The sequence below is a fragment of the Parapedobacter composti genome, assembly GCF_900112315.1.
In the GTDB taxonomy this organism is placed as follows: Bacteria; Bacteroidota; Bacteroidia; order Sphingobacteriales; family Sphingobacteriaceae; genus Parapedobacter; species Parapedobacter composti.
In genome coordinates this window covers 1-228,103 of the sequence record NZ_FOLL01000005.1, presented here as the reverse complement: position 1 = coordinate 228,103, position 228,103 = coordinate 1, and the positions used below count along the sequence as shown (strand labels likewise).

General features: G+C 51.7%; 165 protein-coding genes, 1 tRNA gene and 1 pseudogene. 123 read left to right on the top strand and 44 right to left on the bottom strand.

Annotated features, from left to right (window positions below; all coding sequences use genetic code 11):
* The first annotated feature begins 403 nt into the window (after positions 1-403).
* Complete coding sequence (locus BM030_RS08055; RefSeq protein WP_090973025.1) at positions 404-1,033, top strand: metallophosphatase domain-containing protein; 630 nt, start codon at positions 404-406, stop codon at positions 1,031-1,033.
* A 274-nt stretch (positions 1,034-1,307) separates the two neighbouring features.
* Here BM030_RS08055 and BM030_RS08050 read toward each other — a convergent pair whose 3' ends face one another.
* From BM030_RS08050 to BM030_RS08045, 3 genes are read right to left on the bottom strand one after another with little or no spacing between them, the layout of a single operon-like run.
* Positions 1,308-1,964, bottom strand: coding sequence for an IS3 family transposase (locus BM030_RS08050; RefSeq protein ID WP_170845662.1), 657 nt, complete (start codon positions 1,962-1,964; stop codon positions 1,308-1,310).
* Positions 1,961-2,110, bottom strand: a complete 150-nt coding sequence (locus tag BM030_RS19835; RefSeq protein WP_170845661.1) for a hypothetical protein — start codon at positions 2,108-2,110, stop codon at positions 1,961-1,963. Before BM030_RS19835 ends, BM030_RS08050 begins: the two co-directional genes overlap by 4 nt.
* A gap of 44 nt (positions 2,111-2,154) precedes the next feature.
* Positions 2,155-2,436, bottom strand: a complete 282-nt coding sequence (locus tag BM030_RS08045; protein WP_090973021.1) for a transposase — start codon at positions 2,434-2,436, stop codon at positions 2,155-2,157.
* A gap of 111 nt (positions 2,437-2,547) precedes the next feature.
* Here BM030_RS08045 and BM030_RS08040 point away from each other — a divergent pair, with 111 nt between their 5' ends.
* Positions 2,548-2,838 (top strand): hypothetical protein, encoded by a 291-nt coding sequence (locus BM030_RS08040; protein WP_090973019.1) that lies wholly within the window; start codon positions 2,548-2,550, stop codon positions 2,836-2,838.
* A gap of 146 nt (positions 2,839-2,984) precedes the next feature.
* Positions 2,985-5,039 carry a conjugal transfer protein MobC gene (mobC, locus tag BM030_RS08035; protein WP_090973017.1) on the top strand — a complete coding sequence of 685 codons (2,055 nt, stop codon included), beginning with the start codon at positions 2,985-2,987 and terminating at the stop codon, positions 5,037-5,039.
* A 265-nt stretch (positions 5,040-5,304) separates the two neighbouring features.
* Here the strand turns inward: mobC and BM030_RS08030 are convergent, their stop codons facing one another.
* On the bottom strand, positions 5,305-5,736 hold the full coding sequence (locus BM030_RS08030) for a hypothetical protein (protein WP_139215842.1): 432 nt from the start codon (positions 5,734-5,736) through the stop codon (positions 5,305-5,307).
* A 344-nt stretch (positions 5,737-6,080) separates the two neighbouring features.
* On the opposite strand from BM030_RS08030, the gene BM030_RS08025 reads away from it, so the two are divergent.
* Positions 6,081-6,683 carry a carbon starvation CstA family protein gene (locus BM030_RS08025; protein WP_244518786.1) on the top strand — a complete coding sequence of 201 codons (603 nt, stop codon included), beginning with the start codon at positions 6,081-6,083 and terminating at the stop codon, positions 6,681-6,683.
* 30 nt (positions 6,684-6,713) lie between these two features.
* Here BM030_RS08025 and BM030_RS08020 read toward each other — a convergent pair whose 3' ends face one another.
* Positions 6,714-7,688 carry a GntR family transcriptional regulator gene (locus tag BM030_RS08020; protein ID WP_211657553.1) on the bottom strand — a complete coding sequence of 325 codons (975 nt, stop codon included), beginning with the start codon at positions 7,686-7,688 and terminating at the stop codon, positions 6,714-6,716.
* Between the two features lie 254 nt (positions 7,689-7,942).
* On the opposite strand from BM030_RS08020, the gene BM030_RS08015 reads away from it, so the two are divergent.
* The 17 genes from BM030_RS08015 (at position 7,943) to BM030_RS07930 (ending at position 33,396) form a co-directional block, all read left to right on the top strand.
* The gene (locus BM030_RS08015; protein WP_090973009.1) at positions 7,943-10,948 is read left to right on the top strand and encodes a SusC/RagA family TonB-linked outer membrane protein; all 3,006 of its coding nucleotides are present in this window, start codon (positions 7,943-7,945) and stop codon (positions 10,946-10,948) included.
* Positions 10,949-10,958: 10 nt separating this feature from the next.
* Positions 10,959-12,638 (top strand): RagB/SusD family nutrient uptake outer membrane protein, encoded by a 1,680-nt coding sequence (locus BM030_RS08010; protein WP_090973007.1) that lies wholly within the window; start codon positions 10,959-10,961, stop codon positions 12,636-12,638.
* Positions 12,639-12,789: 151 nt separating this feature from the next.
* On the top strand, positions 12,790-17,511 hold the full coding sequence (locus tag BM030_RS08005) for a T9SS type B sorting domain-containing protein (RefSeq protein ID WP_211657552.1): 4,722 nt from the start codon (positions 12,790-12,792) through the stop codon (positions 17,509-17,511).
* 54 nt (positions 17,512-17,565) lie between these two features.
* Positions 17,566-18,471 carry a PorP/SprF family type IX secretion system membrane protein gene (locus tag BM030_RS08000; RefSeq protein ID WP_090973002.1) on the top strand — a complete coding sequence of 302 codons (906 nt, stop codon included), beginning with the start codon at positions 17,566-17,568 and terminating at the stop codon, positions 18,469-18,471.
* Between the two features lie 29 nt (positions 18,472-18,500).
* Positions 18,501-20,495: a right-handed parallel beta-helix repeat-containing protein gene (locus BM030_RS07995; protein ID WP_090973000.1), complete on the top strand. Its 1,995-nt coding sequence runs from the start codon at positions 18,501-18,503 to the stop codon at positions 20,493-20,495.
* 34 nt (positions 20,496-20,529) lie between these two features.
* On the top strand, positions 20,530-21,771 hold the full coding sequence (locus tag BM030_RS07990) for an MFS transporter (RefSeq protein ID WP_090973059.1): 1,242 nt from the start codon (positions 20,530-20,532) through the stop codon (positions 21,769-21,771).
* Positions 21,768-22,544 (top strand): SDR family NAD(P)-dependent oxidoreductase, encoded by a 777-nt coding sequence (locus BM030_RS07985; protein ID WP_090972998.1) that lies wholly within the window; start codon positions 21,768-21,770, stop codon positions 22,542-22,544. The genes BM030_RS07990 and BM030_RS07985 overlap by 4 nt, the downstream gene beginning before the upstream one ends.
* A gap of 42 nt (positions 22,545-22,586) precedes the next feature.
* On the top strand, positions 22,587-23,762 hold the full coding sequence (gene dgoD, locus BM030_RS07980) for a galactonate dehydratase (protein ID WP_090972996.1): 1,176 nt from the start codon (positions 22,587-22,589) through the stop codon (positions 23,760-23,762).
* 5 nt (positions 23,763-23,767) lie between these two features.
* Positions 23,768-24,631 carry a glycoside hydrolase family 16 protein gene (locus BM030_RS07975; protein WP_170845659.1) on the top strand — a complete coding sequence of 288 codons (864 nt, stop codon included), beginning with the start codon at positions 23,768-23,770 and terminating at the stop codon, positions 24,629-24,631.
* Between the two features lie 10 nt (positions 24,632-24,641).
* Complete coding sequence (locus BM030_RS07970) at positions 24,642-25,934, top strand: polysaccharide pyruvyl transferase family protein (protein WP_090972992.1); 1,293 nt, start codon at positions 24,642-24,644, stop codon at positions 25,932-25,934.
* Between the two features lie 328 nt (positions 25,935-26,262).
* Positions 26,263-27,504, top strand: coding sequence for an SGNH/GDSL hydrolase family protein (locus BM030_RS07965; RefSeq protein WP_090972990.1), 1,242 nt, complete (start codon positions 26,263-26,265; stop codon positions 27,502-27,504).
* A gap of 443 nt (positions 27,505-27,947) precedes the next feature.
* Positions 27,948-28,262: a hypothetical protein gene (locus tag BM030_RS07955; RefSeq protein ID WP_090972986.1), complete on the top strand. Its 315-nt coding sequence runs from the start codon at positions 27,948-27,950 to the stop codon at positions 28,260-28,262.
* A gap of 23 nt (positions 28,263-28,285) precedes the next feature.
* On the top strand, positions 28,286-28,975 hold the full coding sequence (locus tag BM030_RS07950) for a hypothetical protein (RefSeq protein ID WP_211657551.1): 690 nt from the start codon (positions 28,286-28,288) through the stop codon (positions 28,973-28,975).
* Positions 28,972-30,021 carry a DUF3644 domain-containing protein gene (locus tag BM030_RS07945; RefSeq protein ID WP_090972984.1) on the top strand — a complete coding sequence of 350 codons (1,050 nt, stop codon included), beginning with the start codon at positions 28,972-28,974 and terminating at the stop codon, positions 30,019-30,021. Before BM030_RS07950 ends, BM030_RS07945 begins: the two co-directional genes overlap by 4 nt.
* 55 nt (positions 30,022-30,076) lie before the next feature.
* Positions 30,077-31,396: an RNA-binding domain-containing protein gene (locus BM030_RS07940; RefSeq protein WP_090972982.1), complete on the top strand. Its 1,320-nt coding sequence runs from the start codon at positions 30,077-30,079 to the stop codon at positions 31,394-31,396.
* Positions 31,397-31,584: 188 nt separating this feature from the next.
* Positions 31,585-32,487 carry a DUF4886 domain-containing protein gene (locus tag BM030_RS07935; RefSeq protein ID WP_090972980.1) on the top strand — a complete coding sequence of 301 codons (903 nt, stop codon included), beginning with the start codon at positions 31,585-31,587 and terminating at the stop codon, positions 32,485-32,487.
* A gap of 177 nt (positions 32,488-32,664) precedes the next feature.
* Entirely contained in the window at positions 32,665-33,396 is a 732-nt protein-coding gene (locus BM030_RS07930; RefSeq protein ID WP_090972978.1) for an SIMPL domain-containing protein, read from the top strand.
* 23 nt (positions 33,397-33,419) lie between these two features.
* Here BM030_RS07930 and BM030_RS07925 read toward each other — a convergent pair whose 3' ends face one another.
* Positions 33,420-37,697: a translocation/assembly module TamB domain-containing protein gene (locus BM030_RS07925; protein ID WP_139215840.1), complete on the bottom strand. Its 4,278-nt coding sequence runs from the start codon at positions 37,695-37,697 to the stop codon at positions 33,420-33,422.
* Positions 37,698-37,821: 124 nt separating this feature from the next.
* Here BM030_RS07925 and tsaD point away from each other — a divergent pair, with 124 nt between their 5' ends.
* The gene (gene tsaD / locus BM030_RS07920; protein ID WP_090972974.1) at positions 37,822-38,823 is read left to right on the top strand and encodes a tRNA (adenosine(37)-N6)-threonylcarbamoyltransferase complex transferase subunit TsaD; all 1,002 of its coding nucleotides are present in this window, start codon (positions 37,822-37,824) and stop codon (positions 38,821-38,823) included.
* A 55-nt stretch (positions 38,824-38,878) separates the two neighbouring features.
* Entirely contained in the window at positions 38,879-39,910 is a 1,032-nt protein-coding gene (gene mgrA, locus BM030_RS07915; protein ID WP_090972972.1) for an L-glyceraldehyde 3-phosphate reductase, read from the top strand.
* Between the two features lies 1 nt (position 39,911).
* Here the strand turns inward: mgrA and BM030_RS07910 are convergent, their stop codons facing one another.
* Positions 39,912-41,291: a lactate utilization protein B gene (locus BM030_RS07910; protein ID WP_090972970.1), complete on the bottom strand. Its 1,380-nt coding sequence runs from the start codon at positions 41,289-41,291 to the stop codon at positions 39,912-39,914.
* Positions 41,292-41,344: 53 nt separating this feature from the next.
* A complete protein-coding gene (gene aspS, locus BM030_RS07905; protein ID WP_090972968.1) occupies positions 41,345-43,087 on the bottom strand; it encodes an aspartate--tRNA ligase in 1,743 nt (580 codons plus the stop codon).
* 216 nt (positions 43,088-43,303) lie between these two features.
* On the opposite strand from aspS, the gene mraZ reads away from it, so the two are divergent.
* The 16 genes from mraZ (at position 43,304) to BM030_RS07825 (ending at position 62,307) form a co-directional block, all read left to right on the top strand.
* Positions 43,304-43,777, top strand: coding sequence for a division/cell wall cluster transcriptional repressor MraZ (mraZ, locus tag BM030_RS07900; RefSeq protein ID WP_090972966.1), 474 nt, complete (start codon positions 43,304-43,306; stop codon positions 43,775-43,777).
* Positions 43,770-44,690 carry a 16S rRNA (cytosine(1402)-N(4))-methyltransferase RsmH gene (gene rsmH / locus BM030_RS07895; RefSeq protein WP_090972964.1) on the top strand — a complete coding sequence of 307 codons (921 nt, stop codon included), beginning with the start codon at positions 43,770-43,772 and terminating at the stop codon, positions 44,688-44,690. The genes mraZ and rsmH overlap by 8 nt, the downstream gene beginning before the upstream one ends.
* Before the next feature lie 8 nt (positions 44,691-44,698).
* The gene (locus BM030_RS07890) at positions 44,699-45,103 is read left to right on the top strand and encodes an FtsL-like putative cell division protein (RefSeq protein WP_244518785.1); all 405 of its coding nucleotides are present in this window, start codon (positions 44,699-44,701) and stop codon (positions 45,101-45,103) included.
* A gap of 42 nt (positions 45,104-45,145) precedes the next feature.
* Positions 45,146-47,239: a penicillin-binding protein gene (locus BM030_RS07885; RefSeq protein ID WP_090972960.1), complete on the top strand. Its 2,094-nt coding sequence runs from the start codon at positions 45,146-45,148 to the stop codon at positions 47,237-47,239.
* Positions 47,236-48,693 (top strand): UDP-N-acetylmuramoyl-L-alanyl-D-glutamate--2,6-diaminopimelate ligase, encoded by a 1,458-nt coding sequence (locus BM030_RS07880; protein WP_090972958.1) that lies wholly within the window; start codon positions 47,236-47,238, stop codon positions 48,691-48,693. The genes BM030_RS07885 and BM030_RS07880 overlap by 4 nt, the downstream gene beginning before the upstream one ends.
* Positions 48,694-48,700: 7 nt before the next feature.
* Positions 48,701-49,945 (top strand): phospho-N-acetylmuramoyl-pentapeptide-transferase, encoded by a 1,245-nt coding sequence (gene mraY / locus BM030_RS07875; protein WP_090972956.1) that lies wholly within the window; start codon positions 48,701-48,703, stop codon positions 49,943-49,945.
* A gap of 2 nt (positions 49,946-49,947) precedes the next feature.
* Entirely contained in the window at positions 49,948-51,321 is a 1,374-nt protein-coding gene (gene murD, locus BM030_RS07870; protein ID WP_090972954.1) for a UDP-N-acetylmuramoyl-L-alanine--D-glutamate ligase, read from the top strand.
* A gap of 47 nt (positions 51,322-51,368) precedes the next feature.
* Positions 51,369-52,544 carry an FtsW/RodA/SpoVE family cell cycle protein gene (locus BM030_RS07865; RefSeq protein ID WP_090972952.1) on the top strand — a complete coding sequence of 392 codons (1,176 nt, stop codon included), beginning with the start codon at positions 51,369-51,371 and terminating at the stop codon, positions 52,542-52,544.
* A gap of 30 nt (positions 52,545-52,574) precedes the next feature.
* A complete protein-coding gene (gene murG / locus BM030_RS07860; RefSeq protein ID WP_090972950.1) occupies positions 52,575-53,681 on the top strand; it encodes an undecaprenyldiphospho-muramoylpentapeptide beta-N-acetylglucosaminyltransferase in 1,107 nt (368 codons plus the stop codon).
* 30 nt (positions 53,682-53,711) lie between these two features.
* Complete coding sequence (murC, locus tag BM030_RS07855) at positions 53,712-55,067, top strand: UDP-N-acetylmuramate--L-alanine ligase (RefSeq protein WP_090972948.1); 1,356 nt, start codon at positions 53,712-53,714, stop codon at positions 55,065-55,067.
* Positions 55,060-55,890 (top strand): cell division protein FtsQ/DivIB, encoded by an 831-nt coding sequence (locus BM030_RS07850; protein ID WP_090972946.1) that lies wholly within the window; start codon positions 55,060-55,062, stop codon positions 55,888-55,890. The genes murC and BM030_RS07850 overlap by 8 nt, the downstream gene beginning before the upstream one ends.
* Before the next feature lie 39 nt (positions 55,891-55,929).
* Complete coding sequence (gene ftsA, locus BM030_RS07845; RefSeq protein ID WP_090972944.1) at positions 55,930-57,276, top strand: cell division protein FtsA; 1,347 nt, start codon at positions 55,930-55,932, stop codon at positions 57,274-57,276.
* Positions 57,277-57,415: 139 nt separating this feature from the next.
* Positions 57,416-59,113: a cell division protein FtsZ gene (gene ftsZ, locus BM030_RS07840; RefSeq protein WP_090972942.1), complete on the top strand. Its 1,698-nt coding sequence runs from the start codon at positions 57,416-57,418 to the stop codon at positions 59,111-59,113.
* A 194-nt stretch (positions 59,114-59,307) separates the two neighbouring features.
* Positions 59,308-60,552 carry an aminotransferase class I/II-fold pyridoxal phosphate-dependent enzyme gene (locus BM030_RS07835; RefSeq protein WP_090972940.1) on the top strand — a complete coding sequence of 415 codons (1,245 nt, stop codon included), beginning with the start codon at positions 59,308-59,310 and terminating at the stop codon, positions 60,550-60,552.
* 284 nt (positions 60,553-60,836) lie between these two features.
* Positions 60,837-61,022 carry a histone H1 gene (locus BM030_RS07830; RefSeq protein WP_090972938.1) on the top strand — a complete coding sequence of 62 codons (186 nt, stop codon included), beginning with the start codon at positions 60,837-60,839 and terminating at the stop codon, positions 61,020-61,022.
* 172 nt (positions 61,023-61,194) lie between these two features.
* Positions 61,195-62,307 (top strand): sugar phosphate isomerase/epimerase family protein, encoded by a 1,113-nt coding sequence (locus BM030_RS07825; RefSeq protein ID WP_244518783.1) that lies wholly within the window; start codon positions 61,195-61,197, stop codon positions 62,305-62,307.
* Between the two features lie 3 nt (positions 62,308-62,310).
* Here BM030_RS07825 and BM030_RS07820 read toward each other — a convergent pair whose 3' ends face one another.
* Positions 62,311-62,952 (bottom strand): response regulator, encoded by a 642-nt coding sequence (locus BM030_RS07820; protein ID WP_090972934.1) that lies wholly within the window; start codon positions 62,950-62,952, stop codon positions 62,311-62,313.
* Between the two features lie 287 nt (positions 62,953-63,239).
* Between BM030_RS07820 and mscL the strand changes: the two genes are divergently transcribed.
* Complete coding sequence (gene mscL / locus BM030_RS07815; RefSeq protein ID WP_090972932.1) at positions 63,240-63,650, top strand: large-conductance mechanosensitive channel protein MscL; 411 nt, start codon at positions 63,240-63,242, stop codon at positions 63,648-63,650.
* Between the two features lie 84 nt (positions 63,651-63,734).
* On the opposite strand, the gene BM030_RS07810 is transcribed toward mscL, so the two are convergent.
* Positions 63,735-64,607: a ChaN family lipoprotein gene (locus tag BM030_RS07810; protein WP_090972930.1), complete on the bottom strand. Its 873-nt coding sequence runs from the start codon at positions 64,605-64,607 to the stop codon at positions 63,735-63,737.
* 182 nt (positions 64,608-64,789) lie between these two features.
* Between BM030_RS07810 and rpmH the strand changes: the two genes are divergently transcribed.
* From rpmH to tsaB, 4 genes are all read left to right on the top strand, one after another.
* Entirely contained in the window at positions 64,790-64,948 is a 159-nt protein-coding gene (gene rpmH, locus BM030_RS07805; RefSeq protein WP_090972928.1) for a 50S ribosomal protein L34, read from the top strand.
* A gap of 61 nt (positions 64,949-65,009) precedes the next feature.
* Positions 65,010-65,396, top strand: coding sequence for a ribonuclease P protein component (locus BM030_RS07800; RefSeq protein ID WP_170845658.1), 387 nt, complete (start codon positions 65,010-65,012; stop codon positions 65,394-65,396).
* On the top strand, positions 65,393-65,647 hold the full coding sequence (gene yidD / locus BM030_RS07795; protein WP_090972923.1) for a membrane protein insertion efficiency factor YidD: 255 nt from the start codon (positions 65,393-65,395) through the stop codon (positions 65,645-65,647). Before BM030_RS07800 ends, yidD begins: the two co-directional genes overlap by 4 nt.
* A gap of 141 nt (positions 65,648-65,788) precedes the next feature.
* Positions 65,789-66,487, top strand: coding sequence for a tRNA (adenosine(37)-N6)-threonylcarbamoyltransferase complex dimerization subunit type 1 TsaB (tsaB, locus tag BM030_RS07790; protein WP_090972921.1), 699 nt, complete (start codon positions 65,789-65,791; stop codon positions 66,485-66,487).
* 3 nt (positions 66,488-66,490) lie between these two features.
* Here the strand turns inward: tsaB and BM030_RS07785 are convergent, their stop codons facing one another.
* Positions 66,491-67,393, bottom strand: a complete 903-nt coding sequence (locus BM030_RS07785; RefSeq protein ID WP_090972919.1) for a magnesium transporter CorA family protein — start codon at positions 67,391-67,393, stop codon at positions 66,491-66,493.
* 101 nt (positions 67,394-67,494) lie between these two features.
* Here BM030_RS07785 and BM030_RS07780 point away from each other — a divergent pair, with 101 nt between their 5' ends.
* Complete coding sequence (locus tag BM030_RS07780; protein WP_090972917.1) at positions 67,495-68,994, top strand: glycoside hydrolase family 130 protein; 1,500 nt, start codon at positions 67,495-67,497, stop codon at positions 68,992-68,994.
* On the opposite strand, the gene BM030_RS07775 is transcribed toward BM030_RS07780, so the two are convergent.
* The 3 genes from BM030_RS07775 to BM030_RS07765 form a co-directional block, all read right to left on the bottom strand.
* A complete protein-coding gene (locus BM030_RS07775) occupies positions 68,980-69,990 on the bottom strand; it encodes a glycosyltransferase family 4 protein (protein WP_090972915.1) in 1,011 nt (336 codons plus the stop codon). The two genes, BM030_RS07780 and BM030_RS07775, sit on opposite strands and share 15 nt — an antisense overlap.
* Positions 69,941-72,232 carry a glycosyltransferase family 4 protein gene (locus tag BM030_RS07770; RefSeq protein WP_090973057.1) on the bottom strand — a complete coding sequence of 764 codons (2,292 nt, stop codon included), beginning with the start codon at positions 72,230-72,232 and terminating at the stop codon, positions 69,941-69,943. The genes BM030_RS07775 and BM030_RS07770 overlap by 50 nt, the downstream gene beginning before the upstream one ends.
* A gap of 245 nt (positions 72,233-72,477) precedes the next feature.
* A complete protein-coding gene (locus BM030_RS07765; protein WP_090973055.1) occupies positions 72,478-73,080 on the bottom strand; it encodes an OmpH/Skp family outer membrane protein in 603 nt (200 codons plus the stop codon).
* Between the two features lie 122 nt (positions 73,081-73,202).
* Between BM030_RS07765 and gyrB the strand changes: the two genes are divergently transcribed.
* Positions 73,203-75,161, top strand: coding sequence for a DNA topoisomerase (ATP-hydrolyzing) subunit B (gene gyrB, locus BM030_RS07760; protein WP_090972913.1), 1,959 nt, complete (start codon positions 73,203-73,205; stop codon positions 75,159-75,161).
* Between the two features lie 55 nt (positions 75,162-75,216).
* Here the strand turns inward: gyrB and BM030_RS07755 are convergent, their stop codons facing one another.
* A complete protein-coding gene (locus tag BM030_RS07755; RefSeq protein ID WP_090973053.1) occupies positions 75,217-76,104 on the bottom strand; it encodes an AraC family transcriptional regulator in 888 nt (295 codons plus the stop codon).
* Between the two features lie 225 nt (positions 76,105-76,329).
* Here BM030_RS07755 and BM030_RS07750 point away from each other — a divergent pair, with 225 nt between their 5' ends.
* On the top strand, positions 76,330-77,877 hold the full coding sequence (locus BM030_RS07750) for a sodium:solute symporter family protein (RefSeq protein WP_090972911.1): 1,548 nt from the start codon (positions 76,330-76,332) through the stop codon (positions 77,875-77,877).
* 11 nt (positions 77,878-77,888) lie between these two features.
* On the opposite strand, the gene BM030_RS07745 is transcribed toward BM030_RS07750, so the two are convergent.
* On the bottom strand, positions 77,889-78,755 hold the full coding sequence (locus BM030_RS07745) for a hypothetical protein (RefSeq protein WP_090972909.1): 867 nt from the start codon (positions 78,753-78,755) through the stop codon (positions 77,889-77,891).
* Positions 78,756-79,083: 328 nt separating this feature from the next.
* On the opposite strand from BM030_RS07745, the gene BM030_RS07740 reads away from it, so the two are divergent.
* The 17 genes from BM030_RS07740 (at position 79,084) to BM030_RS07660 (ending at position 108,621) form a co-directional block, all read left to right on the top strand.
* Positions 79,084-80,031: a dihydrodipicolinate synthase family protein gene (locus BM030_RS07740; protein WP_090972907.1), complete on the top strand. Its 948-nt coding sequence runs from the start codon at positions 79,084-79,086 to the stop codon at positions 80,029-80,031.
* A complete protein-coding gene (locus BM030_RS07735; protein ID WP_090972905.1) occupies positions 80,028-81,038 on the top strand; it encodes a zinc-binding alcohol dehydrogenase family protein in 1,011 nt (336 codons plus the stop codon). The genes BM030_RS07740 and BM030_RS07735 overlap by 4 nt, the downstream gene beginning before the upstream one ends.
* 120 nt (positions 81,039-81,158) lie before the next feature.
* The gene (locus BM030_RS07730) at positions 81,159-82,703 is read left to right on the top strand and encodes an MGH1-like glycoside hydrolase domain-containing protein (protein ID WP_244518781.1); all 1,545 of its coding nucleotides are present in this window, start codon (positions 81,159-81,161) and stop codon (positions 82,701-82,703) included.
* A 4-nt stretch (positions 82,704-82,707) separates the two neighbouring features.
* Positions 82,708-84,276: a glycoside hydrolase family 28 protein gene (locus tag BM030_RS07725; RefSeq protein ID WP_090972901.1), complete on the top strand. Its 1,569-nt coding sequence runs from the start codon at positions 82,708-82,710 to the stop codon at positions 84,274-84,276.
* A gap of 4 nt (positions 84,277-84,280) precedes the next feature.
* Complete coding sequence (locus BM030_RS07720) at positions 84,281-87,100, top strand: glycoside hydrolase family 95 protein (RefSeq protein ID WP_090972899.1); 2,820 nt, start codon at positions 84,281-84,283, stop codon at positions 87,098-87,100.
* A 254-nt stretch (positions 87,101-87,354) separates the two neighbouring features.
* Positions 87,355-90,537, top strand: a complete 3,183-nt coding sequence (locus BM030_RS07715) for a SusC/RagA family TonB-linked outer membrane protein (protein ID WP_244518779.1) — start codon at positions 87,355-87,357, stop codon at positions 90,535-90,537.
* Positions 90,538-90,547: 10 nt separating this feature from the next.
* Entirely contained in the window at positions 90,548-92,428 is a 1,881-nt protein-coding gene (locus BM030_RS07710) for a RagB/SusD family nutrient uptake outer membrane protein (RefSeq protein ID WP_090972897.1), read from the top strand.
* Positions 92,429-92,465: 37 nt separating this feature from the next.
* The gene (locus BM030_RS07705; protein WP_139215839.1) at positions 92,466-93,434 is read left to right on the top strand and encodes a hypothetical protein; all 969 of its coding nucleotides are present in this window, start codon (positions 92,466-92,468) and stop codon (positions 93,432-93,434) included.
* A 17-nt stretch (positions 93,435-93,451) separates the two neighbouring features.
* The gene (locus BM030_RS07700) at positions 93,452-94,621 is read left to right on the top strand and encodes a DUF3826 domain-containing protein (RefSeq protein ID WP_090972893.1); all 1,170 of its coding nucleotides are present in this window, start codon (positions 93,452-93,454) and stop codon (positions 94,619-94,621) included.
* 92 nt (positions 94,622-94,713) lie between these two features.
* Positions 94,714-96,324, top strand: coding sequence for a polysaccharide lyase (locus tag BM030_RS07695; RefSeq protein WP_090973049.1), 1,611 nt, complete (start codon positions 94,714-94,716; stop codon positions 96,322-96,324).
* Positions 96,325-96,340: 16 nt separating this feature from the next.
* Complete coding sequence (locus BM030_RS07690; protein WP_090972891.1) at positions 96,341-99,466, top strand: DUF6298 domain-containing protein; 3,126 nt, start codon at positions 96,341-96,343, stop codon at positions 99,464-99,466.
* Positions 99,445-100,401, top strand: coding sequence for a glycoside hydrolase family 43 protein (locus tag BM030_RS07685; RefSeq protein WP_090972889.1), 957 nt, complete (start codon positions 99,445-99,447; stop codon positions 100,399-100,401). Before BM030_RS07690 ends, BM030_RS07685 begins: the two co-directional genes overlap by 22 nt.
* Positions 100,398-102,251 carry an exo-alpha-sialidase gene (locus tag BM030_RS07680; RefSeq protein ID WP_244518777.1) on the top strand — a complete coding sequence of 618 codons (1,854 nt, stop codon included), beginning with the start codon at positions 100,398-100,400 and terminating at the stop codon, positions 102,249-102,251. Before BM030_RS07685 ends, BM030_RS07680 begins: the two co-directional genes overlap by 4 nt.
* Positions 102,248-105,007 (top strand): alpha-L-rhamnosidase, encoded by a 2,760-nt coding sequence (locus tag BM030_RS07675; protein ID WP_244518775.1) that lies wholly within the window; start codon positions 102,248-102,250, stop codon positions 105,005-105,007. Before BM030_RS07680 ends, BM030_RS07675 begins: the two co-directional genes overlap by 4 nt.
* A gap of 11 nt (positions 105,008-105,018) precedes the next feature.
* Positions 105,019-106,182, top strand: a complete 1,164-nt coding sequence (locus BM030_RS07670; protein WP_244518773.1) for a sialidase family protein — start codon at positions 105,019-105,021, stop codon at positions 106,180-106,182.
* 11 nt (positions 106,183-106,193) lie between these two features.
* Complete coding sequence (locus BM030_RS07665) at positions 106,194-107,090, top strand: sugar phosphate isomerase/epimerase family protein (protein WP_090972887.1); 897 nt, start codon at positions 106,194-106,196, stop codon at positions 107,088-107,090.
* Positions 107,083-108,621: a glycoside hydrolase family 28 protein gene (locus BM030_RS07660; RefSeq protein ID WP_090972885.1), complete on the top strand. Its 1,539-nt coding sequence runs from the start codon at positions 107,083-107,085 to the stop codon at positions 108,619-108,621. The genes BM030_RS07665 and BM030_RS07660 overlap by 8 nt, the downstream gene beginning before the upstream one ends.
* On the opposite strand, the gene BM030_RS07655 is transcribed toward BM030_RS07660, so the two are convergent.
* Positions 108,614-109,393, bottom strand: a complete 780-nt coding sequence (locus tag BM030_RS07655) for an IclR family transcriptional regulator (RefSeq protein WP_090972883.1) — start codon at positions 109,391-109,393, stop codon at positions 108,614-108,616. The genes BM030_RS07660 and BM030_RS07655 overlap by 8 nt on opposite strands.
* A 169-nt stretch (positions 109,394-109,562) precedes the next feature.
* Here BM030_RS07655 and BM030_RS07650 point away from each other — a divergent pair, with 169 nt between their 5' ends.
* The 25 genes from BM030_RS07650 (at position 109,563) to BM030_RS07530 (ending at position 157,852) form a co-directional block, all read left to right on the top strand.
* Entirely contained in the window at positions 109,563-112,343 is a 2,781-nt protein-coding gene (locus BM030_RS07650) for a family 78 glycoside hydrolase catalytic domain (protein WP_244518771.1), read from the top strand.
* On the top strand, positions 112,340-113,458 hold the full coding sequence (locus BM030_RS07645; protein WP_090972879.1) for a glycoside hydrolase family protein: 1,119 nt from the start codon (positions 112,340-112,342) through the stop codon (positions 113,456-113,458). The genes BM030_RS07650 and BM030_RS07645 overlap by 4 nt, the downstream gene beginning before the upstream one ends.
* A complete protein-coding gene (galB, locus tag BM030_RS07640; protein ID WP_090972877.1) occupies positions 113,445-115,898 on the top strand; it encodes a beta-galactosidase GalB in 2,454 nt (817 codons plus the stop codon). The genes BM030_RS07645 and galB overlap by 14 nt, the downstream gene beginning before the upstream one ends.
* 24 nt (positions 115,899-115,922) lie before the next feature.
* Positions 115,923-117,965 (top strand): aceric acid hydrolase, encoded by a 2,043-nt coding sequence (locus BM030_RS07635; RefSeq protein ID WP_090972874.1) that lies wholly within the window; start codon positions 115,923-115,925, stop codon positions 117,963-117,965.
* Between the two features lie 58 nt (positions 117,966-118,023).
* A complete protein-coding gene (locus BM030_RS07630; protein ID WP_090972872.1) occupies positions 118,024-121,125 on the top strand; it encodes a SusC/RagA family TonB-linked outer membrane protein in 3,102 nt (1,033 codons plus the stop codon).
* Between the two features lie 49 nt (positions 121,126-121,174).
* On the top strand, positions 121,175-123,055 hold the full coding sequence (locus tag BM030_RS07625) for a RagB/SusD family nutrient uptake outer membrane protein (RefSeq protein WP_170845657.1): 1,881 nt from the start codon (positions 121,175-121,177) through the stop codon (positions 123,053-123,055).
* Between the two features lie 19 nt (positions 123,056-123,074).
* Positions 123,075-124,784 (top strand): polysaccharide lyase, encoded by a 1,710-nt coding sequence (locus BM030_RS07620; RefSeq protein WP_244518769.1) that lies wholly within the window; start codon positions 123,075-123,077, stop codon positions 124,782-124,784.
* 11 nt (positions 124,785-124,795) lie between these two features.
* Positions 124,796-127,552 carry an alpha-d-galacturonidase gene (locus BM030_RS07615; RefSeq protein ID WP_090972868.1) on the top strand — a complete coding sequence of 919 codons (2,757 nt, stop codon included), beginning with the start codon at positions 124,796-124,798 and terminating at the stop codon, positions 127,550-127,552.
* Between the two features lie 18 nt (positions 127,553-127,570).
* Complete coding sequence (locus BM030_RS07610; protein ID WP_090972866.1) at positions 127,571-128,941, top strand: glycoside hydrolase family 140 protein; 1,371 nt, start codon at positions 127,571-127,573, stop codon at positions 128,939-128,941.
* Between the two features lie 3 nt (positions 128,942-128,944).
* Positions 128,945-131,752, top strand: coding sequence for a glycoside hydrolase family 2 TIM barrel-domain containing protein (locus tag BM030_RS07605; RefSeq protein WP_090972864.1), 2,808 nt, complete (start codon positions 128,945-128,947; stop codon positions 131,750-131,752).
* On the top strand, positions 131,721-134,252 hold the full coding sequence (locus tag BM030_RS07600; protein WP_244518767.1) for an L-rhamnose mutarotase: 2,532 nt from the start codon (positions 131,721-131,723) through the stop codon (positions 134,250-134,252). Before BM030_RS07605 ends, BM030_RS07600 begins: the two co-directional genes overlap by 32 nt.
* A 17-nt stretch (positions 134,253-134,269) precedes the next feature.
* Positions 134,270-135,373, top strand: a complete 1,104-nt coding sequence (locus BM030_RS07595) for a Gfo/Idh/MocA family protein (RefSeq protein WP_090972860.1) — start codon at positions 134,270-134,272, stop codon at positions 135,371-135,373.
* A 5-nt stretch (positions 135,374-135,378) separates the two neighbouring features.
* Positions 135,379-136,959, top strand: a complete 1,581-nt coding sequence (locus BM030_RS07590; protein WP_090972858.1) for a sodium:solute symporter family transporter — start codon at positions 135,379-135,381, stop codon at positions 136,957-136,959.
* A gap of 34 nt (positions 136,960-136,993) precedes the next feature.
* Positions 136,994-139,159 carry an alpha-L-rhamnosidase-related protein gene (locus BM030_RS07585; RefSeq protein WP_090973039.1) on the top strand — a complete coding sequence of 722 codons (2,166 nt, stop codon included), beginning with the start codon at positions 136,994-136,996 and terminating at the stop codon, positions 139,157-139,159.
* 112 nt (positions 139,160-139,271) lie between these two features.
* Positions 139,272-140,435: an ABC transporter substrate-binding protein gene (locus tag BM030_RS07580; RefSeq protein ID WP_090972855.1), complete on the top strand. Its 1,164-nt coding sequence runs from the start codon at positions 139,272-139,274 to the stop codon at positions 140,433-140,435.
* Positions 140,428-141,582 (top strand): CaiB/BaiF CoA transferase family protein, encoded by a 1,155-nt coding sequence (locus BM030_RS07575; RefSeq protein ID WP_090972853.1) that lies wholly within the window; start codon positions 140,428-140,430, stop codon positions 141,580-141,582. Before BM030_RS07580 ends, BM030_RS07575 begins: the two co-directional genes overlap by 8 nt.
* 1 nt (position 141,583) lies before the next feature.
* Positions 141,584-142,726, top strand: a complete 1,143-nt coding sequence (locus BM030_RS07570) for a CaiB/BaiF CoA transferase family protein (protein WP_090972851.1) — start codon at positions 141,584-141,586, stop codon at positions 142,724-142,726.
* Positions 142,719-143,960 (top strand): extracellular solute-binding protein, encoded by a 1,242-nt coding sequence (locus BM030_RS07565; RefSeq protein ID WP_090972849.1) that lies wholly within the window; start codon positions 142,719-142,721, stop codon positions 143,958-143,960. Before BM030_RS07570 ends, BM030_RS07565 begins: the two co-directional genes overlap by 8 nt.
* Entirely contained in the window at positions 143,941-145,014 is a 1,074-nt protein-coding gene (locus BM030_RS07560) for a Gfo/Idh/MocA family protein (protein ID WP_090972847.1), read from the top strand. The genes BM030_RS07565 and BM030_RS07560 overlap by 20 nt, the downstream gene beginning before the upstream one ends.
* A gap of 10 nt (positions 145,015-145,024) precedes the next feature.
* Positions 145,025-145,486 carry a MaoC family dehydratase gene (locus BM030_RS07555; protein WP_090972845.1) on the top strand — a complete coding sequence of 154 codons (462 nt, stop codon included), beginning with the start codon at positions 145,025-145,027 and terminating at the stop codon, positions 145,484-145,486.
* A gap of 46 nt (positions 145,487-145,532) precedes the next feature.
* Complete coding sequence (locus BM030_RS07550; protein ID WP_090972843.1) at positions 145,533-148,991, top strand: glycosyl hydrolase; 3,459 nt, start codon at positions 145,533-145,535, stop codon at positions 148,989-148,991.
* Positions 148,988-151,324, top strand: coding sequence for a DUF5703 domain-containing protein (locus BM030_RS07545; protein WP_244518765.1), 2,337 nt, complete (start codon positions 148,988-148,990; stop codon positions 151,322-151,324). The genes BM030_RS07550 and BM030_RS07545 overlap by 4 nt, the downstream gene beginning before the upstream one ends.
* A 72-nt stretch (positions 151,325-151,396) precedes the next feature.
* Positions 151,397-154,813 (top strand): HEAT repeat domain-containing protein, encoded by a 3,417-nt coding sequence (locus tag BM030_RS07540; RefSeq protein ID WP_090972841.1) that lies wholly within the window; start codon positions 151,397-151,399, stop codon positions 154,811-154,813.
* 34 nt (positions 154,814-154,847) lie between these two features.
* Positions 154,848-156,155 (top strand): acetylxylan esterase, encoded by a 1,308-nt coding sequence (locus tag BM030_RS07535; protein ID WP_090972839.1) that lies wholly within the window; start codon positions 154,848-154,850, stop codon positions 156,153-156,155.
* A 53-nt stretch (positions 156,156-156,208) separates the two neighbouring features.
* Positions 156,209-157,852 carry an FMN-binding glutamate synthase family protein gene (locus tag BM030_RS07530; protein WP_090972837.1) on the top strand — a complete coding sequence of 548 codons (1,644 nt, stop codon included), beginning with the start codon at positions 156,209-156,211 and terminating at the stop codon, positions 157,850-157,852.
* Between the two features lie 33 nt (positions 157,853-157,885).
* On the opposite strand, the gene BM030_RS07525 is transcribed toward BM030_RS07530, so the two are convergent.
* Entirely contained in the window at positions 157,886-159,499 is a 1,614-nt protein-coding gene (locus tag BM030_RS07525; protein WP_244518763.1) for a M20/M25/M40 family metallo-hydrolase, read from the bottom strand.
* 165 nt (positions 159,500-159,664) lie between these two features.
* On the opposite strand from BM030_RS07525, the gene BM030_RS07520 reads away from it, so the two are divergent.
* Together BM030_RS07520 and BM030_RS07515 are read left to right on the top strand one after the other, a co-directional pair.
* Complete coding sequence (locus tag BM030_RS07520; RefSeq protein WP_170845656.1) at positions 159,665-160,906, top strand: aminotransferase class V-fold PLP-dependent enzyme; 1,242 nt, start codon at positions 159,665-159,667, stop codon at positions 160,904-160,906.
* 54 nt (positions 160,907-160,960) lie between these two features.
* A complete protein-coding gene (locus tag BM030_RS07515) occupies positions 160,961-161,383 on the top strand; it encodes a SufE family protein (RefSeq protein WP_090972834.1) in 423 nt (140 codons plus the stop codon).
* 5 nt (positions 161,384-161,388) lie between these two features.
* Here the strand turns inward: BM030_RS07515 and lysS are convergent, their stop codons facing one another.
* Positions 161,389-163,107 carry a lysine--tRNA ligase gene (gene lysS, locus BM030_RS07510; RefSeq protein ID WP_090972832.1) on the bottom strand — a complete coding sequence of 573 codons (1,719 nt, stop codon included), beginning with the start codon at positions 163,105-163,107 and terminating at the stop codon, positions 161,389-161,391.
* Between the two features lie 188 nt (positions 163,108-163,295).
* Here lysS and BM030_RS07505 point away from each other — a divergent pair, with 188 nt between their 5' ends.
* From BM030_RS07505 to BM030_RS07495, 3 genes are all read left to right on the top strand, one after another.
* Positions 163,296-163,904, top strand: coding sequence for an RNA polymerase sigma factor (locus BM030_RS07505; protein WP_090972830.1), 609 nt, complete (start codon positions 163,296-163,298; stop codon positions 163,902-163,904).
* Between the two features lie 8 nt (positions 163,905-163,912).
* Positions 163,913-165,226, top strand: a complete 1,314-nt coding sequence (locus tag BM030_RS07500) for a hypothetical protein (RefSeq protein ID WP_090972828.1) — start codon at positions 163,913-163,915, stop codon at positions 165,224-165,226.
* Between the two features lie 133 nt (positions 165,227-165,359).
* A complete protein-coding gene (locus BM030_RS07495; protein ID WP_090972826.1) occupies positions 165,360-166,793 on the top strand; it encodes an alkaline phosphatase in 1,434 nt (477 codons plus the stop codon).
* Here BM030_RS07495 and BM030_RS07490 read toward each other — a convergent pair.
* Both BM030_RS07490 and BM030_RS07485 read right to left on the bottom strand, forming a co-directional pair.
* Positions 166,771-167,397 carry an HAD family hydrolase gene (locus BM030_RS07490; protein WP_090972824.1) on the bottom strand — a complete coding sequence of 209 codons (627 nt, stop codon included), beginning with the start codon at positions 167,395-167,397 and terminating at the stop codon, positions 166,771-166,773. The two genes, BM030_RS07495 and BM030_RS07490, sit on opposite strands and share 23 nt — an antisense overlap.
* Positions 167,394-168,590: a proline dehydrogenase family protein gene (locus BM030_RS07485; protein WP_090972822.1), complete on the bottom strand. Its 1,197-nt coding sequence runs from the start codon at positions 168,588-168,590 to the stop codon at positions 167,394-167,396. Before BM030_RS07485 ends, BM030_RS07490 begins: the two co-directional genes overlap by 4 nt.
* Before the next feature lie 52 nt (positions 168,591-168,642).
* Between BM030_RS07485 and BM030_RS07480 the strand changes: the two genes are divergently transcribed.
* Genes BM030_RS07480 through BM030_RS07465 form a run of 4 tightly spaced genes read left to right on the top strand, consistent with a single transcriptional unit; the run spans position 168,643 to position 171,090 of the window.
* Positions 168,643-168,852: an RNA-binding S4 domain-containing protein gene (locus tag BM030_RS07480; protein ID WP_090973033.1), complete on the top strand. Its 210-nt coding sequence runs from the start codon at positions 168,643-168,645 to the stop codon at positions 168,850-168,852.
* Between the two features lie 3 nt (positions 168,853-168,855).
* Positions 168,856-169,281, top strand: a complete 426-nt coding sequence (locus tag BM030_RS07475) for a hypothetical protein (protein ID WP_090972820.1) — start codon at positions 168,856-168,858, stop codon at positions 169,279-169,281.
* Complete coding sequence (gene aroB / locus BM030_RS07470) at positions 169,278-170,357, top strand: 3-dehydroquinate synthase (RefSeq protein ID WP_244518759.1); 1,080 nt, start codon at positions 169,278-169,280, stop codon at positions 170,355-170,357. Before BM030_RS07475 ends, aroB begins: the two co-directional genes overlap by 4 nt.
* Before the next feature lie 10 nt (positions 170,358-170,367).
* Positions 170,368-171,090, top strand: coding sequence for a ThuA domain-containing protein (locus BM030_RS07465; RefSeq protein ID WP_090972816.1), 723 nt, complete (start codon positions 170,368-170,370; stop codon positions 171,088-171,090).
* A gap of 24 nt (positions 171,091-171,114) precedes the next feature.
* Here the strand turns inward: BM030_RS07465 and lpxB are convergent, their stop codons facing one another.
* From lpxB to BM030_RS07445, 4 genes are all read right to left on the bottom strand, one after another.
* On the bottom strand, positions 171,115-172,236 hold the full coding sequence (gene lpxB, locus BM030_RS07460; RefSeq protein WP_090972814.1) for a lipid-A-disaccharide synthase: 1,122 nt from the start codon (positions 172,234-172,236) through the stop codon (positions 171,115-171,117).
* On the bottom strand, positions 172,233-173,441 hold the full coding sequence (locus BM030_RS07455; RefSeq protein WP_090972812.1) for a porin: 1,209 nt from the start codon (positions 173,439-173,441) through the stop codon (positions 172,233-172,235). Before BM030_RS07455 ends, lpxB begins: the two co-directional genes overlap by 4 nt.
* A 38-nt stretch (positions 173,442-173,479) precedes the next feature.
* A complete protein-coding gene (locus BM030_RS07450) occupies positions 173,480-174,526 on the bottom strand; it encodes an agmatine deiminase family protein (RefSeq protein WP_211657554.1) in 1,047 nt (348 codons plus the stop codon).
* Positions 174,527-174,589: 63 nt separating this feature from the next.
* Positions 174,590-175,465 (bottom strand): carbon-nitrogen hydrolase, encoded by an 876-nt coding sequence (locus BM030_RS07445; RefSeq protein ID WP_090973031.1) that lies wholly within the window; start codon positions 175,463-175,465, stop codon positions 174,590-174,592.
* Positions 175,466-175,570: 105 nt separating this feature from the next.
* On the opposite strand from BM030_RS07445, the gene BM030_RS07440 reads away from it, so the two are divergent.
* Complete coding sequence (locus BM030_RS07440; protein ID WP_090972808.1) at positions 175,571-176,050, top strand: carboxypeptidase-like regulatory domain-containing protein; 480 nt, start codon at positions 175,571-175,573, stop codon at positions 176,048-176,050.
* A gap of 111 nt (positions 176,051-176,161) precedes the next feature.
* Here BM030_RS07440 and BM030_RS07435 read toward each other — a convergent pair whose 3' ends face one another.
* The 5 genes from BM030_RS07435 to dnaE all read right to left on the bottom strand — a co-directional run bounded on the left by BM030_RS07435 (position 176,162) and on the right by dnaE (position 184,803).
* Positions 176,162-177,031, bottom strand: coding sequence for a YncE family protein (locus BM030_RS07435; RefSeq protein WP_211657549.1), 870 nt, complete (start codon positions 177,029-177,031; stop codon positions 176,162-176,164).
* Between the two features lie 59 nt (positions 177,032-177,090).
* Complete coding sequence (rpoN, locus tag BM030_RS07430; protein WP_090972806.1) at positions 177,091-178,566, bottom strand: RNA polymerase factor sigma-54; 1,476 nt, start codon at positions 178,564-178,566, stop codon at positions 177,091-177,093.
* A gap of 105 nt (positions 178,567-178,671) precedes the next feature.
* Positions 178,672-179,622, bottom strand: coding sequence for an ATP-grasp domain-containing protein (locus BM030_RS07425; protein ID WP_139215838.1), 951 nt, complete (start codon positions 179,620-179,622; stop codon positions 178,672-178,674).
* A 230-nt stretch (positions 179,623-179,852) separates the two neighbouring features.
* A complete protein-coding gene (trxA, locus tag BM030_RS07420) occupies positions 179,853-180,170 on the bottom strand; it encodes a thioredoxin (RefSeq protein ID WP_090972802.1) in 318 nt (105 codons plus the stop codon).
* A 205-nt stretch (positions 180,171-180,375) separates the two neighbouring features.
* Positions 180,376-184,803: a DNA polymerase III subunit alpha gene (dnaE, locus tag BM030_RS07415; RefSeq protein ID WP_090972800.1), complete on the bottom strand. Its 4,428-nt coding sequence runs from the start codon at positions 184,801-184,803 to the stop codon at positions 180,376-180,378.
* A gap of 365 nt (positions 184,804-185,168) precedes the next feature.
* Between dnaE and BM030_RS07410 the strand changes: the two genes are divergently transcribed.
* Complete coding sequence (locus BM030_RS07410; RefSeq protein ID WP_090972799.1) at positions 185,169-186,479, top strand: ammonium transporter; 1,311 nt, start codon at positions 185,169-185,171, stop codon at positions 186,477-186,479.
* A 225-nt stretch (positions 186,480-186,704) separates the two neighbouring features.
* Positions 186,705-188,615 carry an amidophosphoribosyltransferase gene (locus BM030_RS07405; protein WP_090972797.1) on the top strand — a complete coding sequence of 637 codons (1,911 nt, stop codon included), beginning with the start codon at positions 186,705-186,707 and terminating at the stop codon, positions 188,613-188,615.
* Here the strand turns inward: BM030_RS07405 and BM030_RS07400 are convergent.
* The 8 genes from BM030_RS07400 to BM030_RS07365 all read right to left on the bottom strand — a co-directional run bounded on the left by BM030_RS07400 (position 188,605) and on the right by BM030_RS07365 (position 198,598).
* The gene (locus tag BM030_RS07400; RefSeq protein ID WP_090972795.1) at positions 188,605-189,579 is read right to left on the bottom strand and encodes a bifunctional riboflavin kinase/FAD synthetase; all 975 of its coding nucleotides are present in this window, start codon (positions 189,577-189,579) and stop codon (positions 188,605-188,607) included. The genes BM030_RS07405 and BM030_RS07400 overlap by 11 nt on opposite strands.
* A complete protein-coding gene (gene truB / locus BM030_RS07395; RefSeq protein WP_090972793.1) occupies positions 189,557-190,273 on the bottom strand; it encodes a tRNA pseudouridine(55) synthase TruB in 717 nt (238 codons plus the stop codon). Before truB ends, BM030_RS07400 begins: the two co-directional genes overlap by 23 nt.
* On the bottom strand, positions 190,273-191,067 hold the full coding sequence (locus tag BM030_RS07390; RefSeq protein WP_090972789.1) for an undecaprenyl-diphosphate phosphatase: 795 nt from the start codon (positions 191,065-191,067) through the stop codon (positions 190,273-190,275). The genes truB and BM030_RS07390 overlap by 1 nt, the downstream gene beginning before the upstream one ends.
* Complete coding sequence (locus tag BM030_RS07385; RefSeq protein ID WP_090972788.1) at positions 191,067-191,306, bottom strand: DUF3098 domain-containing protein; 240 nt, start codon at positions 191,304-191,306, stop codon at positions 191,067-191,069. The genes BM030_RS07390 and BM030_RS07385 overlap by 1 nt, the downstream gene beginning before the upstream one ends.
* Before the next feature lie 11 nt (positions 191,307-191,317).
* Entirely contained in the window at positions 191,318-192,196 is an 879-nt protein-coding gene (locus BM030_RS07380) for a cell division protein FtsX (RefSeq protein WP_090972786.1), read from the bottom strand.
* 96 nt (positions 192,197-192,292) lie between these two features.
* Complete coding sequence (locus tag BM030_RS07375) at positions 192,293-196,810, bottom strand: efflux RND transporter permease subunit (RefSeq protein ID WP_244518757.1); 4,518 nt, start codon at positions 196,808-196,810, stop codon at positions 192,293-192,295.
* Between the two features lie 105 nt (positions 196,811-196,915).
* Positions 196,916-198,058, bottom strand: coding sequence for an efflux RND transporter periplasmic adaptor subunit (locus BM030_RS07370; protein ID WP_090972783.1), 1,143 nt, complete (start codon positions 198,056-198,058; stop codon positions 196,916-196,918).
* A 171-nt stretch (positions 198,059-198,229) separates the two neighbouring features.
* Positions 198,230-198,598 carry a hypothetical protein gene (locus tag BM030_RS07365; protein WP_090972781.1) on the bottom strand — a complete coding sequence of 123 codons (369 nt, stop codon included), beginning with the start codon at positions 198,596-198,598 and terminating at the stop codon, positions 198,230-198,232.
* A 97-nt stretch (positions 198,599-198,695) separates the two neighbouring features.
* Between BM030_RS07365 and leuS the strand changes: the two genes are divergently transcribed.
* Complete coding sequence (gene leuS, locus BM030_RS07360) at positions 198,696-201,488, top strand: leucine--tRNA ligase (RefSeq protein WP_090972779.1); 2,793 nt, start codon at positions 198,696-198,698, stop codon at positions 201,486-201,488.
* A 3-nt stretch (positions 201,489-201,491) separates the two neighbouring features.
* Here the strand turns inward: leuS and BM030_RS07355 are convergent, their stop codons facing one another.
* Positions 201,492-202,337 (bottom strand): universal stress protein, encoded by an 846-nt coding sequence (locus BM030_RS07355; protein WP_090972777.1) that lies wholly within the window; start codon positions 202,335-202,337, stop codon positions 201,492-201,494.
* A gap of 205 nt (positions 202,338-202,542) precedes the next feature.
* On the opposite strand from BM030_RS07355, the gene BM030_RS07350 reads away from it, so the two are divergent.
* The 11 genes from BM030_RS07350 (at position 202,543) to BM030_RS07300 (ending at position 216,868) form a co-directional block, all read left to right on the top strand.
* A complete protein-coding gene (locus tag BM030_RS07350) occupies positions 202,543-204,660 on the top strand; it encodes a S9 family peptidase (protein ID WP_090972775.1) in 2,118 nt (705 codons plus the stop codon).
* A gap of 162 nt (positions 204,661-204,822) precedes the next feature.
* A complete protein-coding gene (locus BM030_RS07345; protein ID WP_170845655.1) occupies positions 204,823-206,649 on the top strand; it encodes a sensor histidine kinase in 1,827 nt (608 codons plus the stop codon).
* A complete protein-coding gene (locus tag BM030_RS07340) occupies positions 206,627-207,286 on the top strand; it encodes a response regulator transcription factor (protein WP_090972771.1) in 660 nt (219 codons plus the stop codon). The genes BM030_RS07345 and BM030_RS07340 overlap by 23 nt, the downstream gene beginning before the upstream one ends.
* A 116-nt stretch (positions 207,287-207,402) precedes the next feature.
* Positions 207,403-208,149: a hypothetical protein gene (locus tag BM030_RS07335; protein WP_090972769.1), complete on the top strand. Its 747-nt coding sequence runs from the start codon at positions 207,403-207,405 to the stop codon at positions 208,147-208,149.
* Positions 208,150-208,180: 31 nt separating this feature from the next.
* Positions 208,181-209,119, top strand: coding sequence for a coiled-coil domain-containing protein (locus BM030_RS20035; RefSeq protein ID WP_211657548.1), 939 nt, complete (start codon positions 208,181-208,183; stop codon positions 209,117-209,119).
* A 14-nt stretch (positions 209,120-209,133) separates the two neighbouring features.
* The gene (locus BM030_RS07325) at positions 209,134-210,900 is read left to right on the top strand and encodes a hypothetical protein (protein WP_090972767.1); all 1,767 of its coding nucleotides are present in this window, start codon (positions 209,134-209,136) and stop codon (positions 210,898-210,900) included.
* A complete protein-coding gene (locus BM030_RS07320; RefSeq protein ID WP_090972765.1) occupies positions 210,897-212,420 on the top strand; it encodes an Hsp70 family protein in 1,524 nt (507 codons plus the stop codon). Before BM030_RS07325 ends, BM030_RS07320 begins: the two co-directional genes overlap by 4 nt.
* Positions 212,421-212,469: 49 nt before the next feature.
* Positions 212,470-214,287: a formylglycine-generating enzyme family protein gene (locus BM030_RS07315; protein ID WP_090972763.1), complete on the top strand. Its 1,818-nt coding sequence runs from the start codon at positions 212,470-212,472 to the stop codon at positions 214,285-214,287.
* A gap of 271 nt (positions 214,288-214,558) precedes the next feature.
* Positions 214,559-215,812, top strand: a complete 1,254-nt coding sequence (locus BM030_RS20175) for an energy transducer TonB (RefSeq protein ID WP_244518756.1) — start codon at positions 214,559-214,561, stop codon at positions 215,810-215,812.
* A gap of 21 nt (positions 215,813-215,833) precedes the next feature.
* A complete protein-coding gene (locus tag BM030_RS07305; protein WP_090972762.1) occupies positions 215,834-216,712 on the top strand; it encodes a hypothetical protein in 879 nt (292 codons plus the stop codon).
* 82 nt (positions 216,713-216,794) lie between these two features.
* Positions 216,795-216,868, top strand: a tRNA-Ala gene (locus BM030_RS07300).
* Positions 216,869-216,993: 125 nt separating this feature from the next.
* Here BM030_RS07300 and BM030_RS07295 read toward each other — a convergent pair.
* Both BM030_RS07295 and BM030_RS07290 read right to left on the bottom strand, forming a co-directional pair.
* Positions 216,994-217,898: pseudogene (locus BM030_RS07295) on the bottom strand (Rpn family recombination-promoting nuclease/putative transposase).
* 84 nt (positions 217,899-217,982) lie between these two features.
* Entirely contained in the window at positions 217,983-218,195 is a 213-nt protein-coding gene (locus BM030_RS07290; RefSeq protein WP_139215836.1) for a hypothetical protein, read from the bottom strand.
* Positions 218,196-218,445: 250 nt separating this feature from the next.
* On the opposite strand from BM030_RS07290, the gene BM030_RS07285 reads away from it, so the two are divergent.
* The 10 genes from BM030_RS07285 to BM030_RS07235 all read left to right on the top strand — a co-directional run bounded on the left by BM030_RS07285 (position 218,446) and on the right by BM030_RS07235 (position 225,608).
* Entirely contained in the window at positions 218,446-218,790 is a 345-nt protein-coding gene (locus BM030_RS07285) for a hypothetical protein (RefSeq protein ID WP_090972758.1), read from the top strand.
* Between the two features lie 167 nt (positions 218,791-218,957).
* The gene (locus BM030_RS07280; protein ID WP_090972756.1) at positions 218,958-219,245 is read left to right on the top strand and encodes a hypothetical protein; all 288 of its coding nucleotides are present in this window, start codon (positions 218,958-218,960) and stop codon (positions 219,243-219,245) included.
* A 57-nt stretch (positions 219,246-219,302) separates the two neighbouring features.
* A complete protein-coding gene (locus BM030_RS07275) occupies positions 219,303-219,623 on the top strand; it encodes a hypothetical protein (protein WP_090972753.1) in 321 nt (106 codons plus the stop codon).
* The gene (locus BM030_RS07270; protein WP_090972750.1) at positions 219,620-219,880 is read left to right on the top strand and encodes a thioredoxin domain-containing protein; all 261 of its coding nucleotides are present in this window, start codon (positions 219,620-219,622) and stop codon (positions 219,878-219,880) included. The genes BM030_RS07275 and BM030_RS07270 overlap by 4 nt, the downstream gene beginning before the upstream one ends.
* 469 nt (positions 219,881-220,349) lie before the next feature.
* Entirely contained in the window at positions 220,350-221,555 is a 1,206-nt protein-coding gene (locus BM030_RS07260) for a Gfo/Idh/MocA family protein (RefSeq protein WP_090972746.1), read from the top strand.
* Positions 221,556-221,611: 56 nt separating this feature from the next.
* The gene (locus BM030_RS07255) at positions 221,612-222,397 is read left to right on the top strand and encodes a beta-carotene 15,15'-monooxygenase (protein ID WP_090972743.1); all 786 of its coding nucleotides are present in this window, start codon (positions 221,612-221,614) and stop codon (positions 222,395-222,397) included.
* A 2-nt stretch (positions 222,398-222,399) separates the two neighbouring features.
* Positions 222,400-223,584, top strand: coding sequence for a 1-deoxy-D-xylulose-5-phosphate reductoisomerase (locus BM030_RS07250; protein ID WP_211657547.1), 1,185 nt, complete (start codon positions 222,400-222,402; stop codon positions 223,582-223,584).
* Between the two features lie 5 nt (positions 223,585-223,589).
* A complete protein-coding gene (rseP, locus tag BM030_RS07245) occupies positions 223,590-224,918 on the top strand; it encodes an RIP metalloprotease RseP (RefSeq protein WP_090972739.1) in 1,329 nt (442 codons plus the stop codon).
* Positions 224,919-224,930: 12 nt separating this feature from the next.
* Positions 224,931-225,413 carry a Dabb family protein gene (locus BM030_RS07240; protein WP_090972737.1) on the top strand — a complete coding sequence of 161 codons (483 nt, stop codon included), beginning with the start codon at positions 224,931-224,933 and terminating at the stop codon, positions 225,411-225,413.
* Between the two features lie 3 nt (positions 225,414-225,416).
* Complete coding sequence (locus tag BM030_RS07235; protein ID WP_090972735.1) at positions 225,417-225,608, top strand: YwbE family protein; 192 nt, start codon at positions 225,417-225,419, stop codon at positions 225,606-225,608.
* Between the two features lie 64 nt (positions 225,609-225,672).
* Here the strand turns inward: BM030_RS07235 and BM030_RS07230 are convergent, their stop codons facing one another.
* The 3 genes from BM030_RS07230 to BM030_RS19830 all read right to left on the bottom strand — a co-directional run.
* On the bottom strand, positions 225,673-226,617 hold the full coding sequence (locus BM030_RS07230; RefSeq protein ID WP_090972733.1) for a T9SS type B sorting domain-containing protein: 945 nt from the start codon (positions 226,615-226,617) through the stop codon (positions 225,673-225,675).
* Between the two features lie 79 nt (positions 226,618-226,696).
* Positions 226,697-227,671 carry a hypothetical protein gene (locus tag BM030_RS07225; protein WP_139215835.1) on the bottom strand — a complete coding sequence of 325 codons (975 nt, stop codon included), beginning with the start codon at positions 227,669-227,671 and terminating at the stop codon, positions 226,697-226,699.
* A 45-nt stretch (positions 227,672-227,716) separates the two neighbouring features.
* Positions 227,717-228,103, bottom strand: a 387-nt coding sequence (locus BM030_RS19830) for an immunoglobulin domain-containing protein (RefSeq protein ID WP_170845654.1), incomplete at its 5' end; no start/stop codon positions are given.

Here is a 228,103-nt window from a genome sequence, read left to right as displayed (position 1 = left end):
CATGGCCATCAACCACAAGAACCTGAAAGACCTATATCCACAGAACTATAAGAAAATAGTGCAGCAATCAAACATGTAGTTCATAGGGCGGATACGTTATTAAGATTATACAATGCGGCAAAACGAGCCGCGAACGGTCATGCGTGCGCTAGTCTGGATTATGGTAAGAGTATAACATGATAGCATTATAACACAATAACATTATAACACTGTAACACTATAACATTGTATCACTATAACATTATAACATCCTAACATACTAACATTGTAACATGAAAAATCAGCTGTGTATTCCATGGTGCAAACTGATTGGGGTGTTCAATAATTTACAGAAAAGAAGCATGTTAGAGGTGTTTTTGAGCAAAAAATGGTTATTTTGTAACCTAATTCCGAGACTTAATCGATGAAGTTTGTTGTTATATCCGATACCCATGGGCAGCATCGTTCGTTAAAGTTGCCTAAAGGAGATGTTATCATCCATGCAGGCGATATCAGTAAGAGCGGCCATCCGGTGGAGATTGAGGATTTTCTTGACTGGTTCAGCAAGCTAAAATTCAAGTATAAGATTTTCATTGCCGGTAATCATGATTTTTTCTTAGAACATGCGCATCCAAGGGTTATCGAGCAAATGATCCCTAAGGGTGTGATTTACCTGAACGATTCCGGTGCAGAAATCAATGGAATCAAATTTTGGGGATCGCCCATTACACCTTGGTTCCACAACTGGGCGTTCAATCGGGAAAGGGGAGAGGAAATAAAGAAACACTGGGAGCTGATACCGGATGATACGGATGTGTTAATCACACATGGGCCACCTATGGGAATATTGGATGAAAATTCATGTTCTCAATGCGTAGGCTGTATGGATTTATTGGTTAAGGTTAACCAAGTCAAACCAAAATATCACTTTTTTGGCCATATTCATGAGGGTTACGGCCAAGATACTAAAGACGAGACAATCTATTTAAACGCTAGTGTATTGAATGACCGTTACCAACTGGCACATGAACCGATGGTTATAAACTTCAAATAAACCCTTTCCGGTTTCCCGTATTTTGTAGTACGCTTCGTTGACTATTTTTGAGTGAGGTGGTGCCGGGTTGTTTATGCTGCCATATAAGTCGGATTTAATTGTATCTCACAAAATGAGATGATAAAAGGATTTTTGTGTATCTTGTGAGGCAATTTCAATAAGCTGAACAATGAATCGAATCAAAGCCGTATTGCAGGAGAAAGGGCTAACGCAAACGTGGCTGTCTGAGATACTCCCCATTCGTTGGACAGCTTTTCGCTAAGTTAAGATATAATCACGACACATTTTTGATAACTTGATGGAACTTTTCATCTGGCGTCACCTTGCCTATTGACTTATGCCTTCTCTCGGTGTTATAGAAGTTCACATAGTCCTTTACCTGCTTGTATAAGTCAACGCCGCCATTTGGTGGATTCAAGTATATCTTCTCCCTTTTGAGCGACCCCCAGAATCTTTCGATGAATACATTGTCCAGGGCCCGTCCTTTGCCATCCATGGATATCTGGACCTCATTTTTCTTGAGTGCTTCGATGAATACCGCCGAGGTGAACTGCGAGCCTTGGTCGGTATTGAATATCCCTGGCTTACCGTGCTTGCGCATGGTATCCAGCATCACATCCCGGCACCATTCCGCACTCATGGTATTGGATACATCCCACCCCATGATCTTGCGGCTGTATACGTCAATGATGGCGAACATGTACATAAAACCACGGTACATGGGAATATAGGTTATATCCGCCTGCCAGACCTGGTTGGGCCGTTCCACCTTCAGGTTCCTAAGCAGGTATGGGAATTTATAATCCGCCTTGTTTGCCTTGCTGAGATTCTTTTTGGGGTAAATGGCCTTCAGGTTCATGATTTTATACAACCGCCTGATCCGCTTCTCCCCGACGGGGTAGCCCAGATCCTGTTTCAGGTAATCAGTCATCCGCTCCACCCCATAACAAGGATGGTCCAGGAACCGCTGTCGATGGCATTCATCAGCTGTTGGTTGAACAGGGACTCCCCCTTGGGCCTGAAATAGTAGCTGCTGCGCGGAAGCTCGATGACCCGGCATTGCTCGAAAACGCTCATCTTCCTGAAGGACGGGCAAACAAGCCTACGTTTATCATCCAGACTCATTTGCCCAATACTTTTTTTAAAAAATCAACCTGGATCTGCAATTCCCCTATCTTCGAATACAGCTCCTTTTTCTCCTGTGAATCATCCTTGGATGGGGACTGCTCCTTGCTGAATACCGACTCTGCATTATCCAGAAACTCCCGCTTCCATGTGTTGATCTGCGTGGGATGGATCTCGTATTTTGCGGCCAGTTCATGGACCGTGTGTTGCTCCCTGATCGCTTCGATGGCAACCTTTGCCTTGAAGCCGGCACTAAACTTTCTACGCTCTTTTTTCATTTTTCAAACTGCTAAGTTAAACATTTAAGCAGCTGTCCAGTTTTTGGGGAGTATTATATTAACGGCAGTGACCTCGGCAAGGCGTACACTGCTAAGGCCATTACGACCCAATTGGGCCAACAGGATATCCGCGCCAAACCCAGCGCCAACAACACCCAGCAACGAAAACAACATGAACATCGCCCACAGCAAAAGACCTACCTGCGTTCGGCACCGAAGCCAACCGATTACTTACAAAAGGCACTCAAAAAGCAGCCCACCGTCTCCGGCACCACCGACGGCAAGTCCCTACTGGAATCCCTGCTCGGTCGCACCGAGCCCGAATACGGCCCGTTCGTCCCGAAACGAAAAAAGAAGAAACGCCGCAAAGGCCCAGATGGCCGGCAAGACCACAGCCTATGATATAAGGCATAGCCCAGGACCTACGCATTCGTAATGCGTAGGTCCACAGACACTTCACGGAATATCAAACCCCGAAGTGCTCATTGATGCCAATATTATTAAACAAATAATCAATAATCTATCTCACGTCTCAAATCTAAAGAACAATGAACACCGGAGAAGACATCCAATCCCTGCGCAAAATAGCCGATCTCAGCAGGCTCATCAGCCTCACTGTCCTCGGCATCCACTGCTACCTCACCTGTTACCTCGCCTTCCGACGCTGGGGCCTCACGACGGGGATTACGGACAGTCTCTTGGCTAATCTGCTTACCACGGGCCTGTTTGACGGCAACTTCCGTCCCAAGTTAGCTGCATTGGTTTTTCTTGCCATTTCACTCCTTGGCATCAAGGGGCGTAAGGATGAGAAAGTCGATAAACGGAGCATCGCCATCCATATCTCACTTGGTCTCACAGGCTATTTCGCCAGCCCCCTCGTCCTGCATGTGCCCCTGTCCGCGGAAATGCTCGCCGCCACTTATATCGGCACCACCGCCACCGGCTACCTTGCCATCCTTGTGGGCGGCACGCGCCTCTCCCGTCTCATCAGCTTCACGTTGCAGCAGGATACATTCAACACCGATAACGAGACATTCCCACAGGAAGAGCGGCTACTGGAAAACGAATACTCCGTCAACCTGCCTGCCAAATACCGTCTCAAGGAGAAAATACGCGACAGCTGGATCAACTTCATCAACCCCTTCCGCGGTCTGCTCGTCATCGGCACGCCCGGCGCTGGGAAATCCTATTTCGTCATCCGCCACATCATCGACCAGCACATCCGCAAGGGATTCACCCTATTCGTCTACGACTTCAAATACGATGACCTCACTAGGATCGCCTATAATAAGTTGCTCAAATACCGCCAGCACTACCCAATACCCCCGAAGTTCTACGTCATCAATTTCGATGACCTCAGCCGCACCCATCGGTGTAACCCCCTCGACCCGCACAGCATGGACGATATCACCGATGCTACCGAAGCGTCACGGACAATCATGCTTGGCCTCAACAGGGAATGGATTAAGAAACAGGGCGACTTCTTTGTGGAGTCCCCCATCAACTTCCTCACGGCCATCATCTGGTATCTCCGGCGTTACAGGGACGGTAGCTATTGTACATTGCCCCATGTCATCGAACTGATGCAGGTGGATTACGATCCGCTCTTTGCCGCCCTCAGCCAGCAGGACGAGATCAAGACACTCATCAACCCCTTCATCTCCGCCTTCCAGAACAACGCCAAGGAACAATTGGAAGGGCAGATCGCCTCGGCCAAGATAGGCCTCGCCCGGCTATCCTCGCCGCAGCTTGACTACGTCCTCTCCGGTAACGACTTCACGCTGGACGTGAACAATCCGGATGATCCCAAAATTATCTGCGTGGGCAACAACCCCGAAAAACTCCAGACTTACGGCGCAGTGCTCTCCCTCTATATCTCCCGAATGATCAAGCTCGTCAATAAAAAAGGCAGGCAAAAGAGTAGCCTCATCTTCGATGAGTTTCCCACCATCTACTTTAATAACATCGACAGCCTCATCGCCACCGCCCGTTCCAACAAAGTCGCCACTACCATCGCCGTGCAGGATTTCAGCCAATTGAAAAAGGATTATGGTTCCGAACAGGCCGACGTCATTGCGGGCATTGTCGGCAATGTCATCGCTGGACAGGTCACAGGTGATACGGCCAAGGCGCTTTCCGAAACCTTTGGCAAGATTATGCAGGAGCGCAATAGTAGCACGCTCAGCAGCAGCGACACGACATTCACCAAGTCCGCGCAGCTCGACTACGCCATCCCCGCCTCCAAAATCGCCACGCTATCTTCCGGCAGCTTCGTCGGCATGGTCGCCGATAATCCCGAGGAAAAGATTCAACTGAAGGTCTTCCACGCCGAAGTCCAGAATGACCACGCCGCCATCGCCGCGGAGGGGGCCGCTTACAAGGACATCCCGAAGATTGCGACGGTCACCACCGAGGACATCCGGGAAAATTACCTGAAAATAAAGCGTGAAGTCAGGGAGCTGATGCTGGATGAACTGGAACGGATTGAAAGGGAGCAATTACCGGAGCAGTTGGATAAGAAGGAGCAACAATCGACGCCCGAACAATCTTGTCAACAAGAGAAAAATGCCGATGACCAAACTGGTCCAGCGTTTTCCCTGTGAGCATCAAGCGATCCCATAAACCAATATTATAAACCCATTACGTACGTCTCGCGCTAAATGCTGATGAAAGAGAGGTCGCCATCGCACGCTCGAAATGGCATAAGAAATAAGCGGGGTAGGGGGATTAGAAAACGAAAGGTTTCCAAACGGGGAGAATGGAAACCTTTACTAACCAATTATAAACCTAAATTATGATGATGCAAAGATAGTGTATTTTTTACACTAAGAAAATTATTTATGGAATTTTTTTGGCTTACCGTAGACGTCACCTAACGGCACGGTGAAAAACATCCCGCAGTTCTTTATTCCGCGCTTTCCGGAGTTTGCACTCCTCCCGGCGCTGCTTTTTAAGGGCATCCATGCGTTTTAACCATAGCGCGCGCTGCGTCATGGCCCCATACCTGTAGCGGTTATCGTCCCTTGCGGCTGCCTTGTGATCGGCCTCTTTTTGGCTCGTGTCAAAAAAAGGGACATGCCTACCATCCGGGGTCACCAGCACATTCCCGCTGATCACCGAATGGGTGCCGTTCGGATTGACAATCACATCGCCCGTGCGCACGGAATGGGTGCCATCGGAATTCACAACGATATTTCCCATGGCGACGGAATGCGTCCCATCCGGGTTGACGATTACCTGCGCCTGTGCACTGGCACCACATGCCAATAGTGTAATCAGGGCCGCGAAAAATTTGTTCATGGACATGTGCCGTATCCTCCTTTCTGTGTGAAGATAGACAACTTTGAGGGAAATTGGTGTAATCCTTCATCCTATCTAGCATCAATTTTACAAAGGGCAGGAATTTATGCTCCTTTGCCTTTGGTAAAAACGCCCGATGGAAAAAGCAACAACACCCGATGAAATCCCTCGATTGTTCACCGAGGCTTGGAATGCTAGGCGCACCGATTGGCTTGCCACATTGTTCGAGGGTGATGCGGATTTCGTCAACGTGGTGGGCATTTGGTGGAACTGCCGCACTTCGTGGAAAAGATCGGCGTGGAGCTGCAGGGGCGCACAGGGGTTCGGTGTCGCTGGCCGTGGGCATGGCGCACATCTTCAACAACATCCCGTTCATGGACGAGATGATGGCCTACTGGTACAACTTCGCCATTATGTTCGAGGCGGTGTTCATCCTCACGGCGATCGACGCGGGTACGCGGGGGAGGGGGCGTTTTTTCCTACAGGAGATGCTGGGCGGCGTCATCCCCCGATTCAGCGACAAGGACTGGATGCCCGGGGTAATCATCGCCAGCCTGCTGTTCACGGCCAGCTGGGGCTACCTGGTCTACACGGGCAACGTAAGCAGCATCTGGCCTTTGTTCGGCATCAGCAACCAGCTGCTGGCAGCATGCGGATTGATCGTGTGCACCACGATGCTGATCCGGCTGAACCGCGGCAGGTATGCGCTGTGTTCGGCCATCCCGGGCGTGTTCATGGCGGTGATCACGTTCTGGGCCTGCTACCTGCAGGTGAAGGATATTTACCTCCCCCATGGTCAGTACCTGCTGGCCGGTCTGGCGATGCTGGCCATGGTGCTGATGCTCATCGTGTTCATCGGCGCCTTCCGCAAGTGGTACCGGTTGCTGGGCATGCCTGCCGACAAGACCGACAGCTATGGCGAGACGGTCAAGGAGGTGGTGGGGTGAGACAAAAAAGAAAATTGGAATTGCAAAGAGTCAGAGCGTTTTTCGGATAATCAGGTCGAATTTATTCCAAATCTTGGATAGTTTCCCGGATTTGACCATTTCGGCAGCAAGTGCTCCCATTTCTTGGAAATCCGTGGACAATACGGTTAGTCCGTCGAGAATGATTTCATTGATAGGGGATTCATTGTAGGAAACGATACCGATATCATCCCCTATTTTCAGGCCTTTAGATTTGGCGATTCTAATGATTTCGATTAATTCAATGTCCAGTTGGCTGTTCAGGACAATGTAAACCCCACCTTTCAGCACTTTTTCAGGATTGATGGTTTTATAAATACGATGATCGATTCCGTGTTCGAGGCAGAATCTTGCAATCCCCTTTTCCGTGAATGCCCCATAAAGGCTCCCAGCCGTTGAGATGGTGTTCACCGTGGTATATTTTTCAAAAAGCTCTCTGCCCTGTGACAATCCCCGCTGTACATCCTGTTCGTAATCCTGGTAGACCATACCGTAGTTGCCAGGAAACGATTCGACTTTCCGATCCAGGATGACGAGTTTGCGGTTAGGTATTTTTCCGAGCGCGGTGATAGCCCTCCGCTGGATGTCGTCATCTATCGGGAAATGCGGTGTGATGAGGTAATAATCAAAATTGTCCAAGTTCTCATGAACCAGTGTTTCGAAAAGATCTATATCCTGGTCGTGAAGACGGATGGTCGTCTGAATATTTTCTCCAGTGTTTTCCTTGAATGAACGTGCTAATACCAATTTGTAGGTGCTGAGTTTGTCGAATATCATCAGCACGTTGAGGGCGCCTTTGTTTTCTTTCACATAGAATCCCTTGCCCTGTGCGGATTCGATAACGCCTTTTTCCCGTAAGATGGCATAAGCCTTTTTGACGGTTTCCTTAGAGACGGAAAGCGATTCGCTAAGCACATTCATTGAAGGCAATATGTCGCCGTGTTTGTACCGTCCTGTCTCGATCAGGTGCTGTATTGATGTCGTCAATTGTTTGTAAAAAGGTATTTGAGAGGATAGATCCACCGTTATTTCTTCTTTTTTAAAGAATGGTCTATTGCGCATATCAAAATTTAACTAATTGTTTTACAGTTACTTGTTTGTTTTTTCAAAAATAATAAAGCCTTTTTTTGGAAAAGTGAAATAAATAATAAGATATTTGCACCACACCACACCACACCACACTTATCTTGCCTCTTAGCTTTGATGTAGTGTGGTTCGGGACAAATATAAACCAATAGATTATGAAAAGAACATCCTTCGGACAGTTTTTGGATTACCAATCTCCATGGTTGGGGATCATGGTCTTCATGATTGTAATGTTGTTAGCTCCACTTCAGTGGGCCAAAGCGCAGGAGAATGCCGTATCCGGGAAAGTGACCGGTGTTTCCGGCGAACCGATACCGGGGGTTACGGTAAGGGTAAAAGGCGACAGTCAAGCAACCACCACCGATAGGAACGGTGATTACGTACTGGGCAAATTGGATCGTGAAGTTATGCTCACTTTTTCGCTGATCGGTATGAAAACCCAGGAAATCGCACCTGCGGGAAGACATCGGTTAGACGTGGTCATGGAGGTAGAAGCCGGACAACTGGATGAGGTAGTGGTGATCGGGTACGGCACTGCCCAAAGGAAAGATTTAACCGGAGCCATTGCCTCGGTGAACCTGGATAGGGTTGAAAATGTCCCAAATATAAATATTGCACAAACTATGAGGGGCACGGTTGCGGGAGTTACCGTAACGGATAACGGTCGCCCGGGTAGCAATCCGACCATACTGATCAGGGGTACCAACTCGATATCTGCAAGCAATGATCCTTTGATCGTTCTGGATGGGGTCATTTACAGGGGCGGAAGTTTAACGGATATTAATCCGGGTGATATTGAGTCCATTGATATTCTCAAGGATGCCAGTTCGACGGCGATTTACGGATCCTTGGCAGCGAATGGAGTAATTGAGATCACTACCAAAAAGGGAACAGCATTGGATCCCCAGATACTCCTTCACACTTACTATGGTTCTGCGGACTATGCGCATCTCCCCGACTATCTCAATGCTGAGGAATATCTTCGGAATCGTGCGTACGCTGAGCAGGCAGACAACGGGTCGCTCCCCTTCCAACCGATAGAGGTGGAAAACATCGCTGCAGGAAAGACTATTGATCCGTTTAAGGCCATAAGCCAGGATGCTCCCATCTGGAATTCGGAGTTAAGTGTTTCCGGAACGGCAAAAAACCTCACCTATTACCTGTCCGGATCGTTTATGGATTCCCACTCACCGGTAGCCGGTGATAATTTTAAGAGAACTTCCGGAAGGGCTAACCTGAATTTTAGTGCAACCGATTGGTTGAAAATTGGATTGCATTCTGGATATACAGCAAAGGACAATTCGGGGTTCCGGGCAAATCTTCTCCAGACAACCTACTTAAGCCCCTACGCCAGCCTTTACTATGATGATGGGGTACCACGCAAGCAACCCATGGACATAGGCCTTGGTGGAAACCCTGTTATTGACCATGCATTAAATGCCAACGAAAGAATCAATAAGACGTTTTTCCTGAACAGTTACCTGAATGTCGATCTTCCCGTTGAAGGGCTTTCCTACCGCCTGAATGTCGGCCTTACCACGCAGGATAACCATGATTTCAGCTACAAACCATCTTATAGCCGGGATGGCTTTTACAACCTGGGATCCGGGAGCAAATATTATTACTCAAGCAACAATCTTACGCTGGAAAATATCATAAACTATAATAGGACTGTAGGAAAACACGCTTTCAAAGCTACCCTGATGTACGGTATTTACGAAGCGGAGGATGAGTCTTCGGAATTGAGCAGTAAGAATATTTTTAATGACGCTTTAGGATGGAATTCCCTTGAGATCGGTGATTCCTATGCGTTGGAAACCGGGGCGGGCAAGGATCAACAGGTATCAGCCATGGGCAGGTTGGGATATATATACAATCACCGATATATTTTTGACATAAGTTTACGCAGGGACGGATATTCGGCATTTGGAGATGGAAGAAAATACGGTCTTTTCCCTGCAGTGGGTGCAAGCTGGAACGTAAGTGAGGAATCTTTTCTGTCCGATGCTGCTTTTCTGGATAATCTAAAGCTCCGTTTGTCCTGGGGAAAAAATGGAAACCGCGGTGTAAGCCGGTATTCGGCCTTAAGTAACATGACTGAAACCTATTACGTATTTGGGCCGAATACGGCTGCCGGTCAATATGTGACGTCCATGGCCAATCCGAAATTGGGTTGGGAAACCACTACGAGTACAAATCTAGCTATAGATTTCTCTGTTTTATCAAACAGGATAAGTGGCTCATTGGATGTTTATACAAGCAAGACTACTGATTTATTACTCAGCCAATCCATTCCTAACACAAATGGATTCAATCGTTTTTTACGAAATGTCGGTGAGGTGTCCAACCAAGGGATGGAAATAAGCTTGAATACAAAGCCCTTGGTTAATAAGGATTTCACTTGGTCTGTTGATTTCGCATTTACCCATAATCGGAACAAAATCCTGAAACTTACCGGAGCGGATTTTAACGAGGATGGCATTGAAGACGATGATATTGCAAGCGGATGGTTTATAGGTCATTCCCTGGGATCGAATTACGACTATGTCTTTGACGGGATTTATCAGGAAGGAGATGATTTCTCTTTGCAGCCCGACGCAAAGCCGGGATATATAAGGTTTAAAGATATTAGCGGTCCGGATGGCGTTCCCGATGGCGTTATAACCCCGGATGACAGAACGGTACTCCATTATAACAGGCCTAAGTATACGCTGGGGGTAACAAATACACTTTCATTCAGGGGATTGAGCCTGATGGCGGTACTGTTCTATCGAAATGGGGGTTACACCGCTAATACCAGTACTGTCCCGGGTATTAATTTTTATGACGTGGCAAACTATATGGATGTTCCATACTGGACACCGGAAAATCCGAGTAATGAGTATCCAGCAATTAATTACCGGAATCCATTGAATTATGGTTTTTATCAACCTAGGTCCTTTGTCCGGTTGCAGGACGTATCATTGGCCTATTCTTTTCCTTCAGGCATAACAAAGAAAATCCGATTGAAAAACGTCCAGGTCTATGCGAGTGGCAAAAATCTCATCACATGGACGGATTGGAAGGGGTGGGACCCGGAGTTCGGGGCAGGTTCCAGAGATCCGGGCGCCAACGGGCCAATAATGAAGATATACACAGCGGGACTAAGGGTTCAACTTTAAATTCGAAATAATGAAAAATATTAGCTTTTTTTTAACGATTTTTTTAGCACTAAGTGCTTTATCCTGTAAAAATGGTTATCTGGATGAAGTGCCTTTGGATCGCTTTAGCCCAGAGAATTTACTGGTAAATGAATCCGGTTTCGATGCTGTTCTGACCGCATTGTACGAATCGGTGAGGAGTGAACACCATCTTTCAGGGAATTTTGACTACATGAACTTAGGTACGGATGTAGTGAGATGGGGTAGGGCCGACAGCCGCGGGTTTGCAGATTACACACTAATCAACTCTTACGCAGAACCAAGCCGACTCTATTGGAATTGGGCCTACGAAAAGGTTTTGCCCCGGGCCAACCTGATTCTGGATAACATAGATAACATGGATATTGATATTTCCGAGGAATCCAGAAATAATATCAAGGGACAGGCTTTGTTTTTCAGAGGCTATGTCTATAATATACTGGCCAATCTTTTCGGAGGGGTACCGATCGTGGAGACCCTGTATTCCGAACCGCGCTTTGATTTTGAAAGGGAGAGCAGGGAGAATGTGCTTTTGTTTGCGATGAGTGATCTTGAGGCGGCGTCCCGGTTACTTGCTATAGATATAGCCGAAGACGGCAGGGTACCCCGAGCCGCCGCCTTCCATCTGCTAAGCGAAGTATATATTACTTTGGCAATGCTGAGCGGTGACGATTCCTATTATGATAAATCCATAGGTGCTGCAGATAAAGTGATAGGAAAAGAAGCTGGAGATTATGAAATTGCGACTCAACGTTTCGGTCCCGCCAGTTCTTCGCCGGGGGATGTCTTTTCCGACGTGTTTGCTTATGGCCAGATTAATCGCTCCGAAGGTAACAAGGAAGTGATATGGGCCTATCAAATCGAATTATACATATTAGGAAATAGTGGTAGTCAACTACCCAGGTTGTGGGCTCCCCAATATGACGTAATCAGAACGCCTAATGGAATCAAGAATAATTCAGTCGATAGTTTGCCTAGAGGTATCGGGGTTAATTCGCCAACAAATTATGCTAAATATTATATATGGGATGATCCAAATGATATCCGGAATTCGAAACACAATATCCGCAGAACTTTTTACTATAATAACCCTGCCGATCCGGAGTACTTCCAAAAGCCGATCAGAACGGCGTACGGTTCAGACGGTAACCTATACGTCACAAGGGAAGACGGTACGTTGACAACCCAAAGGCTCGACACGTTATTTGGCTATTACCCTTGGTTCAGGAAAATAGATGGACATCCATCTGCCGACCAGCCAAGTTCAGGCAATACCGCAAAGGATATGAGTCGGATGCGCGTCTCGGAAACGTATCTCTTAAGAGCCGAGGCATATTTTAGAAAGGGTGATTTGGATAAAGCGGCTGCGGACATCAATGTTGTACGGGGCAGGGCAAAAGCGTCACTGATTGGGGCATCGGATGTAACGGAAGATTACATCTTGGATGAACGGGCAAGGGAATTACTGGTGGAAGAGCCCAGAATGAGAACGCTGATTCGGATGGGGAGATTAGTGGATCGTGTTAGAAAATACAATTCTGAACCAGCCGGAACAGGAGGGAGGTCTGCGGGTAGCACAATTCAGGAGCACAACGCCTTGTGGCCTATTCCGCAGGCTGTAATAGATGCAAATTCCGGTGCGGTTCTCGAACAGAATCCCGGTTATAATTAGTGTGAATTGTCATTTTATATCGTTCAGATTAGTTGACTCTAATTTTCAAGAACCCATGGAAATAGCTTACTATAAGGACAATGGCTGGAGTTGCCCCCCCCTAAAAACATATTTGATTATAATTCTTTTTTTAACACAAGGAATACCATTGTTGGCACAGCATACCTATTATGTTTCAGCGGCAGGTAATGACGTAAATTCCGGTCTAAGTGAGGCAGAACCTTGGCAAACCCTGGGTAAAGTCAATGGGGAAATGGCCAGTTTTCAGGCAGGTGACCAGATACTTTTTAAGCGGGGTGACACATTCCATGGATCATTGCTGATAACGCAGGATCAGCTGTCGTTCGGAGCATTTGGAGCAGGTAATAAGCCAGTTATTTCCGGAGGTGTGACGTTTAACTCCGGCTGGACATCCTTTATGGGCAACATATGGGAGAAAGTGCTCGTACAGGCACCCTCGGAGCTCAACAATCTTTATAGGGAAAACGACAGGCTCCCGGTGGGCAGATTTCCCAATAAAGATTCAATCGACGGGGGATTTCTACGGCTGGAATCATCTTCCGGTGTCACGCAGTTCACCGATAACGAACTAGGAAGTTCAATAGACTGGACCGGGGCCGATGTGGTGATAAGAGTGTCCGAATTCCGATATAATCGGGTAGAGGTAACAGACCATGTTGGAAATACGGTGTTTCTTGGGCCGGGGTTTGATGTTGCATCGCTACAACCCAATTCCGGATACTATCTTATCAACAGTATTAATGCATTGGATAGCGAAGGTGAATGGTGCTATAACCGGGCTACTGGAAAGATTTATTTATATTCTACTACTAATCCTAATGGTACGGAATTTACCTATCCGTTTGAAGAGGCCGTAATAGAAATAAACAGCGTTAGTGATATCAGTTTCAGTGATATCGCTGTAAAGTTCGGAAATCATTTTAATGTGAATGCTTATGGATCCGAAAATCTTTCACTCGATGAGGTAGAGATTTCAGCTGCAGGAGGAGAAGGGGTGAAGGCTGAGAACACAGCTGGTGTTCAAATAGCAGATTCCTATTTTGAGGAAGTCAATGTCCGGGCGGTATATGTTCGTAACGGTACCACCGGATTAGTCGTTCATGACAATGAGTTTTATAACATTGGAATGGATCCGGCATACGGGAAGGAGAAGGGCCTATTTTGCATATATAATGAATCAAATGGTGCTCAATTTCTACGGAATAAAATAACCCTAGTTGGCGGAGCCGGCATTGTCACAGGAGGTAAGAATCAACTCATAAAGAACAATTACCTGAAGGACGTAGTGATGCTTGTCGATGATATGGGCGGGATCTATACCAACAATAATTTGGGTGGCCTTACGACTCAGGGGTCAGTGATAGAATGGAATATTGTGGACAATGCCCGAGGACAGCCGGAAGGGAACCATTCAGGGCGGAACCGGGCGGTAGGTATTTATCTGGACAATGGCAGTAATAACGTGACGGTCAGGAATAACTCTGTATTTAATTGCGGTGCTACCGGTTATTTTCTGCACTGGATTACCGGGAACACCGTTTTTGAAAACAATACTGCATTTGGAGCCGGTTCCGCGGAAGCACATGTTGCTTTGCAGTCCGCTGATGTAAGTCTTGCGTTTAATGATAACATACTGGTATCCACGGATTCAAGCGGATCTCACAATATTTTATATTATACATCCACCGCACTTGATGTTGACGAGTCAGGGACATACACGGGCAACTTTATCGTAAACCCTTTAGTTGCTGAGAACATTTACATAAAAAACATAGATGGTAACCCTGACAGTTCAGCCATCTATAGTGTTAATCAGCTTGATATCAACAGGTCGGCATTTTCCGATTCTTCCCCGAGCCCGATTCGCGTTTCGGGAAACATGGAAGAAAACTTACTGTATTATTATAATGAGACTTTGCAGCCGAAAGCAACTATTCTACCACCTGGTAAATTTATTGATGCAAGGAATAATTATTATTGCGGCGAAGTGGATTTGGAACCTTTTTCCTCTGTAGTTTTATTTAAATATTCCGAAGCGTCCTGTGAGTCTCCTAACGTACCCGTTACCGTTCCCGATAGTCTTTCGGTTGACCAATTATCAGACATTTATTGCTCCCTCAGGTGGGATTCGGTAGCGGGAGCGATAAATTACGACCTACAGTTCAGAAATGTCAGTGATACGGGTTGGACTATTCTGAATAACATCCAGGATAATTCTTTTACCCTTATGGGGTTAGCTCCCATAAACGATTATGAATGTCAGGTACGTGCCAGCGGAATAGATTCAAACAGCAACTGGAGTAGCTCTTTGCTGTTTACAACCTTAATAGAGGCCGAATGTGAGGTTCCGGCAAATCTTGCAGTGAGGGAAAATCTGGCGACTAGTGCCTTGTTGTCTTGGGAAAAAGCAAGTGTTGTCAACTATTGCGATATACGATATAGGGCTTTGGGCAGTCCTAACTGGATTGAAGCGGATTCTATCGCAGAACCCTATTTTCAGCTTTCGGCGTTGGTGCCAGAAACACAATATGAATGGGAAATCAGAAGCATTTGCCAATATGGGATGTCTGACTGGCACCAAGGATCACAATTTACTACCTTGCAAGGGGCGGAAATTGATATCAGGGAGGCCAGTGAATCGAACCAATGGGTTACAAGGACTATAAGCAATAACGCTATCGGCTTTAATCCACACGCAAGTGTGATGCTTGTCGGGAGGAGCGGCGATGGCGTGTGTGGGAATGCCGTTTTTCCTTTTCAACTTCCCAATGGCTCAGCGATAGCCGATCTGAAGGAAGCCAGTTTCGGAATTTTATTGGATAATGTTTCACCGGTGGCCAGCTTTGCAGCCGATTTATGGGGGTTGTCTTATAGACCTACAAACTTAGTAAGTTTCGAAGATTATTATGACGGAAATTACTCAGGTACGAATCAGTCGTCTGCAACCAAAATTGAGAATAGTTTTATTGACCCCGTAGTTACAGCCAATGCATATCATGTTACAGTCACTAATGTAGAAGGTAGCCATACCTTAAAGCAGTTCATCACTTCCCAATATCAAAATGGTGCTATGGGAGGGGAGTGGATATTTTTACGAATTAGCCCCCGTCAGGCTACAATCACCGTACGGCATTGGGTGGACAGGGCTGAAGACAAAGAGGACGGTGTTCCCTATATCAAGCTAATATATTCATCAGATTCCACAAATCTCCCTATAGCAGCTTCACAATTATCCACTCATATCAATTCTGAAAACACTGTCACCCTGAATTGGGTTGATAACTCCCATAATGAAGCTGGGTTTATCATTGAACGGGCTACGAGCGTAGAAGAATTTCGGGCAATAGATACCTTAGCGCCGGATGTGGTTTCGTATGTAGATTCCAGTGCGGTTTCTGGCAATACGTATTGGTACCGTGTATTGTCCTTTAATGGGAATGGCGTTCAGGGGTATTCAAATGTCAGTAGAAGCCATATCCTGAAAATGCCTGAAACACCGGGAAACCTCACGGCTAAGCTGCACAGCGATAGCATTGTAAAACTTGCATGGGTTGACTTCTCTCTGGATGAAACCGGTTTCGTAATCGAAAGGAAACTGGATAGTTTGGAATTCCAGGTTATTGATACGGTTCAGGCGGATACTACGGAATACACGGATGTAATTAACCCACAATTAGGGGAGTATAGTTATCGGATCAAAGCAATAAATGAAAATGGAAGTTCCGGATATTCCAATGTTGCTATTCCTGTCGTCATTCATCCGATTCATTTTGTCAACGCGAATCTTAACAATGTTGTCCCTGGAACAGCTATTTCCACGCAATCCTCAAATGGCGATAATTTATGGCACTATCGGACAGCAACAAATGGTACCATTGATGGGAATTATATAGAGTCGCGGATGCAGGATGGGGACAATTGCCCGGACATCTCGGTTATTGAGGAGGGAATATTAGACAGCTTGAATACATATAACGTTTATTTGTATTACATCTCTCCTGCGTCCCAGAATTGGCGGATACTGGCCAGGCTCCCAGGCGATAGTACATATAAGGAGTATGGCCGAACCACTACGGGTACTGAGCTTTTGAATGATAACGATGGCATTCCCGACAGACTTTACAGGATTTTGATCGGAGAGGTAACGGGAACGGCCGACTTGCAGGTGGATATCTCCGATGATTTGCCCGGTTCCGTGATCAGGGCGGCTTTTGACGGAATCGGTTACCAGTTGAAAAGCGTGGGGCAACCGATGGAGCAGCAATCAATCACCTTCGCTATGCTGGATACCATGTTGTACGGCGATGGTCCGCTCGTGCTGACGGCCACGGCTACATCGGGATTGCCGGTATCGTATATGAGCAGCAATCCGGAGGTTGCTTCGGTAACCGGCGGTGTACTGACCGTCCACGCAACGGGTACCACGGCCATCACGGCCAACCAGGAGGGCAATGTTACCTACTATGCGGCCAACCCGGTAGCACGTGCACTGATCGTCAATGAGGAGATGCTTAATGCGGATACAGTGCAGCATAAAATGTACGGTTCGGCCGAACCGTCACCGGCCCCGCCCATACACGTGCACCGGGCGGTTTCACCCAACGGAGACGGCATCAACGAGTACTTGGTGATCGAGGCTATCGGCGGGTATCCGGAGAACAAGGTTACGGTTTTCAACCGGAATGGTACGGTGGTATATGAGGCCGGGGGCTACAACAACGGCACGGTGGCTTTCCGGGGTGTCGGCAACGGCCAGCGCCGGGTACCGGCGGGAACATACCTCTACGTGGCCGAGTTCAGAGTGAATGGGGAATGGAAGCATGAAAATGGGTGGTTTGTGCTACGGTATTGATCTTCTGATAGGAGTGTTGAAGCGGCAAAAAGCAAGGTGACAAATCAGGGAATCATGAAGCGGATGCGGTATGTAACAATGGTGATGGCGGGGTTGGTGATCTACGTCGGACTTCAGGCGCAGCAGCCATTGACGCATATCCAGCACGGTGAGCTGCGTGTTCCGCTGAACGCAGCGGCGAGCCTGATGAACCCACAGGGCGAAATAAGTTTGGTTGGACGCAGGCAGTGGGTCGGGCTGGACGGCGCCCCCTCCGTGTACTGGGGTAGCGGCCACTTCGGCCTACAGCGTATGGGGGCTGTCGCAGGGATAAACCTGCGGCACGAAGGCATGGCGGTAGAGAAGCTGACGGAGGCGAGCGTATTCTTTGCCAAGGGCATCCGCATATCGGAAAGCGAATACATCGGCCTTTCGCTCAGCGCAGGCTTCAGCTACATGGATGGTCGGTTCTCGCAGCTGGATCCCCAGGACCCGGCTTTCCGGGAGGATGTGAAGGAAACGGACGCACTGGTTGGCTTCGGGCTGATGCTCTACCGCCCGGAACGATATTATGTCGGCTTGTCGCTTCCACGGCTGATGCTGGGCAACCTGGGTGCGGGCGGCGGCGATAATCGCTATGATTTCCGAAACCTGTACCACCTGACCGCGGGCGCGCTGTTCAATCTGGGTATGGATTTCCAGTTCCGGCCGTCGCTGCTGGTTAGCTATTCCGAAAGCTTAAGGCCACAGGCAGAGGCGTCGGCGATATTTTTCGTCAAGCAGGTATTCGGGATCGGGTTGAATGCGCGGAGCTATGGGGAGCTGGCAGGTATCGCACAAGTCTATATCCAACGGTTCGGCATCGGTTATAGCTACCAATTCGGCATGCGTAACAGGGCGTTGAATCGCGGAATCAGCAACAATACGCATGAAATCGGATTAAGATACCGGTTCGGCGGTATAACGGGACTGCTGAATTAAAATAACAGTTAAATTATAAAGGAAGAACAATGAATAAAATGAATAAATACAAATACCTGACGTTGCTCATGGCTGTAATGGTGCCTGTTTTTTGCAATGCGCAGCAGATGGGCGAGATAGGGTTTGACAAGGAGGCCTATAGACTACCGGACGGCACTTCAATCGATTATTGGGAGGACCAGACAGACTATAAGCGCATAATACATGTTTCACAGCGGCATCCCCTGGCCAATGACAACAACGACGGTTCATCGGATAAGCCATTGTTAACCATCCAGCAAGCCGCGGATATTGCGATGCCCGGCGATTTGGTTTTGATAGGTGAGGGCATCTACCGCGAAACCGTCAGGCCGCAGCGCGGTGGGAGGTCTTCGAAGGAAATGATTTGTTACCGTGGTGTGGACAAAGCTACGGTTATCATCACCGGGAGCGAAATTTACGAAGGGGCATACCAGGTGTCCGAGGGATGGGTGCCGTATAGTTTCTGGTCGGGGGAGAAACGCAAGATCGATGCCATGGTCCTCTTCGATGAATCGCACGAACAACCGGACCTCCCCGCAAAAAAGGCATTCCCGGTACGCCATTCGGATTCAGACGATCTGTTCAAGCAAGCTGGTGCACAGGCCTACATGTTTAAATTGCCCCGGGAGAAATTCATTGGCACAAACCCATTCTCCATGGTCAACGGCCCCTTGATTCCCTGGGTTGGCAATGGTGCGTCCTTCATCTATAGGTGGGCAAAGACGGATACGCAAAAGAACCTGGCGTTGATGAGCCGGGGAATGCTTTTCTGTGACGGCAAGATGCTGAAGCAGGTACCCCAGTATGTGGATATGGCCGGTAATCCAGGGTCTTTCTTCGTGGAAGACGATGGATTGACGGTTCATGTCAGGTTGGCGGACGATTCCCACCCTGGGCAGCACCAGATCGAATACACGGCGCGGGAACAATGCTTCTCTCCGGAACACCGGTACAACGGCTATATAAAGATCGAAAACATCACGTTCCAGAAGGCAGGCAACGGTTTCCCCCCGCCGCAACGGGGCATCGTGTCCACGAATTGCGGCCACCATTTCATCATCAATAACTGCGTGATCGAAGACGCGAACGGCGTTGGGCTTGACATCGGGTTTGAACTTCCTTCCAGGTATTCCATGGCGGAGCGGGGTTATCACATCGTAGCGAACAGTGCGTTCAACAGGTGTGGCATAGCGGCCATCTGCGGCACGACAGGAAGTTCGGATATCGATTATTATGATTTCCAGCAAGACGCGATCCTGATATACAACAACAAACTGCGTGACAATTGCTGGCAGGACTTTAGCCAGCTCCATGAAAGCGCGACCATTAAGTTACACCATCTCCGAAGCAGCATGTTGGTCGGCAATTACATTGAGAACAATATGCATGGGCATGGCGGTATCTGGTTGGATGCGGCCAATGAGAATGTTTCGATCAATGAGAATGTTATCCATAAAAGCCTGGAAGGGGGGATATACATCGAAGCTTCCACGCATCTCAATGAGATTGCCAATAACGTGATCATCGATGTCAAGCAATTGGGAATACGCGGCAGCGAGTCAGACCATATCCGATGTTACCGCAACCTGATACTTGGCAGTGGCCTAGCGGGTATCCGGCTGGGCTATGGGGGCACGCGGTACTTTTTGGGACAAACCTTCACGGGCAAAGGGGTGGAGATCACGGAAAATATCATCAGCCAATCCCCGGTAGCGGTCTCCATTCCCATAAGCGAAGCCAAAGTGGACGGGAATGTCTATGGCGCATTCGAGTCGGACAATTACCTGGGCATCGGTAAGGAAAAGAAGGTCTACACGCTGGGGGATTGGCAACGCACGTTGGGATTGGACTCGCGGGGGATCCATGCGGACATTCGATATGGGTACAGCCCTGCAAACCATGCGCTGGAATTGCACATAGGCGACAAAACGTTTGATGTAGCCTTGGAAGGAAGCGTCAAGTCGGAAATCGACCGGATTATCGAGTCAATCGATCGCTATTGAACACATGACGAATATACGGAAACCGAGAGCGCAGATGTCAAAAAATTATAAATGGGAAGTACTGTTGCTGTTGTGGATCGCTTTTTTCGTGAATCAAGCCGATCGACAGGTCTTCAATGTCGTGCTTCCACTCGTCAAATCAGACCTGGGTTTATCCGATATCCAGATTGGTTGGATAGCCACGTTATTCAACCTGTTTTACGCGATACTCGTTCCGGTTGCAGGTTACTTCGCCGATATCTATAGTAAAAAGTGGATCATCGTCGGGAGTATCCTGTTTTGGAGCACTGCAACGATGTTTACGGGATTGAGCAATGGGGTCATGATGCTCATTATCATGAGAAGTCTGGCGACTGGTGGCGGCGAGGCCTTTTTCGGCCCAGCCAACTACACCTTGTTGGCGGCGTACCATAAAGATACCCGCTCATTTGCCATGTCCGTCCACCAGACCTCGTATTATGTGGGTATTATCCTAAGCGGTTTGATAGCCGCCTACATCGGCGAACGCTGGGGGTGGAGGAACGCCTTCTACATCTTCGGTGCGTTTGGCGTCATCCACGGGATTGTCATGGCTTTCCGGCTAAAGGATCGGAATGACGGCCAAGCGGCGGTAGGAAAAGGCGAAGTAACCTTCCTTGCGGGGTTGAAAGTGCTGTTTCAGACACCTACCGCGCTGATCCTCACCATCGCCTTCTCCGGCCTTATTTTTGTCCTTGTCGGTTACCTGACCTGGACTCCCACCTACCTATTCGAAGAGTTCGGGATGACGCTCACCTCGGCAGGTTTTCACTCCATGTTCTATACCCACTTGTTCGCCTTTGTCGGAATTCTGTCCGCTGGACCGATCTCGGATAGGTTGGCCAAGTACAGCCCGGGGAAGCGCCTCCTGCTACAGGCCATGGGGCTATTGTTTGCGGCCCCGTTTATCGTTTTGATGGGCAAGTCAACCGTGGTGTGGATCACGTACATCGGATTTGCGGGTTTCGGTTTTGGTAGGGCCTTTTTCGATGCCAATACCTACGCGGTCTTATATGACGTGATCCCGCGTAAATACCGGTCGACAGCTTCGGGAATGATGATGATGATCGGTTTTTCGGTAGGGGCCACCGCGCCGCTTGTATTGGGGTATTTAAAGCCGGTTATCGGACTGTCCACCGGGATTTCCTTGCTCAGCGTGGTTTGGTTGTTGTGCGGTGGCTTACTGCTGGTGGGATACAAGTATTTTTTTGCAAGGGACTATAGGAATATGCAACTCAAGGAAGTCAATCATATATGAGATTTGAAAATAAAGTAGTACTGGTAACCGGAGCGGTGGAGAACACCGGGTTCCACATCGCGTCGTTGTTCCTGAAAGAAGGAGCCCATGTGGTAATCAATGGCCCGGATGAGCGGTTGACGCAAAGCGCCGCCGAAAGACTAACACACTTGGGGTTACCGAACCATTTCCCTATCGTGGCGGATATTGCCGATGCGGAGCAGGTCAAGAGGATGTTTTCAACCATTGAAAGCCAATTCGGGCGCATCGATGTGCTGGTCAACAATGCAGCCCATCAAGGTATCGGTGATGGGTTTGGAGACATGGCCATCGACTTTTTCAAGGAAGTGATCCAGGTGAACCTGCTGGGTACCTTCATGGTATCGCAGCATGCGGTGAACCTGATGCTTGCAAAGCACACCAAGGGGGTGATCGTGAATATCGGCTCCAATGTTTCGACAAGGGCGATCCACAAACGGACTGCCTACATTGCAAGTAAGGGCGGGCTGGACGCATTGACCAACTCGATGGCCACCGATCTCGGGCCCAAAGGCATCCGGGTGAATATGGTTGCTCCGGGATACATCAACACGGATAGGTGGGAAAAGCAAACCATGGAGGCCGTCAATAGGAGGAGGCGGAACATACCGATTGGGAGGGAATCAACGGGCGTCGATATTGCCGAGGCCGTTGCATTCCTTGCGTCCGATACCGTCACATCACTGAACGGGGCAAGGTTGGTGGTCGATGGCGGATGTTCCGCGCAACACATGCCGGAAGATATTGATGTGTAAGGATATTCAGATCAAGACATTAAAGTAAACAAAAGGATAGTTATGAAGATAACCGGTATTAAAACGTTCCTTTGCCATGCCTATCGGACCAACTGGGTGTTCGTCAAGGTGATGACCGATCAGGACGGCCTGTATGGGCTAGGCGAAGCAACCCTCGAATACAAGGAGCAAACCGCAGCAATGGCCTGCAAAGAGCTGGAAAGGGTCATCAAGGGATGTGACCCGCATGCAATCGAAGCCGTGTGGCACAAGGTGTACAGGGATAGTTATTGGCGGGGCGGTCCAGTGCTCATGTCGGCGCTGTCCGCTATCGAAATGGCACTATGGGATATCAAAGGAAAGGATTTGGGTGTCCCGGTCTATCAACTCCTGGGCGGGAAGGTCAGGGATGCCGTTCCGTGTTATGCCAATGGCTGGTTTGCCCCGGCGAAGACGCCCGCGGAATTCGCGGAGAAAGCGGCGATCGCGGTCGATCAGGGATTTAAGGCAATCAAGTGGGATCCGTTCGGATCTTCCTATCTCCATATCGAGCGGGCGCAGTTGCAACAGGCAATGGCCTGCATAGGCGCGGTCAAAGAGGCAGTCGGGAATAGGGCCGATATCATCATCGAGGCACATGGCCGTTTTGATGTGCCTACGGCGGTGAGGATCGGGCACGCGCTTGCCGAATACGACGTATTGTGGTTCGAGGAGCCCATCCCTCCCCAAAACCTGGAGGGATTGGCCGAAGTGAAGAAAAGGATCAAAGTCCCGGTCTCGGGGGGCGAGCGCCTGTACAATAGGTGGGAGTTCAAAACGCTGTTCGAGATGAGGTCGGTCGATGTCGTGCAGCCAGACGTAAGCCATGCAGGTGGCATCATGGAACTGAAGAAAATTGCTGCCATGGCAGAGGCCCATCACATCCCTTTCTGTCCGCACAACCCCAGCGGCCCGGTGGCGAATGCAGCGACCTTGCAGCTTGCGGCCTGTGTTCCTAATTTTTACCTGCTCGAAACCATGAGCAGTGACGTTCCGTGGAGAAGCGAGATATGCAACGAGGAAATCCGCTTTGAAGACGGGGCCATGATTATCCCCGATAAACCGGGGTTGGGTATAGACATTGACGAGGAAGAAATCAGGAAGCATCCGTATGTTCCCAAGGAACTGCGGCATTATACCGGAGACCTGACCGATATCAGGCCGGAAAACGGAGTGAAATACTTTAACCAGAAAACATGAGGATAATGAAGAAGGCAAGTATCGTGGTTACGCTAACCACGTTATTATACAATGGTTACGCACAGACAGGCCAACCGGGAATTGAAAGCGACCTCCCCAAAGGCAAGAAATGGAAGTTGGTATGGCACGATGAGTTCGATGGCAACGAGTTGGATACCACGAAATGGGGATTCCGCCTGCACATCATGCAGACCAGGCATAGCACTTGGACGGACGATGCCTACGAACTGGATGGCGAGGGACGCCTACTGTTGAAATTGTACGAAAAGGACGGGCATTATTTCACGTCACAGCTCCAAACCGGAAGCAATTACATGGATAGGCCGGGAGACCAGTACGGTAAATCCAAGCTCACTTGGCCCATCGCCCAGTTGGAAACGCCAAAGTTTGTCCATCGGTACGGGTACTATGAAATACGTTGTAAACTTCCGACCCAGGAAGGCTGGTGGGCTGCATTCTGGTTGCAGTCTCCCATCATCGGTTCTTCCTTGGATCCATTGGAGGCCGGTGTGGAGATCGATATCATGGAGAATTTCCAACGGAAAGGCGGGATAAGCCAAAACCTGCATTGGAATGGATATGGAAAAGACCACCAACACATCGGTTCGGGGAACCTGGATCTCGATGCCAACGACGGGGAATTCCACACATACGGTGTGGACTGGAGCCCCAGTGGCTACGTCTTTTACATGGATGGGAAAGAGACCTGGCGGGTTCCCGGCCCCGTATCCCACAGGGAACAGTTTATCCTGATCTCTGCGGAGGCCAACGGGTATCGAAATGGGGCACCGGCAAGCATACTCAGAAAAGCGAACTTACCGGATTATTTCGTGGTGGACTATGTGCGCGTGTACGATGAAGTCAACTGATAGTCTAGGCATGAAAGCGTATAATCGAAGGGGGTGGCTGAGGACCGCGGCCACGGCAGGTATCGGCGCGGTGATTTCTTCAGCACTGACCACTTGTACACGGGGAGCCGACGGCAAGGTCAAGACGATCCTAGTCGTTTCCGGCTGGCAGGACGTGAATATCGGAGATATCGCCCACACGCCCGGTCTACTGAACGTGCTTCAGGTGTTCTTGCCTGATGCGAAAATCATCTTATGGAAAAAAAGCCATAGCGAAGCGGTAAAGGTGTTGCTGGAAACGAATTTTCCAGACGTGAAAATTATCTACGGGCATGTGAGCAAGGAAGGGGATGTAAATAGCCAGGAGGTGATTGAAGCCATGGATGCGGCAGATATCCTGATCCACGGTTCAGGGCCCTCTGTGGTAGGCAAAGACAACCTCCGTGCCTGGCTGAACCATACCGATAAGCCTTTCGGGATTTTCGGTGACACCATTGCGCATATCGACCCGGATCTCAAATCCATACTGGACATGGCGAAGTTCATCTTCACCCGTGAGACACGCTCGTTGAAAGTCATCGAAGAAAACCGCATTGCTGCAAAAAGGGTGATGTTCGGGCCCGATGCCACGTTTTATTTCAATCTAACGAATGGAGAGAGGGCCCAGCGTTTTTTGCATGACGCCGGTTTGGAAGGGCACGAATTCATCTGCGTGATCCCCCGTTTGCGATACACTCCTTATTATAAAATCAGACCAAATAATGGGGGATGGAGCGAGGAGAAGATTGCTGATGTGGAAGCACACAACGATAAATGGAAAGAGGTAGACCATTCCAAGCTCAGGGAGGTTATGATTGCCTGGGTGCGGGATAGCGGCGGAAAAGTGCTTGTTTGCCCAGAAATGACCTACCAGGTGGATATCATGGATGAATTGTTGATTGATCCGCTGCCGGAAGATGTGAAGCCAAATGTATTGAAGCGCGGCTATTGGTTGCCGGACGAAGCGGCTTCCATTTATTCTCGTGCCAAGGCTGTTTTCAGTTTTGAGTGCCACTCGCCGATCATCGCGCTCCATGCAGGCACGCCATCGTTTTACCTCCGCCAGCCCGAGGATACCATAAAGGGCCAAATGTATTATGATCTGGGCATGGATGATTGGGTGTTTGAAATGGATGGAACTGACGCCTGGCAACTAGTTAGCGAAGCAAGGAAGGTCTGGAACGACTATCCAGCTGCAAAAGCCGCAGTGGCTTCAGTCATGGATAGGGTAAACAAATTGTATGGACAATGTATCAAAGCTATTAAACAGGAACTGTATCAATGAAAAGGATTCTCTTTGGCTTTGATATTTTTAAAGAAAGTTAGCTCTTGCCGTTGAACCGCGCGCTTGCAAACAAGGAGGGCTTGTATCCTTATCGGGAGACGATAAGAATGCAGGGAACGTGTCTGCACCTTTCCGGACTATGCAAAGGGCTTTGGCGGATGCCGAATGTGTGCAAGACAGAATTAGGTTATGGCAATGGGTATTTCAGGGTATGCGAAGTAGAACCGGGCGATAAATTTAAAAATCCAGTAGTAACAATTTTCCTTAATAAATTATTAGCAAAGTGATCATTGATTTTCCCCGTATAAAGCCATGTACTAAATGGTTTATGATAAGTTTTATTGTTTTGGCTTTTACCCAAGTGGAAGCAATCACCAGCAATGACGACTTCTTAATCAGGGATGGGTTGCCCAATATTCGTTTGTCGTTGCAAAACAAAGACACCGTTCGCGTGGCGTATTTTGGTGGGAGCATTACAGCCCAGAAGGGTTGGAGGATCTATTCGCAGGAATGGCTTAAGGCCAAATATCCTCAATCTGAAATCGTTGAAATAGATGCCGCAATAGGTGGTTGCGGATCGGACTTCGGTGTATTTCGGCTGAAAGAGCATGCCCTTCGGTTTGATCCTGACCTGGTGTTTGTAGAATTCGCGGTAAATGATGGCGGAACGGAACCAGCAACAATAATAAAAGCTATGGAAGGTATCGTCCGGCAAATATGGGAGACTGATGCAACCACGGATATTTGTTTTGTATATACAATCGCTATGGATTTCCTGAAAGAATATCATGTCGGCAGTCTGCCACAATCTGTAGAAACCATGGAAAAAGTGGCGGCCCACTACGGAATTCCTTCCATGAATTTTGGCCCCGAGGTCATAAGGCAAATTGACGACGGAGTGCTTCAATTTAAAGGGAGAATTACCGGTAATGACCATGTTTCAGTGTTTAGTCCGGACGGAGTGCATCCCTATCCCGAAACAGGACACCGGATATATGAAAGCGTCTTCAAAAAATCATTTTCAAAGATTATCGACGCAAGTTCTGATGGAGAGATGATTCATGGTGTTGGAACTCCCTTAGATGAAAGGTATTATGGGAATACAAGAATGGTGAAATGGGATGAATGTGAAGGTACGGAAAAATGGGATAATATTGATGCTTCAAGCAACACGCACTTTAACGGTTTCGCCAAGTATTTCCGTACCATAGGGAATGCTGTACCCGGAGATTCAGTAGTATTTAGGTTTGTTGGTGATGCATTTGGCTTTTATGATTTAAAGACTCCCGACTCAGGAGTGCTTCTGTTAGAAATAGATGGCGTGCCCACAGATACCATTCCACGTTTCGACAAATACACGACATACAGGCGAATAAGTTATAAGTTAATTACGGGATTGGAACATAAGAGGCACACGGTTGTGCTTAGGGTATTGGACAAGAAATTGGATAAAAGGGCTATTCTTTCCGAGCTGGGTAATTCAATGCGAAATCCGCAGGAGTATGAAGGAAAAAACTGGTACTTGGCAAAATTAATGATAAACGGGACATTACTAGAAAATGAAAAATAGGAAATGTTTTATTGTGAGAACATAACCCTCTCTATAATAAATACAGAAGTAGTAGTTTGGAAGCAACCGTCATAGGGCTGACAGAACTGATAGCTAAGGGAATTCATACGGATGCGGAGAATTATGGAGGCCCTACGGTAGAAGGAATAGTTTTTATTGCTGCAACCGCGGATAATAAATTTAGAACGTATAATAAGATAATGGACGGCTGTTGTAGGGAAATCGGTCTTCCTGTACGTGGCTTTTGAATACCATCGGTTATCCCGGAATTTCAAGCCCAACACGCTCGTGCTGCGGTCCGGAGCGAACTATCAGCCGCATAACCCGCTAAACAATGAAACACCTTGAAAATTTTTTTAAAAATGCCCCTTAATTCCCCACCCAGGGTAAAATCCATGTTGAACTTGGCTTTATTATTTTTTCGATAACAAAAAATGAAGCCAATGAAAACGATTGATTTTGAAAAAGCAAGTTTCAAGGATTTTGAGAACATCCCCGGTATGGATGCATATGGCTGGGCGAAGTTGTGGGCAGCGTATGTAGAAGACCGGAATCGGGTAGGAAAATTCAATTACCGGCAGGAGAACCAATCGGGTTGCGGCCCGGAGATTGAATTGAATTTACCTGGCAATACGCATCGTTCGTTCGTGAGTCTAGTATCGAACGACTATTTGGGGTTTACGCAGCATCATTTGGTGAAGAAGGCAGCTGTCGCCGGGATTGAAAAGTATGGGTCCGGCGCCGGTGCGTCTCTTTAGACGTTCCGGTTACTCAAAGCCGATTGGTTGAGATTTTTGAAGAGTGCCGCAAAAATCTTTATACGCAGGTTGATGTGTTGGGCTTTGAGTTTGAAATGGGCTTAACCCCCCAGTTCATTCAGGAACTCAAAGAAAAAGGTGTTTCCATTACATTGAAATACATACCCAAAGATGTATTTGACAAACGAGCGGTTGAGAAAGGACAAGTAAAATTCTTTGATGTTGCCTATTTAAACACCAAAGAAAAAATCAATGGCAAATCTATCACCATCGAACTGACCGACTTTGTTACCCACTACACCCAAGACGATATTGAAGAATTACAGCAATCCATGCGAGCAGGAAGCAAAGTAGTGATTGAAGATGGGCAGATTATCAAAGTAGAAAAAGATAAAAACGGAATCATCACCAAAACCATTCTCACGAAAGACTGGCACGACTGGATAGATTACTGGGCAATCGACTTCAACTACGAAGACAAAAAGGAAATCATCAAAATCAAAAACGAATCGGGCGAAACCGAAGAACGATGGACGGGTAACTACCTTTTTGAAAACGAATGGCAGAGTTTCCGCACCAAGAAAAATCCAACGCTTGAATTTACAAGCATTGCTTACGAATACAAGAAAGCGGGCAAATACAAAGTAATGGTGAAAGTGGTTGACATTTTAGGAATTGACACAAGCAAGATTATTGAAGTGCATATCAAATGAGAAAGGAAGCAAAACACCTGTATCAAAAAGCCATTGACTCACTTACATTGAGTATTGAGCTTTTCAATCGTCCGAACGATTGCGGACGAATACACGGTGTTTTGATTTTTATGAACCATTCATTTGAAATGTTGCTCAAAGCAAGCATCATTCACAAGGGCGGTAAAATCAAAGAAAAAGGTGCTAAAGAAACTATTGGCTTTGGTGCTTGTGTGCGGAAGGGATTTAGCGACAATACAATCAAGTTTTTATCTGACACGGATGTTTTGACATTGCAGACCATTAACGGATTGAGAGATGCAGCACAACATTACACACTTGAAATGTCGGAGCAGTATCTGTATTTCCAAGCCCAAGCGGGTTTGACACTTTTCAGAGATATAGCCAAAAAAGTATTCAATATTGACTTAAAGACTCAATTGCCTGTAAGGGTTTTGCCTCTTTCCACCACTCCACCTATGGACATTCAAGCTTTTTTCAGCACAGAAGTTCAGGAAATAAAAAAGCTACTTGCACCAAAGAGCAGAAAGAAACTGGAAGCCACAGAAAAGTTAAGAGCATTAGCGATAATGGAAAATGCTATTCAAGGAAATGAATCACAGCCATCGGACACAGAACTAAAAGCATTAGCCAAGCGACTTTCAAAAGCTACCAATTGGGGACAGCTTTTTCCAAGCGTTTCAACCTTGTCATTTACTCAAAACGGTTATGGCCCTTCATTGGACTTGAGAATTACTAAATCAGAAGGCGTTCCCGTGACAGTTGTTCCCGAAGGAACACCGGGAGCAGGTGTGGTTGCTATTAAACGAGTGAATGAATTGGACTTTTATAATCTTGGAAGAGACCAATTAGCAAAGAAATTAGGACTTACTGGCCCAAAGACGACAGCAGCCGTGAAACACTTTGGAATCAAAGATGACCCTGAATGTTTCAAGCATCTAAAAGTAGGTAACGTTCCATTTGACAGGTATTCACAAAAAGCAATAGAAAAAATAAAGGAAGGACTAAAAACAAAAACGATTGAAGAAATTTGGAATGAAAGATAATAGCCAACGCACAGGCCAAAATGGAGAAGTTTTTGTTTTTAAAAGATGACCATCGATGCCCGAAACCAACCGCATAGAATACAAAAGAGAGCTCAATATCGATGTGGATATTGAAAAGGAGGTTATAGCCTTTTTGAACTACCATGAGGGCGGTGTGATTTATATCGGCATTGACAAGACCGGCAATGTCGTGGGCGTATCGGACGCAGAGGGTGATGCGCTCAAAATCAAAGACCGTATCAAAAACAATATATCGCCATCGGCCATGGGCTTGTTTGACGTAGTGGTGGAGGAGCGCAAGGGCAAGGAGATTGTAAAAATCACCGTAGCCAGTGGCAGCGAAAAGCCGTACTTCAAGAAAAAATACGGGATGACCGACAAAGGTTGTTTTATCCGCGTAGGCACAGCTGCGGAGCCAATGCCGCAGGGGATAATTGATAAACTATTCGCTACCCGTACCCGGAATTCTATCGGCAAAATCCGGTCGAACCGACAGGATTTGACTTTTGAGCAGCTTCGTATTTATTACGAGGAAAAACGGAAGCCGCTCAATGGCCAGTTCAAGAAAAGTTTGGAGTTGCTTACCGAAGATGGTGCGCTCAACTATGCAGCTTATCTATTGGCTGATGAAAACGGTGTTTCCATCAAGGTGGCAAAGTATCGCGGTACGAATCGGGTGGACCTCATTGAAAACAATGAATACGGCTGTTGCTCGCTTATCAAAGCCACGAAAAGCGTATTGGATAAAATCGAATTGGAAAACCGGACAGCAACTCAGATTACATCCAAGGAGCGCATAGATCAGAGGCTGTGGAATCCAGTAGCCCTTCGTGAAGCGATAATCAATTCGATTGTTCATAATGACTTTACACGAGAAGTACCTCCTAAGTTTGAGATATTTGCAGATAGAATTGAAATTACTTCCGCAGGTATTTTGCCAGAGGGATTAAGCGAAGAAGAGTTCTTTGAGGGAGTTTCAATTCCTCGGAATCGGGAGTTGATGCGTGTGTATCGAGATCTGGAACTGGTAGAGCAATTGGGGTCAGGAATACCTAGGATCTTGGAAAGCTATGGAAAGGAGTGCTTTCGTTTTATGGATAACTTTACACGGATGACATTTCCGGCTTCAGAGGAAGTGATTCCTCAAAGTGGGTTGGTAGATGGGTTGGTAGATGGGTTGGTAGATGGGTTGGTAGAAAGTCAGCGTAAAATTGTGGAATTGGTTAAAGCCAATCCAAAAATATCTAAAAAGGAAATGTCCGAAAGTATTGGGATAAGTACGACGGCCATAGACAAGCATATAAAGCGCCTACGAGATAAAAATATCCTTAAACGAGTAGGTAGCAATAGGTCCGGATACTGGGAATTGCAATAAATGAGGGTGTTGGTTTGTCCGTTACTTGTACTTTTGTAAATTAAAAACACTGAAAATCAATTATTAACACTTTTTGCATCGGGAAGTAAGTTTTGATAACCGTCATTTGTTTTCTGTGCAAACTCCCGCAGGATAGTCCATGACACTTGTTGAATATTCTTTTCATTCTTTTGAAACGAACGAGTATCATGAAGCTACAAGCAATTTTCTGCGTGCTTTTTGCACTATTTGGAGCATTGCTATTCAATGCCTGCATTTCGCTTAAAGCGTCCGGGACAGCCGGTCCTTCGTCAGACAGTATTCTGAGGGTATTAGCCATTGGCAACAGCTTTTCTGCCGATGCCTTGGAGACGCATCTGCACGGAATCGCCAGGGCTGCTGGCGTGCAGATGCAGATCGCCAATTTCGCGGCACCAGGTGCCGGGCTGGACTTTCATGTAAGATACGCGACAACGGATAGCACCAAGTATATTTATACAAAGATAGAACCCGATGGAGCAAAAAAAGTCGCCCATCGCATTGCATTGGGTGACGTGTTGAATACGGAAGACTGGGATCTGATCAGTTTTCAGCAAGTAAGTCACCTTGCAGGGGAGTTTGAAACGTTCGAGGCGCATCTCCCGGCACTGGTCGAGCATGTGCGACAACACCTGACTAAGGCCCGGCCGATCTATGCTTTGCACCAGACTTGGGCTTATGAAGAAGGGTGTAAGCACCCGGGCTTCGCATTATACAACCATGACCAACAGATTATGTATCGCGCTGTTGCAGATGCGGTAAATAAGGCTGCATCACTCGTCGACATCGATGTGATTGTACCATCCGGAACGGCAATACAAAATGCCCGAACAACTTTTATGGGGGACGCCTTTACCTCGGACGGCTTCCATCTCGCTCCACAGACGGGAAGATATATCGCAGCGGCGACTTGGTTTCAAAAACTCACGGGCATCAGTGTTCTCGGCAACAGTTATCGCCCCCCGGAAGTGACTGTGGAACAGCTCGCGGTGATGCAGTATGCGGCGCATTTGGCGGTAAAACAGCCCAATGAGGTTACTTGGATGTCGAATAAAGAGGATTGGGGAATGTAAGGAGGGAAAGTACTTAAGCCGTGAGGGCTTCGAAGGCGGGATGACGGCCAAAAAGTACATGTGCATCACCAAGGTTTACCATAGTTGACTGGCTGACATTTGGGAAGTAACCGGCGTCATCTCGAGCCTTGCCTTTGAATAGTCGTTGTGATTACTTATTTTTGATAGATTATTTATATGAAAAGCTATATCACTGCCGCTATCATCAGCGTTGCGTTTATTATTTCAACCGTGCTCTTGGTCAGCGCATTCAAAAACCGCCATGCCAATGAAGACACCATCAGCGTGACCGGGCTGGGAAGCACCGATTTCGTCTCCGATTTAATTGTGTGGAACAGTTCGTTTTCAAAGAAGAGCAACGATTTGAAGTCGGCCTATGCATCGTTGGAGCGAGACCGGAATGCGTTGAGAAGCTACCTGGTTTCCAAGGGGATCAAAGAAAATGAAATTGTTTTCTCTTCGGTCAATATCGCCAAAGATTTCGAAAACAGGTATGACCAGCAATACAATATCCGCTCACAGGTGTTCACGGGTTATACCCTAACGCAAAACGTGCAGGTCGAAAGCAAAGAGGTGGAAAAAATCGAGGGGATTTCCCGCGAGGTGACCGAGCTCATCAATTCCGGTGTGGAACTGTATTCAAATCCGCCCCAGTATTATTATACCAAACTGGCTGAACTGAAACTGAAAATGATTGCTGAAGCAACTCAGGACGCTAAACTGCGTGCGGAGCAGATTGCTCAAAACGCGGGTGCACGGTTGGGCGACCTGAAAAAGGCCGATATGGGTGTCTTTCAGATTATCGCCCAAAATTCTTCGGAAGAGTATTCCTGGGGCGGTTCTTTCAATACTTCATCAAAAAAGAAAACGGCTACCATTACGATGAAGCTTGTTTATCAGGTTGACTGATTCACCTTGGCAGTATTCCGCAGCTATTCTTTTTCATCTTCTTGTTTCCGCTTTAAGGTAAGCATACGCCGCAGGTATTCCTGGAACGTATAAAACTCCTGCCGGTATACCAGGCCCAGGGCGCTCACGTAGTTGTCGTTAATCGTAAGGGGCAAGAAATTGCGGCTGTTCAAGCGGTTGGAACCGCGCAAGACCAGGCGGCCATCCTTGCGGATTAGATAGAGCAGTTCGGCATCGGTGACTATGCGGTTGCCAAAAACGTTTAGGTCATTGAGGTTTCGCCGGTCGGTAACTCCACCTGTAAAAATCAGCCGATCATTGAATAGCCTCACCGATGCGCTGGCGTCATTGAGCGAACGGATATTCAGGTCAATGAAATTGAGGTTAAGGGATTGGGTGATGAGATTGTTAAGTTGGTTGAATGCCAATTCCGTACCGGCACTCAGCAAGGTGTTGTTTAGCTCCCTGCTAAAATCTGCCGCAGCGCCCGGGGCGAAGCTTCGGCGTACGATGAGGCTGAGTGCTTGCTGGTTTATGTTATTGACATCGCTGAGGTAGCTTTGCAATTCATCTTTCACATATGGGTCGTTGGGAAAATTCAGTGCGAAAGTAATGTCGGGTCGTAACAGGCTGCCGTTGAGGTTCATTTCCGCCTGGGCCAGCACCCGTTGTTCTGTAACTTCCCGGCCTGCCGCATTGTAAAGCGGGGCAAGGCTGGTACGCTGCCCGTATACGGCGGTAAGGTTAATGGTGGCTTCAGTAGGCTGGCCTGTCCACCGGATAGTGCCCCCGCTGTTGATGTCGAATATCTTATTGATGAAATCCTGCGCCCTGAAAGTGAATTGACCGCCGTTGATGGTGTAATCGCCAAACATTTCGAAATCGCCGAAACTGGATACGCGTAAAGACAATAAGCCTTCCCCCCGGCCCGATAACTCTCCCAGGTCGGTGTATAAGCTGGTTTCGGCTTCTGGTGTCACTTGAAGATCCATGTTCATGCTTACTCCCCTGAACAGGCGTGATTGGGACCGCGGCGTACCCAGTGTATCATGACTCACAAACCGGATAAAGTCATTTTCGCTTACCGTCCCAGCGGCATTGAGCGGAATATGGAAACGTGTGTTTTCATCCGTTCGGGCCTGAATATCAATCGCAATGGCGTTGGTAGGTCCGTTGAATGCAAATTTGCCCGTGCCATATGCGGTCCCGTAATACAAGGGATTATCCCTGAACGTGGTGTTGAGCGCCAAAAAGTTGTTGGCATCGATAATCACATCAATATCCGGCACCAGCGGGTTACGCATGTCCACTTTGCCGTTAACGATGGCCGTATTGTTCCGTGGGTCCACAATGGTCAGATCCATCAATAGGATGGTACTGTTATCCACGGTTACTTTATCGTTAATCCGGTAGGGGGTTTTAAGGTAATTGACGGTAAAAGCTGCATCGTGCAGGTAGCAGGTGCCGTTAATCTGCGGAGCCAGTAACGAACCGCTCACCTGTAGGTCGGCTGATACTGCTCCATGAATATCCGAAACCAAGTGGCCTAAAAACGGCTGGAACATGCGCAGCGCCATCTGGTTGAGCTGCGCTTTAACATTGAGTTTGTCGGTCTGAGCTGCCGCGTTGTATGTTCCCGCAGCTGTCATGCTCCTGGTGCCATCGCGGGCGGCTTCCAGCCGAACATTGACCAATTCGCTGACACGGTCAAAGTCGGCCCGAAGTAGGACGTCGCCGATTTCATGTTGGTTAAACCGGACATCCCGCGCGATGATATCGGCCAGTGCATACGGATTTTTCAAAACGGAAGATACGTCCATACGGCCGTTGAGTACACCGCCGATTTCAACGCCTGCGGGCTGTGTGATGGAGTTGAAGGTACTGAGCTTGAAGTTCTTGAAAGTGAGGGATACGTTATCCGTCGCATCGGTTGAAAATGTTCCTGATAACTGCATAACCTGCTCGTTATTGGCGATCTGAAAATCATATGCAGTGAATTTTCCATCGTTGATAAAACCGGCGGCGTTGCCGCCGAACTGCCAGGGTTCGTGGTTCAATATCAGCGAAGAGGGAAGCAGGTTAATGGCTATCGGTTCGGTTTTATGGAACCGAGCCAAACCGTTTAAATCCAGTTGATTGCCAGCCGTAACATCAGATAGTTTCAGGTTAAAATGCAGACTGTCGCGAGCCATCACATTGGATAAATTGAAATTATTGATATATAAGCTGTCGGCCGCGCTCACGCGATCGGCGGTAACCATCAGCCGCAAGGCATCGCCCATCGTGGATTCGTCTACTATGAGACGCGTCACACTGATATTACCGTAGGATAATTCGGGCACGAGAAAATTGACAATAGCCGCACTATCTGCCGTTGAAAACCGGGCGTTCAACGATGCGCCGCTCGGTAAGATGAGTTTCGGTGCGATAAGTGCGGCGATGGGCTCAAACTTTCTGAGTGTTAGATTAATGTCAAAAGCCTGCGTGCCGGGAGGCCTTACATCGAACTCCATGGATGGCGCATATCGCATGGCAATGGATTTGAAATAATTGCCTATGCTGTTGAGATCGAACGTTCCCCTTAGGGTTGCCTCAGCAAGGTCAGACCGGAGCTGAAGTGTACGGAGCATTTCATCACCGTGGGCCGCGAGCACCAGCGAATCAATGGAATAGGTGCTGGAATCAGTCCGAAAACGGATGTCACGCACGGCAATGGTCCCCTCTATGCTATTCAGCGTACGGCCGTTGAAGTCAGTGGATATGGCGGCATGCGTTACAGCCACCGGCGATTCTTTTTTAAGAAGACGGAGCTCGTTGAGCTGTGCATGTGCCACCTCGGCGGTAAATGCGTATTCGGGCCGCTGGGAGTTCAGGTTTATCGCACCGTTGAGGGATAACCGGAGATTCGGGTCGTCTATCGCAGCACGGCCGGACAATTGCATTCCTGTGGCCTTGCCCGCTATCCCGATGCCGGTATATCGGTAACCGTTGAAGTCGACGTGCCCCATATGGCCGTCTATCTCACTGTCTATGTCTTGTAATGTATACCCTTTGCCTGCTATATTTACGGTGAAAGCACCGCGCCCCACCTGTGATTGCTGCAACAGGGTTCCGAGATCAAAATCATCGGAAGAAAGGTGCGCCGAATAGTGCCCAGCTTTGCCGGTTTGTATGCCCAGATCAATAGCTGCCGTGCCAAGGACTGTTTCCAGGGTGCCTTTGGCGGTAAAGTCGCGGTACAGGCCAGCCAACCTGCCTCGGTATACCAGGTTGCCCATACGGTTAAACAGCGAAGGAATATCAGGGGCGCTCCAAAGGCCCCACCGGGATACCAGCGATTCGATTTCCCTGCAGTTGGTTGCCAATTGGGTTAGCTCCACGTCAAACACCGTTTGATTGATGTTTGGCAATCCCTGCACCGAAAACCCGCCCTCCAAGCTGGTGCTATCACTCACGGTGAGCTTTACTCTGTCGGCTACGAAGTCGGCTACGGTGCCGGAGAATAAACCGGATACGGTGGCCTCAACGTTAAGAGATGCGGCATCCGGCGCGAAAAACGCGATGTCTTCCGAATGTATAAGCGCTTGGTGAAGGGTCAGGTGCGCGGATACGGAGTCGATGAAATTCCGGAATGCCGGAAAACTGCCGTATTCGAGCCGTAGGTGGTTGCCGATACGGCTTCGGTTTGTTTCCAAGACCAGGTTCTGCAGCTCAATGCTGTGGGAGTCTACTACTGCCAAGGCATCCAACTCGCGGATCCGGAAGCCGCTCTGCTCTTCGAGTCGAAGTTGCTTAATGGTCGACTTAAACAAATGGTTGTCCATATCGATATCGGTGAAGCGGCCGCTGACTTTGGTTACCCGAATGTCGTTGAAGTCGATACCTCTGGACGTGCTTGAGCTTATTCCGGTGCGCTTGTAGGCCAGTGAAATGTCGGAGAGGGCGATTGAACGTACCGCGAGGGTGATGCCGCCGCCGGAGGCTGGCTTGCTGGTCGGAGGATTGAAGTAATCGATGATGAACGAGAGGTTGGTACTATCCGGATAGTGCTTCAGGAAAAACCGACCATCGGCCAGTTCCAACTGTTTCACAATAACCCTGCTGCTGCGCAGCTGCCAAAGATCGACCTCCGCTGCCAGTTGGCGGGTATACAACAGCGTATCGCCTGCCCGGTCGGCAATGTGCAGGCCATTAAGCACCAATGAAGAAAACGGTTTAAAATAAAGTCCCTGCACCGAAACGGTGGTGTGCAACTCCCGCGAAAGATATGCTGCCGCTTTTTGGGCGAAATAGGTCTGCACCGGTTTATACCGGAGCGAATAAATAACCCCGCTGAGCAAAAGCGGGAGCCCAGCAAGTGTCCAAAGCGTTATTTTTAAGATTTTTTTGATACTTTTGCTTCAGTTAAGCGTTCAAGTTATTGTTATGCCCATTATCCTCGGCATCGAATCATCCTGCGACGAGACATCCGCTGCCATCTGTATAGACGGAAAAATCCGTTCAAATATTATCGCCAACCAAACCATCCATGAAAAGTATGGCGGGGTGGTGCCGGAACTGGCGTCGCGCGCCCATCAGCAAAACATAATTCCAGCAGTAGAACAGGCATTCCGCGAGGCAAAAGTACATAAAAATGACGTGGATGCGATAGCCTTCACCCGGGGCCCCGGATTGCTGGGGTCGTTGTTGGTAGGTACTTCCTTTGCAAAGGCGTTCGCGCTTGCGCGTAATATCCCGCTAATCGATGTTAACCACATGCAGGCGCATATCCTGGCACATTTTATCGAAGAGCCGGTGCCCCGGTTTCCTTTCCTGTGCCTTACAGTGTCGGGCGGGCACACGCAACTGGTGTTGGTAAAGGACTATTTTGATATGGAACTGTTGGGGCAAACCCTTGATGATGCGGCAGGGGAGGCGTTTGATAAAACGGCCAAGATTCTTGGACTTCCCTATCCCGGAGGACCGTTGATCGACCGTTATGCGCAAGGGGGGAACCCCCTGGCTTACCGTTTCCCTGAACCGCAGATCCCGGGGTTAAACTTCAGTTTCAGCGGGCTGAAAACAGCTATTCTATACTTCATGCAACAGAAAGAACAGGAGCAGCCGGGGTTTGTGCAGGCCAATATCCACGATATTTGTGCGTCGGTGCAAGCCCGTATTGTGTCTGTTCTGTTAAACAAACTCAGGCGAGCGGCTGAAGCTTCGGGCGTTCGCGATGTCGCGATTGCGGGGGGCGTGTCGGCCAATTCGGGCCTGCGGCAAAGCCTGCTGGCGCTGGGTGAGCGGCAGGGGTGGCGAGTATTTATCCCGCGTTTTGAGTATTGTACAGACAATGCAGCCATGATCGCTATAGCGGGCCACTATAAGTATGAGGCTGACGACTTTGTGGGACAAGAGGTGGCTCCGCTGGCCAGGTGGGCGGTCTGACGGCTATTGGCTGCGCTTGGAATTATGCGTTATGAATAAGAAATGATAGGGTGATATGAACTGGACTCCTAATCCCGACCGTTACGAGAATATGGTATTTAACCGCTGTGGGCGGAGCGGCTTGAAGCTGCCGATGATTTCTCTTGGTTTATGGAATAATTTTGGCGACGACAAGCCGCACGACGTCAAGCAGGCGATATGCAGGACGGCCTTTGACCTGGGAATCGCACATTTCGATCTGGCTAATAATTACGGTCCGCCGCCGGGAAGCGCCGAATTGGCCTTCGGCCGTATATTGAAAACAGACTTTGCAGGACTGCGTGACGAACTGATCATTTCCTCAAAGGCGGGATACGACATGTGGCCGGGTCCGTATGGCGAATGGGGCAGCCGCAAGTATTTAATCGCAAGTTGTGATCAGAGCCTAAAGCGCCTGGGTGTCGATTACGTCGATATTTTTTACAGCCATCGGTTCGATCCCGAAACGCCGCTGGAAGAAACCATGATGGCTTTGGATCATATTGTGCGATCGGGGAGGGCACTGTACGTGGGTATCTCCTCTTACAATGCCCGGCGTACACGCGAGGCGGCGCCCATACTGGAATCATTGGGGACGCCCTGCCTTATCCATCAACCCAGCTATTCATTGCTTAACCGTTGGGTGGAAACCGATGGATTATTGGATACGCTTGATGAGCTTGGTATCGGTTCCATCGTTTTTTCGCCGTTGGCGCAGGGCTTATTGACAGATCGGTACCTGGGCGGCATTCCGGCAGACAGCCGGGCAGGCATGGAACGGTTTTTCCGCAAGGAATTTCTCAATGATCGGAATATGGCTAATGTGCGGGCACTTCACGCCATCGCCCAGCGCCGGGGCCAGACCCTTGCTCAGATGGCCATCGCCTGGGTGTTGCGCGGTGGAAAGGTAACTTCTGCCTTGATTGGGGCCAGCAGGCCCGAGCAGGTGGTCGACTGCGTTGGCGCGCTCAAAAACCTTAATTTTTCGGCAGAGGAACTGGCCGAGATCGACAAACACGCGAAAGACGGAGGCATTAATATCTGGGCGAAATCGGCAGAGCTGGAATAGGTTATTTCTCTTTTGCCTTCCATTGTTGGCTGAATGACTTTGGAGCCACATTGGGCAGACCGCGCCGTTTGCCCCAGGCTTTCCTGAAAAAGCGCCGCAGGATGCTGTTTTTGAATCTACCGCTGAAAAAATCAATGACCTTGCGGCGCATCATGGCGAACGTAAATCCGCGCCACGCCAACCGTTCAGCTTTAGGAACCATGTTGTTGGCTACGGCATCTCGGCGGTTAAGCAGCAGCATTTTATGGATGTCTATCTTTACCGGACAAACCGCGGTGCATTTTCCACACAGGCTGGATGCGTAGCTTAAGTGCTTAAACTCCTCCATGCCCCGCAGGTGTGGCGTTATGAGTGAGCCTATCGGTCCGCTATAGGTCGTGTTGTATGTGTGACCGCCCACGTTTTTATAAATCGGACAACCATTAAGGCAGGCGCCGCAGCGGATGCAATACAGCCCTTGGCGCTGCTCTTTCTGTGCCAATAGATCAGTGCGGCCATTGTCGAGCAGCACAACGTACATTTCAGCGGGCCCATCGGTTTCTCCCTCCTGCCTGGGGCCACCTATGATGCTGTTGTATACTGTGAGCCGCTGGCCTGTGCCGTGGGTCGCCAGCAGCGGCCAAAACAGGTCAAGGTCGTTCAAAGAAGGGATGATCTTTTCAATGCCCACAATGGCGATGTGGATTCTGGGAAAGGTAGTGGTAAGCCGGGCGTTCCCTTCATTTTCCGTGATGGCGACACTGCCGGTATCCGCAATGAGAAAATTGCCGCCGGTAATGCCCACGTCGGCCGTGACGTACTGTTCGCGGAGCAATTCGCGGGCTTTCAGCGTCAGCTCCTGCGCGGTTGCATCAGGAGGCGTGCCGAAATGCTGATGGAAGAGCGCCGCGATATCCTGCAGACTCAGGTGCATAGCCGGCGTTACGATATGGTAGGGCTTCTGCTTGAGCAGTTGTACGATATATTCCCCCAAATCGGTTTCAAATGCCTGCACTCCCTTTTCTTCGAGAAAAGCATTGAGTTCAACCTCCTCGGTGGTCATTGACTTCGACTTGACCACCGTTTTGGCTCCGGCGTTTTCCATGATTTTCCAGATTTCCTGTCGGGCCTCCTCGGCATCGTTAGCCCAGATAACCTTTCCGCCCTTCCGCAGGAAATTGGCTTCGAACTCGGGCAGCAGCTTGTCAAGGTTTTCCATCACCTTCCACTTGATGATGTGGGCTTTGCGTTTTGAGTTTTCGATATGCTGGAACGGGGCCAACCCGATGCGGACGGCGGCATCGTACTTGTCGATATTATAGTTGATAATCTGCCGGTGGCGAGTCTCAAACGCTTTGGCAGCGCTGTCTTTCAGGAAAGAAGTTTCTTGTATAGACGGCATAAACAACGTGTTATTATAATAACAACGGAAAAAACGCGCAAGTGTTGCGACAATTAGCGTATCCCGATCCCAAGCTCACTAAGCTGTGCGGCGGAAATGGGTGAGGGTGAGTCAATCATCACGTCCCTGCCCGCATTGTTTTTCGGAAACGCGATGACATCGCGGATGCTGTCAAGGCCGCCAAACATAGCTACAAGGCGGTCAAAGCCGAAGGCAATGCCGCCATGCGGGGGTGCGCCATACGTGAACGCTTCCAGCAGGAATCCGAATTGTTTCTGAGCCTCTTCCTGCGTAAACCCGAGGTGCTTAAACAGCAGCGACTGCAGGTCCCTGTCGTGTATCCGGATGGATCCGCCACCTATTTCCGTGCCGTTGATGACCAAATCGTAAGCGTTTGCACGCACGGCACCCGGCTGCGTGTCCAATAACGGAATGTCTTCCGGTTTGGGCGATGTAAACGGGTGGTGCATGGCGTGATAGCGTCCACTTTCTTCATCCCACTCCAGCAGCGGAAAGTCAATTACCCAAAGGGGAGCAAACTGCTGCCTGTTGCGCAAACCCAATTGCGATGCTACCTCCAGTCGGAGTTCGCACAACTGTTTGCGAACCTTGTCGGCTTTACCGGCCATTACGAGCAATAGATCGCCCGGCTTGGCATCGAAGGCTTCCGCCCATAATTGAAGTTGTTCCGGACTGTAAAATTTATCCACAGAGGATTTGAGCGAACCGTCTTCGTTGCATCGTGCGTATACTAATCCGGTGGCGCCGATTTGCGGCCGCCGCACAAAATCGGTCAGCGCGTCCAGTTGTTTGCGCGTATACGATGCACATCCTTCCGCGTTTATGCCGACAACCAGCTCCGCATCGTCAAACACAGGAAATCCGGCGCCTTTAACCGCCGTATTGAGCTCAACAAACGGCATCCCGAACCGGATGTCCGGCTTATCAGAGCCATATAAGCGCATGGCCTGATCATACGGCATGCGGGGAATGTCTCCCAGATCGATGCCCTTGACCGTTTTGAATAGGTGTTTGATCAGTCCCTCGAAAAGGTTCAGCACGTCTTCCTGCTCCACAAATGCCATTTCGCAGTCGATCTGGGTAAACTCAGGTTGCCGGTCGGCACGGAGATCTTCGTCCCGAAAGCACTTGACGATTTGGAAATAACGGTCAAATCCGGATACCATTAACAGCTGCTTGAAAGTCTGTGGCGACTGCGGAAGTGCATAGAATTCACCGGGATTCATCCGGCTGGGCACAACGAAGTCACGGGCACCCTCTGGAGTAGACTTGATTAACACCGGAGTTTCCACTTCCAGAAAATGCTGTGCATCCAGGTACCTGCGGGTCTCTTGTGCGAGCTTATGGCGTAATATCAGGTTATTTCGCACGGGGTTGCGCCGCAAGTCGAGGTAACGGTATTTCATGCGCAGATCATCGCCTCCGTCCGTCTCGTCTTCAATCGTAAAAGGGGGGAGTTTGGCCGGATTCAAAATCTCAAGTGACGAAACTTTGATCTCGATATCGCCCGTGGGCAGTTTCGGGTTTTTGTTTTCCCGTTCGATAACCGTTCCCGTCACTTTAATGACATATTCGCGGCCCAATGTCCTGGCCTTGCTGCGCAATGATTCATCGTCGGCCGCATCAAAAACCAATTGGGTTACCCCATAACGATCGCGTACGTCAATAAATGTCATGCCGCCCAGGTCGCGCGACTTCTGTACCCACCCGCTCAGTACCACCGGCTTTCCAAGGTTCGCGAGGGTCAGTTCTCCGCAAGTATGTGTTCTATGCATTTTTCCGTTCTGTTAAGCGGCAAAAATAGCGGTTTTCCGGAACAACTCGCAGCCGTTGGGACGAGATTTTTTCCCGCCTATTAATAGCGCGTTGGTGGAGGCACAGAGGGCGGAACCTCCTGAAAATAAATGTGGAAAACTTTTTTGTGGGGAAAAGTGGGAGAAAGTGGAGTAAATTCCTACTTTTACATCATATTTATTGGGTAAAGTGTAACTATGGGCCATTTAATAGGCGAATTTGATTGCAAGTTGGACACCAAGGGAAGGATGGTGTTGCCGGCTGCGCTCAAAAGGCAGATGCCTGATGTTGAGCGTGCTGGCCTTGTAATTAATCGCGGCTTTGAAAAACACCTGGTGATTTACCCGAGAAGCGAGTGGGATAAGATTACCCGTAAGTTGGCAAAGTTGAACCAGTATGTGGCGAGAAACCGCAAGTTTATCCGCGATTTTACGCGGGGTGCCACAGAACTGGCATTGGATGCCTCAGGTCGTGTATTATTGCCCAAATCGTTGCTTGAATACGGCGGTATTGAAACGGATATCGTGCTTTCCTGTCAATTCAACAAGATAGAGGTATGGTCTAAAGAGGCTTATAATAAGTTGTGGGAAGATAGCGAAGATGATGATTTCGCGGCGTTGGCAGAAGAAGTAATGGGCAGTGATAGTTTTGGCGGAGAGGATGATGAATAGCGGATACCACGTGCCGGTGATGTTGCGGGAGTGTATGGATGCATTGGCGATAAAGCGGGATGGTACATATGTCGACGTCACTTTCGGAGGCGGGGGGCATTCGCGGGAGCTGCTAAAGCACCTGGGGCCGGAAGGGCGTCTATTCGCGTTTGATCAGGACCCTGACGCGTTGCGAAATGCGATAGCCGATGAGCGGTTTGTGCTCATCCATCAGAATTTCAGGTTTCTGAAGAACAATTTGAGGCTGTACAACGTCAGGGAGGTGGACGGAATTTTAGCGGATTTGGGTGTGTCTTCGCATCAGTTTGACGATGCGCAGCGGGGTTTTTCCACCCGGTTCGACGCGGAACTGGATATGCGGATGGGTCAATCGGGAGAGCTTGATGCGAAACACGTGCTGAATACCTATACAGAGGCCGAACTGCACCGGATTTTCGGCATGTATGGCGAATTGCAGAACGCCCGCACGTTGGCAAAGACGATCGTGACCGCACGCATCGCGCAACCGATTCACACCGTCGGCCAATTGAAAGCGGTGGTAGAGAGGCTGGTGCCGCGCGGCAAAGCGCATAAGTATTACGCGCAATTGTTCCAGTCGCTGCGTATTGAAGTAAACAGGGAGCTGGATGCGCTGCAGGAGTTTCTGCAACAGAGCGTAACCGTGCTGAAGCCCGGTGGCCGACTGGTCGTAATGTCCTATCATTCCTTGGAAGATAGGCTGGTTAAAAACTTCATGGCCAAAGGCAAGTTTCGGGGCGAGGTGGAGAAAGACTTTTATGGTAATGAAATCAAACCGCTTCATGTCATCAGCCGTAAGGCGGTGGTTGCAACTGAAGGGGAAGTGGCCCGGAATCCCCGGGCAAGGAGCGCGAAACTGAGGGTAGCGGAGAAAGCTGTGGGCACGGAAAAATAAATGCGGTGATGAGGAATACATATAAAAAGGGACCGTTGAGTGAAGAGCAGCAAGCAGAACTGCAGGAGACTGTGGAAGAGCGGGCAGATGCCACCAACTCGTTCTTCCAGTCGCTGTTTTCTTCTGATCGTTTCTCTTCGGCGGCATTTGTAAACTATATCCCGTTTATTGCTTTCGTTGGGCTATTGGCTATTATTTATATCGCTAATCGGCATTACGCAGAACGCACCGTGCGGGAAATTGACCAATTGGGCAGGGAGGTAAAGGAAATGAACTGGGATTACAAGTCGCTGTCGGCCGATTTGATGAAACTGACCACCCAAACGGAGATAGCCAAACGGGTAGATACCATGGGGCTAAAGGAACGGACAGCACCACCTAAAAAAATCGTGGTAGTAAGAGGTGGTCAATAGAAATAGGAGACATCTGAAAAGGACATAGAAAACGTGTAACGCATGAATATCAGAACCGACATACTGCTCAGAGTATACCTATCGTTCGGGTTGATCGTGCTTATTGCGGTGGCTGTGTTGGTTAAACTTGTTCATCTTCAATATGTCGAAGGTGACCAATGGCGGGCGATGGCCGACAGCCTGTCCACCCGTTACGTGGATGTGGAAGCGGTGCGAGGCAATATTTATTCCGCGGATGGAAGCCTGCTTGCCACATCGGTCCCCGAGTATGATATCCGCATGGATTTGTTAGCGCCGGGAATCCAGGAAGACGACGTGTTCTATGCCAAGGTGGATTCCTTGGCTGCCAGCTTATCGGCCTTTTTCAAAGACAAGTCGTCAGCCCAGTACGCGCGCCTCCTTAAGGAGGCGCGCGCGAAAAAGAACAGGTATTTCTTGATTAAACGGGACGTAGGGCATCAGCAATTAAAGCAAATCCGGACGTTCCCGATTTTCAACCTCGGCAGGTATAAAGGCGGGTTGATAGCCGAACGGAAGAACAAACGGATATTGCCTTTTACCACCCTGGCTGCGCGCACCATCGGTTACAAGATTCCCAGTGAAAATGTACATGTGGGGCTGGAGGGTGCCTACGGCGAATATATTGACGGCAAAAGCGGTAAACGGTTGGTGCAGCGAATCGCAGGGGGCGTATGGATGCCGGTAAATCGAGAAATCGAAGTGGCTCCGGTGGACGGCTCCGATATTATCGCCACCATTGACGTGAATATGCAGGATATGGCCCAACGGGCACTGGAAAAGCAGTTAATTGCCAGCAATGCCGACAATGGCTGCGTCATATTAATGGAGGTCGCTACGGGAGAAATAAAGGCGGTGGCCAATTTTACAAAAGATACGGATGGCGTATACCGTGAGAAATTCAATTATGCTATTGCGCAAAGCGCCGAACCGGGTTCCACGTTTAAACTCGCCTCGTACCTGGTGGCACTGGAAGATGGCTTAATCGATACAAATACCATCGTTGAAACCGGTAACGGTACTTATCGGGTACACAGGCATACCATTAGGGATACCCATGCTTATGGCACTGTAACGGTCAAACAGGCATTCGAGGTATCATCCAATGTCGCCATCACTAAAATTATCAATACGTATTACCGGAATAATCCGGCAAAATTCACCAAGCGTTTGCATGCATTACATCTCAACGAACCGTTGGGGCTGCAAATCCCGGGAGAGGGCAACCCGCTTATCAAAACGCCGGAAGCAAAAAGCTGGAGCGGCCTCTCATTGCCCCAGATGGCATACGGTTACGAATTGAAAATGACACCGCTACAGATGCTCACGCTGTATAATGCAGTGGCAAATGACGGTAAGATGGTGGCGCCGTTGTTTGTGAAAGAAATCCGGCATTTAGGCAATACGGTTAAGCGTTTTGAGTCGCGTGTGATTGAAGACCGAATTGCTTCGGAGCGTACCATCCGGAAGCTGCAAGCCATGCTGGAAGGTGTGATGATTGAAGGGACGGGCAAACGGCTGCGAAACTCTATGTTCACTACCGCCGGAAAAACGGGAACAGCCCAAATGGCCGATGGAGCAGCAGGTTACCGGAACCGCAAATATCAGTCTTCTTTCGCAGGATACTTTCCGGCTGATAACCCCAAATATTCGATGATTGTTGTGGTCCAGAACCCGCGCAACGGCTATTATGGCGCGTCGATTGCCGGGCCGGTATTCCGTGAGCTGGCCGACATGGTCTACGCCAACGACCTCGATATGCATGACGATTTCGAACAGATGCGGTTTGTTGGCAATACGGAATTGCCGCCGACACGCAAAGGATCCAAATCGGCTACGTTACGGGTGTTTGAAGCCCTGGGTGTTAAAGCCACGTATGCTTCTACGGAACCATTGCAGCACGTAGACACAGTGAAGGGAATCCCCTTTGTGGATGTTGACATCAAAGAAGGTATTGTGCCCGATGTTCGCGGGATGGGGCTCATCGATGCTTTATATGCACTTGAGAACGCCGGATGCCGGGCAAAGGTAAGAGGCAGAGGGCAGGTGGTCGCGCAGTCACTCCCTGCGGGACAACGAATTAAAACAGGTACGCCAATACAGATAGAACTGGAATGAGGGGACTGAAAGACATATTGCATGGTATTCCGGTGCGGCAAGTTATCGGTAATTTGAATGTCGCAGTGGACAGCTTGACCTTTGATTCGCGGAAAGTGGGGGTAAACTGCTTATTTGTGGCAGTGAAGGGTACCCAGGTAGACGGGCATCGGTTTATCGGCGCCGCCGTGTCAAGTGGTGCATCGGCAATCCTTTGCGAGCAATTGCCAGAGACTACACATGACGATGTCACGTACGTCCAGGTGGACGATACGGCGTTTGCTCTGGGAGTATCTGCCGCTAATTATTTTGAGAACCCTTCCAAAAAGCTGCGGCTCGTAGGCATCACCGGAACCAACGGGAAGACTACCATAGCAACATTGCTTTATAAGCTCTTCCGAGAGATGGGGTATGAAGCGGGATTAATCTCTACCGTAAAGAACCAAGTTGGCGATCGTACGGTGGCCGCAACGCATACCACGCCCGATCCGGTTGCACTGAACGGGTTATTGCAGGAAATGGTTCAGACAGGTTGCGATTACTGTTTTATGGAAGTAAGCTCGCATGCCATTGCCCAGCAACGTATAGCCGGACTGAATTTCGCAGGCGGGATTTTCTCCAACATCACTCACGACCATCTGGATTTCCATAAAACGTTTGATGCATACATTAAAGCCAAAAAAACGTTTTTCGACGGGCTTGACCGGTTTGCTTTTGCGCTTTCCAATGCAGATGATAAAAATGGGTTGATCATGCTGCAGAACACGTTTGCGCATCGCAAAACTTACGGCATTAAAAGCATGGCCGACTTTAAGGCAAAGGTAATTGAAAGTCATTTTGACGGCATGTTACTGCATCTTGACGGCCATGAAGTGTGGGTGAAGTTGGTGGGGGGCTTCAACGCTTATAATATCTTAGCGGTATATGGCGCTGCAATCCTGCTGGAGCAGGAAACCATGAAGGTGCTTACAGCGTTGAGCAGCATCACCGGTGCTGAAGGGCGTTTTGATGCCACGATATCCAAACACGGTGTTGTGGGTGTGGTAGATTATGCGCATACGCCCGATGCGGTGCAAAATGTATTGCAGACCATCCAGAGTCTCCGTAAGAATAACGAAACCATCATCACCGTGCTGGGATGCGGGGGCGACAGGGACAAGGCAAAACGGCCGAAAATGGCTGCCGTAGCGGCAAAATACAGCGACAAAGTTATTATTACCTCAGACAATCCGCGCACGGAGGATCCATTGCAGATAATCCATGATATGGAGGCGGGCATTCCAGCGGATAGGAAGCGGGATGTTTTTTCCATTGCCGACAGGCGGGAAGCAATTCGCGCGGCCTGCCACCTGGCAAAGCCGGGTGATATCCTGCTGATTGCTGGTAAAGGTCACGAGAAATACCAGGAGATTAACGGAAAACGCTATGATTTTGACGATAAGCAAGTTTTGATTAACGCATTTAACGAACAATAACCCCTGTATGTTATATTATTTTTTTAACTGGATAGAACAATACATGCATGTGCCCGGATCGGGTTTGTTTCAATACATCTCGTTCCGTACCGCAATGGCGGTTATTGTGTCGCTTATCATTACTACAGGGTATGGCAGCCGTTTGATTCGTGTGCTGCGAGCCCGTCAGGTCGGAGAAACCATCCGTGACCTGGGGCTGGAAGGGGAAAAACAGAAGCAGGGCACGCCTACCATGGGCGGACTGATTATTTTGGCCGGAATCCTCATCCCCACCTTGTTATTTGCGAAATTGGAAAATATCTATGTTATTCTCATGCTCATAACGACCGTCTGGATGGGTACCATCGGTTTTGTTGACGACTATATCAAAGTGTTCCGGAAAAATAAGGAGGGACTCGCCGGTCGTTTCAAGGTGGTCGGACAGGTGGGGCTCGGAACCCTTATCGCCTGCACCATGTATTTTCATCCCGACATTGTGGTGCGCGAACAGGTCACCAATCCGAAATTGATGCCGGAAGCTGAATTGCGCCTGCGCGAGGGTTCGGATGAAACGTATTACACTCGGGATGTGAAATCAACTAAAACAAACATACCATTCTACAAAAACAATGAATTCGATTACGCCAAGGTGCTGAGTCTGTTTGGCCTCAATAGCGCTACGGTCACTTTTCTGGTTTTTCTGGTATTTGTTGTGTTTATTGTTACGGCCGTATCCAACGGTGCCAATATCACCGACGGCATTGATGGACTGGCAACGGGTACGTCGGCTACCATCGGGGGAACGCTGGCTATATTGGCTTATGTGTCGGGCAACGTGATCTTCTCGGATTACCTGAATATCATGTATATCCCCAATTCGGGCGAGCTGGTAATTTTTGCGGGAGCATTTGTTGGCGCTTGCACAGGTTTCCTTTGGTATAACTCCTATCCTGCACAGGTATTTATGGGCGACACCGGCAGCCTGGCCATCGGTGGCATCATCGCTGCATTTGCGGTGCTTATCCGGAAAGAATTGCTTATCCCCATACTCTGCGGAGTGTTCCTCATCGAAAACCTGTCGGTTATCCTGCAGGTTTCCTACTTCAAATACACAAAGCGGAAATACGGGGAAGGGCGGCGGATTTTTCTGATGTCGCCATTGCATCATCATTACCAGAAAAAGGGATACCATGAAGCGAAGATCGTAACGAGGTTCTGGATATTGGGCATCATACTGGCCATCCTGACCATCGTTACATTGAAAGTGAGGTAACTATGGCGGCCATACCAACATATCATTATCCGCAGCAAGGCAAGCTCGTTATCCTCGGCGCAGGGGAAAGCGGGGTGGGCACCGCTATATTGGCAAAGCAAAAAGGGTTTGACGTGTGGGTTTCTGATGCAGGTGCCATAGCGCCCCGCTATAAGCAACATTTGGAAGACGCAGGCATACCCTATGAAGAGGGAAAACACAGCGAAGCGCAAATATTGGATGCTGCCCTGGTGGTCAAAAGCCCCGGAATACCGCGAACCGTGCCCATCATACGGCAGCTTATCTCCAAAGGGATTCCCGTGATCGGTGAGATAGAGTTTGCCGCGCAGTATACCGATGCCAAACTGATATGTATAACCGGATCAAACGGTAAATCTACCACAACCATGCTCACATGGTATATCCTGAGCCAGGGTGGCCTTAACGTGGGGTTGGCAGGTAATATCGGAAGAAGCTTCGCCTTGCAGGTGGCAAACGAACAATACGATTGTTACGTGCTGGAAATCAGTAGTTTTATGCTGGATGATATGGAGTATTTCCGTGCGGACGTGGCGGTATTGCTCAATATTACACCAGATCACCTGGACAGATATGAACATAAGCTGGAAAATTATGTGGATTCGAAGTTCCGCATCATCCGCAACCAGCAGCCGGGCGACCTGTTCATCTACTGTGCGGACGATCCGATTACAACGGAGGGGTTAAAAAAACATCACCCCGTAGCGATGGCGCTGCCGTTCAGTTTGACGGATAAACTGCAGCCCGGAGCGTATTTGAATGATCAAGAAGAAATAGTGATTAACGTACCTTATCAAGATACATTTACGATGGATATTCATGAACTTTCCCTACAGGGTAAACACAACGTGTACAACAATATGGCTTCCGGATTGGTGGCCAAAGCGCAGGAGCTCCGTAACGCTTCCATGAAGGAAAGCATGGGGTCGTTCAGGAACATCCCGCACCGCCTGGAATTTGTGGCCTGCATTGCAGGGGTAAATTATATCAATGACTCGAAGGCGACCAACGTCAATGCCGTTTGGTACGCACTGGAAAGCCTCCCACCCAAAATCGTGCTGATTATGGGTGGCGTAGATAAAGGTAATGACTACGAGATGCTACGCGATCTGGTACGTACCAAAGTGCGGGCTATCGTGTGTATCGGAAAAGACAACTCCAGAATATACGACGCGCTGGAGGAAGACACCCAGATTATGGTTAATAGCGCGAATATGAGGGATGCAGTTGAAATCGCTTCACACCTCGCGCAAAAAGGTGATACCGTACTGCTGTCGCCGGCGTGTGCAAGTTTCGACTGGTTCAAGAATTTTGAAGATCGAGGCGACCAGTTTAAAGAGGCCGTAATGAATCTGTGATTGTGGCAGTTGGTGATTGGTGATTGGTTCAATTTAATGAAGAAAGAATGGAACAGGCGTTTTCAAAGTTAAAAGGTGACCGCTGGTTGTGGATTATCATCATCGTATTGTCTGTGTGGTCGCTGCTTGCTGTGTACAGCTCGGTGGGTACGCTGGCCTATAAAGAGGGTAAGGGAACGGAGGTGTACCTGATTAAACACACCTTATTGATATTCGGCGGCTTTGCGTTGATGTACTTTTCTCATTTGTTGGACTACCGCTGGTATGCCGGGATTTCTAAAATCCTGATGGCGATTACCATCCCGCTGCTGTTGTATACGTTATTGTTCGGTAATACCATAAACGAGGCGAATCGTTGGGTGACCATACCGGTGATTAACCAGACATTCCAGACTTCCGATTTGGCTAAGCTGGCGTTAATTACGTTTTTGGCCCGTACGCTGACCCGTAAGCAGGAAAATATAAAAGATGTAAAAAAGGCTTTCCTTCCCATCATGGGGTCGGTATGCCTCATCTTCGTGCTCATCGCGCCGGCAAACCTTTCCACCGCTTTGATGTTGTTCGGTGTAAGTGTGCTGCTGCTGATTATCGGACGGATTAGTATCAAACAAATAGCTTATGTTTGCTTTGGTGTTTTTGTGCTGCTTATTTTGGTGGTAGCCCTGGGACCACGTCGGCAGACCTATATGTCCCGCGTGGAAACGTACCTTAGCGGAGAAGCTGCCGATGATGATAAATCTTTCCAATCTGACCACGCCAAGATTGCCATTGCAACGGGCGGCCTGCTGGGAAAAGGACCCGGCAACAGTACGCAGCGTAATGTGCTCCCGCATCCTTATTCGGATTTTATTTTCGCAATCATTGTGGAGGAATACGGAACGGTCGGTGGTTTTATATTGGTATGCCTGTATGTGGCACTCATGTTCAGGTGTATACGCATTGTCACCCTTAGCCCCAAAGCATTCGGGGCGCTGCTCGCGGCGGGGTTAGGGTTTAGCTTAACCTTGCAGGCGCTCGGAAACATGGCTGTGGCCGTAGGGTTAGGGCCGGTTACGGGTATTCCACTGCCACTGGTAAGCATGGGGGGGACTTCCATCTTGTTTACCAGCGTTGCTTTCGGGATCATCCTGAGCGTTAGCCGCAATATTGATGAACTAAAAGGGAAGGAATTAATTGATCGGAATAAAAAGGTAGTGGTCGGTGAAATCCCGGCAATGGGATAACGTAAGGGGATAATATTGGATAATAACGATATGGCAAAACGGATCATCATCAGCGGAGGAGGCACGGGAGGGCATATTTTTCCCGCCGTGGCCATTGCCCACGCGTTAAAACGCCTGGCCCCTGACACCCAGCTGTTGTTTGTAGGAGCAATCGGCAGGATGGAGATGGAAAAAGTGCCCGCCGCGGGATATGAAATCGTTGGCCTGGATATTCAAGGTATTAACCGGCAGTCGCTGTGGAAAAATCTTGCGCTGCCTTTCAAGTTGTACAAGAGTCTCCGCCGCGCCAGGCAGATCATCCGCGACTTCAAGCCGGATGTGGCGGTAGGGGTAGGAGGCTACGCTTCCGGACCGTTGCTGCTGGCCGCTTCTGGCATGGGGATCCCCTGTCTCATCCAGGAGCAGAACTCTTATGCCGGCATCACCAACAAGCGCTTGGGGCGCAAGGTTGATCGGATTTGTGTGGCTTTCGAGGGGATGGACAGGTTTTTTTCAAAAGACAAGCTGTTGTTTACCGGTAATCCCATAAGGCGCGAATCGGTAGACATCCAACATAAGCGGGCGGAAGCCCTGGAATACTTCGGCATGTCTCCAGGGCGGAAAACCATCCTGCTAACCGGGGGCAGCCTGGGTGCACGCACATTGAATGAATGCATGCTGCAGGGGCTGGGCAGCTTGGTAGCGGCAGATGTGCAGCTGATCTGGCAGTGCGGCCAATATTATTATGAAGCATTGAAGCCCATGGTGGCGGAGAAATATCCCGACCGGATAACGCTTACCGCCTTCCTCCATCGTATGGATTTGGCCTATGCGGCAGCAGACATCATCATTGCGCGTGCTGGGGCAGGCACGATTGCCGAGCTTTGCGCCGTGGGCAAGCCGGTGATCTTAGTCCCTTCGCCCAATGTGGCGGAAGACCACCAAACCAAAAACGCCAAAGCATTGGTAGACAGGAACGCCGCAGTGATGGTTACCGATGCCGAAGCACCGCTTCACTTGATTCAAACTGCATTGCAACTGCTGGGCGATGAAGCCCGTTGCAGTACATTGCGCACCCATATCGCAGAACTGGCGATTTTGGACGCCGATGAGGTGATTGCACGGGAGGTGCTGCAACTGGCAAACAGAAAAGATTAACAATGGATACGCTAAGGTAAATTATAATATATGAATGTCGACAGCATCAGGTACGTGTATCTTATCGGAATAGGTGGCATTGGCATGAGTGCCCTGGCACGTTATTTCCGTCATCTGGGATGCGTTGTGGCAGGATATGACAAGACGGAAACGGCACTCACCAAGCAACTCGTTTCCGAAGGTATTCCCGTGAGCTATGCTGACGACTTTTCCGTGGTAGACGACGCTTTTAAGACGGTCGACAAACATACCCTGGTTATATATACCCCGGCGGTGCCTGCTGAACTGAATATCCTCAACCGGTTTCACGGGCTGGGACATACCCTGTTCAAGCGGTCACAGGTGTTAGGGTTAATCAGTCGGGATAGATTTACCATCGCAGTGGCCGGCACCCACGGAAAAACTACCACGTCTACACTTATCGCCCATATTTTGAAAGATAGCGGCTATGATTGTTCGGCCTTCCTGGGCGGTATCAGTACCAATTACCAAAGCAATATTCTTTTTTCGGACAACAATGTGATTGTGGTTGAAGCCGATGAATACGATCGGTCGTTCCTGACGTTATACCCCGATATCGCTGTGGTCACGTCGGCCGATGCGGATCACCTTGATATTTACGGTGATAAGGATCACCTTCACGAGTCGTTCCGTTTATTCCTGGGCCAACTGCAAGATGATGGTGTCGGTATTGTAAAAAGCGGGCTGCCGTTTGAAGCCACCATCCGCTATTCCGCAACCGAATCCGCTGATGCCTTTGCGGATAACATCCGTATTGTAGCGGGCGAGTTTTACTTCGACTATGTGTGGAGCGAAGGAAGGATCCCTTCGGTGCACCTCGGTGTGCCGGGGACGCATAATGTTGAAAACGCTGTGGCAGCCATCACCGTTGCACGTCAATTGGGTATTGATACCGGTCAGATTGTTCGTGCCTTATCCAGTTTTTCCGGTGTGAAGCGGCGGTTTGAATACGTCATCAAGTCCGATAGCGCCGTTTATATCGACGATTACGCGCATCACCCCGAAGAGCTGAGGGCATTCCTCTCCGCAGTAAAACAGCTTTATCCCGATAGGGCCTTAACCGTGGTCTTCCAGCCGCACCTTTACACGCGTACACGAGATTTTGCGGATGAATTTGCAGCGGTATTGGCCCTGGCGGATACCTTGCTGTTAATGGACATCTATCCGGCCAGGGAATTGCCGATACCCGGAGTGAACTCGCGGATGCTGCTCGAAAAGATAGCCGTGGCCGACAAGCACCTGATAAACGCTCAGGGCGTATTGGACTACGTGAGGCATAAACGCCCGCCATTGGTGGTAACCGTGGGGGCAGGTGATATTGATTTATTGGTTGAACCTATGAAAGCCATTCTGGAACATGCGTAGCGGTTTTTGGCATCGGATCAATTGGCGTAACCTGGCATATGGCATTGCTGCGCTTGCGGTGCTGGGTGCACTGATATCGCTTATGGGATTCATCAGCATGAAAAGCAGCGAACAGGCCTGTTCAACGGTGCGGGTCATCGTGCTGGGCAACGAGGCATTTATCGAGCAGAAAGAGATTTTAGCCACATTAGTCGAAAAATACGGCGAACTGCAAGGACGTACGCTGGAAAGCATACCCATCCACGATATGGAGCGGGACCTACGCCAGATACCTTATGTGTTTTCGGCCACCGTGACAACCGACATGAACGGAATGCTGACGGTGCGCGTCAGGCAACGGGAGGCCGTAGTTAGGATAATTGGCAACGGCGGGCCGGACTTTTACATTGATCAGGAAGGGTTGAAGATGCCGGTGTCGCTCAAATATGTGCCGCGGGTACCGGTGGCCAACGGGTACATCGCAGAACCTTACAATGGCGTGCTCGATACCATGCACGGCCAGGTGGTTAAAGATATTTTCGAAACCGCCCGGTTTATCAATGCCGACAGCCTTTGGAGCAGTCAGGTGGTTCAGTTGTATGTTAACCAGCAACGGGATATTGAACTTGTGCCACGTGTAGGTAAGCAGCAGATTATACTGGGCAATGCCGACTCGCTGGATCGGAAATTTGAAAAGCTGAGGCTGTTTTACAGCAAAATCGTACCAAAAACCGGTATTGGAGCCTACAAGTCCGTGAACCTTAAATATGCCGGCCAGATTGTCTGCGAGCGGGACGAAAAGTTCAATCCGGAAGATAATATCGTAACGAAGGATACCATTTAACAAACGTCGTATAAATAATAGCATCAATACACAATAGTTATGAAGACAAAAGTGACAACTGAAAAAGACTCGCCAATCGTCGTGGGACTTGATATTGGTACCACCAAAATATGCGTCACGGTCGGCAGGAGGAGCAGCAATAACAAAATTGAGATACTGGGCGTTGGAAAAGCCGAATCATCCGGAGTGAGCAGGGGAGTTGTGGCCAATATCCAGAAAACGGTAAATAGCATCGTTCAGGCGGTGGAGGAAGCCGGTGCCCAGTCCAACGTCGACATCAAGGTGGTGAATGTTGGGATTGCCGGCCAGCACATCAAAAGTATCCAGCACCGCGGCATCCTGACCCGGAAAGACGACAGCGAAATCAGCCGGCTGGATATCGAGCGGCTCATTGAAGACATGTATAAACTGGTGTTGCCTCCGGGTGAGGAAATCATCCATGTACTGCCGCAGGAGTTTACCATAGACAACGAGCCGGGCATCAAAGATCCCATCGGGATGGCAGGCCGCCGGATGGAAGCCAATTTCCACATCATCTCCGGACATGTGAGTGCCATTAAAAACATCAAAAAATGCATAGACAATGCCACGCTGGAAGTGCAGGATCTCATCCTGGAGCCGCTGGCATCGTCTGAAGCGGTATTGGACGAGGCAGACAAAGATGCCGGTGTAGTGTTGGTGGACATCGGCGGCGGTACCACCGACGTAGCCATCTTCCACGAGGGAATCATCCGTCATACAGCCGTAATCCCGTTGGGAGGCAACATCGTTACCGAAGACATTAAACAGGGGTGCGCCGTGTTGCGCAATCAGGCGGAATTGCTGAAAATCCGCTTCGGTTCAGCGCTGGCCGACGAAAATAAAGAAAATGAGGTTATCTGTGTACCGGGGCTCCGCGGACGCGAGCCGAAAGAGATTTCCGTCAAGAACCTCGCCTATATCATCCAAGCCCGTATGGAAGAAATTATTGAACATGTGTATTATGAAATCAAATCTTCGGGTTACGAAAACAAGCTTATCGGGGGTATCGTCATCACCGGGGGCGGTGCGCAGTTAAAGCACCTGGTGCAACTGGTGGAATATATCACCGGAATCGATTGCCGCGTGGGCTTCCCCAATGAGCACCTGGCAAAGAACGAGGTGTTGCCGAAAAACGTGTACGATGAATTGAAAAGCCCCCTGTATGCCACCGGAATCGGCTTGCTTATTAAAGGTATTCAGGCCGAGGAGGAACAGGAGGAAATGCATCAGAAAAACGGCTCACCCATGTCGGTAAGAGAGATTACCGAAAAAGGCAACAAGGAGAAAGGTTTCTTCAAATGGTTCAGGGATATCATCAAAGACGGTAATGAAATCGATGACGAAACTTACCTCGGGAAGAAATAGTTTTCAACAACGGCTGTTTTTTCCACATTATTAACAATTGTGGAAAACTATTGTGTAAAAAGTGCTATTATTACACTACGAATATAGGGTCAAAATTAGATTTGTATCACGCTCTGTTGGAGCAAAATACGATTGAGATATGTCTTTTAAATTTGAAATGTTAAAGGAGCAATCGGCAATTATTAAGGTAATTGGCGTTGGCGGTGGGGGCGGAAATGCGGTCAACCACATGTATAAGCAAGGGATCAGCGGTGTGGATTTCATCGTTTGCAACACGGATGCACAGGCCCTCGAACTGAGTCCGATTCCCAATAAAGTCCAATTGGGTGCAAGCCTTACCGAAGGGATGGGGGCCGGCGCAGATCCCACAGTGGGGGAGAACTCAGCCATCGAAAGCATAGAAGACATCAAGCGCATGTTGGGGTCCAATACCAAGATGCTGTTCATAACCGCCGGCATGGGGGGTGGCACAGGTACGGGCGCAAGTCCGGTATTGGCCAAGGCTGCCAAAGAAATGGGCATCCTTACCGTGGCCATCGTTACCACACCCTTTGCTTTTGAGGGCAAAAGAAGAAGGATGCAGGCTGATGAAGGATTGTCAGAGCTCAAGAAGTATGTCGATTCCTACCTGGTGATTTCCAATGACAGGCTGAGGGATATATTCGGCAACCTGACCATGACGGCAGCTTTCGCCAAGGCAGATGATATCCTCACCACGGCCGCGAAAGGTATCGCGGAAATCATCACGATTCCGGGGTATGTTAACGTTGACTTTAAGGACGTACGTACGGTAATGAACGACAGCGGTGTGGCTATCATGGGTAATGCTGTGGCAGAAGGCGAACAGCGTGCGCTGCGTGCCGTGGAAGGTGCATTGGCGTCGCCGCTGCTGAAAGATAATGAGATACAGGGAGCCCGTTATATCTTGCTCAACATCACTTCCGGCAAACAGGAGGTGACTATGGATGAGGTAACGGTTATCACCGATTACATCCAGGAAAAAGCAGGGCTGTCAGCAGATCTGATTTGGGGAAACTGTATCAACGAGTCGCTGGAAAACGAGTTGTCCGTCACGATCATCGCAACCGGTTTTCAAACTTCAGAGGAGCGCAGGCAGGAACGGGAAAACGAACGTATCGAAATACCGCTTACTCCCGAGGAACCGAAAACACCTTACATCAAACCCATTAACCAGTTTGTACAGAAAGAGAGTAACGAGATGCGGGAGGAAGAAACGGCAAAGCCGGCCGTAACACCGCATACCATCCGCCCAACGGCCCAGCAAGTGGACCTGTTCAGTGCCGCCGCTACCGCTAAGCCGCAGCTGCGGAACAGCACGCCTGACAACGACGGTATCATCCGCCATACATTGTCGCCCCAGAATGAGCCGGCAGAAGAGGAACGTAGCAATGACGACGGATATGAGGTAAAAGTTACGCCCTCCGCGTTCCACTTCGAAATCCCGTCGTCCCGTATCGAAGAACGGCGTGAAGCCGAACCGGAACCGGAAGTGCCTGAGCCTAAGGCAGAGGTAACGCCGCAACCTGCCGGAACAGTGCCGGGAGGCGATTCCCACAAGACACCGGAATTCGTGGAGGAGCAGCTGCTGAAGACCAAAGAGCGCATTCTCCGCCTGAAGGAATTGAGCATGAAACTCAAGTCGGCAAACGGCTTACAGGAGCTGGAAACCGAACCGGCTTACCGAAGAAAACAAATGGCCCTCGAAGATGTTCCGCATTCATCGGAATCCCAGGTGTCGCGGTTTACGCTGTCAACCGAAGAAGGAATCACGGAAATCAGGCCGAACAACTCGTTTTTGCACGATAATGTAGATTAGTCCGCTGATCTGCTGTGCTCCATCATTCAATTAACTGTTTGGTAAAGATTCGGCTGAATTGGAACCAAACAGTTTTTTTTAGCAAAACGTTGATTGCAGTGCCGTCCATAGGAATGAATTGGTCTGTTGTTACCTTTTGATATAAAGTTTATCTTTGCAAACAATTTTTGTACAATTAATATTGAACAACGATATTGGACTTATTTGATAAAATTGCGAAAAACCTCGGGCCGATAGGCCAGCACTATGAGTGGTCGCACGGTTATTTTTCATTTCCTAAATTGGAAGGAGAGATTGCGCCCCGTATGTTATTTAACGGCAAAGAGCACTTGGTCTGGAGCCTGAACAACTACCTCGGTTTAGCCAATCATCCCGAAGTCAGGGCGGTGGACGCGAAAGCGGCGGCGGATTTCGGGATGGCATACCCCATGGGGGCTCGGATGATGTCAGGAAATAGCGTCTATCACGAAGAGTTGGAACAGAACCTCGCTACATTCGTCGGCAAAGAGGATGCTTTTCTTTTGAACTACGGCTATCAGGGAATGGTCTCTATCATTGATGCGCTGGTAGACCGGAATGACGTGATAGTTTATGATGCCGAATCGCACGCCTGCATAATTGACGGCGTAAGATTGCATATCGGCAAGCGGTTTGTATATCGCCATAATGACATTGAAAGTTGCGAACGACAGTTGATTCGCGCCACTAAACTGGCCCACGCCAATGGCGGCTCGGTATTGTTGATTACAGAAGGCGTTTTCGGAATGTCGGGTGTTCAGGGCCAATTGAAAGAAATCGCAGCGCTGAAAGCCAAATACGGCTTTCGTATGCTTGTCGACGATGCCCATGGCTTCGGAACCATGGGGGCTACCGGCGCAGGTACGCATGAAGCACAGGGCTGTATGGATGAGATTGATATTTACTTCGGAACTTTCGCTAAGTCCATGGCGGGAATTGGGGCCTTCGTGGCAGCCACAAGACCGGTTATCACCTATCTGCGTTACAACATGCGGTCGCAGACGTTCGCGAAGTCGTTGCCCATGCCCATGGTATTGGGGCTTAGGAAGCGTTTCGAACTGCTGAAGAGCAGTCCGGAACTGAGAGAGCGACTGTGGAACGTTGCCCGGTCGCTACAGAACGGGCTGCGCGAACGCGGTTTCGATATCGGTGCAACCAACACGATGGTCACCCCGGTCTTTCTTAAAGGCGACCTTCAGGAGGCCACCGCACTGACTCGCGACTTACGCGAAACGCATGGCATATTCTGCTCTATTGTGGTATATCCGGTCATCCCGAAAGGCCTCATCGAATTGCGGCTCATCCCCACGGCAATGCACACTCAGGAAGACGTGAACTATACCCTTGAGGCGTTCACCGCAATCAGCGAAAAACTCAATGCCGGTTATTATAAGCAGGCCGTATCCGTGCAATCGGATTAAAAAAACAGCTGTTCAGAAAAAAAAGACGCCCGGAAACTGCTTAAAAAGCATTTTTCGGGTGTTTTTGTTTTTTAGTTTAGGATTAAATGTATTGTATTGATTTTCAGTACGTTGTGATTTTTTAATTTACGCCTGCTTGTACGGCGCCATCGTGGTTGTGGAAAAAAAAGTGCCTTTACAGCCTGTTTTGGCCATACTAAAGTTTGTTTTTCCGAAAAAAGATTCTACTTTTAACCCACTGTAGATTATTAACTTAATTAAATCAAAACTAAAGGAGTATTATTATGGCAAGTATTCAAAAATTTAATGAGCTAAAAAGCTTGATCGAAGGACTGGACGCAGACGCAGACAAGTTCTTTAACAAGGGTAACAATGCTGCTGGTACCCGTGTGCGGAAGGGGTTGCAGGAAGTGAAGAATTTGGCTCAGGCCATCCGTTTGGAGATACAAGAAGCAAAAAACACAAAATAGGCATCACGTTGACAGGACGTTCAACGTTGGAAAGCCCTGGATAATCAGGGCTTTTTCTTTTTTGGTGCAGACTTGGCCTGTTTCGCCGGACCGCCACACAGCGCTTGACGATATAGGGTAATTTTCGTATCATCGCGGGATGACCCGTAAACGAAATAACCCTATATGGGTAATGAGCTCCGCATTCGATAAATCCGCCTTAGCGGACCTTATTGCCGTCACCCAAAAGATCGGTGCCCAAGGGATCGATCTATGCGTTTTCAGGCGGGACGGCACCCGTAAGGACCATACGGCCACGCACCTTGATTATGATCGGTTTACGCCAGATACAGCCAAACAATTGTTAAGCCATTTCAATGATGCCGGCCTCGGACTGTCGCTGGGAGCATTTGAGAACATAATCGGGGGCGACCCGGCAGATCGGATCAAAAACCAGAACCACCTGCTCAAGCTCATCCGCATAGCGTACCTTTTAGGGGGAGATGCCAACGATGTGAAAGTGGGAACGTTTGTCGGCTACAATCATGAATTGGGAGCAGAAGAAGGAGGGTTCCAGAAGAACCTGGATGAATACCGGCGCGTTTTCGAACCCATTATCAGGTATGCCGAAGGGTTAGGCGTCACCATTTTGTATGAAAATTGTCCCATGGAGGGATGGAGACCGGCCTCCTATGCCACGACGTACAACAACCTGCCAGGTGTTTTAGCCGCGCGTAAGCTCATGTATGCGCTTATCCCGAGTAAGGCGCACGGGGAAATATACGATCCGTCTCATGATGTTTGGCAGCATACCGACCCCATCGATGTCATAGCCCAAAGCGATATTTCACGCATACACCGCATTCATGTGAAAGCCACCCGTAACCTGAAAACCAGGGCCCGGGTAGATTGGGGAGGTATGTATCCGATGCAAGCTGTGGATGAGAACCTGGCCGCAAAAGCCGATGTCGATACGCCCCTCAACGACTGGGATAGGCATCATTACGAAGCGATGTTGCCGGGCTTCGGGGGTACCGATAGTATGGATTGGCGCGCCTTCATCGACCTGCTCAATGAAAAAGGATTCCGCGGGCCGTACGAAATTGAGAACGAGGCCAGGAATTCAAAAGACACCGGCAACTTCGCTGCGGTGGTGCAGGGTTATCAGACGGCGGTCGGCTTCCTCAAACCGATGCTATGGGAGCTCGATGAAACAGCCGGCTATGCATATAGCGGAAAAAAGGAACTGTCGCTCCCCAACGTGCGCGACATACCGGTAATGACCATTGATAAATTGCAGGGATAAGGTTCAGGATCCGGAATATAAACGGAATTTTTCTATCAGCTCCACGAGATTGTTCACCTGGAGTTTTTCAAAAATACGGGTTTTGTAAGTGCTTACCGTGGATGTACTGAGATTAAGTGTTTTGGATACGTCCTGTATGCCCATACCCTGCACTAGGTATTTGGCAACGTCAACCTCCCGGTTGGAAAGCTTATTGAGGGGATTGTCGGCCGCAATAAACGATTTGCCCATCGTCAGCGTGTGGTAATACAGCTCTTGTATTTCCGGACTCATGTACTTACCGCGTTGTACTACGGCGAGGATGGCATTTTTCAGTTCAGTCTTCGATGCGTTTTTACTTAAATAGCCTGAAGCGCCGGCCTGCAGGTAGCGCAGTGCATACAGCGTTTCGTCATAAGAGGAAAATACCAGTATCTTGATGCCGGGCTGGACAGCCAGAACTTTCTCAACCATTGTGATATTATTGCCGCCCGGCATATTGATATCCAGCAGCAATAAGTCATACTGCTTCTCAGACAAAAATCTGATGAGTTCGTCAACATCTCCGGCCTGGGTGATGTTGGCTAAGGGCAATGCCTCCTTTATCACGATAGACGTGCCAAGTCTCACGATTCCGTGATCGTCAGCTATCAATACCTCTGTCATGTAAACTAATCTTGCCAAGTAGGCATCATGTCAATAGATAGTGTTTATAATGTTGCCTTAGCAACGCCATATGCAATCATACAAATATAAATTTATTTATGGATTATGATACACACAGATTAAAATTAATAAAATATTGTAAAAATGTGTTCGTTGCGGTTAATAGTGTTCCCGGCCGTCTTGGCCCCAATCAGGCTGGGAAATCTTTTGAAAAAAAATTTGTATAAATATGGAAAATTATCAATTTAGGGATAGGAAAAATTAATTCATTACTTAACCGTTTATTTATGGGATTTTTCAAAGAGTTCAAGGAATTCGCCATGCGCGGAAGCGTGGTTGACCTTGCTGTCGGTGTAATCATCGGCGGGGCATTCGGTAGGATTGTTACCTCGTTGGTAGACGATGTCATCATGCCGCCGATCGGTTATTTAACCGGAGGGGTTGATTTTGCCGAGATGAAATATGTTATCGAACCCGGTGATGAGGCTGCCGGTATAGCGGAGGTGGCTATTAGATATGGTAATTTCATCAATGTGGTGATTCAGTTCCTCATCGTAGCGTTTTTCATTTTCTTAATGATCAAGGGGATAAATTCCCTGAAACGTAAGGAGGAGGCAGCCCCCGCGGCACCGCCGGCTCCGACCAAGGAAGAAGTGCTGCTTACTGAAATCAGAGACTTGTTACGGGCTAAGCAATAATCGTTTAGCAGAGGCGCCGCAAGGCGCCTTTTTTGATGCTTCCCGACGTTGACTGAAGGGGGGCGCGCTCCCGGGCGTTCAGGGCTAAGGCTGTCGAGGCACCGTCAGGATAATGAAATCGCCCAAGTGGCTGAACGTGTTCCAGTCGGGTTGCCCAGGCCCGTTGTAGGGAAAACAGGATATATTGGCAACGGTGAGCCGGGGCGCGTATGTCCGTAGGTGCGCCACCGTTCCCAGCTTTTCATCGCTGTGAAAGCGGCCGTTAAGGTGCAGGATTTTCCTCACCTTTTTTCTTTTGGCTAATCTGCTGATGCGATAGGCCATGGTCGCATCCCACAGGTTCTGGCTTTGGTAAATGTTCAGGCCGCTCATCCCCACGTGGCCACCCATCAGTTCGCTGAACTTGCGGTAATAAGGCCCGGTAAGCGTATCAATGGGCAGCGGGGCAAGCAAAGCCCTTGCAGCCTTATCCAACAATTTCAGGCTTTCCAAGCCTTCTCGGGTTACCCGGTTAGTGTAGCGGCTCGGTGCGTTTGCGGCCAGTACGGCTATCCCCCTTGTTTTGGCGTATTCTATCATGGGCCGGTAATCGTTATAGTTGGGCCATAATGTGGCATCGTTACGGAAATTGCGTTCCGTAATGAGGCCGGTCAGGTATTCGTCCAAGACCAATTGGTCATCACTCACGAACATTTCCATAGACAAGGCCAACCCGTCATAGTGCTCATCCAGCGCCTGCAATAACGCATATTGCAATACATGGGCTGCTGAATCATTGTGTTCTTCGCCAAAGAACACCACGTCGGCGCCGCCCAGGGCAGTAACCAATTCCGGCAAGGTGATTTCCCGTTGTTGCTGTGCGTCATATATGCGGTACAGCGTGCTATCTGCCGGAAAACACCGGGCACCGGCGGGCAGCAGGCCGAAAATGACTATACAGCAAAGCATCCATTTCATCACGCCACGAATATAACACACATTCAATGATTTGCATAAAATTAAGTTCACCTAAGCCGGTAAAGCGCCGGCCGTTAAGGTCAGTATAGGAAAATTATCGTCGATAAATTTGATATTTATACTTTTATCCCGTACATTTGCGCTCTCATTTTCGGAAGTTTTTACATAAGATATTAAGCGTCATGAAGAGAACATTTCAGCCCTCGCTACGGAAAAGAAGGAATAAGCATGGGTTTAGGGAGCGCATGAGCACCGCCAACGGCCGTCGCGTATTGGCTGCCAGGCGTGCAAAAGGCCGGAAGCGCCTATCTGTATCGGACGAAGGCCGTCATAAAGCCTAAAGTTGCATTGCCGGTGACTGCTTGCGTCCGGAGCCTTCAACCGGTTTCGGATATGTCATCGATGATGGAAAGACATAGATTCCCCAAAGAAGAACGGTTGTGTAGTAAGCGGTTGATTGAACGCCTCTTCCACCATGGTTCTTCTTTTTTTATATATCCTTACCGCGTTACTTTCCTCCGTGTCGACGGATTAAATCCCAAGGTGCAGGTATTACTATCTGCCGCTAAACGCCGTTTTCCGCATGCCGTACAACGCAACCGCTTGAAAAGGCGTATGCGGGAGGCTTACCGTCTTCAGAAAAACGGGCTGCTGTTTCCGGCGCTCGAAAAACATCCCTACGGGTTGGCGTTGGCTATCCAGTATGTGGGTGACGGCAAGCCCGATTACGGGCATATGTACAGGCAGATGGCTGAGGTAATGAAGAAATTGCAGCGAGAGAATCCATGAGGCCAGTCCGGTTTATCTGGGAGCGTATCATAAAACCCTTGATCAGCGGTTTTTTCCTGGTGATTATCCGGGCTTATCAGCTTTTGCTGTCGCCCATGCTCGGCGCTTCCTGCCGTTACACCCCCACTTGTTCCCAGTATGCCGTCGAAGCCATCCGGCGGCACGGGCCGTTCCGGGGCGGCTGGCTGGCAGTTAAGCGGATAGCCCGTTGCCATCCCTGGGGCGGCCATGGCCACGACCCTGTGCCATAGTCATCACCGATCACCGACCACCCATCGCTGACCACCGATCACCGATCACCCATCACCGACCACCCATCACCCACCACCCACCCCCCATCACCGACCACCCACCACCACCAAAAAAAATCACTAACTTCGCACCCATATATCATGGCCAGTCAATATATCCTCCAAATCGAGACCGCGACGCAGGTATGCGCCGTGGCATTGTCAGAGAATGGCGTTACGATGGAATACCGCGAGCTCGATGAACCCAATGTACATGCGTCGCAGCTCACCCTGTTGATATCCGATGTGCTGCAAGCCTGCGGGCTGTCATTCACCGATCTCGCGGCCGTAGCCGTCAGTAAGGGGCCCGGATCATATACCGGGCTGCGCATTGGGGTTTCCACAGCAAAAGGGCTTTGTTATGCTGCCGGTTTGCCTCTTATTGCGCTGGATACCCTCAGGGGCATGGCGGAAGGGTTTGTGGCGTTGCAGGAAGAAAACATCGATGCGGACACTCGGCTGTGTCCTATGGTGGATGCCCGCAGGATGGAGGTCTATTCAGCGATTTTTGACCATCGGTTGCATTGTATTGCCCCGCCGTCAGCTAACATCATCGATGAGCATTCGTTCAACGGGATAACCGGAAGCGAGCGAATCATCCTGTTTGGCAGCGGTGCGGATAAATTTGAGCAACTGTTTGTCGGCAAAGCGCACGTACAGGTCGTTCCCGGATTCAAAAACTCCGCAAGGCACATGAGCCGCTTCGCCTATGAAACATTTTTGCAGGGGAAATTCCAAGACGTTGCCTATTTTGAGCCGTATTATCTGAAGGATTTTGTGGCTACGGTGCCCAAAAAATAGCGGTCACAGCCACCCTTTACGTTTGAACCAGAAATAAATGGCTGCAGAAATGGCTATCATAAGCGCCATTACAGCCGGATAACCATATGGCCAGGCCAGCTCAGGCATATGCTCGAAATTCATCCCATAGATGCCGGCAACGAAGGTAAGCGGCATGAAGAACACGGAAAAAATCGTCAGCACCCGCATGGTTTCATTGGTACGTTGTGAAGCCAGGGAGAAGTAGACGGAAAGCAGTTGAGCGGTGTTTTCTGATAAGCTGTCGAACAATGTCTGGGTGCGGACATACAAATCGCGGAGGTCACGGGTGTATGCGTTGCTTTGCTCGGCGGAGTCGATATTGTCCACAATTTCGAACGACAGTAACATCAGCTTCCGGATAACGTCTATTTTTCGTTTCACGAAATACAACCCACGGAGTATGGGTGATTTTTGCTGCCGGAGGAATACCCGTTCCTCGTAATAATCGAGGGTTTCCGAAAGTTTGATGCCCGGCTGTTCGAACGTCAGTAACGACTCCCGGATCAAGGCGTTCAGCAGATTAAGCGTAGAGTCGCATTTGCCGTTGTCTATACGCTTTATTTTAACCTGTTCAACAAGGGGATGTTCCTTCCGGTGAACGGTAATCAGGTATTCCTTGGTGAAGAATACGGATAGTTTGTTGGTCAGTTCCTGAATGGTATCGGCCTCGTGCGCAGCGTCCGGAGCCATTAACCGGAAGATGATAAACGTGTAATTGTCAAACAGCTCATATTTAGGTAGATGATCGGGTTGCATGCTGTCTTTAATAGACGCTTCATGCAGTGCATATTGCCCGGCCACCTGCTTGATTTCTTCGTCTGTGGGGGCTGACAGGTCAATCCAATCGAAGCCGTTCAATGCCTTTGTTGCCAGCAACCGAATCATAATCGAATGTCTAAAAAAAACTTGGCTTTTGTGCTATTTTTTCTAATAAAAATACTTCTTTTGCCTTAAAAGAGCGGAGTGCTTTCATTTAGTTTGAATAGATGCCAATAACAGTAGTCAGAAAAGATAAGATATTTGAGCCGGACTCCAGCAGGGTGATTGCTAGGTTTCTATATACCGGAGATGAGCGGGCGAAACGATTGATAATGGCCGTAATGGCCCTTCCTGATCACACGCAGCATGAGGTGTTCAATCAGGTGCTGCGCAAATATTCCAAACGGCACCGAAGCATACAGCGGATATTTGCTAAGCACTTTGAACGGATTACCCCGATAATGGAGCAGATGGAAATCGAACATGCCGAGCTGCCCGAACACTTGAAGCTGCTCATCGGCTCCTATTTTACCATGGAATATTCCATTGAAGCGGCGGCTTTCTTTAATCCTTCCATCATCGAGCATCCCGATCAAACCGCGCTCGCCCGCGGACAGAAGCGGGTCATCCTCAGCTTCAGGGCTACAGGAGAGGGGCATATTTCGTCCATTGTGTTCCGGCAGGGAGTGCTGGATGCGAATATGGATATCGACGTGGAGCCGCCGGGCAAAATGCTGGAAGTTCCCGAACACGTAAAGAACCATACCTATCACAAGAAATCTTTTCTCCGGAAATTACGGGAAATGTGGAGCGACAGCGGTTATCGCAACGATGAGGCGTATGAAATCATCAGTGAACAATTGAACGATACGTTTACATATGAGGAACTGAAGCATGCGTTGAAGGAGGTGCAGATTAAGCTTGAGCCCCGCCAGGAAAACCTGGCGTTCCTGCAGGAGGTGAAATGGCTGGCCTCGTCGCATTATGAAATGACCTTTTCTGCCGATACTTCGGTTTGCGAACGGGTTATTTTTCCCATCGCTGATACGGAGAAGAACGGTATTGAGGATGCCCGGTTCGTCCGGTTTGTTGGCGACAAGGGAAGCGTAACGTACTACGCCACGTATACGGCGTATGACGGGATATCCATCCTGCCCAAGCTGTTGATGACGAAAGATTTTCGCCATTTCCAGGTATTGCCCATGCATGGTTATATTGCGCAGAATAAGGGAATGGCCTTGTTTCCGCGTAAGATTAATGGAAAATATGCGATGCTGTGCCGCATCGACGGTGTTAACAATTACATCGCTTATTCCGATACGGTGAATGTATGGCGCGAAGCGAAACTGATTCAGACACCCAGGGAACCCTGGGAATTGATACAGATGGGTAATTGCGGTTCACCGCTGGAGACAGAAGCGGGTTGGTTGGTTCTTACTCATGGCGTAGGGCCCATGCGTGAATATGTACTGGGTGCATCGCTGCTCGACCTTGAAAACCCTGAACGCGAAATCGGCCGTTTAAAGCAGCCCCTGCTCACGCCCAACCGGAAGGAGCGTGAAGGGTACGTGCCCAATGTGGTATATTCATGCGGAGGATATATCCATGAGGGTCAGCTCGTTATCCCGTATGCGATGTCTGATTATGCGTCTACCTATGCGGTGATCAACTTGAAGGAACTGTTGGCGCAGCTGCTCAGCAGCCACACTGTTTCAACGGTCCAGTAGTTGCTCGTAAATCTGTATATAACGCGTAACCATCGCTTCCTGGGAAAACTTGGCCCGCGCCCATTGGGAGCAGTCAGGCCGGTTCAGGCGCGGTATATCGGCAACCGCTGCCACGGCTTCCTCTGCGTTGGCGACCAGGAAGCCCGTTTTGCCATGGATGATGAGCTCAGGCATCGAGCCCCGGTTGATGGCGATAACCGGCGTGCCGCACATCATGGCTTCCGCTACGCTTAACCCGAACGGCTCATCAAATCCGATTAAGTGAAGTAAGGCCTCCGCCCCGCCGAGCAGCTCCGCACGGGCTTCAGGCCCCACGTTCCCCACGTATTTAATCTGGGTGCCATCCACATGGGGCAATACCGCTGTCGAGAAATACTGCTCATCCTGCACCAGGCCGGCTATGATAAGTCGCCTCCCGGCCTTTTTCGCAACATCAATAGCCAAATGAGCACCCTTTTCGGGGTGTATCCGCCCGAAATACAGCAAGTAGTCGTCCGGTTTATTCACAAAAGGAAATAACGCGGTATCAATGCCATTGTATACCGTGGCAATATAGTTCAGCTCTGGCGACCGATCCGCGTCGCTGATGGATACGTACGCAACATGGCTGTTGTATTTCCGGTACACCGGGATAATTTTAGGCGACGAAAAGCCATGTATGGTAGTCATCATGGGCGTGTCAACCAACCGGGAATAGGTAAGGGGTAGGAAATCAAAATGATTGTGAATAAGGTCATACGCCCCTGCTTCTTCCATCAGTAAACTTATGTGCAGGCATTCCTCCACTTTCGGATCCAGGGCAGGGTCTTCGGCATATCCCCTCGGTGCATGGTGCCTGAGTCTGCCCCGCGTGATGGAATCTGCCGTGGCAAACAGCGTGACGTCGAAGCCCCGCTGTACCAGTCCCTCTGTTAACGTCGAAGCCACCTGCTCCCATGGCCCGTATTTACGAGGCGGCGTCCGCCAGGCTATCGGCGCTAATATGGCTATCTTCATAGACTACGGTTTTAGCGGAGCGTTCAACAGGTTTTTCAAACGTTTGCTGCACGGCGAGGTAAGCGATGAGGTAAGCAAGCGTGCTTTCGGCACCCTGATTGCGGTTCACGCCGTCTTTTTCCAGTCCGTCACAGCAACCTCCCGTTTCAAAGTCGTAAAGGCTTAAGCGCAGATCGTTTTCGCCAAGGAACCACATGAATGCCGTATACACCAGTTGCAGGTAGTACGGATCACCCGTGAGGTTATACGCCTGGAGGAAGAGCAGCACGGTAGCCATAGCGTCTACCGGTTGCTGATCGAATCGGGCGGGAAGGCCATCCTGTTTGAACCAGCCCTCATTGCCTACCAAGCTAAGGTGACCCTTGCGCATGGTGTGCTTTTCAAGAAAGGCCATGCTTTCGAAGCCCACCTGTAAAAACGTCTCATCGTTAAGCAATTCGCCTGCACGCAGCATAGCCAAGGGCAATAACGCGTTGTCATAGGCAAGCAATGACTCGAACCAATGCCAGTCAGCACGCCGGTATGCTTGATATTCCCGGTGCAGCCGCACAGCGAGTTTGCGGGTAAGCTCCATCATTCCATCATCAGACGGGTTGCTCTTCAGGTAGTGGTAAAGCCCGAAAATCGTGTTGGCAATAGCCCGTATCGACTGCAGCCGTTCAAACTGCGGCACCGCCTTGAAGAATACGGATCGGGCCACCTGGAAATACGCGTCTTTGGGAGCGTGGGCCATAGCATATCCGATAGCCCATATCGCCCGTCCAAAAGCATCCTCGGACCCCACTTTGTCGAGGAAATTACGGTTGAAGCTCATGAAATTGCGGAATGTGCCATCGTCGTTCTGCGCGTAGTGGATGTAGGCTAAATAAGTGGGAATATACCGGAGCGCAATCTCATTTTTAGTTCTCCGGTAGGCCATTAACGTCATCAGTAACGCACGGGCATTGTCGTCCAGGCAATACCCTTCGTGATAATTCGGAATACCATAGGTGGCATGCTGGAAGATGCCCGTACTGTCGGTAAGCCGTTCCAGGTGGTCAAGTTTCAAAGGCGGCAGAATGCTCCGGTCGAATGCCGGATCCGGCTTGACGGGATTAAGCGAGGCCCGCTCAACTACCTGTTGGAGCAGCGATGCATACCGCTCACCGATTTTGGGCCAGGTAACCGCTTCGCCGTATTGCTTGGCTTCAGCACGCATAACGCCCAGTTTTTCGGGATGGTTGAACAGGTCGAGAAGCATTCCCGAAAGCTGTCGGCTGTCGTTGAACCCAAACAGCATGCCCCGCCCTCCCGCAAGCAATTCGGCGGCGTGCCAATAAGGGGTGGAGATGACCGGGGCGCCTACGCCCACAGCATACGACAGGGTGCCGCTGGTGATCTGCACCTCGTTGAGATAGGGAGTGAGGTAAATATCGGAAGCGCTGAGGTACTTGAAAAGCTCCTGCTGTGAAGCATAGCGGTTGAGGAACATCACATTGTCCTGCAGCCCCAGCTTCTTCACCATGCGGTGCAGGAACAGTCGGTACTCTTCGCCAGAGTGCTTAATGACGTTCGGATGGGTTTTGCCCAATATAATATACAGTACATCGGGGTGCTTTTCCGCAACCTCAGGTAACGCCGAGAGAACCGTTTCAATCCCCTTGTTTCTGCCGATGAAACCGAATGTAAGCAATACTTTCCTGTCAGCGAGCCCCAATTCATTGCGCACCTCCATCCGCTCGTAGCGGATATCGGGCACACCGTGGGGGATCATGTCGATTTTCTCCAGCGGCACCTCATATATCTGTTGGAGCAGCTCCACGGCCTTGTCGGCCATCACGACTACCCGTTGTGCAATCTTGGCGATCTCCTTCAGGATAAACAGCTCATTGTACGAAGGTTTCTTGAGTACGGTGTGGAAAGTGCTGATAACCGGCACCTCGAGGCTGTGCAGCAGGGATAGAATATATACGCCGTTTTGGCCTCCGAAAATGCCATATTCATGTTGGACGACGCAGGCATCTACTCCGCTCCGATTGATGAATTCGGCCGCTTCGAGGTAAGTATCGTGGTCGTCCTGATTAATAATGCACTGCACTTCGGGCGGATATTCATAGGTACTGCCCGGATCCGTAATAGCTACAACGAAACTCCCTTTGGCGTCGATGACGTTGGAAGCTGTAACCGCATCAAACAGATCTTTGGAAAAAGAGCCGATACCGCATTGGCGAGGCTTGTAGGTGCCGATAAGTGCTACTTTCATAACTTTTTTATGGTAAATTTTGTCAACTAACAGTTCTGCCAATCGATTGGAACCAAAGTTAAAAGCAAAGAAACACAACTATTGTTTGGTATTACTGACAAAAATTCAGCAATAAACCACGCAACAGGGATAGCCAACTTCATGCCAGGCGAACCTTCGTTGAGGGCGGCTGAAAATATGGCAGTTGATTCTAAAAAACAAAGGCCGCCCTAAGGCAGCCTTGTTTGATATCGTGCAATAGGTATTTACTTTTTCTTTTCGGTTGCGTAAGCGGCATTCAGTGCAGTAAGTACCTCGGTGGTAATTTCCAGGCTTTCATCGGCATACAACACGCCCGGATTAGCCGCTGAATAGGTAAGCACCAGTTTGTAGCCGTTTTCTTTCGCATGCTTTTTCAGGTAGTCCGTTATCCTCGAATAAAGTTTTTCATTTTCAGAGGCTTCCTCCTGCGCAAACGAAGCACTGGCGTTTTGGTTATGACGTGCAAGTTCATCTTGTTTACGTGCAAGGCGCTCTTCAGTGCTTTGGCGGTCGGCCGCGCTCATGGTGGGCGCTTTTTGCTGGTAGTCGGCTACCTCGCGCTGGAACGCATTGCTCCGCGATTGCAGATCAGCTTGGGCTTTTTTTGCCTTTTCTTCCAATTTTGTCCGCACATCTTTGAAATATTCGTACTTTTCAAGTAAGGTGTCGATGTTTACAAAGACAATTTTTTCCACCTGGGCCTGTGCGGAGTCTGCTGTTGCCACCGTGGCGGCCGGTTTGGTCCCTTGGTTGTTGCAAGACACCACCGTGGCGGCCAGCAACGCACATATACCAGCTTTAGCAATTGTTGCGAATGCGTTGTTCATTTCTTTTCCTGATCGTTTTTTCATTCAAAGGGCAAACCTACTATAAAAATCCCACATTTCCCTGACCTATTTCATTTCTCCTGCTTTTTTCGTATCTTTGGGCACCGAATTCAAAAACGATAATGAGCGAAGAAAACAAGAAGCAATCAACTTATTCTGCAGATAACATACAGGTGTTAGAAGGATTGGAGGCCGTTCGTAAACGGCCTTCCATGTATATCGGTGATACAGGCGTCAAAGGGCTCCATCACCTGGTGTATGAGGTGGTAGACAACTCCATTGACGAAGCGGTAGCCGGTTATTGCGATGATATCCTCGTTACCATTCATAGAGACAATTCCATCACGGTAGCAGATAATGGACGGGGTATCCCTACCGGTATCAACAAAAAAGAGAATAAGTCTGCCCTTGAATTGGTCATGACCGTACTCCATGCTGGAGGGAAATTCGATAAAGACACTTACAAGGTATCAGGCGGTCTGCATGGTGTGGGCGTGTCCTGCGTCAATGCGCTGTCGACAGTGCTTATCGCTGAGGTGCATCGCGAAGGGAAAGTGTTTATGCAGGAATACCATAAAGGTAAACCGCAATACGAAGTGAAAACCGTTGGCGAGAGTGAGCGCACGGGTACCAAGGTGACGTTTCATCCCGATCCCGAGATATTCACCACGACCACCGTATACAATTACGATACCCTGGCCAGCCGCCTGCGTGAGTTAGCATTCCTGAACAAGGGTGTCCGGCTCACACTGGTAGACGAGCGAGAAGAGCAGGAAGACGGCGCCTTCCTGAAAGACGTTTTCTATTCTGAAGGCGGCCTTAAAGAATTCGTGAAGTTTCTCGATGGCACACGGCAGCCCTTGATTCCGGACCCTATCTACGTAGAAGGCATCAAACAGGGTATCCCGGTGGAGCTTGCACTGCAGTATAACGATACTTATTCGGAAAACGTACATTCTTACGTTAATAATATCAATACCCACGAAGGGGGGACACATGTCGCCGGTTTCCGGCGCGGCCTTACCCGCACACTGAAGGCGTACGCGGACAAATCCGGACTAACCAAAAACCTCAAGGTGGAGATCACGGGCGATGACTTCCGTGAAGGGCTTACCGCGGTGATTTCGGTTAAGGTAGCTGAGCCTCAGTTTGAGGGGCAGACCAAAACCAAACTCGGCAATAACGAAGTGATGGGGGCGGTAGACATGGCCGTGGGTGAAATCCTGGCTAACTACCTCGAAGAAAATCCCAAAGAGGCCAAGGCCATTGTGCAAAAAGTCATCATCGCGGCGCAAGCCCGTGCCGCAGCACGCAAAGCACGCGAGATGGTACAGCGCAAAAACGTGATGGGCGGTAGCGGACTGCCCGGAAAGCTGGCCGATTGTTCCAATAGCGACCCGTCGAAATGCGAAATATACCTCGTGGAGGGAGACTCCGCGGGAGGTACAGCCAAGCAGGGGCGTGACCGCGAATTCCAGGCCATCCTGCCGCTCCGAGGCAAAATCCTCAACGTGGAAAAGGCCATGGAGCATAAGATCTACGAAAATGAGGAAATCAAGAATATGTTTACCGCCCTGGGGGTAAGCATAGGTACTGAGGATGACGCCAAAGCGTTAAACCTCAGCAAGCTCCGCTATCACCGCATCATCATTATGACGGACGCCGACGTGGACGGTTCACACATTACCACGCTCATCCTGACCTTCTACTTCCGGTACATGAAGGAATTGATAGAAAACGGTCATGTCTATATCGCCACGCCGCCGCTGTACCTCGTTAAGAAAGGGAAGGAACAGGAATACGCGTGGAACGACGACCAGCGCGACGCGGCTATTCAGCGGCTTAAAGGAGCCGGTAAGGAAGATAGTGTGCATGTACAGCGCTACAAAGGACTCGGTGAAATGAACGCAGAACAGCTATGGGATACCACCATGAATCCTGAAACACGTACGCTGCGTCAGGTGACCATTGAAAACGCGGCTGAATGCGATCGCATATTCTCCATGCTGATGGGAGATGAAGTGGCTCCCCGTCGGGAATTCATAGAACGCAACGCTAAATACGCGAAGATCGATACCTAATTGCCGGAAGTCCGTCGTGATACGGTGGGTCAACCGCTAAAACGACTATGCACGCCTAACTTGCAGCCAGCACGTTGTTTTGCAGGTAGCGCTTTTTGTATTCCAGCGGTGTCATGCCGGATACTTTTTTGAAATGCCGGTAAAAGTTGGACACATTGTTAAAACCGCATTCAAAACAGATGACTTCCGTGGGCAGCAGATCCTCCACCAACAGCCTGCAGGCATGGCTGATGCGGATTTCAATGAGGAAATCATAATAGGTCTTCTTGGTCATCAGCTTGAAATACCGGCAGAACGAGGTGACACTGAGGTTAGCCACCGAGGCGATGTCTTCCAGCGTGATAACCTTTTTGTAATTGCTCAAGGTGTATGTGCAGACCCGGTTGAAACGTGCGGCGTCCATTTCATTTGATTTGTAGAACGCATGTGCTGAAGCGATAGGAACGTATTCATCCGTTTCGGAAGCGGTTTTAAGAATGTTCAGCAAGATAATTAATCGGTCGATATACGTTGCAGTCATGGCCCTGTGCATCAGTTCTATCAATTTTTCCCGGCTCCTTCCGGAAAATTTCATGCCCTTCCTCGCCTGTTCAAGCAGTTTGGGTATCAGGTAAGTTTCGGGAAGGCTCAAAAAGTCCCTGCCCAGGCAATCAGGGAGAAAATGGATGACGATGGCTTCCACTTTCCGTTCAGGGTTGTTTTGGTAATACTCTTCATTACACCGCCACATATGCGGTAGGTTGCTACCCAGTAGCAATACTTCCCCTTCCGAAAAGTTGCCGATATTATCACCGATGAACCGGACGCCCCGGCCCCGTATTACGTGGTGCAGTTCGAGCTCCGGGTGATAATGCCACAGCGAACCGAAGTTTTCCTGCACATCGTGCCGTACGCTGAATGACGACTGCATTTGGGTAGGTACTTTGTGAAACAATGGTTTCATGACGCTTATCATTTGTTTTTTCTCCGCTCATTTGAAACGGGCAGATGGTTTATAATCACTGAGAAAACTAAGGTAAGCAATGCTATACTCATATCCAAGCAAATGATAAGATTGTATAATAAAAAGGCAATAAATTTCAATAATGCGGTGGCCGTTTAGCGCAACTTTGTATTGTTCCGCCCCTTATATTTGTAGCCGAGCGCGGAAACCAATAGATGAGCCTTGATGAAACAACTTCCCTTGTTTGATATCGCCGTGATTCTGAGCTACCTGCTGGCAATGGTCCTGGTGGGCGTGTGGTTTTCACGGCGGAACAAAGACGCCGAACAGTTCACCAAGGCATCCGGACTTATTCCGGGGTGGGCCATTGGACTGTCGATATATGCCACGTTTCTGAGCAGCAATACATTTCTGGGCGTTCCTGGAAAGGCTTTCGGCAGCAACTGGAACGCCTTCGTCTTCAGTATCTCCATGCCGTTGGCGGCGTGGGTGGCTGTAAAGTACTTCGTGCCCTTCTACCGTGCTACAGGAGAGGTGTCGGCCTACACCAACCTGGAGAAACGGTTCGGTCCCTGGGCTAGGAGCTATGCCGTCATCTGTTTCCTGCTCACGCAACTCGCCCGCATGGGTTCCATATTTTTCGGGATAGCGCTGAGTCTGCAGGCGCTTACGGGCTATTCAATGGAAACCATCATGGTCGTTACGGGTATCTGCATCATCATCTACACCGTAATGGGCGGCATCGAGGCGGTCATCTGGACGGAGGTGGTGCAAGGGGTCATCAAAACGCTGGGAGCCGTATTGATTGTATACCTTGTGGTGAATAATATGCCCGGCGGCATACCTGAAATCATCGAAATAGCGAATGTAAACGGCAAATTCAGCCTGGGTGGGTTGTCGCTGGATCTCTCGTCATCCACGTTTTGGGTTGTCCTGCTGTACGGGTTCTTCATCAACCTGAATAACTTCGGCATGGATCAGAACTACGTGCAGCGTTATCATACCGCCTCTTCAGTCAAAGAAGCCAGCAAATCGGTGTGGCTCTGCGTACTGATATATGTGCCGGCCTCCTTGCTTTTTTTCGTCATCGGTACTTGCCTGTTTGCTTATTACGGGATGAATCCCGATTTGATAGAGCCTGTAAAATTGCAAGCGGCGTCTGAACAACTGGGCGCATCGGCCACGCAGGAGGAAATCGTGGAGTTGGCAGCAACGCTGAAGCCCGAAGATTACGGCGACAAAGTGATGCCGCATTTTATGGTCACCCAGATACCGGCAGGTTTGGTCGGACTCATCGTATCGGCCCTGCTGTCCGCCGCGATGAGTACCATCAGTTCCGGCATGAATGCCTCGGCCACGGTTTTTCTGGAGGACATTTACAAGCGGTACGTTAATCCACGCCTCAGTGCAAAGGGACAGTTGCGGCTGTTGTATACCGCCACCGCCGTTTTCGGCATCATGGGAATGTTCGCCGGGGTAGCGATGATTGGCATCAAAAGCGTGCTTGATGCCTGGTGGCAGCTTTCCGGCATTTTTGCAGGCGGCATGCTCGGTTTGTTTCTGCTGGGCATCATCAGCAAAAAGGCAAGAGGCGGTGATGCCGCTATCGCGGTGATAGCCGGGGTGCTGGCCATCCTGTGGATGACGTTTTCTTATCTCATCCCCGAACATTATGGATATCTCCGGTACCCGCTGCATGCCAATATGATCATCGTGATAGGTACACTGGTGATATCGCTGGTGGGGACGGGTCTGGCGGCTATGCGACGTTAACTCGCCAGATACTATCGGGCGTTCTTGGCATATTTTTTCTTGAAGTAGGCGATTTCCCGTAACTTGCGGGTGAATATATCATCGCACGGCATGGCTTCTTTCGGTGTTTCGAGGCCATCTTCAGCCCCTTTGGAAGCCATTGCGTCGGTAACATGGAACGCATCCAGTATGATGGACGGCGAAAACGCGCTGTCTTTGGTAACTTGGCGCTGCCCGACCCAGTTGGTATGCACATAACTCAGCGCAAGCGTGATAAACACCATGCTGCCCTTCGGCAGCTGTCTGCTGCATAACCAGTCGATTTCTGCCTCCTGGTTGTCGCCCGTGAACTCAAAAGACGCGTAGTCAATGATATGGAGCGATTCCTCAAAGAAGTTGAAAGCGGCCACCGTAATGAAAAAGCAGGGAACAAACCGCTGCGGCTCCTTCGGGTAAACCAAGTCGCTCATCACATTGAACCGGGGCAGCGCAATCCGGATTTGGCCATTTGGTGCTAGGTCGATCGACGGCCTCACCTTTACCAACCGTTCAATCGGCGCGTTGGCGTTGAACTGGAATCCTTTCAGTCCCCCTAAATCGGCATCATGAAGCGTCCGTTCACCCACTTCCCGCTGCGAAGTACGCAGGCATTCCAGTACCGCTGCATTCAGCCGTACGGCCATTTTTCCATCGTATTCGCCGACAAAATTACACAAGATACGGCGCAGTATTTTTGCCTGAATGCTGGCCAGCCCAAACTCGAGTGCAGCGAGCTTGGTAGCGTAGGTCTGCCGCACGCGGTCCGGAAGGATTTGCAGCACTTGCTTATCGCGGTAGCTGCGGTAAACGATGTTGTTGATTTTACCCTTTATTTTGCCGTTTCGCCCTTGTATTGCCATTGTTGAAAGTTATTTGGATGATAATATATCTTTGCTTTTTCCCCATTTATATTTGCTTATATGTGAATCAGAACATAACCCATTAAGTATCAAAAAGAAGTCTGGTTTTTTACCACAAAAATCGGACCTATATTGGATTTATATCGGACTCATATTGGACTCATAGCGAGCAGCGAATAGCGGAAGCCTCAGTCCGAAGTAAAGCAGATCGCTAATATCCTACAATACTCCGCAAATTTGGTATAGAACCGTTGTATATGTCTGGACTACCTTTGTTAGCCATTTGTAAAACACAGAAAATAAAACGTGACGAGTTACTGATATATCCATGCGCGAAACACCCAAGGGACTTATTCCCGTGATGCTGACGCCGTTCAGGGAAGACGGAACTATTGACTTTGACGGACTGACCAAGTTAACCGAATGGTACCTGGAGGCGGGTGCGTCAGGCCTTTTTGCTAACTGCCTCTCCAGCGAAATGTTCGAGCTGACCGATGCCGAGCGCCTGGCTGTTGTCCGCCATATTGTTGACGTGGTGGGAGCGGCGGTACCGGTGGTAGCCACCGCTACGTTCGGAGGCCCCATCCACCATCAGACAGATTTCATCAAGCAGATGTACGATACGGGCATTGAAGCGGCTATCGCCATTACCAATATGTTGGCCGGGGAAAGCGAGGGAGACGACGTGTTTGAGCACAACGTGTTCCAATTGCTCGATGCCACCCACGGCGTTCCGCTGGGATTTTACGAGTGCCCCGATCCATTCAAGCGGGTACTCTCCGCTGGGCAGCTGAAACGGTTTGCAGATACCGGGAGGGTTATTTACCACAAGGATACCTGTTTGGATATCGAGCAGGTAACAGCTAAATTGCAGGCAACGCAGGATATGCCTTCTTTCGGGCTGTATGATGCCTACATGGTGCATGCTGTGGCATCGCTCAAGGCCGGTTCGGCGGGGCTCTCTTGCATCCAAGCAAATTATTTTCCGGAATTGGTGGTGTGGCTTTGCCGGAATTACGACAATTCCGCCTGTGGGGAGCAGGTGGAACTGGTGCAGCAGTTTTTTATTGACCATATGGATGTGATGCATCAGGTATATCCTACGGCTGCAAAGTACTTTTTGCAGCAAAGAGGCATCCCTATTTCTACCTTTACGAGACGGGATATCGGGGTGTTCAACGGGGTTGTGAAGAGAAATATGGACGTCCTGCATGCCCACATGCAGCATTTGTACCGCAAACTCGATTATTTAACGAATAATACCGTAGACCGATGAACTCGCTTGTATGTACAAAACCTGGTCAGTTGGACTATCATGAGTTGGCGGTGCCCCGGCGCCGCGCCGGGCATACGCTGCTGAAAATCCGGCAGGTGGGAATTTGCGGTACCGACATCCATGCGTTTGAAGGTACACAGCCGTTTTTTGACTATCCGCGGATACTGGGGCATGAGATAGCGGCCGAAGTCGCCGAAACCGATGCGCCGGGCTTTTCAGTGGGTGATGCAGTAACGGTTATTCCTTATTTCAGTTGCGGCGCGTGCGTGGCGTGCAGGCGGGGCAAACCCAACTGCTGTGCAGCTATTGCGGTATGCGGCGTGCACGTAGATGGTGCCATGGCTGAATATTTCGTCGTGCCCGACAGGGCGCTGATTCAAGGCCGCGGCCTTACGGCAGACCAGCTAGCTTTGGTGGAGCCGTTCGCGATAGGGGCACACGGGGTACGCCGGGCAGGGGTAGGTCCCGGTGAATATGTACTGGTAGTGGGCGCAGGGCCGATTGGCTTAGGCACCATGACCTTCGCCCGAATTGCCGGTGCGGAGGTGATTGCGCTGGATGTTAACCCGAATCGGCTGGCATTCTGCAGGTCTGCTTTGGGCGTATCCCATACTTTAAACGCCCTGGAAGGCGATGTGCGGGAGGCGCTCGAAACGCTTACCCATGGGGATATGCCCACCGTGGTGATTGATTGTACGGGCAGCCTGAGGGCCATCAACCAGTCGTTCGAATACCTGGCCCACGGTGCGCGCTACGTGCTCATCGGCCTGCAAAAAGGCGATATCACGGTAAACCATCCAGCGTTTCATAAGCGGGAGGCCACGTTAATGAGCAGCAGGAATGCCACCAGGGCCGACTTTGACCAGGTGCTTGCCTGCATGGACGAGCATCTGATTGACCCGGCCAGCTACATCACCCACCGGATTCCGTTTGAAAAGGTGGGCCGCGATTTTCCGCAGTTGCTCCGGCCCGAGTCGGACGTCATCAAAGCGATGGTGACCTTGTGACAATTACAAACGTTACCGGCAACGTTTGCGCAAATTAAACGTATCGGAACGCTGAATACATTGGCCGAAAGCAATATACTTGTAATTAACCAATTGAAAAACACAATAATAGGGAGGGGTATGGTTAATAGATTATTATTGGGATTAACGTTTATGCTGGCCGCAAACCTCGGCTATGCCCAGCCGGCCTTCCGGGTGCTCGGCGACAGCCTCCTGGCGGCTTACGCAGCTGATTTTAACCGCGCCGATCCGGAGCATGTGGTTAACGAGATTTCCAACGCGCAGGCGTTTGACTGGCTCGCTGCCAACATTCCGTTTTTTGAGTGCCCGGATGAAAAACTGGAACAAATTTATTACTACCGATGGTGGAGCTTCCGGAAGCATCTCAAGAAGACGCCTCATGGGTACATCTTTACGGAGTTCATTACCCCCGTCAAACATGCCGGCGAGTTCAATTCGATCAGTTGCGCACTGGGTCACCACATTTATGAAGGCAGATGGCTGCGCAACCCGGTTTACATCAACCAGTACATTGATTTTTGGTTGAAGTACGAACAGCACCAGCCCGGCTCAAAGTTTCATAATTTCAGCAATTGGCTGTCCGACGCCGTATACCACCTGTATCTGGTGAACCGCGACGAGCGGTTTTTGGTGGAACGGCTGGCGTTGCTTGACGCCGATTTCCGGTGGTGGGAAGCCAACCGGCTACTGCCCGGCGGACTGTTCTGGCAGCATGACGTGAAAGACGGAATGGAAGAATCCGTAAGCGGCGGCCGCCGCGAGAAAAACGCACGGCCGACCATCAACGCATATATGCATGGCAATGCGGTAGCGCTGGCCAAAATCGCTGCGATGGCTGGTGACAACCGCCTGAAGGACCATTACAGCAGGAGGGCCGCCGAGATCAAACAGCTCGTTGACCGACACTTGTGGGATGACACCGCGAAATTTTACAAAACGAAGCTGGAGGCGGACGCCTCACTCGCCCCGCGTGAGGCTATCGGGTTCATTCCGTGGTATTTTAACCTGCCAGATGACCGTCCAGACCGTGCCCAAGCGTGGAGCCAACTGGTTGACACGAATGGATTTGATGCACCTTGGGGGCTGACCACGGCGGAACGCCGCGAACCGACATTCAGGACCAGGGGATCAGGGCATGGCTGCGAATGGGACGGTGCCATATGGCCGTTTGCGACAACGCAGACGCTCAAGGGGCTGGCCAATCTGCTCTCTGGCTACAGGCACAGCGGGGAAATGAGCAAGGCCGTGTTTTATGACGAGCTGTGGACCTACGCCAACGCACACCAGAAAGACGGCCAACTGTACCTCGGCGAATATCAGGATGAAAAAACCGGCTATTGGCTAAAAGGTGACAACCCGCGGAGCGAATTCTACAACCATTCGGCATTCTGTGATTTGATTATCCATGATTTGGTGGGCTTCAAGCCAGCCGAGGATGGCGGATTTTTGTTCAACCCGCTGATTCCGGAGGGCAAATGGGACTGGTTTTGCCTGGACAGGCTATCGTACGGCGGTAAAACCGTGACTATTCTGTGGGACAAGCGCGGCACCCGGTACGGAAAAGGTAAGGGACTGAAAATTTATGTCGATGGAAAAGTCGTGGCGAAAAGCAGGCGGCTGACGAAACTGAACGTAAAACTTTGAAGCGATGAGCGTATTCCGAGTCGGACTGTTGTTGTGGATTGGGGTTGGCATTGGCACTGCGCGGGCGCAGCCTTATTACAATGTATTGGAGTATGGCGCGGTGAATGATAGTTCGGCGCTGATCACCGAAGCCGTGCGCCTGGCCATTGCCAAGGCATCCGATAACGGCGGAGGGACTATCTTTTTCCCCGCAGGGAAATACCTCACCGGACCGATTCACCTGAAAAGCAACATCACGCTGTATCTTGATGCCGGGGCAGAGTTGCATTTCAGCGACAATTTTGACCATTATCTGCCGATGGTGCCCAGCCGGTGGGAGGGGACGGACGTTATCAATTTTTCACCGCTCATTTATGCTTACGGGGCCGAAAATATCGCCATCACCGGACGCGGCAGGCTCAACGGTAACGGACGTACGTGGTGGATGTATTTTTTTGACCACATCTACGGCAAGGACACAGCAGGCAACGTGTCGCGATGGCAGCGCGAATTTTTCAGTCAGAACCGAAATGTGGTGCCCCCTGACGAACCCGGATGGATAGCAAAGGGTTTTCTGAGACCGCCTTTCATCCAGTTCATGCATTGCAGGGATGTGCTGGTGGAAGGAATAACCATCACCAACTCACCGTTCTGGACACTCAACCCGCAATATTGTGAAAACGTGAAGATTGATGCGGTGACCATCAATAACCCGCCCTCGCCGAATACGGATGGAATTAACCCCGAGTCGTGTCGGAACGTGCATATTGCTAACTGCCATATCTCGGTGGGGGACGACTGCATCACCATCAAGTCGGGTAAGGACCGCTCAGGCCGCCTTGCGGCTGCGCCCGCCGAAAACTACGTGATTACCAATTGCACGATGCTCCGCGGGCACGGCGGTGTGGTCATCGGCAGCGAGATGTCCGGCGGTGTTCGTAATATCAGCATCAGCAACTGCGTGTTTGACGGCACCCATCGCGGCTTACGCATCAAAACTGCCCGAGGCAGGGGTGGGATCGTAGAAGATATCCGCATGAGCAATATCGTAATGCGGAACATCCGGGAGGAGGTTATCGTGCTGAATATGCAATATGCAGAAACGGCTCCGGAACCGGTGTCCGAGCGTACGCCGGTATTCCGGAATATCCGCTTCAGCAACATGACAGCTGAAGGCAACCGTGCCGTACTGATTCATGGATTGGAGGAAATGCCCGTGCAGGACGTGTCGTTTTACGACGTCGATATCCGTGCCAAGGAAGGTATTCTGGTCCGTCATGCCAACCAACTTGATTTCCATGGCATCCGCATTCAGACGGAAGCCGGATCGGCGCTGCAGGCGCAATGGGTCACCGGTCTGGAAATAGGTGGGTTGGCCGTGCGCCGGCCACCGGCCGGGACACCGCTGGTTAAACTGGCTGATACTCGCAATGTGTTTATCCATACTTCCACAGCAGCATCCGGGACGGACGTATTCCTGGAAGTCAGCGGAATCCGGAGTGCCAATGTGGTGCTGAAAAACAACGTATTGGATCTTGCGGTCCAGCAGGTCGTCCAACGCGACGGCGTTGATTGTGTTACGCTTAAACCATAATACGATGGGATTACAGCTATTGAAACGTTTACAGGGGAGCCGTTGGCTGATTATCATGGCGGTGTGCGGCGCATGCGCCGGCGGTAGTTCCGGCGGAGCGCTCGAGCTTTGGTATGACCGCCCCGCCGTGGAATGGAATGAGGCCCTGCCCATCGGGAACGGCCGCCTGGGCGCGATGGTTTTTGGCGGAACGGCCCATGAACGCATACAATTCAACGAAGAAACGCTTTGGACGGGCGAGCCGAGGGAATACAACCGGCCCGGAGCGGCAACCGTGGTAGGGCAACTGCGGCAGCTGCTGGCAGAGGGCCGTCAGGCCGAAGCCGAGCGGCTGGCGGGTGAACGGTTCATGGGGCTGCGGTCACCTGCGGGCGACCGCAACGCTTGGCGGTCAAAGGTGCTGGCTGCGGGCACCCCGGATAACGATGATTTCTGGCAGGTGATGGAACTTCCCACCCACGGTGGATGGGAGGTGGCGGGCATCCCCGGGCTCGAAGGGTTGGACGGTGCGGTATGGTTCCGCACGGCGTTCGATGTACCTGACAGCCTATTGGAACAGCCCTTGGTGCTTGACCTCGGTAAAATACGCGATGAGGATTTTACCTACCTGAACGGGCGGTTAATCGGCAATACCGATGGAGCAGGGAAAGATAGACGCTACCTCGTGCCAGCCGGATCGTTAAAAGCAAGCAACAACCAACTCACCGTGCTTGTACTGAACTATTACGACAAAGGTGGTTTCGTCGGTTATAAAGATACCACGGTTCCACTGGCGCTTTATCCCGCGGGCAAATCGCATGAGGCCGGGCTGCCGTTGCCGGAGCGTTGGCACTATTTCGTGCAGAACGACGATGCACCTGCGGAACCTCGGTACCAGGCCGATTACCAACCTTTTGCCGACCTGCTGTTGCAGTTGCCGGGGCATGATTCAGTGGCCAGCTACCGGAGGATGCTCGACATTGCCAATGCCGTGGCTACGACGTCTTACATGGTTAATGGCGTTACGTTCACGAGAGAGTATTTCGCAAGCTACCCTGCCAATGTGCTGGTAGCCCACATCCGCGCCGACCAGCGCGGCGCGGTATCGGTCCGCGCCTCCCTGCGCAGCCCCCATAAAAATTCGCGTATGCGACGGGTGGACGGCCGGACGCTGGGTCTTACGTTGCAGGTGAAGCGCGGAGCGCTCCGCGGCGAAAGCTTACTGCGTGTCGTGCCGAGGGGCGGTGACGTATCGGTCACTGACACATCGATTACCGTCGCCGGCGCCGATGAGGTGACACTATATCTTGCGGCGGCCACCAATTTCAAACGCTATGACGATACATCCGGACGTCCGGATGAGGCTGTAAACCATACCCTGGCGGCTCTTGAAGGGCAGCCGTATCACCGGGTGAAACAAGACCATATTGCGGACTACCGCTCATTTTTCGACACATTTTCCATCGGCTTTGGGGGCGATACACTTAATCATCTGCCCACCGACCAGCGCATTGCGCGATTTGCCGACGGTAAGGACCCCCAACTGCTGGCCCTTTACGCACAGTACGGAAGATACCTGCTGATATCCAGCTCACGGCCGGGCACACAGCCTGCGAACCTTCAGGGCCTCTGGAACGGCCTGATGACCCCGCCATGGGGAAGTAAGTATACCACCAACATCAATCTGGAAATGAACTATTGGCCAGCCGAAGTGATGGGGCTATCGGCCCTGCATGAGCCGCTGTTTGATATGGTGGATGAGCTCCGTGAGCGCGGACGGGAAACCGCGCGCATCCATTACGGCACCCCCGGCTGGGTGGTGCATCACAATACGGACTTATGGCGGGGTACGGCACCGATAAACCATCCGAACCACGGTATCTGGCTGGGCGCACCTGCCTGGCTCTGCCACCACCTGTGGGAGCATTACCTGTTTACACTTGACGAGGACTTCCTACGCGACAGGGCCTATCCGGTGATGAAAGAGGCCGCTCTCTTTTATCAACATAACCTGCAGGAAGACACCGAAACGGGGTATCTGATCAGCTCGCCGTCCAACTCGCCAGAACACGGGGGGCTGGTGGCGGGGCCGGCGATGGATCACCAGTTGATCCGCGCACTTTTCGGCTACGTGGTTGCGGCTTCGGCCCGACTGGGGATTGACGAGGATTGGGCCGCGGATATCCGGGCGCTGGCAGCGCGGATCGCCCCCGACCGGATAGGCCGCTTCGGTCAGCTGCAGGAATGGCTGGATGACGTGGATGATCCGGAAAATAAGCACCGGCACATGTCTCACCTCTGGGCGGTGCATCCGGGCGCCGGAATCAACGGGGCTAATGATCCCGCCCTCATGGAGGCTGCGAGAATTTCCCTGAACCACCGCGGCGACGAGGGAACGGGATGGAGCCTGGCTTGGAAAATCAACCTCTGGGCACGGTTGCTAGATGCTTCACGGACGGAGAAATTACTTAAGATGCTGATTTCGCCGGCAGCCCGAGGAGGCGGTTCTTATCCGAATTTGCTGGACGCGCACCCACCTTTCCAGATTGATGGTAATTTCGGTGGGGCAGCGGGCATCGTAGAGGCGTTGCTGCAAAGTCACACCGAAGGCATTGACGTGCTGCCAGCGCTGTTGCCTATGCTGCCGTTTGGTCAGGTGAGCGGCATACGGGCAAGGGGCGGTTTCGTCATTGACCTGAAATGGGAAAAGCACCGGCTCACTGAGCTGCGGGTACTTTCGATAAAAGGCGGACCGCTCCGCATCAGGTATTCCGCATACCTGGCGGAGCTGGCTACCGAACCGGGAAGCAGCTATCGTTTTGATAGCAAATTGCAGCGGCTATAGGCTGTTTTCCGGATATGATAAGATTGTATAATAACAAGGCAATAAGGTGTAAAATCCCATCCTGTATTTTCTTGAACTTTGTCTAACTAACTCAGGGTAGAGCCAAGGCGTTAAATAGGTCAATTGGCGACTGTAACCAATTTTATATTAAAAAGTGTCTTAAATACAAGTTAATATAAACACGGCAGCCGGATACCGGGGACATTTGGGCGGAAGGTTGCTGATATTTTTATAAACCAATAATTAACTATTTTATGATCAGTAAGTTGACGTATTACAGTAGAGTCGCGCCGATGCGGATCAGGCCGTTATTCAGTTGGCTTATGCTGGTAGGGTGCCTCATGTCACCGATGACCTATGCGGAAGAGCCTACGGCACACCGGTTTATCAATATTACCGGTGTTGTGAAAAACTCGCGTGGTGAGCCGTTAGCGGGGGTGACCGTCACCCTCAAGGGCACACAGACCGCGACAACGACCGATGAAAACGGAGTGTTCAGGATAAATGTCCCTACGGGTAAAGAGGTGTTGGTCTTCCATTTTTTGGGCTATCGGTCGCAGGAGGTAGAGGTGGGCGGCCGAGCCAGGCTGGAGGTTTTCCTGGAGCAGGATAATGCCAGTTTGGATGAAGTGGTGGTAACCGGATACGGCGAGCGGAAGCGTTCGGAGATTGTCGGTTCGGTGGCTACGGTGACTGGTGAAGAATTAATGGACATCCCGGCACCGAATATCGCGGGAGCCATGCGTAACCGGATTGCCGGGGTAGGAGTCAGCCAGGTGTCCGGCAGGCCCGGAGCCAGCATCACGTTGAACATCCGGAATGCTTCGACGTCGCCCAACGCCCCGGCTGGGGCGACGGCCGAGCCGTTGTATATCGTAGACGGGATTATTGTCGACCGGCCGACGTTTGACAACCTTGACGCCTCCATGATTGAAAATATTTCGATATTGAAGGATGCATCCGCAGCCATCTACGGAGCAGCGGGAGCCAAGGGCGTAATGCTGGTGACCACCAAACGCGGTAAAGCGGGCAAGCCGAGCATCACTTATAACGGTTACGCCGGCGTGTCTGACGCAGCAACCCGGCCGGAGATGTTATCGGCCTATGAACACGCCCTGCTTATGAATGAAGTCAATATCATGCGGAATGCGCCCGAAAGCGATTTTTTTAGCCGGGAAGATCTGGAATATATCCGAAGCCTGAATTACAAAAGCTGGTTTGAAGAGATGTGGCAACCTTCGCTGACCCAGCGGCATAATGTGGGGATATCCGGTGGATCCGATAGGCTGACCTTTTTTGCCGGGGGGAGCTATCAGAACGAGAATGCAAATTATGCCGGAATGAATTTCGATAAGTACTCGTTCCGTACAGGCATCACTGCGGATTTCGGGAACGGACTGAAAGCGGATGTGAATTTCAACGTGGATCAAAATGTGCGGAATGCACGGCATAACATCACTGAAAATGACGCCAGTTTTATTGAGTCGATGATCGTGACGCCCAAATGGGTTCCCATACGCATCGGTGATCAGTTTGTGAATTATAGTGCTAACCGAAACCCGATGGCCTACTTGGAATCGGGGTATTCCGATGTCCAAAAGTACCGGGGCTACCGAATCAATACCAGTTTGACGTACCAACCGGAGTTTTTGAAAGGCTTCACTGCCCGGTTCCAGATTTCTCAGGGAAGCAGCGGAACAAATGGCCGGTTATACCAGCCGCAGTTCAGGGCGTATAATTTTGTACGTCGGGGGCAGAATCAACAGTTGTTTACTGATCAGTTGGATCCGGAAACTCCTTATATAGACGTGGTCTCTCAGCGGGATGCCCGGGTACGCCCACAATTGGGCGAGAGCAATAGCTATCAAGGATTTTTGACGTTACAGTATGCAAACACATTTGGCCGTCACAGCCTGGAGGCTATCGTAGGCGGAGAGCAGTTGGAATCCAATTCGGAGAGTATGCGGTTCTATTGGAGAGACCAGCTGATCCCGGGAGGCGAAGAGTACTGGGCGTTTGATGTGAATACCCTGACCCAAGACGGGGTAACTCGGACGGAAACTGCCAAGCGGTCGTTCTTCGGACGGTTAAATTACGATTGGGACAAGCGGTATATTGTGGAAGTGGTAAGTCGACTGGATGCTTCTTCCAACTTTGCGCTGGGAAACCGGTGGGGATGGTCGCCCAGTATCGGCGCAGCCTGGGTGGTTAGCCAGGAAGAGTTTTTCGCAGATCATGTGCCGTTTATCAATTTCCTGAAACTCAAGTTTAACATTGGTATCACCGGTGACGACCGCGTAGAAGAGCGGTTGTGGCAGGAGCGGTACGTCATTGACGTTACCAACGGCTATTTGTATGGAGAAAACAACGGCAATTCCCTGAGGCCGTCGGTTATCCCCAACCCGTTTATTACATGGGAAAAAAAGCGGACGGTTAACTTCGGGGTAGAAATGTCGCTGTTTGATAATAAACTGGATATCGGGGCCGAGTTTTTCCAGAACAAAGTGTTTGACGGTTTTGATCAGGGGGGCAACGACATTACCCCGTTATACGTAGGCTACTTGCCACCCGGTATCAATTACCGGGAAGCGTATAATTGGGGTTCCGAATTTACCATCGGATACCGGGCTAAGATTGCCCGTGAGGTAAATGTGAGTGCCAGTATGAACTTCAGTTATGGCAATTCCATAGTAACGCGGGTATTGTATGCTCCCGGAGATTTACTGGAGAACAATATCGAGGATGGTCTGGCGGCTGCCTTCGGCACCGATCCGCGTAAGTATAACAACAACAACTTCGGTTTGCTGTACCGGGGCACTTTCCGTACGCAGCAGGAAGTGGATGCCTTTTTGTCAGAAAATCCCAACTACAGGCTATACAATTCCATTCCCCAGCCGGGTTGGATGTACTTTGAAGACACGAATGGCGACGGTATCATCAATGACTGGGATTTGGTGCCGATGTATGAAAATACCAACCCGCTTTTTGCATCCGGTATTACGCTGGGCATAAGCTACAAAGCGTTCAACCTCAGTACCAATATCAATGCCCGGATTGGTGGCAAGGTGGCGTATGACGGCAGGGCACGTACAGCGCCGCAGTTGACACGGAATGTACTCACCCTTTGGCGGGATCGCTGGACTCCGGATAATCCTGACGGCTGGATGCCGCGGTTTGACGACCCGTCATTAGGGCGTAATTCCACTTTCTGGATGGTAGACGGAACAATGGTGCGTGTAAACAACATGACCATTGGCTATCGGCTTCCTACGTCTTTGGTCGCTAAAGCCGGTCTGCAAAGTGCACGTATACTGGCTACCGGCAACAACCTGTGGACGTTGGTGAATCCGCTGAAATACAAAGATCCATATACGTCCAGCGCGTACGACTACCCGATTTTGAGAACGATCTCATTGGGATTAAGTGTGAGCTTATAAATCTTCAACGATGAAAACGATGAAAATTAACTTATTCTCCATACATATAGCATTGGTCGGCTTGATTACGAGTTTGGTATGTGTTTCCTGCAACGACGATGATTTTTTCGAGCTTCCGGACAGAGGTGGCATAGACGCGGCGATATGGGATTCGGAGGGTTCCATCCAGTTGCACCTGAACCGGGCATATGACAACATTATCCCGCAGTTTCTGTATCAGCAAGTGCCTGACAGGTTTGGCATACATCTGGCCAGCGATGAAAACTTTTTCCCGAACCAGGATCAGTGGGCGAGGCGGGCGTTGGGTATGGATTTTGGCTATACACTGGGTAACCACGATGTACGGTACGTAGGAAACGCGTATAATTACAATCGGATGAGTAATAGGTACTTCGATATAGCTCTTTGTAACAATGCTATCCGGTACATCCCTCAGGGCGCCTTGCCGACGACAGTGCAGAACACGTATCTGGGGCAATATTACGCGTTGCGTGCCATGGTGTATTTTGAACTGGCCAAAGTGTATGGCGGCGTACCGCTGATTCTGGAACCTGTTGATCCGGACAACATTACGGTAAGTGGGCGGAACAGCGCGCGGGAGATTTTCCAGGCCGTGTTGAACGACCTCGATTCCGCTATCGTGAAGCTGGACAACGTCGATTGGAACGATAATAATGGACGCGGGAAAATCAACAAGGTAATCGCCGCGAGTTTGAAAGCAAAAGTCCTGCTCTACTGGGCGAGCCCCCAGTTTAATCCGGTGGACGATCCAAAGCATCCCTACGATGCCCAGCGTTGGCAGGTAGCGCTCGAAGCAAACCGGACAGCCTACGAATTATGCTTGGCAGCCGGACACAGCCTTGTTCCCGATTACGCGGATATTTTCAGGTTGGAAGGGACGCAGAATCCCGAAGCCATTCTGGTGCGCACATATTCCAATGCCATAGTGCACCGGGGGCATAACGGAGAAAACCGGGCCCGGCCATCATCCGCCGGCGGTTCGGCTTACCAAGGGTATGTGGCGACTAAACGCTTATTGGACGCATACCCGATGAAAGATGGGAACCCGATTGGTGAAGGTGCTTATGAATATGACGACATCTTGTTCTGGGTGAACCGCGACCCTCGCTTTGAGGCCACCATCGCCTACAATGGAAGCTACTGGCCGCTGAATGGCAACCCCGGCCGTCGGCAATGGAATTACGTCGGCGCGACACAGGAAACAAATTTGCGGGGGGTATATTGCAAGCGCTTTACCACACCCAACCTGACTCAAGGAAATGTTAACTATTCCAGTAATATCGGTGGCAATGGCATGGATTGGATAGAGCTCCGGTTAGCAGAAGTGATGCTTAATTACGCTGATTGCGCGAATGAAACAGGCGACTTGGCCCTAGCCAAGGATATGGTGCGGCAAATTCGGATTCGTGCGGGTATCGAAGAAGGCCCCGGCGGAAATGACTATGGCCTGGGCGCTGTGAACGGGGTTGATGAAATGCGGGATTTGATAATAAATGAGCGCATGGTAGAGTTTGCCTTTGAAAATAAACGCAATTCCGATTTGCGCAGAACACGTCGCATGCATTTGTTAACAGGAAGTATGCAAACCGTAGCTTTTGACGTGGTTAACGGAGATAACACAAGGGAAATTCTGGAGGAAATTGATCCGGCGACAGGGCTTAGATTCAGGGAAAGCCTGGATGTGAATGATAAAGACACATATCTGACCTATTTTAGGCCCTACACGTTGAACACCCCGAATTACGGCCCGTACGCTGTGCCGGAATTCCATGTGTTTTACACGTTCCATAATGACTTCGTGAACAAAGGAGCCAATATCGAACCTACGGTCGGGTGGGCTGGAGGCACATTTGACCCATTGGATGATTGAAACGGCATACGTAACAAATTCTTGAAAAGAACCGACAATGAAAACGATTAATATACGAATATTTATGGTCCTTCTCGGGGGAGGGCTCGTTATGGCGGCTTGTAAGAAGGAAGCAGCCAATATATTCAACATGTTTACGGATGTAACAGTGACTTTCCACGGCGATCACCCGTTCAGCGTCACCGACTATAAACTGGTGAACGATGGCGACAGTGTATACATTGACTACACCATAGCTTCAGCCAACGAAGACATGTATGCCGTGGTTGTGGAAAAAGTTGGCGGAGCCCAGGGCAATAATCCCGAACGCACCGAAACCGTCATATCGGATGAGTCTGAGCGCCGAAGCTATTCACGAATTCTGAAATTGAAAATGCAGCGCGACGGCCAAACATCGTACCGGATTTTTGCCAAGAACCGGGTGGGGCACTATATGGGAGATGGTTATACGAAAGTGACTATAGAAGTGAGGCCAAGCTATCGGGTGATCCCGGATCGCAGGATTTTTGCGCCTGACAGCGTTAGCGGTACAACCCCCTCTTTCTATTCCCTGATGAGGGGAGAGGCGTTCAGTTTTGCGGAGGGACGGGAACATTCGGCCGATATTGATTTTGGTATCCGGGTAAGGCCTGATCCACGCCCTGCACATGCCAATCAGTTGATTTATAATTATTATTCATTAAGTACGGATCCCAATCCGTTTGAGCCCTATGATATCAGCGACTGGGAGAAGCGGGAAACGATCTTTAGCGCACCGCTTACCGGACAGACCAACACGTTCCTATACACGTTAGTTTCCTCAAGCGTTATTGAGGAGCACGCCAAAAGCAGGGATTTGACGGTAACGTCTACCGATTTCGGAACATGGCAAGCCGGACTTGCGCCGGGCAATCTGGTGTATTTCCTTACGCCTGAAGGCAAGTACGGGGCCATACACGTAAATCAGAGCACGAAAGATTTGGAAGGACGGCCCTACATAAACATCAGTGTGAAAATGCAGCGGTAGTGATAAATTTTAAGCAGATGAGAAGAATGATTCTGGCCCTTTTGTTGGCCGGTACAGTGATGCCCGAGGCCTTGCAGGGCCAAGATGAAGCCTACAAACGGACTGCCACGGAACGGGCTGAAAAGATTGTGCGGAACTTGGAACTGCGAGATGCGGATAAGGCCGCGCAGGTAACCGTATTGATAGCCGCCCAATATGTCGCGCTAAACCAGATACACGGCTTGCGTGATAAACAATTGGCTGAACGTCCCGAAGATAGCGATGCCATCCAAGCGGAAGCGGAGAAGAGGGCCGGTGAACTGCACCAGGAGTACGTCGGAAAATTGGCCGGAGTACTGACCCCTGAACAGGTGGATAAAGTGAAGGATGGCATGACTTATGACGTGGTGCCGAAGACCTACCTGAACTATCAGCTGATGCTACCTTACTTGAGTGATGCGCAGCTATCCAGGATTTACGGGTGGCTGGTGGAAGCCCGCGAGCAGGCAATGGATGGTGGATCGTCGGAAGAAAAGCATGCCTGGTTCAATAAATACAAGGGAAAAATCACTAACTTTTTAGCCCAAGAGGGGTTTAATCTGAAGCAGGAAAGCGAAGACTGGGCAAAAAGAAGGAATGTTAAAGACAGCACACTGATGATTGTCGCCGCCGCCCGGATAGCGGACAAACTGGTGCCGAACGGTGGTGTTCTCCATGAGCAGGTTCGTAACCTGACAGCTTTTCAATACCAGCAGTTGGAGCGTATTGCGCAGTGGAAGGATGCGCGGTTGAGGGATGCTGGCGCACAAGATACTCCGACGACGACTAAACAACGAGACGAGGCGGTTACGATGGTTTGGACTGCGGCAAAAGCCAGACAAGACGAACAACGCAACAAGTTTTTTGACAAGCTGGGCGAATGGTTGCCGCCCGATCAGCTGGATCTGATCAAAGATGAAATGACCGGATACCGATTGCTGAAAGAATACGATCGATTTCAGAAATTGTTGCCTGACATGACGGAGGAGGATAAACGGCAGGTGTATCAACTGTTAATCGAGGCCAGGGAAAATGCAGTCAATGTGCTGTCTGAGCGAGAACAGAACCAATGGTTTGCCAAATACTGCGGACGGGCCAATAATTACCTGTCAAAAAAGGGGTATGACCTCCGCGCGGCCACCAACCGTTTGGAGGAATCCAAGAGATAAATGGCGCTAATTTGTGAGCGCAAACAGGATAAATAAATGTAATGCATTGGAGGAAAGATAAAATGGGATTATACGGTAAACAGAGTTGGTTAATGGTGTGTTTGGTCGCCGCGGTTGTCGGAAAGTCTGCCGGGCAGTACCCAAAAGTACCTCAGGAAGACGGGGAAGCTGCCCGCCAATTAATGGCTGAGGCCGAGCGCCGCGCGGATTCGGCCTGGACGGTGGCGTGGCCCATCATTTTGGAGGAAGCTAAGGGCGACCGCCCGTACGTGCCCTGGGCCAGTCGGCCAGACGACCTGCCGCAGGCTGATATTCCGGCGTTTCCGGGAGCCGAAGGCGGGGGTGCCTATACCCCGGGCGGAAGGGGCGGCAAGGTGCTGGTGGTAACCAGCCTGGAAGACAGCGGTCCCGGCACGCTGCGCTGGGCTTGTGAACAGGGCGGCGCGCGCATCGTGGTGTTCAACGTGGCCGGCATCATCCGGCTTAAAAGCCCCCTGATTATCCGTGCGCCCTATATTACCATCGCGGGGCAGTCCGCCCCGGGCGACGGGGTGTGTGTGGCGGGCGAATCGGTATGGATTGACACGCATGACGTGATTATCCGTTATATGCGTTTCCGCAGGGGCGAAACCTGGGTAGGGCGTCGGGATGACGCCATCGGCGGTAACCCCATCGGCAATATCATGATAGACCATGTATCGGCCAGCTGGGGGCTGGATGAAAACATGTCTATGTACCGCCACATGTATGACGAAGGCATTGGTAAACCGCCGAAGAAGTTAGGTACGGTAAACCTCACCATACAGAATTCGATATTTTCTGAGGCATTGGACACGTACAACCACTCATTCGGCAGTACACTGGGTGGTGAGAACTGTTCCTTTATCCGTAACCTATGGGCTAACAATGCGGGGCGGAACCCATCCGTTGGCTGGAACGGGGTGTTCAATTTTGCCAATAATGTGTTGTTCAACTGGGTGCACCGCAATGTAGACGGGGGCGACTATACGGCCAAGTTTAACATTATCAACAATTACTATAAGCCCGGACCTGCCACACCCAAGGATTCGCGGCTGGCCTACCGGCTGTTGAAACCCGAAGCAGGGCGAAGTGCGCTCGATGAAAAAACCTATGGCCGGGCTTATGTAGAAGGCAATATTGTGGAGGGGAACGACCGGGTCACCCGCAATAATTGGGATGGGGGCGTTCAGATTGAAGACCAGGCCGATGCGGGGGAGTATACCGATTACATCCGGGCATCGAAACCTTTTGCGAAGCCGGAATTCACGATCCTTCCCGCCGCGGACGCGTTTGACTATGTGCTGGCGAATGCCGGCGCAACGCTGCCGGTGCGTGATGCGGTGGATGTACGGGTGACCAACACCGTGCGCACGGGAAACATCGATCCGCTGCCGGAAGTAAAGTTGCCAGCGTATGAGTTTGAGCACCGCCGGTTACCGCGGGATTCGTACAAAATTGGGATCATTACGGCTATTGACCAGGTCGGCGGATATCCGGAGTATAAAGGAACGCCTTACCAGGATGCCGACAACGACGGCATTCCCGATGAGTGGGAAACGAAAAACGGGCTGAATCCGAATGACCCCTCGGATGCATCGGCCTATACAGAAAGTGGTTACACGAATATTGAAATTTATCTGAATAGTCTGGTCGATATCCGGAACGTGGTTCCGGCTGGATAGTCGACAATTGATATACATGGCTAACTATCGGTTTGTTGGTTTGCTGCTTAGCGTTGCCGGATTAATTTCTGGCAATGCTTTGCTCTTTTGGGGGTTTACCCAGGAAAGGGCTGAAGGCCGGCCGTTGCTCGTTGCCGAAACAGGGGCGCTGCACTACCGGCCGGATTCGCTGGGTAACCGTATACCGGATTTTTCCTACGCCGGCTACCGGGCGGGGGAGCTGCCGATACCTGCGGTGCCTGCGAAGGTCCATGTGCCGCTTATGGCTGGCGGAGCGGACGCTACGGCCGCTATCCAGCATGCAATTAACTATGTCAGTTCCCTGCCGGTCGATATCGATGGGTTCCGCGGAGCGGTATTGCTGGATCGCGGTGTATACCGTGTGGCAGGCAGTCTGCGGATACAGGCTTCCGGTGTGGTGCTGCGGGGCAGCGGCATGCACGACGGCGGAACGGTTTTGTTGGGCGTGGGGGGCAGTCGGGAGGCACTCATTGACGTTGCCGGTGAAAATGACCGTACCGATGCCGGCAAACGGCTCCGTATCACCGATGCCTATGTTCCCGTCAATGCCCTCGAGCTGGCTGTCGAAGAACCGCACCTGTTGCGACCAGGCGACCGGATTTCCGTTTGCCGGCCCGCCTCGGCGGAGTGGATTGCGCAGCTGGGCATGGAACGGTTCGGCGGCGACAACAACTGGCTGGGCTGGCGGCCGGGTGAGCATGACATCACATGGGACAGGCAGGTGGTAGCCGTGGAGGGCAGAAGAATACGCATCGATGCGCCGATTACCACGGCTATTGATGAGCAGCTCGGCGGCGGCTACGTTGCCCCCTACCGGTGGCCGGGGCGGCTAACGCAGATAGGTATCGAAAACCTCATCTGCCTGTCGGAATATGATACATCCAATCCGAAGGACGAAAACCACCGGTGGATAGCCATCCGGATGGAACACGTAATAGATGCTTGGGTGAGGCAAGTGACGTTCCGGCATTTTGCGGGTTCAGCGGTGTTTTTACCGGAGACGGCCAGGCGCATTACCGTGGAAGACTGCAAGTCGTTACAGCCGGTATCGGAAGTTGCTGCCTACCGGCGGAATACTTTTTTTACGGCCGGACAGCAGACGCTATTCCAGCGGCTCTACGCGGAATATGGTTATCACGATTTTGCCGTCGGTTACGGGGCAGCCGGTCCCAACGTGTTCGTGCAGTGCGAGTCGCACCTGCCCTTCCATTACAGCGGGGCTATAGGAAGCTGGGCATCCGGCGTGCTGCTGGACGGCGTTACGGTAGATGGCCATCGGCTCGGTTTCCCCAATCGCGGGCCTGAAGCACAAGGAACCGGATGGACGGGAGCGAACAGTGTGATCTGGAATTGCAGTGCCGCCCAAATAGATTGCGACCGGCCACCTGGGGCCAGCAACTGGGCTTTCGGTACATGGGGGCGCTATGCAGGTAACGGCGAATGGTACGAGTCGGACACCCATGTACGGCCGCGCAGCCTGTACTACGCCCAACTGGCCGAGCGTATAGGGGAGGCTGCCCGGGAACGCAGTTTCCTGTTGCCGTTCAGTGGAGAGGCTTCCAGCAGTCCATCGCCGGCGGTGGCCGCCGCGCTGACGGCAGAAGCGTACGCCCCGCCGCTCTCGCTGGCCGCCTGGATTGACAGCGCTGCGGTGTTACGCCCCGTGGCTGCTCCGGTTGCACGGGATATGCGGAACGCGACATTACCTTCCGCCGGAGATGCATCGGCGCAACAGACCATTGCCAAGCCGCTGGTGTTACGCAACGGCTGGCTCGCCGTTGGCGGACAGGTGGCTGCGGGCAGAAGGCACCACGTGATGTGGTGGCGGGGGAGCCTCCGGAAGCCGGAAGTGGCCAAAGCAACCCCTCACATCACCCGGTTCGTACCGGGGCGCACCGGAACAGGATACACTGACGACCTCCGTGAGGTCGTCCAATGGATGGAACGGGAACATTGGATAGCGATAGAACACAACTACGGGTTGTGGTACGATCGGCGGCGCGACGACCACCAGCGGGTGCGCCGCATGGATGCCGACGCATGGGCACCGTTCTATGAGCTGCCGTTTGCCCGTAGCGGCAAAGGTACGGCTTGGGACGGCCTCAGTCAATACGATCTTACCCAATATAATACCTGGTACTGGAGCAGGCTCCAAGAATTTGCCGGCCTGGCTACTTGCTCTGGGCGGCTGCTCATCCACCAGCATTATTTCCAGCATAACGTGTTGGAAGCAGGGGCGCATTATGCCGACTTTCCGTGGCGCGCCGCCAACAACGTGAATCAGGTGGGATTTCCGGAGCCCCCCCATTACGCAGGTGACAAACGTATCTTCATGGATGCCCAGTTCTATGACGTGTCGCATCCGGTACGCCGGGAGCTTCACAGGGCATACATCCGGCAATGTCTGGACAACTTCAGGGGGCAGCCCAATGTGCTGCATGCTGTCGGTGCGGAGTATACCGGACCGCTGGCGTTTATGCAGTTTTGGATCGATGTGATCCGCGAATGGGCGGTCGAGACCGGATGGAGGCCGATGGTGGTATTGAGTGCCACCAAAGATGTGCAGGATGCTATACTGGCCGACAGCGAACGGGCAGCCGTGGTAGACGTGATTGATATCCGCTACTGGCATTACCGGGCAGACGGCAGTTTGTATGCCCCTAAAGGGGGGATGCACCTGGCTCCACGCCAGCATGCGCGGCTGGAAAATCCGGGGAAGCTGTCGGCAGCATCGGTTTACCGTGCCGTGGCGGAATACCGGGAGGCGTTCCCCGGAAAAGCCGTCATCTTCTCGGCAGGCAACCATGAGAGCATGGGCTGGCCTGCTCTTCTGGCGGGGGCATCGTTGGTGAACCTCCCTTCCAGCTTACCCGAAGGTTTCCTGGCGGCCGTAGCGGAAATGGAGCCCGACCCGCAGCGGCAAGGCACAATGGTGCTCGCAGACGGCAGGGGGAGCTACGTGGCCTATGTGGGCAGAGGGGATGAGGTGCCGGTTAACCTGGGGAACGGCCCGGTACGTGTGCATTGGATATCCCCGGAAGACGGAACGACAACAGTTACGCCGGATTTGGTTAAACCGGACAATCGAGACTGGATGATATGGATAAACAGAAAATATTGATTGCTGGCCTCTTGCTGTTTGCCGCTCTCATCGATGGCTGCACGGAACAGGCTGGAAAGGACACGGAGGCGGTTTATTTTTTTACCTCATTCCGCGAGCCGGCGACGGACGGTATGCGGCTGCTGTACAGCCACGATGGACTAAGGTGGGATACCCTCGGCGGCGTTTTCATCCGTCCGGGGATAGGCGACCAGCGCATCATGCGCGACCCCTCCGTCGTGCGGGGGCCTGACGGCACATTCCACCTGGTGTGGACTACCGGATGGAGGGGCACTAAAGGTTTCGGCTATGCTTCGTCCAAAGATTTAATCCGTTGGAGCAACCAGCGCAGCATCGATGTGATGGCCCATGAACCGACCACCGTGAACGTATGGGCGCCGGAGCTGTTCTACGACGATGAAGCGGATCGGTTTATCATCATCTGGGCGTCAACTGTCCCCTACCGGTTTGAAAAGGGGATGGAAGAGGAGGACAACAACCACCGGATGTACTATACCACCACCAAGGATTTTAAAACGTTTACCGGAACGAAGTTGTTCCTTGATCCCGGCTTCAGTGTCATCGATGCCGTTATTACGAAGCGGGAGAAGGCCGATTATGTATTGGTGCTGAAAGACAACACACGGCCCAACCGGAACCTGCGGGTGGCTTTCGCTGACAATCCGCTGGGGCCGTACACCGAGGTGGGCGAACCGTTTACCGGACACCTAACGGAAGGGCCTACCGTGTTGAAACGCGGCGATGACTGGTATATTTATTTCGATGCATACCGCACGCACACGTACGGCGCGGTGAAGACGCGCGACTTCGTTCACTTTACGGATGCGACCGAAGAAATCAGCGTGCCGCGGGGGCATAAACACGGAACCATCTTTGCCGGTACGCAGGCAGACTTGCAACGGATACAGGACTTTTTAAAACGCAACGGAGGATGAAAAAACGCGATATGCTGAACGGGTTATGCTTGGCAGCGGGGCTGCTGTGGGGCGCGGATTGTCATGCGCAGCGGGATACCGTGCGCTATATCGATTCTGTGTTGGCCAATGTGGAAGAGCATCACGGGCAGTTGCGGCTTGCCGTCGGTGTACATAATATCCAGGTGCTCCGCGCAAACCGTGAACGGCCTGACTTGGCTGAGGGGTATGGGTGGACGTACAACCACGCGCCGATGTTGGCGTACTGGAACGGACACTTTTACCTGCAGCATCTGGCCGACCCCGTGGGAGAGCACATTCCCCCCAGCCAGACGTACATTTCTTCTTCGGCCGATGGTTATCATTGGTCGACCCCCCAAGTGGTATTTCCGCCTTACCGCATTCCGGACGGGTATACCAAGAAAGGACATCCCGGAGTGGCAAAAGACCTTGATGCGGTGATGCATCAACGGATGGGGTTCTTCGTTTCCCGATCGGGCCGCCTGTTTACGTTGGGTTATTACGGCATCGCGATGGATGAGAAAGACGACCCGAATGACGGAAACGGAATCGGCCGCGTGGTACGGGAAATCCGCAAAGATGGTAGCTACGGCCCTATCCACTTTATCCGTTATAATGCGTCATGGGATCCGGCACAGTCCAGTTATCCGTTTTACAAGGACAGTAAAGACACCGGCTTTGTGGCGGCATGTGAAGAGCTGTTGACAGATCCGCTGATGATGATGCAGTGGGTGGAGGAAGCCGACCGCGATGACCCGCTGATCCCGCTGAAGAAGCAATACAAGGCGTTCAGCTATTATCGCCTGCCCGGTGACCGGGTAGTGGGGCTCTGGAAACATGCCCTCACGGCCATTAGTGAAGATGGTGGTAGAACGTGGCCTGAAAACGCCGTGAGGGCACCCGGTTTCGTCAACAGCAACGCCAAAATCTGGGGGCAGCGCCTTTCCGACGGTTCATACGCCACGGTGTATAATCCCGCGGAATACCGCTGGCCCCTGGCGCTTTCGCTGAGCGCCGATGGCCTGAACTACCGCCGCCTGTTATTGGTAAATGGCGAAATCCCGCCCATGCGGTATGGCGGCAATTACAAGTCGTACGGCCCCCAGTACGTGCGGGGTATCTTGGAAGGTAACGGGGCACCGCCCGACGGCAACCTGTGGGTCACCTACAGCATGAATAAGGAAGACATCTGGGTGTCTAAAGTGCCTGTGCCGGTGACCGATCGCCCCGCGGGGCACGCGGATGACGGTTTTGCACAACTGGACGGAATCCAGCAGTTGGCGGCATGGAACATTTACAGCCCGCTCTGGGCTCCGGTGACCATCGGTCTGGACGACAGCGGCATGGGATACCTGCGCCTGGCCGACCGCGACCGTTACGATTATGCCAAAGCTGAGCGAGTAATCCCGCAATCGGAACAAGTGGCGGTGGAGTTTGCGGTTACCGCCGCGCAGCATACTTTCGGGCAGCTCGACTTCGAACTGGCTGAAGGTAGGGGCACTGCTTCCATACGGCTGACTTTTGACTCTACCGGCGTATTCCGTGCGAAGGCGGGCGCGCGCTACCGTAAAATCATGGACTACCGGGCAGGACAGCGCTATGTTGTACGCGTGGAGGCCGATGCCCGTAACCGCCTTTACACAGTGAGCGTAAACGGAAAGCCACTGTTTACCGGCATCGCATTTGCTCCGGTGCGCGCGTTCGAACGTGTGGCCTTCCGTACCGGCGGCGTCCGCCGCTTTCCCGATCCGGACACACCGGCCGATCAGACGTACGATCTGTCCGATGCAGGGGAGCCCCTGCCGGAGGCCTCATTCCGTATCGATTACCTGAAAACGGAGGGACGATGAAATTTATGATGATACAATGGCTGTTCGGATGGCTACTTCTCCTAGGGTATACGCTGCCTGCGCTGGGACAGGTGAAGGTGATCAACCTGCGGACAGAGTTGTTGTCTAACCCGCTGGGCATCGGTACGCGGTCCCCACGGCTGAGCTGGGAAATCAACAGTGAACGCCGGGGTGTTGAACAGCTGGCTTACCAGCTTTGCGTGGCGTCATCGCCGGAAAAGCTGGCGGCCGGGGATGCGGACCTCTGGGACAGCGGTAGGGTAGACAGCCGGCAGTCCGTCCATGTGGCGTATGCCGGGGCACCGTTGGTGAGCAGGCAGGACTGCTTCTGGAAGGTGCGGCTGTGGACCACCCAAGGGGAGACCGGCTGGAGCGAACCGGCTCATTGGAGTATGGGGCTGCTGGATTACGTGGACTGGCGGGGGCGGTGGATTGGGCTTGACCGGGCATTCCCGTGGGATCGCGAAGACCAGTTTAGCCGCCTGTCGGCACGGTATTTCCGCAAAGAGTTTGATGCCCGGCAAACCATCAAACAGGCCGTGCTGTACATCACCGGGCTCGGCCTTTATGAACTGTACCTGAACGGTGAACGCATAGGCGACCAGGTGCTGGCTCCTGTGCCGACCGATTACCTGAAGGATGTCAAGTACAACACCTTCGATGTAACGGCGCACCTCCGTGAAGGGCGGAACGCCATTGGCGTCATTTTAGGTAACGGACGGTATTATACCATGCGGCAAGCTTACAAACCGCATAAAATCAAAACATTCGGATACCCTAAGCTGCGCATGAATCTGTATGTGACCTATGCGGATGGCACAATGGAAACCGTCCATTCAGATGACTCCTGGAAGGTGACGCCGGACGGGCCGATACGCACCAATAACGAATATGATGGGGAGGAATACGATGCAACGAAGGAATTGGGTGCCTGGCATCAGCCCGGTTACGATGATACGGACTGGCTGCCGGCCATGCTGGTGCAGGAGCCCGGTGGTATGCCCACTGCCCAGATGAGCGAACACATGAAAGTAATGAAAACGCTGCAGCCCCGGTCGGTTAGCCGGTTAAACGACAGCGTTCACATCTTGGATATGGGGCAGAACATGACCGGCTGGATACAGCTCCGGGTGAAGGGGATACGCGGGCAGCGTATAAAACTGCGGTTCGCGGAATCGTTGCAGGACGACGGCTCGCTCTACCTGGCTAATCTCCGGGACGCCAAGGTTACCGATGTATATACGCTGAAAGGCTCGGGAACGGAAATCTGGGAACCCCGGTTTGTTTACCACGGCTTCCGTTTTGTGGAAGTAACAGGTTACCCCGGTGTGCCGGCTGCCGATGATTTTGTGGGCAAGGTGGTGTATGACGGCATTGCTACCACCGGCTCGTTCGAGACGTCCGACAGTACCATCAACCAGGTGTTTCGCAATGCATATTGGGGAATACTGGGCAACTACAAAGGGATGCCGGTGGACTGCCCACAGCGGAACGAGCGTCAGCCCTGGTTGGGTGACCGCACCACCGGGGCGTATGGTGAGAGTTTCGTGTTTGACAATGCCAAGCTGTATGCCAAATGGCTAGATGACATCCAGCAGGCGCAGACCACCGACGGCGGCATACCGGACGTGGCCCCGGCGTTCTGGCGTTACTACGGCGATAACGTAACCTGGCCCGGCACGTACTTGACCATTGCCGATATGCTGTATAATCAGTTCGGAGACTTCCGATCGTTGCAAAAGCACTATCCGTCCATGAAAAAGTGGATGGACTACATGCGGCGGAAATATACGCAAAACGGCATCATCACCAAAGATAAGTATGGCGACTGGTGTGTGCCGCCTGAGTCGCTTGAACTGATTCATTCCAGAGATTCCGCCCGCCGTACCGACGGACAGCTGATTGCAACGGCAACGTATTACCGTCTGCTGCAGCTGATGGACCGGTTCGCCCGGCTTACCGGCCATGACAGCGATACCATGGCTTACCAACAGTACCGCCGTGAGCTGAAGGCTGCATTCAACAGCCGGTTTTTCGATTCGGCAGCAGGCAGTTACAGTAACGGAACGGTCACCGCCAACCTGTTGCCGCTCTCGGTGGGGCTGGTGCCACAAGGGCGGGAGCAGGAGGTGTTTGCGCACATCGTCAGAAAAACCCTCGCGGAGTACGGCGGACACATAAGCACGGGCGTGGTCGGTACACAATGGCTGATGCGGGGACTGAGCCGCCACGGCCGGCCGGATGTAGCGTTCCGGCTGGCGACCAACCGGACGTATCCCAGTTGGGGGTACATGGTGGAAAACGGGGCAACAACCATCTGGGAACTATGGAACGGTAATACGGCCAATCCGGCGATGAACTCTCAGAACCACGTGATGCTGCTGGGCGACCTGCTGGTTTGGTATTACGAGCACCTCGCAGGCATCAAGGCCGCCGAACCGGCATTCGCACGTATCGTGATGAAACCCGAGGTTATCGATGGCCTGGACTTCGTCCACGCCACGCATCGGTCGCTTTTTGGAACCATAGGGAGCCACTGGAAGAAAGACAACGGCCGCTTCCTCTGGGAGGTTACTGTGCCGCCGAACACGCGTGCGGAAGTACATGTGCCGGCCGCAGGCCCGGCCGACGTGCTTGAAAGCGGACAACCGGCTTCAGGGGCCGAAGGCGTGACCTATCTAAAAACGCAAAACGGAAGAGCCATTTATCAGGTGCTTTCAGGCACATACCGGTTTGAGGGCACTTATCGAAATTAACGATGATGAAAATGAAACGTACGATAGTGGCATTGCTTGCAGTATACTTCACGGCAGCGGGCCTACAGGCGCAGGTACCAAACCCGTGGCGGAGCGGTATCCTGGTGGATGAATTTATTTATGAGCAGGCGTCGTTTCCTTCCTGCCATGCGGCCACCATTGCGGAGACGCCTCAGGGAATGGTCGTGGCATTTTTCGGGGGCACGCGTGAGCGGCATCCCGATGTGGAAATTTACGTATGCCGGCACGAAAACGGACGGTGGACAGCCCCGGTATCCGTGGCGGACGGTGTTGTCAACGACACGCTCCGGCTACCCACCTGGAACCCCGTGTTATACCAGGTGCCGGGCGGTGAGCTGCAGCTGTATTACAAAGTCGGGCCCAAGCCGTCGGCGTGGTGGGGTATGCTGAAAACCTCGTCCGACGGCGGCAGGACGTGGTCCACCGCGAGAAAACTCCCCGACGGCCATATCGGTCCGGTCAAGAACAAGCCGGTATTGCTGGCCAACGGCAGCCTACTGGCACCAAGCAGCACGGAAGGCAATGGCTGGCATATCCATCTGGAGGTTTCGGCCGACCGCGGGACAACCTGGAGGAAGGTAGGCCCACTCGACCGCGGTGCCGACACGCTGGACGCCATACAGCCCAGTATCCTCGACCATGGAAACGGCAAGCTTCAGTTGATTGCCAGAAGCCGTAACCGGGCGTTGGTACAGGCCTGGTCGGTCGATTACGGCGAACACTGGAGCCCGCTTGAAAAGTCGGCTTTGCCCAACAATAACTCGGGTACGGATGCCGTAACCATGCGGGATGGGCGGCATGTGTTGGTGTACAACCATGTGCTACCGCCCGGCGACCTAGCCAAAGGGCCCCGCACGCCGTTGAACCTCGCGGTTTCTGGCGACGGGAAAAGATGGCGCGCGGCATTGATTCTGGAGGATTCGCCCATTAGCCAGTATTCCTATCCGTCTGTTATCCAGGCGAGCGATGGCCTGTTGCACGTGGTCTATACCTGGCGGCGCGAACGTATCAAGCATGTGGTGATAGACCCGAAGCAATGGCGGCTGAAGCCGATACGCAATGGGAAATGGCCTAAGCGGGGTGGATATTCCGCTCCAGAACCCGCTACCGACGGCACGGCGCCGGAGCCGGGCGAGGAACGCAACAGGACGTAACGGAAATAAACATGACCAGAGCAGAATTTCTGAGATACAGTACGATAGCGGCACTGGGTGCCGCCGCCGCTCCATCGGCGTTTGTCGGCAAGGCATCGGTGCGACAGCCGGGTGACTACAAAATTGGACTCATTGACCTCATGCTGCTGAAGAGGCAGAAAATCAGCGCGCTTGATTTGACGGCCGAGTTGGGAGCCGACGGCGTTGAGGTGGATATGGGCGGACTGGGGCAGCGCGAGACATTTGACAACAAGCTGGCCGACCCGGCAATACGGCAGGCCTATCTGGACAAGGCCAACGCCCTGGGCATTGAAATCTGCTCCTTGGCGATGACCGGCTTCTACGCACAGTCGCTGGCCACGAGGCCGACCTATCAGCGGATGGCTGGCGACTGTATCGATACAATGCTAGCCATGGGAGTAAACGTTGCGTTCCTCCCGTTCGGCGTACAGGGCGATTTGGTCAGGAATCCCGAACTGAGGCCGGCACTGGTGAAACGGATGCAGATTATCGGCCGGATGGCGGAGCAGGCCGGAGTGGTTATTGGAATTGAAACGGCCTACGACGCCGCAGGCGAACGCCGTTTCCTGGCTGATGTCGGATCAAGCCATGTCAAAAGTTACTTCAACTTTTCGAACGCCTTGAAAAGCGGTCGGGACCTCCATCAGGAACTCCGCACGCTGGGGGCCGGAAATATTTGCCATATCCATTGTACGGATGAAGACGGCGTTTGGCTGGAACATAATACCCGGCTGGACATGCCTGCAGTGAAACGGACGCTCGACGGCATGGGCTGGAAGGGCTGGCTGGTCATTGAACGCTCGCGCGATGCCAACAATCCACGTGATGTGAAGGGGAATTACGGCGCTAACACGCGCTATATGAAACGTATTTTTCAGGATGGATGATCGTATTAATATCTTGATTGCTGGCCTGTTGCTGTGCTGCACCGCTTGCGTACCGCACGCTGATCCGGAGTCGGCATGGATGGCGGCTGTACCCCATAAGGCGAATGTCGGTGCTGCAAACCTGCCGGATACCATTGCGCCGGTGAATGCACCGTTTGCCATGCCCCGCTTCAGCACGCTGAAGTTTCCTGATTACGTTGTCACCGTTAATCCGGAAAACATACCTGCCGGAAAATTAGCCACAGGAACGATACAGGCTGCCATAGAAGACGTACACGCCAGGGGAGGCGGCAGGGTGGTGATACCTCAGGGACTATGGAAAACCGGGCGCATTATACTGAAAAGCCATGTCGAGCTTCATCTGGAAGAGGGATCAGTACTGCAATTCAGCGCTGATGTGCGCGACTACCACCCCGCTGTCTTTACCCGAAACGAAGGGATTGAGCTGTACTCGCTCGGCGCTTGCATTTACGCCCATGGACAGCAGCACATAGCCGTTACAGGCACCGGTAAGCTGGTGGGCCCGGGGCCGGGCACCGTACGGCAGCAGACCATGACGCACGATGTCATCGAGCGGGTCGTTCCGCTGGATAAACCGGTGGACCAGCGGGTTTACGAGGGGGACGGCGGAGGTACCATTTTTCCACCGGCAATGATATCGCCTATAGGATGTCGACAGGTTTATATCGAGGGCATTACGCTGGAACAGTCGGCATTCTGGAATGTGGTGCCGATCTACTGCAACGACGTAGTGATACGGGGTATTACAGTTAATTCCGTGGGAATACCGCGCGGTGACGGCATCGATGTTGAATCGTCACAAAACGTGCTGATAGAATATTGCACATTGAATGCGGGCGATGACTGCATCGCCATAAAAGCGGGCAGGGGTATCGACGGGCAGCGGGTAAACCGCCCATCAGAGAATGTCGTGGTACGGCACTGTCTCATGCACCAGGGGCATGGCGGCGTGACGGTTGGGAGTGAGACGGCGGGCATGGTGCGCAACCTGTATGTGCACGACTGCGTGTTTGAAGGCGCCGGTATCGGCATCCGGTTCAAGACGCGGCGACCGCGTGGCGGCGGCGGCGAAAGCCTCTACTACGAACGGATTAGGATGAACGTGGAACAAACCGCATTGCGATGGGACATGTTAGGCAGCGCACTCCATGTAGGCGAATTAGCCTCGGATACGCCGTTGCCAGTGACGCCGCTTACACCCCGGTTCAGCGACATCACAGTCAGACACGTCATCGTGGAGTCTGCCGCAGATTTCATGAAAGTGGACGGCATCCCTGAATCGCCGCTGACCGGCGTTTCCATAACCGCCTGCCGGGTGGCCAGTGATCGCTTCGTGCGGTTGAAGCATGCGGTGGACATTCAGCTGTCGGGTATCCATTTTGCCGGTAAGGATTCGACAGTCAACTTATATAGCTGTCGGAATATCGGCATAGAAAGGGTCGTAACAGGCTCCATGATGAGGCCTGCGGTGGTGTCAACCGGAAATTCCGATGGCATCCGGATTAAATAGCGGCACGTAATCCGAGCTGACCATGTATCTCCTGGATGCAATGCGTTAAGCCATCGACAATGCCGTCGTTCACCGCCGGTGTGTTTTCGTTATAAACTACCAGGCGCGATACGGTTAAGCATGCTATCGTACCGGATAAGCTGGTGCCGATAGGCACGGAAATATCAATGATGCCCCTAGCATAAGCGCTTTCCATTTTGTACGGGCCCTGTTTGCTAATGGCTGTAAGTTCTTTGACGAATTGTTGTTTGTTTTTCTTTGACAACTGCAGGTAATAAGGGTCATGTTCCAGCACGGCTTCCCTGACGTTATCTTCCAGGCAGCTTAACAAAAGCCTGCCGGAGGCCGTCTTGGAAACCGAGTAGAGATTACCCTCCTCAACAAGCAGTGCAATGGGGGCGGGGCTTTTTATGCTGGCAATTACCATGACCTGATTGTCGTAAAGAATGCTTAAATGGCAAGACTCTTTGTAAGTGTTGGCGAATTTGCGCATGGGGAGCAAGGCGGCCGATCGAAGCTCTTCAACAACGGAGTGCCGATGAGAGAGGTAGTACAGTTTCAATGACAGGCCGTACTTGCTTGATAACGGGTCGCGAGTGACATACCCTCGTAGTTCCAGGTTAACCAGCATCCGATATATCTCATTCGGAGTTTTATTCACTCCTGCTGCAATTTCGGTCTGAGATTGCGGGGTCGACTGTTTGGCCAGAAATTCAAGGATATCCAGCCCCTTTTCCAGGGCCGGTGCTTTGTATTTGTTTTCAGGAAGCATATTCAACGCCAATTATATGAGATATCCACTTACAAACATAAGCTTTGTTGTCATGTAACAAATAGAAAATTTTCAATTTATTTTTCATAAGTAAAAATTACATTTATATTTGAATTATTATTACCGATTTCAAATCGTCCGGGTGAGGAGAAGGGGTATTAAACCAATTATGATGAAATTCGATGAAAGCCGGTTATTCTTTTTCGTGGGCATGCTTGCTGGCCTGCTTACCAGCCCTTGCGATGCGGCGGAACCGCTGCGTGTTCACCGCTTGCGCGTGTTGGATAAACCTGATCCGTTGAATGTAAACGCACGCCCTTATTTCAGCTGGCAATTGGAAACCGATGTGCGGAACGTGGAACAGACCGCTTACCGTGTGCTGGTGACCAACGGCCGTGATACCCTTTGGGACTCCGGGAGGGTGCCGTCTGGCCAGTCCATACATGTGGCGTATGACGGGCGCCCGTTAACCGCGGCAAGCCATTACCAATGGCGGGTGGGGGTGTGGACTAACCTCGGGGACCGGCCGCTTTGGAGCGGGATGGCTTCGTTCCAGACCGGATTGTTTTCGGGTGCCGACTGGCATGGCGCGGCATGGATTGCGCTAGAAGAACTGGATGCCGATAAGGTAGACGCGCTCCCCGAAAGCACGAAAAAAGATACCTGGTTCGGAAACAATCGACTGCCCTTATTCCGGAAGCCTTTCGTTGTAGACGGTGAAATCGTACGGGCGAATCTGTTTATCAGCGGTTTAGGGCATTTTGAAGCGTTTATCAATGGAGCGCCTGTGAGTGACCATTTTCTGGATGCCGGTTGGGCCAAATACGACAAGGAAGCGCTGTATGTGGCCTTTGACGTAACCCCGCAACTGCGGCAAGGCGAAAATGCAATTGGCGTGATGCTGGGTAACGGTTTTTATTTTATCCCGCCGGTGAAGGGCCGCTTCCGGAAGCATAAAGTGGCCTATGGTTATCCAAAGATGATGTGCAACCTCATATTGGAATACGCTGACGGCCGGCGCGTTTCCGTGGTGAGCGATTCTACTTGGAAGACGGCTGCGGGTCCAATTACATTTTCCAGCCTCTACGGTGGAGAAGACTACGATGCGCGGCTGGCAGAGGCTGGATGGAATCAGCCGGGTTTTGATGACAGCCATTGGCAGCCAGTACTGGGCGTCAGCGGTCCCCCGGCACTGAACCCCCAGTTGGCCGAACCACTGAAGGTATTTGACCGGTTTAAACCCCGGTCGGTACGGCAGGCCGGTGACGGGTACTGGGTGTATGACTTAGGACAGAACGCCTCCGGAATCATCGAACTGGCAGTGCGCGGCAAAGCCGGGGATACCGTACGGGTGTATCCCGGAGAGTTGGTGGATGCTGACGGCCGTGTAACCCAGAAAGCGACCGGAGGGCCTTATTATTTCGAATATGTACTGGACGGTAACGGTACAGAAGTATGGCGGCCGCGGTTTACTTATTATGGATTCCGGTACCTGGAAGTCCGCGGCGGTGTGCCAGACGGGCAGGGCAATCCAGCTGATCGCCCGACGGTCGTCCGGCTGATAAGCCTGCATACCCGCAACGCAGCACCGGAAGTCGGCCACTTTTCTTGTTCGGATACGTTATTTAACCGAGTCCATGCCTTGATAGACTGGGCGATTCGCAGCAATATGGCCAGCGTGCTCACCGACTGCCCGCATCGGGAGAAGCTGGGATGGCTGGAGCAGGTTCATTTGATGGGAACGGCGATTCAGTATCGCTACGACTTTTCAAATCTCGTGCGCAAGACGGTAACCGATATGATGCATTCACAACTGGATAACGGCCTGGTTCCGGAAATAGCGCCAGAATATGTCAACTTCACGTGGGGCGGCGATATGTTCCGCGACTCGCCGGAATGGGGCAGCAGCAGCGTCATCGTACCCTGGTATCTCTATCGTTGGTATGGCGATGAGGCAGTTCTCCATCGGGCTTACCCGATGATGAAACGGTATCTGGCTTACCTGCAAGGCAGGGCGGACGGGCATATCCTAACGCACGGGCTTGGCGACTGGTATGATTTGGGACCCCATTCGCCGGGGGTATCACAGCTCACTCCGGCGGGGGTTACCGCTACGGCAATCTATTATTATGATCTCACTATCATCCGGAAGGTAGCCTTAATGCTTGGCGATACCGCCGCCGCGCGTGGCTATGCCCTGCAGGCTGATTCCGTGAAGGTGGCCTTCAACAAGCGGTTTTTCGATGCCGGGGCACATCAGTACGCCACCGGAAGCCAGACTGCGCAGGCGATGGCTTTGTATATGGATTTGGTGCCCCGTCAGCACCGGGCAGCGGTAATTGACCAACTCGTGTCCGATATCCGGCGGAACAATTACCGGCTTACGGCAGGTGATATCGGTCACCGTTACCTATTGCGGGTGCTGGAAGACGAAGGCTATGCCGACGTAATTTATGCGATGAACAACCGGGATGATGTTCCCGGTTACGGTTACCAGCTGGCCAAAGGGGCAACGGCGCTGACCGAGTCGTGGGCGGCGCTACCTAACGTGTCCAATAATCACCTAATGCTCGGACACCTGATGGAGTGGCTTTACAGCGGACTGGCGGGTATCCGGCAGGCGGAGGGATCTGTGGCGTATAAGCACCTCGTCATCCATCCGCAGCCGGTAGGGGATATGCAGCACGCCGAAGCGGCGTTCATGTCGCCCTATGGGGAAGTCCGTTCGGCCTGGCACCGCCAACCGGGGTATTTCCGGCTGGAGGTGGTTGTTCCGCCTAACTCGACCGGACTGATTAGCATTCCTGGACCGGAAACGGGTGTGCTTACCGAGGAAGGCCAGGCTTTGCAAGCAGCTGGCCTGGACTACCGTGGGTACGCCGATGGTCGGCACCTGGTTTCTGTGGGCTCCGGCACTTACTTGTTTGAACTGAAAAACGATAAACCATGAAGAACTTCGTTCGTAATCTACCGGCCGCGATACTGGGCTTATCCTGTTGTTGCTGCGCAAGCCGGACACAGCCGGTGCAAGTACCGCAGGCCACCATGGAGGCGATTTATGAAACGGTAAAAACACCTTATAAATATGGCTTGATAAAGGTAGCTGCTGATGATTCCAAAAAAATGGACTGCCCGAGTATTTTCCGCGCTGGAGGAAAATGGTATATGACTTATCTCGTATTTGATGGCCGGGGGTACGAAACGGTATTGGCTGAAAGTACGGACCTGCTCCACTGGCAAGACCTGGGCAACCTCCTGTCGTTTTCTGATAGCACCGGATGGGATGCTAACCAAAAAGCAGGATATATCGCCCTTCAAGACGAGGAATGGGGTGGCTCGTACGCGCTCAAGCGCTTCGACGGGAAATACTGGATGTCGTACTTCGGCGGCCCGGACCGCGGTTATGAGCAAGGTGACCTGTCCGTTGGTATTGCCTACACGGCGGGTGACCCGACCGTTCCGCATGAATGGATGCGCCTGACGGAACCGGTGTTGACCGCGCAGGATCCGGACGTTCGCTGGTGGGAAAACCGGAAGTTATTTAAGAGTTCCGTAATCTGGGACAAGGCGGAAACAACGGGGTATCCGTTTGTCATGTTTTACAATGCCAATGGGGACTCCGCACAGAACAATATCAAAACCCGGTGGTATGAGCGTATCGGTATGGCCGTGTCTGACGACATGATACACTGGAAACGATTCGGCGCAGACCCCGTGATGCATCATCCGAAAGGCATAACGGGCGATGCCGTAATTCAACGGATAGACAATGTGTGGGTCATGTTTTACTTCGGCGCATTCTGGGAAAATAAGGACGGCGCATTTAACAGGTTTGCTTGCTCCTATGATTTGGTGAACTGGACCGACTGGCACGGCGACGACCTGATAGCGCCCTCAGAACCTTATGACAGCAAATTTGCCCACAAGTCGTTCGTGCTGAAGCATGACGGGGTGGTCTACCATTTTTACTGCGCGGTGAATGACCGTGACCAACGGGGTATCGCGCTGGCAACGTCACATGATATTGGAAAAAGTAAACTGGCTTTTGCAGATGACGAGTTATAATGCCATAATCACCTGGGGGTGGCTGGTAGCCGTTGTACTGACGGCGAATTGCCGGCCGGTTGGCGTCACGGCGGTGCCGAAGGATGACGACCGGACGGAATTTAACGTGGGATGGAAATTTCAGCTCGGCGACGATTCCCTTGCCATGGCTCCCGGCTACGACGATGCGGACTGGCGGGTGCTGGACCTGCCGCACGACTGGAGCATCGAGGGAAGCTTCAGTGCCGATCATCCCGCAGGCAATGCGGGAGGCGCACTTCCGGGTGGCATCGGCTGGTACCGGAAGCGGTTTGATGTGCCGGAAAATGCCGAAGGCCGTATGCTCTATATTGATTTTGACGGCATTTACAGGAACAGTGAAGTGTGGATTAACGGCCATTACCTCGGTAAGAGGCCCTATGGGTATAGTGCCTTTCGTTATGATTTAACACCTTACCTCTTTAGCCGCGGGGAACCCAACGTCATTGCTGTGCGGGTAGATAACAGCGCGCAGCCCAATTCGCGCTGGTACTCCGGCTCGGGTATTTACCGGAATGTGCATCTGGTGGCCCGCCATCCGGTCGGTGTGGCGCATTGGGGAGCTTTTGTCACCACACCGCGCATTACCGATGAGCACGCGCTGGTTATACAGCATACGGAATTGGAGAACCTGACCGGAGAGCCGCAACAACTGACAGTCGTGCTATCGGTATTCGATAACCAGGGCCAGGCCGTGGGGAGCGTGGAGAGGGATTTCCAGTTGGCAGACAGCATGGGCGTGTTGGATTTGCTGCTGGAGGTACCAAACCCGAAGCGGTGGTCAGTCGACAGTCCGGTGTTGTATCATGCCGTCACCACGGTAAAACAGGGGAATAAGGTGCTCGACCGGCATGTGGAACGCTTTGGTATCCGGGAATTCCGATTTGATGTGCAGGGCGGGTTTTCGCTTAATGGGGTGCCTACACGCCTGCATGGTGTTTGCATGCACCACGATTTGGGGGCGCTCGGCGCCGCGGTAAACCGCCGGGCGATGGAGCGCCAGCTGGAAATCCTGCGGACAATGGGGGCCAACGCCATCCGTATCTCGCATAACCCGCCTGCGAAAGAGTTTCTCGAACTATGCGATGAGAAGGGTTTTCTCGTCGTGAACGAAGCATTTGACATGTGGCGCAAGCGCAAAACCAAATTTGATTACCATATTGACTTTGACGCGTGGCACGAGCGCGACCTGCGCGACCTGGTAAGACGTGACCGCAACCATCCCTCCGTTATTCTCTGGAGCATCGGCAACGAAATCCGAGAGCAGTTTGACAGTACCGGCATAACCATCACCCGCGATTTGGTGAATATTGTTAAATCCGAAGATACGACCCGACCCGTAACCGCCGCACTGACCGAGACCGAATACGGAAAAAATTTCATTGCACAGGCAGAAGTACTGGATGTATTGGGTTTTAACTACAAATATGCCGACTATCCCCGCTTGCCAACCAGCTTTCCGGGCAGGCCGCTCTATGCTTCGGAAACCACATCGGCACTCCAGACCCGCGGCCATTACGAGCCCGAGCATGATACGCTCCGCTTCTGGCCCGCCAGCGGGGCCCAGAAATATGTGGAAAACGGCAATCCAGACTATACCGTTTCTGCCTACGACCATGTGGCGGCTTACTGGGGTACTCGTCATGAAACCGCCTGGAGTGCAGTAAAAAGCGCGGATTACCTCGCCGGGCTGTTTGTATGGACGGGATTTGATTACCTCGGTGAACCGGTTCCCTATCCCTTTCCGGCACGCAGCTCGTATTACGGTATTGTGGATTTGGCGGGCTTCCCGAAAGATGTGTATTACATGTACCAGAGTGAGTGGACGGATGAGCCGGTGCTGCACATCTTCCCCCACTGGAACTGGAATGCCGGGGATACGGTTGCGGTATGGGCATATTACAACAACGCCGATGAAGTGGAACTGCTGTTAAACGGTAAATCGCTTGGCAGCCGCCGGAAAGAAGATGGAGCCCTGCACGTTGCCTGGGATGTACCCTTTGAGCCCGGACAGGTGAAAGCCATCTCACGGAAATCGGGCCAGGTTGTGCTGGAGCGCACGGTTAATACGGCGGGCCCGCCAGCAAGCATCCGGTTGACAGCCGACCGGAATACCGTACGTGCCGATGGCCAGGATCTTTCCTTCGTAACGGTGGAGGTAATCGACAAAGAAGGCAACCTGGTACCCGATGCGGCTCTCCTGATTCATTTCAGTGTGGACGGCCCGGGAGAGGTGGCAGCCGTAGACAATGGTTACCAGGCCAGTCTTGAACCGTTTCAGGATACCAAACGGAAAACATTTAATGGTAAATGCCTGGTGATAATACGGCCGGGTACCAAAAGCGGGGTTGCGACGGTGCGGGCGCACGCTGAAGGATTAGCTGATGCTACGGTTGGCGTCAAGATGATAGTGAAACGATAACCAGCAAAAACGTAGGGAGAAGCAATGACAGGGATACAACGCAAATTGATAAGTGGATGCCTACTCGCATCGTTAGGAGGAGCAGCAGCACCGGCGGTGGCGCAAGACAACGGGCTGGTCAACACGCGCCGCAGTCCCCACGCGAAACTATATACGGTGGATATGGACGCCGTGAAATGGACCGAAGGTTTTTGGGCCGAACGGTTTTCTGTATGTGCGGAAACGATGGTGCCCCGCCTCTGGGATACGTATACCGACGCCCGCATCAGTCATGCCTTTCGCAATTTCGAGATTGCGGCCGGTCTCAAAGACGGGCAACACAAGGGTCCCTCGTTCCACGATGGAGACTTTTACAAAACGATGGAAGCGGTTTGTGCGCTATATGCCACCACCCGCGATCCGAAACTGATGCAGTGGCTTGATGAGGTTATACCCGTCATCGAAAAATGCCAGCGTGCCGATGGTTATATCTATACCAAGGCAACCATCGATGAACGCAGGACAGGTATGAAAACCGAGTTTCAGGATCGGTTGAGTTTCGAAGCATACAACATCGGCCACCTGATGACGGCGGCCTGCATTCATCACCGAGCCACGGGGAAAAGGGATTTATTGAATGTCGCTGTCAAAGCGGCTGACTACCTGTACGGATTTTACAAACAATCAAACCCAACGTTGGCAAGAAATGCGATCTGTCCGTCGCATTACATGGGAACCGTTGAATTGTACCGGACAACGAAAGATCCCAAATACCTGGAGCTTGCCGTGCATCTTATTGATATTAAAGGCGAGATTGAAGACGGGACCGACGATAATCAGGATCGCGTACCCTTCCGCCAGCAAGACAAGGCCATAGGCCATGCCGTACGGGCCACCTACCTGTATGCCGGGGTCGCGGACCTTTATGCAGAAACGGGCGACACCACGCTGTTGAATCGTTTGTACGCCATCTGGGACGACCTGGTTTCGCACAAATTATACATTACCGGAGGATGTGGAGCACTGTATGATGGGGTATCGCCTGACGGAACATCTTATAATCCTGACACGGTACAGAAAGTCCATCAAGCATTCGGCCGGGACTACCAACTGCCCAATTTTACGGCGCATAACGAAACGTGTGCTAATATCGGCAATGTTTTATGGAACTGGCGCATGTTATTGCTTACCGGCGATGCGAAGTATGCCGATATCATGGAACTTACACTTTACAACAGCGTGCTGTCTGGTGTCAGTTTAGCCGGTGACGGGTTTCTCTATACCAATCCGCTGAGTTACTCCGGGCGGCTGCCCTTCAGACAGCGCTGGTCTAAGAAACGGATTCCTTACATCGCATTGTCAAATTGCTGTCCGCCGAATACGGTGCGCACTGTTGCTGAAGCGGCCAATTATGCCTATAGCCTATCGGCCGATGGTATATGGTTCAATTTGTATGGAGGAAGTACGCTGGAAACGTCGCTGGATGCAGGAACGGTGAGACTTACGCAAACCACGGCATATCCCTGGCAGGGGCGTGTTCAGGTTGCGGTGGAGGAAGCACCGGCAGCAGCAGTCAGTTTTTTCCTGCGGATACCGGGATGGTGTGAAAACGCCCGTCTATTGGTCAACGGAGCGCCTGTAACTATTGAGCTGCACTCTGGCAGCTACGCCGAGGTAAAGCGGCGATGGCACCGTGGCGACCGTATAACGCTGGAGCTCGATATGCCGGTGGAGATGATGGAAGCCCACCCATTTGTTGAGGAAACCCGTAATCAGGTGGCGGTAAAACGAGGGCCGTTGGTCTACTGCCTTGAGGCAGCCGGTCTTCCGGACGGCGTGGACGTGTTTGACGTAGCCATACCAGCGGCAGCCTCTTTTGAACCGACGGACACTTTGATTGGCCGTACACCGGTGGTGACCTTGCGGACGACAGCCGTAAAGCAGGGCGGGGGTACATGGAGTGGCTTATACCGGCCCTTAAGCCGTGGGACGGCAACACCCGTGTCCGTCAGTCTGATACCTTATTATGCGTGGGGAAACCGCGATTTCGGCGACATGTCGGTATGGCTCCCGGCGTGGCGGGAGTAGCAGGAAAGATTGGGGTTTTTCGTTTGGTAATCAGTTTTTTAACCAATATAAATAGATTATGTATATGAAACCCAAATGGACATTTTTGACGGTATGTCTCTTGCTGGCAGCGGAGGCATACCTGTTTGCGCAAGAGACGGTCTCGGGCCGCGTACTTAGCGCAGCTGACCGACAGCCGCTGGCCGGAGTCAGCGTAAAAGTACAGGGGACTACGATCAGCACGGCCACCGATGATGATGGGCGCTTTAAGGTTGAGATCCCCGACCGGAACGAAGTGGTGCTGGAGGTATCCTATCTGGGGTACCACACCCGTGAAGTGCGGGTGGCAGCCGGGGGTACGGTGGACGTGCTACTGGAGGCTACGGCATCGGCCCTGGATGAAGTGGTGGTGGTTGGTTACGGCACGGTAAGGAGGCGGGATCTGACCGGGGCGGTTTCTTCCGTAAAGGCGGAGGAAATAGCCTTTGCACCGGTAGCGAATCCCATAGAGGCTATCCAGGGCCGGGTGGCTGGCCTAGACATCGCCCGGGAATCAGGAAGGGCGACGTCCGGTTCCAGTATATTGCTGCGGGGAAACCGGTCGCTTACAGCAGGAAGCACCCCGCTGTATATCATCGATGGTATACCCGGAAATATAACCAACCTGAATCCCAATGATATTGAAAGCATCGATGTACTGAAGGACGCTTCGTCTACGGCAATATACGGATCTGCCGGTGCCAATGGTGTTATCATCATCACCACGAAGCAGGCCAAAGAGGGTCAGGTAAACATCGATTTCGATGCCTATTTAGGGGTAAATTCGAACGGTAGATACCCATCAGCCCTGCGGGGAGATGCCTGGCTCACCTACTTGCAGGAAAGTTTCCGCTCAACGAACGGGCGGACACCGGAAAACCGGGATGAACTGCTGACAGCCTGGAGCCTGAATCCCGAACAGATTAACCAATATATCGATAATGGCCAATGGATAGATTGGGTTGACGAAACCTTACATACAGGCGTGCAGCAGAACTATATGCTCTCCGTAAGGGGCGGAACCGAAAAAACCAAAGGATTTTTCTCATTGGGATATAATTCTACACAGGGGATATACCAAAATGATTTGGCCAAACTCTATACGATGCGTGGAGGGGTGGAGAATAAAATCAATCATTGGATATCCGGCACCATCAATACCGGCCTGACCTGGAGAGACAATGAGACCAGGCCCAGTCGGGTAAACAGGACGTTCAGTACCATTCCGGTGGGCGAAGTGTATGACCCACAAGGGAACATCAATGTATATCCTATAGCAGGGCTTACCGCGCCGAGCCTCATTGCGGATGATATCCCGAATACCTTACGTAATAATTCAAAGAACTTGGTGCTCACCGTTAATCCGCAGATAGATCTGAACATCATGGAAGGGTTGACGTTCCGATCGATTTTGGGAACCACCCTGACGTCTTCGCGGACAGGAATATTCAACAGCGACCGTACCTATATGATGCTGGCGGGAAGCGCGCCCCAAGTGCGGAATGCTACATACCAAACCGCGCTGGGTTACAGTTACATCTGGGAAAATATCGCCAATTACCAAACCACGTTAGGTGAAGATCATAACCTTGATGCGACGCTCGTTTCGTCATGGGCACACAACCAGAGTGAATCATCTTCGGCTTACAACGAAGCATTTCTGTATGACGAGTTTATCTTCTATAGTTTGCAGGCCGGTACCAATCCTTATGCAAGTTCAGGTTATACCATGACCAAGCGCATGTCTTTTGTAGGCCGGTTAAACTATGGCTACAAAGGGAAATATCTGTTGTCGTTAACCAATCGCACAGACGGTGTATCCCAGCTTGCCCGCCGTTGGGATTCGTTCCTTGCCGGTGCGGCAGCATGGCGGATCAGTGACGAGGCGTTTATGGACGGTGCGCGCCATGTGGTCAGCAATATGAAATTACGTACATCATACGGCGTTTCCGGCAATTCCAACATTGACGCCTATTCTACCCTGACGGAAGTGACCAGCACCGGCTTGGATGCCATCAACCTGGGCGGTGGACTGTTACCAACCAGTGTGCTTACCCAGGCTGTCGGCAATCCTGCGCTCACTTGGGAAAAATCATATAACCTGAATATCGGGTTGGATTTAGGGTTGTTTGACGACCGGCTCGAAGCCGTGGTAGAATGGTACGATACCGAGACGCGAGGTGTATTGTTTGCCAGGAATTTGCCGTTTTCAAGTGGTGGGTTTACGCCTAAAATACCCTATCAGATGACCGCTAATTTGGCGAGGATGCATAACCGCGGGGTAGAGGTGACGCTGATGGCATCCCCTGTACGAAACAGCAACTTCCGGTGGAATTCTACACTGACGTTTGCCCATAATAAAGAACAAGTGAAGTCAATCGACTTGGGCAGCGGGACAACCGTGGATGACTTGATTTCACTTGGTTTGTTCATGGGACATCCAAGCAACACCGTCTTCGGATACAAAAAGCTGGGCATCTGGCAACAGGGGGAGGAGGCCGATGCCGCTGTTTTCGGTTTAAGTCCGGGAGATGTGAAAGTGCAATCCAACCTCACAAAGGTGCGCGACGGTGTGTGGGTAGATCACACCGCTGAAACCCCGGTGGAATATACCGCGGACAACCCGTATACCATTTCGCCGGCTGACCGCGTGATCATCGGGCAGGGCAGTCCAAAATGGACGGCAGGCTGGCAGAACTCCTGGTATTGGAAAGGTTTTGACCTGAATATATTCGCCATTGCACGTTGGGGGCATTACCTGAATTCAGCCCTATTGGGGCATTTTGCTTATGGACGGGTTAATCTCCCATCCAATTATAGCTACTGGACGCCCGAAAACCCCACCAATGACTATCCCCGCCCATATTTAAACCGGGCGGCCAATCATTCGAACCCCGTATTAGGCCTGAATGAAGTGGATGGATCCTTCATCAAGATTAAAAACATTACCCTAGGGTATGCCCTGCCGGACGGGTTGGGCCGGCGCTTGGGCTTGTCAAGGTGCCGGGTCTATGCAACGATGCACAACCCGCTGATTTATACGAGGAGCCATTTGTTGAAAGGGATGGATCCCGAAACCGGCGCAGACGATGAGTTTCCATTGTACCGGCAGATGGTCTTCGGTATCAATCTGTCGTTTTAATTCATATATGCTTTGATCACAGTCAGTTGATAACAATAAATTGATGAATATGAAAACATTATTTTTTCGCCTTTCCTTGTGGGTTTTGCTCATGGGGATGGTGAGTTCCTGTTCGTTGGATGAATGGAATCCATCCACCGTGGATTTGGAAACAGCCTATAAGTACAGGGACGGATTCGAAAGCCTGGTCAATTACTGTTATGATGCGCTCTATTATTTCTATGGCAAGATCGATGGCATCGGTGCAATGGAGATGGGCACAGACCTATGGTCCAATGTGGGTAATGGCGAAACGGGATTTATTCTCTACAACAGCAACATGGCTCCGCAGTTGGGCACGCTGAATACGATATGGCAGGGGATGTATGCCACCGTTAATTATTGTAATACCGCTATCTATTACGCTCCGCTTGTTGAAGATTATACCGAGGAAGAGCGGAATGCCAAAGTGGCCGAGGCTCACTTTCTGCGGGCATGGGCCAATTGGCATCTGGTGGAACAGTTCGGCGGTGTGGTACTGAATACCCAACCGTCATCGGTTACCGGTCCGCAGAACAGCCCGGTACGAAGTTCAGAAGAAGCGTTTTATGACCTGATCATATCGGATTTGCAATTTGCCTGCCAGCACCTGCCGGACCAATCAGGGGCCGAACGCGGACGCGTGGCAAAAAAAGCGGCTTATGCCATGCTGGCGAAGGCTTGCCTGCAACGGACCCGCTTGGGGGATAGCCAACAGTACGCGAAAATGGCGCTTGATGCAGCCGAAGAGCTTATCAATAACCAAGGCCGGTATGGTATTGCGCTTTATCAGAGCGACGCAGAACGCTCGGGATTTGCCAAGCTGTGGGATGGTATGAACAATAAAGACAACACAGAGTTCCTGTTCCTCGAGGCGGTTGACCATCTGGCAGGCCGTAACCCTGAAGGGTGGAACCGCGGCCGCACGCGACAGTATTACCTGATGGATGCGCGGACCACAGGCGCCCCATGGGGTACGCAGGAAAACGATGCATGGCTGGGAAGAGCGAACACCCGTCAGTTCAAGCCAACAAAATACCTGCTGACAACCTTGTTTGAACCGGTCGAAGATCCAGCGGATACCCGCTTTAAGGAAACCTTTTTTTACGAATATTATAATGCCACTTGGTTGGATGTTGTAATCAGCCAGCAGATGGTCAACCAATACGGTAAAAACCCTAATCTGGTAGGCCGTGTCATCAAAAACACCGCCGCCACGGGCAGCAGTCTGGTAGAGGGAAACCGTGCAATCAATCATATGGGCTTGGTGAATATGGTGGATGATGACGGCGACGGGTGGCTCGACGGCCTTTCGGTGTTTACACCCAACTGGGTTATGCCTGCTTCGGATAAGGCCGATTTGCCGTTTTGGGTGGTGGATCCTTCTGATTGGTTTGATGCTAATGGCCGCTGGGTTACAGCCGAGACCCACCCGATGGGTACCTATTACCGTGAAATTTACCCTTCACTGAAAAAGTTTTCGAGTATAGAATGGGTGTACGACAGGCAATACTGGATGGGAGATATTCCGATTATCCGGTTGGGAGAGGTTTACCTGATCGCTGCCGAGGCGGCATTGCTTTACAACAACGATGTAGCAAAAGCATTGAACTTCGTAAATGAAATCCGCAGGCGCGCGGCAGTAAGCGGCCGGCAGCACGAGATGGAAATTACTGCGGCCGAGCTATCGCTAGATTTTATCCTGGCCGAGAGGGGACGTGAACTGGCCGGTGAACAAACCCGGTGGTATGATCTCAAACGAATGGGTAAGCTAACAAACGAGTACCTGCGGAGCACTAACCCAGAAATTCTGTCGTTTGATCCGGCTAAACATATCGTACGTCCGATTCCACAAACGTTTATGGATGCGATTGCCAATCCGGCCGAATTCGGACAGAATACCACTTACTGACATGCGCAAACTGATCAATATGATGAAGAGAACGCTTAAGATGGCGGGCGGGCTTTCTTTGCTTTTCGCCTTATACGGGCCGTATGGTATAACACCCGCCCACGCCCAATATCCTGTAATACCGCCTGTTTTTCAACAGCGGACGGATTCCATCCTGGAATTGGAGGAAGCGCGGCTTCAGGCGTACTGGGAACGCGAAGGCAAGGCAACGGTTGAGCGTCAGGCCCGCGCGGGAAGGCCTTATGTTCCCTGGGCCGCTTACCCGTTAGACCTTGTCAGGGCCGACATTCCGGCATTTCCCGGGGCGGAAGGGGGCGGTGCCTTCACGCCAGGGGGGCGCGGCGGAAAAGTTTATGTGGTAACTAGCTTGGAAGATAACGGCCCTGGTACTTTCCGGGAAGCGTGCGAGGCGGCCGGCGCACGGGTTATCGTATTCAATGTAGCCGGTATCATTCATTTGGAGACACCTGTCGTCATTCAGGCACCGTATGTAACCATCGCTGGCCAGACCGCCCCCGGTGATGGAGTCTGTATTGCCGGAGAGACAGTAGCCATCGAAACCCACGATGTCATCATCCGGCATATGCGCTTTCGCCGGGGGAATACGGAGGTTACCCGCAGAGACGACGCCCTGGGAGGCGATGTCAAAGGCAACATCATCATTGACCACTGCTCGGTAAGCTGGGGCTTGGACGAAAACATATCCATTTACCGGAACATGTATACCGATGGCCAAGGCGTTAGGCATAAGTTGCCGGCTGTTAACATCACTATTCAAAACACCATATCATCCGAAGCATTGGATACGTATAACCATGCTTTCGGAAGTACGCTCGGTGGCTTGAACAGCACGTTTATCCGGAACCTCTGGGCCCACAACATCAGCCGCAACCCTTCCGTTGGGATGTATGGTGATTTCACGTTCGTTAACAATGTGCTGTTCAACTGGTGGAACCGCACGGTGGACGGCGGTGACCACCGCTCCTTGTTCAACATTATCAATAACTATTACAAGCCCGGTCCGATTACGCCAACGGACAGACCGATTGCACATCGGATATTAAAGCCCGAGGCTGACCGGTCGCGCAAGGATTCTTCGGTTTACGGCAGGGCATATGTAGCCGGTAACGTGGTTGAAAACAACCCCCTTGTTACAGCAGACAACTGGGCAGGGGGTGTTCAGGTAGGCAGCAGGCCGGATGCCGGGGACCATGCCAGCCTAATCCGTGCAGACCGTCCGTTCCCGATGGCATCGCTTACGATCTACAGTGCGGAAGAGGCCTATCGGTATGTGTTAAGGCATGTAGGAGCTACACTGCCCCGGCGTGATGCTGTGGACGAACGTATCATCCGGGAGGTGGCAACCGGCAAGCTGGATCGTGAGCAGGGGCTGGAAATCGAATCGACCGGATTTGTCAATAGGCGGCTGCCCTCCGACTCGTACAAGCGAGGTATTATTACCGATGTCAGCCAAGTGGGAGGATACCCGGAGTACAGCGGCGAACCCTATCCGGACACTGATGGCGACGGCATGCCCGACGCGTGGGAAGTCCGTTACGGTTTGGATCCGCACGATCCATCAGATGCCAATGGCGATATCAACGGAGACGGCTATACCAACATCGAAAAATTTATCAACGGCATTGATCCAGCGGTAAAAGTAGATTGGACAAAACCGGAAAACAACAAAGATACACTTGAAGGCAAATCCAGGATTTTTGAGCAATAGTACAATCGTTTATGAGCAGATGTTCCTTTTTACTGGTTATATGGATAGGATTGAATGTATTGGCCGGCGGGATTGCAAATGCGCAACAAGCTTCCCGCGAGCTGACCATCATTGCGCCCCAACAGACGAACCCGCGGGTAAGCTTCGGGCTAGAAAAGCTAACCGCTGCGTTGACGGACGCCGGGTATGCGGTTACTGTGAAAGATAACACTGCGGGTGCCGGCACGGACGACTGGTTGGCAGTGAGGATTGCCGATAGCGCAGCGTCTTTGCCAAAAGAAGCCTTCCGGATCCGTATGGCAGCGGACGGCAAAGGAGAGCTGACCGGCGGAGACGCAACCGGCGTGTTGTACGGTTGCATGGAACTGGCCCGGCGCATAATGGAACACGACGAAATGCCCGCTCCACTCGATGTGACCGACCAGCCGGAGATGGTGTTACGGGGTACAGCCATCGGTATCCAGAAGCCGTATTACCTGCCCGGACGCACCGTGTACGAATATCCGTATACACCGGACGTCTTTCCCTGGCTTTATGACAGGGATCTTTGGATCCGCTACCTGGACATGCTGCTCGAAAACCGCTACAATTCCCTTTACCTCTGGAACGGACATCCGTTCGCATCGTTGGTGAAGGTGGACGATTATCCTTATGCCGTGGAAGTTGATGAGGCAACATTCAGGAAAAACGAAGCGCTCTTTGCTTTCCTGACAGCTGAGGCCGACAAACGTGGCATCTGGATTATCCAAATGTTTTACAATATCATCGTTTCTAAGCCCTTTGCCGGACACCACGGCATTAAGACGCAGGATCGTAATCGGCCCATTATACCATTGATTGCGGATTACACACGGAAATCCATTGCCGCATTTGTGGAAAAATACCCGAACGTAGGACTGCTGGTCACGCTCGGGGAAGCCATGGAAGGTGTAGGGCAGGACGATGTGGACTGGTTCACGGAGACCGTTATCCCCGGTGTACAAGACGGGCTGGTTGCATTAGGCCTTGATGAAGAGCCGCCAATCGTGCTGCGCGCACATGATACCGATGCACCGCGCGTAATGGAGGCGGCTAAACCGTTGTACGGCAACCTGTATACGATGGCTAAGTATAACGGTGAGGCGCTCACTACGTACACGCCGCGGGGAAAGTGGGCCGAACTGCACCGGGCACTGAGCGCAGCTGCGCCGGTGCACATCCAGAATGTGCATATCCTGGCCAACTTGGAACCGTTCCGCTATGGGTCTCCGGATTTTATCCAGAAGTGTGTTATCGCCATGCATGAGGTTTATCGTTCCAACGGCTTGCACCTCTATCCGCAGGCTTCTTATTGGGACTGGCCTTATGCGGCCGACCGGATTTCGGCCGACTCCACCCGGCGGCTACTGCAGTTGGATCGCGACTGGATCTGGTACCGTGCTTGGGCGAGGTATGCATGGAACAGCAAGCGCCCCCGAGCCGGAGAGGAAACGTACTGGAGTTCTGTACTTGCCGATTACTACGGGCTGGATACGGCACGCGGAAAGGCGGTTTTGCGGGCCTATGAGGAAACCGGCGAAATCGCACCGAAATTGCTGCGCAGATATGGCATTACCGATGGCAACCGGCAGACGCTGACGCTGGGTATGTTTATGACACAGCTAATTAACCCCTACCGTTACAGCCTGTTTACGCTACTATATGAGTCTGAGGCACCGCCGGGCGAAATGATTATAGACGAGGCGCGCAAGCGGTGGCGTGGCGAGCCGCTCATCGGGGAAACGCCCAGCCGCGTGACGGAAGAGGTGGTGTCCCATGCGGAAGCAGCGGTGAGAGCTATTGAACAGGCGACTCCGGCCGTGACCCGGAACCGTGCGGAGTTTGAACGGCTACGCAACGATATCTACTGTTATGAGGCCTTAGCGAAGCACTTTGCAGCGAAAGTGAAGGCAGCGATGGCGGTATTGCGGTACAAGTATTCGCATGACGTGGCCGACCTGGAACGTGCCCGTCCGTTGCTTGCTGAAAGTGTGGCGCACTATGAAACGCTTGTGCACCTCACGGAGAACACCTATTACTACGCCAACAGCATGCAGACACCGCAGCGCCGCATCCCTATACGGGCTGCGGACGGCAAGTTTAAAACATGGAAAGAAATGCTGCCACTGTACCGGCGGGAATATGACAATTTTATCCGTAATATCGATTCGCTCAAATCGGCCGCAGGTAACCCGCAGGTAACCACAATCCGTCCGCTGACTCCTGCCGCAGTAAGCCTTCCGGACGGGCAGAAGCGATATACGGTCAGCGCGGGAAGCGGCGTGTTCTCCGACGGTGAGGCGCGCATCACCGCTGTTGCACCGGAAATCGAGGGATTGCAAGGTGTGGCGTTCGATCGCGACCGGCAACTTGGCGAACGCACTCGTCTCCGTTTTTCCGCCTCCGTTCCGGTGCAGGTACTGGTTGGTTATTTTGTGGAAGACAAAGTTCCATTTGGGGGCGATAACAGGAAGTCGCCATATGCCCCGAAACCTACTCTGGAACACGATGCCAGCGCCGGAGATTATGGCCAAGCCGATGTGAAGATAGCTAATGCCATTGCCGTAGGCGGCCTTCCAAGGGTGAACATCCATACATACTCGTTCCCGGCGGGCAATCACCAGCTCGAACTGCCCCAGGGGCTTTCGCTAGTACTGGGTTTTGTGGAGGCCGGGGTGCCGCTGCGTGTGTATGACGCAGGAGTGGGTGTGCTGGATGAAGATCGGGATATTGACTGGTTGTTTGAGTAACGAATCAATCTTTTTATCATGAGAGGTATTTATCTAAGTTTGACAGTGCTGGTGATGGCCTGTGCCGGTGACTACGAAGAGGCTGGCTCGTTAGGGGTGGCCGATAACGGACGGTATTTCGTGGATGCCGATGGAAGTCCTTTTTTCTGGTTGGGTGACACCGGCTGGCTGATCTTTTCCAAGTTGACCCAGGAGGAAGCGGAAATGTACCTGATTGACCGGAAGGAGAAGGGGTTCAACGTCATTCAGGTGATGCTGCTCCATACGCTGACCGCTGCGAATGCTTACGGCGATTCGGCACTGTACAACGCGGATGTGTCCATGCCGAATACGGGGGGGCTGAAAGATACCGCAGCACCGGGTTATTGGGAACTGGTGGATCATGTGGTGGATTTCGCGCGGCGGCAGGGGCTGTATATGGCGATGGTGCCTATATGGGGTACCAATGTCAAGGAGGGAAAGGTTACACCCCGGCAGGCCGAGGCATACGCGCGCTTTCTCGGTAACCGGTATAAAGACGATAAAAATGTGATTTGGTTGAATGGTGGCGACATCCGCGGCGATGATTCGATCGCCGTGTGGCAGGCCATCGGCCGGACATTGCGCGAGGTTAATCCCGGTAAGCTGACAACCTTCCACCCGCGGGGGCGTACCTCGTCCACGGATTGGTTCCATGAGGAATCCTGGCTGGATTTCAACATGTTCCAGTCGGGTCACCGGCGTTACGACCAAGATACGTCGTCCAATGAAAAACATCATTACGGTGAAGACAACTGGCGTTACGTTGCTTTTGATTATTCTCTGCAGCCTGCCAAACCCACGTTGGACGGCGAGCCTTCGTATGAAGGGATTCCTCAGGGCTTGCATGACCCCGGGGAACCGGTGTGGACGGATGCCGATGTGCGCCGATACGCCTACTGGTCGGTCTTCGCCGGCGCATGCGGGTTCACCTATGGCCACAATTCCGTCATGCAGTTCCACCGGCTAACGGATACCGTACCGGCTTTCGGGGCAACGATGCCCTGGACCGCTGCCATCCATGCCCCTGGGGCACAGCAGATGAAACACCTAAAGTCATTGATGCTTTCGCGGCCATTTCTGGAACGGGTGCCCGACCAGGGGCTACTGGTGGCCAACGGCGAGCGGTATGCCTACCGCGCGGCTACGCGTGGCTCGGATTATGCCTTTATTTACGCGTACAACGGCGGTGAAATACACGTTAACATGGGGCGGATTTCAGGTAAGCGGGTAAAAGCGGCGTGGTTTGACCCGCGTACGGGCCATACCGAGGCCATAGGCGAATTGGACAACAGCGGTACCCACGTGTTCCGCGTACCGGGACCTGAACAGGATGGCAATGATTGGGTACTGATTTTGGATAGTGTATAACCGATGAGAATAAAAGGATTATACCGTATATTATCGTTTGCGTGGCTGACCCTTACGGCTGCCAATGCGCAGCAGACAGAGCGTGTTTACCTATCCGGCACGGGAAGCGACGACATGGTGACCTGGGATTTTTATTGTACGGATGGGATGAACGCCGGTAAGTGGTCTAAAATCGGTGTGCCGTCGTGCTGGGAATTGCAGGGGTTCGGGAAGTACGACTACGGGTTTGCGCCGGACAGCGTCCGAGGCAAGGAACTGGGCCTGTACCGACACCGTTTCCATATACCCCAGGAATGGAAAGGGAAGACGGTTAACATTGTGTTTGAAGGGGTGATGACCGATGCCGAGGTGCGCATTAACGGGAAGTCGGCGGGTCCGGTTCACCAGGGCGCGTTTTATGCGTTCCGCTATGACATCAGCGGTTTGCTTCACTACGGTAGGGAAAACCTGCTGGAGGTTACGGTGGCAAAGCATTCGGCCAATGAAAGCGTGAACAAGGCGGAGCGGCAGGCAGACTATTGGATTTTCGGCGGCATTTTCCGTCCGGTTTGGCTGGAGGTGCTGCCGGCGACCCATATCCGGCACTTGGCCATCGATGCGCATGCAGACGGTACCTTCACGGTGCAGGCCGAAGTTGCCGGCAAGCATTTGGATGGGGCCAGCCTGCATTTTATCGACGGTGCCGGTCGGCAGGTGGGGCCGCATTTTACGCTCGGGCAAACACCGGAAGGTTATACTGGTTCGGGGCGTCTGTCCGGTATCCGTTCCTGGAATCCCGAAGCTCCCCATCTGTATACGGCGGTGATTGCCCTGAAACGGGATGAGCAGGTTGTCCATCAAGTGCATCAGAAGACCGGTTTCCGGACCGTTGAGGTGCGGCAGCGCGACGGCATCTACATCAATGGGGTGAAAATTAAATTTAAAGGAATAAACCGTCATTCGTTCCGCCCCGAAACCGGCAGGACAACCAGTAAGCGCATCAGCATTGAGGATGTGGAGCTCATCAAAGCGATGAACATGAACGCCGTGCGCATGGCCCATTATCCGCCGGATGGGCACTTTCTGGAAGTGTGCGATTCGCTGGGGCTGTTCGTCATTGACGAGCTAGCGGGTTGGCATGGGCACTACGACACACCCACGGGCAGTAAGCTGGTGAAGGAGATGGTGATGCATGATGCCAAACATCCTTCGGTCGTCATCTGGGCCAACGGAAATGAAGGCGGGCACAATACGGAACTGGACACGCTTTTTGCGCTATACGATATCCAGCAACGGCCGGTGATTCATCCGTGGCAGCTGCATGGGGACATTGAAACCCAGCACTACCGGCAGTATAACTATGGCGTAGGCAACTACGAAAACGGACGCGAAATTGTGATGCCTACGGAGTTTTTGCACGGCTGGTTTGATGGCGGGCATGGCGCTGGGCTGGAAGACTATTGGCATCGGATGTGGCATAATCCGCTGAGTGCCGGCGGGTTTCTTTGGGATTTCGCCGACCAGGGGGTGGTGCGTCGCGACCTGCGTGACTCATTGGATACCGATAAGCACCGTGGGGCCGACGGCATCCTTGGGCCCCACCATGAAAAAGAAGGCAGCTTTTATGCCGTGAAGGAGATTTGGAGTCCTGTTCACGTGGAGCGGCGCGAAATTACCGAAGCTTTCGACGGTACGCTGACCATCGAAAACAGATATCATTTTACCAATACCAACAGCTGCCGTTTTTCCTGGCGGCTGGAGCACTTCGGCGGCGGAAGTCACGCACGCCCGGCACGGTCGGGTACAGCTGACAGTCCCGACATTCCGCCGCACGGCAAAGGAACTGTGCAACTCCCACTTCCGCCGGACTGGGCGGCCTACGATGTGCTGTATGTGTCGGTTCACGATCCCTACGAACGCGAGCTGTTTACCTGGAGCTTTGCCATTACCCGTCCGGCTGCGCTGGCGGAACGTATGGTAAGCCTATCCGGCAGCGGCGCAATCACCCTGACGTTGGATTCCCTGTACCGGATTCGTGTGGGCGACGTCAGTCTGGCTATTGACAGGCATACGGGGCTACTCAACGCCGTAAACAACGCCAAAGGAACTATCCCGTTGTCCGAGGGCCCGACGGTGCATGAAGGGACAACGAACTTTGGCGGTTTCAGTCACCGCTACGACCCGGATAGCAATCTTATCATCGCTTCCACCTTTGACCGCGACACCCATTTTAACATGCTACGATGGACGGTTTACCCTTCCGGTTGGGTGAAGATGGAGGTCAGCTATTTCCCGGCCGCGTTGAATACCCGCATGCTGGGGGTAAACTTCACTTTTCCGGAAGACAGCATCCGGTCTGTCACTTACTTGGGGAAAGGGCCTTACCGCGTTTGGAAAAACCGGTTAAAAGGGGGGCGTCTGGCGCGGTGGACCAAGAGGTATAACAATACGGAAACGGGAGAACAATGGGTTTATCCAGAGTTCAAAGGATATCACGCTAATTTTTATGGCGGAATATTCCGTACAGGTACACAGATGTTTACCGTGTTTGCCGAAACCGAAGACCTGTTTCTGAGACTGTTTACACCGGCCTGGAAAACCGATCAGTGGCACAACTACGAGCCGCATTTTCCGCCTGGAGATATTTCCTTTATGCATGCTATTGCTGCCATTGGCAGCCGCACGCAAACCGCGGAATCTACCGGCCCGATGGGGATGAAAAATATCCTGTATGATTATGAACGCGATCCATCCAGAGCCCTGCGGATGGTGGTTTATTTTAACTTTTCAGCAGACCAACATGATGATTTTTGGAAAGAACCCGTTGATTGATTTTCTGTTGACCATGGTAGCGCTGGTTCTGTGGGCTTCCCCGGCGAGGGCTACGGAAATCTGGGTGTCGCCCCAGGGGAAATCCTCGGGTGACGGCACCGCGGGGAGTCCGTATGCCACGGTAAGCGAGGCCCTGCGGAAAGCGCGAGAGCTACGCAGGATGGGCGACCCGTCCGTGGCGCAGGGAATAACCATTATTGTAAGGGACGGCGAATACTGGTTGGAAGAGCCCATTTTTGTACGGCCGGAAGACAGCGGTACGGCCCAAAGTCCCACGGTGGTGCGTGCCGACCGCGGAGCGCAGCCGGTGCTCAGTGGCGGCCGCCTGATATCCGGGTGGCGAAAGGCGGGAAAGATGGATGGCATTGCCGCGGCCGCTGCGGGACACCTATGGGTGGCTGAGGCGCCTCGTATTGCTGGCAACGTGGTTGATTTCAGGCAACTTTGGATAAACGGCCGTAAAGCACAGCGCAGCCGCAGCCACCGCGGAACGGAAATGGGCCGGATTTTGTCTTGGAACCACGAAGAACAAACCTGCTGGGTACCGTTGCCGGAAAATACCGGTTTCCGTTTTGAGGAGGGCATGGAGCTTTTTATCCAGCAGTGGTGGGCTATCGCCATGCTGCGCATCGCTGAGGTTGAGGTGCAAGGTGACAGTGCGAGGCTGTCGTTCTACCAACCGGAGAGCCGTATACAGTCCGAACATCCCTGGCCGGCGCCTTGGATATCTGAAGAGACCGGCAATTCGGCATACTGGCTGACCAACGCTCGGCAGTTTCTTGACGAACCGGGTGAATGGTACTTGGATAAGCGGGCTGGAAAGCTGTATTACTGGCCGCGCGAAGGTGAAAATATGACCACCGCGGAGGTGATCTATCCCGTGCTGGAAACGCTGTTGATCCTTCAGGGCAGTGCTGATCGGCCGGTGCGTGATGTCCGTTTTGAGGGCATCACCTTCCGGTACAGCACCTGGTTGCGCCCGTCGGCCTTTGGGCATGTGCCGTTGCAGGCCGGTATGTACCTGCTGGACGCGTACAAGTTAAAGCCCCCGGGTACGCCCGGTCGGCCGTCGCTGGAAAACCAAGCCTGGGTGGGGCGGCCCCCGGCGGCCGTGCAGTTTAGCTTTACGGCCAATACAGCAGTGGAGCATTGCCGGTTCGAACACCTCGCTGCTACCGCCTTGGACTTTGTGAAGGGCAATAACGGTGACCGTGCTGTGGGTAATGTATTCAGTGACGTGGGGGGCAGCGGCGTGCTGCTGGGCACGTTTTCGGAAGAGGCGACCGAGGCTCACCTGCCGTACCTCCCCTTCGACCTGCGGGAACTGACGCGGCAGGTTTATGTGGCCAACAATGTGATAACTGACGTCGCCAACGAAGATTGGGGCTGCGTAGGCATCGGAGCGGGCTTCGTGCGGGGGGTGGTCATTGAACACAATGATATTAGCGAAGTGAGCTACACCGGTATCAGCTTGGGGTGGGGATGGACGCCAGCGGTAAACGCCATGCAGCACAACCGCGTGGTGGCAAACCGCATTTGCCGGTATGGCAAACACCTATATGATGTGGCAGGCATTTACACGCTTTCCGCCCAACCAGGCACACTTATCGCCGAGAATAGCATAGATAGTATCTACAAAGCGCCGTATGCACATCTTCCGGATCATTGGTTCTACCTGTATACCGACGAGGGAACGGCGTATGCGACTTTAAGGGACAATTGGTATCCTTCCGATAAAACGCTGCAGAATGCCAACGGACCTGGCAACACTTGGGAATATAATGGCCCGGCGGTAGATCCGGCTGTCCGCGACAGTGCAGGGCTCACGGCCGACTTCCGGCAGTTGGCACGTTATCGGAAGCTATATGATGACCGGTACGAGATTAACACACATGTGCCATTCACCAAGCCTGTAGTCGTGCAGGTCGAAGCTGCCGGACATCCGGATATCCAGGCGGCTACGCTAGAAGCGATTGCCAAAAAGCAGGGAGATCCCCAACCCGAAATCAGGCGTTGGAACGACCGCTATGTACTGATAACCCGTGATGCGGTGGCTAAGAAATTTCACGGTGCCATGCTGGCACTGTACCCCCGCGTGCGGACCACCGTTTTTAACGACCTGTTCTATGCATTTGACCGTGCAGACTGTTCAGACGCCACACAACAGACTTCCGTAGACTTCGTACTGCTGACGGCCAATCTGGTGGACGACGAACGGCAGCAGCAGGCTTATTTTGACTACCATGAACGCCAACGCTCGGATTGGCCTGAAGTGGTCCAAGGGTTCTGCCGAGCGGAGTTCCAGGAAGTGTTGCTCTATCGCAGCGGCCGTCAACTGATGCTGATGATCACGTTTCCCGTGGGGAAAGATTTCCAGCAGCTTAACCGCAAGACCGTAGAGGGGAATCCGCGTGTGGATGAATGGAACCGGCTGATGAGCGTGTATCAGCAAGGAATACCGGGAGCATCACCCGGTGAAACATGGGTATATTTTAAATAGTAGTAGTCTTTATCTTTATGCAATATCAGACGATTAAGCCATTGCGACTGGGTATTTTAGGTTTGGGAGAAGGCCGAAGTACGCTGGCCGCGGCATTGGCCAGTCCCTGGATTGAATTGGTGCGTATTTGCGACATCAACGAATCATTGGGCCGCCAGCGGATGAAAGAATTTGATTTTCATGCTTACACGGCAAATTATCAGGATCTGCTGGATGACCCCAGCATTGATGCGGTGGCCATTTATACGCCGGACCAACTGCATGCCGCGCATGTGCGGTCTGCGCTGGAACATGGCAAGCATGTGGTGTGTACCAAGCCATTCATCGACGACCTGAGTGATGCCCTGCCGCTGTTACGGCTGGCGGAACAGACAGGTAAACATGTGTTTGTGGGGCAGAGCTCCCGTTTTTTTGAGCCGATGATGCGCCAGCGCCGGGATTTTGAGGCGGGGGTGATAGGTGAGCTGATCACCGTAGAGGGATACTATCATGCAGATCATCGCTGGTTTCTTCAAAAAACCTGGGCATTGGAACCGTCATTTAAGTGGCTTTACGGCGGACTGAGTCATCCGGTCGATTTTATCCGGTGGTATTTACCGCAGATAACGGAGGTGATGGGTTATGGCATGTTGAGCCGTAACGGCCGGGCAGGAGGACTGCATCATGCGGACACGATGCATTTCATCTTCCGCGCGCGGGATGGCCGCATTGCCCGCGTAAGCGGCGCATATACCGGTCCGGTCCAGCCGGTGATGCGCGACAGCGAGATGAGCTGTATCCTCCGCGGTACCGAAGGGTGCAGTCAAGCGGACTACATGGATCTGCGCTACGCGGTAACCACCCGAACGGGGGAAGAACAGATTATTACGTGGGAGCATAAGCTTAAGCATTATTTCCGGTTTGAAGGAAAAAGCCACCATGCGGGGGAATACCAGAATTACCTGGAGTACTTTGCCCGGTCGGTCGCTGAAGGGACGGTGGCCTATCCTGACATGCAGGAGGGTATCGGCACGGTGGCACTGCTCCAGGCGATGGATCGTTCATTACAGACGGGTAAACCGGTTAAGCCAGCCGATTTGCTTGCCGAATTCGGTATTGAAGAATCAACTGTAAAGCTTTAGCAACCGTGGGCAGCATCGCAGATAAATTGACGATATGGGACTATGCCATCGTGGCGGGCTACTTGGTAGGACTGTTCCTGTTGGGCTTCAGCAGCCGGTTCAGACGCGGCGGCGGCGAGTCGCTGTTCCTTGCCGGAAAATCCCTCGGCTGGCCTAGCATAGGCTTCAACATGTGGGCCACCAATGTGGGGCCGTCTATGTTGCTCGCTTTCGCCAGTGTAGGCTACACCACAGGCATCGTGGCGGTTAATTTTGACTGGTATGCCTTCGTCTTTCTCTTTTTGCTGGCGGTAGTGTTTGCGCCACGGTATATGGCAGGCCGGGTAAGTACGCTGCCTGAATATATGGGGCAAAAGTATGGGGCGTCCACACAGACCATCTTGGCTTGGTATTCGCTCGTGAAAATGCTGATTTCGTGGCTTTCCCTCGGACTCTTTGCTGGCGGCTTTCTTGTGCGACAGGTGTTGGGTATCCCGATGTGGCAATCCGTGATTTTCATGGTGCTGTTTGCCGGTACGTTTGTGTACATGGGTGGATTGAAAGCGGTGGCGCGCATCAACATATTCCAGATGCTGCTGCTGATTGCGGTATCCTTGTTGCTTACCATTCTGGGGTTGGTCAAAGTGGGCGGACTCAGTGCGGTACTCCATTCAACGCCCGCACATTACTGGTCGCTCATCCGTCCGGCAACTGACCCGTATTACCCTTGGTATGCCATATTGCTGGGCTATCCGGTAGCGGCTATTGCCTTTTTCTGCACCGACCAGGCCATGGTGCAATCGGTTCTCGGGGCCAGGAACCTGGAACAGGGGCAGCTTGGCGTGAACTTTATTGGGTGGTTGAAAATTCTCTCCCTTCCGTTGTTCGTTTTTACTGGGGTGTTGTGTTATGTGCTGTTTCCCGGGCTGGACGACCCCACGGAAGCGTATATGACGATGGTTACCAGCCTGTTTCCAACCGGGCTTAATGGACTGGTCATTGTGGTGCTTATTGCCGTGCTGGTAGGCACCATCGGCTCGTCGTTGAATTCACTGAGCACCGTATTTACCATGGATATCTATGCTCGGTATATCCGTCCTGGAGCAAGCAGCCAGCAGTTGCTGCGCGTAGGGCGGGCTACCATTGTTGTGGGATGCCTTTTTGCGGTGTTGATGGCCATTGCCATTGACAACATCAAGGGCTTGAACCTGTTTGATGTATTCCAGTCTGTACTGGGCTTCATTGCACCCCCGCTTGCGGTGGTATTCTTGCTCTCGGTGTTCTGGAAACGCATGCATACGGTTGCAGTGAATGCCGTGCTCACCGTAGGGTCGGTGGTATCCCTGGGCGTCGGCGTATTGTACTTATGGGTGTTTCCAGCAGACAGCCATCCGTTTTGGCCTCACTACCTGATGCTGTCATTTTACCTGTTTCTGGCATTGGCGGCCATGGGCATGGCACTGTCGCTGTTGGGCCGCGGGGGGGAAGGGGTGCAGGACGGGGCAGGTGCAGTTCCGCTTCAACTGCAGCCGCCATCGCGCCGTGTGCGCTTGGCCTGGCTGGCGCTGTGGGTGGTTATGATCTGCCTCTACATCATTTTTAGTTAAGTTGAAGACAAGTAAAATCAAAAAGCACATCGTTATGAACAAATCACTATCCGCATTAATTATGCTCAGCCTGTCGGCTATTATGGCCGCTGCCCAGGAAGGCCGTGCCACCTGGATTTGGTATCCCGGGGATTTTGAGGTCTGGCTGAGCAACCAGATGCAGAACAAAAGAACCGAACGGGGGGCTTTCTTTCCGCCGTTTTGGCGTCAGGACGGCCATTATGTGCTGATAGATTTTCATAAAGAATTTGATTTAGTTGCAGGAGAAGAAGTGGAACTCTATGCCGAAGGCCAGTACAATGTCAAATTGAACGGGAAGCTGCTTGAAGGTTACCCCAAAAAAATACATGTGCCTGCGGGAAGGCATAAACTGAACCTCAAGGTGCACGCGCAGGATCGCGTGCCGGCCATCTATGTGAAGGGGCGGACGATTGTGTCGGACAGTACATGGCTGGTTACCTACGAGGATAAAGAATGGATCGATGAAACAGGCAAGGCATCAGACCAGTCGGGTACGATGTGGCTGAATGCGGCATCTTGGCATTTCGACCAGCCCAGTACACCCCCATCATCGTTTCGCCTGGCAACCGAACCTCATCCCGCGCAGACCATTGAACGCGCTGACGGCAACGGGTTACTGGTTGATTTCGGGAGGGAAACATTCGGCTTTGCCAGGCTCCACGGCGTATCCGGTACCGGCCGTATTTCGTTGTACTACGGCGAGTCCAAAGAAGAAGCGCTGGCCACCGGAACCTGCGAAACGTTGGACCGGATTACGGTAGATAACGTAACGGACAAGGACACTGTGCTTGAACTTTCCAAAGCATTCCGTTTCATATGGATTGAACCGGAAGGGGGTGTACAGATAGATTCGGTATCCATGCTGTATGAATACTTGCCGACGGTACAACGCGGTAGCTTCCGTAGCTCGGACACTTTGCTGAACCGGATATGGGATGTGGCAAAATATACCATGGAACTGACCACACGTGAATTTTTTATCGACGGTATCAAGCGCGATCGGTGGATTTGGTCGGGCGATGCCTACCAAAGCTACCTGATGAACTACTACCTGAATTTCGATTTGCCATCGGTGAAGCGTACCATGCTGGCCTTGCGCGGCAAGGACCCGGTGACCAGCCATATCAACACCATCATGGACTACTCGTTTTATTGGTTTATCAGCATTTTTGACTATTATCAGTATACGGGTGATAAGCAGTTTGTCAGTCTTATTTATCCCAAGATGCAACAACTGATGGACTTTTGCCTCGACAGGCGGAACAACGACGGTTTCATGGAAGGATTGCCCGGCGATTGGGTGTTCATCGATTGGGCGGAAGGGCTGAGCAAGCAAGGTGCGGTAAGCTTTGAACAGCTGCTGTTCTGCCGTAGTCTGGAAGCTATGCAGCTCTGCGCCGGCATTATTGGCGACGGACCGGGTGCGGAGCGATATGGGCAATTAGCTGCCGAAATGAAAGAAAAGGTATTCACTACCTACTGGGATATGGACAGGAATGCATTCCTGCACAGTCTGGTGGACGGCGAACTCGTTGACCATGTGACACGCTATGCCAATATGTTTGCCATATTCTTCGGTTACTTGGACGAGTTGCAAAAGCAATCCGTCAAAAACGGGGTCTTACTCAATGAAAATGTCCCGGCGATTACCACGCCGTACATGCGTTTTTATGAACTGGAGGCGCTTTGCACGTTGGGAGAACATAAATACGTGCTGGAGGAAATCCGCGACTATTGGGGTGGCATGCTCCGATTGGGGGCCACCTCGTTTTGGGAAGAATATGACCCTGGCAAGCAGGGCGTGGCCCATTACAGCATGTACGGCCGACCGTTCGGCAAAAGCCTCTGCCATTCGTGGGGTGCAAGCCCGATATACCTGCTCGGCAGGTACTTTTTAGGGGTGAAGCCTGTCAAACCGGGCTACGCGGAATATCAGGTGGAGCCAAGCCTGGGTGATTTGGAGTGGATGGAGGGTACGGTGCCTACACCCAACGGCGATATCAGATTGTACATTGACCGGAAGCAGATACGGATACAGGCAGAGGGAGGTAGCGGAAAGCTGATCCTTCATAGCAGGACCAAACCGGAAGCACAGGGACTGACGGTTACCCCGTTGGGCGGGGATCGGTACGAACTGGAAATTCCTGTGGGCTCGATACATCAGGTCAGTTACCGGTAAGGTATGCCAATTTCATATAGAAAAAAGGTTAAAAAGTATAAAGATGCCATTGCGATAAGTGGCAGTTTTGAAAATTGGGGGAGGCACTACTCCGTTAAATATGTGATAGGAGATGACAGAAACGATCCGTTTGAAGGGGATTACGTGGGATCATAGCCGAGGGTATGTTCCCATGGTTGCGACGGCACAGCGTTATACTGAGCTGCATCCGAACGTGGAGGTGGTTTGGGAGAAACGCTCGTTGCAAGCGTTTGCAGACCGGCCTGTAAAGGAGCTGGCAGCTTGTTACGATTTATTGGTGATTGATCATCCCTGGACGGGGTATGCGGCGGCAACAGGTGCGCTGTTGCCACTGGATGGCCTTCTTCCGGACGCATTTCTGCGGGATCAGGCCGAAAACAGCGTGGGTAAGTCATTTATGAGTTACACATTTGACGGGTACCAGTGGGCACTACCCATTGATGCGGCTACGCCCGTGGCGGCAAGCCGCCCCGATTTGCTGAAAGCGCGGGGCCTGGCGCTCCCCCAAACGTTCGATGATGTGCTGGCACTGGCCGACCGGGGACTTGTAGGACTTTCTCTTTTGCCGATAGACGCCTTGATGAGCTTTTACATGTTCTGCAGCACACTGGGCAAGCCAGCCTGTCAAACCAACAGTGAGGTCGTTGCTGAATCCTGCGGAATAATTGCGTTAAAAATTTTTAAATCGCTGGTAGATAGGGTTGACCTCGCTTTTTTCAGTAAGAACCCTATCGGTGTATACGAAACCATGGCGAACTCCGATACGATTGCTTACTGCCCGTTTGCCTATGGTTATTCTAATTATTCCCGGAACGGTTACGGGCGGCACCTGTTGTTGTTTCATGATTTGGTAGACCTGGCATCTCACGGACCGCTAATCAGTACATTGGGTGGTGCGGGCCTCGCTATTTCCGCGCGGTGTGCATATCCGGAAGTCGCCGTGGACTATGCGCGTTTCGTAGCATCTCCTGGCATACAGGAGACCTTGTATGCCGATGCAGGCGGACAGCCCGGCCACCGGTGTGCTTGGACGAGCGACTATACCAATGGTCGTACATCAAACTATTTCAACAATACCTTGCCCGCTCTGGAGCGCGCTTACCTGCGCCCGAGGTATGCAGGCCATTTATACTTTCAGGATCACGCGGGTGATTTGATTGTCAACTACCTGCAGCACGGGGGAAATGAACGGAAGGTACTTGAATCATTAAATCAGTTGTATCACCAGTCGTTACTACAAGAAGCTCATGGATAGACCCCTGGATGGATTATTGGTATTGGAGTTTGCGCAGTTCATGGCAGGTCCGACAACTGGTCTGCGGCTGGCCGATCTGGGTGCGCGCGTCATCAAAATTGAGCGACCTGTCTCAGGCGAAGCCGGTAGGCAGATTGCCATCAAAAACCTGTTCGTGGACGATAACGGCAGCCTTGTATTCCACACCATCAACCGTAACAAGGAGTCGTATGCAGCAGATCTTAAAAATGAGGGCGATCTGGCGCGTGTGAAGGCGCTGATAAAGCGGGCCGATGTAATCATCCATAATTTCCGGCCGGGCATCATGGAAAAGTTTGGATTGGATTACACCAGTGCAAGCCAGCTTAACGGCAGCATCGTTTACGCCGTTGTATCGGGATATGGCACGTCTGGGCCGTGGGCCGGAAAACCCGGCCAGGATTTACTGGTACAGTCGTTGTCCGGCCTGACCTGGCTGACGGGCAGCCGCGCTGATGGCCCCGTGCCGTTTGGGCTCGCCGTGGTGGATATGTACTGCGCTACGCACCTTACGCAGGGTATTCTGGCAGGCCTGCTCAAGCGTTCGCGAACCCAGCAAAGTGTATTGGTGGAGGTGAGCTTGATGGAGTCTGCCCTGGATATGCAGTTTGAAGTGCTCACCACCCATCTCAACGACGGCGGTAAACTGCCGGATCGCAGCGGCGTTTGCGGATCGGGGCATGCCTATCTTAGTGCACCCTATGGGGTTTATGCCACTGCGAAGGGATACATTGCCTTGGCAATGGGCGACCTGACACAGATTGCCGGTCTCGTCGGGCTGGCCCCCGGCTGTTATCAAGACAGGGCAACTTGGTTTTCCAGGCGGGACGAGCTGCTAAAGCAAATCGGCGAACGCATGAAAAGGCAGCCGGCCAACGCTTGGGAGGCCCTCTTGACCGGGGCCGGTGTATGGTGCGCAGTGGTCAACGACTATGGCGCGTTTACTGGATCAGACGGTTTTCGGCATGCCGACATGCTACAGGAAGTGGCGTTGTCTAATGGCAGCCGATTAACGACTACGAGAAGTCCCTTACAGATAGACGGTAAATGCCTGCGTGCCAACAAAGCTGCGCCCGGCGTAGGGGCAGACAATGCACGGATTAATCGAGATTATCACTTAACTTCGTAATATGTTGCCATTATCCGGATACCTTGTGGTAGATTTCAGCCAATTCCTGTCGGGACCGCTGGCCAGCCTCCGACTGGCTGACCTTGGTGCAAGGGTCATTAAAGTGGAACGGCCCGGCAGTGGCGACATTTGCCGCCACCTCTATGCCTCGGATACCCTGCTGAACGGCATGTCTACCGTATTCCATGCAATTAACCGGAATAAAGAAAGCGTTGCGTTGGATATCAAAAATGAGGCAGACCGGAAGGTTATCACGAAGTTAATTGAACGGGCAGACGTTGTCATCCATAATTTTAGGCCGGGGGTGATGGAACGGCTGGGATATAGCTATGAACGAGTACGGCAGCTTAATCCTCGGGTGCTGTATGGGGAAATATCCGGCTATGGCACTTCCGGACCGTGGAAAGACAAACCTGGACAGGATCTGCTGCTTCAGGCTATGAGCGGGCTCATGTGGCTGAGCGGGAATGCGGACGCGGGGCCTGTACCGATGGGGCTTTCCATTGTGGATATGTTTGCGGGGGCAAACCTCTGCTACGGGCTGCTGGCCTGTCTGTATCGGCGCAGCAGAACGCATGCAGGCGCCCACGTGCAGGTGAGCATGCTGGAAACGGCCATTGACATTCAGTTTGAGACCATCACAACATACTATAAAGACGGTGGATGCGAACCCCTGCGTACCGCCAGCAATAGTGCCCATGCCTATCTTGGGGCACCGTACGGTATATACCGTACGGAAGACGGTTACTTGGCATTAGCCATGGCTTCTATCCCCCAGTTGGCGCGTCTGTTGGAATGCCCGGCGTTGGCGGACTATCGGGAGCCAGCGGAGGCTTTCGAGAAACGTGATGAAATCAAGGTCATACTGGCCGGGCATTTACGGGGTAGGCCGACCCGGCATTGGCTTTCCATCTTAGAAACAGCGGATATCTGGTGCGCGGATGTACTGGACTGGCACCGGTTGCTGGCGCACGACGGATTTAAGGCACTCGACATGTTCCAACAAGTGGCCATGGGCGATGGCTTTACCTATCCGACCACGCGCTGCCCGATACGCATTGATGGTGAGGTGCTGAAGGCAGTCAGGGGTGCTCCGGCCTTAGGTGAGCATAACCAAAGAATTATGGAGGAACTGTATGGCTGAGAAATTGCGTTTCGCGGTACGTAAGTTTGATCCGTTTGAACAGGCACTGAAAAAAATATGGCAGACCTATCGGGAGACCAGCGGCACGGGCTTGGAAATGGAATTTGTACCGATGGATTTGGAGGAACTGTATTTTCACTTGTTTACACGGGATGGACTGATGGACGGTTCGTGGGATATTGTTCATATCAATACCGACTGGATTGCTCAAGCTTATGCGCGGGGCGGATTGGCTGCACTAAACCTCTACTTGGAAAGTCGGCCGCCCGAAGCATATGGCACCGCCTGGTGCGAAAGTCTGTCCGGTTTGCAGAACTTCGATGGTAAAATCGTGGGGTTGCCTTTTCACGACGGGCCTGAATGCTTGATTTTCCGCAAGGATCTTTTTGAACATCCCGTTTATCGCGAAGCGTTCGTCCGCCGGTATGGCAGCACGCTGGAAATTCCGGTTACCTGGGATGACTTTTTGCGGGTGGCCGATTTTTTCACACGACCGGAAGAAGGTTTGTACGGAACGGTATTTGCCGGATACCCTGATGGCCATAACGCGGTGTTCGACTTTTGCGTCCAGTTATGGTCAAGGGGAGGCCGTTTGGTTGATGATTCCCACCGGGTGCTGATTAATCAGCCGGTAGCTGAAGAAGCCCTCGATTTTTACCGCGATCTGTTCCGGACCCGTGTCTGTCTGCATCCGCAGTCGCACTCATTGGAGTCTATTGGTGCCGGGCAGACCTTCGCCCGCGGAGAGGTAGCCATGATGATCAACTGGTTCGGCTTTGCTGCCTGGGCCCAAGTGGACACCCGCTCCTCCGTTCGCGGGAACGTGGATGTGGCTCCCATACCCGTGCACAAGGGGCTTTCACCGCTCTCATTGAATGTATATTGGCTGTATGGTATTGCACAGGGGAGCGTGCAGAAACAGCACGCCTACGAATTCATCAGGCATGCCGTAAGTCCGGAAAATGATAAGCTGTTAACGCTGGAAGGTGGCATCGGATGCCGGCTATCGACCTGGAAGGATGCAGACGTTAACCGACACATACCGTTTTTCGGGAAACTCCCCTTGCTCCATCAACAGGCCAGAACGTTGCCACGCCTCGCCACCTGGCCGGCGATAGCGCATATTATCGATAAAACAGTCGCGGCAGCGATCCAGACAGATATCCCCAGCGGGCGTCTGCTGGCCGATGCCCAGCATACCATTAATCTTTGCTATGATACATATTCCTTATGAGTCGGTACTACCCAAAACCAAGCTGCCTATCGTCATCATCGGTGCGGGCGGAATAGTGAAAGATGCGCACCTGCCGGCCTACAGGAAAGCAGGGTTCGAAGTGTATGGCATCGTCAACAGGACGAGAGCCAAAGCGGAAGCATTGGCGGCCGAATTCGGTATACCCCGAGTGTTTGGCACGCTTACTGAAGCCGTAGCTTCGGCACCTCCATCGGCGGTATTTGACATCACCATCATGCCTGACCAGTTCGTACAGACGCTGGAGGCGCTGCCCGATGGAGCAGCCGTGTTGATTCAGAAGCCCATGGGCGACGATTACCGGCAAAGCCGGACGATATTGGATACTTGCCGGAAGAAAGGACTGGTAGCCGCCGTCAATTGCCAGTTGCGGCAGGCTCCCTTTGTTAACACAGCGCGCTGGTTGATAAATGAAGGCTATATTGGCGAATTGTATGACATAGAAGTGAAGGTGACGGTACAGACCCCATGGCACCTTTTCCCCCATGTGATGGTTCACCCCCGGCTGGAAATCCAGTACCATAGTATTCATTATATCGATCTTATCCGTTCTTTCCTGGGTAATCCGCGAGCTGTCTATGCCAAAACGCTGAGGCATCCGGCAAAGCAGCTATCATCGAGCCGTACCACGCTATTACTGGATTATGGTGATGCGTTACGTGCGGTGGTCAATACTAACCACGACCATGACTTTGGTCTGCACCATCAGGAGAGTCACATCAAGTGGGAAGGCACTCGGGGTGCGATTAAGGCCAAAATGGGGTTATTGATGGATTATCCGAACGGTGTGCCGGACCAGTTCGAGTATTGCGTGCTGAAAGGCGAAGAAACGCCCCGGTGGGAGGAGGTGCCCATTGCCGGATCTTGGTTCCCCGACGCTTTCATCGGTAGCATGGGCAGCCTGATGCGTTACAAAAACGGTGAAACGGATGAATTGCCTGCCGCCGTAGAAGACGTCATTCATACCATGGCAGTGGTGGAAGCGGCCTATAACAGCAGTGATTCGGGAGGAACAACTATTCAGTACCTAAGATAAATCAAACGTAATGCATTTTGAATCCATTTTCTTTGAAGACTATCGATTACAGGCTAAGCGCAAGACCTTTGGACGCACCATTACCGAGGCGGACATTGTTGTGCACGCCGGCCACACCGGCGATTTCTTTCCGCATCACCTTGACGCGGAATGGTGCAAGGAACAACCTTTCGGCCAGCGGATTGCCCACGGCACGATGGTATTCAGCATGGGTATCGGCCTTACCGCATCGGTGGTCAACCCGGAAGCGTTCTCGAAAGGATATGACCGGTTACGGTTTGTAAAGCCGGTATTCATTGGCGATACGATCCATGCTGAGGTGACCGTTACCGAAAAGCGCGATGCCAAGAATCCTTTGTACGGCACCGTGATTGAACACGTGGAAATTATTAATCAACACGGGGATGTGGTGTTGGTGGCCGACCATATTCTGCTGGCTAAGCGTAAGCAGCCGGCTGCTGCCTCCAGTTAACCGTTGTCATGAAAATTTCTGACCAAAAACTTAAGGATTTTTGATTATGATGCTCAGGAGTTACGCAATTGCATTCATTGGCGCTATCAGTTGGATTCTACCGCATAAAGAATCAGCTGGGCAGGAACGGGAATTGCCGGCTGGCGTTGTCTTCGCCGATGATCAGTTGCCTGCTTCAGCGTCCCCTTGGGTGTTTTGGTATATGATGTACGCCAGTTATTCACGTGAAGCAATCACGGCCGACCTCGAAGCGATGAAAACCAACGGCATCGCGGGAGCCTACCTTGCTACCATTAAGGGGAAAACGGAACCACCCTTGTTTGAGCCGGTAACGGAAACGCTGACATCGGAATGGTGGGATCTGCTGGCGTTTATCTTTGCTGAGGCTGACCGCATCGGGATCAACATAGCCTTGCTACCCAACGACGGGTTTGCCACGGCGGGTGGCCCGTGGATTACGCCCGAGCTTTCCATGCAGCGGGTGGTTTGGACCGATACGGTAGTATCTGCCGGTGTTCACCAGCTTTCGCTGGTACAACCCGAGGCGTACGAAGACTATTATCGGGACATTGCCGTGTATGCCTTTCCCGTGGGCGGTGACTACGATACGGATTCATGGAGTGAGGAAGTCCGGGTGACGACAAGCACCGGAGCGGATGCCCAGTTCCTAAACGATCGGCAAAACACGAACACCTTCGGCAGCAACGACCCGTTATGGATACAATACGCATTCGAGCGGCCTTTCACGTGCCGGAGCATTGAGGTGACGATTGGCAACTACAGCGTCCAGGGCAACCGGCTACGGGTGGAAGCCAGCCAAGACGGAAAGCACTTCGTGCCGATAGCTCAACTGGTACCCCCCCGTTCGGGTTGGCTGGATTGGGACGCCGGTGTAACGCACGCCATCCCTGCTACGACCGCGAAATATTTCAGATTTCGATACGACCCTGATGGGTCTGAGCCCGGAGCAGAGGACTTGGATGGCGCAAAATGGAAACCGAGTCTGCGGCTAAAGCGCCTGAAGCTTAGTGGTGCACCCAAGGTACACCAGTATGAGGGCAAGTCTGGCTTGGCGTGGCGGGTAAGTCCGCGGACGACCGCAGAGCAGGTATCTCCAGCAGATGGTATTCCGACGGACCGGATCATCGATTTGACTGCACAAATGGATTCGGGAGGCCAACTGGTCTTTACGGCGCCGGCTGATGGAAGCCGCTGGGTTGTCCTCCGGATGGGATACACGTCAACCGGCCATAAAAATGAAACGGCTGGGGCGGGGAAGGGGCTGGAATGCGATAAGTTTAACCCCCAAGCCGTGGAATTGCAGTTCCGTAGCTGGTTTATGGAGGCCAAAGAAGTTGCTGGGGAAGCGCTTGCGGCACGCGTACTTGCTGCTTTTCATGTCGACTCCTGGGAGTGTGGCAGCCAGAACTGGTCGCCTATTTTCCGGGCAGAGTTCATGAAACGGCGGGGCTACGATCCACTGCCCTACCTACCGGTCGTTGCAGGGATACCGGTTGGTGGCTCCGATACAGCCGAAGCTTTCTTGTACGATATGCGAAGAACCATTTCGGAACTCATGGAAGACAATTTTTTCGGGGTGCTGCGGAGGCTGACCCAAACGCAGGGGGTACACTTCACAGCCGAGGCCACTGCGCCCGTTATGGCGGCCGATGGGTTGGTGCATTTCCGTGAGGTGGATATTCCTATGGGAGAGTATTGGCTGCGCAGCCCTTCGCACGACAAGCCCAATGACATACAAGATGCATTGTCAGGAGGGCATATTTACGGCAAACGCATCATTAAGGCCGAGGCATTCACCCAAATCCGTATGGAATGGAACGAACATCCGGGGAATCTTAAGTTGTTGCAGGATAGAAATTACGCGATGGGAATCAACAACCTGGTATATCACGTATATACCCACAATCCCTGGATGGAAAAAAAGCCCGGCATGACGTTGGATGGCATCGGCCTCTATTTCCAGCGCGATCAGACCTGGTGGAAGCCGGGTAAAGCCTGGGTGGATTACGCTACCCGTAACCATGCGCTCCTTCAGCGGGGATATCCCGTGCGGGACGTTGCCGTGTTTATAGGCGAAGAATTTCCCAGGCGGTCTATATTGCCGGATCGGCTTGTCAATACGCTGCCGGGCCTGTTTGGTGCCGAGCGCATACGGCGCGAAGCCGTCAGATTGCAGAACGCCGGAAACCCGACCCAACGGGTAGCGGGGGTTACGACTGGAGCCAACATGGCGCAGCCCGAAGACTGGATAGACCCGCTCAACGGCTATGCTTATGATTGTTTTAACCCCGATGCGCTACTTAGGTTGGCAACGGTAATCGATGGGAAAGTGCGGTTTGGGGGCGGCAACGCTTATTCGGTACTGGTACTCCCCGGAAAGCATCCCATGCAGCCCCACCCGGAATTGATGACACCCGAAACCGCCACCACGTTGTTGGAGCTGGTGGAAGCTGGGGCGGTGGTCATCCTTGGTGAGCGCCCGCAGCAATCACCGGGCTTAGCAGATAAAGCAAAGGCAGATTCGGTGGTCCGTTCGGTGGCAAGCCGGCTGTTTGATGGGCCGTTCACCCCTGAACAATCGGAAAACGGCACAGTATGGGTCAAGCGGATAGGGGAAGGCAAAGTCATCAAAGGCCCATATACGGCTTCTACGCTTGAACCATTGGGTATTTTGCCAGATGTGCAGATTACAGAGCCGGGGGGATCCCCGGCGGTCGACGTGGCCTGGCATCATCGGCGTGACGGAGAAACAGACATCTACTTTGTTTCGAACCAGCGGGAATACGGACGTCAGATCGACGTGTCGTTCCGTACGGTTGGCCGATACCCGGTTCTATATGATGCCGTGGACGGTAAATTGGTGCCAGTAAAACGTTGGTATGAGCAGGGCGGACGGGCGGTGGTGGCACTCGATCTGGCCGCCGGCCAGTCAGTGTTCGTTATTTTTGATCAACGTCCCGTTTCTGTGGCCCGTTACGATGAGGTGCACTGCGAGCCGGTTACCGGGCCGTGGCAGGTGCAGTTTGATCCGGCCTACGGCGGCCCGGAGCAGCCCGTTGTTTTCCAACAGTTGACAGATTGGACCACCCATGCCGACCGGCGGATAGCCCACTATTCCGGCACAGCCTCGTACCACCGGGCAATCCGGCTAAACAAGGTTGCCCGTAATGAACGTATCCTGTTGGAACTGGATAGCGTGGCCAATCTGGCTGAGATCGTTGTCAACGGAAAAGCTTGCGGCGTGGTATGGACGGCCCCCTACCGGCTCGACATTACCGGCGCCGTCCGGCGCGGGCATAATATCATCGAAATCAAGGTCACCAACACGTGGGCAAACCGCCTCATCGGCGACCACCGGTTGGATATGCCGCAGCGCATAACTCATACCAATGCCCCATACCGTCTGTTGGAAAGATTATACCCGGCAGGACTTCTAGGTACGGTGCGTCTCATTACGGAACGGATAGCAAAACATGAAGAATGATGAAGCAGGTGCCTAAAATCATTGCGTTTATCTTACTGTTTTGCCTCTTTTTCTGGGCAGACGCCCAAACGCCGGATCTCACTCCTTACCATGTGATTTGGGAAACCCCCAGCGCACATGCGGGCGAATCCATGCCGCTGGGTGGCGGGGATATTGGGTTGAACGTTTGGGTAGAAGATGGGGACATTCTCTTTTACATGAGCAGGAGCGGTGCGTTTGACGAAAACAACACACTGCTTAAGCAGGGGCGGGTCCGCGTGACAATGCACCCCAACCCGTTTTCGGGCAAGCATTTCCGGCAGGAGCTGAAGCTGGATGACGGTTATGTGGCCATAACAGGTGCGCATGAGGGCTTGGAAGCGACTGTCACGATTTGGGTTGATGTGTTTAAGCCAGCGATCCACGTTGAAGCAGCGGCCAACCGGAATGTATCTGTCACAGCCGTTTATGAAAGCTGGCGATTTGTGGATCACTATCCGCAGCCGCGCGAAAATAATGGCAACTCCTGGAAATGGGCTCCGCCCCGCCCCGTGGTTACCCGCGCGGATTCCATTGCTGCTACTGATGGGGCCATTGTCTTTTACCACCGTAACCGTGACAGTACGGCTTTTGACGTGGTAGTGGCCCAGCAGGGGCTCGCTCAGGTGAAGGGATCCCTGTTCAATCCGCTGGCTCGGCTGACATCGGGCGGGGTATTGTTTGGTGACGGTTTCGCGTATACCGGCAAAACCAGCGGACATTATCTTGCAACGCCTTATGAGGGCTGGATGCTGCAGAGCCGGAGGCCGCGCCGGAAACACGAAATGACCGCTGTGTTGCATATTGCGCAGGTTCCCACAGTGGACGCCTGGAAAGAAGGACTGGACAGCCTGTGGCGCGCGGCTGCCACCGGAAAGCCGGCAGCCTGGGCGCGTACCCGAGCGTGGTGGAACACCTTTTGGGCTCGCAGCTATATTGTCATTAACCCGCAGGATCGACCGCGCGGAACCGTGCCTTGGCAGGTCGGCCGCAATTACCAACTGTTCCGCTATATGCTGGCATGCAATGCCTATGGGGCGTATCCCACCAAGTTCAATGGAGGCCTGTTTACCTATGACCCGGTCATGGTAGATTCCGGGGCGGCGTTTACTCCCGATTTCCGAAATTGGGGGGGTGGTACGCATACCGCCCAGAACCAGCGGCTGGTATATTGGCCCATGTTGAAAAGCGGCGACCTGGACATGATGAAAAGCCAGTTCGAATTTTACCTCCGTCTCCGGGGGAATGCCGAACTCCGGAGCCGGGTCTACTGGAACCATCGCGGGGCGTCATTTACCGAGCAAATGGAAAATTTCGGACTGCCCAACCCGGCGGAATACGGCTGGAAGCGGCCGGCGGATTTCGACCGTGGGGTGGAGTATAATGCCTGGCTGGAATACCAATGGGATACGGTGCTGGAATTTTGCCTGATGATGCTTGAAACGCATCGCTACGGGGGTGCAGACATTCGTGAATACATTCCGTTTATCGAAAGCTGCCTGCGCTTTTTTGATGAGCATTACCAATACCGGGCACGGCAACGGGGGCGCAGGACATTCGATGAAAACGGGCACCTGGTCATCTATCCGGGTTCTTCGGCCGAGACCTATAAAATGGCTTACAATGCCGCAACAACCGTTGCCGGTCTGCAAGTGGTTAGCCGACGGATGCTTGATCTGCCCCCACTGCTGATTGGCGATTCATTACGGAATTACCTGGATACCTTGGTGAACCGTATACCGCCCCTCAGCTTCCGGGAAGTCGGGGGCAAAACGATGCTGTCACCGGCCAAACTTTGGGAGCGGGTGAACAACACCGAGGCGCCACAGCTGTATCCGGTGTTTCCATGGGGCCAATACGGCATCGGCCTGCCCGGACTGGATACCGCGCGCAATACCTACTGGCATGATCCGGACCTGTTGAAATTCAGAAGCCACATCGGATGGAAACAGGACAATATTTTTGCGGCCCGGTTGGGGCTTACCGAAGAAGCGACGAAATACACTGCTCTGAAACTCCAGGATTCAGGCAGGCGGTTCCCCGCGTTCTGGGGACCGGGGTTCGATTGGGTTCCCGATCACAATTGGGGCGGGAGCGGCATGATAGGCTTGCAGGAAATGCTGCTTCAGACCGTGGGAAACCAAATTTTTGTGTTGCCCGCATGGCCGGCCGATTGGGACGTGCACTTCAAACTGCATGCGCCCGACAGCACCACTGTGGAGGTGATGTATGTGAACGGCCAAATCACGAAACTTGATGTATATCCCGGCGAACGGCGCAAAGACGTGGTGATTTGTGGCCCGGATTCCTATTGATATATACTGATAATTCATTTGAATTTGTATTTTTAGCGCGCTAACTATCCAGTGTACATAGGTGCAATTTGTATGAAGAAAACGAATCTCCGCGCGGCTGCGGTTTTATTTGTGTTTGTAACAATTATTTTCAGCGGCATGCTCCCCGGCTGTAACCGGCAGTCTAAACCCGAGTTTCCAATCAAAGAACTGGATACCGCCGAGGTGTCCAAACTGGCTAAAGAAATTGAAAACACCGTGATCCCTGAATTGGCAGACGGCCTCACGTTAACGCTATGGGGTATCGATTCGCTGGTTATTTCGCCGATAGCCATTGATGTGGACGACTTGGGCCGGGTGTTTTTTACCACCACGGAAAGGCAGAAAAATTCTGAGTTTGACATCCGTGGCCATCGCGATTGGGAGATTCCTTCCATTAGCCTCCAAACGGTGGAAGATCGCCGGGCTTTTCTGCGCAAGGAACTCGCGCCGGAAAACAGTAGCAAAAACCAGTGGTTGGCGGACCTGAACGGTGATGGTTCACACGACTGGCGCGACCTGACCGTTGAACGGGAAAAGGTGTACCGCCTGGACGATGCCTTTGGCATCGGGCGGGCTACCCGGTCGCAGTTGGTGGTCTATGACTTCCATGAGGAAATTACAGACGTGGCGGGAGGCGTGTTTGCCCACAAAGATGAACTGTATGTGGCCGTGGCGCCGGATTTATGGCGGATGACCGACAAAGACGGGGATGGCGTGTATGAGAAAAAAGAGTCGATTTCTCACGGATATGGTGTACATATCGGGTTCGGTGGGCACGGTATGTCGGGTGTCAAGATGGGTCCGGACGGTCGTCTTTACTGGCAGATTGGCGATATCGGCTTCAACGGTACGGATAAAGATGGGAAAAAATGGGAACATCCGAACAGCGGCGTCATTGCACGGGCGAACCCAGATGGCACTGACTTCGAGATATTTGCCCATGGGCTTCGCAACACGCATCAGTTTGTGTTTGATGAGTATGGCAACATTATCAGCGAGGACAATGACGGGGATCACCCGGGCGAGAAGGAACGGTTAGTATATATCGTGAACGGTTCGGATGCGGGGTGGCGCAGCAACTGGCAATACGGCAAATATCGCGATCCGGATAACAACACGTATAAAGTTTGGATGGATGAACGGATGTACCTGCCCCGGTTCGACGGGCAGGCGGCCTACATCACCCCCTGTATTGCCAACTTCGTGAGCGGTCCGGCGGGCTTGGCGTATAACCCCGGTACGGCACTGGGTCCGGAGTATAAAAACACTTTTTTTGTTGCTGAGTTTGTAGGCAGTCCGGCGAGCTCCGGCATTCATAGTTTTAAACTGAAGCCCCGTGGCGCTACCTTTGAACTGGGCGAACACCGGAAGGTGCTGGGCGGTGTGTTGGCCACAGGGCTCGATTTCGGGCCGGACGGCGCGCTTTACGTAGCCGACTGGATAGATGGATGGGGCACGCACGATTACGGCCGTATCTGGAAGCTTGATCATAAAGCCGGCGCTGCCCAAGCCGTGCGGGCCGAGGTGAGCGTGCTGTTGGCGGCTGATTTCGGCGAAAAGGGTGTGGATGAGCTCGCCGGATTGCTGAAACATGAAGATATGCGTGTTCGGCAAAAAGCGCAGTTTGAGCTGGTGGAGCGGCGTAATGAGGGAATGGACGTGTTCCGGCAGGCGTTGCGCCAAACCACGCACCAGTTGGCCCGTGTGCATGCCATCTGGGGGGTCAGTCAATTGGCCCGTCTGGCAGACAGCAAATATGCGGAAGAACTGATTCCGCTGCTGGGCGACAGCGACCCGGAAATCCGGGCGCAGGCCGCCAAGTGGCTGGGTGACATCCGCTACGCTACGGCCGCCAACGCATTGATTCCCCGGCTTGCCGATACTGACAGCCGTACCCGTTTTTTCGCGGCTGAAGCACTGGGGCGGATGGGCTATGAACCGGCTATCCAGCCGATCATTGCCATGCTAGAGGTCAACAATGACGAAGATGCTTACCTGCGCCATGCGGGAAGCCTGGCGCTGGCCCGTATCGGGAAACCGGAGCCCATAATAGCGCTGCATGATCATCCCTCACGGGCGCTGCGGATAGCCGCCGTTGTGGCGTTGCGCCGTATGCAGCATCCGGGTGTGACGGAGTTTTTGGCCGATAATGATGTGTTTGTTGTTACCGAAGCTGCACGTGCTATTAATGATGATCTTTCCATTGAAGCTGCGTTGCCAGCGCTCGCAGAATTGTTGCGCACCACCACATTCTCAAACGAGGCCTTGATCCGGCGGGTGATCAACGCTAACCTGCGGGTCGGAAAAGAACGGAACCTGCAGTACCTGATGACCTATGCCCAGCGTGCAGGCGTACCGGCGTCCATGCGCGCTGAAGCGGTGGATGCCATCGCCGTATGGCCTAAACCGTCGGTACTCGACCGTGTTGATGGGCGTTACAGGGGGCCTGTCGAACGGGATCCGGCAATGACGGTCAGGCACGCGGCAAGCCAGTTACCGGTGTTGCTGACAGATAAAGAACTCGCCGTGCGGATTGCCGCGGCCAAGGCCATCAGCAAACTGCGGGTTAAGGAAGCCGGAAAGGCGCTGTTTGCCGCTCTGGAACGCGATAGCGAGCCCGCCATGCGCATAGCCTGCCTTGAAGCGCTTGTAGCACTGGAAGACCCGCAGCAGGAACAGGCCATCCGGCGTGCACTGGCTGATAAGGAAAAGCAGGTGCGCGTGGCAGGTTTGGAACTGCTGGAAAATATGGCCATCCCCCGTGAGGTGATGGTCGGACTGTTGGCCGATGTGATTGACACGAAGACCATGGAAGAAAAGCAGGCGGCCATAACCACGTTGGGACGGTTACCACTGGGCGATACGAAGCCATTGTTTGAGCGGCTGCTCACCGCCATGGACAAGGGCATGCTTGACAAACGCGTATACCTCGAATTGGGCGATGCGATAGACAGTACCCGTTCGGCACCCTTAATCGAACGGTACAAAGCCATCAGCCAGCACTTCTCGCCGGATGAATTGTTGGCGGCATACGCAAGCAGCCTGGAAGGAGGCAATCCCGATCGGGGGCGGAGAGTTTTCTTCCAGCACCAGCAGGCGCAGTGCATGAAGTGCCACGCGTATGACGATCGCGGCGGCAACGCCGGACCGCGCCTCAACGGTGTGGGTAAACGGTTATCGCGTCAGGAGTTGCTGGAATCGCTGATTGAGCCCAGCAAACGGATCGCACCGGGCTACGGTGCGGTGATGCTGACGCTGAACGATGGGCAAAGCATATCTGGTATCTTCCAGGGGGAAGACGACCGGGGGCTGAAAATCAGAAGGCAGGGAAGCGATCAGCTTATACCCCATAGCCAGATCAAGGAGAAAACCTTTTCACCGTCAAGCATGCTGGATATGAAGCCGATACTGTCGAAGCGTGAAATCCGCGATGTGGTCAGTTTCTTAGCCACATTAACTGAAGACTGATTTTAACTGAACAATTGGTAATTTAATCGAACATATGAATAGACTGATTTTTATCCGGGCCTTTGTGATGGCCTATGGCCTGTTTTTCGTAACGCTGTATGCATTTGCCCAATCCCGTCCGCCGCATCCCATACAAGTGTTGGTTTCACCGGACAAGCCTGATTGGAACTATGCACCCGGAGAAGAAGCTGAATTTACCATTCGGGTGCTGAAGCACCAAGTTCCCCTGGAGGAAGCTGAAGTCGTTTATGGAGTAGGTCCGGAAAAGATGGCACCATCCGGTCACGGAACGCTGAAGCTGAAAGGCGGGGTTGGCATTGTAAAAGGAAAACTATCGGATCCAGGTTTCCTGCGTTGCGAAGCGCGGATTTCGGTAGACGGTGTGACATACCGCGGCCTTGCCACAGCGGCATATGCGCCTGAATCAATACAACCCACCCAGCAGTTGCCGGACGATTTCTGGGAGTTCTGGAATGCAGCTAAGGCGGAAGCGGCCAAGGTACCGATGGATGCCAAGCTGACGCTGCTTCCGGAGCGCTGTACGGAGCGGGTAGATGTTTATCAGGTGAATATCCAGAACTACGAAAGCGGCAGCCGGCTGTACGGTATATTGGCCAGGCCGAAAGCTCCGGGGAAATACCCGGCTGTGCTGCAGGTGCCGGGGGCAGGTATAAGACCATATGGAGGCGTTATCGATTTGGCCGAACAGGGGGTTATCACGTTACAGATAGGTATACACGGTATTCCGGTCATTTACGAAACCGGCCTGTATAACGATTTGCGGGCGGCGGCCTTGAAGGACTATCAGTTTTTCAATTTGGACGATCGCGACCGCTATTATTATAAGCGGGTATACCTGGGGTGCGTGCGGGCGATTGACTATTTGTTTTCGCTTGCTGACTTCGACGGCAGAACCCTGGCCGTATGGGGCGGCAGCCAGGGCGGTGCGTTGGCTATTGTTACGGCCGCTTTGGATAACCGGGTGAACTATCTGGTGTCGTTGTATCCGGCACTGTGTGACCTCACCGGCTACCTGCACGGTCGTGCGGGAGGCTGGCCGCACATGTTCAACGATGCCAATGCGGCTTTCATGAGCAAAGAAGAGAAAATTAAGGTGTCGGCTTATTATGACGTGGTCAATTTCGCCCGTTCGGTAAGTGTACCCGGATTTTACACCTGGGGCTACAACGACGAGACTTGCCCGCCTACATCATACTATGCTGCATACAACCAGATTAAGGCGCCGAAGGAACTTTTCCTGGTGCAGGAAACCGGCCATTGGACGTTTCCTGAGCAGCAGACCAAAATCCAACAATGGCTGTTGGAAAAACTGAAACGTTGATGTATATGTGAAATAGCGTTTGATACCCAAAATGATTTTTTGCATTTTTGGGTATGCGTAAACTATTCATTTACAGTGCCAGCGTAATCGTGGCCGTCATCGGCTTGGTTGGTGTTTGGTGGCCTCCGATACTTTGGAGTTTAATTGTATTGCTTCCCTTAATCCTGTTAGGCATCTCGGATATGGTTCAGACCAAACAGGCCATCCGGCGGAATTTCCCGCTGTTTGGCCGTTTGCGTTATTTATTCGAGAGTATCCGCCCGGAAATACAGCAATATTTTGTGGAGAGCGACACCACGGGGCGGCCATTCAGCCGCATGTTCAGGAGCGTGATTTACCAGCGCTCCAAACGGGTGTTGGATACGACGCCTTTCGGTACACAACTGGATGTTTACGATAATAACTACGAGTGGCTGAGCCACAGCATCAATGCCCTGGATTATTTCAAGGTCAATGAACATCCACGGGTTACAGTGGGCGGCCCCCAATGCACCAAGCCCTATTCGAGCAGTGTCTTCAACATATCGGCCATGAGCTATGGCTCGTTGAGCAAAAATGCGGTTATCGCATTAAACGAGGGGGCGAAGCTGGGGAATTTTTACCACAATACCGGAGAAGGGGGGCTCACAGACTACCATCTGACGGGAGGTGGTGACGTGGTGTGGCAGATCGGTACGGGCTATTTCGGATGCCGGCATCCCGACGGCAGCTTCAACGCGGAAGCATTCGCTGGCAAGGCGCAGCATCCGCAGGTTAAAATGATAGAAATCAAGCTGTCGCAGGGTGCCAAGCCCGGACACGGCGGTATCCTGCCTGCGGCCAAGGTGACGCCTGAAGTGGCGCGGATCCGTTTGGTAGAGGTGGGCAAAGAAGTTGATTCACCGCCTTTTCACCGTGCGTTCGCTACGCCGACAGGTCTGCTGGAATTTGTAAAGCAGCTCCGCGAGCTTTCGGGAGGTAAGCCAGTGGGGTTTAAGCTGTGTATCGGGCGCCGCCATGAATTTATGGCCATTTGCAAGGCGATGATTCAAACGGGGATTTATCCTGATTTCATTACCGTAGATGGGGGTGAGGGGGGTACGGGTGCGGCTCCGTTGGAGTTTTCCAATTCCGTGGGGATGCCGTTGCGGGACGCTCTGGCATTTGTATACGACTGTTTGACCGGTTTCGGCCTAAAGCAGCATATCAAAATAATTGCGTCCGGCAAAATCGCCACAGGGTTCGACCTCGTGAAGAACTTTGCATTGGGCGCCGATATCTGCAATAGCGCACGGGGAATGATGATGGCGTTGGGGTGTATCCAGGCGCTGCAATGCCACGCCAACACGTGCCCAACGGGTGTGGCCACCCAGGACGCTGAACTGGTAAAGGGACTGGTCGTGGCTGACAAGCGCGTGCGGGTTGCAAATTTTCACTATGAAACGGTAAAGAGTGCCGGCGAACTAATGGGAGCAGCAGGCATCAGACATCCGGATGATATCCATCGAATATACATCCATCGGCGGATATCGCCGAACAAAGTGGAAACGTACCTGGATACTTATCCTTACATCCCTGCGGGCAGCCTGCTCCAGGCGCCTTATCCGAAGGCATTTGAATTGCTGATGAAAATCAGCCGGCCAGATTCCTTTGAGCCGGACTTGCAGGGGATTGATTTCGTGGAATATGCCTGGGCAAAAAAGCCGATGACGGGATAGGAGGCTTGGCCTCACTATCCCGCCTACCGGGTGTTAATAACCTACACCGGTGCGGCGCGGCTGCCGGATTACGGGCCATTGCTGTGGTTGGCCGTCTCTGCCCAAAGGCATCACCCGCTTTTCCCGGTTAACTAATTCCGGTTCTTCACTGGCCTTATAGGCCAGCGTGGCGATGAGGACGACATTGGATGTCAGATCGTCAAAAATCAGCTTGTCATACGTGTCTAAGTTGGTATGCCAAGTAATGGTGCTATAGCCCCAGGAAAGGGAACTCAACATGAACGCGGGAATACCGGCAGCGGCGAACGAGGCATGGTCGGATCCCCCGCTGCTTGGTAAGCCCGGAAAATCCGTGTTGATGTCCCGGGTAATTTCACGCGGTGCTGCAGAAAGCCACCTGCCCATGAAGTCATAAGCGTGCAGAAATCCCGAGCCGTTGATCGAGGCTACACGTCCTGTGCCGTTGTCCTGATTGAATACGGCCTGTGTTTTTTGCACAATTTCAGGGTGATCCAATACAAATGCCCGAGATCCGTTCAGGCCCTGCTCTTCGCTGCCCCAATGTCCGATGAGAATGGTTCTTTTGGGATGTGGCAATACTTTTTTCAGGATGCGTGCCACTTCCATCATGGTGATGGTGCCCGTTCCATTGTCGGTAGCCCCGGATCCGCCTTCCCATGAGTCAAAGTGCGCGGAAAGGATCACGTACTCATCTGGCTTTTCTGATCCCTTTATTTCGGCAATGGTATTGAAGGTAGGCACTGTACCCAAATGTTTGGAATCTGTTTCTACCTTGATGCGAGGTTTATGGCCATTTTCTGCCAAGCGGTAAAGCACGCCGTAGTCCTCCAGGGAGATATCCAGCGACGGTACGCTGGTGGTACGCGCCCCGAAAATTTTGTTGGAGCCAAATTCGCGCGACCAATAGCATTCCAGAATGCCTGCTGCGCCGGCTTCCTCGAGTATGCGGGGGAGTGAGCGGGATGAGATTCCCATCGCATCGATGTTTGCATTCCATGCTTTTGTCAACGAATCCCGTTCGCGTTTCATTTTTTCGAATGATTCCGGGCGTGCATATTGTTCCCAATTATGGTCGGGCCGTCCGGTGGGCTGCGGCATGGAAACCATCACATATTTTCCCTTCACATGGGGCAGCCAAGCCTTGAAGGCCAGTGAATCTTTTACTTGGGGCAGGACAATGACTTCGGCTTCCACTGCTTTGCCTCCCGTGGTGGGGCTCCATGCCAGCTGGGTGCCCGCCAAGGTTTTTACCCGGGGGTGCACCATATCAATGTGCGAGATGCCGCGCTCCCAGCCGCGCCATTCGCCGAATTCCTCGTAGCGCGCTTCAATGCCCCACGTGTTGTACTTAGCTACCGCCCAGTCGTGCGCATGCTTCATTTGCGGCGTACCCACCAGACGTGGGCCAACAACGTCCAATAATTCGTGCGCAAGCTGCTGTAACTGGGAATGCTCATGGGCTTCTTTTACAATCTGTGCAACTACCGGGTCAAGCGTATGGGCTTCTGATGTTCCTCCCGGCTGAGCATCTGCCCACGTTGAGCTAAGACCAAGAAGGATGGCCAAGGAGGTCCGCTTAACACCGCGGTACCGTGATACCTGGAAAATGTTCATGTATAGTCTCATATTGTCGTGTTTGGATTAATGGGATTAAAAGTCCTGAAAATAATTGAGAAGTGCCCCTTATGTGGCATAAATTTTACGTAAAGTGCGGTTGTCTTGGTAGCTGGACGGTACGCAGCCGGGTGTATCGTTACGGTATTGGGAAAATAACTCGTACCTTTGTATCCTATGGAACAGACAGCAGTATTGGAGCACTTCGATGTCGAAAAGATTAGGCAAGACTTTCCTATTCTTACCCGTAAGGTTAATGGTAAACCGTTGGTATACCTTGATAATGGGGCTACTACCCAAAAACCAAAACAGGTTATCGATGCCATTGTGGAATATTATACCCAGTTGAACAGCAACGTACACCGCGGGGTTCATTACCTCAGCCAACTGGCCACGGACGCCTTTGAAGTGACGCGCCGGAAACTGCGCCCCTTCATCAACGCTGCACATGAGCATGAAATCATCCTGACGAAGGGAACGACCGAGGGTATCAACCTTGTAGCCAGTTGCTATGGCAAGGCGTATGTGAAGGCGGGGGACGAAATTATCATCTCCGCCATGGAACACCATTCCAATATTGTGCCTTGGCAGATGTTGTGCGAAGAGCGGGGGGCGACATTGCGGGTGGTGCCTATCAATGATGCCGGAGAGCTGGATATGGAGGCCTACCGGGCCGCATTGAACGACCGAACGAAAATGGTGGCCGTAACCTACGTGTCCAATGCCCTGGGCACGGTTAACCCGGTCGGGGAAATCATCCGGCAGGCTCATGCCGCCGGGGCTCCGGTATTGCTGGATGCTGCTCAGGCAGTACAGCACCTGCCGATTGATGTGCAGGCATTGGACGTGGATTTTCTGGTGTTTTCCGGGCATAAAATGTACGGCCCTACGGGCATTGGGGTATTGTACGGAAAAGAGAAGTGGCTCGACGCGATGCCGCCTTATCAGGGTGGGGGTGAAATGATAAAGGATGTGGCCTTCGAAAAGACCACCTATAACGAATTGCCGTTCAAGTATGAGGCCGGTACGCCAAATATTGAAGCGGGTATCTGTCTGGCGCATGCTGTAGACTATTTGGAAACGGCGGGACTGAACCGTATTGCCCAGCATGAACGCGAATTATTGGCATATGCCGGCGGGCGGCTGCTCGAAATTCCTGAATTGAGGATTATCGGCACAGCTCAGGAAAAGTCGAGTGTAGTTTCATTCCTCCTGGGCGGTATCCATCCCTATGATGTAGGCGTCATCCTGGACAAGCTTGGCATTGCTGTGCGTACCGGGCACCACTGTACGCAACCGCTTATGGAACGCTACGGCATCCCCGGTACGGTGAGGGCTTCCATTGCGATGTATAACACAAAGGAAGATATTGACGCGCTGGTGGCCGGGGTACAAAAAGCCGCCGAAATGCTGGCGTAATCCTGGAAATTGAAAGCCGGAACGGGGCGACGCCAACATCAAACACAACATAGCATGACCATAAACGAAATACAAGAGGAACTCATCGAAGACTTTGCTTTCTTTGACGACTGGATGGCTAAATATGAGTACTTGATTCAGTTGGGCAAAGAGCTGCCATTGATTGATGATCAATATAAAACAGATGAATACCTTATCAAGGGTTGTCAGTCCAAAGTATGGCTGCATGCCGATCACCAACGTGGCAAGGTGCTATTTACCGCCGACAGTGATGCCATCATCACCAAAGGATTGGTGGCATTGATGATAAAGGTGTTGTCCGGCCACAGTCCGGCCGAAATAGCCGATAGCGAACTCTACTTCATTGACCAGATTGGGCTGAAGGAACATCTTTCGCCCACCCGGGCAAACGGGCTGCTGTCTATGGTTAAGCAGATGAAACTGTATGCCTTAGCTTTGCAGGCTAAGGGGCGATAACAGCGTCACTCAAACCATTTCAATACGTCGTCTTTTGAGGGCATGGGAATTTCCAGCTTCATCTTCTTGCGGAGACCTCCCAAATCATTGAAAACCTTATTGGGGTTTGCCGCTTTCAGTGCATCAATGGTGTTCAATCCCATCTTTTGCAGTACAGGTATCCACTCTTCAGGTATACCCTGCGCTGTGTAATCGGCCACTCCAGCCTGCTTTACCGTTTTTTCCGGTCGCATCTGCGGAAAAAACAGTACATCCTGGATGCTCTGCTGATTGGCCATCAGCATGGCTAACCGATCAATGCCAATACCGATGCCCGCAGTGGGAGGCATGCCGTATTCAAGTGCGCGGAGGAAATCGTAATCGATAAACATTGCTTCATCATCCCCCCGCTCCATCAGTTTAAGCTGTTCTTCGAAACGGATGCGCTGATCTATGGGATCGTTCAGTTCGCTGTAAGCATTGGCCAACTCCTTGCCGTTTACCATCAGCTCAAAGCGTTCAACCAACCCCGGTTTACTACGGTGCTTCTTGGTGAGCGGACTCATTTCTACCGGATAATCAATGATGAATGTGGGCTGGACGTAATGGTGTTCGCATTTTTCACCGAAAATCTCATCGATAAGCTTTCCCTTGCCCATGCTCTCGTCAGTGGGTATATCCAGTTGCCTGCAAACCTCACGCAGGCCCGCTTCATCGAGGTCGTTTACATCAAAACCGGTATGCTCCTTGATGGCATCATAGATGCTGACGCGTGGGTAGGGGGCTGCGAAATTGATTTCCTTATCCCCCACCTGGAGCACGGTTTGGCCATTGGTGGCGACAGCGACATGTTCAAAGAGCTTTTCGGTAATATCCATCATCCAGAGGTAATCCTTGTAGGCGACATAGAACTCCAGCACCGTAAACTCGGGATTATGTGTGCGATCCATCCCTTCGTTACGGAAGTTTCGGCTGAATTCGTACACCCAGTCGTAGCCACCTACAATAAGCCGCTTAAGGTAAAGCTCATTGGCGATACGGAGGTATAGTGGAATATCGAGGGCATTATGGTGTGTGATAAACGGCCGTGCCGCCGCACCGCCCGGAATACTCTGCAACACAGGGGTATCGACCTCAAGTGCTCCCCGCTCATTGAGAAAATCGCGGATGGCGGTCTTTACCTTCGAAACTTTCACAAAAGTTTCCCGCACTTGCGGGTTCACCACCAGATCCACATAGCGCTGGCGGTACCGAAACTCCGGATCGGTTACGGCATCGAACGTTTTACCGTCGGCCGACTTAACGACCGGCAGCGGTTTCAGCGACTTAGCCAGCACGGTAAACTCCTGCACATGGATGGAAATTTCGCCGGTGTTGGTGGTAAATACGTAACCGTTGATGCCCAGGAAATCGCCAATGTCCAGTAATTTCTTAAAGACAGTGTTGTACAATGTTTTATCTTCATCCGGACAAAGTTCATCGCGTTTGAAATAGGCTTGGATACGACCGGTAGCATCCTGCAGCTCTATGAATGACACGCCCCCCATCACCCGGCGGCTCATCATTCTTCCGGCTATGCTGATGTTCTTATAATTGAGCTTATCGCGATCATAGTTCTCCAAGATATCCTTGGCGGTGGCGTTTACTTCAAATGCTTCGGCAGGATAAGGGTTTATACCCAATGTTTCGAGCTTCGCCAACGCATCCCTGCGTTGCAGCTCCTGTTCAGATAATGCGGTATTCATCCAGTCATGAATTTATGCGGCAAACTTAGTTAAAATGCATTTGATTTGCAATCGGCGGTTGGTGTAGCGTTTCAGCGGCCGAATCCGTTTACTAAAAAAAGTGATGGTACAATGGCTGCATCCCCGCATAATTGCGTGTATATTTGCAAGGAGAATTAACGAGCTGATAACTAGTTTGTAGCCGTAAAGTGAGTTTCAACATCCGACATTTGAAGGGGAGGCAGGCGTTATCGTTGGAGAGCGCAGTGAAGGGGTGTGTCCGTAATGGAGATGAACGGTGCAAGGAATTTATTTATAAAAGCTGTTACGGTTACGTGCGTGCGATAACCTTGCGCTATGTCAAGAATGAGTACGATGCCGAGGAGCTGACCAACGAGAGTTTTGTGCGGGCATTTAACAAAATGGTCATGTTTAGCAGTGTGGATTCCGGTGAGCGGTTCGAAAAGGCTTTCCGGTCATGGTTGGCCCGCATAGCGGTGAATATTTCGATAGACTTCCTCCGCGCCCAGAAGCAGTTGGTTGCGTTGGATGACGTAAATGAAGGGGAATTGGAGCCGCAGCACGTAGATGTATCCGGTAATCTGCATGTAGAAGACATCATGAAGCTGCTTGCCCAACTGCCGGAAATTCAGCGGGCCATATTTAATCTTTATGAGGTCGAAGGATATTCGCATGAGGAGGTTTCGGCTTTACTGTCTATTCCGGAAAGCACGTCGCGGACATACCTCACCCGTGCTAAGAAAAAATTACGGAAGCTGTATCTGGCATCGATAAATATTACGGCCGGATTTGAATAGCAATAACAATGAATCGGGGCAAAAAGGATAGCGAACTAATTAAACAGATGGCGGAATCGCTGCGCAACCATACCGAACCCTATCGGGAGGGGGCGTGGGAGCGGTTTTCGGCGATGTATGGTAAGCCTAAGCCAGCCTTGTGGACGCGCTGGTATTGGGGCGCTGCAGCGGTACTGCTGCTGGCTGCGGGATGGTTCCTGCTAGGTGTACGGCAGGAACGGGCGGAACCTGCGTTTGTGCATACGGAGACAGTATATCCCGAAGCGCGGGTGCAGGAGCCGCAACGGAAACCGGAGGTGCAGCCGTTGGCTGTGGATGAGGAATCACCGGCGGTTGCACAGCACAGTGTGCCCAGGAAACGGAAAGCCTCTCCGCGACAGGAACGCGCATCCGTCCATAAGCAGCAGGAAGTTGCATCCGATCCTTCGGCAGCGGGGCCCGTGGTGATGTTGAACACCGCGGTGTCTGATGAAGATGATTCGCGCAGGCAGCCTGAACGGGAAACCCTGCCTGCCCCGCAGGCAGCATCGCCGGCAGGGGAAGAGCGCCCCGGCCTGTTGGCACAACGTACACCCCATGAACAAGCTATTCCGGTCGAAGCCGGGAAAAACATCATAGCCAAGGAAAACAGCAATGTTGCGGGAAAATGGGATTTGGGTTTGGTGGTTTCCCCTTCGCTTACCACGGAGCGTGTAAATATGGGTGGAGGAATAGCGGTAGCCTATCAATTGTCCGATAGGTTATCGCTTCGATCCGGTGTATCGTTAGGTGAATTGGGTGTGGGGCAGAGCCATAACCGTGGAAGGGGCAACCTCAGTGCGATGCTGGACAGCCAGACTCCTTCCCCGCCAAATGATTACTTTCAGGGATGGGTACAGGATGCTCCGCGGAATGGGGAAATAACGTCAGTAACCAGCAATATATTGGCCCTGGACATACCACTGGATGTGAGGTATCACGTCACCCGAGGTTTCTATGCCTCCGTAGGAGTTTCTTTCCTCACCGTATTGGAAGAGCAGCGGACGAACCATTTGGTTATCAACCGTATAAATGAAGAAACATTCGGTAACGCAAAAAATTCGGAACGGCAGGGTTTTGTTGGTGAAGTGCAACCGGTTTACCTATCGGAAAGGGCTGCCAGCCGGCCACTCGAGGGTAGAGGATATACCGGATTCATGAACTTTTCAATAGGCCGTACTATGCCGTTGACCCGTAAACTATCGCTCTCGGTAGAACCTTATTTCAAGCTACCGGTAGGGCGGCTTTCGCGTGAAGATATGGACTTTACGAATGGCGGAATCCGGATCGTAACCGGATTTTAATCTAACCAGCCATGCCCCGAGTCTCCAGTGAAGGGAGATCACCAACGGTTTACATAATTTTAACATGTGTTGCTTACTTTTGTCCGGTGCCTTGCTGAAGGCCGCCAAAACGGATTGCTAAACAAATACTTGAATGAAACGCAGAGACTTTTTCAGGAATGCCGCCCTCACAGCTGCGGCTGCAACGGTAACATCTCCTTTTTCTTCCTTAGGTAACTCCCGCAATCACCCGCCTCAGGGCAGGGGGAAGGTTGCAAGGAATATTATTTTCATGGTCAGCGATGGAATGAGCGCCGGCACGTTGACCATGGCCAATATGCTCAGTGAGCTCCGAGACGGCAGGCTCAGTACCTGGATGTCGTTATACCATGACGGAACGGTTAGCCGGGGCCTTATGGATACGGCGTCGGCCAATAGCTTGGTTACAGATTCATCCGCAGCAAGCTCGGCTTGGGGCGGGGGTGTGCGGGTAAATAACGGTGTCCTGAACGTGGCACCCGATGGCAGCCGGCCTATCCCCATCTTGCAGAAGTTCAAGGCAGCAGGCAAAGCGGTTGGCTGCGTGACCACGGTGCCTATCACACACGCCACACCTGCGGGATTCTGCGTGAACAATGATAGCCGATCGGCACAGGCCGAGATAGCACTGGCGTACCATGACCTCCGTTTTGACGTGATGATGGGCGGGGGGACGGAATATTTCGATTCGGAAAGGCGTAAAGACAAACAAGATGTTTTCGGCAAATTCAGGAAAAGCGGCTTCCGGGTGGTGCAAACGAGGGACGAGTTGTTGGCTGCTGATGCGGCCGGGGACGCTGCTCCGCTTCTGGGGGTTTTCCACGCAGATGGACTGCCTTATGCGTTGGACAGGGAACACGACGAGCAACTGAAAAACAACACACCTTCTCTAGCTGAAATGGTGGAGTCGGCCATCCGCCGCCTCAGCAAAAACCGTAACGGGTTTGTATTACAGGTAGAGGGAGGAAAAGTGGATTGGGCCGCCCACGCCAATGATATCGGTGGCCTGCTGTTCGACCAATTAGCTTTTGAAGAGGCGTTGGCAACAGCTATCGCCTTTGCAAAGGCGGATGGCGACACATTGGTTATCGTAACCACTGACCATGGCAACGCCAATCCGGGCCTGTTTGGAGGAACGAAAGATTTTGAAAGGGTTTTCCGGTTCAGGCATACCAACGATTGGGTGTTGCAGGGTATTGACCGGGATTTTACCGCCGCACAAGTAAGGGAGCGCATAGAGCACGCGCATGGATACGCCATCAGCGCCAACGAGGCGATTCAATTGCTGGCGCATTACGTGACCGACCGGAATGAGGATGGTTTGTATAATCCGTATAAGCTGCCCTTTGCCGATCTGGCTGCTATACAACGCAAATATACGTCGGTAGGCTGGGCCAGCACAGGCCATTCCGGTGACCATGTGGAGGTGGCAGCATTCGGGCCAGGGCAACAATTGCTGAGGCCGTTCGTACGGAATACCGATATGCACCACCTGATGCTGGAGGCCGCAGGGGTAGCCGCTAATGTTAACCGATCTGGTCGATTCTGACCCAGTCCATACCGGCAGCCGTTGCGGCCTGCACACCGGGGTCGCCGTCTTCAAAGACCAGGCATTCCTGAGGAGGAACACCCAACTGGTGGGCTGCTTTCAGGAATGGATCAGCATAGGGCTTCCCTCTGTCCGTGTCATCGGCGCAGACCAGTGTTTCGATGCGGTCAATGAGGCCAATTACGGTAAGTGTGCGCGTAACCGTTTTACGGCTACCTCCAGACACTACACCGATGCGCACTTTTCCGACGTGGTTCTGCAGGTGCTGAACCACGAAATCTACGGGCAGCGTATCGTTGATGTAATCGCTGAAAAACACGGCAGATTTCAGGCTTGCAAATTCAGCGGGTGGTAACTCAGTGCCGTAACGCTTGTTAATTTCTGCCGCAATCAGCACTGTAGGCCAGCCTGCCAGTTCGTCAATGATGGTCGTATCAAGAGCAACACCGTATTGCTCGGCTGCTTTCCGATATGCCGCCTTATGTGCATGCATGTTGTCAGCCAACGTGCCATCGCAATCATAAAGGAAGGCTTTATAGGGTTTCCTGTCGCTTATTTCTGTAAGTATATTCAGTTTGTGCTGCAATGAGGTATCTGTTGTCATTTGATGGATTTTCTCCTTTTTTTTTCCCGGATAAGCAGTGCAAGTTCACGCCCGGTCTGCCCCGCTACGGACGTATTTTCCCGGGCGCGGCGGAAAAGGTAGGGCATGACCGCTTTAACCGGTCCGTACGGCATGTATTTCGCAACGTTAAAGCCGGCTTCCGCGAGATTGAAGCTGAGGTTGTCACTCATGCCGAGCAATTGGGCAAAATGGATATGCGGATGGCTGTGTGGCAATTGCCGCCTGTCCATTTCTTCGGCGAGCAACCGGCAGCTTGCCTCATTATGCGTGCCAGCCATGAGCCCTATCCGGCTGATGTGATCGAGGCTGAATAAGAGGGCTTCGTTGTAGTCGCTATCCGATGCCGCCTTATCGGGTTGGATAGGCGAGGGATATCCCTTATCCGTTGCCCGTTCGCGCTCAATCTCCATGTAAGCTCCCCGCACCAGCTTGGCGCCAAGGAAACATCCAGCCGTTTCACACAGGTAGTAATCGGCCTTCAATGAAGCCAGCTTATCGTGTCGGTAAAGCTGGTAGGTGTTATACACGATTGGTGCTGAACGGTTAAATGTGAGCATCATCTCGCGGGCAATATCATCAATCGCATCCTGAATCCAGGAGTGCTCGGCGTCAATAAGTACACGTACTTCGGCATTGTGACATGCTTCGCAGATGCGGGTAATGCGTTGTTTCACCCGTTCGTATTCAGCTGCTTCGGCTTCCGTAAGCGTTTCCTTGGCATTGACCTTCGCCCATAGGCCGAAGCGGCCTAATCCTGAAGGTTTAAATACGGAAAATGCAATATGCTCACTGTTCTTCGCGTAGGCCACGGTACGAAGAATTTCTTCGCACGTCTCGTCAAAGGCCTGTTCGGTGTTTTCTCCTTCAACTGAATAATCCAGGATGGTGCCTACGCCCTGTGCGGCAAGATTAAGGATGGTTCCGGCACATCCTTCGATGGATTCACCGCCGCAGAAATGCTTGAAAATGGTTTTGCGGATAATACCCGTGATGGGCAGCCCCACGCGCAGCGCTGCGTTGGTGAGCGGAGGGCCTATCTGCGTGAGGAAATTGCTGGCCAGCAACTTAAACAGCCAATACGCCCGGTTCAGGTCTGCATCCGTTTTGTTCCGGAACGCTATTTCGGTATCCTCAAATGAAAGCTCATGCTGAGGCCGTATTTCTTGAGTCATTCTATGGTGCAATTATGCGGCAAATTTAGCAATTAAACGCTACATTTGCGTGGTGGAAACCTATAAAATCACAGGCGGGTATATCCCTTTGATTCAGCTGCTGAAAGCGCTCAACTGGGTAGAACATGGCGGCGAAGCCCAAGCGGTGGTTGTAGCTGGACTGGTGAAGCATAACGGTCAAGTGGATTACCGTAAACGGCTCAAGGTACGGCCGGGCGATGTAGTGGAATTTCAGGGAAAGTCCGTGACGTTAACAGAATAGGCAATGAATGTTCGGTTAATCTTCCTGTCAGTTGTGGTATGCCTGGCTTGCCAAAGCAAGGAACAGACCGGCGATAAGCCTTATGTGCTGGCTGTGGCATTGGATGTTTACGAGGGGAAAGGTAGGAGGGCATTAGTGGAAAAAGTAGAAGTGGATACGGTAGAGGCGCCGTCTCCGCTGGCGGCATATTCAAAAGGTATACAGAAATATGCAGCGGTGCTGATGCACATCCAGCAGTTTCCGGATTCCATACGCGGCGCAAAAGGGTTACAGGTATTGGATGAACACGGCGCGGATGTGGCGCCCTCCATCCCACAGGAAGCGCGTGATAGTGTTATCATGAATTTTATCCAATTTGCAAGACGGTCTAACATTCCCTATTACGAGCGGGTGAAGGACTTTGAGCTGAAGCTAATGACGGCAAGATGACTACATTAATGGAACCTTATATTTCAAGCACGGGTTATAACGTGTTTTTTGACGATACCCTGGCTGGATTAGAGACGTTTATCCGTTCAGCTGATTATTCCAGAATATTGATACTTACGGACAGGAATACCAGCGAACATTGCTTGCCGGTGGTACAGGCAGCTATACCGACGGTCAGCGACTACGACGTGATAGAAGTGGATCCGGGTGAGGAAAACAAGAATATCGATTTTTGCATGGGCATCTGGAGGATGATGCTTGATTTCGGTGCCGACCGCCGGAGTTTGTTGATTAACCTGGGCGGCGGTGTAGTGACCGACATGGGCGGATTTGCGGCGTCGACATTTAAGCGGGGCATAGACTTTGTACAGGTGCCCACCACCTTGCTGGCCCAGGTGGACGCGTCCGTGGGAGGGAAGACGGGCATTGATATGGGCAACGTGAAGAACATTATCGGCACCTTTGCCCAGCCCCGGGCGGTATTCATATCCACCAGGTTTTTGCAGACACTTGATCGGCGGCAGCTGGTATCGGGCTTTGCAGAAGTTATTAAACACGGATTAATCAAGGATGCCGCATTCTATGCATCGGTAAAAGGGCTTGATGCGTCAGATCTGACCGCGACGCATATCCAGCATTCGGTTGTACTCAAAAACGCCGTGGTTACGCAAGATCCGACAGAGAAAGGACTTCGGAAAATCCTGAATTTCGGGCATACCATCGGGCATGCCATAGAAGGGTATTCGCTGGCCAATGATAGCCGGCCGTTGCTCCATGGCGAGGCCATCGCCGTGGGCATGATTTGCGAAGGCTACCTGTCATATCGGCTGAACGGGCTGGAAGAGGCATCGTTCAACGATTTGGTCGCCACCTTCCGCAGGCACTTTCCCGATTACCGCTATGATGCTACCTGCTATGATGCGTTGTTGGATTTGATGAAAAACGACAAGAAGAACGACGGCGACCGCATCGGTTTTGCACTGCTGAACGCAATAGGGGCATGTGATTACGATGTGTTTGCCGGAAAAGCTGAAATTTTGGAAAGCCTTGAGTTTTATCGTACATTAGTTAATTAATGACGTTACCATGAGACAGACAATTGCCGCATGCGCAGTATCACTGCTGCTGATCACTATCAGTACCGCATCAGCGTTGGCACAGCCGAAAATACTGGTGTTTTCCAAGACGGCCGGCTTCCGGCACGACAATATCGAAAAAGGGGCAGAAGCCATCCGGCTGCTGGGCCGCGAGCATGGCTTTGAAGTTGACCATACGGAAGATTCCGGGGTATTCACGGATGAACACCTCCGCCAATATCGGGCGGTGGTGTTTTTAAGCACCACCGGCAACATCCTTGATGACAGCCAGCAAGCGGCGTTCATGCGGTACATTCAGGCGGGTAACGGCTTTGTTGGTATCCATGCTGCCACTGACACCGAATATGAATGGCCGTGGTACGGCAAAATGGTGGGGGCTTATTTCATGAGCCATCCCAAGGTGCAGCCCGCAGACATCCATGTGGTGGACCACAAGCATCCGGCTACGGAACACCTGCCGGAGGTGTGGACACGTAAGGATGAATGGTATGATTTCAAAGCATTCAATCCGGACGTCCGGCTGTTGATGCGGTTAGACGAATCGTCTTATGAAGGAGGGAAGATGGGACGTGAACATCCGATATCCTGGTATCATGAATACGATGGCGGCCGGGTATTCTATACAGGGCTGGGCCACACCAAGGAGTCGTTTGACGAGCCCCAGTTTTTGCGCCATATTCTGGGCGGTATCCGATATGCAATGGGGCAGTAGTTGCGCGGGTTCGACGGCGCTTGCTTAACGGCCTTCATAGCCGAGGAATTGTATAATTCCCTCCGCCGTGCGTTTGGATGCGCCGGGTTTACCCATTTTTTCCATCAGGATATCATAATTTTCCAGAATATTATCGCGGTATGCCCTGTCGTTGATCAGCAGGTCGAGTTCATCCGCTATCCTATCCACGTTGCAGTCCTGCTGGATAAGCTCGCGTACGGCCAGCATGTCGGTGATAAGGTTGACCAGGGAAATGAAACGTACCTTGATAACCCGTCGCGCTATGGCAACGGATAGCGGATTGGCACGGTATACCACTACCTGCGGCACCCGCAGCAAGGCGGTTTCCAACGTAGCGGTTCCGCTGGCCACCACAGCAGCCTGCGCATGCTTGAGCAGATCGTACGTGGCATTGAACACAACGGGCAACTGGAGACCGTCCATATATTGGCGGTAATAAGCCGCAGTTAAATCAGGTGCCCCGGCGATAACACACTGATGGGCCGGAAAAAGTAAGGATAGCCGAGCCATGATAGGCAGTAAGTTACTGATTTCCATCTTCCGGCTCCCCGGAAGCAGTGCGATGATAGGCTTATCTGTAAGGCGGTTATCTTCCCGGAACCGGTCGTTGTAGGTGTGTGCGGCGATGGCGTCAAGCAACGGATTGCCAACATAGTCGACTTCCATCCCCCAGTTCCGGTAGAAATCAACCTCGAATGGCAGTATGCAGAACAATTTATCCACCACTTGTTTGATGTTCAGTACCCGGCGCTGGTTCCATGCCCATACTTTCGGAGAAATGTAATAGCATACCTTAAGCCCGGCTTTTTTAGCGAAGGCTGCTATCTTGAGGTTAAAACCCGGGAAATCTATTAATATCAGGGTGTCGGGCCGGTAAGCTGCGACATCGGTTTTTACCGCCTTCAGGTTACGGGCTATTGAGCGGATATTGGCAAGTACTTCCACAAAGCCCATAAACGCCATCTGTGAAGTATGGATGAACGCCTGCTGGCCGGAGGCCGCCTGCATCCGATCGCCGCCGACAATCCGGAACTCCGCAGCATGGTCCAATTTTTTCAGCTCATAGATGAGGTTGGCACCATGGAGATCGCCTGATGCTTCCCCCGCAATGATATAGTATTTCATATCCCCAGTTCGATCTGGAACGTTGCGCCCCAGTTGTTTCCGTCGTGGTTGGTCCGGTAAATACCGTCTGTTACCTGGTAATTGGCATTAAGCTGCAGTTTCAGGCGGTGTGCCCGGAAATATTTGGTAACTCCGAGTTCGACTACCTCGGTCTGTGCTTCCCAGGCAGCGATATCTTCATGTGGGCGGATCCAGGTATAACGCCCGGCAAGTTCATAGCCGTGGTCTCTGTTTACCAGGTAAGAAAGCTGCTGGTTTACCCCCTGGCCCTTATAAGTGTGGACGGTTTCTCCTGCTTCATCAAGCGCAAAGGGATTGTCGACATCACGCTTCATATATTCCACCTGATACGCCAAGCCACGGTATTTAAAGATAGCATCGAAAAATGTGGTTTTCAAATCCAGCGGCGTTACGATATACTTTCCGGTTTGCCCGTTTATCCGTGTAGTGTTATTGTTAAAGCTGTATCCACCGCCAATAGATAGTTTGGGCAATTCCTCGTATTCGAGGTCGCCCTCATAGTAATCCCCGTCGTTGGTAAACTCGCCCAGCGGCAGAAATTCAGCTCGGCCGGTGTAGGCCAGCCCGCTGTCGGTCATGTTCGCTACACGCCCTTCCCCTGTGCTGATGGCACCTTTGAAATGGAACGGTACGGAGCCGATTTTCGGCGAATAGTAGGCCTTGATACCGAAGTCGCGGTCGATGTTGAAGGTAGCGTTGACCAATGAACGTTCAGCAAATTGCAGCTCTCCGGAAGAGTTCACGCGCTGCCGGTTGCCGGGAAGCTTATTTTGGCCGAAAGCCACGTAAAAATTGTCGGTAAAATTGTAAAATACCACCGCATCGCGGACGATGTTGGGCACATCCGTGTCGTCATAGTCCTGGTCGCCCCGGGTAAATCCGAGTTGTATGCTATAAGAGAGTTTCGGGTTGTACATGTAGCCGTCCATGCGCAGCCGAAGTCTCCGGATACGGGCCTCGAAGTCGCCATCGCCCAGTTCGTTGCCTGCCGGAGTGGTATAGCGCAGCCTGTTTTGCATACGGAACCGGAAATTGATGTAAAAGGTGGAATCATCACCAGTATATTGAATGCCCTTGAAGTTTTCAATGGTAGGGCGCTCGTCATGCTGGCGTTGTGCCCTGGCACTAAACGTTATACCGAACAAAAGGACGAGCATTAAGGGCAGGAGGTGTTTAATTGTCATGGTGATATACTCAAACGGTTATAAGCGTTACTGATAAGCTATACTTCAGGTTCCTGTTGGCTCAGGCAATGCCAGCTTCCCAGTCCCCAGATAATATCTGTACTGTCGATGCCCACCACTTTGCGCGTGGGAAAGCAAGCCGTGAGGATGTCCAGCGCTTTTTGGTCGTTCTTGTCGTCGCGATAAGTGGGCACAATCACCGCTGCGTTGGCGATATAGAAGTTCGCATACGACGCGGGCAGCCGCTGGCCATCGTATGTCACCGGCGCTGGCATGGGTAATTCGATAATGTTTAGTGGTTTTCCATCAGCCAATCTCATTTGCTGGAGCAGCTTCAGGTTTTCCTGCAGGATGGTATAGTTCTCATCCGATTTATTTTCTTCCACCACCGTTACCACGGTATCCGAACTGACAAACCGGGTGATATCATCGATATGGCCATCCGTATCATCCCCGATGATGCCATCGCCTACCCAGAGGATTTGCGATGCGCCGTAGTATTGGTAGAGGTATTCTTCAATCTGCTGTTGGTTCAAGTGCGGATTGCGGTTTTCATTCAGCAGGCAGGCCTTGCTGGTAAGAATGGTCCCTTCGCCGTTGAAATCAACCGATCCGCCTTCCATCACGATACCCGGGGAATATACAGGTATGTCCAGTGCGTTGCCTATTAATGTAGGAATGATATCGTCTTGTTCGTAGGGAGGGTATTTGTTACCCCAGGCGTTATACCCCCAGTCTACGATAACTTTCTTGATATCCGCATGGGGATTGATAAGAAACGCTGGCCCATGGTCGCGGCACCACGCATCGTTGGTGGGATGATGGAAAAAGGCGATGTTCGCCGGATCTACCCCAGCAGCGTTGAGGTGTGCGGAGGCAAAGGCTTCCATATCTGCATCAGCTACGTTGATGCAGACCTGTTCGCCCGCGGCCACTTCCTTGATGAACCTGCAATAAGGAGCATACACCGTATCCAGCTTGCCCGGCCAACTGGCTTCTTTATGAGGCCAGCTTAACCAAGTAGCGCGGTGCGGATGCCATTCCGCCGGGAAAAAATAGCCTAACGATTTTGGGGTATGCGTCATCATTTAAAGCAAAAGAACAAGCAATATTTGGAAAAAAATGGGAATAACCGGGCTGTATTTCGATTATTCATCATCAATAAAACGCTTTGTGATGGGGGAGTAGCTGTCAATCCGCCTGTCGCGGAAAAACGGCCAGTGCTTGCGGAAATAATCGGCTTCGGACAGGTTTACTTCAGTTACTTCGGTTTCTTCTGCATCATGGGAAGCAAGGTATAGCAATTTCCCCTGGCCATTGGCAACGAAGCTGCCGCCCCAGAATTTCATGGCGCCGTCCTGTTCGAAGCCTACGCGGTTTACGCTGACCACCGGGACGCCATTGGCTACGGCGTGGCTCCGTTGGATGGTCTGCCAAGCATTGTACTGATCCTGGTTGGTATCTTCATCCTGGTCCGTAGCCCAGCCGATGGCCGTAGGGTAGAACAGGATTTCAGCGCCCATTAATGCGGTTATCCGCGCTGCCTCCGGGTACCATTGGTCCCAACAGATCAGCACGCCGATGGTCGCGAATTTGGTTTTAAACACTTTGTAACCCAAATCTCCCGGCGTGAAATAGAATTTTTCATAATAAGCCGGATCATCGGGGATGTGCATCTTGCGGTATTTGCCCAGGTACGTACCATCCGCATCGATGACCGCAGTGGTATTATGATAGATGCCTTGTGTACGTTTCTCGAACAATGAAGCAATGATAACAACGCCAAGCTCCGCAGCAACTGCCTGCAAGGCTTCGGTGGAAGGGCCGGGGATGGGTTCTGCCAGCGCAAAATTGTCATAGTCTTCCACATCGCAGAAATACAGCGACGTAAACAGCTCTTGCAGGCAAACGATTTGGGCACCCTTACCAGCGGCTACGCGTATCTGATCCACCGCTTTGGAGAGGTTTGCAGCTTTATCAGCTACGCAGCTCATCTGGACGGTTCCTATTTTAACGTTGGTCATGCTCATATCCTAATAGTTGGAACTGCAAAAATACGAAAAGTATAACAATAAGCGGGGCAAACCTTTGTATATGCATTTTCTACGAAAAATTCGTAAATTAGCACGATGAACGGGTTCTTAAGCTACGTGGTTCTGCTTGCAGCGGGGTTGGCCGGCTGGGGCATTCCGGTCATCGCACAACAACGAATTGCCGGTAAGGTGGTGAATGCCGAAACCGGTGAGCCGATTGCCGGCGCGAGTGTGTTTGTCAACAACACCACTTACGGCACCAGCTCAACAAACAGCGGAGATTTTGAATTGAGGGGTATACCAGTTGGAACCTATGAAGTAGTCGTCTCCTCTGTGGGCTATCACACCTTTGTTTCGCCTATCCGGGTCACTGAAAGCCGCTCTGCTTTCCTCGCGGTGAAATTGGAGCCGAGATCCCTGATGCTTGACGAAGTTACCATTATGCCGTTTGAAGCCGCCGGATGGATACTACCTTCACATTCAGCATACGCGTCTGATGGAAGCGCCCGACTATCTGCGCCGCATAAACGAAGCACGGAAGCCGGCCCCCCAGACATCCCTGTTGTGGCTGTATAACAGCCCCGCATGTGTGGATTGAACCCAATGGCGGATATGTTCCGCCCCAGAGCCTTTACACGGGGGTACTGGACGTGGTGCGACAACATAGCCGATTGACAGCATCAAGACTCAATAGGTCAATTCATATGCAGCTACCTCATTTTTGAGAAATGTAGGTACGATGACCAGGTTTTTTCCCCGCACGAATCCGATATCTGCCGTATTGGATTTTTCTGCCTGGGTATCCAGTAATACGGTGGTTTCATCGCCTTTAATAAAAAATATTTCACCATGCCACCTGCTGGTGATGAAAGTGCTGTCGTTAAGAATAATCAATCCGTCGCCACCGGTCACTTCCCTGTTGATGATTTCCGGTGTGTACTGGCTATCGTTGCTGAAGCGTTTTAACCCTTCCCCGTCCAGTGCATACAGGACGCCTTTGTGGCATTCAAGCCCGTTTACATTGGGGCTGTTAGCGATAACGGTATAATCGCCATCGGTCGTCATCCGGTAGATTTTGCCAGCACGGGTATCCGAAAAGTAGAGCTGCTCGCCGTCGGTAGCCAAATCGTTCAGGAATACCGCACTGTCTACCGCCACCGTCTTCTCGATGGCTGCACTGGCTACATCAATGATTTTAATGGCATCAATATCTGTAACGAAGAGTTTCCCGTTCAGTAGCGCCATGCCTTTAGGCGCATGGAGGTCGCCGGCCAACCATTTTTGATCACGTACTGTCCCGTCGGTATTGATAATCGAAATGAAACCATCGTTATCCTTTTCTGCGGCTTTTGTATTGCCGTTGGACACGTAAATGACATCAGCTTCGGCATCATACAAAGCAGATTCAGAGCCTGTGAACACCGTGTCGGTTTTCCATACTTGGGTTAATGCAGGGGAGGCCGGGGTTTCGCTGGACTCGTTGCCCGGTTGGCCACCGCATCCCAGCAACATAACCGAAGCCATAGTAGAAAGCGAGATAGTTGTTTTCATCATCATATTTAAGTTATGTTTAAAACTGATTTACTTACCCCAATTCACCGTTCACCGTTCCCCGATTACAATTGCTTCCGCAACCTTGCTACCGGAATGCCCATGGCTTCACGGTATTTGGCTACTGTACGGCGTGCTATCGTATAGCCCTTTTCTTTCAGTATTTCCGTTAACTTCTCATCCGCCAAGGGCTTCCGTTTATTTTCGTTGGAGATACACTCCTCCAATATTTTCTTGACCTCTTTATTGGAGACCTCTTCACCGCTGTCTGTTTGGATGGCCTCCGAAAAAAACGATTTGAGCAAAAAGGTTCCGAACTCGGTCTGCACATATTTTGAGTTGGCAACCCGCGACACGGTTGATATGTCCATGTCGATGCGGTCGGCAATATCTTTCAGGATCATGGGTTTCAGCTTGCGTTCATCGGCCGTAAGGAAATACTCATATTGGTAATTCATGATCGCGTTCATGGTTTTCAGGAGTGTCTGCTGCCGTTGTTTGATGGCATCGATAAACCATTTTGCTGAATCCAGTTTCTGTTTGACGAACTGTACAGCCTCTTTCATTTTTTTGTCTTTTTGGGCTGCCTTATCATAGTGTTCGAGCATCTCCTGATACGAACGGCTTACGCGGAGTTCCGGCGCATTGCGCGCATTGAGGGTGAGATGGAGCACTCCGTCATTGTTGGTAATGTGAAAGTCAGGGATGATATGCAACTGCTTTCCCGCCGCGGCGCCCGAGTCGCCCGGCTTGGGGTTAAGTTTGAGGATTTCATTGACCACTTCTTTCAGTTCTTCGGAACTGATGTTAAGCGACCGTTCCAGCTTATCATAGTGCTTTTTAGTGAACTCATCGAGGTGATCCTCAACGATGGTGATAGCCCGTTTTATAATCGGGTTGTCTTGGTCTTTTTTGCGTAACTGGATAAGCAGGCACTCTTGAAGATTCCGCGCACCGATGCCAGGAGGGTCAAATTCCTGAATCACCTTCAACATGTCTTCCACTTCATGTTCTTCGGCAATGACGTTTTGGGAAAATGCCAGATCATCAATGAGCGATGAAACGGGCCGTCGTAGGTAACCGTCATCATCAAGGCTGCCGATGATCTGCTGTCCGATAAGGAAATCTTTGTCAGACAAAGCCAGCAGATCCAGTTGTTGCTGCAGGTTTTCAAAAAACGATTGCTGTATCGGGATGGGAATCTCTTTGCGGTCATCTTCATCATCCCCGTTATTATGCTGACTGCTGCCATAATCATTGATATCATCGGCCTGCAGGTAATCATCCACGTTAAACTCTTCCATTTCGGAAGCCTGATCCTCGTTGCTAAAATTTTCCTCGTCAGGATCCTTGTCTGGGTATTCCTCAACAGGGTCGTTCATGTTGGCCAGGCTGATATCTTCCAGCGCAGGATTCTCTTCCAACTCCTCTTTGATGCGGGCGTCCAGCGATACGGTGGGCACCTGCAGCAATTTGATGAACTGGATTTGCTGGGGCGATAATTTTTGTAAGAGTTTCTGTTGTAGGGTCTGTTTTAGCATAATAAAATCTCTTCACAAACATACGCAAAATTTGAGTTAATCAGCACATCAGACGTAAGTTGCTGAAATGTGCTTTAAGCATTTTCAGGCCGTCCGTGAGGCTCATCAGCTTAATGCCTTCCCGTTCGGCATTGGTCTTACTGATGCGATATAGCAACCGCCAATGTCTGCAGACTTCTTTCCATGCGAAGAAGACCGAATACGACGGATCATAGATATGGGCAGGTTCACTGGCTGCGCCATCAGTTCGATGATGGAGAAATGCTTCCCCATAGCCAGATCTTCCCAGCTTTTGAACTTGACGTCCAGCCGGCCGTAATGGAATCCGGGTATTCGCTGGCATGTGCTGTCGATAACATGTGCTATTGCCGGGTTGATCCGATGGCTGATATCGACGAACTTGGCACCCCGGCAATGGCTGCCATAAGGGAGCGTATACCGCTCTCCAGCCGGAAGCACCGTTTTCAGCCTAGTGCCGTACGACACTTTCAGCAGCGGCAATTGAATGAAATAGCGTTTTTCCCGGGCCAGCAGACTTTCAATGGTTGATATACCGTCACCCGTGACCGTCAGATACAGCTTGGCCACGATGCCCGAGATATGTCCGCGGGATTCGCCCGGAATACGGTAATAAAAGATACCGGCTTCATGCTCATAATCGATGAATTCCTGATTCAGGAAATCAACCTTGCTCTCGGAGGCATATCGCCTGAGCTCGGCCGGTGTATGCAGCAATTTAACCCCTGTGCCGCGGTCGCCGATATTCGGCTTGGCCATCAATGGAAACCGGAAGCCTTCGGCATACAGTGCGTGTTCCAGGGTCTCCATATCGGCTGTTCCCTGAACCAGGCGCGTTTTGGGATAGCAATGCGTAGGGATGAGATCGTAAATCTGGTTTTTCGGTGCGAGGGTAAATCCAGCATAGGGGATACTCGGGTTTGCGGCGCTAAAGAAAAACGGTGTGCGTGCCTTAAGGCTGATCCACAGCCAGTAAGGCATGACGGGAGCATAAAAGGCAGATACCGGCCAATATTCCCAGTGGCTGGTTTTAATCATCCATTTTTTAAGAGGCCAGAGCCATTTGTTCTTCAAGCCGTCCCTTCTTGTCAATTGAAGGGGGAGCTGTGCGGAATCTGTCGCACCCTGATTATGATGTGTCATAGCTATTATATAAGAACAGTAAAATAGGAAATTTGTTGTGTGGCAGCACAGGCAGGAACGGAGCATGGCCGGACATAGAAAAAGGGCGCCGTTATGACGCCCTTTTTCTATTGCTGTTCAATAATTTACAATTGTTTGGCTAATTTATCGGCCAATACGGATTTGGGCACTGCACCGATTTGTTTATCAACAATCTGTCCATTCTTAAAGAACAGCAGTGCAGGAATATTGCGGATTCCGTATTTTACGGAAATATCAGGATTGTAGTCTACGTTTACCTTGCCCACAACCGCTTTGCCATCGTATTCTTTTGCCAGTTCTTCAACAATGGGGCCCACCATGCGGCAGGGGCCGCACCACTCTGCCCAAAAATCCACCAATACCGGCTTGTCTGATTTCAATACAACTTCGTCGAAGTTGCTGTCTGTAATTTCTAATGCCATGATGTTGTTTCCTTATGCTTCCGGTATACCGTTGATATGCCTTCAGCGGGTTGTTATTATAGTTATTTACTTTTTTGCCTAAGTAAGCTCCGCTGTAGGGCTATGTCCATACGGTGTTGCCCGCAGTTTACAGCCGATAGCTTACATTTCTGCAAATATACACCATCAAATTCATTGCCAAGGCAAAACCACCGACAATCTGACATTAATTTAACTTGTAATTGACACCGTTCAATTCCGTGAGCGCCGTAATAAAATCGTTGCTGGGGCTTACTTTCAGGCCTTTTGATGGCATTTCAATGCTGATTTCCGATTCAAAGTCGCGCACGGCGAACCGGAGTTGGCACGTGGTGTTTTCATATTGCTCGATATTGGCATTTACCAGTTGCTGTATGCGGTTTACGAACTGGTCGTTCAGTTCGTGCAGGGGGATCTGTATGGTAATGGATTTAGCCAATTTATCGCGCAGGTCTGACAGGAGCTGCATGCCTTTTACTTCAAAGCCCCAGTTTCCCGGCTGGCGGAATCGCTCCTGGATGATGCCGCGGATCTGGAGAAAATAGCCTTCGTGAAGATAGCCTTTCAGCTTTACATAATCTTCGCCGAAGAGGGCGATCTCATAAGAATCCGCATAGTCTTCGAAAACCATCACGCCGAAGGGTTTGCCGTTTTTTGTGATGCGGTGACTTGCCGCGGTAACCATGCCACCGATAGTAAGCTCGCGGTTTTTGATTTTATTAAACTCTGAGCGGGTTTCATCATCAACATCCGTTCCTTTGATTTTGTCAATCAAGGTAAGGAGCCGTACAGGGTGCTGGCAGAAATGGCTGATTTCAAACCGGTAATTATCCAGCGGGTGGCTGGTCAGGTAAATGCCGATGACGTCTTTTTCGTATTTGAGCTTTTCGATAAGCCCCCATTCAGGACAAACAGGCAATGTCGGTTCGGGAATCTGGACATTGCTGCTGGCACCGAATAAGCTTACCTGTGCGGAGTTTTCGTTCTCCTTGTATTTCGCTCCGTATTTCAGTGCTTTTTCCAATGTGGAAGCCCCGTCGCCGTCTGCGTGAAAGTATTGCGCACGGTGGCTACCTGCGAAGCAGTCGAAGCCGCCGGCATAAGCCAGGCTTTCAAACGCTTTTTTATTGGCAGAGCGGAGATCGATGCGGCGTGCAAGATCAAAGATGGATGTATAGGGGCTATCTTTACGGCTTTGGACGATGGTATCTACCGCTCCGGCCCCCACACCTTTGACGGCCCCCATGCCGAACCGGATGGCGCCTTTGTCGTTTACCGTGAATTTGTAATACGATTCATTGACATCCGGGCCCAGCACCTGCAGTCCCATACGTTTGCATTCTTCCATGAAGAACGTCACCTGCTTGATGTCATTCATGTTGTTGGACAGTACGGCCGCCATGTATTCTGCGGGGTAGTGCGCTTTCAAATAGGCTGTTTGGTAGGCCACCCAGGCGTAACAGGTGGAGTGCGACTTATTGAAAGCATAACTGGCAAAAGCCTCCCAGTCTTTCCAGATTTTTTCCAGCACCTTAGGGTTATGGCCATTGGCAGCCGCCTGATCAACGAATTTTGGTTTCATCTTGTCCAGCACATCACGCTGCTTCTTGCCCATGGCCTTGCGCAGTACGTCGGCTTCACCTTTGGTAAATCCGGCCAGCTTTTGAGAAAGCAGCATCACCTGCTCTTGGTATACGGTGATGCCATATGTTTCCTTGAGGTATTCCTCGCACGCTTCGAGGTCATACGTTATCGGCTCCATGCCATGCTTCCGGCGGATAAAGCTGGGAATATATTCCATGGGTCCCGGGCGGTACAGCGCATTCATGGCAATGAGGTCGCCAAAAACGGTAGGCTTGAGTTCCTTCATGTACTTCTGCATGCCGGGCGACTCGTACTGGAAGATGCCGATGGTTTCGCCGCGCTGGAAAAGCTCATAGGTAAGCTGGTCGTCAATTGGAAACTCGTCGGGGTTCAGCTCGATGCCGTGTCGCTGTTTGACGATACTTACCGTGTCTTTAATAAGTGTCAATGTCTTCAGACCAAGGAAGTCCATCTTAAGGAGCCCCGCGCTTTCCACTACCGAGTTGTCAAATTGGGTAACGTAGAGGTCTGAATCTTTGGCGGTTGCCACAGGCACGAAGTTAGTGATGTCGTCTGGGGTGATGATCACCCCACAGGCATGGATGCCTGTATTGCGTAGCGAGCCTTCCAGCACTTGCGCCTGCCGGATGGTTTCGGCTTCGATTCCTGTTCCGCTGGCAATATTGATCAGTTGTTGTACGTTTTCCAGCTCTTCTGAGCGCAAAGCGCTTTTGAGCGCCTGCGCGTCCATGTTGAAGATTTTGTTGAGCTTCAGATTAGGAATGAGCTTAGCGATCTTGTCGGCCTCGAACAGCGGAAGATCCAGTACCCGCGCGGTATCGCGGATGGACGACTTGGCTGCCATAGTGCCATAGGTAATGATCTGTGCTACCTGGTTGGCTCCGTATTTTTTGATGACATATTCCATCACACGGCCCCGCCCTTCGTCGTCGAAGTCAATATCAATATCCGGCATGGATATCCGGTCGGGGTTGAGGAACCGTTCGAAAAGCAGGTCGTAAGCTATCGGATCAATATTGGTGATGCCGAGGCAGTATGCCACCGCTGAACCAGCCGCTGAACCCCGGCCAGGCCCGACCGACACACCCATATTCCGAGCCGCCGCGATAAAGTCCTGTACTATCAGGAAGTAACCCGGGTATCCGGTACGTTCGATGGTGGCCAGTTCAAAGTCCAGCCGCTCCCGAATGGCATCGGTAATTTCAGGGTACCGCTTCTTCGCACCCTCATAGGTAAGGTGCCGCAAGTATTTGTTTTCGCCCCGTTTTCCGCCGTCCAGCTTGTCGTCTTCCACCTGAAATTCCTGTGGGATTTCGAATTTGGGTAGCAGTACGTCGCGGTACAGCGAATAAGGTTCGATCTTATCGACGATTTCCTGAATATTGATGATGGCTTCAGGCAGGTCGGCAAAGAGCTTTTTCATTTCGTCGCCTGACTTGAAGTAGTATTCATCATTGGGTAGCCCGAAACGGAATCCGCGCCCACGCCCTTTCGGGGTAGATAACTTTTCGCCATCTTTCACGCACAGTAGGATGTCATGTGCGTGTGCATCGGCTTTTTTAATATAGTAGGTGTTGTTAGTTGCCACCGTTTTCACACCATGTTTGTTCGCCAGTGTAACCAGGCTTTGATTCACGCGGTCTTCGTCTTCCTGCCCATGTCGCATCAATTCGATATAGAAGTCACTGCCGAACGTGCGTTTCCACCACAGCAATGCCTCTTCCGCCTGGTTCTCCCCCATGTTCAGGAGTTTGTTCGGTATTTCACCATAAAGGTTGCCGGATAAGACGATAACATCGTCTTTGTATTGCTCGATGATTGACCTGTCGATGCGGGGTACGTAGTAGAAGCCTTTGGTGTAAGCGATGGACGACATTTTGGCCAGGTTGTGATAGCCTCTTTTGTTCTTAGCCAGGAAGACCACCTGGTAGCCGTTGTCTTTACGCGATTTATCGGTATGGTCATCGCAGACATAAAATTCACAGCCTACGATAGGTTTAATGACGATTTCCTGGGGGGCTTCGCCGTTTTCGGCAGCGGCTTTGTTTTTTGCTTCTGCTGCCTTGTTGTGGTTAAGCACCTGGCTCACGAAGTGAAAGGCCCCCATCATGTTGCCATGATCCGTAATGGCTACTGCCGGCATCCTGTGCGCGGCGGCGGCTTTGACTAAGTCGCCCACGGATATAGTGGATTGAAGCACGGAAAACTGCGTATGGTTATGCAGGTGTACAAAATCCACCTCGGCCATGTCGCGCCGGTTTGCTTCCAGATCCTGTGCAGGGATTTCCGTTTGTTGCTGTTGCAGGCGTTTCCGGATCGCATCAGAAGCGGCTTTCAAATTAACGTGTGTGAGCCCGGCCGACTGGATAGGCTGCGGGTTCCTTTCGCGGAATTCCAGGAAATATCCCGTTTCTACCTGCAGTTCCGCGGCGGTAAACACGTCGCGTTTGATCAATTCAAGGAAACAGCGGGCTGTCGCTTCCACGTCGGCCGTGGCATTGTGCGCCTCGGCAAAAGGCGCTTCAAAGAGAAATTGATGCAGCTCGGTCAGGTTCGGTAATTTATATTTACCGCCACGTCCACCCGGTATTTTGAGCAATTCGGCCGTTATCTCCGTACAGGTGTCCAATACAGGCAGGTGTGCCAGCGGCGATTCCATGCCCAGGCGGTGAAATTCACAGCCCATGATGTTGATGTCGAAGCCAATATTCTGGCCTACCACAAACTTTGCTTTGGCCAGCGCTTCGTTAAACCGGTTGAGTACCCCTGCCAAAGGAACTCCCTGTTCGGTGGCCAGCTCCGTGGAAATGCCGTGCACACGCTCTGCATCAAAAGGGATGTTGAAGCCCTCCGGCTTGATCAGATAATCCTGGTGCTCTACGAGGTTGCCCATGGCATCGTGTAATTGCCACGCTATCTGAATGCATCGGGGCCAGTTGTCTGTATCGGTGATGGGCGCATCCCATCGCTTGGGAAGACCGGTTGTTTCAGTGTCAAATATCAGGTACATCGTTGCCTCAAAAGTCGGGGATTATGCTATGAATTTCCTAACACAAACTTACGGAAATTTAACAGCAACCGAAAAGGAAAAGCCCCTTTACGGAATTGGCGGTTACCAATCCGCTGGGTTTAATCTGTTTACGTTTTCAACAGTAAGGTATTGGTTTTGGGTGGGGTTTTTGTTGTTGTTTGTTTGATGAAATCGGTGTTTTTCTTTATGGTTGCTGTAGTTTTGTTTTGGTTTTTGTAAGTTAAGTTTGATTTTTACAATTTATTTCATAAAAATTTGAATATTATATAATTTTTATGATTAATTTTTAAATTTTATTATCAAAATAGCTATTTTTGTGGTGAATTTTATTCATAAAAATCAAAATGGACTCAAAAAAATCCGCTATTCCTTTTATTTTTTTAGTTATTGTTGTGTTGTTGGCGCTTTTTTATCCCGGTATTCCCGGCGGCGGCGCCCAGGAATTCGATGGTGCAGACGTAGCTTGGATGCTAACCTCTACGGCATTGGTTTTAATCATGACGCCCGGACTGGCCTTTTTTTACGGAGGCATGGTTAAAAAGAAAAATGTAATTTCTACCATGCTCCAAAGTTTCATCTGTATGGGTGTGGTGGCCGTCATCTGGGTGGTGTTTGGCTTCAGCCTGGTATTTGGTGAATCCATTGGTGGCATTATTGGCAACCCGGCCACGTACTTCATGTTTGAAGGCGTCATCGATGGTCCTAATTGGCCCGGGGCGCCCACCATTCCATTCGCGCTGTTTGCAATGTATCAACTGAAGTTTGCCATCATAACACCGGCGCTGATTACGGGTGCTTTTGCCGAGCGTATACGGTTTACGTCTTATGTCTTGTTCCTGTGTCTTTTTTTCGTCTTTATCTACGCGCCCTTAGCCCACGCGACCTGGCATCCCGATGGATTGCTGGCAGGTATGGGGGTGCTGGATTTTGCCGGAGGTACGGTAGTGCATATGTCTGCCGGCGTTACGGCACTGGCGTCGGCGTTGTATCTTAAGCAGGGCAACGGCAATGAAGGGCATAATCCTGCCCGGATAACTTATGTGATACTGGGCACAGGACTGCTGTGGTTCGGGTGGTTCGGCTTCAATGCGGGATCAGCATTTGGAGCGGGGGCTTTGGCAGCAACAGCCTTGGCAACCACCAGTACGGCATCGGGAGCGGCGGCGCTGGCCTGGATTTTCTTCGATGCTGCACGGGGAAAGAAACCTACGGCCATGGGGGTGTGCATCGGCGTTGTGGTCGGACTGGTGGCAATTACGCCGGCTGCGGGTTTTGTAACGGTTCCGCATTCGTTGATTATCGGTGTAGTGGCGTCCGTTATCAGCAGGTTGGTGGTCGAATGGCGTACACATTCACGGGTAGACGATACGTTGGATGTGTTTCCGAGCCACGGCGTAGGCGGCATGGTGGGCATGCTTTTTACCGGTATTTTCGCGACCAAGGCCATCAATGAAGTGGTAGAAACAGATGGCCTGTATTTCGGGGAAACCGGACTGTTCTGGGCGCATGTTATAGGCCTTGTAGGGGCGGTAGCTTTCACCTTCGTTATGGCGTTTTTGCTATTAAAGGTTACCGACCTGATTAGTAAGCTGCGCGTCTCGCCGGAAGAAGAAGAAATCGGGCTGGATATTAGCCAGCATGGTGAGAAGTTATGATGGTGGTTGGTGATTGGTGGTTGGTGGTTGGTGATTGGTGATTGGTGATTGGTGGTTGGTGATTGGTGATTGGTGGTTGGTGGTTGGTGATTGGTGATTGGTGATTGGTGGTTGGTGATTGGTGGTTGGTGATTGGTGGTTGGTGGTGTTAATCTGGGTTAAGAAAGATAGGTTGCAAGATTGTTATTCAAAAATTGTGTATCTTTGCATGCTTAGAAGCATAACATGAGTGACGCTATCAAACACGAGTGCGGAATTGCACTGATTCGCCTGTTAAAACCCCTTTCATATTATCAGGAAAAATACGGTACAGCCTTGTACGGCATCAACAAACTGTACCTGTTGATGGAAAAGCAGCATAACCGCGGGCAAGACGGTGCCGGCATTGCTACCATCAAGCTGGATGTTAAACCCGGCAACCGCTATATCAGCCGGTACCGATCAATGGCACCCAATGCAGTGGCTGATATTTTTGAATATGTACAAAAGAAATTTGCCACAGTGCAACGGACTTACCCTGATCGGTTTGCTGATGCGCAATGGCTTAAAGACAATGTAAGCTTTACGGGAGAGGTGCTTCTGGGGCACCTCCGTTACGGTACACACGGCAAGAACAGCATCGAAAACTGTCACCCGTTTCTTCGTCAGAACAACTGGATGTCCCGTAACTTGGTGATTGCCGGTAACTTTAACATGACCAATGTGGACGAGTTGCTTGAACAGTTGTATGAACTGGGGCAGCATCCGAAAGAACGGGCAGACACAGTGACCGTGCTGGAAAAAATCGGGCATTTCCTGGATTCGGAAAACCAGGAGCTGTTTGATAAGTTCAAGAGGCAGGGGCACAGTAACGTAGAAATCAGTGCGTTGATTGCGGAGCACCTGGACGTGGCTAAAATCCTGCGCAGGTCGGCCAAAAACTGGGATGGCGGCTACACCATCAGCGGTATCTTCGGTCATGGAGACGCATTCGTGATGCGCGACCCCGCGGGTATCCGGCCCGCTTATTATTATGTAAATGACGAAGTGGTAGTGGTGGCATCGGAACGTCCGGCCATACAGACCGCGTTTAACGTGAAATTTGATGAAATCAATGAAGTTAAACCGGGCTACGCACTGATCGTTAAAAAAGACGGAGCCATCACAGAAGAGTTGTTCCGGGATCCGGTTGAAAAGAAATCGTGCTCGTTTGAGCGTATTTACTTTTCGCGGGGCAGCGACGCAGCCATTTACCGCGAACGTAAATACCTCGGGCGCCTGTTGTGTCCGCAAATTTTGGAAGCGGTTAACTATGATATCAAGAACACGGTATTCTCTTATATTCCGAATACTGCCGAAGTAGCATTTTACGGCCTGGAGGAGGGGATAAATGAATACGTGCGGAAGCTCCAAAAGGATACTTTGCTTAACAGGGCCGATAAGATATCGGATGAAGAACTGAACGAGATGCTTAGCATTTCGCCGAGGTTTGAGAAGTTGAACATCAAGGATGCCAAATTACGGACGTTCATCACGCAGGATGCTGACCGCCAGGATATGGTGCAGCACGTGTATGACACGACCTACGGTATCGTCCAGGATCATGAGGATACCATCGTCGCAGTAGATGATTCCATCGTTCGGGGAACAACTCTCAAGCAGAGTATCCTGACCATCCTTGACCGCCTGAATCCCAAAAAAATCATCATCGTTTCTTCCGCGCCTCAAATCCGTTACCCGGATTGCTACGGAATAGACATGTCGCGCTTAGGAGAGTTTGTCGCATTCGAGGCGGCTGTTTCCCTGCTGTACAAACGGGGGATGGGGCATGTGATCGAAGAGGTGTATCAGAAATGCGTGGCCTCGCTGGGGTTACCCAAGGAAGATGTGGATAATTACGTGAAGGCTATTTATGAGCCATTTACCGAAGAAGAGATTTCTAAGGAAATAGCGGGTATCATCCGGGGAAGTCACATTAAGGCCGAAGTGGACGTTATATACCAAAAGTTGGAAAACCTGCATGTTGCCTGCCCTGACCACCGCGGGGATTGGTACTTCTCTGGCGATTATCCCACCCCCGGAGGCAACCGGGTGGTCAACAGGGCCTACATGAACTGGGTAGAGGGCAAGAACGTCCGGGCGTATTTCAGTGCGTAAAAAACGCCCGTACTTTCTTCTCATCGATAGCCATCTGGTCGACCAAATCCTGCATATTTTCGAACCACTGGTCGTGCCGGATAAAGTGTAGAAACTTCACGCGCAGCGTTTTATTATAAATGTCGCCTTCAAAATCGAATAAATGGACCTCGATACTCCTGCTGACGCCATCAACGGTTGGCCGGGTTCCGATATATCCCATGCCTTGAACAACACGCTCGGGCGGATGGGGATTGTATGGGCCCGTTTGGATGCTTGTCGGCTCTACAATGGCAGCTTCGACTGCGTAAATGCCATAGGCCGGGATAAGCTTATGGCGTTCCTCTACGTGTAAGTTGGCGGTAGGGTAGCCGATGTTCCGGCCGAGTTGGTTGCCGCGCACTACCTTACCCGTTAACTGGAATGGGTAGCCTAAGTAACTGTTTGCCGTATCAATGTCGCCTTTGATGAGCGCTTCCCGGATTTTTGTAGACGATACGGCAACGTCATTGATGTCTTGCTCGGGAATTTGCTCAACCGTATAGCCATAGATTTCTGCGTGGTCCAGCAGGTCTTGCAGCGACCCCTCGCGGTCTTTGCCGAAGCGGTGGTCGTAGCCGATGACAATTTTTTTGGTACCGATTTTACCTACCAGTACATCGCGGATGTATTCTTCCGGCGATAGATTCGAGAAGTCGCGCGTAAACGGTGTGATAATCAAGTGGTCGATCCCCGCGTTGGCCAGCAGTTGCACCTTTTCATCGATGTCGCTTATCAGTCTGAGGCTGTCGTCTTCCGGATGCAGAATGAGCCGGGGGTGGGGGAAGAACGTAAGCAGGACGGTTTCCCCGTTTATGTCTTGTGCGCAGTCACGCAGTGTACTTAAGATCTTCTGGTGCCCCACGTGTACCCCGTCAAAGGTGCCAATAGTAACTACCGCATTATCCAGGGCGCGGAAATCCTCAAGATTTTTGTAAATGTTCATGCGTTATTGCAAAGGTAAACTCCTTTAAACACTCCACCAAATCGGCCATTTGCCAGGCATCGGTCACGTGGAAATCACCACTGCGCGTTCGCCGTAGGCTACTTAGGTGCGCACCGTTGTCCAACGCCTTGCCGAAATCGTGGGCAAGCGAACGGATATAGGTTCCTTTGCTGCACACCACCCTGAACTGGACATTGGGAAGTTCAATACCGGTAATCTCAAACTCACGGATGTATACTTTCCGTGGTTTTACCGCTACGGTTTCTCCACGGCGCGCCTTTTCATAAACCCTCTCGCCATCCATTTTTACGGCAGAATGCGCAGGGGGTACCTGCTCTATCTCGCCGACGAAAGCGGCGGCGGTTTCCAGGATACGCGCTTCGGTAATGCCCGATATATCGAACCGCTGGTCTATTTCGCGCTCCAGATCGTACGAGGGTGTCGTGGCACCCAGTGTAATGGTGCCTGTGTATTCCTTTTCCTGAGCTTGGAATGCTTCAATCCGCTTGGTGAACTTTCCGGTGCAGACGATAAGCAGGCCAGTGGCCAGGGGATCCAGCGTCCCCGCGTGGCCAACCTTTACCTTTTGTGGTTTGATAGCGTTACGGATTTTCCGGATCACATCGAAGCTCGTCCACCGTAACGGCTTGTCAACCAGGAACACTTCTCCGCTCGCAAAATCGAATTTCTTCATTATAAGATCTGCAAACTATGGCCGCTCAGCAACAGCGCGATAATGGCGCTTCCAACGATAATACGATACCAGCCGAACGCCCTGAACCCATATTTGGAAACAATGCCGATGAACGATTTGATGGCGATGATAGCCACCACGAAGCCGACAATGTTGCCGATAACCAGCTGACTGATTTCTGTGCTATCCAGGCCGTTTCCCTCGTCGAAGTAATCCTTGAGCTTCAGGAGCGTAGCGCCGAACATCATAGGAATGGCCAAAAAAAACGAAAATTCAGCAGCTGCTTTGCGGGTGAGTTGCTGCGTCATGCCCCCCACGATGGTACTGGCGGAGCGCGACGTGCCCGGTATCAGGGCCAGGCATTGGAAAAAGCCGATTTTCAGCGCCTGTAGGTAGCTGATGTTATCTGAATCGTCGATGACGGGTTTATTAAACCATTTATCAACGAACAGGAGAATAACGCCACCGATGACCAACATGATGCCGACCGTCAGCGGGCTCTCAAGCAACGCATCGATATTGTCACTGAAGAGAAGGCCAAATACAACGGCGGGGATGGCCGCTACGGCCAGTTTGTAATAAAAGGTTACCGACCGGAAGAAGCGGCGGTAGTACAGTACCAGTACCGACAGAATCGTACCCAGCTGCACGGCAATGGTAAACAGTTTAACAAATGGGGTGGGGGCTATGCCCATCAATGCGGAAGCAATAATCATATGGCCGGTAGATGATACCGGCAAAAACTCTGTGAGGCCTTCGACAATGGCCAGCACAATCACTTCAAATAATGTCATTAATTATTGTTGGTTTTTTTTGGTTTTATCAAAATGGATACAACACCCAGCGCAAAACCAACTACCACGACTAATGGGGCCAGGGTAATCTTCGTGAAGCTATAGATGTCTTCTGTACCCATCATGAGAACAAATCCCAGAACAACTACTGCAATGCTCAACAAAAACAGCTGGTAATTCCGTTTTCCGAATACAAATGAAACCTTTTGGGTGTGTTGTGTTTTTTTGTATGTAGCCATAAGGGTGACGGTTATCTGTATAATTCGTTTGTCTTAAGCCGCAGGTACTTGCTTACCGCAAAATAGGTGCTTACACCAGAAATAAGGATGCCCAGGGCCGCTACCACCACAAAGATGATGATAAACTCAAACCAATTGCGCAGGAATACCAGCTCGGGGATTTCCCGTTGGCCCAGGTGCAGGGTGAGTAGTAGCAACAATATGGCTATCAGCGCCCCAAGCAGACCGTGCAGGATACCATAGCCTAAGAACGGCCGCCGGATAAACCCCTTGGTTGCGCCCACCATCTGCATGCTTTTGATAAGGAAACGCTGCGAATAGATGGCCAGCCGTATGGTGTTATTAATGAGCGCCACGGCAATCACCAGCAGCAAGGCGGTAAAAGCCAGGATGACAATGCCGATGGTCCGTATATTTTTGTTAACCATGTCTATCAACGATTCCTGGTAGACCACTTCCTTTACCATTTTATCAGCCGAAATCTTTTTGATAAAGGTTTCGATACTGTCGGTATTGGCGTATTGCGCTTTCAGGTAAACATCAATGGACGACAGCAACGGATTATGCCCGAGAAATTCAACAAAATCTTCGCCAAGCTCCTGTGACAGGTTTTTGGCGGCGAGCTCTTTGCTGATGTATTGTGTGCGCAACACGTATTCATCTTCATTGAGATCTTTTTGTAAAGCCAATACATCGCCCTCACCGACACCTTCGTTGACAATGATGTTCAATACGATGTTCTCCTTAACGTAATTCGATAAGTTTTTCGCATGCACCAGGATAAGCCCCAGCAGACCCGTCATCAACAATACCAAAGCAATACTGATCACCGTGGAAATATAGACAGACTTGGTCTTTTTGGAGGATGTGCTTATTTCATATGCTTCCATATCCCGAATCGTTTACGTTGCGAAAGTAGTGAATTGCTTTGACATAAGCAGCACAGGTCCTGTAAATCTTTAACTTTAACGCTGCCTGGGGCGCGGTTATTGTCCGCCGCCGCCCAAGGCCTTGTACAGGTTAATACGAGCCTGCAATTTTTCTCGGGACGCTGTTACCCGGTTCAATTCGGCTTCCAGTACGCTCCGCTGTGCGGTGATGATATCAAGGTAATTGGCGCGGCCAGCCATAAACAGGTGGTGGGCAGACTCCACCGCTCCGGTGAGCGCCTCTACCTCTTCGTTATGGTGTTCCAGGCGCCGGTTGGTAAAGCGCAACGCATTCAAGGCATCCTGCACTTCTTTCCATGCCAGAAGCACCGTCTTTTCATACCTATGGAACGCAATACCATAGGCGGCCGATTGCGTTTCGTAAGCAGAGCGGATGGCCCGCTGGTTAAAGAGGGGCGCTGTGATGCCACCAAGCAGTCCGTAGGTTACAGACGCTGGCGTGAGGAAAAGCTTGTCGGGGTCAAATGCCTGGAACCCGACATGCGGGGCCAGCGCGAGGGTAGGCAGGAATTCCGCACGTATGGCTTGCAGTTCGTTCTTGGAAGCGAGTAGCTCCAGGGTAGCTTGGCGGATGTCTGGGCGGTGTATGAGCAACTGCGGCGGAACCCCGGCCGGCATAGGCGAGCCGTCCGTCAGCTTGCCCCAAGCTGCCGAGTCGCGCTGGATGGGCTTGGCGAATGTGCCGGTCAGAAAATTCAGGTGGTTTTCGAGCGCCTTAATTTGTTGGACGACATGCTGCTCCCTGCTTTTCGAATTAGCCAGCATCGCCCTGAACTGCTGCACTCCGAGTTCGGTGGCCCGACCGGCCAGTTTCTGTGTGGTAACGGTTTCCAGTGCCTCGCGCTGCAACTGAATGTTTTTGCGGATGATGGCTGCTTCCTGATCCAGCGCCAGCAGGTCAAAGTAGGCCGTGGCCACCTCAGCAACCAGGGCCGTTTGCACCAGCCTGCGGCCTTCATACGACGCCAAGAGACGGTGATAGGCTGCCCGTCGCCTGTTTTTCAGTTTGCCCCAGATATCGATTTCCCACGCGGTGCGCAGGCCGATAAAATAGTCAGGAAGTGGATCGGGCAACCGTTCGTCTTCCGAAAGGTTTTCCGAAAAATTGGTATCATAGTTGCCGATGCCATCCATTGTGTAATGTCCGAACTTTCGCAGCCCCGCTTGTGCCACCGCATCAACGGAAGGCAGCAATGCTGATTTCCGGAGGCGGAGGTTGGCTTTTGCCTTTTCCAGTTGCAGCATGGCTTCGCCCATATCGGGGTTTGCCGATAGCGCACTGTCTATCAATACGGCCAAGTGATTGTCATCGAAGAAACTGCGCCAGGGCACATCGGCAGTGTTGGCCGTATCGGTGGATGCCGAGTCGGTATGGAAGACACTGGGTAAGGCGCGGTGCCGGTATGCCGGCAATTCCCGCGAACCGCCACACGAAGAAAGGAATAACAAACTCGCTACAGCAGCCAAGGCGACAGCTTTCGGGGCGAGCGGCTTGTTTCTCCGGGATTTCCATGAAGCGAAGAGCACATACAGCCCGGGGATAACCAAGACTCCAATAATAGTGCCCACCACCATGCCCCCTACGGCGGTGGTGCCGATCGACCGGTTGCCCAGGGCGCCAGCACCCGATGCCAGGGCCAGCGGTATGAGCCCCGCCACAAAAGCAAAGGAGGTCATCAGAATAGGACGGAGGCGGGCCACCGCACCATCCACTGCCGCTTGCAGGTAAGTGGCTCCGGCTTTCTGTTTCAGGATCGCATATTCCACAATTAAAATGGCATTTTTCCCGAGCAGACCGATGAGCATTACCAAAGCAACCTGGGCATAGATATTATTCTCCAACCCGAGCAGCTTAAGGAACAAAAACGCGCCGAAAACCCCTGCCGGCAACGACAAGATAACCGGCAGCGGAAGCAAAAAGCTTTCATACTGCGCCGCCAGTATCAGGTAGACGAACAACAGGCACAAGGCAAATATGTACACTGCCTGGTTTCCGGAAAGAATTTGTTCGCGCGTCATGCCCGACCATTCAATTTCATAGCCTTGGGGTAATACTTCCGCCGCAACCCGTTCCACGGCCGAGATCACATCACCGCTGCTGTAACCCGGTGCAGCATCGCCGCTGATTAGCGCCGAACTGAACATATTGTACCGCGTTACTTGTTCAGGCCCATAGATTCGTTCCATCGAGAGGAATGCCGAGAAAGGAACCATCTCGCCAGCATCATTCTTCACATACAGGTTCAGTACATCCTCCGGTTTCTCACGGTATCCGGGGCCGGCCTGCACCATCACCTTATAAAGCTGCCCGAAGCGGATGAAGTTAGAGGCATACAGGCTGCCCATGAGGGTTTGCAATGTACCCATGGCGTTTTCGACACTTATACCTTTTTTTGCGGCCATGTCATAATCCACCTGGATCAGGTATTGGGGGAAATTGGGATCGAACGTAGAAAACGCACTGCCGACTTCCGGCGTTTCTTCCAGGGCTGAAATGAACGTGTTCATCGCCTTTGCCATGGCGGCGAGGTCTTCCGTACCGGTGCGGTCGAGCAGCCGGAGTTCAAAGCCACTGGAATTACCGAAACCCGGAACCGTTGGCGGCGGGAAGTATTCAATTTTGGCATCCAGCAGGTGGGCTGTTGAATCCGCGAGCCAGCGTACCATGTCATCAACAGACACATGGCGATCTTCCCAAGCCTTCAGGTTAATCATGCCCATGCCGTAAGAAGCCCCGGTCACTTCGGTGACGATGCTGTAGCCAGCCAGCGTAGATACGGTTTCCACCGCCTCGTGGCTGCGGCTGATGGAATCGATCTGGTTGAGCACAGCCTCCGTGCGGTCTACCGTGGCACCAGGTGGCGTAGTCACATTTACGTATATCATACCTTGGTCTTCCGTGGGGATAAAGCCCGAGGGTAATATGGCATTCATTCCCCATGTGGCTATGAAAAATGCCCCCAGCAATCCCAGGGTAATGATTCGCCGTCCGGCGATGCGCCCAACCAGTCCGGCGTATTGGCCAGCCACCTTATTGTACCATCGGTTGAACGCCCCGAAGAACCTGGCCAGCCATCCGTTGCGTTCAGGCCTGTCATGGGGCGATCGCAGGAGCAATGCGCACAATGCCGGTGTGAGTGTCAACGCGTTGATGCCCGATATGACGATGGACGCCGCGAGGGTAAGCGAAAACTGACGGTAGAAGATGCCGACGGGCCCGGAAAGGAAAGCTACCGGCACGAACACCGCAGACATCACCAATGTGATGGCCACCACAGCGCTGCCAATGTCTTTCATTGCCGCGAGGGTTGCCTCCAAAGGGGGCAGGTGATCTTCTTCCATCTTCACGTGTACCGCTTCCACCACAACAATGGCGTTGTCAACAACGATGCCGATGGCCAATACCAGTGCAAACAACGTGAGCAGGTTGATGGAAAAGCCCATCAGTTGCATAAAAAACAGTGCGCCGATAAGGCAGACAGGCACAGCCAATGCTGGTATCAGCGTTGATCGGAAATCCTGCAAAAAGATGAACACCACGAGGAACACCAAGATGAACGCCTCGATAAGTGTTCGCATTACTTCGCTGATGGAAGCATCCAGAAAGCGGGATACGTCATAGCTGACCGTATACTTCATTCCCGGCGGGAACGACGTAGCTTTCAGTTCCTCCATGCGTTCTTTCACCCGTTCAATTACCTCCTGCGCGTTGGATCCCGGCAGTTGTTTCATCATGATAGAAGCCGAAGGACGTCCGTCTGTTTTTGATGTCATTTCGTAATCAAGCGACCCGAATTCCACATCGGCGATATCCCGTATGCGGAGGATGGATCCGTCGGCACTGGCTCGGATGGGGATGTTTCCGTATTCATCTGGGGTGGCGAACCTACCCGGATAGCGTAACACGTATTGTTGCATGTTTACCCGTTGGTCCGATCCGATACCCGTTTGACCGGGGGCGGCCTCCACATTTTGGGCCCGTATAGCAGCTATGACCTCTTCGCTGGAAATGTTATAGGCAGCCAGCCTGTCCGGCTTTAGCCATACGCGCATCGCGTAGTCCCGCATGCCCATAATCTCAGCGAAGCCCACTCCTTCAATCCGTTTCAGTTCTTTTAGGACGTTGATATCCGTGAAGTTGTAAATAAACCGCTCATCGGCCGTGGGGTCATCGCTGAAGATATTCAGGTACATCAACATGCTGTTCACCTCTTTTTCGGTAATTACGCCTGCCCGGATGACCTCCTCGGGCAATTCGTCAAGCACGGTCATCACGCGGTTTTGCACATTTACGGCCGCAATATCGGGGTCGGTACCCACCTTGAAAAAAACTTGGATGAGCGTGGTGCCATTATTGGTAGAAACCGAGGTCATATACGTCATGCCTGCCACCCCGTTGATGGCACGCTCCAGCGGAATGGCCACGGCATCTGTACACACTTCGGCATTTGCGCCGGTGTAATTGGCGGTGACCACCACCGACGGCGGTACTATGTCAGGAAATTGCGTGACAGGCAATGTAAAAAGTGACAGTAACCCCAAAAGGGTAATCATTAGGGAAATTACTAACGACAATACGGGTCTTCTGATGAATGTTTCGAGCATCTGTTAATATGGAGATATGGTGTGAAATGAACGTTAAAACGATGTATCCCGAATCTATCGATTAGCTTGGGCTATCCGATTATCGGGATCTACGGTTACGGGTTCTATGGCCATGCCGTCGCGCAGATTAAGTACCCCCTCAAAAACTATCCGATCTGAGGCCGATAATCCATCTTCAACGAGGTAATAATGGCCGATCCGCCGACCGGCAGTGAACGGCGTCATGGAGATAACATTGTCGTCCGAAACCCGGTAAACGTATGTGCGGTCTTGAATTTCAAATACAGCCTTTTGGTGTACAACCAGCGTATTGCCAGTACTCACCGGCACACTGATTTTTCCGGTAGCACCGTGCATAAGCAGGCCCTCTGGGTTCGGGAAGCGGGCACGTAAGGCAATGGTTCCCGTGGTTTCTTCAAATTGGTTTTCAGCAAACTCCGCTTTGCCTGCGTGCTGATAAGGGGCTCCATTGGCCAGGACGAGATTTACCGGCATGTCGAAATCCACGGTATTTTGGTTGCCTTCATCAATATAGCTGAGATATTCCCGCTCCGTAATTTCGAAATAGGCATACACCGCACTGAGGTCAGCAACAACGGTCAGCAACGCCCCTTCATCCAGTAAGCTGCCCTCCTTAAGCGGGATGCGCCCGATTTTGCCGTCAAAAGGCGAACGTATCGTGGTGTACGAGAGCTGTGTTTTTGCATGTTGGAGTAATGATCGGGCTTCGTCAACGCTTGATTCAGCGGCGCTTAGCTGGGCTTCTATCACTTCCAGATCCGTTTCCGACACGATTTTTTTGTCGACCAGCAGTCGGGTGCGGTCGACTTCTAGCGCGATGGTTTTGGCATTGGCAATGGCGTTGTTCAATGTAGCTTCCGCACGTGAAACTTCGGAAACATATTCCGTGTCGCTAATTTTGAACAAGGGTTGCCCCCGCCGTACTTCGCTGCCCTCGTCTACATATATCTTCTCTAAGAAACCCTTAAGTTTAGACCGCACTTCAATATTTCGGACAGCGTGTATGTCAGCGATATAGTCGTTGTAAATTACCGTGTCCAGCGAACGGACGGCTGTTACGGGGACGGGCTGGATTGAAATGTTATCGCCCGGCTCGTTAGTTGCCTGATTCGTGCATGACACCAGCCATAAATCACCGAGCGTTAAAAATAGTAAGAAAGTTGTTTTTGTATTCATCGTTATTTGCTTTTTGACTTGCTCAAATTCAAATCCATAGCAGCCAAGGTTTATGGCGCTGTCGCTCAGGAATTGTCCCTGGGAGGCAGACTTCCACCACGGTTGCTCATTAATATGTACAGGAAATTACAGGTCGTTTGGCCCCGAATGTGCCAACCCGTAAGGGGCGGTTCAGAACGGCTTCAGCCGGAAGAGATAAAGATAGTATCCCGGAAGGCATTTCAGTTTTGAGCCGAATGCCGACTTCATGGGAGTGCTTAACAGGAGCGGTAGTTGGGTCAAGCTCGCAACGAGCTGCTTGGGAAGTAGCTGGGCTAACGAGAAAGCACCAAAATTGGGCCGGTATTTTTCATAATGAAAATCGGATTCATTGGCCGCATCGTTCAATGGAAAATCCAGTAAATCGTCCAATACGATTTCAATCAGCGGATCACCGTCCAGAAGGCCGCGGTCGTACTGGCCGTGGTAAGGCCCGTCTTGGTAACACAGGCAGTTAATGTAGGCAAATAACGCGAGGAAATTGAATAATTTCACCGACATAGCGGCGCAAATATACGAAAACATCATTTGCTTTCAAGTTTTTGCCAATGCTAAAAAAAACGTATTTTCGCCGTTCTTATTTCGATCCGGACGTATCATGGAATACCATCATAAAACCATTGAGAAGAAGTGGCAGCAGTTTTGGGCGGAAAACCGAACTTTCCGCGTGGACAATGCGGCGGGGAAGCCGAAATATTATGTGCTGGATATGTTTCCCTATCCTTCCGGCGCCGGCCTGCATGTAGGCCACCCGCTTGGATACATTGCTTCAGACATCTTTGCCCGTTATAAGCGGTTAAAGGGTTTTAACGTGTTGCATCCGATGGGGTACGATTCGTTCGGCCTGCCGGCGGAGCAATACGCCATCCAGACCGGACAGCACCCGGCCGTCACCACTGAGGCTAACATCAAACGTTACCGGGAGCAACTCGATAATATCGGATTCTCCTTTGATTGGGACAGGGAGGTACGGACAAGCGATCCCGCTTTCTATAAATGGACGCAATGGATATTCATGCAGCTTTTTAATGCGTGGTATAACAAAGCCAACGATAAGGCCGAACCCATTGCAACGCTTGTTGCACATTTCGAGTTGCATGGAAGCCGAGGTATACAAGCCGCGTCGGATGATGACGTCCTGTCGTTTACCGCTGCCGAATGGGCCGCGTTCAGCGAGGAGGAGCAACAACGCGAATTACTGAAATACCGGCTGGCCTACCTACGGGAGAGTACCGTCAACTGGTGCGCAGCCCTGGGTACGGTGCTGGCCAACGATGAGGTAATCAACGGCGTTTCCGAACGGGGTGGATACCCGGTAGAGCAGAAGAAAATGATGCAATGGAGCATGCGCATCACCGCCTACGCCGAGCGTCTACTTCGGGGGTTGGAGACCATCGACTGGCCGGAACCCTTGGTGGAGATGCAGCGTAACTGGATAGGTAAAAGTGTTGGTGCAAGCGTACGGTTCGGCGTGCCTGTCCTCGGCGACGGCCGTTATATCGAAGTGTTTACCACGCGAGTCGACACCATTTATGGGGTGAACGCATTGGTGCTCGCTCCTGAGCACGAATTGGTGGAGGCGCTCACCACCGGATCGCAGCAGGCAGAAGTGGAAGCCTACATCGCTCAAACCAAGAAAAAATCCGAGCTCGACCGCATGGCGGATGTAAAAGCCGTATCGGGTGCCTTCACCGGCAGCCATGCCATCCATCCGCTGACGGGTAAAGAAGTTCCGATATGGATAGCGGATTATGTATTAGCCGGTTACGGAACCGGAGCTGTGATGGCTGTGCCATCGGGTGATCAGCGCGACTACCTGTTCGCTACCCATTTCGGGTTGCCCATCATCCCCATTTCGGACGCCCAGCAATTGGATGGACAGGCGGACCCCACCAAAGAAGGACGGTACATCAACTCCGATATTATCAACGGCATGACCTACCAAGAAGCCGTGGATACGCTGATTGAAAAGCTGGAATCGCTGGGGGCGGGAAAGGCTACCATCAACTACCGGATGCGCGATGCCATTTTCGGCCGCCAGCGCTACTGGGGCGAACCTGTGCCGGTATACTTCAAAGACGGACTGCCCCAGCTTATCGACGAAGGTGAGTTGCCGCTATTGCTGCCGGACGTGGATAAATACCTGCCCACGGAAACGGGAGAACCCCCGCTGGGCCGTGCCAAAGACTGGAAGTATCGCGGCACGTTTGAATATGAACTCAGCACCATGCCCGGCTGGGCAGGGTCAAGCTGGTATTGGTACCGGTATATGGATGCGCAGAACGAGGCGGTATTTGCTTCTAAAGAAGCTATCGACTACTGGCGCGATGTAGACCTCTATATCGGCGGTTCGGAGCACGCTACAGGCCACTTGCTGTACAGCCGCTTTTGGAACAAGTTTCTGAAAGATATGGGGTATGTACCCGAAGAGGAACCTTTCAAGAAACTCATCAACCAGGGCATGATCCAAGGGCGCAGCAATTTTGTATATCGCGTACTGGATGGGGAGGGCAAGGGAACCAATACCTTTGTTTCCTACGGATTGAAGGACCAATATCGCACGGTGGCGCTGCATGTTGATGTAAACATCGTAACCAACGACGTGCTCAATCTTGATAAATTCCGCCAGTTCCGGCCTGATTTTGCCGATGCCGAATTTATCCTCGAAAACGGCAAATACATCTGTGGCCATGAGGTGGAGAAGATGTCCAAGTCTAAATACAACGTGGTCAATCCCGATGACATCATCGAACAGTACGGCGCTGACACCCTGCGCATGTACGAGATGTTTCTCGGTCCGCTGGAGCAGAGCAAGCCCTGGAATACCAATGGCATTGAAGGGGTTTATAAGTTCCTCCGTAAATTCTGGAAATTATTTCACGACGCTTCGGGCAACTTTGCCGTAAGCGATGATGCGCCCACCCGGGCCGAGTTGAAGGCTTTGCACAAGATTATCAAGAAGGTAGCAGAGGATATTGAACGGTTTTCGTTCAATACATCGGTATCTTCTTTTATGATTTGCGTCAATGAGCTGACCGACCTGAAATGCAACAAACGGGCCATCCTCCAGGAACTATGCGTGGTGTTGCATCCTTACGCTCCACACATCACCGAAGAGCTGTGGACGCTGCTGGGGCATGAACCCGGTACCCTGTCGTATGCAACGTATCCGGCATTCAACCCCGAATACCTGGTGGAAAGCGAATTTTCATATCCCATTTCTGTCAATGGAAAAACACGGATGAACCTTACGTTGCCGCTTGACATGGAACAGCCGGATGTGGAGAAAGCCGTGCTGGCCAATGAAGATGTGCAACGCTACCTCGAAGGCAAGGCGGTGCGCAAGGTGATTTATGTGAAAGGCCGGATAGTGAATATCGTGGCGGGATAGCCATCAGGCATTATGGAAAAATACGGGTATTTCCAGTTGGTGTGCCATAGCTTTGACCCTATCGCCGGAAAACAGCTTATCGAAGAAACCTTTTCGTTCGCGGGATACTATCAGCAAGTCCATACCGTCGGACTGCGCTAAGCGGAACACGTGTTCAGGGAAATCTTCCTTGACGTCCATGCGGTCAGAGAACGGGGCTGTTTTATCCAGCACGCGGCTGATTGCCGTCCGGTCCTGGATGTGTTTGGCCCAATCCGCGAGGTCTTTTTCGTCTTTATTGGCGCCTTTCTCAAACAAATGGATCAATGTCACCTGCTGTGGGGCTTCTCCTATGGCGATAAAAGCTTCCAGGGCTTCAATCTCCGAGGGTTGGAAGTTGGTCAGCAACCCAACATTACGCTGCTGGAAGGTTGGCGGGGTTTCGGGTACCGCCAATACCGGTATGGGTGAATTTTTGATGATTTCAAATGTGTTGCTGCCTAAGACGGCATGCTTAAGGCCCGATGCGCCCTTGGTACCCATCACAATCAGGTTGTTCTTGGCTTCACGTGCGGTTCGGTAAACCACATCACTCATTACCCCTTGCTTGCAGTCCGTGGTAATCACTACCCCGGAAAACTCCTCCTCTAAATCGGCAGCTGCAGCGGTCATGTTGCTTTCAGCTTCATTGGCTGCTAACTCCTGCGCCTCGCGGTTTAGCTCTTCACCCCCGAAGGCCGTGGAAAACGGTGTATATAGGTGTAGTAGGTGGATTGACCAACCAAAATGCCGTGCCATCTGAGCAGCATAACGCGCGGCTGCTGCTGCATTGTCTGAAAAATCAGTGGGAACCAAAACTGTCTTGCTCATATTACATGCTATTTTCTATCTATCTAATTCGCGACTTATCTTATAACATCCCTGCATGCGACTTTGTTGGGATAAGCTATTATTTCGTGGCAGGGGGTTGCTGAGCGGGTAAGACAGGAAGATGGTTTGCATCCCGTATGCAGAAACGTAAAATTTATTACCTTAGCCCCTGCAATTCGCTTTCAAGCACCTAATGTACACGTAAATGAATAAGAAATTATACCTCACTTTAGGCACGGCCCTGTTGTTTATTGCCTTTGCCGGCGCACAAACCAAACGGCTGGATTTAGAACAGTCACTGGGACTGAAGCCATCTTTGACGAAGCCCATCAACCCGATTGAAGGGTGGGCCGATGCAGCGCACTATATCGAGCGCGATGTAAAAACCGGACAGCAATATGAGGTGCATATCCGTACCGGCGCGCGCCGACCTTATACACCGCCACCCAGTGCAGCCATCGAAGCGTTTATGGAAGACGGCGATATTTACATCCGCCGGGGGGAAAACGATAAGGTACAGCTTACCCATTCACCCGATGTAGAAGAAAAGAACCCGACGCTCTCACCGGACAACCAATATGTAGCTTTTACGCGAAATAACGACTTGTATGCCATAAAGATAGCCGACGGTCACGAAATCCGCTATACCCATGATGGTACGGATGTGATTTACAATGGATGGGCATCGTGGGTATATTTTGAAGAAATCTTGGGGCGTCCTTCCCGTTATAAGGCCTTTTGGTGGTCGCCCGATAGTAAAACGCTGGCTTTTATGCGGTTTGATGACACGCAGGTACCTATGTTCCCCATCTATGGTTCCGCCGGACAACACGGCTACCTCGAACAAACACGTTATCCCAAGGCAGGCGACCCAAATCCTGAGGTTAAGGTAGGTTTCGTGCCCGTGGGAGGAGGAGACATCGTGTGGGCAGCGTTCAACGAAAAAGATGATCAGTATTTCGGCGAACCCTACTGGAGCTTCGACAGCAGTAATCTGATGGTACAGTGGATGAACCGCGACCAGACCAACCTCAAATTTTACGCGGTTGATCCGAAAACCGGGGCGAAGAAAGAAATTTACGATGAAAAGCAGGAGGCTTGGATAGACCTGAGCCACAGCGAACGCATCACCTACCTCAAGGATAACCAGCATTACATCCTCAAGAGCGATAAAACAGGCTGGGCACATTATTACCTATACAGGCTGGACGGTACGTTAGTAAACCCCATTACATCCGGAAGGTGGCAAGTAACGGCATTGGAACTCGTGGACGAAAAAAACAAAGTGATTTATTTCAGTGCACGGAAGGAACACTCGGCCACGGTAGATCTCTATCGTGTGGACTATAACGGAAAAAACCTGAAACGGCTCACGTTTGGCGACTATACCCATCAAGTGAAGGTTGCACCGGATGGCCGGCACTTTATTACTACCTATTCCAATGTAAGCACGCCGCCGAAAGTGGCACTGCTGGACAATAAAGGAAAACTGATCCGCGAGCTGGCAGACAGCAAGGTAGATGATTTCGATGACTATATTTACGCCAAGACAGAACTGATTACCATCCCCACACCCGACGGGTACCAGTTGCCTGCGACCATCACCTGGCCTACCGATTTCGATCAGACAAAACCGCATCCCGTCATTTTCAGCATCTATGGCGGTCCGGATGCCGGAACGGTGCGCAATACCTGGAAGGGTACCGCTAATCAACATTGGGCCAACGAGGGCATTATTCAAATCAGCGTGGATCACCGCGCATCGGGGCACTTCGGCAAAGAAGGCGTGGCGTTGATGCACCGGAAACTCGGCTATTGGGAAATGGAAGATTACATCACCGCTGCCCAATGGCTGAAGAGCAAACCGTGGGTAGCCAACGATAAGTTGCTCATCACAGGCCATAGCTACGGCGGTTATATGACCTGCCTGGCATTGACCAAAGGGGCCGACTATTTTGACTACGGTATTGCCGGAGCGCCCGTAACCAGCTGGGAACTCTACGACACGCACTATACTGAGCGGTTTATGGATACCCCGCAGGACAACCCCGATGGCTACCGGCAAGGTTCGGTGCTGACTTATGTGGATAATTATAAAGGAGTGTTGCGTATTATGCACGGCGATATGGATGACAACGTGCACATGCAGAATACCATCCAATTGGTAGATGCATTGACCGATCGCGACAAGCCTTTCGAACTGATGATTTATCCCGGTAGCAGGCACGGGTTTGCCCGTGAAAAGTCGGGATATGACCGCAAAGAGCGGTACCGGTTTTATTATCAGTATCTATTGGAAAAGCCGATGCCGGAAGAGCTGTAAAATACCTGTAGTTGAGTATTTCAGGCAATGATTGGCTATCGTAACTTTGTGCTGTTCGCATCATAGCCATCAATGAACAACGGCCTGTTTAGACAGCTATTACGTTTACTTCCTTTCATTGGCTTCATAACCGCAGCCCATGCAAATGATATCAGACCGGTTTTGGTCGATTCTTCTGCAACGTATCGCCTCAATGGCCATATCGGGTATTATGAGGACACCACCTTAACGGCTGCACCCGAAGATGTGTTGGCGCATAAACAGGCGGGGCGGCTGGTCCCTATCAATGGCGACGAATACGTCAGCCTGGGCTATACCGACTCGTATTATTGGCTGGTTGTCGACTTGGAAAACACGCTTACAGAATATGTGGATTTATTCCTGTCGATCCCGAGCTCGAGCATAAACCTGCTGGAATTGTACCGATGGAACGCAAAAGACAGTACGCTCACTTTTGTAAGCCGGACAGGCGATCGATTGCCGTTTGCCGAGCGCCCATGGCCCGTCTGGGAGTTTCTTTTCCCGATTCGACTCGAGGGCAATGAGCTATCCACATGGTTGTTCAAGGTCGATAAGCGCGGCCAGAACTTTATTATTAAGACCCAATTGGGCAAAAGGGAAGCCATTTTGCAGCAAGACATTTCAGTATATTCGGCATTTAGCTTTTATGCCGGGATATTCGCATTTGCATTGCTTTTGAATGTGCTGATGTACCTTTCGGTAGGCGACCGTATACATTTGTATTACGCGCTTTATATCTGCTGTTCGGTAACCCTGGTACTGGATGAAGTAGGGCTGACCAAGCAGTGGCTGTTCACCGACCTGGGGCGGCTTCATGATTACGTAAAATCTATCAGTGGCACGTTGAGCTGTGCCCTGCTGATCCAAGTGATGCAACTGTTTACCAACCAGACCGCAGCAAACAGCAGGCTCTACCATTTTACCAATTACTATAAATATTTGCTTTGGGCGCTGGGCATCGCACCTTTTTTCGCGCTGCTCTTCCCCATTGATATTCGAGTGGAAAAGGCAATTTTCTATTCGTCCACTGTACAGGGTATCGTTTCCATGCTCGTGATCATGGTTTGCGTGATCGATCGGATAAGAAGCGGTTTCATCATTGGCTATTATTATTTGCTGGCACTTTTACCGCTGATGATAGGCGGAGTCAATTACGTCTTGCAGGTGATGGGCATTGTGGGAGAGCAATTGTTCAAACCCAACGGGGTTATCGTTGGATTTGCCGCTGAAGTGGTGATTCTTTCCTTTGCGTTTACGTTGCGGTATAACTTTCTGAAGCGCGAAAAGGCACAATTGAAAAAAGAAAACGACCGGATTAGGCAGCAGGCTGTACAACAGGTGTTTCAGGCGCAAGAAGATGAACGCGACCGGCTGGCGAAAGATCTCCATGATGACCTGGGTGGAACCCTGTCTGTCATCCGGCTCAAGGTGACCGACTTCCAGCAGAAACTGAACGGCATGCAACCAGCCGAACAGGAGTCTTTTAATGAAACCATAAACCTCATCACCCGGGCATGTGATGACCTTCGTGAGATATCGCATAGCCTCAAACCTAAGTTCTTTCTGGAGAACGGGCTTATCGGCACTATCAGGGAACGGATTTCCATCCTCAATCGGGCCAGTGCCGTCAACTTCGAATTTGTTTACCAATATACGCAGCGCCGGGATCATGAAACCGAGCTGTCTATTTACCGTATTGTCAATGAGCTAATCAATAATATCACCAAACATTCGTGTGCCACGCAGGCAACTGTGCAACTGGTTGAAACTGCCGGCATGTTAATTATTATCGTGGAAGATAACGGTGTCGGCTTTGACGACAGGGAGACGCCGGACGGCATCGGCCTCAAAAACGTGTATTCGCGTACTCAATACCTTGGCGGCCGCTGTGTAATCGATACGAATAAGAACGGGACAACCATTACGATAGAAATACCTTTACAGGATGATGGAAACCAAACCAATTGATCCAAAAAAGATAAACCTGCTGCTGGTGGATGATCACCAGCTTTTTATCGACGGGTTACGGTCCATTCTGGATAACCACGACCGTTTCGCCGTGTGGCACACCGCCCGTGACGGGCGGGAGGCGCTCCAATTGCTCCAGCATAACCAGCCAGATGTGGTGGTCATGGATCTGAATATGCCGAAGATTGATGGACAGCAAGCAGCCGCCAAAGCCCTGTCAATGTATCCTCGCTTGAAAATCCTCATCGTCTCCATGTATTATACAGCCTCGTTGCAGCACGCGCTGAAAGACATGGGGGTAGGAGGCTTTATACCGAAAGATTCTGACGCTACCGTGCTTATACACGCTATCGAAGAAGTCTATCAGGGGAGGCGTTACTTTGCTCCACAGCCCCGTGGCTCCGCTGCGGACGACGAGAACGATCAGCAAAGCATACGGCAAAAATATAACCTCACCAAGCGCGAAGTGGAAATCATCCGGCTGGTCAGGCAAAATAAGACAACACAGGAGATAGCTGAACACCTATTCGTCAGCCCGTTTACCATAGAAACCCACCGCAGGAACATCTGTGCCAAACTGGATATCAAAGGAAATAACGGATTGTTTCTTTTTGCGCAGCAGCACCTGGATATCTGAGTTCACCGCGATAGACGCAGTTAACTATGTCCGTAGAAATTTAAAAAATACCCAGAAGTGGGTATTTTTATTCATTACCCTAATGATTAGGTTCGCATTGCAAACAACTAATCATCATGGAGGCATTGCCTTTAACCCAGAATCTGTCATCGAACAACCTCTTCAGGTTGCTCAACCTGCCGTTGTCAAGTAAATGGCCGCAGGTAAAGAAAGCATACGAAGTGCGGATCAAGGATTTAGAAAGTCAGCTTGAAAAGCCTGCTCCTGATAGCGATAAGGCAGCTGTAAAGCGCGAGCTCGACAATCTGCAACAAGCTTATAGCGCCTTCTCCGCTCGTATTTCAGAAAAAAATGCCGAACTCTATCAAACGCGCGAAGCGTTGAAGGCATTGGATTTGCCCGAAGGCAGTGATTGGGATGTGGTGCGCGACCGGTTTGAGACGTTGCGGCAACACGGCCAGGAGCAGCCGTACACGTCGGCTTTCCAGCAGCTGGAAGCCAGAAAGCCGTTGCTTATGAGAGACAACAGGACAGGAAAGACATGGGTTGGCGCAGCAATGGCGCTTGGTGCCGCGGGCATCTCCTTGGCCGCTTACCACACGCTGAATGCGGACGAAGCTTCTGAGCTCATGGAAACCGCTTCTCCGGAAGCGGTAACTGATCCGGCAGGCGCTGACAGAACCGCAGTTCCCACACTCGGTACGGATGCGCTTGAAACGGACAGCCTCAACCAATATATCGAAGAAAATTACTCCATTGAACAAGAGCTGCTGAGTATGATTGGAATGGCGCCCGATCAATTGATTAGTCTCACGCTTCAGCGTAAGATGGAGGTCTTTGTTAGCATGGCCAAGAGCGTATAATTCTCACGTAAACCAGATAAATGTCAATAAAATGGAACAATCAGTAGGACAATTGGAAGCTATACTTGCCAATGCAAGCACTGCCCTCGATGAATTGATTGACAAGTCATCAATGATTCAGGGAAAAACCGACGAAATCAATGAAATCCATCAACATGTGCAGGATGTTTCGAATCAGGTGTCGGATGTACTGGAGCAGTCACGTAACGTTTACGGTCAGGTAGAAGGCGTGCGTGATGAATCCACCGCGCTTCGCGAAGAAGTTACCACCCTTCGTGACGAAAGCCAATCTTTGCAAGGAGAAATTACGGCACTGCGGGACGAGTCTATTACGTTACGCGATGAATCCACTGCCTTGCATGGCGAGACGTTGGTCTTGCGCGATGAATCATTGGCTTTGCGCGATGAGAGTACGACGTTGCGCAACGAGTCTACCACGCTCCGTGATGAGTCATTGGTTTTGCGCGATGAGAGTACGACATTGCGCGACGAATCTACCACACTCCGCGATGAGTCGTTGGCGTTGCGCGATGAGAATACGGTGCTGCGCGATGAGTCCACCACACTCCGTGATGAATCATTGGCGTTGCGCGATGAGAACACGGCGTTGCGTGACGAGTCGCTAACACTCCGTGACGAGTCGACCGCTTTGCGTGACGAAAATATCGTCCTTCGCGATGAAAACCAACGGCTTCGTGAAGAAAGCGAGCAACTGCGCAATGAAGCCGAAGGTCTCAAACAGGAAATCGAAACGCTTAAGCAGGACTCGGAATCCTTAAAAGAAGAAATCACGCAACTGCAGAGCGAAGCCAAGAACCAGACGGAGCAGATCAGCAACGACCGGCAGGAGGCCGAAAGCATCCGCTCCGAAATTGAAAACATCCGTTCAGAGGCGCAATCCGTACTGTCTGAAATCGAAAGTCTCCGATCGCAAGCCGCATCCTCCTCTGGTGGTGGCTTTATGTTTTAAATGCATTGCATTGGATGGAAATCGTTTTAAGTCAGGTTTTTATCGGCAGATTTCAAAAAGCTGCTGATAGTCTATTATCGCTGATGCAAAGCTATCCGGGGATGGAGATGGGGCACCATCTCCATTCCCATTTAGCGACGTTGCGCGGACATGCCCGCGAGCGGGTGGCTTTTCCCGTAGAAGTGATCTTGCTGGACAGCCCACAGGAAGAACAGGCGCGCTGGCTGCTGCATTTTCTGCAGCTGGATCAGGCCCAGTATGCCGACCTTACCGAGGCGGTCAGCCAAGCAGAGCGGCGTTTTACGTTTCATGCCCAGCCGGTAGCCGATGGCAATACGGCCTTTGCGTACCGTGTATATACCTCCGCACATTTTCCCGTGCGCGATACGGGCAGTATCCGGCCTACGATGAAGCTTGCCCTTTGGTTTGGCAGGGAAAACCCACCTGCCGATGAGCTCGAACCCATCCAACTGCGGCTGGCTGCAGAGGGCGGCGTATTGGTACATGCTTTCGAATCCGGTAGCCCCTTGTTGCACCACATGGACGACCTCCGTGTGCTGGCACGGCCGTTGGACCAGCTGCCGGAAACCCTCGGGATGCTCATTGAGCAGCAGAAGCTCCAGGAATGCATGCCCCTGGTATATGGCATGGGGCTGGTGCAGGGGCTGGAGCGCATCAGTGAAGCATTCGATCAATTTGTCGCCCAGCAGGAAAAGGACATCCGTACGAAAAAATTCAATGCCCAGCAGGATATCAATGCGGTGAAGCAGGATGAAAAGCTCAATCTCCGCGACCTTTTCCAGCAACTGAAAAGTAATTTGCAGCGCGATTTCAACGAGTTCGAACGCGGCATCAACGATCAATTGCAGCGCATGGGGCAAAAGTACAACAGCCAGTCGCTGATGGCCGCAGTGGAGCGCCAGGTCATGCAGGTGCAACAACTGGAAGAAGAAAACTTCGCCGGCGCCCTCCGTATGCGGCTACCCGCCGGAACGAAGGAGCAACTGCAGCGCACCATCACGCAATCCCTTCGCAGCCAAATCGACCAGGACCTCTTTTCGCTGAAGGAATTTCTCAAACACGAATCGACAGAGACACAGCAGCAGTTGGCCAGACATCAGGTTGAGTTTTCCTATCAGCCCCGCATGCAACTCAACCTGTCGCGCATACAGGGCAACATGCAGGAGTATATCCTGTTTCAGCAGAAATACGAGACCGAGAAAAAGAAATTACAGTTTTTTGATTATAGCCGTGCAGCAATGGGGCCGATTTTGGGCTTGGGCTCATTGTTCATGCTCTCGGCATTGATGGGATTCAATATTCGCCGACTCATCAGTGGTGGCAACAAGTACTTGACAATCCCTATCCTTGTGGCCGTCTGTGGTTACAGTCTCTACAAGTTTATACAAAATACGAAGGCAAGGCGGTTGCACGAATACGATGCCGAGCTCAACCGAATGCGCGAAAGTCTTATCGGCGAGTCCAAAAGCATGATCCGCAAAGTTACCGACGAATGGGGCCGTGAGCTTTCCACGGCTATCCGTGAGGAGCTCAACGGGATGGTCAACCAGCTGGACAGCGCCTTCGCCGCGGCCGCAGAGGAACATAAGGAAAAAATACAGCAGAGCCAACGTTCGGTGCAGCGCCGCATCCAGGGGTTGGAGCAGCGGGAGCGCGGCCACCAGGCGGCGATAAAAAACAAAGATGCGTTTGACCGCTCGCTGGCACAGTTCAAGGGCGAGATATATCAGCAATATCATCAAACCTTAGCTAAGTTATGATTATCGGAATCGACTTAGGAACCACGTATTCACTGGGCGCCACGCTCAATATCGACCACCAGCCTGTGCTGCTGCCGGACAATTCGGACAAGAATGTGCTGTATACGCCCAGCATCCTGCATATCAACGGCAATAACGCCTTCGTGGGGCAGTCGGTGCTGTATATGCTCGAACAGAACCCTGATCTCAACGTGATCCGCTTTTTCAAGCGGTACCTCGGCGATAATAAGGAGCTCTACATGGATATGCAGGGCGAAATCTGGTATCCCGAAGCCGTCGCTGCACTCGTATTGAAAAAAATCAAGTACGACGCCGAGATCTACGCCTCCAATCCGGTGGAGGGGGCCGTCATCACCGTGCCCGCCCATTTCACCGATGCGCAGCGCAAGGCCATCATCAACGCCGCCGCCATGATTGGCCTGCCCGTGATGGGCCTCGTGGAAGAACCCGTAGCCGCGGCGATGCATTATGGCCTCAGTAACCGCTCGGCCGACCGCAATATCCTTGTCTACGACCTGGGGGGCGGCACATTTGATACCACCATCCTCAATATGAACGATAAAGGGTTTTATGTGGTGAGCAAAGACGGAATTACCGACCTTGGCGGCAAGGAATTTGACGAAGCCGTGGCCGAAATCATTCACCAGCAGTTTGAGCAAGCCACCGGCAAGCCCCTGAAATTCAATGGCCGAAAGCTGCAGCAACTCCGCGCTTTTTCGGAGGAGGTGAAGATTGAGCTGTCCATGCCCGGTGTCAACTACATCAAGCGGGTATGCCTCATCGGCGACGAGAGCATCGAGGTGTTCATCACCCGTAGGGAGTTTGAAAAAGCCATCACGAGCCAGGTAGAGCGTACCATCAAAATCCTGAAGCGTTGCATCTCGTCGGCCGGTCTGCATGAGCAGGATATCGACGTACTGCTGCTGGTCGGCGGCTCCTCGATGATTCCCTTCATCCGCCAGTACCTGGCACAGAAGCTGCCCGCACTGGCAGACAAAATCCAGTACCATGAACCCATGAAGGCGGTGGTGTTTGGTGCCGCCATTTATGCCCGTATGCTTGCGGGTAATGGTGCAATGGTTGCCGATATGCCGTCTGAGCTTAAGGGGGTCACCGGTTATAACCTGGCCGTACGCGCCGTAGATACCGACAGCGGGCGCACCATTCTTGATATTATCATCAAGAAAAACCGTCCGCTGCCGCTCAAGGCCAAGAAAACCTATTATACCGCGCCCAACAATGCCGGCAAAATGCGCATCGAGCTGGTGCAGTTTATCGAAGAAGACGATGTGAAGACCATGGGTGTGCTCAACGTCGGACCGTTGCCGAGCAATGAAGCAAATTACCCCATCGAAATCACCCTCGAATATACGGAGGATAACACGGTAATCCTTCAGGCCTATGATCCGAAAACGGGCCGCGAACTGGAAAAGACCTTCGGCAAGGAAGGCATGGGTGCCAACTACCTTGCCGCGCAGAAAAAGCTGGTGCAGAAAGCGTTTATCAATAATGTGATTTGAAAAAAAACGGCCCGATTACCCGTGGCCGAAATCTGATAACTAAAGATAAATGACCAACAAAGAAGCATACGAACGACTGGAGTTACCCGACGGGGCCGACCTGCAGGAAGTGCGGCGCAGATTTGCTGAGCTATACAACGACTACCGGATGCGGATAGACAACGCGCCCACGCCGCGCATGCGGCAGACGTATGAGCAACACCTCGAAGCGGTAAAGGAAGCTTATGCGTTGCTCAACGAGAGCAGTGGCATGGACGACACGGGCGACCTGCCCCGTACCGGGCAGACAGGTACTTTTGAAGAAACTGCGCAAGAGCAGCAACGGAATACCCATGATGGAAAAAACAGCGAGCATATCGACCAGGCCTTGGCTGTGTTTGGGCTTGGGAAGAATTTTCCACAGCAGCAGCTTGCGGCCGCTTGCCAACAGCACATCACCGATCTGAAAACCCAACTTGCGGCTGCGGCACTTCCCGCTATCAAGGCGGCATACGAAAAGGAACTGGCTAAAGCGGAACACGCCTGGGAAACCATCGCAGGCTGGTTGGTTCAACAAACCGCTGCAGCAAACGCTGACGCTAAGCCTAAAGGAGGTGGTGCCGAGCAGCCCCCCGGCCCGGTGAATGCGAAAGACCCGATACCGGAAAAGGCCCATGTGCCCATTCCACCGCAAAAACGCCGAAATGTGCTGTGGTACGTGTTGGGTATAGCGGCGATTTTACTGGCAGGGGTGCTCGTCTGGAAGTTTTCCGGCGACAGCGGTACGGAAGGGCTGGACAGCCCGGCCGCGGGGCAACCCTGGCAACCCACGCACTACATTAGCTCCCAATTGGGAAAAGGCACGCTGGTGCTGCGCAAACGAGCGTTGACAGCCGACGAACAGAAGCAGGTAGCCACCGACGCGGCGCTGAACGGGGAAACCTACGCGGCAACGCTGCGCGCCGGGGATAGTATAGCCGTCATAGCGGAGACCGACGGATATTATGCGGTGCGTCCCAAGGACGGGCAGGAGCGGCTTTACTACTTGCCCAGGGAAGCACGCACCGGTGACTGGATCATCAAGCTTGGGGAGCCGGAGACCCCCAAGGATGAACCCAAGCCCGGGCCCGCTGCACCGCCGATGACGACCCCAAAGGATGAACCGAAACCCAAGCCGGCGCCTGAACCGGCCGCTCCTGCAATCCCCATTCCCGAGACAGTTTATGTAGCCGGAGGTACGTTCCGGATGGGCAGCGATGATGGCGAGAGTGACGAGCAGCCGGTGCACAGTGTTACGTTGAGCAGTTATCGAGTAGGCAAACACGAGGTAACGGTGAGGCAATACCGCGCATTTTGCAACGCCACGGGGCGCAGTATGCCGAGAACGCCAAGCTGGGGATGGATAGATGACCACCCCGCCGTAAACGTAAGCTGGCACGATGCCGTAGCTTACTGCGAGTGGCTGAGCGGCCAGACCGGCCAACCGTACCGGATGCCCACGGAGGCCGAATGGGAGTATGCCGCGCGGGGTGGTAACCGCAGCAATGGCTATACCTACAGCGGCGGAAGTTCTATGGATGGTGTAGGATGGTATAGTGGGAACAGTGGCGGTAAAACGCATCCGGTGGGCAGTAAACGGGCCAACGAGCTGGGTATTTATGACATGAGCGGCAACGTTTGGGAATGGTGTAATGACTGGTATGGCGGAGATTACTATGCCGACAGTCCTAAGGAAAATCCCAGGGGCGCTGCATCCGGTTCTCTCCGCGTGCTTCGCGGTGGCAGCTGGAATTTCGATACTCCCGACTGCCGCGTTGCCTATCGCCTCGGCGACTTCCCGGATGTCCGCCGTGATCACAACGGTTTCCGGATCGTTCTTTCCCAGTAAACAGTCGGGTTGTCTGGCCCTTCATTTTGCGGGCTTCAGCAGATCGCGCACAGGCTATTCACAGGTTCTGGGTGGACATGGGGGTCAGTCCAACGGCGGTTGATGTAATAGGAAAAGGCAGCAGTGAGCGGTTGTATGTAGACGTCGAAAAACCCGATTGCCACCGCTTGAACAACCGAATTGAAGTCATCGCCGCAAATTCAAATTATAGCCGGCCATAGAAACGAGTCGGCAGGAGCTGCATATGAATCACAATTGATAATTAAGAAAAATGACAAAACAAGAAGCATACGAACGACTGGAGTTACCCCAGGGAGCCGACCTGCAAGAAGTGCGGCGCAAATTTGCAGAGCTATACAACGACTACCGGATGCGTATCGATAATGCGCCCACGGCGCGCATGCGGCAGACGTATGAGCAACACCTCGAAGCGGTAAAGGAAGCTTATGCGTTACTCAATGAGAGCGATCGTATGGACGACACGGGGGATCTGCCCCGTACGGCGCAGAGCGGGACTTTCGAAGAGGGTTCCGGGGAAAAGCACCTCATCGGCGACGATGAAACGGCCCCTCAGAACATCGATCGCGCTTTGGCCGTATTCGGACTTTCTGTTCACCAGCCAGCCGCCGTCATCGCGCGTATGGTAAGACAGCATCTTGCCGAACTGCACCAGCAATATATGACGGTGAATCTGCCTGCCGCGAAGGCGGCATATCAGCAGGAAATTACCAAAGCCGAAGCGGCTGAAGCGGTCATCCGGCCTTGGCTGGCGACCCGCCACGCCGAAGCGGAACCAGAGGGGATACCAAATCAGGAAGTACCGGGCACCACCCAGCCGGCAATGTTGGAGGAAACGTCTCGGCAACGGAAAACCGGCGTACCCGTATGGTTATTCGGCTTGCTGGTGGTTGTCGCACTGGGCGGTGGTTATTGGTGGTGGAGTGGTAACGGACGCGTAAAACCGGTAGATGCCGATACGTTGGCCGTAGCGCCGATAGATAGCGCGGCATCGGACTCCACTGCCCGGGCTCCGGCGACTAACAGCAGGTCTGTGGCAACGCTTCAAAAGGATAGCGTTGCCACCGAAGCAATTGAAGATAAAACGCCTGAACGGGCGATTGCAGCAAAAAGCAAGCGGGAGACGGCGCCCACCGCGCAAGCCGGAACATCCGACGCTCAGAGGCGGGAAAGTAACGCGACCGATGAAAAGATATACGAAACCGTAGAGGTGGAGGCGGTACCGCCGGGCGGGATAGCCGCCTTCACGAGATGGGTAGGTGAAAACTATGCTTATCCGGCCGCCGCAATAGAAGCGGGGGTCAACGGGCGCGTAGAAGTGTCATTCGTCGTCGACAGAGACGGTAGCTTGACCGACTTCAAGGTTGTCAGGCATATCGGATTTGGCACGGGGGAAGCACTTATCGAAACGCTTCGGAAATCCCCGAAATGGACTCCGGGGCAACAGAACGGCCGCCCCGTGCGCGTGGCTTATACGCTTCCCATCCGGCTGAACCTGACCGAGTAGCTGATTACATGAAACAGAGCTATGGAAATGACCAAAGAACAAGCTTACAAAAACCTTTCGCTGCCGGAAGGCGCTGATTTGGAAACCATCCGCATCCGCTTTGCAGCGCGTTATTCATTGAGTGACGAGGCGTATGGCCGCTCCCTTGCCGAGGGTATGAAAGCGGTGCATGAACAGCATCTGTATGAACTGGAAACCGCCTATAAGGTGCTCACGGATAGTTCGGTCATCAGCGATATGGGAGCACTGCTGTCCCTGAGCAAAGGTTATATCGCGGAAGGAGGCGATACCCTCGGCGACGGGCAGCCGTCACCGGAAGAAGCGCTGGCTTTTTTTGCGCTCTACCCGCACGACACACCGTTGCAGGCGGAACAACGGTATACGTTATACAAGCGTGAGTTGGAAGAAACCATCGCGCGCACGGGGTTGGAAGCGTCCAGGGAGCCTTTTCGGCAGGAAATTGCCCGTGCGGATAGTTGTCTGCAAGTGGCGGTAAACTATCTCATGGCCAATGAGATGTTCCAGTCCCTTATGCTTTTAGAAGAGCAGGCGGCAGGTGCGGCCAGCGGTGATTCCGCGGCGGAAGAAAGGCAGATGCCCGAAGACAAAACTGCCAACACCAAGTGGCTGGTGTTCGGCGCTCTGGCGTTGCTCGCCTTGGCTGCGGCGGGCAAGCTGTGGTGGACCGATGGCGGCAACGCACGCAAGCAACCGGCCACTGCCTCAGACACAGTGGCTCGCCCGATAACCCCCGGAGCGTCCGGCATGGATACACCTGTTGTTATTTTATCACCCATAGCAGTACCCGATGTCGAACGTCAGGATTCCACCATGCGGCAGGGCAGCGTTTACAAGCAGGCAGTTACCAAGGGTGCTGACCCGATATCACCGAAAGACTGATGAGGCGCGAATTCTTTTATAATTCAGTTCAATTTTTTTTGCATATAAAAGTAACATTGCCTAAGTTTGCAGTCCGAAAAATGGGGGTTTAGCTCAGCTGGCTAGAGCGCTTGCATGGCATGCAAGAGGTCACCGGTTCGAATCCGGTATCCTCCACTTAGTTGCCTCCATATTCACTATATGGCTTAGGGGCTTCGCTGACCGCGTAATCCAAGATAGCCTTTTTGTCCCACTTTTGTTTTAGACTGGTATCAATCATAAGGCTGGCATATTAAGCGGCGCTAAAGTTTTTCCACTTTCTCCGCGGGCAACTCAAGTATGTCTGCAATCATGTAGACATCAAAACCACTTTGTTTCATCTTTAAGGCTGATTTCAGTTTCTCTGCCTCTGCCTTAGCGCGTTCTTCTTCGCGGGTTTTAGTAGTAGCCTCCTTTACGGCTTCGCTGACCGCGTAATCCAACACGGCTTTGTTGTCCCATTTGCGTTTCAGACTTGCATCATACATGGCCTTTTCCTCCCTTGTTAAATTGGCGTACTCCGCCACGTTAAACAGTTTCTCGAAAATCGGCTTGCGGGTGTAGATCGACACCTTATCCATGCTGCTCATGTTTTTCAATACATAGAGCCACCTTTCGAGGTCTGTCTCCGCTTCATCCTCCGTTTTCACAAAATTAACCAATTCGATGGATATATACCCCAATCCATCGTAGAAAACTTTTCCTGTCTCCCTCTCGCTCAAACAAATATCGTGCAAATAGCGGTCGTCACTCACAGCATCCAGCGTGAAGTCTTCCAACAAGGCTATGAGGTATACCTCTTTTACGTCATAGGCCCACTCGGAGCGGCGGCCCTTGGGTGCCTGTTCGGTGATAAGACGACTGGTGTAGAATACGGCGCGCTGCTTGAAATTGCCCTGCTTGCCGCGTTGCACCTCTATAATGAAGCACTCGCCATCATCCCCGGTACAGGTGAGGTCGAAGATGGCCGCCCCCTCGTCCTTAGTTTCGCCGTGATGCTCGTTTTTGTTGTAGGTCAAACAACGATGTTCTTGCGCCCGCGGAAAATACTATTGAGCAAGGCAATGAGCAAGTCCTTGTTGGGTTCGGTTCCGAAGAGCTTTTTGAAACCAAAATCTGTAAGAGGGTCAATGTACAAGCCCACTTTCGGTTGTTGTGGATTGGTCATAGGACAAATTTAAGATTTCCAACTTATATTTGCGTGAAACGATCAAGTCTATTAAAATCAATCATTGCTGTCCCTCAATATCTTTTAAGTGGACAGCAATGTTATGACATCATAATATTCGATACCAAGGCCGGTTTTTTCCACAAATTCCTCTTTCGGTAAAGTAAAGGAAAACACGCCGTCTTTGAGTTCCACGTACTTAGCAACCATCAATTGAATCTTCTTTATCGTTTCCTTTTGTTCGGGTGTCCTTAAACTATCCGGCGTACTGGAAAGTGCCATCAGAACGGAATCCATAGGCTGTTTTTTCGTAGCGGTGGAATCCCGGCTTTGGAGTGCCGATGCATTTCCCGTTGGCTGACAACCGTACAACACGACCGATAAAAAGAAAAGGCGAAATATAGTTTTCATGACGCGAATTACTCCCTGTAATTTTTGGCACGGTATCAGGCTCCGATGCAGCGAGTAGCGGTGTAGCGTTTTCTGTCATTCATACGTTTACAATACACACCGATTGGTCAAACGCTCATAAGAATTTACTTGCATCATGAATAGTTTCAAAACAAAAACGTTCTCCAAGGCTTTTTGCTCAATCGCCGCCATCGGCATGCTAATGGCTTCCTGTTCCAAAAACGATTCCGATGTCGTCGATGTCGACTGTTTAGCGCATCTCAATCCCGATACCCTGCGGTTTGTCGTGCTTGGTAAGGAATCAGGGGCTGACCTATTTTTCTCCGATAGCCCGGTTTATGATACCACCGAACTCAAATTGTTCAGGAAAGGGGCGGGCAGCGCACTTGAACCAGCCCACCAGGGCATAGCGGAAAACCGGGGGAATATCCATTTTTTCAGCTACGTCTATCCTGCCCCGACACCCTTTTCATGCAGATAGCTGACCAACCACTTGACACTATCGCTTTTACGGGGGAAGTCGCTTACAGACCGTGCCCACAGTCCCTTTTAGTTGAGGTGACATTCAATAGCGAAGCGCCCCAAACGGAAGCGCATGGAAGAATTGTGCCCCTTTACAGAAAGGAATAACGAAATGTGCCGCATACAATGGGAGGGTCTGCGGGAATGGTGGAACCGTATGTCATCTTGCACATCCTGCCGGGCATGGAATACCGGAATGGCGACCGTTTGCTGTATATCGGCATAGGCAGGAACGGCAACGGTTTCAGGGAGCTCAACGAACTTATGACCGATGTAAATGTCAACGGCGGCACCTTGCCCGAGGTAGCGCCCGCATTTTCAGGCGTGTTCATTTGGCTCTTCCGCTATCGACAAGAAAATTCTTGCTCGGACCTCGGCAAAGGATTTGCTTTTATCGGACGACAATATCATTGAGTGGTAGGCGACAATGATTGGCAATATTATTAATAAATTTGCCATAAACAGATGATAATGCGTATCACAATTAAACTATCGGTCGGTTTTGCATTGTTGGCCCAGCTAATTTTTAAATCCGGACTTCTTTTTGCCCAGAACCCCGAATTGCTTAAAAAACTTGAGCAATATCCGGATAGCCTGGAGCTACATCAAGAATTCATCGAACAGGCTAAAAGCAACATGGATACGCTGATTTCGCAGTACGAAAAACTGCGGGAGAAATTTCCGGCATCCCCCACAATTCCATACACGCTGGGAAAGGCTTTATTTTATCGTAGCCCTGCGGGCCTTGCCATGCCGAGTTCCCCCACTTTGAAGCTGTTTTGCAAAAAATGAAGGGGCAGCATGAAATCGCATATATCGGTGTGAATATCGTACATGACCAAGATGACTATGTCATGCCATTCATCAAAAAAGGGAGTACCTCTTTCATTCCGATGAAAGATTCCCCAGATGAACGGGGGAATTTGGTCGCTGAAGCGGCGCCCACGAATTACCTTATTGATAAAGATGGGCGGATCGTGTTCAGAGACTTCCTTATCAACGACAAGAACCGGGGCCTTCTGGAGCTGATGATCTGGCTTGTCGGGTGAAGGGGATATGGTTCAATGCCGGTACAATCGCGGAGTGGTACAGGAAAACGTTTTTTGTACCTTGGTAAACATGCATCGATGAATGCGGCTGGCTGGGCAGGGACGTCGTCGGAACCTGAAACCTTGGTAGCTTTCTCCCGACTTTTTACTGACTTTCTCCCCACTATTTCCCGCCGTATCTTTGGGACTGCTTTGCCCCTGCTTTGCTTTTTCTTTGGAATTTTGTGGACACGCCGTGGACCAGCCCAAAGCGGACCGTGGGAGACGGGGGAATTTGGTCAGAAGAAAGGGGGTAGTTAAGGAGCTGTTGGCATGCTATAAGATTAGGGTTGCATGGCTATCCGAGATATCATGTCGCTGCCGATAAAACAATGGTATAATCTACCCATCGTATCGGCGACGGCTTTCCAGAAAGATTGCATAAGATGCATGTTTTCGTTATCTTTGTGTCAATCCTTTACGTTTTCCAATGAACAGAAAGCATTTTTTACAGCATATCGGGCTTTTGGGGGCCGGTGTAGCGGCCAGCCGTTACGGATTTAGCAATTCCACTGTTCATGCAGTTGCAGATGAACTCATCAAAATAGGTGTCATCGGATGCGGCGACAGGGGAAAAGGAATCATGCATACGATAAAAAACAATGTTTCACAGCGGCTCAGAACGGTCGCATGCTGCGATATGATGGACTTCCGTTTGGAGGAGGCGAAAAAAATAGCTCCTTCCGCAACGGTATATCGCGATTACAGGCATCTGCTGGATAACCCGGCTGTGGACGCCGTGGTCATTGCCGTGCCGCTCCATCAGCACTTCGCGATTGCCAGGGATGCGTTGTTGGCCGGAAAGCATGTATACCTGGAAAAGACGATGACCTTTACGATACCGGAAGCGCTTGAACTTGTAAAGCTGGTCGGCAGCCGTCCATCACAGGTATTACAGGTAGGATATCAATACCGTTATTCGCCGCTCTACCTCCGGGTTAAAGAGCTGATCCAACGGGGAGATTTGGGCGACGTGACACAGGTGGACTGCCGTTGGGACCGGAACAATGACTGGCGCCGCAGTGTGCCGGACCCGGCTATGGAACGGCTCATCAACTGGCGCTTGTACAAGGAATATTCCGGAGGATTGGTGGCTGAACTGCTTTCCCATCAAATGGATTTCATCCATTGGGTGTTTGACACCCATCCTGACGAGATAATGGGATTCGGTGGAGTGGACGTTTACCGCGATGGCCGGGAAACTTACGATAACGTGCAACTGATTCTGCGGTACAACAAGCAGGGTATGATTGGTAATTTCGGTACAACGCTTGGCAATGCGCGCGATGGGTTTTCTTTCCGGATTAAAGGTACCAAGGGCACCATCTCATTACTTTTTGATACGGGAAGGTACTACCCCGAGTCGGGCGTAGCCGTCTCCCGGGGGATTGTGGATGGCGTAACCGGGGCAACCGCTGTAACGGGGGAGAAAGCGGATGGATTTCCGATACTTCCTGAACGCACGAAGGACGGCACCATATATGCGTTGGAAGACTTTCACCAGTCTATTCTTACCGGTAAGCTGCCGCTATCCAACGTCCATACCGGAGCTAAAGGTGCGATCTGTGCATCGCTGGCCAACCAAAGCCTTTATACCGGCGAACCCCGCTACTGGAAATCGGAATATTCGGTTTGAGGTTTTAAAATAGCAAAACTTTATCCCACCTTTGCACTAAGTTTTTCTGCTATTTGATGATAGAATTTTTAAAGGAGAGTACATTTGCCGTAAATGAAGTGATTGGCCGATCATGGGGTTTGCTGAAGAAGCATTACTTTGCTATCGCCGGTCTATGTTTCCTGCTGTTCATAACATCCAATACGTCCGGCATTCTTGCTTTTTATTTCAGCGAGGTGAATCCATTCTTGAGTGTGTTCATGGCATTCCTCTTCGTTATCCTGTACTTCGGGGCACAGCTTACGCTGTTCAAATATATCTTTACGCTTATTGACAAACGGGAAGCCGTTAAATTGTGGGACGCCATTCCCAGCACGAAGGAATTACTGTATTTTTTCACTGGAATGGTCAGTATCGCATTGTTGGCTTTACTGTTTTATCTGGTGATCTCCGTGGTTGCTTTTCCGCTGGTGTACGCAAACATCGAGGTGTCACTGATGGTTAATATCGCCCGGCTCGTCTCTGCCGCTGTGATTTTTCTTTTTTTGCTCCGTGTGGCGTTCTACCCTTTTTTTATTATCGAACGGCAGGCCGAACCATTCCGTGCGCTTCGGCTTAGTTTTGCGCTTACGCGGGGAAATGTTACTAAATTGTTGCTCATCTTGGCGTTTTTTGCCATTTTGCACCTTTTATATTTGTATTTCAATTATACTGGATATCCAATGGTGTCTACGGCATTAAGCTTGCTCAATTCATTTTTGGTTGCGCCGCTTTCCAGCGTGGTCATCGCGGTGGCTTACCGCAACATGATGGACGATTATCATGGGGGGGACGACCCAGAGGTGATGAAGAATATTATTTAGTGGTGAAGAAAAAGCAATTGGCCATATTAGGTGCCACGGGCAGCATCGGCACACAGGCGCTCGAAGTGGTGCGGGCCAACCCCGATAGATTTGTTATACAGGTGCTCACTGCGGCTGCCAACGCTGAATTGCTTATTCAACAGGCGTTGGAGTTCCGCCCGCGGGCGGTTGTCATAGCGGATGAACGGAAGTATGCTGAGGTTAAGAAGGCGCTTGCAGGGACATCGACAGCAGTTCTTGCCGGAAATGCGGCGCTTGAAGAAGTGGTGCAGGGGGATGGGATAGACTTGGTGCTTACCGCACTGGTCGGGTCGGCGGGGTTGCGACCCACGGTTGCGGCGATCCGGGCAGGGAAAGATATTGCATTGGCAAACAAAGAAACCTTGGTGGTGGCCGGCCAGTTAGTGATGGCGCTGGTTGAAAAGCACGGCGTCAACCTGCTGCCTGTGGATTCGGAGCATTCAGCTATCTTTCAATGCTTAGTGGGCGAAGACAGCAACTCCGTTGAGAAAATATACCTCACCGCGTCTGGCGGGCCTTTCCGTGGGAAAAGCCGCGAATACCTGGCTACCGTAAGCCATGAACAGGCCCTTCGGCACCCTAACTGGGTGATGGGCGCTAAAATCACGATCGATTCCGCAACGTTAATGAATAAGGGGTTGGAGGTCATCGAGGCGAAATGGTTGTTCGGCTTGGATATCCGGCAGATTGACGTCGTGGTGCACCCCCAATCCATTGTACATTCATTGGTGCAGTTCGCCGATGGCAGCATCAAAGCGCAGCTCGGATTACCTGACATGAGGTTACCCATCCAATATGCGCTGATGTATCCGGAACGGGTGAAAAACAGTTTTAAACGGTTCAGTTTCATAGCGTATCCGGAATTTACCTTTGAACAGCCTGACAGGCAGACTTTCCGTAATCTGGCATTGGCATACCACGCCATGGAAAGGGGAGGTAACGTGCCATGCATACTCAATGCAGCGAACGAAGTGGTGGTAGCCGAATTTCTGAAAGGCAAGGTCGGTTTTCTGCAAATGAGCGACATCATCGAGGAAACCATGCAGGCAGTGGACCATCTGCCCTTGCCTTCATTGGACGACTATATGGCAACGGACAGTAAAAGCCGTGAAATAGCAACGGCATTAGTAACAAAAAGCAAAAACTTATATCATATCGTAAAATAAATTAAATGGGTGTATTGGTAATGATTGGGCAGGTGCTATTGGGCCTGTCGATATTGATAGTGTTGCATGAGCTGGGCCATTTTCTGGCGGCCCGCGCATTCGGGATTAAGGTTGAAAAGTTTTACTTGTTTTTTGACGCCTGGGGCGTAAAACTATTTAAATTCAATTATAAAGGATGCGAGTACGGCATCGGATGGCTGCCCTTGGGCGGTTACGTGAAAATAGCCGGCATGATAGACGAGTCCATGGATACGGAGCAGCTTAAAGCCGACCCGCAGCCCTGGGAATTCCGCTCTAAACCGGCATGGCAGCGCCTCATCGTTATGCTGGGCGGTATAATCGTCAACATCATACTGGGGATGTTCATCTTCTGGATGCTTACCTTCAAATACGGCGAGACGTATATAGACAATACGAAATTGGAAAACGGCATCGTCCCCGGTATTATCGGTAAGAAGATAGGGTTACAGGTCGGCGACCGCATTACGGAAATCGACGGACAGCCGGTGCTCCGGTTTGATGAACTCATCAGTTCAAAAGTCTTAATGGGAAACACCGTCCTTACGGTTGAGCGCGACGGAAAGGAAATTAACGTAGCCGTACCGGGTGACATCTTAAATGATGTAGCGGACTACGACAGAAATGAGTTCGTGGGCGTCCGTTCCCGCACGATGTCTGTAGACACGGTGCTTGCCGGAAGCGCGGCAGAAACGGCGGGCATCCGTAAAGGCGACAGCATTATCGCCGTTAATGGCCAGCCCGCGCCGTTCTGGGATCAGGTGCGCGAAGCGATTAACCAAAATGCAGGGAAGACGGTGTCATTGTTGGTACTGCGAGGAGGGGATTCGACAGCCATCCGGGCCGGTGTGCCGCAGGACGGCACGCTGGGATTTTCGATTAAGCCCGATACGGATTTGCCCTATATCACCGCCCGATACGGTCTTTTTGCGTCATTGCCGGTTGGCGCGGCCAAGGCCTGGGGCACACTGATAGACAACGCCAAAGGCCTGGGGAAAATAGCCAAAGGCGAACTCCGGGCGGATAAAGCCATTTCCGGCCCCGTAGCCATTGCCACGATGTTTGGTTCAGAAGTTAACTGGATTAAATTCTGGACGTTGGTGGGGCTGCTCTCCATGGCGTTGGCGCTAATGAATTTGTTGCCGATACCTGCGCTGGACGGAGGGCATGTGTTGTTTTTGCTGATAGAGATGATCCAAGGTAAGCCCCTAAGCGATAAGTTTCTGGAAAAAGCTCAAATTGCCGGTTTCTTTATCCTATTGGCGCTGATGGTGTTCGTTTTTGGCAATGACATTATGAAAATTGTGAATAAATAATACACTCACATTATGGAAAGACGTCATTTTATCAAACAGGCAGGAGCAGCCGTAGCCCTTGCCGGCGTAGGCGGCGGAGTCATTGCCGCTTGTAACCCACCAGCATCGAATCAGTCACAGCAAGACGGTGAAACAAATGAAAACCAAGGAATTTCAACAACCATGGAAAATAAGGAAGTGATTGCACATTATGTGCTTTTTTGGCTAAAGGAAGAATTGTCAGAACAGGAAATTGCTGATTTCGCAGGGTTTTTTGAGGAGTTGAAAGCCATCCCCGGAATCAAGTCTCTGCATTACGGCCGCGCGGCACAAACGCACCCAAGGGAGGTGGTAGACAACAGTTTTACGTATAACCTGCTCGTGTATTTCGACACGATGGACGATATCAACACCTACGAGACGCATCCCGTTCACTTGGAGGCCATTGAGAAGTATTCCAAATTCTGGACCAAGGTTGTGGTGCATGATTCGTGGTTGAAACAAGCCGTTATTTAAGCTGTGGACGGAAAATACCGTAAAGACATTTATCCGGGCTTGGAAGTTGCCATCATCCTCAAGAAAGATCAGCGTACTGGTAAGCGTACCGAAGGGGTGGTGAAAGACATCCTTACTTCCGCTCCCTTTCATTCACGGGGTATCAAAGTGAGGTTGGAAGATGGGCAGGTAGGGCGCGTAGCTGAGATTTTGTAGCCAGAAGGATACAGGCAGGCAATGAGGGTTTGGATGCTTACGGCATGCGCGTTGCTGAAAGCGGTTAATTGCTTGCCGTCCGTATGATAGTGATAAAGCCCTTGAATGTTTGCCAGCGGCCGGTATGAAGGCGGCACTCAAAAGCGTAGTAGTATGTACCTTCAGCCAAGCCGCCACCGTCCCAGTCGCCCTTATACGGACTGGCTTTAAACACCTCGTTGCCCCAGCGGTTGAAGATAACGATGCGGTTTTCCGGAAACAGTTCCAGTCCGCGGATACGGAACTGGTCATTCAAGCCATCCCCGTTGGGCGTAAACGTATTCGGTATACTTAGGGCGATAATTTCCACCATTGCCACCGCTTCATTGTCGGCCGGATTGGTATCCGTTTCGCTGCTCGCTACTATCGCGAGCTGCGATGTATTTCCCTCGCTTTCGGCCCGTACACCGATGGTCAGCGTCTGAGACTGCCCCGGAGCGATGTCGCCGGGCAGCCATGTGAGCTCCCGCGCCGGAGCATTGTAGGCGGTTTGACCTGCGTAGCTGCCTATAATGCTTTCATACAATACCTGCTGCGGAAGCACAGCCTTCACCGTGACACCGGTAGCTATGTGGGCGCCGTTGTTCACCACAAAGAGTTGGTAAGAGAATGTACTGCCAACCAGTACCGTAGGTTGGTCAGGGGTATTGCGGATATGCATGTCAACGGTCACCGGCCCGCCGCCATCAGCATCCATGGTCACTTCTACTGGATCTGACATGTCTGAGTTGCAATCATTGCCCAGTGCCATGACCGTATACGTGCCAGCTTCAGCGACTGTGAGCCGCTGGTCGTGAAAGCCGTTTATCGGCTCCCCGTCGCGGAACCACAGGTAGGATCGGGCGTTCGTTGCATCAGCGCGCAGGATAACGGAGTTGCCCTGCACCAGGTGCACAGACTGGCCCTGTTGTGCCGTGAGCGTTGCCGCGGACATCAACAACAACAAAGCCGATATATACTTCCTGACCATCAAATGGCATGAATTATCATAAACAGTTGTCTTGAATGCTTAGCATGCATCAAGACAACTGTTTAAACGTTTATCGCTGTTAGTCGACATGATTTTCGATGGTGATCGTCGGTCTGCCAGGTTGCGGAGTTATCGTGATTTCCAAATCCTCACCGGCGGTGCCTTGAGCACGGCCGACATACCTTACATAATCTCTCGTTCCGGCGTCCTTGGCGGCGTACTGCACTTCAACTTCAAAAATATAGGTGCCATGTCCATTATAGCCATCCTGTCCGGGTGCCAGGTTTACCTGATAGTTTGCATTGGTAGCACCGGTGATGGCCGTGCGGGTTCCTGGTGTTCCATCACTGTTCAGCAAGATGGAATACCATTGGTAGTTATACGTAAAGTCGGCCGTTTCCGGTGACGGAAAGTCATCATTTACCGGTTTGTACGTGCCTGTCTCGCCGCCAACAGACGCGGTTTTGAACGCCAGTTCATTTGACAGGATGACGGCATCTGCATCTTGTGGTACTTCTGCTTCGCAATATTCCCGTATGGTGCTTGAGCCAGTGGCCAATCCTGCCGAAACGGATAGTGGGGGCAATACATAGACCACGTAATCCTGCCATTCTGCCGACAAACATTCGCTGGTACCTTCACCCACAAATCCCAAAAGGCGGAATACATGGTAGCCCGGAGCTAAGGCTTCTTCATTGCCGCCGGGACCGATGACGTACCTGCCATGATTGGTTGTAGCAGGAATATCGATTTCACCGTAAGTGGAACCATCCGTGCGGACGCGGGACCATCGGAATGTTTCGAATTCGATGTCATTGTCGTCCTTAAGGCTGGGCGAGATGATAAAGGTTGGCCCCCCGGTAGCCGGATTGTAAAATAACACCGTGGCACCTTCTGGCACGGTGTTGCCTGCTGCCGGCTTTGCACCCACATCTAAATCCGCCGGCGCGCCTATAGGGGGCGTAAATGTTTGTGCAAGGGCTGTAAACGTAGCCCCTGTTGTCAATAACAGCATCATCAGTGCTGCTTTTTTCATGTTCGTTGTCGCCTTCATAATCATGTTGTTTAGATATTCACTTGTTGAGTTATGTATGCTTGTTTAATTTGCTATATCGGAAACCGTAAGGTTCAGTTTTGGGGGAGGTGGAGTGACGATAGCTTCCACCTGTACGCGGGGAGAGATACAACCCGTAACCTTATCGACTGCTTCGATATAATAAGTTCCGCCCGTTGTCACCACAGAGGTGCCGAGCGCCGTGCCACCTGACGGCGATGTGTAAAATCGGTATTCGTAATAATCCGGTTGGTAGTTTGCTATGGCGCCCAGCAAATCCACGGAGCCACATGCTGTTAGCGTATCCGTTAATAGTGCAGAATCTTCGATTAAGGCGACGCGCGGTAAGCGGCTTACCTCATAAACGCGTAAGGATGTCAACGCCGTAACCGTGTTGTCAAAACGAAGTTCAACCCTGTCAAAAGGGTTGTC

Coding starts and splice junctions, on each gene's coding strand:
- BM030_RS08055 (WP_090973025.1), top strand. CDS start 404: ATGAAGTTTGTTGTTATATCCGATACCCATGGGCAGCATCGTTCGTTA.
- BM030_RS08050 (WP_170845662.1), bottom strand. CDS start 1,964: ATGACTGATTACCTGAAACAGGATCTGGGCTACCCCGTCGGGGAGAAG.
- BM030_RS19835 (WP_170845661.1), bottom strand. CDS start 2,110: ATGAGCGTTTTCGAGCAATGCCGGGTCATCGAGCTTCCGCGCAGCAGC.
- BM030_RS08045 (WP_090973021.1), bottom strand. CDS start 2,436: ATGAAAAAAGAGCGTAGAAAGTTTAGTGCCGGCTTCAAGGCAAAGGTT.
- mobC (WP_090973017.1), top strand. CDS start 2,985: ATGAACACCGGAGAAGACATCCAATCCCTGCGCAAAATAGCCGATCTC.
- BM030_RS08030 (WP_139215842.1), bottom strand. CDS start 5,736: ATGAACAAATTTTTCGCGGCCCTGATTACACTATTGGCATGTGGTGCC.
- BM030_RS08025 (WP_244518786.1), top strand. CDS start 6,081: ATGGCGCACATCTTCAACAACATCCCGTTCATGGACGAGATGATGGCC.
- BM030_RS08015 (WP_090973009.1), top strand. CDS start 7,943: ATGAAAAGAACATCCTTCGGACAGTTTTTGGATTACCAATCTCCATGG.
- BM030_RS08010 (WP_090973007.1), top strand. CDS start 10,959: ATGAAAAATATTAGCTTTTTTTTAACGATTTTTTTAGCACTAAGTGCT.
- BM030_RS08000 (WP_090973002.1), top strand. CDS start 17,566: ATGAAGCGGATGCGGTATGTAACAATGGTGATGGCGGGGTTGGTGATC.
- BM030_RS07995 (WP_090973000.1), top strand. CDS start 18,501: ATGAATAAAATGAATAAATACAAATACCTGACGTTGCTCATGGCTGTA.
- BM030_RS07990 (WP_090973059.1), top strand. CDS start 20,530: ATGTCAAAAAATTATAAATGGGAAGTACTGTTGCTGTTGTGGATCGCT.
- BM030_RS07985 (WP_090972998.1), top strand. CDS start 21,768: ATGAGATTTGAAAATAAAGTAGTACTGGTAACCGGAGCGGTGGAGAAC.
- dgoD (WP_090972996.1), top strand. CDS start 22,587: ATGAAGATAACCGGTATTAAAACGTTCCTTTGCCATGCCTATCGGACC.
- BM030_RS07975 (WP_170845659.1), top strand. CDS start 23,768: ATGAAGAAGGCAAGTATCGTGGTTACGCTAACCACGTTATTATACAAT.
- BM030_RS07970 (WP_090972992.1), top strand. CDS start 24,642: ATGAAAGCGTATAATCGAAGGGGGTGGCTGAGGACCGCGGCCACGGCA.
- BM030_RS07965 (WP_090972990.1), top strand. CDS start 26,263: ATGATAAGTTTTATTGTTTTGGCTTTTACCCAAGTGGAAGCAATCACC.
- BM030_RS07955 (WP_090972986.1), top strand. CDS start 27,948: ATGAAAACGATTGATTTTGAAAAAGCAAGTTTCAAGGATTTTGAGAAC.
- BM030_RS07945 (WP_090972984.1), top strand. CDS start 28,972: ATGAGAAAGGAAGCAAAACACCTGTATCAAAAAGCCATTGACTCACTT.
- BM030_RS07940 (WP_090972982.1), top strand. CDS start 30,077: ATGCCCGAAACCAACCGCATAGAATACAAAAGAGAGCTCAATATCGAT.
- BM030_RS07935 (WP_090972980.1), top strand. CDS start 31,585: ATGAAGCTACAAGCAATTTTCTGCGTGCTTTTTGCACTATTTGGAGCA.
- BM030_RS07930 (WP_090972978.1), top strand. CDS start 32,665: ATGAAAAGCTATATCACTGCCGCTATCATCAGCGTTGCGTTTATTATT.
- tsaD (WP_090972974.1), top strand. CDS start 37,822: ATGCCCATTATCCTCGGCATCGAATCATCCTGCGACGAGACATCCGCT.
- mgrA (WP_090972972.1), top strand. CDS start 38,879: ATGAACTGGACTCCTAATCCCGACCGTTACGAGAATATGGTATTTAAC.
- BM030_RS07910 (WP_090972970.1), bottom strand. CDS start 41,291: ATGCCGTCTATACAAGAAACTTCTTTCCTGAAAGACAGCGCTGCCAAA.
- aspS (WP_090972968.1), bottom strand. CDS start 43,087: ATGCATAGAACACATACTTGCGGAGAACTGACCCTCGCGAACCTTGGA.
- mraZ (WP_090972966.1), top strand. CDS start 43,304: ATGGGCCATTTAATAGGCGAATTTGATTGCAAGTTGGACACCAAGGGA.
- rsmH (WP_090972964.1), top strand. CDS start 43,770: ATGAATAGCGGATACCACGTGCCGGTGATGTTGCGGGAGTGTATGGAT.
- BM030_RS07890 (WP_244518785.1), top strand. CDS start 44,699: ATGAGGAATACATATAAAAAGGGACCGTTGAGTGAAGAGCAGCAAGCA.
- BM030_RS07885 (WP_090972960.1), top strand. CDS start 45,146: ATGAATATCAGAACCGACATACTGCTCAGAGTATACCTATCGTTCGGG.
- BM030_RS07880 (WP_090972958.1), top strand. CDS start 47,236: ATGAGGGGACTGAAAGACATATTGCATGGTATTCCGGTGCGGCAAGTT.
- mraY (WP_090972956.1), top strand. CDS start 48,701: ATGTTATATTATTTTTTTAACTGGATAGAACAATACATGCATGTGCCC.
- murD (WP_090972954.1), top strand. CDS start 49,948: ATGGCGGCCATACCAACATATCATTATCCGCAGCAAGGCAAGCTCGTT.
- BM030_RS07865 (WP_090972952.1), top strand. CDS start 51,369: ATGGAACAGGCGTTTTCAAAGTTAAAAGGTGACCGCTGGTTGTGGATT.
- murG (WP_090972950.1), top strand. CDS start 52,575: ATGGCAAAACGGATCATCATCAGCGGAGGAGGCACGGGAGGGCATATT.
- murC (WP_090972948.1), top strand. CDS start 53,712: ATGAATGTCGACAGCATCAGGTACGTGTATCTTATCGGAATAGGTGGC.
- BM030_RS07850 (WP_090972946.1), top strand. CDS start 55,060: ATGCGTAGCGGTTTTTGGCATCGGATCAATTGGCGTAACCTGGCATAT.
- ftsA (WP_090972944.1), top strand. CDS start 55,930: ATGAAGACAAAAGTGACAACTGAAAAAGACTCGCCAATCGTCGTGGGA.
- ftsZ (WP_090972942.1), top strand. CDS start 57,416: ATGTCTTTTAAATTTGAAATGTTAAAGGAGCAATCGGCAATTATTAAG.
- BM030_RS07830 (WP_090972938.1), top strand. CDS start 60,837: ATGGCAAGTATTCAAAAATTTAATGAGCTAAAAAGCTTGATCGAAGGA.
- BM030_RS07825 (WP_244518783.1), top strand. CDS start 61,195: ATGAGCTCCGCATTCGATAAATCCGCCTTAGCGGACCTTATTGCCGTC.
- BM030_RS07820 (WP_090972934.1), bottom strand. CDS start 62,952: ATGACAGAGGTATTGATAGCTGACGATCACGGAATCGTGAGACTTGGC.
- mscL (WP_090972932.1), top strand. CDS start 63,240: ATGGGATTTTTCAAAGAGTTCAAGGAATTCGCCATGCGCGGAAGCGTG.
- BM030_RS07810 (WP_090972930.1), bottom strand. CDS start 64,607: ATGAAATGGATGCTTTGCTGTATAGTCATTTTCGGCCTGCTGCCCGCC.
- rpmH (WP_090972928.1), top strand. CDS start 64,790: ATGAAGAGAACATTTCAGCCCTCGCTACGGAAAAGAAGGAATAAGCAT.
- BM030_RS07800 (WP_170845658.1), top strand. CDS start 65,010: ATGATGGAAAGACATAGATTCCCCAAAGAAGAACGGTTGTGTAGTAAG.
- yidD (WP_090972923.1), top strand. CDS start 65,393: ATGAGGCCAGTCCGGTTTATCTGGGAGCGTATCATAAAACCCTTGATC.
- tsaB (WP_090972921.1), top strand. CDS start 65,789: ATGGCCAGTCAATATATCCTCCAAATCGAGACCGCGACGCAGGTATGC.
- BM030_RS07785 (WP_090972919.1), bottom strand. CDS start 67,393: ATGATTCGGTTGCTGGCAACAAAGGCATTGAACGGCTTCGATTGGATT.
- BM030_RS07780 (WP_090972917.1), top strand. CDS start 67,495: ATGCCAATAACAGTAGTCAGAAAAGATAAGATATTTGAGCCGGACTCC.
- BM030_RS07775 (WP_090972915.1), bottom strand. CDS start 69,990: ATGAAGATAGCCATATTAGCGCCGATAGCCTGGCGGACGCCGCCTCGT.
- BM030_RS07770 (WP_090973057.1), bottom strand. CDS start 72,232: ATGAAAGTAGCACTTATCGGCACCTACAAGCCTCGCCAATGCGGTATC.
- BM030_RS07765 (WP_090973055.1), bottom strand. CDS start 73,080: ATGAACAACGCATTCGCAACAATTGCTAAAGCTGGTATATGTGCGTTG.
- gyrB (WP_090972913.1), top strand. CDS start 73,203: ATGAGCGAAGAAAACAAGAAGCAATCAACTTATTCTGCAGATAACATA.
- BM030_RS07755 (WP_090973053.1), bottom strand. CDS start 76,104: ATGAAACCATTGTTTCACAAAGTACCTACCCAAATGCAGTCGTCATTC.
- BM030_RS07750 (WP_090972911.1), top strand. CDS start 76,330: ATGAAACAACTTCCCTTGTTTGATATCGCCGTGATTCTGAGCTACCTG.
- BM030_RS07745 (WP_090972909.1), bottom strand. CDS start 78,755: ATGGCAATACAAGGGCGAAACGGCAAAATAAAGGGTAAAATCAACAAC.
- BM030_RS07740 (WP_090972907.1), top strand. CDS start 79,084: ATGCGCGAAACACCCAAGGGACTTATTCCCGTGATGCTGACGCCGTTC.
- BM030_RS07735 (WP_090972905.1), top strand. CDS start 80,028: ATGAACTCGCTTGTATGTACAAAACCTGGTCAGTTGGACTATCATGAG.
- BM030_RS07730 (WP_244518781.1), top strand. CDS start 81,159: ATGGTTAATAGATTATTATTGGGATTAACGTTTATGCTGGCCGCAAAC.
- BM030_RS07725 (WP_090972901.1), top strand. CDS start 82,708: ATGAGCGTATTCCGAGTCGGACTGTTGTTGTGGATTGGGGTTGGCATT.
- BM030_RS07720 (WP_090972899.1), top strand. CDS start 84,281: ATGGGATTACAGCTATTGAAACGTTTACAGGGGAGCCGTTGGCTGATT.
- BM030_RS07715 (WP_244518779.1), top strand. CDS start 87,355: ATGATCAGTAAGTTGACGTATTACAGTAGAGTCGCGCCGATGCGGATC.
- BM030_RS07710 (WP_090972897.1), top strand. CDS start 90,548: ATGAAAACGATGAAAATTAACTTATTCTCCATACATATAGCATTGGTC.
- BM030_RS07705 (WP_139215839.1), top strand. CDS start 92,466: ATGAAAACGATTAATATACGAATATTTATGGTCCTTCTCGGGGGAGGG.
- BM030_RS07700 (WP_090972893.1), top strand. CDS start 93,452: ATGAGAAGAATGATTCTGGCCCTTTTGTTGGCCGGTACAGTGATGCCC.
- BM030_RS07695 (WP_090973049.1), top strand. CDS start 94,714: ATGGTGTGTTTGGTCGCCGCGGTTGTCGGAAAGTCTGCCGGGCAGTAC.
- BM030_RS07690 (WP_090972891.1), top strand. CDS start 96,341: ATGGCTAACTATCGGTTTGTTGGTTTGCTGCTTAGCGTTGCCGGATTA.
- BM030_RS07685 (WP_090972889.1), top strand. CDS start 99,445: ATGGATAAACAGAAAATATTGATTGCTGGCCTCTTGCTGTTTGCCGCT.
- BM030_RS07680 (WP_244518777.1), top strand. CDS start 100,398: ATGAAAAAACGCGATATGCTGAACGGGTTATGCTTGGCAGCGGGGCTG.
- BM030_RS07675 (WP_244518775.1), top strand. CDS start 102,248: ATGAAATTTATGATGATACAATGGCTGTTCGGATGGCTACTTCTCCTA.
- BM030_RS07670 (WP_244518773.1), top strand. CDS start 105,019: ATGAAACGTACGATAGTGGCATTGCTTGCAGTATACTTCACGGCAGCG.
- BM030_RS07665 (WP_090972887.1), top strand. CDS start 106,194: ATGACCAGAGCAGAATTTCTGAGATACAGTACGATAGCGGCACTGGGT.
- BM030_RS07660 (WP_090972885.1), top strand. CDS start 107,083: ATGGATGATCGTATTAATATCTTGATTGCTGGCCTGTTGCTGTGCTGC.
- BM030_RS07655 (WP_090972883.1), bottom strand. CDS start 109,393: ATGCTTCCTGAAAACAAATACAAAGCACCGGCCCTGGAAAAGGGGCTG.
- BM030_RS07650 (WP_244518771.1), top strand. CDS start 109,563: ATGATGAAATTCGATGAAAGCCGGTTATTCTTTTTCGTGGGCATGCTT.
- BM030_RS07645 (WP_090972879.1), top strand. CDS start 112,340: ATGAAGAACTTCGTTCGTAATCTACCGGCCGCGATACTGGGCTTATCC.
- galB (WP_090972877.1), top strand. CDS start 113,445: ATGACGAGTTATAATGCCATAATCACCTGGGGGTGGCTGGTAGCCGTT.
- BM030_RS07635 (WP_090972874.1), top strand. CDS start 115,923: ATGACAGGGATACAACGCAAATTGATAAGTGGATGCCTACTCGCATCG.
- BM030_RS07630 (WP_090972872.1), top strand. CDS start 118,024: ATGTATATGAAACCCAAATGGACATTTTTGACGGTATGTCTCTTGCTG.
- BM030_RS07625 (WP_170845657.1), top strand. CDS start 121,175: ATGAAAACATTATTTTTTCGCCTTTCCTTGTGGGTTTTGCTCATGGGG.
- BM030_RS07620 (WP_244518769.1), top strand. CDS start 123,075: ATGATGAAGAGAACGCTTAAGATGGCGGGCGGGCTTTCTTTGCTTTTC.
- BM030_RS07615 (WP_090972868.1), top strand. CDS start 124,796: ATGAGCAGATGTTCCTTTTTACTGGTTATATGGATAGGATTGAATGTA.
- BM030_RS07610 (WP_090972866.1), top strand. CDS start 127,571: ATGAGAGGTATTTATCTAAGTTTGACAGTGCTGGTGATGGCCTGTGCC.
- BM030_RS07605 (WP_090972864.1), top strand. CDS start 128,945: ATGAGAATAAAAGGATTATACCGTATATTATCGTTTGCGTGGCTGACC.
- BM030_RS07600 (WP_244518767.1), top strand. CDS start 131,721: ATGATGATTTTTGGAAAGAACCCGTTGATTGATTTTCTGTTGACCATG.
- BM030_RS07595 (WP_090972860.1), top strand. CDS start 134,270: ATGCAATATCAGACGATTAAGCCATTGCGACTGGGTATTTTAGGTTTG.
- BM030_RS07585 (WP_090973039.1), top strand. CDS start 136,994: ATGAACAAATCACTATCCGCATTAATTATGCTCAGCCTGTCGGCTATT.
- BM030_RS07580 (WP_090972855.1), top strand. CDS start 139,272: ATGACAGAAACGATCCGTTTGAAGGGGATTACGTGGGATCATAGCCGA.
- BM030_RS07575 (WP_090972853.1), top strand. CDS start 140,428: ATGGATAGACCCCTGGATGGATTATTGGTATTGGAGTTTGCGCAGTTC.
- BM030_RS07570 (WP_090972851.1), top strand. CDS start 141,584: ATGTTGCCATTATCCGGATACCTTGTGGTAGATTTCAGCCAATTCCTG.
- BM030_RS07565 (WP_090972849.1), top strand. CDS start 142,719: ATGGCTGAGAAATTGCGTTTCGCGGTACGTAAGTTTGATCCGTTTGAA.
- BM030_RS07560 (WP_090972847.1), top strand. CDS start 143,941: ATGATACATATTCCTTATGAGTCGGTACTACCCAAAACCAAGCTGCCT.
- BM030_RS07555 (WP_090972845.1), top strand. CDS start 145,025: ATGCATTTTGAATCCATTTTCTTTGAAGACTATCGATTACAGGCTAAG.
- BM030_RS07550 (WP_090972843.1), top strand. CDS start 145,533: ATGATGCTCAGGAGTTACGCAATTGCATTCATTGGCGCTATCAGTTGG.
- BM030_RS07545 (WP_244518765.1), top strand. CDS start 148,988: ATGATGAAGCAGGTGCCTAAAATCATTGCGTTTATCTTACTGTTTTGC.
- BM030_RS07540 (WP_090972841.1), top strand. CDS start 151,397: ATGAAGAAAACGAATCTCCGCGCGGCTGCGGTTTTATTTGTGTTTGTA.
- BM030_RS07535 (WP_090972839.1), top strand. CDS start 154,848: ATGAATAGACTGATTTTTATCCGGGCCTTTGTGATGGCCTATGGCCTG.
- BM030_RS07530 (WP_090972837.1), top strand. CDS start 156,209: ATGCGTAAACTATTCATTTACAGTGCCAGCGTAATCGTGGCCGTCATC.
- BM030_RS07525 (WP_244518763.1), bottom strand. CDS start 159,499: ATGAGACTATACATGAACATTTTCCAGGTATCACGGTACCGCGGTGTT.
- BM030_RS07520 (WP_170845656.1), top strand. CDS start 159,665: ATGGAACAGACAGCAGTATTGGAGCACTTCGATGTCGAAAAGATTAGG.
- BM030_RS07515 (WP_090972834.1), top strand. CDS start 160,961: ATGACCATAAACGAAATACAAGAGGAACTCATCGAAGACTTTGCTTTC.
- lysS (WP_090972832.1), bottom strand. CDS start 163,107: ATGAATACCGCATTATCTGAACAGGAGCTGCAACGCAGGGATGCGTTG.
- BM030_RS07500 (WP_090972828.1), top strand. CDS start 163,913: ATGAATCGGGGCAAAAAGGATAGCGAACTAATTAAACAGATGGCGGAA.
- BM030_RS07495 (WP_090972826.1), top strand. CDS start 165,360: ATGAAACGCAGAGACTTTTTCAGGAATGCCGCCCTCACAGCTGCGGCT.
- BM030_RS07490 (WP_090972824.1), bottom strand. CDS start 167,397: ATGACAACAGATACCTCATTGCAGCACAAACTGAATATACTTACAGAA.
- BM030_RS07485 (WP_090972822.1), bottom strand. CDS start 168,590: ATGACTCAAGAAATACGGCCTCAGCATGAGCTTTCATTTGAGGATACC.
- BM030_RS07475 (WP_090972820.1), top strand. CDS start 168,856: ATGAATGTTCGGTTAATCTTCCTGTCAGTTGTGGTATGCCTGGCTTGC.
- aroB (WP_244518759.1), top strand. CDS start 169,278: ATGACTACATTAATGGAACCTTATATTTCAAGCACGGGTTATAACGTG.
- BM030_RS07465 (WP_090972816.1), top strand. CDS start 170,368: ATGAGACAGACAATTGCCGCATGCGCAGTATCACTGCTGCTGATCACT.
- lpxB (WP_090972814.1), bottom strand. CDS start 172,236: ATGAAATACTATATCATTGCGGGGGAAGCATCAGGCGATCTCCATGGT.
- BM030_RS07455 (WP_090972812.1), bottom strand. CDS start 173,441: ATGACAATTAAACACCTCCTGCCCTTAATGCTCGTCCTTTTGTTCGGT.
- BM030_RS07450 (WP_211657554.1), bottom strand. CDS start 174,526: ATGACGCATACCCCAAAATCGTTAGGCTATTTTTTCCCGGCGGAATGG.
- BM030_RS07445 (WP_090973031.1), bottom strand. CDS start 175,465: ATGACCAACGTTAAAATAGGAACCGTCCAGATGAGCTGCGTAGCTGAT.
- BM030_RS07440 (WP_090972808.1), top strand. CDS start 175,571: ATGAACGGGTTCTTAAGCTACGTGGTTCTGCTTGCAGCGGGGTTGGCC.
- BM030_RS07435 (WP_211657549.1), bottom strand. CDS start 177,031: ATGATGATGAAAACAACTATCTCGCTTTCTACTATGGCTTCGGTTATG.
- rpoN (WP_090972806.1), bottom strand. CDS start 178,566: ATGCTAAAACAGACCCTACAACAGAAACTCTTACAAAAATTATCGCCC.
- BM030_RS07425 (WP_139215838.1), bottom strand. CDS start 179,622: ATGATTAAAACCAGCCACTGGGAATATTGGCCGGTATCTGCCTTTTAT.
- trxA (WP_090972802.1), bottom strand. CDS start 180,170: ATGGCATTAGAAATTACAGACAGCAACTTCGACGAAGTTGTATTGAAA.
- dnaE (WP_090972800.1), bottom strand. CDS start 184,803: ATGTACCTGATATTTGACACTGAAACAACCGGTCTTCCCAAGCGATGG.
- BM030_RS07410 (WP_090972799.1), top strand. CDS start 185,169: ATGGACTCAAAAAAATCCGCTATTCCTTTTATTTTTTTAGTTATTGTT.
- BM030_RS07405 (WP_090972797.1), top strand. CDS start 186,705: ATGAGTGACGCTATCAAACACGAGTGCGGAATTGCACTGATTCGCCTG.
- BM030_RS07400 (WP_090972795.1), bottom strand. CDS start 189,579: ATGAACATTTACAAAAATCTTGAGGATTTCCGCGCCCTGGATAATGCG.
- truB (WP_090972793.1), bottom strand. CDS start 190,273: ATGAAGAAATTCGATTTTGCGAGCGGAGAAGTGTTCCTGGTTGACAAG.
- BM030_RS07390 (WP_090972789.1), bottom strand. CDS start 191,067: ATGACATTATTTGAAGTGATTGTGCTGGCCATTGTCGAAGGCCTCACA.
- BM030_RS07385 (WP_090972788.1), bottom strand. CDS start 191,306: ATGGCTACATACAAAAAAACACAACACACCCAAAAGGTTTCATTTGTA.
- BM030_RS07380 (WP_090972786.1), bottom strand. CDS start 192,196: ATGGAAGCATATGAAATAAGCACATCCTCCAAAAAGACCAAGTCTGTC.
- BM030_RS07375 (WP_244518757.1), bottom strand. CDS start 196,810: ATGATTACCCTTTTGGGGTTACTGTCACTTTTTACATTGCCTGTCACG.
- BM030_RS07370 (WP_090972783.1), bottom strand. CDS start 198,058: ATGAATACAAAAACAACTTTCTTACTATTTTTAACGCTCGGTGATTTA.
- BM030_RS07365 (WP_090972781.1), bottom strand. CDS start 198,598: ATGTCGGTGAAATTATTCAATTTCCTCGCGTTATTTGCCTACATTAAC.
- leuS (WP_090972779.1), top strand. CDS start 198,696: ATGGAATACCATCATAAAACCATTGAGAAGAAGTGGCAGCAGTTTTGG.
- BM030_RS07355 (WP_090972777.1), bottom strand. CDS start 202,337: ATGAGCAAGACAGTTTTGGTTCCCACTGATTTTTCAGACAATGCAGCA.
- BM030_RS07350 (WP_090972775.1), top strand. CDS start 202,543: ATGAATAAGAAATTATACCTCACTTTAGGCACGGCCCTGTTGTTTATT.
- BM030_RS07340 (WP_090972771.1), top strand. CDS start 206,627: ATGATGGAAACCAAACCAATTGATCCAAAAAAGATAAACCTGCTGCTG.
- BM030_RS07335 (WP_090972769.1), top strand. CDS start 207,403: ATGGAGGCATTGCCTTTAACCCAGAATCTGTCATCGAACAACCTCTTC.
- BM030_RS20035 (WP_211657548.1), top strand. CDS start 208,181: ATGGAACAATCAGTAGGACAATTGGAAGCTATACTTGCCAATGCAAGC.
- BM030_RS07325 (WP_090972767.1), top strand. CDS start 209,134: ATGGAAATCGTTTTAAGTCAGGTTTTTATCGGCAGATTTCAAAAAGCT.
- BM030_RS07320 (WP_090972765.1), top strand. CDS start 210,897: ATGATTATCGGAATCGACTTAGGAACCACGTATTCACTGGGCGCCACG.
- BM030_RS07315 (WP_090972763.1), top strand. CDS start 212,470: ATGACCAACAAAGAAGCATACGAACGACTGGAGTTACCCGACGGGGCC.
- BM030_RS20175 (WP_244518756.1), top strand. CDS start 214,559: ATGACAAAACAAGAAGCATACGAACGACTGGAGTTACCCCAGGGAGCC.
- BM030_RS07305 (WP_090972762.1), top strand. CDS start 215,834: ATGGAAATGACCAAAGAACAAGCTTACAAAAACCTTTCGCTGCCGGAA.
- BM030_RS07290 (WP_139215836.1), bottom strand. CDS start 218,195: ATGGATTCCGTTCTGATGGCACTTTCCAGTACGCCGGATAGTTTAAGG.
- BM030_RS07285 (WP_090972758.1), top strand. CDS start 218,446: ATGAATAGTTTCAAAACAAAAACGTTCTCCAAGGCTTTTTGCTCAATC.
- BM030_RS07280 (WP_090972756.1), top strand. CDS start 218,958: ATGGGAGGGTCTGCGGGAATGGTGGAACCGTATGTCATCTTGCACATC.
- BM030_RS07275 (WP_090972753.1), top strand. CDS start 219,303: ATGCGTATCACAATTAAACTATCGGTCGGTTTTGCATTGTTGGCCCAG.
- BM030_RS07270 (WP_090972750.1), top strand. CDS start 219,620: ATGAAGGGGCAGCATGAAATCGCATATATCGGTGTGAATATCGTACAT.
- BM030_RS07260 (WP_090972746.1), top strand. CDS start 220,350: ATGAACAGAAAGCATTTTTTACAGCATATCGGGCTTTTGGGGGCCGGT.
- BM030_RS07255 (WP_090972743.1), top strand. CDS start 221,612: ATGATAGAATTTTTAAAGGAGAGTACATTTGCCGTAAATGAAGTGATT.
- rseP (WP_090972739.1), top strand. CDS start 223,590: ATGGGTGTATTGGTAATGATTGGGCAGGTGCTATTGGGCCTGTCGATA.
- BM030_RS07240 (WP_090972737.1), top strand. CDS start 224,931: ATGGAAAGACGTCATTTTATCAAACAGGCAGGAGCAGCCGTAGCCCTT.
- BM030_RS07230 (WP_090972733.1), bottom strand. CDS start 226,617: ATGGTCAGGAAGTATATATCGGCTTTGTTGTTGTTGATGTCCGCGGCA.
- BM030_RS07225 (WP_139215835.1), bottom strand. CDS start 227,671: ATGAAGGCGACAACGAACATGAAAAAAGCAGCACTGATGATGCTGTTA.